This is a genomic window from Inquilinus sp. 2KB_23, from assembly GCF_052115705.1.
Classification (GTDB): Bacteria; Pseudomonadota; Alphaproteobacteria; order DSM-16000; family Inquilinaceae; genus Inquilinus; species Inquilinus ginsengisoli_A.
Genome location: NZ_JBFRHF010000014.1, coordinates 1 through 192,654, shown reverse-complemented (window position 1 = coordinate 192,654; position 192,654 = coordinate 1). Strand labels below are relative to the sequence as shown.

The 192,654-nt window shown below is 70.1% G+C and carries 194 protein-coding genes, 1 tRNA gene and 1 riboswitch; of the genes, 99 read left to right on the top strand and 96 right to left on the bottom strand.

Going from position 1 to position 192,654, the window contains the following annotated elements; genetic code table 11:
• On the top strand, positions 1–513 hold a 513-nt coding region (locus AB4112_RS19440), incomplete at its 5' end, for a hypothetical protein (protein ID WP_441722247.1).
• 149 nt (positions 514–662) lie between these two features.
• On the opposite strand, the gene AB4112_RS19435 is transcribed toward AB4112_RS19440, so the two are convergent.
• The 7 genes from AB4112_RS19435 to AB4112_RS19405 form a co-directional block, all read right to left on the bottom strand.
• Positions 663–1,583 (bottom strand): DMT family transporter, encoded by a 921-nt coding sequence (locus AB4112_RS19435; RefSeq protein ID WP_441722244.1) that lies wholly within the window; start codon positions 1,581–1,583, stop codon positions 663–665.
• Positions 1,584–1,685: 102 nt separating this feature from the next.
• Entirely contained in the window at positions 1,686–2,915 is a 1,230-nt protein-coding gene (locus AB4112_RS19430; protein WP_441722242.1) for a Gfo/Idh/MocA family protein, read from the bottom strand.
• A gap of 26 nt (positions 2,916–2,941) precedes the next feature.
• Entirely contained in the window at positions 2,942–3,769 is an 828-nt protein-coding gene (locus AB4112_RS19425; protein ID WP_441722239.1) for a sugar phosphate isomerase/epimerase family protein, read from the bottom strand.
• A 3-nt stretch (positions 3,770–3,772) separates the two neighbouring features.
• Positions 3,773–5,194: a hypothetical protein gene (locus AB4112_RS19420; protein WP_441722236.1), complete on the bottom strand. Its 1,422-nt coding sequence runs from the start codon at positions 5,192–5,194 to the stop codon at positions 3,773–3,775.
• 4 nt (positions 5,195–5,198) lie between these two features.
• Positions 5,199–6,368 (bottom strand): dihydrodipicolinate synthase family protein, encoded by a 1,170-nt coding sequence (locus tag AB4112_RS19415; protein WP_441722233.1) that lies wholly within the window; start codon positions 6,366–6,368, stop codon positions 5,199–5,201.
• A 3-nt stretch (positions 6,369–6,371) separates the two neighbouring features.
• Positions 6,372–7,523, bottom strand: coding sequence for a Gfo/Idh/MocA family protein (locus AB4112_RS19410; RefSeq protein ID WP_441722230.1), 1,152 nt, complete (start codon positions 7,521–7,523; stop codon positions 6,372–6,374).
• Positions 7,524–7,635: 112 nt separating this feature from the next.
• Positions 7,636–8,304: a TetR/AcrR family transcriptional regulator gene (locus AB4112_RS19405; protein WP_309793308.1), complete on the bottom strand. Its 669-nt coding sequence runs from the start codon at positions 8,302–8,304 to the stop codon at positions 7,636–7,638.
• A 217-nt stretch (positions 8,305–8,521) separates the two neighbouring features.
• Between AB4112_RS19405 and AB4112_RS19400 the strand changes: the two genes are divergently transcribed.
• From AB4112_RS19400 to uxaC, 6 genes are read left to right on the top strand one after another with little or no spacing between them, the layout of a single operon-like run.
• Complete coding sequence (locus AB4112_RS19400) at positions 8,522–9,811, top strand: ABC transporter substrate-binding protein (protein ID WP_309793309.1); 1,290 nt, start codon at positions 8,522–8,524, stop codon at positions 9,809–9,811.
• Between the two features lie 4 nt (positions 9,812–9,815).
• A complete protein-coding gene (locus AB4112_RS19395) occupies positions 9,816–10,748 on the top strand; it encodes a carbohydrate ABC transporter permease (protein WP_441722225.1) in 933 nt (310 codons plus the stop codon).
• Entirely contained in the window at positions 10,741–11,604 is an 864-nt protein-coding gene (locus AB4112_RS19390) for a carbohydrate ABC transporter permease (RefSeq protein WP_441722222.1), read from the top strand. Before AB4112_RS19395 ends, AB4112_RS19390 begins: the two co-directional genes overlap by 8 nt.
• A 14-nt stretch (positions 11,605–11,618) precedes the next feature.
• Positions 11,619–12,647, top strand: a complete 1,029-nt coding sequence (locus tag AB4112_RS19385) for a Gfo/Idh/MocA family protein (protein ID WP_309793312.1) — start codon at positions 11,619–11,621, stop codon at positions 12,645–12,647.
• Positions 12,648–12,649: 2 nt separating this feature from the next.
• Positions 12,650–13,732 (top strand): Gfo/Idh/MocA family protein, encoded by a 1,083-nt coding sequence (locus AB4112_RS19380; protein ID WP_441722219.1) that lies wholly within the window; start codon positions 12,650–12,652, stop codon positions 13,730–13,732.
• The gene (gene uxaC / locus AB4112_RS19375; protein WP_441722215.1) at positions 13,729–15,132 is read left to right on the top strand and encodes a glucuronate isomerase; all 1,404 of its coding nucleotides are present in this window, start codon (positions 13,729–13,731) and stop codon (positions 15,130–15,132) included. Before AB4112_RS19380 ends, uxaC begins: the two co-directional genes overlap by 4 nt.
• 141 nt (positions 15,133–15,273) lie before the next feature.
• On the opposite strand, the gene AB4112_RS19370 is transcribed toward uxaC, so the two are convergent.
• The 6 genes from AB4112_RS19370 to AB4112_RS19345 form a co-directional block, all read right to left on the bottom strand.
• Positions 15,274–16,569, bottom strand: coding sequence for an NAD(P)/FAD-dependent oxidoreductase (locus tag AB4112_RS19370; protein ID WP_441722212.1), 1,296 nt, complete (start codon positions 16,567–16,569; stop codon positions 15,274–15,276).
• Positions 16,570–16,762: 193 nt separating this feature from the next.
• Positions 16,763–18,031: an ABC transporter substrate-binding protein gene (locus AB4112_RS19365; protein WP_441722209.1), complete on the bottom strand. Its 1,269-nt coding sequence runs from the start codon at positions 18,029–18,031 to the stop codon at positions 16,763–16,765.
• A 57-nt stretch (positions 18,032–18,088) separates the two neighbouring features.
• Positions 18,089–18,517 (bottom strand): DUF4440 domain-containing protein, encoded by a 429-nt coding sequence (locus tag AB4112_RS19360; protein ID WP_309793318.1) that lies wholly within the window; start codon positions 18,515–18,517, stop codon positions 18,089–18,091.
• A complete protein-coding gene (locus AB4112_RS19355) occupies positions 18,514–19,569 on the bottom strand; it encodes an aldo/keto reductase (RefSeq protein ID WP_309793320.1) in 1,056 nt (351 codons plus the stop codon). The genes AB4112_RS19360 and AB4112_RS19355 overlap by 4 nt, the downstream gene beginning before the upstream one ends.
• Positions 19,566–19,910 (bottom strand): TIGR04076 family protein, encoded by a 345-nt coding sequence (locus AB4112_RS19350; RefSeq protein ID WP_441722205.1) that lies wholly within the window; start codon positions 19,908–19,910, stop codon positions 19,566–19,568. The genes AB4112_RS19355 and AB4112_RS19350 overlap by 4 nt, the downstream gene beginning before the upstream one ends.
• Positions 19,907–20,392 (bottom strand): DUF3830 family protein, encoded by a 486-nt coding sequence (locus AB4112_RS19345; RefSeq protein WP_441722202.1) that lies wholly within the window; start codon positions 20,390–20,392, stop codon positions 19,907–19,909. The genes AB4112_RS19350 and AB4112_RS19345 overlap by 4 nt, the downstream gene beginning before the upstream one ends.
• A 215-nt stretch (positions 20,393–20,607) precedes the next feature.
• Between AB4112_RS19345 and AB4112_RS19340 the strand changes: the two genes are divergently transcribed.
• From AB4112_RS19340 to AB4112_RS19320, 5 genes are all read left to right on the top strand, one after another.
• Positions 20,608–21,366, top strand: coding sequence for an ABC transporter ATP-binding protein (locus tag AB4112_RS19340; RefSeq protein ID WP_441722199.1), 759 nt, complete (start codon positions 20,608–20,610; stop codon positions 21,364–21,366).
• Positions 21,363–22,112, top strand: coding sequence for an ABC transporter ATP-binding protein (locus tag AB4112_RS19335; protein ID WP_441722196.1), 750 nt, complete (start codon positions 21,363–21,365; stop codon positions 22,110–22,112). The genes AB4112_RS19340 and AB4112_RS19335 overlap by 4 nt, the downstream gene beginning before the upstream one ends.
• Positions 22,112–23,026, top strand: a complete 915-nt coding sequence (locus AB4112_RS19330; protein ID WP_441722193.1) for a branched-chain amino acid ABC transporter permease — start codon at positions 22,112–22,114, stop codon at positions 23,024–23,026. The genes AB4112_RS19335 and AB4112_RS19330 overlap by 1 nt, the downstream gene beginning before the upstream one ends.
• Positions 23,023–23,955 carry a branched-chain amino acid ABC transporter permease gene (locus AB4112_RS19325; protein ID WP_441722190.1) on the top strand — a complete coding sequence of 311 codons (933 nt, stop codon included), beginning with the start codon at positions 23,023–23,025 and terminating at the stop codon, positions 23,953–23,955. Before AB4112_RS19330 ends, AB4112_RS19325 begins: the two co-directional genes overlap by 4 nt.
• Before the next feature lie 126 nt (positions 23,956–24,081).
• On the top strand, positions 24,082–25,152 hold the full coding sequence (locus AB4112_RS19320) for an AI-2E family transporter (protein WP_309793330.1): 1,071 nt from the start codon (positions 24,082–24,084) through the stop codon (positions 25,150–25,152).
• A 22-nt stretch (positions 25,153–25,174) separates the two neighbouring features.
• Here AB4112_RS19320 and AB4112_RS19315 read toward each other — a convergent pair whose 3' ends face one another.
• The 10 genes from AB4112_RS19315 to AB4112_RS19270 all read right to left on the bottom strand — a co-directional run bounded on the left by AB4112_RS19315 (position 25,175) and on the right by AB4112_RS19270 (position 35,943).
• A complete protein-coding gene (locus tag AB4112_RS19315; protein ID WP_309793331.1) occupies positions 25,175–25,786 on the bottom strand; it encodes a hypothetical protein in 612 nt (203 codons plus the stop codon).
• Positions 25,787–25,913: 127 nt separating this feature from the next.
• The gene (locus AB4112_RS19310; protein WP_441722185.1) at positions 25,914–27,515 is read right to left on the bottom strand and encodes an aldolase/citrate lyase family protein; all 1,602 of its coding nucleotides are present in this window, start codon (positions 27,513–27,515) and stop codon (positions 25,914–25,916) included.
• Between the two features lie 5 nt (positions 27,516–27,520).
• Complete coding sequence (locus AB4112_RS19305; RefSeq protein ID WP_441722182.1) at positions 27,521–28,621, bottom strand: LLM class flavin-dependent oxidoreductase; 1,101 nt, start codon at positions 28,619–28,621, stop codon at positions 27,521–27,523.
• A 162-nt stretch (positions 28,622–28,783) separates the two neighbouring features.
• On the bottom strand, positions 28,784–29,392 hold the full coding sequence (locus tag AB4112_RS19300) for a VOC family protein (RefSeq protein WP_441722179.1): 609 nt from the start codon (positions 29,390–29,392) through the stop codon (positions 28,784–28,786).
• A 65-nt stretch (positions 29,393–29,457) separates the two neighbouring features.
• Positions 29,458–30,318, bottom strand: coding sequence for an ATP-binding cassette domain-containing protein (locus AB4112_RS19295; protein ID WP_441722176.1), 861 nt, complete (start codon positions 30,316–30,318; stop codon positions 29,458–29,460).
• Positions 30,315–31,205 (bottom strand): ABC transporter ATP-binding protein, encoded by an 891-nt coding sequence (locus AB4112_RS19290; protein WP_441722173.1) that lies wholly within the window; start codon positions 31,203–31,205, stop codon positions 30,315–30,317. Before AB4112_RS19290 ends, AB4112_RS19295 begins: the two co-directional genes overlap by 4 nt.
• Positions 31,202–32,071, bottom strand: coding sequence for an ABC transporter permease (locus AB4112_RS19285; protein WP_441722170.1), 870 nt, complete (start codon positions 32,069–32,071; stop codon positions 31,202–31,204). The genes AB4112_RS19290 and AB4112_RS19285 overlap by 4 nt, the downstream gene beginning before the upstream one ends.
• On the bottom strand, positions 32,064–33,068 hold the full coding sequence (locus AB4112_RS19280; protein ID WP_441722167.1) for an ABC transporter permease: 1,005 nt from the start codon (positions 33,066–33,068) through the stop codon (positions 32,064–32,066). Before AB4112_RS19280 ends, AB4112_RS19285 begins: the two co-directional genes overlap by 8 nt.
• 28 nt (positions 33,069–33,096) lie before the next feature.
• A complete protein-coding gene (locus AB4112_RS19275) occupies positions 33,097–34,635 on the bottom strand; it encodes an ABC transporter substrate-binding protein (protein WP_441722164.1) in 1,539 nt (512 codons plus the stop codon).
• 66 nt (positions 34,636–34,701) lie between these two features.
• Positions 34,702–35,943 (bottom strand): dienelactone hydrolase family protein, encoded by a 1,242-nt coding sequence (locus AB4112_RS19270; protein WP_309793345.1) that lies wholly within the window; start codon positions 35,941–35,943, stop codon positions 34,702–34,704.
• A gap of 154 nt (positions 35,944–36,097) precedes the next feature.
• Here AB4112_RS19270 and AB4112_RS19265 point away from each other — a divergent pair, with 154 nt between their 5' ends.
• Positions 36,098–36,601, top strand: a complete 504-nt coding sequence (locus AB4112_RS19265; protein WP_309793346.1) for a MarR family winged helix-turn-helix transcriptional regulator — start codon at positions 36,098–36,100, stop codon at positions 36,599–36,601.
• 160 nt (positions 36,602–36,761) lie between these two features.
• Entirely contained in the window at positions 36,762–38,507 is a 1,746-nt protein-coding gene (locus AB4112_RS19260; RefSeq protein ID WP_441722160.1) for a putative bifunctional diguanylate cyclase/phosphodiesterase, read from the top strand.
• Here AB4112_RS19260 and mctP read toward each other — a convergent pair.
• The 4 genes from mctP to AB4112_RS19240 form a co-directional block, all read right to left on the bottom strand.
• Positions 38,467–39,942, bottom strand: coding sequence for a monocarboxylate uptake permease MctP (gene mctP, locus AB4112_RS19255; protein WP_441722157.1), 1,476 nt, complete (start codon positions 39,940–39,942; stop codon positions 38,467–38,469). The two genes, AB4112_RS19260 and mctP, sit on opposite strands and share 41 nt — an antisense overlap.
• Positions 39,932–40,129, bottom strand: coding sequence for a DUF3311 domain-containing protein (locus tag AB4112_RS19250; RefSeq protein WP_309793351.1), 198 nt, complete (start codon positions 40,127–40,129; stop codon positions 39,932–39,934). The genes mctP and AB4112_RS19250 overlap by 11 nt, the downstream gene beginning before the upstream one ends.
• Positions 40,130–40,255: 126 nt before the next feature.
• Positions 40,256–41,149, bottom strand: a complete 894-nt coding sequence (locus tag AB4112_RS19245; protein WP_309793352.1) for a hypothetical protein — start codon at positions 41,147–41,149, stop codon at positions 40,256–40,258.
• Positions 41,150–41,312: 163 nt separating this feature from the next.
• Positions 41,313–42,494, bottom strand: coding sequence for a hypothetical protein (locus tag AB4112_RS19240; protein WP_441722153.1), 1,182 nt, complete (start codon positions 42,492–42,494; stop codon positions 41,313–41,315).
• A gap of 421 nt (positions 42,495–42,915) precedes the next feature.
• Here AB4112_RS19240 and AB4112_RS19235 point away from each other — a divergent pair, with 421 nt between their 5' ends.
• The 9 genes from AB4112_RS19235 to AB4112_RS19195 all read left to right on the top strand — a co-directional run bounded on the left by AB4112_RS19235 (position 42,916) and on the right by AB4112_RS19195 (position 51,919).
• Positions 42,916–43,689: an SDR family NAD(P)-dependent oxidoreductase gene (locus AB4112_RS19235; protein WP_441722150.1), complete on the top strand. Its 774-nt coding sequence runs from the start codon at positions 42,916–42,918 to the stop codon at positions 43,687–43,689.
• Between the two features lie 150 nt (positions 43,690–43,839).
• Positions 43,840–44,670, top strand: a complete 831-nt coding sequence (locus AB4112_RS19230) for an enoyl-CoA hydratase family protein (protein ID WP_309793357.1) — start codon at positions 43,840–43,842, stop codon at positions 44,668–44,670.
• Between the two features lie 3 nt (positions 44,671–44,673).
• The gene (locus AB4112_RS19225; protein WP_441722147.1) at positions 44,674–45,870 is read left to right on the top strand and encodes an acyl-CoA dehydrogenase family protein; all 1,197 of its coding nucleotides are present in this window, start codon (positions 44,674–44,676) and stop codon (positions 45,868–45,870) included.
• Between the two features lie 142 nt (positions 45,871–46,012).
• A complete protein-coding gene (locus tag AB4112_RS19220) occupies positions 46,013–47,656 on the top strand; it encodes a benzoate-CoA ligase family protein (RefSeq protein WP_441722144.1) in 1,644 nt (547 codons plus the stop codon).
• Positions 47,653–48,129, top strand: a complete 477-nt coding sequence (locus AB4112_RS19215) for an acyl-CoA thioesterase (protein WP_441722141.1) — start codon at positions 47,653–47,655, stop codon at positions 48,127–48,129. The genes AB4112_RS19220 and AB4112_RS19215 overlap by 4 nt, the downstream gene beginning before the upstream one ends.
• A 2-nt stretch (positions 48,130–48,131) precedes the next feature.
• A complete protein-coding gene (locus tag AB4112_RS19210; RefSeq protein ID WP_309794084.1) occupies positions 48,132–48,557 on the top strand; it encodes a RidA family protein in 426 nt (141 codons plus the stop codon).
• Positions 48,558–48,561: 4 nt separating this feature from the next.
• On the top strand, positions 48,562–49,407 hold the full coding sequence (locus tag AB4112_RS19205; protein ID WP_441722138.1) for an alpha/beta hydrolase: 846 nt from the start codon (positions 48,562–48,564) through the stop codon (positions 49,405–49,407).
• Between the two features lie 4 nt (positions 49,408–49,411).
• Positions 49,412–50,644: a kynureninase gene (gene kynU, locus AB4112_RS19200; protein WP_441722135.1), complete on the top strand. Its 1,233-nt coding sequence runs from the start codon at positions 49,412–49,414 to the stop codon at positions 50,642–50,644.
• A gap of 63 nt (positions 50,645–50,707) precedes the next feature.
• On the top strand, positions 50,708–51,919 hold the full coding sequence (locus tag AB4112_RS19195) for an ROK family transcriptional regulator (protein WP_441722132.1): 1,212 nt from the start codon (positions 50,708–50,710) through the stop codon (positions 51,917–51,919).
• Positions 51,920–52,070: 151 nt separating this feature from the next.
• Here AB4112_RS19195 and AB4112_RS19190 read toward each other — a convergent pair whose 3' ends face one another.
• Both AB4112_RS19190 and AB4112_RS19185 read right to left on the bottom strand, forming a co-directional pair.
• On the bottom strand, positions 52,071–53,096 hold the full coding sequence (locus tag AB4112_RS19190) for an SIS domain-containing protein (protein ID WP_441722130.1): 1,026 nt from the start codon (positions 53,094–53,096) through the stop codon (positions 52,071–52,073).
• Between the two features lie 21 nt (positions 53,097–53,117).
• Positions 53,118–54,026: an N-acetylglucosamine kinase gene (locus tag AB4112_RS19185; RefSeq protein ID WP_441722127.1), complete on the bottom strand. Its 909-nt coding sequence runs from the start codon at positions 54,024–54,026 to the stop codon at positions 53,118–53,120.
• Between the two features lie 119 nt (positions 54,027–54,145).
• Between AB4112_RS19185 and AB4112_RS19180 the strand changes: the two genes are divergently transcribed.
• Genes AB4112_RS19180 through AB4112_RS19165 form a run of 4 tightly spaced genes read left to right on the top strand, consistent with a single transcriptional unit; the run spans position 54,146 to position 58,161 of the window.
• On the top strand, positions 54,146–55,408 hold the full coding sequence (locus AB4112_RS19180; protein ID WP_441722124.1) for an extracellular solute-binding protein: 1,263 nt from the start codon (positions 54,146–54,148) through the stop codon (positions 55,406–55,408).
• Position 55,409: 1 nt separating this feature from the next.
• On the top strand, positions 55,410–56,345 hold the full coding sequence (locus AB4112_RS19175; RefSeq protein WP_441722121.1) for a carbohydrate ABC transporter permease: 936 nt from the start codon (positions 55,410–55,412) through the stop codon (positions 56,343–56,345).
• Positions 56,342–57,205, top strand: coding sequence for a carbohydrate ABC transporter permease (locus tag AB4112_RS19170; protein ID WP_441722118.1), 864 nt, complete (start codon positions 56,342–56,344; stop codon positions 57,203–57,205). The genes AB4112_RS19175 and AB4112_RS19170 overlap by 4 nt, the downstream gene beginning before the upstream one ends.
• A 23-nt stretch (positions 57,206–57,228) precedes the next feature.
• Positions 57,229–58,161 carry a 3-keto-5-aminohexanoate cleavage protein gene (locus tag AB4112_RS19165; RefSeq protein ID WP_441722115.1) on the top strand — a complete coding sequence of 311 codons (933 nt, stop codon included), beginning with the start codon at positions 57,229–57,231 and terminating at the stop codon, positions 58,159–58,161.
• A 125-nt stretch (positions 58,162–58,286) separates the two neighbouring features.
• On the opposite strand, the gene AB4112_RS19160 is transcribed toward AB4112_RS19165, so the two are convergent.
• On the bottom strand, positions 58,287–59,969 hold the full coding sequence (locus tag AB4112_RS19160; protein ID WP_441722112.1) for an SDR family oxidoreductase: 1,683 nt from the start codon (positions 59,967–59,969) through the stop codon (positions 58,287–58,289).
• Positions 59,966–60,421, bottom strand: a complete 456-nt coding sequence (locus AB4112_RS19155; RefSeq protein ID WP_441722109.1) for a thiol-disulfide oxidoreductase DCC family protein — start codon at positions 60,419–60,421, stop codon at positions 59,966–59,968. Before AB4112_RS19155 ends, AB4112_RS19160 begins: the two co-directional genes overlap by 4 nt.
• Before the next feature lie 239 nt (positions 60,422–60,660).
• On the opposite strand from AB4112_RS19155, the gene AB4112_RS19150 reads away from it, so the two are divergent.
• On the top strand, positions 60,661–61,206 hold the full coding sequence (locus tag AB4112_RS19150; protein WP_441722106.1) for a DinB family protein: 546 nt from the start codon (positions 60,661–60,663) through the stop codon (positions 61,204–61,206).
• Between the two features lie 76 nt (positions 61,207–61,282).
• Complete coding sequence (locus AB4112_RS19145) at positions 61,283–61,678, top strand: cell envelope integrity protein TolA (RefSeq protein ID WP_441722103.1); 396 nt, start codon at positions 61,283–61,285, stop codon at positions 61,676–61,678.
• A 27-nt stretch (positions 61,679–61,705) separates the two neighbouring features.
• Here AB4112_RS19145 and AB4112_RS19140 read toward each other — a convergent pair whose 3' ends face one another.
• Positions 61,706–62,335: a TetR/AcrR family transcriptional regulator gene (locus AB4112_RS19140; protein WP_441722100.1), complete on the bottom strand. Its 630-nt coding sequence runs from the start codon at positions 62,333–62,335 to the stop codon at positions 61,706–61,708.
• A gap of 143 nt (positions 62,336–62,478) precedes the next feature.
• On the opposite strand from AB4112_RS19140, the gene AB4112_RS19135 reads away from it, so the two are divergent.
• Positions 62,479–63,768 (top strand): MFS transporter, encoded by a 1,290-nt coding sequence (locus AB4112_RS19135; protein ID WP_309793381.1) that lies wholly within the window; start codon positions 62,479–62,481, stop codon positions 63,766–63,768.
• Positions 63,769–63,783: 15 nt separating this feature from the next.
• On the opposite strand, the gene AB4112_RS19130 is transcribed toward AB4112_RS19135, so the two are convergent.
• The 3 genes from AB4112_RS19130 to AB4112_RS19120 form a co-directional block, all read right to left on the bottom strand.
• Positions 63,784–64,611 carry a class I SAM-dependent methyltransferase gene (locus tag AB4112_RS19130; RefSeq protein WP_441722097.1) on the bottom strand — a complete coding sequence of 276 codons (828 nt, stop codon included), beginning with the start codon at positions 64,609–64,611 and terminating at the stop codon, positions 63,784–63,786.
• Between the two features lie 83 nt (positions 64,612–64,694).
• Positions 64,695–65,063, bottom strand: coding sequence for an antibiotic biosynthesis monooxygenase family protein (locus AB4112_RS19125; RefSeq protein WP_441722094.1), 369 nt, complete (start codon positions 65,061–65,063; stop codon positions 64,695–64,697).
• Between the two features lie 32 nt (positions 65,064–65,095).
• On the bottom strand, positions 65,096–65,551 hold the full coding sequence (locus AB4112_RS19120; protein ID WP_441722091.1) for a MarR family winged helix-turn-helix transcriptional regulator: 456 nt from the start codon (positions 65,549–65,551) through the stop codon (positions 65,096–65,098).
• 145 nt (positions 65,552–65,696) lie between these two features.
• Here AB4112_RS19120 and AB4112_RS19115 point away from each other — a divergent pair, with 145 nt between their 5' ends.
• From AB4112_RS19115 to AB4112_RS19100, 4 genes are all read left to right on the top strand, one after another.
• The gene (locus AB4112_RS19115; RefSeq protein ID WP_441722088.1) at positions 65,697–67,271 is read left to right on the top strand and encodes a 5-guanidino-2-oxopentanoate decarboxylase; all 1,575 of its coding nucleotides are present in this window, start codon (positions 65,697–65,699) and stop codon (positions 67,269–67,271) included.
• A 181-nt stretch (positions 67,272–67,452) separates the two neighbouring features.
• Entirely contained in the window at positions 67,453–68,496 is a 1,044-nt protein-coding gene (locus AB4112_RS19110) for a histone deacetylase family protein (protein ID WP_441722085.1), read from the top strand.
• A gap of 3 nt (positions 68,497–68,499) precedes the next feature.
• Complete coding sequence (locus AB4112_RS19105; RefSeq protein WP_441722082.1) at positions 68,500–69,354, top strand: aminoglycoside 6-adenylyltransferase; 855 nt, start codon at positions 68,500–68,502, stop codon at positions 69,352–69,354.
• A gap of 90 nt (positions 69,355–69,444) precedes the next feature.
• Positions 69,445–70,017, top strand: coding sequence for a type 1 glutamine amidotransferase domain-containing protein (locus AB4112_RS19100; RefSeq protein ID WP_309793395.1), 573 nt, complete (start codon positions 69,445–69,447; stop codon positions 70,015–70,017).
• 3 nt (positions 70,018–70,020) lie between these two features.
• On the opposite strand, the gene malQ is transcribed toward AB4112_RS19100, so the two are convergent.
• The gene (gene malQ, locus AB4112_RS19095) at positions 70,021–72,021 is read right to left on the bottom strand and encodes a 4-alpha-glucanotransferase (RefSeq protein ID WP_441722079.1); all 2,001 of its coding nucleotides are present in this window, start codon (positions 72,019–72,021) and stop codon (positions 70,021–70,023) included.
• A gap of 263 nt (positions 72,022–72,284) precedes the next feature.
• Here malQ and AB4112_RS19090 point away from each other — a divergent pair, with 263 nt between their 5' ends.
• Positions 72,285–73,262: a hypothetical protein gene (locus AB4112_RS19090; protein WP_441722077.1), complete on the top strand. Its 978-nt coding sequence runs from the start codon at positions 72,285–72,287 to the stop codon at positions 73,260–73,262.
• An 80-nt stretch (positions 73,263–73,342) separates the two neighbouring features.
• On the opposite strand, the gene AB4112_RS19085 is transcribed toward AB4112_RS19090, so the two are convergent.
• Complete coding sequence (locus AB4112_RS19085; protein WP_441722074.1) at positions 73,343–73,717, bottom strand: GFA family protein; 375 nt, start codon at positions 73,715–73,717, stop codon at positions 73,343–73,345.
• A gap of 86 nt (positions 73,718–73,803) precedes the next feature.
• Positions 73,804–74,496: a FadR/GntR family transcriptional regulator gene (locus tag AB4112_RS19080; protein WP_441722071.1), complete on the bottom strand. Its 693-nt coding sequence runs from the start codon at positions 74,494–74,496 to the stop codon at positions 73,804–73,806.
• Between the two features lie 327 nt (positions 74,497–74,823).
• Between AB4112_RS19080 and AB4112_RS19075 the strand changes: the two genes are divergently transcribed.
• From AB4112_RS19075 to AB4112_RS19045, 7 genes are all read left to right on the top strand, one after another.
• Positions 74,824–76,146: an L-fuconate dehydratase gene (locus tag AB4112_RS19075; protein ID WP_441722068.1), complete on the top strand. Its 1,323-nt coding sequence runs from the start codon at positions 74,824–74,826 to the stop codon at positions 76,144–76,146.
• Positions 76,143–77,462 carry an alpha-L-fucosidase gene (locus tag AB4112_RS19070; RefSeq protein WP_441722065.1) on the top strand — a complete coding sequence of 440 codons (1,320 nt, stop codon included), beginning with the start codon at positions 76,143–76,145 and terminating at the stop codon, positions 77,460–77,462. The genes AB4112_RS19075 and AB4112_RS19070 overlap by 4 nt, the downstream gene beginning before the upstream one ends.
• Before the next feature lie 67 nt (positions 77,463–77,529).
• Positions 77,530–78,762, top strand: coding sequence for an ABC transporter substrate-binding protein (locus AB4112_RS19065; RefSeq protein ID WP_309793406.1), 1,233 nt, complete (start codon positions 77,530–77,532; stop codon positions 78,760–78,762).
• Positions 78,759–79,706, top strand: a complete 948-nt coding sequence (locus AB4112_RS19060; protein WP_309793407.1) for a carbohydrate ABC transporter permease — start codon at positions 78,759–78,761, stop codon at positions 79,704–79,706. The genes AB4112_RS19065 and AB4112_RS19060 overlap by 4 nt, the downstream gene beginning before the upstream one ends.
• The gene (locus tag AB4112_RS19055) at positions 79,696–80,565 is read left to right on the top strand and encodes a carbohydrate ABC transporter permease (RefSeq protein WP_309793408.1); all 870 of its coding nucleotides are present in this window, start codon (positions 79,696–79,698) and stop codon (positions 80,563–80,565) included. Before AB4112_RS19060 ends, AB4112_RS19055 begins: the two co-directional genes overlap by 11 nt.
• A gap of 243 nt (positions 80,566–80,808) precedes the next feature.
• A complete protein-coding gene (locus tag AB4112_RS19050) occupies positions 80,809–82,368 on the top strand; it encodes a HEAT repeat domain-containing protein (RefSeq protein WP_309793410.1) in 1,560 nt (519 codons plus the stop codon).
• A 22-nt stretch (positions 82,369–82,390) separates the two neighbouring features.
• Positions 82,391–83,212: a FadR/GntR family transcriptional regulator gene (locus AB4112_RS19045; RefSeq protein WP_441722060.1), complete on the top strand. Its 822-nt coding sequence runs from the start codon at positions 82,391–82,393 to the stop codon at positions 83,210–83,212.
• Between the two features lie 31 nt (positions 83,213–83,243).
• Here the strand turns inward: AB4112_RS19045 and AB4112_RS19040 are convergent, their stop codons facing one another.
• Positions 83,244–83,546: a hypothetical protein gene (locus AB4112_RS19040; RefSeq protein WP_441722057.1), complete on the bottom strand. Its 303-nt coding sequence runs from the start codon at positions 83,544–83,546 to the stop codon at positions 83,244–83,246.
• Positions 83,547–83,869: 323 nt separating this feature from the next.
• On the opposite strand from AB4112_RS19040, the gene AB4112_RS19035 reads away from it, so the two are divergent.
• On the top strand, positions 83,870–84,781 hold the full coding sequence (locus AB4112_RS19035) for a dihydrodipicolinate synthase family protein (protein ID WP_309793418.1): 912 nt from the start codon (positions 83,870–83,872) through the stop codon (positions 84,779–84,781).
• A gap of 12 nt (positions 84,782–84,793) precedes the next feature.
• On the opposite strand, the gene AB4112_RS19030 is transcribed toward AB4112_RS19035, so the two are convergent.
• The 7 genes from AB4112_RS19030 to AB4112_RS19000 all read right to left on the bottom strand — a co-directional run bounded on the left by AB4112_RS19030 (position 84,794) and on the right by AB4112_RS19000 (position 90,655).
• Positions 84,794–85,204 (bottom strand): type II toxin-antitoxin system VapC family toxin, encoded by a 411-nt coding sequence (locus AB4112_RS19030; protein ID WP_309793419.1) that lies wholly within the window; start codon positions 85,202–85,204, stop codon positions 84,794–84,796.
• Positions 85,201–85,440, bottom strand: coding sequence for a type II toxin-antitoxin system Phd/YefM family antitoxin (locus tag AB4112_RS19025; protein WP_309793420.1), 240 nt, complete (start codon positions 85,438–85,440; stop codon positions 85,201–85,203). The genes AB4112_RS19030 and AB4112_RS19025 overlap by 4 nt, the downstream gene beginning before the upstream one ends.
• A gap of 71 nt (positions 85,441–85,511) precedes the next feature.
• Entirely contained in the window at positions 85,512–86,534 is a 1,023-nt protein-coding gene (locus AB4112_RS19020; protein ID WP_309793424.1) for a proline racemase family protein, read from the bottom strand.
• Complete coding sequence (locus AB4112_RS19015) at positions 86,534–87,538, bottom strand: 4-hydroxyproline epimerase (RefSeq protein ID WP_441722049.1); 1,005 nt, start codon at positions 87,536–87,538, stop codon at positions 86,534–86,536. The genes AB4112_RS19020 and AB4112_RS19015 overlap by 1 nt, the downstream gene beginning before the upstream one ends.
• 10 nt (positions 87,539–87,548) lie before the next feature.
• A complete protein-coding gene (locus tag AB4112_RS19010) occupies positions 87,549–88,772 on the bottom strand; it encodes an NAD(P)/FAD-dependent oxidoreductase (RefSeq protein WP_441722046.1) in 1,224 nt (407 codons plus the stop codon).
• A gap of 3 nt (positions 88,773–88,775) precedes the next feature.
• Positions 88,776–89,876, bottom strand: a complete 1,101-nt coding sequence (locus AB4112_RS19005) for a M24 family metallopeptidase (protein ID WP_441722043.1) — start codon at positions 89,874–89,876, stop codon at positions 88,776–88,778.
• A gap of 11 nt (positions 89,877–89,887) precedes the next feature.
• Complete coding sequence (locus AB4112_RS19000; protein WP_441722040.1) at positions 89,888–90,655, bottom strand: GntR family transcriptional regulator; 768 nt, start codon at positions 90,653–90,655, stop codon at positions 89,888–89,890.
• 336 nt (positions 90,656–90,991) lie between these two features.
• Here AB4112_RS19000 and AB4112_RS18995 point away from each other — a divergent pair, with 336 nt between their 5' ends.
• The gene (locus AB4112_RS18995) at positions 90,992–92,125 is read left to right on the top strand and encodes an HNH endonuclease (protein ID WP_441722037.1); all 1,134 of its coding nucleotides are present in this window, start codon (positions 90,992–90,994) and stop codon (positions 92,123–92,125) included.
• On the opposite strand, the gene AB4112_RS18990 is transcribed toward AB4112_RS18995, so the two are convergent.
• Positions 92,126–93,070, bottom strand: a complete 945-nt coding sequence (locus AB4112_RS18990) for an AraC family transcriptional regulator (protein ID WP_441722034.1) — start codon at positions 93,068–93,070, stop codon at positions 92,126–92,128.
• Between the two features lie 109 nt (positions 93,071–93,179).
• On the opposite strand from AB4112_RS18990, the gene AB4112_RS18985 reads away from it, so the two are divergent.
• Both AB4112_RS18985 and rclC read left to right on the top strand, forming a co-directional pair.
• A complete protein-coding gene (locus AB4112_RS18985) occupies positions 93,180–93,527 on the top strand; it encodes a carboxymuconolactone decarboxylase family protein (RefSeq protein WP_441722031.1) in 348 nt (115 codons plus the stop codon).
• 24 nt (positions 93,528–93,551) lie between these two features.
• Positions 93,552–94,160, top strand: a complete 609-nt coding sequence (rclC, locus tag AB4112_RS18980) for a reactive chlorine resistance membrane protein RclC (RefSeq protein WP_309793436.1) — start codon at positions 93,552–93,554, stop codon at positions 94,158–94,160.
• Between the two features lie 101 nt (positions 94,161–94,261).
• Here the strand turns inward: rclC and AB4112_RS18975 are convergent, their stop codons facing one another.
• The 6 genes from AB4112_RS18975 to AB4112_RS18950 form a co-directional block, all read right to left on the bottom strand.
• On the bottom strand, positions 94,262–94,792 hold the full coding sequence (locus AB4112_RS18975; protein WP_441722028.1) for a chromate transporter: 531 nt from the start codon (positions 94,790–94,792) through the stop codon (positions 94,262–94,264).
• Positions 94,789–95,361, bottom strand: a complete 573-nt coding sequence (locus tag AB4112_RS18970) for a chromate transporter (protein WP_441722026.1) — start codon at positions 95,359–95,361, stop codon at positions 94,789–94,791. Before AB4112_RS18970 ends, AB4112_RS18975 begins: the two co-directional genes overlap by 4 nt.
• 153 nt (positions 95,362–95,514) lie before the next feature.
• Positions 95,515–96,639, bottom strand: coding sequence for a molybdenum ABC transporter ATP-binding protein (gene modC / locus AB4112_RS18965; RefSeq protein ID WP_441722023.1), 1,125 nt, complete (start codon positions 96,637–96,639; stop codon positions 95,515–95,517).
• Positions 96,636–97,328 (bottom strand): molybdate ABC transporter permease subunit, encoded by a 693-nt coding sequence (gene modB / locus AB4112_RS18960; protein WP_309793440.1) that lies wholly within the window; start codon positions 97,326–97,328, stop codon positions 96,636–96,638. Before modB ends, modC begins: the two co-directional genes overlap by 4 nt.
• Positions 97,329–97,542: 214 nt before the next feature.
• Complete coding sequence (modA, locus tag AB4112_RS18955) at positions 97,543–98,334, bottom strand: molybdate ABC transporter substrate-binding protein (protein WP_441722020.1); 792 nt, start codon at positions 98,332–98,334, stop codon at positions 97,543–97,545.
• A gap of 123 nt (positions 98,335–98,457) precedes the next feature.
• Positions 98,458–99,186 carry a TIGR00730 family Rossman fold protein gene (locus tag AB4112_RS18950; RefSeq protein WP_441722017.1) on the bottom strand — a complete coding sequence of 243 codons (729 nt, stop codon included), beginning with the start codon at positions 99,184–99,186 and terminating at the stop codon, positions 98,458–98,460.
• A gap of 216 nt (positions 99,187–99,402) precedes the next feature.
• Between AB4112_RS18950 and rfbC the strand changes: the two genes are divergently transcribed.
• The 5 genes from rfbC to AB4112_RS18925 all read left to right on the top strand — a co-directional run bounded on the left by rfbC (position 99,403) and on the right by AB4112_RS18925 (position 103,754).
• Complete coding sequence (gene rfbC / locus AB4112_RS18945) at positions 99,403–100,011, top strand: dTDP-4-dehydrorhamnose 3,5-epimerase (protein WP_441722015.1); 609 nt, start codon at positions 99,403–99,405, stop codon at positions 100,009–100,011.
• Positions 100,008–101,042, top strand: a complete 1,035-nt coding sequence (gene rfbB / locus AB4112_RS18940; protein WP_441722012.1) for a dTDP-glucose 4,6-dehydratase — start codon at positions 100,008–100,010, stop codon at positions 101,040–101,042. Before rfbC ends, rfbB begins: the two co-directional genes overlap by 4 nt.
• On the top strand, positions 101,039–101,893 hold the full coding sequence (gene rfbD, locus AB4112_RS18935; RefSeq protein WP_441722009.1) for a dTDP-4-dehydrorhamnose reductase: 855 nt from the start codon (positions 101,039–101,041) through the stop codon (positions 101,891–101,893). Before rfbB ends, rfbD begins: the two co-directional genes overlap by 4 nt.
• Positions 101,894–101,968: 75 nt before the next feature.
• Positions 101,969–102,799, top strand: coding sequence for an NAD-dependent epimerase/dehydratase family protein (locus tag AB4112_RS18930; RefSeq protein WP_441722006.1), 831 nt, complete (start codon positions 101,969–101,971; stop codon positions 102,797–102,799).
• A complete protein-coding gene (locus AB4112_RS18925; protein WP_309793448.1) occupies positions 102,792–103,754 on the top strand; it encodes a GDP-mannose 4,6-dehydratase in 963 nt (320 codons plus the stop codon). Before AB4112_RS18930 ends, AB4112_RS18925 begins: the two co-directional genes overlap by 8 nt.
• A gap of 54 nt (positions 103,755–103,808) precedes the next feature.
• Here AB4112_RS18925 and AB4112_RS18920 read toward each other — a convergent pair whose 3' ends face one another.
• A complete protein-coding gene (locus AB4112_RS18920) occupies positions 103,809–105,710 on the bottom strand; it encodes an ABC transporter substrate-binding protein (protein WP_441722002.1) in 1,902 nt (633 codons plus the stop codon).
• Between the two features lie 101 nt (positions 105,711–105,811).
• Here AB4112_RS18920 and AB4112_RS18915 point away from each other — a divergent pair, with 101 nt between their 5' ends.
• Entirely contained in the window at positions 105,812–106,084 is a 273-nt protein-coding gene (locus AB4112_RS18915; RefSeq protein ID WP_441721999.1) for a hypothetical protein, read from the top strand.
• 23 nt (positions 106,085–106,107) lie between these two features.
• On the opposite strand, the gene AB4112_RS18910 is transcribed toward AB4112_RS18915, so the two are convergent.
• Together AB4112_RS18910 and AB4112_RS18905 are read right to left on the bottom strand one after the other, a co-directional pair.
• Entirely contained in the window at positions 106,108–106,968 is an 861-nt protein-coding gene (locus AB4112_RS18910) for an alpha/beta fold hydrolase (RefSeq protein ID WP_441721996.1), read from the bottom strand.
• A gap of 85 nt (positions 106,969–107,053) precedes the next feature.
• On the bottom strand, positions 107,054–107,548 hold the full coding sequence (locus AB4112_RS18905; RefSeq protein WP_309793452.1) for a YciE/YciF ferroxidase family protein: 495 nt from the start codon (positions 107,546–107,548) through the stop codon (positions 107,054–107,056).
• A gap of 273 nt (positions 107,549–107,821) precedes the next feature.
• Between AB4112_RS18905 and AB4112_RS18900 the strand changes: the two genes are divergently transcribed.
• Together AB4112_RS18900 and AB4112_RS18895 are read left to right on the top strand one after the other, a co-directional pair.
• Positions 107,822–108,217: a PRC-barrel domain-containing protein gene (locus tag AB4112_RS18900; protein ID WP_441721993.1), complete on the top strand. Its 396-nt coding sequence runs from the start codon at positions 107,822–107,824 to the stop codon at positions 108,215–108,217.
• A 209-nt stretch (positions 108,218–108,426) separates the two neighbouring features.
• A complete protein-coding gene (locus AB4112_RS18895) occupies positions 108,427–110,523 on the top strand; it encodes a catalase (protein ID WP_441721990.1) in 2,097 nt (698 codons plus the stop codon).
• Between the two features lie 395 nt (positions 110,524–110,918).
• On the opposite strand, the gene AB4112_RS18890 is transcribed toward AB4112_RS18895, so the two are convergent.
• Positions 110,919–111,161 carry a hypothetical protein gene (locus tag AB4112_RS18890; protein ID WP_441721987.1) on the bottom strand — a complete coding sequence of 81 codons (243 nt, stop codon included), beginning with the start codon at positions 111,159–111,161 and terminating at the stop codon, positions 110,919–110,921.
• A 328-nt stretch (positions 111,162–111,489) separates the two neighbouring features.
• Between AB4112_RS18890 and AB4112_RS18885 the strand changes: the two genes are divergently transcribed.
• A complete protein-coding gene (locus AB4112_RS18885) occupies positions 111,490–111,726 on the top strand; it encodes a DUF2171 domain-containing protein (protein ID WP_441721984.1) in 237 nt (78 codons plus the stop codon).
• Between the two features lie 66 nt (positions 111,727–111,792).
• On the opposite strand, the gene AB4112_RS18880 is transcribed toward AB4112_RS18885, so the two are convergent.
• Complete coding sequence (locus AB4112_RS18880; RefSeq protein ID WP_441721981.1) at positions 111,793–112,239, bottom strand: hypothetical protein; 447 nt, start codon at positions 112,237–112,239, stop codon at positions 111,793–111,795.
• On the opposite strand from AB4112_RS18880, the gene AB4112_RS18875 reads away from it, so the two are divergent.
• Together AB4112_RS18875 and AB4112_RS18870 are read left to right on the top strand one after the other, a co-directional pair.
• Positions 112,226–113,152, top strand: coding sequence for an ABC transporter ATP-binding protein (locus AB4112_RS18875; protein ID WP_309793459.1), 927 nt, complete (start codon positions 112,226–112,228; stop codon positions 113,150–113,152). The genes AB4112_RS18880 and AB4112_RS18875 overlap by 14 nt on opposite strands.
• The gene (locus AB4112_RS18870; protein WP_309793460.1) at positions 113,149–113,910 is read left to right on the top strand and encodes an ABC transporter permease; all 762 of its coding nucleotides are present in this window, start codon (positions 113,149–113,151) and stop codon (positions 113,908–113,910) included. The genes AB4112_RS18875 and AB4112_RS18870 overlap by 4 nt, the downstream gene beginning before the upstream one ends.
• Before the next feature lie 115 nt (positions 113,911–114,025).
• Here the strand turns inward: AB4112_RS18870 and AB4112_RS18865 are convergent.
• From AB4112_RS18865 to hemC, 4 genes are all read right to left on the bottom strand, one after another.
• Positions 114,026–114,100 (bottom strand) — tRNA-Thr (locus tag AB4112_RS18865).
• A gap of 58 nt (positions 114,101–114,158) precedes the next feature.
• Positions 114,159–115,550, bottom strand: coding sequence for a heme biosynthesis protein HemY (locus AB4112_RS18860; RefSeq protein ID WP_441721977.1), 1,392 nt, complete (start codon positions 115,548–115,550; stop codon positions 114,159–114,161).
• Positions 115,547–117,928 carry a uroporphyrinogen-III synthase gene (locus AB4112_RS18855; RefSeq protein ID WP_441721975.1) on the bottom strand — a complete coding sequence of 794 codons (2,382 nt, stop codon included), beginning with the start codon at positions 117,926–117,928 and terminating at the stop codon, positions 115,547–115,549. Before AB4112_RS18855 ends, AB4112_RS18860 begins: the two co-directional genes overlap by 4 nt.
• A gap of 13 nt (positions 117,929–117,941) precedes the next feature.
• Entirely contained in the window at positions 117,942–118,874 is a 933-nt protein-coding gene (gene hemC / locus AB4112_RS18850; RefSeq protein WP_309793463.1) for a hydroxymethylbilane synthase, read from the bottom strand.
• Between the two features lie 101 nt (positions 118,875–118,975).
• Between hemC and tsaD the strand changes: the two genes are divergently transcribed.
• The 4 genes from tsaD (at position 118,976) to AB4112_RS18830 (ending at position 122,265) form a co-directional block, all read left to right on the top strand.
• Positions 118,976–120,031, top strand: coding sequence for a tRNA (adenosine(37)-N6)-threonylcarbamoyltransferase complex transferase subunit TsaD (gene tsaD / locus AB4112_RS18845; protein ID WP_441721972.1), 1,056 nt, complete (start codon positions 118,976–118,978; stop codon positions 120,029–120,031).
• Positions 120,028–121,008, top strand: a complete 981-nt coding sequence (locus AB4112_RS18840; RefSeq protein ID WP_441721969.1) for an NAD(P)H-dependent glycerol-3-phosphate dehydrogenase — start codon at positions 120,028–120,030, stop codon at positions 121,006–121,008. Before tsaD ends, AB4112_RS18840 begins: the two co-directional genes overlap by 4 nt.
• Before the next feature lie 84 nt (positions 121,009–121,092).
• Complete coding sequence (locus AB4112_RS18835; protein ID WP_309793468.1) at positions 121,093–121,509, top strand: EVE domain-containing protein; 417 nt, start codon at positions 121,093–121,095, stop codon at positions 121,507–121,509.
• A gap of 15 nt (positions 121,510–121,524) precedes the next feature.
• Complete coding sequence (locus AB4112_RS18830; RefSeq protein WP_441721966.1) at positions 121,525–122,265, top strand: 4'-phosphopantetheinyl transferase family protein; 741 nt, start codon at positions 121,525–121,527, stop codon at positions 122,263–122,265.
• Here AB4112_RS18830 and AB4112_RS18825 read toward each other — a convergent pair.
• Positions 122,213–123,082 carry a metallophosphoesterase family protein gene (locus AB4112_RS18825; RefSeq protein WP_441721963.1) on the bottom strand — a complete coding sequence of 290 codons (870 nt, stop codon included), beginning with the start codon at positions 123,080–123,082 and terminating at the stop codon, positions 122,213–122,215. The two genes, AB4112_RS18830 and AB4112_RS18825, sit on opposite strands and share 53 nt — an antisense overlap.
• A gap of 36 nt (positions 123,083–123,118) precedes the next feature.
• Entirely contained in the window at positions 123,119–123,469 is a 351-nt protein-coding gene (locus AB4112_RS18820) for a hypothetical protein (RefSeq protein WP_441721960.1), read from the bottom strand.
• Between the two features lie 210 nt (positions 123,470–123,679).
• Between AB4112_RS18820 and AB4112_RS18815 the strand changes: the two genes are divergently transcribed.
• The gene (locus AB4112_RS18815; RefSeq protein WP_309793472.1) at positions 123,680–124,192 is read left to right on the top strand and encodes a DUF1003 domain-containing protein; all 513 of its coding nucleotides are present in this window, start codon (positions 123,680–123,682) and stop codon (positions 124,190–124,192) included.
• Between the two features lie 12 nt (positions 124,193–124,204).
• Here AB4112_RS18815 and AB4112_RS18810 read toward each other — a convergent pair whose 3' ends face one another.
• Positions 124,205–124,738, bottom strand: a complete 534-nt coding sequence (locus AB4112_RS18810; RefSeq protein WP_441721957.1) for a gamma-glutamylcyclotransferase family protein — start codon at positions 124,736–124,738, stop codon at positions 124,205–124,207.
• A 188-nt stretch (positions 124,739–124,926) separates the two neighbouring features.
• Between AB4112_RS18810 and mscL the strand changes: the two genes are divergently transcribed.
• Positions 124,927–125,403: a large conductance mechanosensitive channel protein MscL gene (mscL, locus tag AB4112_RS18805; RefSeq protein WP_441721954.1), complete on the top strand. Its 477-nt coding sequence runs from the start codon at positions 124,927–124,929 to the stop codon at positions 125,401–125,403.
• Between the two features lie 133 nt (positions 125,404–125,536).
• Here the strand turns inward: mscL and AB4112_RS18800 are convergent, their stop codons facing one another.
• Both AB4112_RS18800 and AB4112_RS18795 read right to left on the bottom strand, forming a co-directional pair.
• Positions 125,537–125,932 carry an OmpA family protein gene (locus tag AB4112_RS18800; protein ID WP_309793474.1) on the bottom strand — a complete coding sequence of 132 codons (396 nt, stop codon included), beginning with the start codon at positions 125,930–125,932 and terminating at the stop codon, positions 125,537–125,539.
• Between the two features lie 101 nt (positions 125,933–126,033).
• Entirely contained in the window at positions 126,034–127,182 is a 1,149-nt protein-coding gene (locus tag AB4112_RS18795) for a cupin domain-containing protein (protein WP_441721951.1), read from the bottom strand.
• Between the two features lie 118 nt (positions 127,183–127,300).
• On the opposite strand from AB4112_RS18795, the gene AB4112_RS18790 reads away from it, so the two are divergent.
• Positions 127,301–128,494, top strand: coding sequence for an acetyl-CoA C-acyltransferase (locus tag AB4112_RS18790; protein WP_441721948.1), 1,194 nt, complete (start codon positions 127,301–127,303; stop codon positions 128,492–128,494).
• Between the two features lie 129 nt (positions 128,495–128,623).
• Here the strand turns inward: AB4112_RS18790 and AB4112_RS18785 are convergent, their stop codons facing one another.
• Entirely contained in the window at positions 128,624–130,435 is a 1,812-nt protein-coding gene (locus tag AB4112_RS18785) for an ABCB family ABC transporter ATP-binding protein/permease (protein WP_309793478.1), read from the bottom strand.
• Between the two features lie 135 nt (positions 130,436–130,570).
• Here AB4112_RS18785 and AB4112_RS18780 point away from each other — a divergent pair, with 135 nt between their 5' ends.
• Entirely contained in the window at positions 130,571–131,173 is a 603-nt protein-coding gene (locus AB4112_RS18780; protein ID WP_441721945.1) for a 2-hydroxychromene-2-carboxylate isomerase, read from the top strand.
• On the opposite strand, the gene AB4112_RS18775 is transcribed toward AB4112_RS18780, so the two are convergent.
• Positions 131,170–132,252 carry a peptidoglycan-binding domain-containing protein gene (locus AB4112_RS18775; RefSeq protein ID WP_309793480.1) on the bottom strand — a complete coding sequence of 361 codons (1,083 nt, stop codon included), beginning with the start codon at positions 132,250–132,252 and terminating at the stop codon, positions 131,170–131,172. The genes AB4112_RS18780 and AB4112_RS18775 overlap by 4 nt on opposite strands.
• Positions 132,253–132,378: 126 nt before the next feature.
• On the opposite strand from AB4112_RS18775, the gene hisS reads away from it, so the two are divergent.
• The 3 genes from hisS to AB4112_RS18760 are packed head-to-tail and all read left to right on the top strand — an operon-like array spanning position 132,379 to position 135,750.
• Positions 132,379–133,722, top strand: a complete 1,344-nt coding sequence (gene hisS / locus AB4112_RS18770; RefSeq protein WP_441721943.1) for a histidine--tRNA ligase — start codon at positions 132,379–132,381, stop codon at positions 133,720–133,722.
• A 2-nt stretch (positions 133,723–133,724) separates the two neighbouring features.
• Entirely contained in the window at positions 133,725–134,696 is a 972-nt protein-coding gene (locus AB4112_RS18765) for a small ribosomal subunit Rsm22 family protein (RefSeq protein WP_441721940.1), read from the top strand.
• Between the two features lie 46 nt (positions 134,697–134,742).
• Positions 134,743–135,750 carry a glycosyltransferase family 4 protein gene (locus AB4112_RS18760; RefSeq protein ID WP_441721937.1) on the top strand — a complete coding sequence of 336 codons (1,008 nt, stop codon included), beginning with the start codon at positions 134,743–134,745 and terminating at the stop codon, positions 135,748–135,750.
• A gap of 163 nt (positions 135,751–135,913) precedes the next feature.
• On the opposite strand, the gene AB4112_RS18755 is transcribed toward AB4112_RS18760, so the two are convergent.
• The gene (locus AB4112_RS18755; RefSeq protein ID WP_309793484.1) at positions 135,914–137,581 is read right to left on the bottom strand and encodes an acetolactate synthase large subunit; all 1,668 of its coding nucleotides are present in this window, start codon (positions 137,579–137,581) and stop codon (positions 135,914–135,916) included.
• A 218-nt stretch (positions 137,582–137,799) separates the two neighbouring features.
• On the opposite strand from AB4112_RS18755, the gene AB4112_RS18750 reads away from it, so the two are divergent.
• Together AB4112_RS18750 and AB4112_RS18745 are read left to right on the top strand one after the other, a co-directional pair.
• Positions 137,800–139,014, top strand: a complete 1,215-nt coding sequence (locus AB4112_RS18750) for an adenylate/guanylate cyclase domain-containing protein (protein ID WP_309793485.1) — start codon at positions 137,800–137,802, stop codon at positions 139,012–139,014.
• Between the two features lie 171 nt (positions 139,015–139,185).
• Positions 139,186–140,226 (top strand): zinc-dependent alcohol dehydrogenase family protein, encoded by a 1,041-nt coding sequence (locus AB4112_RS18745; protein ID WP_441721932.1) that lies wholly within the window; start codon positions 139,186–139,188, stop codon positions 140,224–140,226.
• A 75-nt stretch (positions 140,227–140,301) separates the two neighbouring features.
• On the opposite strand, the gene AB4112_RS18740 is transcribed toward AB4112_RS18745, so the two are convergent.
• Positions 140,302–140,934, bottom strand: coding sequence for a LysE family translocator (locus AB4112_RS18740; protein ID WP_441721929.1), 633 nt, complete (start codon positions 140,932–140,934; stop codon positions 140,302–140,304).
• A gap of 25 nt (positions 140,935–140,959) precedes the next feature.
• Positions 140,960–141,430, bottom strand: coding sequence for a MerR family transcriptional regulator (locus AB4112_RS18735; RefSeq protein ID WP_441721926.1), 471 nt, complete (start codon positions 141,428–141,430; stop codon positions 140,960–140,962).
• Positions 141,431–141,516: 86 nt separating this feature from the next.
• Between AB4112_RS18735 and AB4112_RS18730 the strand changes: the two genes are divergently transcribed.
• Positions 141,517–143,922: a heavy metal translocating P-type ATPase gene (locus AB4112_RS18730; protein WP_441721923.1), complete on the top strand. Its 2,406-nt coding sequence runs from the start codon at positions 141,517–141,519 to the stop codon at positions 143,920–143,922.
• A gap of 4 nt (positions 143,923–143,926) precedes the next feature.
• On the opposite strand, the gene AB4112_RS18725 is transcribed toward AB4112_RS18730, so the two are convergent.
• A complete protein-coding gene (locus AB4112_RS18725) occupies positions 143,927–145,240 on the bottom strand; it encodes an MFS transporter (protein ID WP_441721920.1) in 1,314 nt (437 codons plus the stop codon).
• A gap of 248 nt (positions 145,241–145,488) precedes the next feature.
• On the opposite strand from AB4112_RS18725, the gene AB4112_RS18720 reads away from it, so the two are divergent.
• Positions 145,489–145,962 carry an isochorismatase family protein gene (locus tag AB4112_RS18720; RefSeq protein WP_441721917.1) on the top strand — a complete coding sequence of 158 codons (474 nt, stop codon included), beginning with the start codon at positions 145,489–145,491 and terminating at the stop codon, positions 145,960–145,962.
• Between the two features lie 5 nt (positions 145,963–145,967).
• Here the strand turns inward: AB4112_RS18720 and AB4112_RS18715 are convergent, their stop codons facing one another.
• From AB4112_RS18715 to AB4112_RS18705, 3 genes are all read right to left on the bottom strand, one after another.
• Positions 145,968–146,987 (bottom strand): NmrA family NAD(P)-binding protein, encoded by a 1,020-nt coding sequence (locus AB4112_RS18715; protein ID WP_441722250.1) that lies wholly within the window; start codon positions 146,985–146,987, stop codon positions 145,968–145,970.
• A 24-nt stretch (positions 146,988–147,011) separates the two neighbouring features.
• Positions 147,012–147,977, bottom strand: a complete 966-nt coding sequence (locus AB4112_RS18710) for an enoyl-CoA hydratase-related protein (protein WP_441721914.1) — start codon at positions 147,975–147,977, stop codon at positions 147,012–147,014.
• A gap of 64 nt (positions 147,978–148,041) precedes the next feature.
• A complete protein-coding gene (locus AB4112_RS18705; RefSeq protein WP_441721911.1) occupies positions 148,042–148,878 on the bottom strand; it encodes a hypothetical protein in 837 nt (278 codons plus the stop codon).
• A 282-nt stretch (positions 148,879–149,160) separates the two neighbouring features.
• On the opposite strand from AB4112_RS18705, the gene AB4112_RS18700 reads away from it, so the two are divergent.
• The gene (locus AB4112_RS18700) at positions 149,161–149,685 is read left to right on the top strand and encodes a winged helix-turn-helix transcriptional regulator (protein WP_309793498.1); all 525 of its coding nucleotides are present in this window, start codon (positions 149,161–149,163) and stop codon (positions 149,683–149,685) included.
• A 104-nt stretch (positions 149,686–149,789) separates the two neighbouring features.
• On the opposite strand, the gene AB4112_RS18695 is transcribed toward AB4112_RS18700, so the two are convergent.
• Positions 149,790–150,395: a glutathione S-transferase family protein gene (locus tag AB4112_RS18695; protein WP_309793500.1), complete on the bottom strand. Its 606-nt coding sequence runs from the start codon at positions 150,393–150,395 to the stop codon at positions 149,790–149,792.
• Between the two features lie 120 nt (positions 150,396–150,515).
• Positions 150,516–150,631: riboswitch (TPP riboswitch) on the top strand.
• A 68-nt stretch (positions 150,632–150,699) separates the two neighbouring features.
• On the opposite strand from AB4112_RS18695, the gene thiC reads away from it, so the two are divergent.
• Together thiC and AB4112_RS18685 are read left to right on the top strand one after the other, a co-directional pair.
• Complete coding sequence (thiC, locus tag AB4112_RS18690) at positions 150,700–152,505, top strand: phosphomethylpyrimidine synthase ThiC (protein ID WP_309793501.1); 1,806 nt, start codon at positions 150,700–150,702, stop codon at positions 152,503–152,505.
• A gap of 240 nt (positions 152,506–152,745) precedes the next feature.
• Positions 152,746–153,648, top strand: coding sequence for a hypothetical protein (locus tag AB4112_RS18685; protein WP_309793502.1), 903 nt, complete (start codon positions 152,746–152,748; stop codon positions 153,646–153,648).
• 63 nt (positions 153,649–153,711) lie between these two features.
• On the opposite strand, the gene AB4112_RS18680 is transcribed toward AB4112_RS18685, so the two are convergent.
• The 4 genes from AB4112_RS18680 to thrC all read right to left on the bottom strand — a co-directional run bounded on the left by AB4112_RS18680 (position 153,712) and on the right by thrC (position 157,541).
• Positions 153,712–154,182, bottom strand: a complete 471-nt coding sequence (locus tag AB4112_RS18680; protein ID WP_309793503.1) for a MarR family winged helix-turn-helix transcriptional regulator — start codon at positions 154,180–154,182, stop codon at positions 153,712–153,714.
• 79 nt (positions 154,183–154,261) lie between these two features.
• Positions 154,262–154,873 (bottom strand): GNAT family N-acetyltransferase, encoded by a 612-nt coding sequence (locus AB4112_RS18675; protein ID WP_309793504.1) that lies wholly within the window; start codon positions 154,871–154,873, stop codon positions 154,262–154,264.
• Between the two features lie 5 nt (positions 154,874–154,878).
• Complete coding sequence (locus AB4112_RS18670; RefSeq protein ID WP_441721904.1) at positions 154,879–156,135, bottom strand: M16 family metallopeptidase; 1,257 nt, start codon at positions 156,133–156,135, stop codon at positions 154,879–154,881.
• The gene (gene thrC, locus AB4112_RS18665) at positions 156,135–157,541 is read right to left on the bottom strand and encodes a threonine synthase (RefSeq protein WP_441721901.1); all 1,407 of its coding nucleotides are present in this window, start codon (positions 157,539–157,541) and stop codon (positions 156,135–156,137) included. Before thrC ends, AB4112_RS18670 begins: the two co-directional genes overlap by 1 nt.
• 462 nt (positions 157,542–158,003) lie before the next feature.
• Between thrC and AB4112_RS18660 the strand changes: the two genes are divergently transcribed.
• The 5 genes from AB4112_RS18660 to AB4112_RS18640 all read left to right on the top strand — a co-directional run bounded on the left by AB4112_RS18660 (position 158,004) and on the right by AB4112_RS18640 (position 163,572).
• Positions 158,004–159,626 (top strand): ABC transporter substrate-binding protein, encoded by a 1,623-nt coding sequence (locus AB4112_RS18660; RefSeq protein ID WP_441721898.1) that lies wholly within the window; start codon positions 158,004–158,006, stop codon positions 159,624–159,626.
• Positions 159,627–159,696: 70 nt separating this feature from the next.
• Positions 159,697–160,671, top strand: coding sequence for an ABC transporter permease (locus AB4112_RS18655; RefSeq protein WP_441721895.1), 975 nt, complete (start codon positions 159,697–159,699; stop codon positions 160,669–160,671).
• A gap of 5 nt (positions 160,672–160,676) precedes the next feature.
• Positions 160,677–161,579: an ABC transporter permease gene (locus AB4112_RS18650; protein ID WP_441721893.1), complete on the top strand. Its 903-nt coding sequence runs from the start codon at positions 160,677–160,679 to the stop codon at positions 161,577–161,579.
• A 5-nt stretch (positions 161,580–161,584) separates the two neighbouring features.
• Positions 161,585–162,565: an ABC transporter ATP-binding protein gene (locus AB4112_RS18645; RefSeq protein WP_441721890.1), complete on the top strand. Its 981-nt coding sequence runs from the start codon at positions 161,585–161,587 to the stop codon at positions 162,563–162,565.
• Positions 162,562–163,572 carry an ABC transporter ATP-binding protein gene (locus AB4112_RS18640; protein WP_441721887.1) on the top strand — a complete coding sequence of 337 codons (1,011 nt, stop codon included), beginning with the start codon at positions 162,562–162,564 and terminating at the stop codon, positions 163,570–163,572. Before AB4112_RS18645 ends, AB4112_RS18640 begins: the two co-directional genes overlap by 4 nt.
• Positions 163,573–163,590: 18 nt before the next feature.
• Here AB4112_RS18640 and AB4112_RS18635 read toward each other — a convergent pair whose 3' ends face one another.
• On the bottom strand, positions 163,591–164,055 hold the full coding sequence (locus AB4112_RS18635) for a DUF1801 domain-containing protein (protein ID WP_441721884.1): 465 nt from the start codon (positions 164,053–164,055) through the stop codon (positions 163,591–163,593).
• A 449-nt stretch (positions 164,056–164,504) separates the two neighbouring features.
• Here AB4112_RS18635 and AB4112_RS18630 point away from each other — a divergent pair, with 449 nt between their 5' ends.
• The 5 genes from AB4112_RS18630 to AB4112_RS18610 all read left to right on the top strand — a co-directional run bounded on the left by AB4112_RS18630 (position 164,505) and on the right by AB4112_RS18610 (position 170,406).
• Positions 164,505–165,131: a TetR/AcrR family transcriptional regulator gene (locus AB4112_RS18630; protein WP_441721881.1), complete on the top strand. Its 627-nt coding sequence runs from the start codon at positions 164,505–164,507 to the stop codon at positions 165,129–165,131.
• Positions 165,128–166,126 carry a secretion protein HlyD gene (gene hlyD / locus AB4112_RS18625; RefSeq protein WP_441721878.1) on the top strand — a complete coding sequence of 333 codons (999 nt, stop codon included), beginning with the start codon at positions 165,128–165,130 and terminating at the stop codon, positions 166,124–166,126. The genes AB4112_RS18630 and hlyD overlap by 4 nt, the downstream gene beginning before the upstream one ends.
• A 257-nt stretch (positions 166,127–166,383) precedes the next feature.
• Complete coding sequence (locus AB4112_RS18620; RefSeq protein ID WP_441721875.1) at positions 166,384–168,141, top strand: ATP-binding cassette domain-containing protein; 1,758 nt, start codon at positions 166,384–166,386, stop codon at positions 168,139–168,141.
• A complete protein-coding gene (locus AB4112_RS18615; protein ID WP_441721872.1) occupies positions 168,138–169,295 on the top strand; it encodes an ABC transporter permease in 1,158 nt (385 codons plus the stop codon). The genes AB4112_RS18620 and AB4112_RS18615 overlap by 4 nt, the downstream gene beginning before the upstream one ends.
• Before the next feature lies 1 nt (position 169,296).
• On the top strand, positions 169,297–170,406 hold the full coding sequence (locus AB4112_RS18610) for an ABC transporter permease (protein ID WP_441721869.1): 1,110 nt from the start codon (positions 169,297–169,299) through the stop codon (positions 170,404–170,406).
• A gap of 14 nt (positions 170,407–170,420) precedes the next feature.
• Here the strand turns inward: AB4112_RS18610 and AB4112_RS18605 are convergent, their stop codons facing one another.
• Together AB4112_RS18605 and AB4112_RS18600 are read right to left on the bottom strand one after the other, a co-directional pair.
• On the bottom strand, positions 170,421–170,615 hold the full coding sequence (locus AB4112_RS18605; protein WP_309793526.1) for a hypothetical protein: 195 nt from the start codon (positions 170,613–170,615) through the stop codon (positions 170,421–170,423).
• A gap of 130 nt (positions 170,616–170,745) precedes the next feature.
• The gene (locus AB4112_RS18600; RefSeq protein WP_309793528.1) at positions 170,746–171,456 is read right to left on the bottom strand and encodes a GntR family transcriptional regulator; all 711 of its coding nucleotides are present in this window, start codon (positions 171,454–171,456) and stop codon (positions 170,746–170,748) included.
• A gap of 118 nt (positions 171,457–171,574) precedes the next feature.
• Between AB4112_RS18600 and AB4112_RS18595 the strand changes: the two genes are divergently transcribed.
• Both AB4112_RS18595 and AB4112_RS18590 read left to right on the top strand, forming a co-directional pair.
• Positions 171,575–172,789, top strand: a complete 1,215-nt coding sequence (locus tag AB4112_RS18595; RefSeq protein WP_441721865.1) for a benzoate/H(+) symporter BenE family transporter — start codon at positions 171,575–171,577, stop codon at positions 172,787–172,789.
• Between the two features lie 91 nt (positions 172,790–172,880).
• Positions 172,881–173,261: a YciI family protein gene (locus AB4112_RS18590; protein WP_309793532.1), complete on the top strand. Its 381-nt coding sequence runs from the start codon at positions 172,881–172,883 to the stop codon at positions 173,259–173,261.
• A 9-nt stretch (positions 173,262–173,270) separates the two neighbouring features.
• Here AB4112_RS18590 and AB4112_RS18585 read toward each other — a convergent pair whose 3' ends face one another.
• The 3 genes from AB4112_RS18585 to AB4112_RS18575 all read right to left on the bottom strand — a co-directional run bounded on the left by AB4112_RS18585 (position 173,271) and on the right by AB4112_RS18575 (position 175,336).
• Positions 173,271–173,972: an ArsR/SmtB family transcription factor gene (locus tag AB4112_RS18585; protein ID WP_441721862.1), complete on the bottom strand. Its 702-nt coding sequence runs from the start codon at positions 173,970–173,972 to the stop codon at positions 173,271–173,273.
• A 90-nt stretch (positions 173,973–174,062) separates the two neighbouring features.
• Positions 174,063–174,884: an alpha/beta fold hydrolase gene (locus AB4112_RS18580; protein ID WP_441721859.1), complete on the bottom strand. Its 822-nt coding sequence runs from the start codon at positions 174,882–174,884 to the stop codon at positions 174,063–174,065.
• Between the two features lie 38 nt (positions 174,885–174,922).
• A complete protein-coding gene (locus AB4112_RS18575) occupies positions 174,923–175,336 on the bottom strand; it encodes a GFA family protein (RefSeq protein ID WP_441721856.1) in 414 nt (137 codons plus the stop codon).
• Positions 175,337–175,543: 207 nt separating this feature from the next.
• Between AB4112_RS18575 and AB4112_RS18570 the strand changes: the two genes are divergently transcribed.
• From AB4112_RS18570 to AB4112_RS18540, 7 genes are read left to right on the top strand one after another with little or no spacing between them, the layout of a single operon-like run.
• Positions 175,544–175,738 (top strand): hypothetical protein, encoded by a 195-nt coding sequence (locus AB4112_RS18570; RefSeq protein WP_441721853.1) that lies wholly within the window; start codon positions 175,544–175,546, stop codon positions 175,736–175,738.
• Between the two features lie 7 nt (positions 175,739–175,745).
• Positions 175,746–175,835 (top strand): K(+)-transporting ATPase subunit F, encoded by a 90-nt coding sequence (gene kdpF / locus AB4112_RS18565; RefSeq protein WP_309793542.1) that lies wholly within the window; start codon positions 175,746–175,748, stop codon positions 175,833–175,835.
• A gap of 21 nt (positions 175,836–175,856) precedes the next feature.
• Positions 175,857–177,566: a potassium-transporting ATPase subunit KdpA gene (gene kdpA, locus AB4112_RS18560; protein ID WP_441721849.1), complete on the top strand. Its 1,710-nt coding sequence runs from the start codon at positions 175,857–175,859 to the stop codon at positions 177,564–177,566.
• A 15-nt stretch (positions 177,567–177,581) separates the two neighbouring features.
• Positions 177,582–179,642, top strand: a complete 2,061-nt coding sequence (kdpB, locus tag AB4112_RS18555; protein ID WP_441721846.1) for a potassium-transporting ATPase subunit KdpB — start codon at positions 177,582–177,584, stop codon at positions 179,640–179,642.
• Between the two features lie 9 nt (positions 179,643–179,651).
• Entirely contained in the window at positions 179,652–180,257 is a 606-nt protein-coding gene (kdpC, locus tag AB4112_RS18550) for a potassium-transporting ATPase subunit KdpC (RefSeq protein WP_441721844.1), read from the top strand.
• Between the two features lie 12 nt (positions 180,258–180,269).
• Complete coding sequence (locus AB4112_RS18545) at positions 180,270–182,999, top strand: ATP-binding protein (RefSeq protein WP_441721841.1); 2,730 nt, start codon at positions 180,270–180,272, stop codon at positions 182,997–182,999.
• Positions 183,000–183,002: 3 nt separating this feature from the next.
• Complete coding sequence (locus tag AB4112_RS18540; RefSeq protein WP_441721838.1) at positions 183,003–183,722, top strand: response regulator transcription factor; 720 nt, start codon at positions 183,003–183,005, stop codon at positions 183,720–183,722.
• A gap of 262 nt (positions 183,723–183,984) precedes the next feature.
• Here AB4112_RS18540 and AB4112_RS18535 read toward each other — a convergent pair whose 3' ends face one another.
• Positions 183,985–184,800 (bottom strand): DUF1194 domain-containing protein, encoded by an 816-nt coding sequence (locus tag AB4112_RS18535; protein ID WP_441721835.1) that lies wholly within the window; start codon positions 184,798–184,800, stop codon positions 183,985–183,987.
• A 279-nt stretch (positions 184,801–185,079) separates the two neighbouring features.
• Here AB4112_RS18535 and AB4112_RS18530 point away from each other — a divergent pair, with 279 nt between their 5' ends.
• From AB4112_RS18530 to AB4112_RS18520, 3 genes are all read left to right on the top strand, one after another.
• Positions 185,080–185,289: a cold-shock protein gene (locus AB4112_RS18530; protein WP_309793557.1), complete on the top strand. Its 210-nt coding sequence runs from the start codon at positions 185,080–185,082 to the stop codon at positions 185,287–185,289.
• 318 nt (positions 185,290–185,607) lie between these two features.
• Complete coding sequence (gene rpsU, locus AB4112_RS18525; protein WP_309794088.1) at positions 185,608–185,811, top strand: 30S ribosomal protein S21; 204 nt, start codon at positions 185,608–185,610, stop codon at positions 185,809–185,811.
• 237 nt (positions 185,812–186,048) lie between these two features.
• Positions 186,049–186,339, top strand: coding sequence for a hypothetical protein (locus AB4112_RS18520; protein WP_309793559.1), 291 nt, complete (start codon positions 186,049–186,051; stop codon positions 186,337–186,339).
• Here AB4112_RS18520 and AB4112_RS18515 read toward each other — a convergent pair whose 3' ends face one another.
• Positions 186,340–187,308: a quinone oxidoreductase family protein gene (locus tag AB4112_RS18515; RefSeq protein WP_441721831.1), complete on the bottom strand. Its 969-nt coding sequence runs from the start codon at positions 187,306–187,308 to the stop codon at positions 186,340–186,342.
• 100 nt (positions 187,309–187,408) lie between these two features.
• Here AB4112_RS18515 and AB4112_RS18510 point away from each other — a divergent pair, with 100 nt between their 5' ends.
• Positions 187,409–188,029: a helix-turn-helix domain-containing protein gene (locus AB4112_RS18510; RefSeq protein WP_441721828.1), complete on the top strand. Its 621-nt coding sequence runs from the start codon at positions 187,409–187,411 to the stop codon at positions 188,027–188,029.
• 9 nt (positions 188,030–188,038) lie between these two features.
• On the opposite strand, the gene AB4112_RS18505 is transcribed toward AB4112_RS18510, so the two are convergent.
• The 3 genes from AB4112_RS18505 to AB4112_RS18495 all read right to left on the bottom strand — a co-directional run bounded on the left by AB4112_RS18505 (position 188,039) and on the right by AB4112_RS18495 (position 189,927).
• A complete protein-coding gene (locus AB4112_RS18505; RefSeq protein ID WP_441721826.1) occupies positions 188,039–188,524 on the bottom strand; it encodes an acyl-CoA thioesterase in 486 nt (161 codons plus the stop codon).
• A gap of 108 nt (positions 188,525–188,632) precedes the next feature.
• Positions 188,633–189,478 carry a hypothetical protein gene (locus tag AB4112_RS18500; protein ID WP_441721823.1) on the bottom strand — a complete coding sequence of 282 codons (846 nt, stop codon included), beginning with the start codon at positions 189,476–189,478 and terminating at the stop codon, positions 188,633–188,635.
• A 2-nt stretch (positions 189,479–189,480) separates the two neighbouring features.
• Positions 189,481–189,927, bottom strand: coding sequence for an ABA4-like family protein (locus AB4112_RS18495; protein WP_441721820.1), 447 nt, complete (start codon positions 189,925–189,927; stop codon positions 189,481–189,483).
• A 74-nt stretch (positions 189,928–190,001) separates the two neighbouring features.
• Between AB4112_RS18495 and AB4112_RS18490 the strand changes: the two genes are divergently transcribed.
• Positions 190,002–190,652 (top strand): TetR/AcrR family transcriptional regulator, encoded by a 651-nt coding sequence (locus AB4112_RS18490; RefSeq protein WP_309793571.1) that lies wholly within the window; start codon positions 190,002–190,004, stop codon positions 190,650–190,652.
• Positions 190,653–190,658: 6 nt separating this feature from the next.
• On the opposite strand, the gene AB4112_RS18485 is transcribed toward AB4112_RS18490, so the two are convergent.
• From AB4112_RS18485 to AB4112_RS18470, 4 genes are all read right to left on the bottom strand, one after another.
• The gene (locus AB4112_RS18485; protein ID WP_309793573.1) at positions 190,659–191,588 is read right to left on the bottom strand and encodes a histone deacetylase family protein; all 930 of its coding nucleotides are present in this window, start codon (positions 191,586–191,588) and stop codon (positions 190,659–190,661) included.
• Positions 191,589–191,596: 8 nt separating this feature from the next.
• The gene (locus AB4112_RS18480) at positions 191,597–191,827 is read right to left on the bottom strand and encodes a sulfurtransferase TusA family protein (RefSeq protein ID WP_309793575.1); all 231 of its coding nucleotides are present in this window, start codon (positions 191,825–191,827) and stop codon (positions 191,597–191,599) included.
• Positions 191,828–191,894: 67 nt separating this feature from the next.
• Positions 191,895–192,263, bottom strand: coding sequence for a DUF423 domain-containing protein (locus AB4112_RS18475; RefSeq protein WP_309793576.1), 369 nt, complete (start codon positions 192,261–192,263; stop codon positions 191,895–191,897).
• Positions 192,264–192,363: 100 nt separating this feature from the next.
• Positions 192,364–192,654, bottom strand: a 291-nt coding sequence (locus tag AB4112_RS18470) for a terminase large subunit (RefSeq protein WP_441721815.1), incomplete at its 5' end; no start/stop codon positions are given.

Here is a 192,654-nt window from a genome sequence, read left to right as displayed (position 1 = left end):
CTGCAGGACATGATCTGCGAGGAGATCGAGGATGAGGGCCGCTTCAACGCCCTGAAGGACGATCTCGAGGAGCGGGTCGACGGGCTCTACGAGGACCAGGACGTCCGGGTCGAGGACCGGCCGGTGGGGTCGGTGATGGCGGGGGTGGCCTGCGGCCTCGGCCTGTCCGAGACCTGGCAGCGCTGGCGCGGCGAGGAATGGCCGGCCACGCCGCGCCCCAGGCGGCCGGCGGGCAGCCCGGCGGAGATCCAGGCGATCCGGGCCAAGCGCCGGAAGGCGGTGACCGCGGCGGTCGAGCGCGACTTTGCGGAATGCGCCGATCCCGCCTGGATCCCGGGGCTCCGGGCCGGGCTGGCGGTGCGGCTGCAGGAGCCCGATGTGATCGAGACGCTCGACACCGAGACCATCGCCACCGCCGCCCACCGCCTCTGCCGGTCGCTTGGGCTCAGCCCGATGGTCTATGGCTTCAAACCGAAGGCCCTGGACGCCCCGGACGCTCCAGACACCGGGTGACGGATAGGGCGGGGCCACCCCCTCTCCTTACCTCTCCTTACCTCTCCCCAAGGAGAGGTAAGGAGAGCCGCGCCCCCTTTCCCCTCTCCTTGGGGAGAGGGAGGGGCCCGGCCCGCTTGGGCCGGGAGGGTGAGGGGGAGAGCCGGCCCTCAGGCCGCGGCGCGTCGGCGGCGGTTGGCCGAGGAGACGATGGCGATGCCGCCCAGCACCACCAGGCCGCCGAGGATCTCGCGCGGGCCCACCGGCTCGTGCAGCACGACGAGGCCCAGCAGCAGGGTCCAGACCGGGGTGAGGTAGGCGTTCATCGACCCCAAGGTCGGGCCGGCGATGCGCAGGATCTGCATGTACAGCGCGATCGGCACCGCGGTGGCGAAGATGCCGAAGGCCGCCAGCTCGACCGCATGCGCCGGCACCGCGGCGAAGGCGGACGGGCCGGTGACGGCCAGCACGATCGCCAGGCTGGGCAGGCCGGAGAACAGCTGCTGGCCCAGCGCCAGCCGCACCGGCTGCGGCGCCGGGATGCCGCGGACATAGATCACGCCGATGGCGTAGCTGGCGGCGGTCACCGCCATCGCCAGCGGGCCGAACAGCCCGCCGGGGCTGTCGGCGAAGGCGGCGGGGCCCAGCAGGATGGCCATGCCAGCGAAACCGACCAGCACGCCGCCGGCGCGCCGGCCGGTCAGCCTCTGGTCGGGGAACAGCAGATGCGCCAGCACCGCCACCATCAGCGGGCTCGACGCCGCGATCAGCACCGCCAGCCCGGCGGTGGTGTCGGCCAGGGCATAGGCGGTCAGCGTATTCGGGATGATGCCCTGGAAGATGCCCAGCACCAGCCAGTCGCGCCATTCCCGGCCGCGCGGCAGGATGTTCTGCCCGCGCGCCAGCAGCCACAGCGCCAGCAGCCCGCCGCCCATCACGCCGCGGATCGCGGTCAGCGGCATCGGCGCGAACTCCACCGCCAGCACCTTGGTCAGCAGATACCCGGTGCCCCACAGGAACGAGCACAGCAGCAGCAGCCCCAGCAGCGGGGCGCCGGCGCGCGACGCGGCGGTGTCGGCAGCCGGGCTCATGCGCGCCCGCCCCGCCTGGTTTCGAGATGACTCATGCGCGGCTTCCCCCCTGGGCCGGCAAGGTGGCCGAAAACCGGCCGGGCGGGAAGAGCCGGAGTGGAATCACCCAGCCAGCAGCGGGGCCACCGCGACGCTGCGGCCGGTGTCGATGCTCTCCAGCGCCGCGACGCCGCACAGCACCGCCAGGGCGCCGGCGCGGGCGTCGGCGCGCAGGCCCAGCGGGTCTTCGATTCCCGGCCGGAACAGCATCGCCTGCATCTTGGGGTCGCCGCCCCAATGGCCGCCCGGTTCCTGCGGCACCCAGATGTGCTCGACCGCGCCGAAGTTGCGCATCAGCAGGATCTCGTCGGCCGGCGGCGTGGCCCAGGGCTGGCGCTCGAACTGTCGCACCTCGATCCGCCCCTTGGTGCCGTTGAAGGCCAGGTGGTGGCCCTCGATCGGCATGAAGGTGTTGAGCGAGTAGGAGACCTGGACGCCGTTCTTGTAGCGCAGCGCCGCACTCATCGTGTCGGGGATGTCGATGTCCTCGCGGAACACGCAGGCGTCTCTGATATAGCCGTCCTCGCGCGACGGGTCCTCGTACAGCATGGTCAGCCAGGCGTCGGAGGCGAGGTCCATGTGGAAGTCGCATTCGCCGGCATGCGGGCAGGTCTTGCAGCGGGTGCCGCGGAACGGGCCCTTGCGGCCGTAATGGCGCAGCTCGCCGCGGGCGAACACCTCCTCGGGCTCCGAGGCCAGGTACCAGTTCAGCAGGTCGAAATGGTGGGTCGCCTTGTGCACGAACAGGCTGCCGGAATTGGCGCGGTAGGCATGCCAGCGGCGGAAGTAGTCCGCCCCATGCTTGGTGTCGAGATACCAGTGGAAGTCGACCGACACGACCTCGCCGATCGCGCCCTCCAGCAGCAGCTGCTTGATCCGCCGCGAGGTCGGGGCGTAGCGGTAGTTGAAGGTGACGTCGACCCGGCGGCCGGTCCGCTTCTCCGCCTCCAGGATGCGGCGGCACTTCTCCGCCGTGGTCGTCATCGGCTTCTCGGTGATGGCGTCGACCCCGGCCTCCAGCGCCTGGACGATGTGGTCGTCATGCGCGCTGTCGCGGCTGCAGACCATCAGCCGGTCCGGCCGGGTCTCGCGCAGCATGGCGCCGAGATCGGTGAAGACCGGCGCGTCGACGCCGATCGCCGCCCGCGCCCGCTCCAGCCGCAGCGGGTTCTGGTCGCACAGGCCGACCATCTCGACCACGTCGCCGACCTGGGCCAGCAGCTCCTTGCCCCAGGTTCCCGCGCCGCGATGGCCGGTTCCGATCAGCGCGACCTTCGTCTTGCCCTGGCTCATCCTCGCCTCTCTCACAACGTGTCCGGTTACAGCGTGCAGAGCGTCTCGTAGCGCTCGACGCAGGTCTTCAGCACCTCGTCGCCGGGGCGCTTCCACCAGGTCTCGGCCGAGAAGATCTCGACCTCCTGCGGCCCGGCATAGCCGGCGGCCTCGATCGCGGCGCGGATGCCGCGCAGGTCGATCACCCCGTCGCCCATCATGCCGCGGTCCAGCAGCAGGTCCGTGGTCGGCACCAGCCAGTCGCAGATGTGGTGCGCCAGGATCTGGCCGCCCGCGCCCGCCCGGGCGATCTGGGGCATCAGCTCCGGGTCCCACCAGACATGGTAGACGTCGATGGCGACGCCGACGCCGTCGCCCAGGAGGTCGCAGATGTCCAGCGCCTGCCTCAGCGTGTTCACGCAGGCGCGGTCGGCGGCGTACATCGGGTGCAGCGGCTCGATCGCCAGCGGGATGCCGCTGGCCCGGGCGTGCGGCAGGATGGCGGCGATGCCGTCGGCCACCATCTCGCGGGCGGCGGCGATGTCGCGCGACCCCTGCGGCAGGCCGCCCACCACCAGCACCAGGCAGTCGGCGCCCAGCTCGGCGGCCTCGTCGACCGCGCGCAGGTTGTCGTCGATCGCGGTCTTGCGGGCCTCGGGGTCGCCGGCCGGGAACATGCCGCCGCGGCACAGTCCGGTGACCTGGAAAGCGTTGTCGCGAACGATGCGGGCGGCCTCGCCCAGGCCGATCTTCTGCACCTGGTCGCGCCACGGCGCGATCGCGGTGATGCCGTGCGTCAGGCAGGCCTCGGCCGCCTGGCGCATGTCCCATTGCATGCGGGTGGTGGCGAGGTTGATCGACAGACCTTCAGCCATGGATCAGATCTCCGTCGGTCCGTCGGCCATCGCCGACCAGTCGGGGGTGATGGCGGTGCCCAGGCCGCGCGCGGCCAGCACCGAGCCGATGGCCAGGCGCCCGCCGCGGATGCTCAGTCGGGTGCGGCCGCCGGATGCGGCGTAGAGGTCGGGGTGGGCGGCCAGGAAGGCCTGCTGTTCGGCCGCCGGGGCGCCGGCCATGCCGTCGACATAGTGGTGGCCGTTGCGCTCGACATGGCCGGCGCCGACCAGCGCGGCCAGCACCAGGTCCTGCTGCAGGGCGACGCCGCCCTGGGTGGTCAGATCCTCGGTCGACAGGAAGAAGCGGGTGCCGCTCTCGGCGCTCCACTTGGCGATCCGGGCGCGGTTCAAGAGCGCGCGGTAGACGCCCTTGCAGGATTTCGACGACACGCCGCGATAGCCCAGCGCCCGGGCCCGCGGGAAGGCGCCGATCTCGGCATCGGATTCGTCGATCTCGACCGGCACGCGCTCCGCCAAGGCATGGATCGGTTCGGCCAGGGCGCGGGCCCGGGCGATCGGCTGCTCCAGGAACAGCACGGCGGCGCGCAGCCGGGCCAGGCGCGGGTCGGCGGCGAAGCGGTCCCAGAACTCGACCACCGGGCCGGCCTCGGCGAACTGCTCGTTGCCGTCAAGCGTGGCGCGATAATCGGGCAGGGTGTCGAGCACCGCGGCGATCCGGCCCAGCCGGTCGAGGTCGGCATCGGCCCGGCCGCTCAGCTTCAGCTTGAAGTGGCTGTGGCCATAGGCGGCGACCGCCTGCTCCAGGCTCTGCGGCAGGCCGTCCTCCAGCCGCTCGGCGGCCGGGATCTCGGCGGTGGTGATCGGGTCGGCGAGGCCGATGGTGTGGCGGGCGTGCAGGGTCTCGGCCGGCGACAGCCCGGCCAGGAACAGGCCGAGGTCGAACTCGGCCAGGTCAGGCGCGGTGGCGGCGTCCAGGCCCATGCGGTTGGTGCGGACGGCGGTGACCGAGTCGGTGCCCTCCAGCCGGCACAGCGCGTCGAGGATGGCGCGGTCGAACAGGGCCAGGCCGAAGGAGGCGAGCAGCCCGCCCAGGCCCTCGGCGGCGCAGGCGGCGTGCTGGCGCGGCTCCAGCGCCGTGTGCAGGGCGAAGGCCGAGGCTGGGGCCGCGTCGCGATACAGCCCGGCGGCGATGGCGAGGGACCGGCGCAGCTGGTCGAAGTTCTGCGCCTCGGTCAGGGCCGGGTCCTTGTCGAACCATTTCGGCACCAGCAGCTCGGCGGCCTGGCCCTCGGCGCGGCGTCCGTCCGCGGTCTCGACCACCAGCCGCAGGAAGGCCTGCGGCGCCCCGGTCACCGTGGTGGCGCCGAAGCGGAACGGCAGCCGGAACCGCACCGGCCGCTCGCGCAGCCGGGCCTCGACCACGCGCAGGCGGGGAGCGGTCACGGCCTCACTCCACCCCGCCCACGGCCAGCACCTTGCGCATGCGTTGGGCGGCGAGGTCCGGGTCGCGCAGCACGCGGGCGGCGTCGGCCAGGCGGAACAGCTCGGCCAGATGCGGCAGCGACCGCGTGCTCTGCTGGCCGCCGATCATCAGGAAATGGTCCTGCAGCCCGTTCAGATAGGCCAGGAACACCACCCCGGTCTTGTAGAAGCGGGTCGGCGCCTTGAAGATGTGACGGCTCAGCGGCACGGTCGGCGCCAGGATGGCGTGGAACCCGGCCTCGTCCCCGGCCGCCAGCCGGGCCAGCCCGGCCGAGGCCGCCGGTGCGATGGCGTCGAAGATGCCAAGTAGCGCGTCGGAATAGCCGTGCTCGTCGCCGGCGATCAGCTCGGCGTAGTTGAAGTCGTCGCCGGTGTACATGCGCACGCCCTGCGGCAGGCGGCGGCGCATCGCGATCTCCTTCTCCTTGGACAAGAGCGAGATCTTGATGCCGTCGACCTTGGCGGCGCTGTCGCGGATCACGGCCAGGCAGGTGTCCATCGCCCTGTTATGGTCGGCATCGCCCCAATAGCCGGCCAGGGCCGGGTCGAACATCTCGCCCAGCCAGTGCAGGATCACCGGCTGCTTCACCTGGGCCAGGATCCGGCCATAGACCCTGATGTAGTCGTCCGACCCCTTGGCCACGGCGGCCAGGGCCCGGCTGGCCATCAGGATCACCCGGCCGCCCAGGCCTTCGACCGCCTCGATCTGCTGCTCATAGGCGGCGATGACGTCGGCGACGGTGACGCCGGGGCCGGGCGGCAAATGGTCGGTGCCGGCGCCGCAGGCGATGACGGCCCCCGGCCGCTCCTTCGCCCCGGCCAGGGCCCGGCCGATCAGCGCCTTGGCGGTCGGCCAGTCCAGCCCCATGCCGCGCTGGGCGGTGTCCATCGCCTCGGCGACCCCGAGCCCGAGATCCCAGAGATAGTGGCGGAAGGCGAGGGTGCGGTCCCAGTCGACCGCGGTGTCCAGCCAGGGGTCGTTGTCGGCCAGCGGGTCGGCCACGACATGCGCCGCGGCATAGGCGACCCGGTTGAAAGCGGGCGCGCTACCCGGTGCCGGCGTCGGCAGCGGCGCGTTGCGGATGCTGTAGCTTTCGAGACCGCCGCCGTTGCGGGGAAGGGTGAGGGCGGCCATGGCTCAGCGCTCCAGCGCCGGCAGGTCGACCCAGCGCCGCTCGGCCCAGCTCTGCAGCCCGGCCTCGGCCAGCTGCACGCCCTTGACGCCCTGCCACAGATCATATTTCCAGGGCGTGCCGGCGACGACGTGGCGGATGAAATCCTCCCACTGCGCCTTGAAGCCGTTGTCATAGACCGTGTTGTCCGGCACCTCTTCCCACTGGTCGAGGAACTTCATGGTCTGCGGCACGTCGGGGTTCCACACCGGCCGCGGCGTGTTCACCCGGTGCTGGGTGTAGCAGCGGGTCAGCCCGGCCACCGCCGAGCCATGGGTGCCGTCGACCTGGAAGGTGACCAGGTCGTCGCGCCGCACCCGCACCGCCCAGGAGGAGTTGATGTGGGCGACCACGCCGCCCTCGAGCTGGAAGGTGGCATAGGCGGCGTCGTCGGCATCGGCGTCGTAGCGCTTGCCGGCCTCGTCCACCCGCTCCGGGATATGGGTGGCGCCGAGGCAGCTGACCGACTTGACCTCGCCGAACAGGTTGTCCAGCACGTAGCGCCAGTGGCACAGCATGTCGAGGATGATGCCGCCGCCATCGGCCTTGCGGTAGTTCCAGCTCGGCCGCTGCGCCGCCTGCCAGTCGCCTTCGAACACCCAGTAGCCGAACTCGCCGCGCACCGAGAAGATGCGGCCGAAGAAGCCGGAGTCGCGCAGCATGCGGATCTTCTGCAGCCCGGGCAGGTACAGCTTGTCCTGCACCACGCCGTGGCGGATGCCGCGGGCGGTAGCGCGGCGGGCGACCGAGGTCGCGTCCGCCAGGGTCTCGGCGATCGGCTTCTCGCAGTAGATGTGCTTGCCGGCGTCGATGGCGCGGCTCAGCAGCTCGGTCCGCATCTGGGTCGAGCCGGCGTCGAAGAACACGGTGTCGTCGGGCGAGGCCAGGGCCTTGCCGAGGTCGGCGGTCCAGCGGGCGATGCCGTGGCGCTTCGCCAGCTCCTCGACCTTCTCGGCGTTGCGGCCGACCAGGATCGGGTCGGGCATCACCTTGTCGCCGTTGGGCAGCACCACGCCGCCCTGGTCGCGGATGGCGCAGATCGACCGCACCAGATGCTGGTTGTAGCCCATGCGTCCGGTGATGCCGTGCATGATGATGCCGAGGCGCTGGGTGGCCATTCCGGTCTTCCCTCCCGATGCGGCCGGGGCGTTCATCCCGGCCGTGATTGTAACCAATTGGTTACTACCGCATCACGGATCGACCCTTTCGTCAAGAGGGCGGTGCGCCGGATCAGGGCCGCAGCGAGGCCAGGATCATGTGGGCGATGTGGTCGCCCCATTCGGCCAGCGCCTTGGTCTCGGTCAGCTCGCGCCGGAAGATGGTCGACAGGGTGTAGCGGTTCGACAGGTAGAAGGCGCCCAGCGAGGCGATGCTGACATAGACCTTCACCGGGTCGGCGTCGGCCCGGAACACGCCGGTCGCCGCGCCGCGCTTGAGCAGGTCCGAGATCACGGCGACCAGCGGCGAATGCAGGTCGAAGATCCGCGCCGACCGCTTGAGGTGGCGGGCCTTCATCATGTTCTCGGTCTGCAGCAGGCTCAGGAATTCCGGGTGCTCGATGAAGTAGCGCCAAGTGAACAGGGCCAGCTCGCGGACGCCTTCCACCGGGTCGTGATCGGCGAGGTGCAGCTTGCTCTCGGCCGACCGGATGGCGACATAGGCGCCCTCGAGCACGGCGAGGTACAGCGCCTCCTTGTCGCCGAAATAATGGTACAGCATGCGTTTGTTGGCGCCGGCGCGCTTGGCGATTTCATTGATCCGCGCGCCGCTGTAGCCTTTGTCCATGAACTCCTTGACCGCGGCCGCCAGGATCGCCGCGCTGGTGCGTTCCGGGTCGCGCACGGCCTTGGCTGCGGGCGGGCGGGTCGGAGGGGCGGGCGGGTCTTCGGTGATGCTCACGGATCTGGGGCCTCGGTCACAGCCGGCGGCAGCGGGAACAATGCCGTCGGGGTTCGGGTTGACAGTCATCATCGCATCGATCTAGCTTGTAACCAACTGGTTATAACATCGCCTCGCCGGCCCCCCCATCCGGGGCCTAACCCAAGGCCGGAGAACCGGCCGTTCATTCTTTGCGGCCGCCCTCGCCAAGAAGGGCGCCAGCTCAAGGAGGAAACGAATGGCGACGCTGCGCATGAACCGCAGGCAGATTCTCACAGCGGGGGGCGCCGCGGCCGGGTTGGCGCTGACGGGCGTACCGCGGCCGCTCTGGGCCCAGGACACGCGCCTGCGCATGTTCTGGTGGGGTTCGAAGGAGCGGGCGGACCGGACCAACACGGTCAACAGGCTTTACGAGGCCGGGCATTCCGGCGTCGGCATCACCGGCGAGAATCTGGGCTGGCCCGACTACTGGCCGCGCCTGGCCACCCAGACTGCGGGCCGCAACGCGCCCGACCTGATCCAGATGGACTACCGCTACATCGTCGAATACGCCCGGCGCGGCGCGCTGCTGCCGCTCGACGAGTACATGCCGTCGATCCTCAAGATCGACGATTTCGGCGGCCCCTCGATCGATTGCGGCCGGGTCGACGGCAAGCTCTACGGCATCAATCTCGGCAACAATTCGACCGCCTTCGTCTATGACGCGGAGGCGGTGAAGCAGCTCGGCGTCGAGGTTCCGTCCTGGGACTGGAGCTGGACGCAATGGGCCGACTGGTCGCTCGCCGTCGCCCAGAAGAAGCCGGGCTACTGGGGCATGCAGGATGCCGGCGGCGTCGAGCCGTCGCTCGACTGCTGGACCCGCCAGCGCGGCAAGTCTCTCTACACCGCCGAAGGCCGGCTGGGCTTCGACGTGAAGGACATGGAGGACTGGTTCGGCTTCTGGCACGGGCTGCGCCAGAAGGGCGCGGTGCCGCCGGCCGATGTCCAGGCGCTGGACAAGAACGCGCCGGAGAGCAGCATGCTCGCCCTCGGCAAGGCGGCTGCCATCAGCACCAATTCGAACCAGCTCGTGGCGCATCAGGCGCTGGTCAAGTCCAAGCTGGACATGACCCTGCAGCCGAGCGGCGGGCCGGGCGCGAAGCCGGGCCAGTACCTGAAGCCGTCGATGCTGTGGAGCATCAGCGCCCGCAGCACGGTCGCGGAGCAGGCGGTGCGCGTGGTCAACTACTACGTGACCGACCCGGAGGCGGGGAAGGCGCTGGGCGTCGAGCGCGGAGTCCCGGCCTCGAAGGCGCTGCGCGATGTGGTGGGGCCGACGCTCGACGCGCAGAACAAGATCGCGCTCGACTACATCGCCTTCATCACCGACAAGGTCGGCCCCCTGCCGCCGTCGGCGCCCAAGGGCGCGGGCGAGATCTCCTTCCTGCTGAAGCGGGTGAACGAGCAGGTCGGATTCGAGCAGGCGTCGCCGGCCGACGGGGCCAAGCAGTTCGTCGACGAAGCCAACAGCATTCTCGATCGCGGGTGATCCCATGACAGTGGCGGTTCAGGCGGCGGGGCAGGTGGGGCGGACGCGGCGATCGCGACGGGTGTCGTCGCGGGGCCTTGCTGGCTATCTGTTCCTGACCCCGTGGCTGATCGGGTTCATCGGCCTGACCGCCGGTCCGATCCTGGTCTCGCTCTACCTCTCCTTCACCGATTTCGACCTGCTGCAGGATCCGCACTGGGTCGGGGCGGCGAACTATGTCCGGATCGCCACCGCCGATCCGAAGTTCCTCGCCTCGATGAAGGTGACCTTCCTCTACGTGCTGTTCTCGGTGCCGCTGAAGCTGGGCTTCGCGCTGGGCGTGGCGATGCTGCTGAACAAGGGCATCGCCGGGCTGCCGATCTACCGCGCGATGTTCTACCTGCCGTCGCTGCTGGGCGCGAGCGTCGCCATCGCGGTGCTGTGGCGCCAGCTCTTCGCCGGCAACGGGCTGATCAACCAGCTGCTGGCCGTGTTCGGCATCCACGGGCCCAGCTGGATCTCCAATCCGAACTACGCGCTGTCGACCATCATGATCCTCAGCGTCTGGCAGTTCGGGTCGCCGATGATCATCTTCCTGGCGGGGCTGCGCCAGATCCCGCGCGATTTGTACGAGGCGGCGGCGATCGACGGGGCCAGGCCCTGGCACAAATTCTGGCGGATCACCCTGCCGCTCCTGACCCCGGTGGTGTTCTTCAACGCCGTGATCCAGACGATCGAGGCGTTCAAGGCCTTCACCCCGGCCTTCATCATCAGCGAGGGCACCGGCGGGCCGGTCGACTCCACCCTGTTCTACACGCTGTACCTCTACCAGGAGGCCTTCGCCTATTTCCGCATGGGCTACGCCTCGGCGCTGGCCTGGGTGCTGGTCGTGATCATCGCGCTGTTCACCGCCTTCTCGTTCCTGACGGCACGCTACTGGGTGCATTACGATGAGTGATCTCGCTCTCGGGGGGGCCGCGCGCCGGCCGTGGTCGCGGTCGCTGCTGATCCACATCCTGCTGTGCATCGCCTCGGTGGCAATGCTGTATCCGCTGCTGTGGATGCTCTCCAGCTCGTTCAAGGACGACAGCCAGATCTTCAGCACCACCTCGCTATGGCCGTCCAGCTTCAGCCTCGACGCCTATATCAGGGGGTGGAGCGGGCTGGACATCAGCTTCGGCCGGTTCTTCTGGAACTCGGCGGTGATCTCGGTGCTGTCGGTGATCGGCAACGTGCTGGCCTGCTCGCTGACCGCCTTCGCCTTCGCCCGGCTGCGCTTCCGCGGCCGCAACTTCTGGTTCGCGCTGATGCTGGGCACGCTGATGCTGCCCTACCACGTCACGCTGATCCCGCAATATGTGCTGTTCCAGCAGCTCGGCTGGATCGACACCTTCCTGCCGCTGATCGTGCCGAAATACCTCGCCTCCGACGCGTTCTTCATCTTCCTGATGGTGCAGTTCTTCCGCGGCATCCCGCGTGAGCTGGACGAGGCGGCGATGATGGATGGCTGCAGCGCCTGGAAGATCTACTGGCGGATCATCATGCCGCTGTCGACCCCGGTGCTGGCGACCGCGGCGATCTTCTCCTTCATCTGGACCTGGGACGACTTCTTCGCGCCCCTGATCTACATCAACGACATGGGGTCCTACACGGTCCAGCTCGGCCTTCGGACCTTCGTCGACTCGACCGGCAAATCGGACTGGAGCGGGCTGTTCGCCATGTCCGTGCTGACCCTGCTGCCGGTCTTTGCCTTCTTCCTGTTCTTCCAGCGCCTGCTGATCGAAGGCGTCGCCACCACCGGCCTCAAACGCTGATCCGGGATCCCCTGATGACCATCCGCTTCGCCGCCATCGGCATCAACCACAACCACATCTTCGGTCAGGTCGACGCCCTGCTCGACGCCGGAGGCACCTTCGTCGCCTTCCATGCGCCGGAGGAGGATCTGGCAGTGCCGTTCCAGGCCCGCTATCCCCAGGCAAAGCGCGTGTCCGACCCCCGCGCGATCCTGGAGGATCCGACGATCGCGCTGGTCACCTCGGCCGGCATCCCGGCCGACCGCGCGCCGCTCGGCATCGCCGTGATGCGGGCCGGCAAGGACTACCTCTCGGACAAGCCGGGCATGACCACGCTCGACCAGCTCGCCGAGGTCCGGCGGGTGCAGGCCGAGACCGGCCGGATCTACTCGATCTGCTACTCCGAGCATTTCCAGACTCGCTCGACTGTCAAGGCGGGCGAACTGGTGCAGGCCGGCGCCATCGGGACGGTGATCAACACCGTCGGGCTCGGCCCCCACCGGCTGAACGCGCCGTCACGCCCGGGCTGGTTCTTCGAACGGGCGCGCTACGGCGGCATCCTGACCGACATCGCCTCGCACCAGTTCGAGCAGTTCCTGTTCTTCGCCGGCACGCTGGATGTCGAGGTCGCCTCGGCCGCGGTCGCCAACCGGGGCAACCCCGGCACGCCGGAGCTGCAGGATTTCGGCGAGGCGCTGCTGCGCAGCCCCGGCGCCACCGGCTATATCAGGATCGACTGGTTCACCCCGGATGGCTTGCCGACCTGGGGCGACGGGCGGCTGACCATCCTCGGCACCGAGGGCTATATCGAGCTGCGCAAATATGTCGACCCGACCGGCCAGCCCGGCGCCGACCACCTGATCCTGGTCGACGGCAAGGGCATGCAGCGGATCGACTGCAGCGCGGTCGAACTGCCCTTCGGCCGGCAGCTGGTGGCCGACGTGCTGAACCGGACCGAGACGGCGATGACCCAGGAACACTGTTTCAAGGCGATGGAGCTGGCTTTGCAGGCCCAGGAAATGGCGGAAGCCTCCGACGCGACCTTCCTGCGGCGGAGGATCTGACCATGGCGATCCGCAACGTCGCCGTCGTCGGCCTCGGCATCGGCCGCGGCCACATCGCCGAAGGCTATTCCGCCCATCCCGACAAGTTCCGGGTCGAGGCGATCTGCGACCTGGACTCGGAGCGGCTGTCCGCGGTCGGCGACGATTTCGTCGTGCCGGTGCGCACCAACCGCTTCGACGAGATCCTGGCGATGCCGGAGATCGAGGTGATCGACATCTGCACCCCGCCCGGGGTGCATCTCGACCAGATCCTGGCGGCGCTCGCGGCCGGCAAGCAGGTGATCTGCGAGAAGCCGCTGGTCGGGTCGCTGGCCGATCTCGACCGCGTCGCCAAGGCCGAGGCCGCAGCGCCGGGCCGGGTGATGCCGATCTTCCAGTACCGCTATGGCGACGGGCTGCAGAAGGCCAAGCGCATCATCGAAGCCGGCATCGCCGGCAAGCACTACCTGGCGACGGTGGAGACGGCCTGGAACCGCGGCGCCAAATACTACTCGGTGCCCTGGCGCGGCAAGCTGGAGACCGAGTTTGGCGGCGTGCTGCTGACCCACGCCATCCATTCGCACGACATCATGACGTATCTGCTGGGGCCGGTGGCCTCGGTCTTCGCCCGCACCACGACGCGGGTGAACCCGATCGAGGTCGAGGACTGCGCCGTGGCCAGCCTGGCCATGGCCGACGGCTCGCTGGTCTCGCTCGCCGCCACCCTCGGCTCGCAGATCGAGATCAGCCGGCTGCGCTTCTGCTTCGAGAACGTCACCTTCGAAAGCGGGCTGAAGCCCTATGCGCCGGGCGACGCCCCGTGGCAGATCATCCCGGCCTCGCCTGAGGTGGCGGAGCGGATCGAAGGCGCCCTGGCCGATTGGGACCCGGTGCCCTCGCGCTTCGCCGGCCAGCTCGGCCGCTACCACGCGGCGCTGGAAAGCGGCGGGCCGCTGCCGGTCACGCTCGACGACGCCCGTCGGTCGCTGGAGCTGGTGACGGCGCTGTTCGCCTCCGCCGAAACCGGCCGCACGGTCGAGCTGCCGATCCGTCCCGACCACCCGAAATACGCCGACTGGCGCCCGCAGCCGAAGGCCGTCGCATGAGCCTGCATCCGGACCGCCTGTTTTCGTCGGACCCGGTCCAGCGCGGCATCGCCCGCCGCCTCTATGCCGAGGTCGCCGGCCTGCCGCTGATCAGCCCGCACGGCCACACCGACCCGGCGTGGTATGCGAAGAACGAGGCGTTCGCGGACCCGGCGTCGCTGCTGATCATCCCGGACCACTACATCTTCCGCATGCTGTACAGCCAGGGCGTGCGGCTGGAGGATCTCGGCGTGCCGCGGCGCGACGGCGGCCCGGTCGAAACCGACCCGCGCGCGATCTGGCGCCGCTTCGCCGAACATTGGCCGCTGTTCCGCGGCACCCCGACCCGGATGTGGCTGGACCACACCTTCGAGACCCTGTTCGGGGTCGAGGAGCGGCTGACGCGGGCCAGCGCCGACCGCATCTACGACCGCATCGCCGACTGCCTGGCGAAGCCGGAGTTCCGGCCGCGCAAGCTGTTCGAGCGCTTCAACCTCGAGGTCATCGCCACCACGGAATCGCCGCTCGACCCGCTCGACCACCACTGCGCCATCCGCGACAGCGGCTGGAGCGGACGGGTGGTGACGGCGTTCCGCCCCGACCCGGTGGTCGACCCGGAGTTCGAGGGCTTCCGCGCCGGACTGGACAAACTCGGCGAGATCACCGGCGAGGACACGCTGTCCTGGCGCGGCTACCTCGCCGCCCTGCAGCAGCGCCGCGGCTTCTTCAAGAGCATGGGCGCGACCTCGACCGACCATGGCCACCTGACCGCGGCGACGGCCGATCTCGACCCGGTGCCGGCGGTGACGCTGTTCGAGAAGATCGTCACCGGCCGGTTCGAGCCGAAGGACGCCGAGCTGTTCCGTGGCCAGATGCTGACCGAGATGGCGCGGATGAGCCTTGAGGACGGGCTGGTGATGCAGATCCATCCCGGCTCGTTCCGCAGCCACAACCCGACGCTGTATCGCGAGTTCGGCCGCGACAAGGGCGCCGACATCCCGACCCGGACCGACTATGTCCACGCGCTGAAGCCGCTGCTCGACCGCTTCGGCAACGAGCGCGACCTGACGGTGATCCTGTTCACGCTGGATGAGACCAGCTACTCGCGCGAGCTGGCGCCGCTGGCCGGGCATTATCCCTGCCTGCGGCTGGGCCCGCCCTGGTGGTTCTACGACAGCCCGGAAGGCATGCTGCGCTTCCGCGAGCTGGCGACCGAGACGGCGGGCTTCGGCAACACCGTCGGCTTCAACGACGACACCCGGGCCTTCCCGTCGATCCCGGCCCGGCACGACGTGGCGCGGCGGGTCGATTGCCGCTACCTCGCCCAGCTCGTCGCCGAACACCGGCTGGACGAGGACGAGGCGGCGGAGGTCGCGGTCGACCTGGCCTACCGGCTGCCGAAGAGGGCGTACAAGCTGTAGGGGGCTCGCCGCCCTTCTTTCCAATGTCATCCTCGGGCTTGACCCGAGGATCCAGGGGCCACCAAGAGCCGCTCTCGATGGCCCCTGGATTGCCCGGTCAAGCCGGGCAATGACAGAAAAGAGGGTGCCGAGGGAGCCCCGTCATCGCGCCAACCGGTCGTGCAGCCCGGCGAACAGCAGCATCGCGCCGGGCGCCGCGGCCGACAGGCGGGGATAGCGCAGCGGCTGCGGGTCGGTCACCGGCACCGGCAGCGCCACCTCGTCGATCGCGCCCGAGAGGTGCTGTGCCAGGACCGGCCCCAGGGCGGTGTTCAGGGCGATGCCACGGCCGTTGCAGGCGGTAACCGCCAGGGCGCCGGGCCCGACCCGCCAGAAACGCGGCAGCAGGTCCGGCGTCACCGACGCCACGCCGTGCCACTGGTGCTCGAATCCCCCGACGACCAGGCCGGGCACGAAACGCCCGATCCGCTGCGCCATACGGTGCTGGATACGCTCCAGCGCGCCGAGCTGCAGGCTGGCCATGCCGCCGGTGACCAGGCGGCCGCCGGCAGCCGGCCGCAGCGAGAACAGGTCGGCGCGGGTGTCCGACAGCGACTGGCCGCCCGGCAGCGCCCGGCCGCGCATCTCCGGCGGCAGCGGCGCCGTGGCGCTCTGGTAGACATGCAGCGGCACCACCCCGGCGGCGATGCCGGGCGCCGGCGTGCCGCGCCCGGCATTGGTCGCCAGTAGCACCCGGCCGGCGCTGATCCGGCCGCCGCCCTCGGTGTCGAGACGCCAGCGGTCGCCGTCCCTTCGCAGCCCCGTCACCGGCGTGTCCTGGACGATCCGGGCGCCGGCCGCCATCGCCGCCCGGGCCAGGCCGCGGACATAGGCCAGCGGGTTGAGATGGCCGCCGGAGCGGTCGAGCAGGGCGCCGTGATAGCCGGGGATGCCGGTCATGGCCTCGGTCGCCGCGGCATCGAGCAGGTCCAGCCCGTCGCGGCCCAGCGCCTGCCATTGCCGCAGCCGGCCCTCCAGCCCGGCCAGGCGCGACCGCGCATGGGCCGGGCACAGCCAGCCCGCCTGCACCGGGTCGCAGGGGATGCGGTGGCGGCGGACCAGGTCGAACACCAGTTCGGCACCGCCGCCCAGCAGGGCCGACAGCCGGTCGCCGCGGTCCGCGCCCAGGGCGGCCCGGGCATCGGCCGGGCCGAGGCGGGCATAGTGCGGCACCACCAGCCCGCCGTTGCGGCCCGAGGCGCCCCAGCCGATCTCCCGCGCCTCGACCAGCACCACGGCGGTGCCGGCCTCGGCGAGGTGCAGCGCGGTGGAGACGCCGAGGATTCCGCCGCCGACCACGGCGACATCCGTGGCGATCGGCCCGTCCAGCGGCGGCGTCGCCACGCGGCTGCCGCCGGTCGCGTGCCACAGCGACCGGTCGAAGGTTTCGGGGGGCATGTCTACCGCCCGGGCGGCGAAGAAAGAAGTCCCCCCTCCCCCTGCGGGAGGGGGTAGGGGGAGGGGGGTGCCTCAGCCGGGGCCGGCTTGGCCATGGGGCCTGATCGGCGGCACGAACCCCCTCCCCCTAACCCCCTCCCGCGAGGGGAGGGGGGACTCAGAGGGGCTGGCTTGCCTGGCATAAGCTTCGGGCTCACTTCATCCCGGCCTTCAGCTTGTCGATCTCCGCGGCCGAGATCTCGCCGGTGGTCACCACCACGCCGTCCTTGATCTGCCATTCGCGGAACGGGCCGGTGATGTCGCCGTATTCGTCGAACGCGACCGGGCCGATCACCCCGACATAGCGGATCGGCTTGCCCTCGGCGATCAGGGCCAGCGCCTTCTTGAAGCCCTCGGGGCCGGCATGGATCTCCTCGCCCTTGGGGTCGAGCACGGCGCGGATGCTGTCGCGGATCGCCATCGCCTCCTTCGACTTGGCCTTGGCGATGGCCAGCCCGATGATGGCGGCGGCGTCATAGGCCCGGTCGGCGGCCGGGGCCTGCCAGTCGAACTTGTTCTCGGTGAAGGCGTCGTAATGGGTCGAGAAATACTCGGTCGACGCCGTCTTGGTGGTGCCGGAGGAGGTGCCGTAGGCCTCGTTGAGGTATTGCGGTCCGACGTCCTTGATGAACTCCGCCGAGTTCATGCCGTCGTTCAGCAGGAACTTGGCCGGTCCGCCCTGGCTGATCCAGGTGCGCGCCACCGTGGTGCCGTCGCCGGGATAGGCGATCAGGTACAGCCCCTTCGGGTCGCCCTCCAGCCCGGAGGTGACCTCCGCTTGATAGGACGCCTGGCTGGCGTTGTAGGGGGTGACGCTGGTGATCTTGCCGCCCAGCGCCGTGTACGACTTCTGGAACTCGCGCAGCATGTTCACGCCGAAATCGTTGTTGACGTGGATCACCGCCAGCGAATCCAGGCCCAGATCCATGGCGTATTTCGCCGCCGCCACGCCCTGCAGCGCGTCCGAGGTGATGGTGCGGAACCAGTAGCCGCCGGTGTCGCCCTTGCGCGCCACCTCGGTGAAGCTGGGGGAGGAGGCGGCGGGCGAGATCTGCACCACCTTGGACGGGCCGGTCACCGTGGTCAGGATCGGCATGGAGTCCGACGAGATGATGGCGCCGATGATCACCGGCACCTTCTTCAGGTCGACCAGCTGCCGCGCGCCGTCGACCGCGACGGTGCCCTGGGTCTGGCTGTCGCGGAAATCGACCGTCAGCTTGCAGCCGTCGATCACGCCGCCGGCATCGTTGATGTCGCGGAACGCCATCTCGATCGATTTCGACGCCGCCTGGCCGAACGGGCCGGCCGGGCCGGTCAGCGACAGCACCGACCCGATTTCGACCGTGCACTCCGCCATCGCCAGGCCGGGCAGCAGCACCGCCGCGGCGAACACGGAACCTGAAAGGATTTTCCGAAAATGCATGAAAGCCTCCTGTGGTTGGATGCGACCGGCTCGTTGGATCGGCCGGCCTGGGGGTGGTCAGGTCGCGGACGTCGGCTCCGCCCAGGTCTCCTGCAGGTGCCGCCACAGCACCCGGTCGTCACGGACCTCCAGCAGCGCCGTCGAACGGCGGGTGCGTTCGGCGCCGCGGATCCGCTGCCATTCATCATAGATGCACAGGCGGAAGCCGCCGGGCAGGGCGACGCGGATCGCGGCGTTGCGGATCTCGATCCGGAACGGGTGGGCCGGATCGGCGTGGGCACCGCGCGCCCGGCGCAGCCCGTCGGCCACGGCGGCGCGGTCCAGCACGGCGCCCTCCGGCGTCACCAGCATGAAGTCGGGGGCGATGGCGGCCTCGAACCGGCCGAATTCCACCGGTTCGGCCGCGGTGTCGCCCAGCCAGCGCTGGAAGAAGCGGTGCAGGTCGTCGATCTCGGCCAGGCAGCGGTCGCCGGTCGCCTCGGTCATGCCGCATCCTCGTTGAGGTTGTACTTCATGATCCGGCCGTGCCGGCCGCTGCGATCGCGCTCCAGCGTGTAGACATCGCCCTCCAGCGGCGTCAGGCGTGACAGCACGGCGTCCAGCTCGGCGCGGTCGGCGGCGTCCAGCGCCAGGCCGAAGGCGGCCAAGGTCTGCGGCAGATGGGCGGCGGTGCGGGCGCCGACGATGGCGCCGGCCACCCCGGGCCGGTCCAGCACCGCCCGTACCGCCACCGCTGATATGGTGGTGCCGTGCCGGTCGGCGATCCGCTTCAACGCCGCCAGCAGGGCCTGGAACCGGTCCCAGCCGCCGATGTCGTCGATCACCAGCTTGTACTTGATCAGCGACCGGTTGGTCATGGTCATGCCGGGGTCGGGCTGGCCCAGCCAGCGCTCCGAGAGGAAGCCGCCGGCCAGGGTGCCGTAGCACAGGAAGGCGATGCCGTGCGCCGCGGCCAACTTCGCCATCCGCTTGGCCGGCCGGGTGTCGAGCAGCGAGTACTGGACCTGCATGGTGCGGACCGGCACGCCGGCGTCGAGGATCTCGCACAGGCGATCGGTGTCGAAATTGGTGCCGCCGACCAGCTCGATCTTGCCGGCCTGCCGCAGCTCGTCGAGCCACTGCGCGGTCTCGACATAGTTCGGCGCGGCATAGTCCCACCAGTGGAACTGCACCAGGTCCAGCCGCTCGACCCCCAGCCGCTGCAGCGACCGGTCGATGATCGAGGCGACGTAGCCGCGGTCGATCGTGGCCAGCCGCTCCAGGTCGGGCACGAATTTGGTGTGGACCCGGATCCGCCGCGCCGCCTCGGCCCCGCGGTCGCGGCGGTATTGCGCCAGGAAGGCGCCGATCATCTCCTCCACCCCGGTGTAGATGTCGGCGCAGTCGAAGGTGGTGATGCCGGAATCGACGAAGGCGGCCATGCCGGCGATCGCCTCGGCCGGGTCGACCGGCCCGTGGTCGCCAGCCAGCTGCCAGCCACCCTTGAGGATGCGGGAGATGGTGTAGCCCGGGGCGATCTCGCGGGTCTCGGCGGTCACCGGTTCTTCTCCAGCGGCACGGCGGTGGTCTCGGAATGGCGGAAGCGGCGCTTGCCCAGCCGGGTGATGCGGAAGCGGGCGCCGCAATTCGGGTCGGGCGACGCGATCTCGGTGTCCGTCGTCATCCAGTCATGGGGATGGGTCTCGCGCTGCTTGGCCGGCAGCAGCGGCAGCAGGGCGGCCAAGGCATAGATCGGGAAGCCCTGGCCCGGCGGCAGCGTCATCATCTCGCCGGACAGGATGAAATGGTCGCCCGCCTTGTATTCGCCCATCATCGGCCGGTCGCCGGCGACGATCTCCACCTTCAAATCATAGAGCTCGAAGCTGTCGTCGGTGTTCATGCCAGGGCCTCGACCGTCACGGTGCAGGCGCCGGTGCGCCGGATCGCCTCGCAGGCGCGGCGCAGGTCGGCCAGGTCCTCCGGCACCACTTGGGCGACCAGGGAGCCTGCGACCCAGCCGACCGGCAGCAGCAGCCGGCCACCGGGGGCGTAGAACAGGCCGATGTCGAAGATCGCATGCGGCACCCCGCCCCAGGCGCGCGGCGGCACATAGGCCAGGATCACGTCGCCCGCGGCGGGGAACATCGTGGCGTTTTCCGGCGGCAGCACCGCATGGGCCCAGCCGGCGGGAATCTCCGCCTCCGGCAGCGGGCAGGAGATCTCGGGGCCGGTCCACATGGCGTGCAGGGACGGGATCGCCACCGGGCCGCCCGACAGCAGGTCGCCGAGGAATTCGCAGGATTGCGGCGCCTTGTCCGGCAGGGCGACGGCGCGGGCCGACAGGCCGCTCTGCGCCTCACGAAATAGGATCTCGCGCACCATGCCAACTCCGATTATCTTCTATCGAGATAGTCTAAACCTAAAACATTTTCGGTCGTAAGGACTCAGTGGGAATATATCCGCCGAGTGCTTGCATCCGAAGGATCGTTCGGTCAATTCGATCCACAACTCAACACGTTTCTGGCGCGAACCCGGCGAAGATCGGGGATCACGCGCCGGGGCGATCGGAACAGGGCGGCGGGGCGGATGGTGGGAGCATGCTGGAGCTGCAGGGCGTGTCCAAGGCGTTCGGGGGGCATCGGGCCGTCGACGGCCTGTCGCTGTCGATCGAACGCGGCCGCATCACGGGGCTGATCGGTCCGAACGGCGCCGGCAAGACCACGCTGTTCAACCTGATCGCGGGGGCGATGAAGCCGACCGAAGGCCGCATCCTGCTCGACGGCACCCGGATCGACGGGCTGCGCGCCGACCGGATCTTCAAGGCCGGCCTGGCCCGCACCTTCCAGATCCCGCGCCCGTTCCCCGAGATGACGGTGCTGGACAACGTGCTGCTGGCACCGGCGGGCCAGCTGGGCGAATCCGTGCTGCGGGCCTGGCTGACGCCGGGCGCGGTGCGGGCGCAGGAGCGGCGGCTGCGCGACCGGGCGATGGCGTGCCTCGATTTCGTCGGGCTGGCGCGGCTGGCGCAGGACCCGGCCCGGGTGTTGTCCGGCGGCCAGCGCAAGCTGCTGGAGCTGGCCCGGGTGCTGGTGGCCGAGCCCTCGGTCATCCTGTTCGACGAACCCGGGGCCGGGGTGGCGCCGGCGCTGCTGGACACCATCGTCGAGAAGATCGCCGCCCTGAACCGCGACGGCGTCACCATCCTGATCATCGAACACAACATGGATCTGGTGATGGGCCTGTGCGATCCCGTGGTGGTGATGGCCCAGGGCCGGCTGCTGATCCAGGGGCCGCCGCAGGCGGTGCAGTCCGACCCGCGGGTGATCGAGGCCTATCTCGGCGGGGTGGCAGCGTGAGCGCGGTGCCACGGACTGCGGTGCTGGAGACCACGGGCCTCGTCGCCGGCTACGAGCGTGGCCTGCCGATCGTCAAGGGCGCCTCGATCCGGCTGGGCGACCGCGAGATCGTCACCATCCTCGGCCCCAACGGCGCCGGGAAGTCGACCCTGATCAAGGCGATCGCCGGGCTGGTGCCGATCAGCGACGGCACGGTCTCGCTGTTCGGCCAGCGCATCGACGGCGTGCCGGCCCAGCTCATGGTCCGCCGCGGCCTGGCCTTCGTGCCGCAGACCGAGAACGTCTTCGCCCGGCTGACGGTGCAGGAGAATCTCGACCTCGCCGCCGGTGTCCTGCCGCGGGCGCTGCGGGGGGAGCGGATCGCCGCGCAATACGCCCTGTTCCCCGACCTCGCTCGGGCGCGACGGGAAGCGGCCGGCCGCCTGTCCGGCGGCCAGCGCCAGATGGTTGCGGTGGCCCGGGCGCTGATCCCCGACCCCAAGGTGGTGATGCTGGACGAACCTTCGGCCGGGCTGTCGCCGAAGCTGGTCGGGGTGGTGTTCGAGATGCTGCGCCGGGTGCGCGACCTCGGCGTCGCCATCCTGCTGGTGGAGCAGAACGCCCGGGCCGCGCTCGCCATCTCCGACCGCGCCTATGTCCTGGTCGACGGGCGCGAGCGGCTGGAACGGCCGGCAGCCGGGCTGATGGACGCGCCGGAGGTTAAGGCGCTGTATCTCGGCCATGGCGCCGCGGCGGGGGTGGCGTGATGCTGCAATATGTCGTCGACGGCCTGGTCACCGGCTCCACCGTCGCCCTCGGCGCCATCGGGGTGACCCTGACCCTGTCGATCCTGCGCTTCGCCAACTTCACCCATGGCGAGCTCTTGACCTGGGGCGCCTACATCGCCCTGACCCTGGTCGGGCTGATGGGGGCGGGGGCCGGGGCGCATATCGGGCCGCTGTCCTTCGGCTGGCCGCTGCTGCTGGCGCTGGCCGCCGCCATGGTGCTGACCGGCGGGCTGGCGGTGCTGCTGGACTGGGCGCTGTTCGGCCGGCTGCGCGGCAAGGGCGGGATGATGACCCTGGCCATCGCCAGCTTCGGCGCCGCCCTGGCGCTGCGCAACCTGGTGGTCTTCCTGTGGGGGCCGAAGCCCGATTATTTCAGCCGTGACATCCAGATCGCCCTGCCGATCCTGCCGCGCAGCGTGCTGGGGGGCATGCGCATCACCCCGGACCAGATCTTCGTGCTGGCCGTGGCGGTCGCCACCGTGGTCGGGCTGCACCTGTTCCTGACCCGCAGCTTCCTGGGCAAGGCGATGCGCGGCACGGCGGAGAATGCGGCGCTGGCCCGGATCACCGGCATCGACGTGCGCGCCGTGGTGCGCTGGGCCTGGATGATCGGCGGCGGCCTGGCCGCCCTGGCCGGCGTTCTGTCCGGCATCACCGTGCAGGTGCGGCCGCTGATGGGCTTCGACCTGCTGCTGCCGCTGTTCGCCGCCGCCATCCTCGGCGGCATCGGCAGCCTCTATGGCGCGGTGCTGGGCGGGCTGATCGTCGGCCTGGCGGAAAGCCTGTCGGTGCCGCTGATCGGCGCCGAATACCGTCAGGCCGTCGCCTTCCTGGTGCTGATCCTGATCCTGCTGGCCCGCCCGACCGGGCTGTTCGGGGAGCGCGGGGCATGACCGCCGACCTGCTGGGCCTGGCCGGCTACCTCGTCTTCTTCCTGGTCATCGCGCTGAACTACTCGCTGGTCTGCCTCGGCCTCAACCTGCAATGGGGCGTCACCGGGCTGTTCAATGTCGGCGTCGCCGGCTTCTTCGCCATCGGCGCCTATGCCACCGCGATCCTGACCGGGCCGGACTATGCCAGCTCGCTCGGCGGCTTCGGCCTGCCGGTGCCGGTCGGCTGGATCGGCGCCGTCGTGGCCTCGGGCATCGCCGCGCTGGTGGTCGGCATCCCCAGCCTGCGGCTGCGCCAGGACTACCTCGCCATCACCACCTTCGGCATCGCCGTCACGGTGCAGCTGATCGCGCTGAACTTCGAACCGCTGACCGGCGGCGCCTTCGGCTTGGGCTCGATCCCGCGGCCCCTGGCCGGCGCCTTCGCCACGCCCTTCGGCTTCAACCTGTTCTACCTCGGCGTCTCGATCCTGGTGGTGGCCGGGGTCTACGCCCTGCTCGAGATCCTGGTGCGCAGCCCCTGGGGCCGGGTGCTGCGCGGCATCCGCGAGGACGAGGCGGCGGCCCAGTCGCTGGGCAAGCACCCCTTCGCCTTCCGGCTGCAGGCCTTCGTCATCGGCTCGATGGTGATGGGGCTGGCCGGCGGGATGTACGCCAGCTTCGTCGGCTTCATCGCGCCGGAGGACTTCCTGCCGATCCTGACCTTCCAGGTCTGGACCATGCTGGTGGTCGGCGGGTCCGGCAGCAACAAGGGCGCGATCCTGGGCGGCATCGTGGTCTGGGGGATCTGGGCGGCGTCCGGCGCGCTGATCGACGCCACGGTGCCGACCGAGATGCAGGCTCAGGCCGCGGCGCTGCGCATCGTCCTGATCGGCGTGCTGCTCAGCGGCGTGCTGGTGGTCCGGCCCAAGGGGTTGATCGGTGGCGCCTGACTCCTTGCCGGTTCGGCGGGCGCCATGCTCCCGCCACCGTTTCATTGACAATTGTCTGGTAAAGGTCCGGAGTCGGGTCGAGCATCCCGCCCGTCGCGCGGACCGTTGAGAACAGGCGTTTCGATCATGAATTTCCAGCCCGGCCGAAGCGACGACGCCCCGGTCGTGGTCCCTGCGGCCCTGCAGCCCGCCGCGCCGGATCGCCGCATCGAGATCTCGGTCCTGGTCCTGACCGGGCTGGCGCTGTTCGGCACGCTGTGGGTCGGGCTGCTGGCGGCGCTGCTGGCCGGCCTGCTGATCCATGAGCTGGTGCATGTCGTGGCGCCGCTGTTCCGGCGCTTCGGCGCCACCCACAAGATCGGCCGCTTCATCGCGCTCGGGCTGCTCACCGCCATCATCATCCTGGTGATCACCTTCGGCATCATCGAGCTGATCTCCATGCTCACCACCCGGTCCGAAGGCCTGGTCGCGCTGATGCGCAAGATGGCCGATGCGGTGGAGGTGGCGAGCCAGCAGCTGCCGGCCTGGCTGCTGGCCTATGTCCCGACCAACGGGCGCGAGCTCGACACCATGGCGGCGCAATGGCTGCGCGAACACGCGCGCGACCTGCAGCAGGTCGGCACCATGGTCGGGCGCATCCTGGTCCACATCATCATCGGCCTGGTGATCGGCGGCATGATCGCCGTCTCCGACCTGACCAACCGCGGCGGCCGCGGCCCGCTGAGCCGGGTGATGGCGGAGCGGGTGCGCCTGCTGGCCCTGTCGTTCCGCCGGGTGATCTTCGCCCAGGTCCGGATCTCGGCGCTGAACACGGTGCTGACCGCGATCTACCTGGTCGGGGTGCTGCCGCTGTTCGACATCCACCTGCCGCTGGCCAAGACGATGATCGTCGTCACCTTCGTCGTCGGCCTGCTGCCGGTGATCGGCAACCTGATCTCGAACACCATGATCGTGATACTCAGCCTCAGCCTGTCAGTCTACACCGCGATCGCGTCACTGGTGTTCCTGATCCTGATCCACAAGCTGGAATACTTCATCAACGCCAAGATCGTCGGCACCCAGATCGAGGCCCGGGCCTGGGAGATCCTGATCGCGATGCTGGTGATGGAGGCGGCCTTCGGCGTGCCGGGGGTGATCGCGGCGCCGATCTTCTACGCCTACCTGAAGGTCGAGCTGAAGACCCGCAAGCTGATCTGACGGCGCGCCGAAGGCCGGTGTATCAGGTCGGGGGCACCAGCCCGTCCTTGCCGACCTGGAGCCCGTGCGAAACCATCGACCCGTCGGCGGCCTTGACCACCATGACGATGACGTGGGCGCCCTTGGTCAGCATGCTGCGGTCGCCCGGCTCATAGGTGATGACCGGCACGTCGGGCGGCACCACCAGGCGGGTCTTGACGCCCTGATAGGTCATGGTCACCACCCGGCCGTCGGTGCCCGTGACGTCGCCGGCGGTGGCGTTGGTCATGGTGCTGCCGGGCTTCAGGTCGAAGGGATGCTGGCCTTCACCGACGCCGCGCATGCTCTCCGGGAAGATCTGTACCTCCAGCGCCCGCAGGCTGCCGTCGTCCTGCGGCATGGCGGCGCTGCCGATATAGGTGCCGGGCTTGATGTCGGTGATGCTGGCGGGGGCGATCAGCCGGACCGTCGCATCGTCGGCCAGCGTCACGGTCGAGGTGCCGCCGCCGCGGGCGGTGACGGTGAGCTTGGACCCGTCGACCGCGTCGATGGTGCCGCGGATGCGCTGCGGCGGCGGCGAATCCTGGGCCGCGGCGGGAAGGGCTGTCAGAAGGCCGAGCAGGGCGAGACCCGCAATGGCGGTGCGCTTCATCATGGCTTCTCTCGGTTGAACGTCGACGTCCCCCGGGACGTCAGTACGCTGGAAGCCGGCCGGCGGTTACATGAATTCGTCGCTCAGGACGGGTGGCTGGCCCGTCCTGAGCCAGCCTCGCCCCTTGCCGTTACGCCGCCACCAGCGCCAGCACCCGCAGGGGCGAGCCGGAGCCGTTCTCGATCTTCAGCGGCGCCGTCACCAGCACGGTGCCGGTCGGCGGCAGCTGGTCGAGATTGGTCAGGCTGGCCAGGCCGAACTTGTTCGACCCGTGCATGATGGCATGGGCCGGGAAGGCGGGCTCGAAGGCGAAGGCCTGGCCGGCATCGGTGCCGACCGCCTCGACCCCCCAGCCGGCGACGTCGCGCTCCTTGGCCAGGAAGGTCACGGCGGCGACGCTGGGCCCCGGCACATGCGAACCGTCCTGCTTCATGTTCAGGAACTCGACCGGGTCGGTGCGCTTCGACCAGTCGGTGCGCATCAGCACCCAGGTCCCGGCCTGGATGCGGCCGTGCTTGGCCTCGAAGGCGTGGATGTGTTCCGGCTCCAGCAGGAAGTCGGGGTTGTCCTTGGCCTCGGCCGAGCAGTCGATCACCACCGCGGCGGCGATGAAGCGCTGCACCGGCACGGTGTCGGTGGTGGCGTTCTTGAGGTCCTTGCCGGTGACCCAGTGGATCGGCGCGTCGAAATGGGTGCCGGTGTGCTCGCCGCAGGAGATGTTGTTCCAGTACCAGCCGGGCCCGCGCTCGTCGTAGCGCGAGATCTCCTCGATCCGGAACGGGTTGGACGGCGCGAACATCGGCGGCAGCTGGATCACCGGCGTCGATGGCCGCAGCGTCTGGGTCAGGTCGACGATGCGGATGCGGCCGGCGGCGATGTCGGCGGCGAAGGCGAGAAGGTCGGTGCTCATCTGCTCAGCTCTCCCTGGGGTCTCGGGCGGTCGGGCCGCCGGTTCTTCGGTGATCTCGGCCGCCGCCGGGCCTTCGACGGCGAAGCGGCGGACGGCATTGCGGATGGCGCCGTCGACGGCGCCGATGTCGTTGACCGGCACCACCAGCCGGTAGCCCTCGGCCCGGCGTGCCATGGCGCCCTCGGCATCGAGGGTGAAGATCCCACAGGCCACGCCGGCGGTGCGGCAGGCGGCGAGCACCCGGGCGCAGGCGGCGCGGTGGGCGGCCTTGGCGTCCGGCCGGTCGCCGATCGACAGGCCGAGATCGCCGGTGCCGATCAGCACGAAGTCGATGCCGGGGACGGCGGCGATGGCGTCCGCCGCCGCGACCCCGGCCACGGTCTCGATCATCACCCCGATGGCGATGCGCTGGTTGGCGTCGCGGAAATAGCCGGGCCCCGCGGTCAGCGGCCGCACCCCGCCGCCGGAACGCTCGCCATCCGGCGGGTAGAGGGCGAAGGACACGGCGCGGGCGGCCTGTTCGGGCGTCTCGACCAGCGGCACCATGATGCCGTCGGCGCCGGCGTCCAGCGCCTGGGCGATGGCGGTCGCGCCGGTCTCGGCAACGCGGACGATGGTGTAGGCGCGCTTGGCGACCAGGCCGATGCCCATCTCCAGTGCGATGCGGTCCCACAGCCCGTGCTGGACGTCGAACACCACCGCCTCCGCCCCGGCCCCCGCGGCGATCTCGGCGACGGAGGGCGAGCCGAGGGCCAGCCAGGCCAGGCCCAGGCTGGGGCCATGGCGCAGGCGGGATTTCAGCGGTTCGCGGGTCGACGGCATCTCTCTCACCCTTCCCGCAGGCCGGCGCGCCGCAGCAGCGGCAGCACCCGGTCGCAGAAGAACGGCAGCTCGGCGGTGTAGTCGACGAAGGACAGGGCGGCGCCGGCATAGCCGGCCTCGGCGATCGCCCCGATCTGCTCCGCAATGCGCTCGGGGGTGCCGACCAGCGGATAGGTGCCGGCGCCGCCGGCGAAGCGCTGGCGGTACAAGGCGAAGGCGCGGTCGTCATGCGACTGGGCGAACTGCTTCTTCTTGGCCATGTGCTCGTCGACCGCGGCATGGTCGGCCTCGCGCACGGCGTAGCGGTCGTAATAGTCCTCGGCCTCGGCCTGGCTGTCGCGGCAGACCACGTGGCAGACGGTGTGGATGCCGACCTCGCGCCCGGCCGCGGCGGCCCGGCCGGCGATGTCGGCGACATGGCGGGCGCCGTCGGCGATGTCGGTGAAGGTCGAGAACAGGAAGTCGCAATGCCGCGCCGCGAAGTCCCGGCCCGGGGCGCCGAAGGCGGCGTTCATGGTGACCGGGCGGGGCCGCTGCAGGCTGGCCGGACGGCTGACCACCTGCTTCAGCCGGTAGTGCTGGCCGTCATGGTCGAAGGGCGCGTCGGCGGCGTAGGCGCGCTCGATGATGCCGATCCATTCCGCCGCCTGGCCGTAGGCGTCGTCGCCCAGGGTGACGCCGAACATGCCGAACTCGTCCGGGTTCCAGCCGCAGACGATGTTCAGGCCGGCGCGGCCGTTCGAGACATGGTCGACCGTGGCCAGCGCCTTGGCGGCGTAGACCGGATGCACCAGCGGCACATGCACGGTCATGAACAGGCCGATGCGCTCGGTCGCCGCGGCCAGCCCGGCGGCCCAGGTGAAGGTCTCGAACGACCATTCCCGGACATGGGTCCGGCCGCCGAAGCCCTTCCAGCGCGCGATCGGCAGCAGGAACTCCAGGCCGGCGCGGTCGGCGATGCGGGCGGCGGCCAGGTTGTCGGCCCAGCTGGCCTGCCAGCGCTCCGGCACCGTGGTGATCGCCAGCCCGCCATCGGCGTTGGTCGAGAACACGCCCAGCTTGAACCGGTTGGGCCCGTGCAGCGGATGAGCGGGGACGCTCGACATCGGTGTGGTGCTTCCCTGTTCAACCCGGGCCGGGCCGATACCCGCATTGGTCTGCGGTTCTGGTCTGTCCGCCGGGGCGCCTTTGGCAGGCCCTCCCGGACGATATGGTTTAACCCTAAAACAGTTTCGGCCGGCCGACAACGGCCGCGCGCCGGCAGCCTCCTACTTGGCCGGCGCCTTGGGCGACCACAGCACCGTCGCCGCCCCCTTCTCGTAGGCCATGCCGTCGGGATAGGAGATCAGCTCGAGCTGCAGCCCCCATGGGGCCAGGAAGTAGAGGATGGTCTGGCCGGCCTCCGGCCCTTCCTTCATCGGCACCGGGCCCATCATCAGGCGCACGTCCTTGGCCCTGAGATAGGCGGCGGCCGCCGCGATGTCGTCGACGTAGAAGGCGAGGTGGTGGCCGCCGGCATCGCTGTTCTTCGGCGGGGTCTTCGCCTGGTCCGGCGCCTCGTACTGGAAGATCTCGATATTCGAGCCGTCGCCGCAGCGGACCAGGGTGATCTGGTCGATCACCGCGCGCGGATGCACGTTCACCAGGTCCTGCATGAAGGTGCCCTGGTCGTCGCGGAACGGCCCGAAGGACATCGCCTGGCGGCAGCCGATCACGTCGGTGAAGAACGCGACCGCCTGCTTCGCATCCGGCACCGTGATGCCGATATGGTCGATGCCGCGCATGGTCGGGATGCCGGCCGACGCGGGTGCGGCCGCCGCCGCGCAGCAGGCGACGACGGCCAGGGCCGCCCGCCTGAACGCTCGTGACTGGGTCATCTCGCATCTCCTTCGCGCTGATCGCCTCGCCGGGACGGCCGGCGGCCGAATGACGCCGCCGATCGTCAGCCCGAGGCGGCGAGCGGCGGGATGTGGGCGGCCAGGGCCGGCCGGTCGAGCCAGGCCGGGTCGATCTCCGGCAGCGGCACCGCCTGCAGCAGGGCCGCGGTGTAGGCGTGGCGCGGCGCATCGAACACGGCGGCGCAGGGCCCGGCCTCGACCACCTCGCCACGCAGCAGCACCACGACCTCGTCGCACAGCACCCGCACCACCGACAGGTCGTGGCTGATGAAGACCAGGGTCAGGCCCAGGCGCCGGCGCAGATCCTCCAGCAGCAGCAGGATCTGCGCCTGGGTCGAGACGTCGAGGCCCGAGACGATCTCGTCGGCGACGATGAAGTCCGGCTCCAGCGCCACCGCACGGGCGATGCCGATCCTCTGGCGCTGCCCGCCGGACAGTTCATGCGGATAGCGGTCGAGCGCATCGCCCGGCAGCCCGACCAGGTCGAGCAGTTCGGCGGCGCGGGCGCGCCGGGCCCGCCGGCCCTCGAGCCGGCCGAACGCCTCCAACGGGCGGACCAGGGTGGTACCGATGGTCAGGCGCGGATTCAGCGCGGATTGCGGATCCTGGAAGATCATCTGCATCCGGGCCCGCAGCGCGCGCAGCGCCGGGCCCTTCGCCGCCGCCAGGTCGGCGCCGTCGAACAGCACCCGGCCCGCCGCCGGCGGCGCCAGCCCGACCAGGGCGCGGCCCAGCGTGGTCTTGCCGGACCCGGATTCGCCGACCAGCCCGACCGCGCCGCCGCGCGGCACCGCCAGGTCGACGCCGCGCACGATGTCGCGCGGGATGCGGCGGCCGAAGCCGCGCGACTGTCCGGGCACCGCGACGGTCAGGGCCTGGGCCTCGACCAGGGGGCCGGCGGTCATGCGGCACCTGCCGTGGCCGCGGCGTCGAAGGCATGGGCCTCCGCCCACAGCCGGTCGGTCAGCGCCGCCGGGATCGGCGCCGGGCGGTGCCCCGGCCGGTCGACCCGCGGCATCGCCGCCAGCAGGGCGCCGGTATAGGCGTGCCGCGGCGCCTGCAGGATGCGGGCGATGTCGCCTTCCTCCACCACCCGGCCGGCATGCAGCACGGTGACCCGCTGGCAGATCTTGGCGACCACGCCGAGATCGTGGGTGACGAACAGCACCGCGGAGCCGTAGCGGCCCTGCAACTGCCGGATCAGCCGCAGGATCTCACGCTGGGCGGTGACATCCAGCGCGGTGGTCGGCTCGTCGGCGACGATCAGGCGCGGCCGGCCGGCGAAGGCGATGCCGATCAGGACGCGCTGGCGCATGCCGCCCGACAGCTCGTGCGGATACTGCTGCACCACCCGCTCCGGCTCGCGGATCGCGGTCTCCGCCAGGATCTCGACCGCCCGCCGCGCCGCCTCGGCCCGGCCGAGGCCGAGGCGCAGACGCAGCACGTCGGTGATCTGCCGGCCGATCCGCCGCACCGGGTTCAGCGCCGCCGTCGGGTCCTGCGGCACCAGCGCGATCTCGCGGCCGAGCAGCCGCTGCCGGCCGCGCGGGCCGATCGCCGCCATGTCGAGCCCGCCATAGCACACCGTGCCGGCGGTGATGCGGGCGCCGCCGGGCAGCAGGCCCAGGACGGCGCGGCCGATCATCGACTTGCCGGCACCGCTCTCGCCGACCAGGCCGTGCACCTCGCCCGGCGCGACGGCGAGGTCGACGCCGCGCAGGATCGGCACGGCCCGGGCGCCGCGGCCGATCGCGACCCGCAGCCCCTCGATCCGCAGGATCGGCTCGGTCATCGCCGCCGCACCGGGTCGATGGCGGCGCGCAGCCCGTCGCCGAACAGGGTGAAGGCGAAGATGGTCAGCACCAGGCACCCCATCGGAAAGGCCAGCACCCACCAGGCCTGGCGGATCACCTGGCGGCCCTCCGCGATCATGCCGCCCCAGGTCGCGGTGTCGCCCGCGACCGACAGGCCGACGAAGGACAGGATCGCCTCGACGATCACGGCGATGCCCATCTCGACCGCCAGCAGGGTCAGGATCAGGGGCAGCAGGTTGGGCAGGATCTCGCGCATCAGGATCACCGGTCCCGGCAGGCCCAGGCTGCGGGCGACGGTGACGTAGTCCATCCGGGCCTGGACCATGGTCTCGGCCCGCACCACCCGGGCGAAGCGGGTCCAGTCGATCACCACGATGGCGGCGATCACCGATCCCAGCCCGGCGCCCAGCACCGCCGCCAGCACGATCGACAGCAGCACCGGCGGGAACGCCATCCAGACGTCGATCAGCCGTGACAGCGCCTGGTCCGCCGCCCGCCCGGCATAGCCGGCGACCAGGCCGAGGATGGATCCGATCAACCCGGCCAGGGTGGCGGCGACCAGCGCGACCACGACCGTGACCCGGGTGCTGTAGATCAGGCGCGACAGCACGTCCCGGCCCAGCCCGTCGGTGCCGAGCGGAAAGGCGGGGTCGCCGCCGGCCAGCCAGGACGGCGGCAGCAGGGTCGAGAACAGGTCCTGTTCCAGCGGATCGTGTGGCGCTAGCAAGGGTGCCAGCACGGCGCATCCCACCAGCAGCAGCAGACCGGCGCCGCCGATCGCGACCCGCGGGTTCAGGGCGGCGCGCCGCCGCCGCGGCAGGGCCGGGGTGGTCAGGTCAGCCACGGCGCAGCCTGGGGTTCAGCAGGGCGACGACGATGTCGACGACCAGGTTGAGGGCGATGAACAGCAGGGCGAAGGTCAGCACCAGCCCCTGGATCAGCGGCAGGTCCCGGTTGATCACCGCGTCGATCGCCATGTTGCCGATGCCTTCATAGGAGAAGATGCGCTCGACCAGCACCGTGCCGCCGAGCAGGAAGGTGACCTGCACCCCGGCCAGGGCGACCGTGGGGATGGCGGCGTTGGGCAGGGCCTCGACCAGCAGGATGCGGCGGCGGGTGAAGCCGCGGGCCCGGGCCATCAGGGCATAATCCTGCTGCTCGGTCTCGGCCAGCGAGGCCTTCAGCACCCGGGCGACGATGGCGGCGAAGGGCAGGGCCAGCGCCGCCGCCGGCAGCGCCGCGTGGCGCAGCAGCCCGCCGGCCACCGCCCACCGGCCGGTGGCGATGCTTTCGATCAGGTAGAAATTGGTCGAGAAGCCGGTCGCCATCCCCGGGTCGATCCGGCCCGACACCGGCAGCACCGGCGCCAGCACGGCGAACACCAGGATGAACAGCAGGCCCCACAGGAAATCGGGGATGCCGAGGGCCACGGCGACCACCGCGTCGATCAGCCATTCGCCGGGGGTCGACCGGAGATAGGCGCCGGCCAGGGCCAGCGCCCCGCCGGCGGCGACCGCGGCCAGCGCCGCCAGCCCGGCCAGCTCCAGCGTCGCCGGCAGCCGGCCGAGGACCAGCCCGAGCACGTCCTGGCGCAGGCTGATCGACCGGCCGAAATCGCCGCCGGCGACGCCGGACAGCCACAGTCCGAACTGGGCGGCGATCGACCGGTCGAGGCCGTAGAGGGCCCGCAGCCGGTCGATGTCGGCGGCCGAGGCGCCGGGCGGGATCATCATCGCGATCGGGTCGCCCGGCACGACCCGCAGCAGCACGAACACCACCACGGCGACGCCGAACAGGGTCGGCAGCACCAGCATCAGCCGCGACAGCAGCATCCCGCGCATCACGTCGTCCCCTCCCGCCGCGCGGCGCTCAGGCCTTGGTGATGCGCTGCGGCAGGATCATGCCGTTGACCTGCGGCGTCACCTTCAGGGTGTCGCGATAGAGGATCGGCTGGACATACTGGAACAGCGGGATGACGTAGCCTTCCTCGGCGATCTTGCGGTCGACCGCCTTGTAGCCGGCGATGCGCTTGGCCTCGTCCGGCTCGCTCCACAGCGGGTCGATCAGGGCCGACAGCTCGCGCTGGCGCCAGGCCGAATGGGGCGAATGGTCGTACATGGCGAAGCCGGTCGAGGTCGACGGATCGCCGATCGCATTGCCCCAGTTGTAGAAGGCGGCCGGGTCCAGGGCGTGGCGGGCGCGCAGCTCGAAATGCTGGGCGATCTCGTAGATCTCGATCGTCGCCTCGATCCCGACCTTGCGCCACATCCCGACGATCGCCTGGATGATCTCGTAGTCCTTCGGCTTGAAGCCGCGGGTGGTCTGGATCGGGAACTTCACTGGCTTGTCCGGCGAGAAGCCGCTGGCCGCCAGCAGCGACTTCGCCTTCTCCGGATCGTGGGCGACCGTGATCGACGGGTCGAAGGCGTCGTATTCCGGCGCCTCCAGGGTGCTGATCGGCACGCCGTAGCCGCGCAGCAGGCGCTGCACGATCGCCTGCTTGTCGATGGCGTGGTGCGCCGCCAGCCGGACATTGCGGTCCAGCATCACGCCGGTGTCGGTCAGGAAGATCATGGCGATGTCCGAGACCGGGGTGCTGGCCCCGTGCAGGCCGGGCGCCGCCTTCAGCCGGTCGAACTCCTCATAGGGGACCTCGAGCGTCACCTGGGACTGGCCGGATTCGATCTCGGCCACCCGGCTGGTGGCGTCGGGGACGAATTTGAACACCACCGTCTCGAAGGCCGGCGCGCCGCCCCAGTATTTCGGGTTGGCCTTCAGCCGCAGGAAGGCGTTGCGCTCGAACTGCTCGACCTGGTAGGGGCCGGACCCCACCGGCTTCGCCTCGAAGCCGTCCGGCCCGACCTTCTCGTAATAGGCCTTGGGCAGGACATAGCCGGTCAGGAAGGCCATCCACTTGAACAGGGTCGGCTCGAAGCGCAGCACGTCGCCGGTGATGGTGCCGCCGTCGACCTTGAAGTTGCCGATGGTCGACCAGACGAACTGGATCGGGTTGCCGGTCTCCGGCTTCGCCGCCCGCTGCAGCGACCAGACCACGTCCTCCGGCGTCACCGGGTCGCCATTGTGCCAGACGGCGCCGGGCCGGACCTCCAGCACGACCTTGCTGCGGTCGGCGTTCCAGCCCCATTTGGTCAGCAGGCCGGGGGCGAAGGACAGGTCCGGCGCTTGCGCCACATAGGGGTCGAACACCGCCTGGTACAGCGACTGGATGGTCGGGTTGACCGCGGACAGCCCGACCGTCGGGTCGAAGGACGGCAGGTTGACGTTGTAGGCGATGGTGACGGCCGATCCCTCGGCCTGGGCGAAGGCGCCCTGCGGCAGGAAGGGCAGGGCGGCCCCGGCGCCGGCGAGCGCCAGGGCGTGGCGACGGGACATCGTGGTTTTGGTCATGGTTGAAGCCCCCTGTTGGTTTTTGTGATTGTCGATCGATTGGGGCGGGCGCGCCCGCCCGGTCGGCTAGCTCCCGGTGTCGGCCGCGCTCTCCTGCCAGCGCGCCATCAGCGTGTTGGACGGCAGGGCTTCGTCGACCAGCTTCCTGGCCGTCTCGGCCCCCGCGACGGGCAGGCCCTGCGGGTCCAGCAGCCCGATCTGCACCAGGACCGAGGCCTGATCCCAGTAGATGTGCTCGTTGTACAGCTTGTCGCCGCGGAAGCGGACGATCGCCACCAGCGGGATCTCGACATACCGGCCGGTCGGCTTCACGCCGGGCAGCATCCAGTCGATCTCGATGTCGTGGGTGAAGCAGAACAGCATCTCGTCGACCAGCCGGTCGACCCCGACGGTGCGGCTGATCGGCACCAGCCGGGTGTCCTTCGGCGTCTTCGGGATGAAGTGGTTGGCGTAGAAGCGAAGCAGCTGGTCATGGCCGACGCCGCCGGTCATGGTCGGGATGTGGTTGACGTAAGGCTCGGCCACCATGGTCGCCATGGTGGCGCGGGCGTCGCGGGTGGCGAACTCCAGCTCGGTGTGCCGCTCCCACAGCGCCGGCAGGTCGTAGCTCGGCCCCATCACCCGGCGGAACAGGGCCAGGCTGCGGGAATGGGCCATCAGCGACGCCGGTTTGTCGAAGCTCGCCCGCTCCGGCACGTTGAAGCCATGATCGGCGCCGGGATAGACGAAGGTTTCGACATCGCTGCGGCCGGCGAAGGCGGCGGCGATCGCCTCCCGCGTCTGCGGCGGTATGTGGCGGTCCAGCTCCGGGAAATGGAACACCATCGGGCAGCGGATCGCGGCGGCCTCGCCCAGCAGCGGGTCCAGCCCGGTGCCGTAATAGCTGACCGCGGCGTCGACATGGGTGCGCGCCGCGACCTGATAGGCCAGCCTGCCGCCTAGGCAGAAGCCCAGTGCGCCGACCTTGCCGCGGCATTCGGGCAGGCGGCGCAGCGCCGACAGGGCGGCCACGGAATCGGCGACGGCGCGCTCCACGTCGAGGCCGGCCCGCAACTCGCGGGCGCGGGCGGCGCCGGCCTCGTCATAGCCCAGCGAGACCCTGGCCTCCTGCCGCCAGAACAGGTCCGGCGCCAGCACGACATAGCCCTCCTCGGCATAGAGGTCGGCGACCGCCCGGATGTGCGCGTTGACCCCGAAGATCTCCTGCAGCAGCAGGATCCCGGGGCCGGAGCCGGCGGCCGGCACGGCGAGATAGCCCTGGAAGCGGCCGCCGTCATCGGCCGGGATGTCGACCCATCTGCTGCTCATGACCCTGGTTCCCGATCTGGTGTCCGGAGGCGGCTGGTCCTGCGGAAGGGGCGGTCCCGGGCGGCATGGTATCCGGGGGCTGCATCTTCCGCGGTTATACTTTAAACTTAAAACAGATCGGGTGACCACCAGCAGCGTTCAGGACCGAAGCGCGATGATCGACGCCGAGACCACGGTCACCGACCGGCCGAAGGACCACCATGTCGAGCTGCGGCTGTGGCTGCGGCTTCTGACCTGCAGCACCATGATCGAGCGCGAGATCCGGCGCCGCCTGGCGGACAGCTTCGACACCACCTTGCCGCGCTTCGACCTGATGGCGCAGCTGTACAAGATGCGCAGCGGCCTGACGCTGGGCGAGCTCAGCCAGCGGCTGATGGTCTCCAACGGCAACATGACCGGGCTGGTCGAGCGGCTGGTCGAGGGTGGGCTGGTGGCGCGCGAGCAGTCGCAGGCGGACCGGCGCAAGCACGTCATCCGCCTGACCGACGAGGGCGAGCGCCAGTTCACCGCGATGGCGGCGGCGCATGGCGACTGGGTCGCCGAGATGCTGGCGGGGATGGACACCGGCCAGATTGAGCGGCTGATGGAGCTTTTGGGCACCGCCAAGGCCTCGGTGGCGGGCGCCACGGTGCCGCGCGGCCGGGGCAAGGCGGGTTAGAGAGCAGATTCCGCTTGCGGTCGGCCGCCGTCCCGGGTCCTACTTTACATTATAAAATTGATTGCACTTGGGGATTTTGCCATCTGGCGCCTGTGGATATCGACCGCTGAGCGGGCACTGGGACATTGAACGGACCTCCGCAGGCCGGAGCACATCGCCGATGCTGGGCGTGGTGGATACAACCGAGGCGCTGCAGGAGATCCTGAACGCCATTGCCAATCCGGTCTTCGTCAAGGATCGCGACCACCGCTTCGTCGTCGTCAACCAGGCCCTGTGCGACATGCTGGGGCGCGACAGCGCCGCGCTGATCGGCCGCTCGGATTTCGATTTCCAGCCGCGGGAGCAGGCCGCGGTCTTCTGGGCCGTCGACGACGAGGTGTTCGCCACCGGCCAGACGCATGAGAACGAGGAGGTGGTGACCGACGGCACCGGAATCATCCGGGTCGTGGTCACCCGCAAGCGGCTTGTCCATCTGCGCGGTCCCGATGGCGATCTGGTCCCGTTCCTGGTCGGCGTGATCTCCGATGTGACCCGGTTCCGCGACGCGGAAATGCGGGCCTACTATCTCGCTCACCACGATCCGCTGACGGGCCTGCCCAACCGCATCCTGTTTCGCGAAAAGCTGGATGCGGCTGTGGAGGCCGCTTGCGCCGCGGGATCGCGCTTCGCGTTGCTGCTGATCGATCTCGACGAGTTCAAGGCGGTGAACGACAGGCGCGGCCATGCCGCCGGGGACGAGGTGCTCCGCATCGTCGGCGAGCATCTGGCGGAGGTCGTCCGCTACGGCGACGCCGTCTCGAGGTTGGGCGGCGATGAATTCTGCATCCTGCAGATGCTGGATGACCAGCCGGCGGCCGGCTTGCAATTGGGTGGGCAACTGCTGGACCTTCTGTCCAAACCGGGTGCTGCGGGGATTTCGATTGGCGCCTCCATCGGCATGGCGGTCTTTCCTGAGGATGCCGGGGACGCCGACCTGCTGCTGCACCGGGCCGACCTCGCGCTCTATGCGGTCAAACGCGGCGGCCGGCACGGCTGCCTCCGCTATGACCAGACGATGACCGCCGCGGCAGGCCGGGACCTTGCCGCGCCTCATGGTTGGGCGCTGGAGGATGACCTTCGCGCCGCGATCGGCACGGGGCAGCTTTCTCTCGCCTACCAGCCGCTGGTCGCGGCGGAGGACGGGGCCCTGCGCGGGTTTGAAGCGCTCATTCGCTGGCGGCATCCGCGCCGGGGCGACATCCCGCCTGCGGTCTTCATTCCGATCGCCGAGGCGAACGGGATGATCCACGCGATCGGCGAATGGGTCCTGCACGAGGCTTGCGCCCACGCGATGCGGTGGCAGTGGAACGCGCAGCTGGCGGTCAACATCTCCGCCGTGCAGCTCCGCACCAGCGGGTTGCCGGCGATCGTGGCGGCTGCCCTCGCCGCATCCGGCCTGTCCGCCGAGAGGCTGGAGCTGGAGATCACGGAAACCGCCCTGCTCGACGGGTCGGACCAGGTCGTCGAGGCCTTCACCCAGCTCAAGGCGCTGGGGGTGCGCTTCGCCCTGGATGATTTCGGCGCCGGCTGGTCTTCGCTCGACATGCTGCGCCGCTTCCCGTTCGACCGGATCAAGATCGATCGCAGCTTCGTGGCGAGCATGCAGTCGGAGACGCGGTCGGCGGCGATCGTCCGCACGGTGCTGGGGCTGGGCCAGGCCCTCAGCCTCCCGGTGACCGCCGAAGGGGTGGAGACCGTGGCGCAGTTGACCACGCTGCGCCAGCTGGGGTGCGACCAGCTGCAAGGCCACCTGATCGGGCGGCCGAAGCCCAAGGCCTCGGCACCCAGCCGCCAGCCCTGGGCGGCGACCGGGTGCCCCGATACGGTCACGCCGTCCGGGCGACGCGGGGTGCGGCGACGAGGTTGACCACGACGGCCACCGCGATGTTGGCCGCCAGGGCCAGCAGCCCGGCATAGACCGTGATGGTGGTGCCGCCGAAGCTCAGCGCCTGCAGCGGCTTCAGCCCGTTCTGCCACACGATCCAGCTGCCGCCGAAGAACCCGACCGCCCAGCCGACCAAGAGGGCGGGGGCCCGGAACCAGCCGAAGAACAGGCCGAACACGAGCGCCGGCAGGGTCTGCAGGATCCAGACGCCGCCGAGCAGCTGCAGGTCGAGCGCGAACTGGGTGGGCAGGAAGACGATGACAAGCAGCGCGCCGACCTTGACCACCAGCGAGGTGACCTTGGCCACCTGCGCCTCGCCGGCATGGCTGACGCCGGGGTCGACATAGGCCTTCCAGAAGTTGCGGGTGAACAGGTTGGCGGCACCGATGCTCATCACCGCCGCCGGCACCAGGGCGCCGATGGCGATGGCGGCGAAGGCGAAGCCGGCGAACCAGCTGGGGAACAGCGTCTGGAACAGCGCCGGCACCACGTCGTTCGGGCTGGAGACGTGGATGTTGGCGGCGTGGCCCATGTAGCCGAGCAGCGCCAGCAGGCCGAGCAGCAGGGTGTAGGCCGGCAGCAGGGCGGCGTTCTTGCGGATGGTGTTGACGCTGGCCGAGGCGAAGATGCCGGTCAGGGTGTGCGGATACATGAAGGCGGCGAGGGCCGAGCCGAGGGCCAGCGAGGCATAGGCCACCATCTGGCTGTCGCCCAGCAGGATGCCGCCCGATCCCTTGGCCTTGAACGCCTCGTCGGCGACCTGGAACACATGGGCGTAGCCGCCGAGCTCCCACGGGATGAGCGCGATCGCGGCCAGCACCGCGATGTAGATCATGATGTCCTTGACGAAGGCGATCAGCGCCGGCGCGCGCAGGCCGGCCGAATAGGTGTAGATCGCCAGGATGACGAAGGCGATGGCCAAAGGCAGCTCGCCGGTCAGGCCCAGCGCCTTGATCACCGCGGCCATGCCGACCAGCTGCAGCGCGATATAGGGCATCACGGCCAGGACGCCGGTGATGGCGACCGCCAGCTCCAGCCCGCGCGACCCGTACTGGCCGAACACCACGTCGCCGGCGGTGACGTAGCCCTTCTCCTTCGCCCGTTTCCACAGCTTGGGCATCACCAGGAAGACGAAGGGGTAGACGATGATGGTGTAGGGCAGGGCGAAGAAGCCGTAGGCGCCGACGGCGTAGACCAGGGCCGGCACCGCGATCACGGTGTAGGCGGTGTAGAAATCGCCGCCGACCAGGAACCAGGTGACCCAGGTGCCGAAGCGGCGGCCGCCCAGGCCCCATTCGTCGATATGGGCCATGGTCGCGCCGCGCTGCCAGCGGGCGGCGAGGAAGCCCATCACGGTGACCAGGATGAAGAAGAAGGCGAAGACGGAGATCGCGACGACGTCGAGCTCAGTCGTCATGGCGCACGCTCCGGTAGACGATCCAGATGATCAGGGCGGTCAGCGGCACCCAGGCGAACTGGTACCAGTAGAAGAACGGGAACCCCAGGATCTCCGGATCGTGCCGGTTGTAGAACGGCACCCACAGGAGCCCGAGATAGGGCAGAAGCAGCAGCCACAGGGCCGGCCGCCGTGAACGCTCTGGCATGGCGAATCTCCTCCGCGGGCCCCGGTTCCTCACCGGTGCCGATTCGGCGGCCAGCCTGCCACCGTCCGGCGGCAAGTTAATAGGAATAAACACATGGCGGGGTTGCCGGCAGCGGCCCCTGCGGCCTCAGGTCAGGAACGCGCCGGCGCTGAGGATGGTGGCGGCGATGACGATCGGGGCGGTGGACCGGTTGTCTGTCGCGATCGCGATCTGGCCGGAGGCGTCGAAGCGGACGCTGGTTTCGGCGCTGGCGACGTCGAGATAGTAGGGCCACAGCCCCGCGGCGGCGCTCAGCAGGATCAGCGCCTGGTCGGCGGCGCTGAAGGCGGCGGTCGAGGTGACCCGGACCTTCAGCCCGGATGCCACGGTGAGGGCGGCCAGGAAGCGGGGCATGGTGCCGTTCGGGCCGAAGGTGGAGTCCCAGGTGACTGTCGAGCCGGACGGCCAGGGCGCGCCGCTCCTGGTGTTGTAGGCCAGCGACATCGCCGACGACACGTACCAGTCGCCCGGGGTCGGTGCGAAGTTCAGCACATGGTCGAAGGCCAGGGTGGCGGAGACGTTGCCGGCGGCGAATTGCACGCTCGGCCCCAGGGCCGGGGCGCTGCCGGCCCATAGCCCCCAGAAGCCGGACTCCGGCCCCTCCGGGCTGCTGAAGGGGAAGGACAGCGATGGCGCCGCCTTCAGCTGTTTCGCCAGGCCGGCGCTGCCGACGCTCCAGGCCGGCGGCTTGGTGCCCCAGTCGGCCAGCCGGCGCTTGGCCGCGGCGATCGGGTCCAGCGGGTTGGTGCCGGCGATCAGCGCGCCGATCAGCGTCGAATAGGCGGTGAAGAATTCGGTGCCCGAGGCGGTGTAGAGCGGCGTGTCCAGCGGGATCGCGTCGAACAGGGACCACAGGGCCTGGTCGTCGCGGGCCGGCAGCGGCAGGGCGGGCTGCAGCACCCGGCCGGTCGGCGATGAGCGGCCGAGCGCCGCGAGCTCCGCCGCGACGAAGCGGGCCTGCAGGTCGTCGAACGAGGTCATGGCTCTTCCTTTCCGCCCGGGTCGCGGGCGGCGTCATGCGGGAGAGAGGCGGGAGACGGGGGGCGGCGATCGGGCCGGAGCCCTGACGGATGCAGGCACCCGTCAGGGCAGGACCGCCGCGGCGTGATCCGCCCACGCCGCGGCAGTCCGTCCGGGCCGAGGACTAGGTCCTCGGGTAGTAGGTGCGGGCCAGGGCCTTCGCGGCCTGGGCCTCATGGCCGAGATAGACCGCGGCCGACAGGACGGTGCAGCCGATCACCACCGGCGCGCCGGCTTCGCTGGTGATCTTGACCTCCATCTCGCCGGTGGCCTTGAAGGTGACGGTGGTCGACGAGCTGCTCGACCCGCCGCTGCTGTAGAACGGCCACAGGCCGGCGCTCGAGTTCTGCTTGATCTCGGTCTGCTCATTCGTGCTGTAGGAGGCGAAGGAGGTGACCGTGATCTCCATCTGGTCGGCGATCAGCAGGTTCGACGCGAAGCGCTGCATGTTGCCCTGCGGGCCGAAGGTCTTGTCCCAGTTGATCGGGTTGGCGGGGTTCCACGGCGCCGCACCCGGGCTGTTGTAGGCCAGGCCGAACGCTGAGGAGCTGTACCAGTCGCCCGGCGTCGCGTTGAACGGCAGCACGTGCTGGAAGCTCGCCGTCAGCGACACGCCGCCGGAGGCGAACTTCTCGCTCAGCGTCGAGGTCGAGCTGCTGCCGCCCCACAGGCCGAAGAAGCCGCTGTTGGACCCGCCGGTCCAGGTGCTGGAGACATTGGTGCTCCAGTCGCCGGCCGACACGCTGAACGACCGGCTCGGGGCCTTCTTCAGCAGCGCCAGCATCTTCTGGTAGCCGGGCACGAAGTCCACGTTTTCCGTACCGGCGGGCTTGTAGGGCAGCACGTTCATCTGGGCCGCGAACACCGGGTCCAGCATCGCCGCCGCCAGGGCCGAGGCGCCGGAGACGGCGACGCCCGAGCAGGTGCCGTTGTACAGGGCCCAGTTGCGGAAGTTCATCGGGCCGGGCTTCACGTCGCCGGCCGCCAGCGCCTTCTGGTAGGCCTCGAAGCAGGCCTCGCCGATGGTGGACTGGAAGTTGTTCGGTGCCGACTGCAGGGCGGACATCACCCCCTGGTAGTTGGCCAGGAACTGGTTGCCGCCCGACACCGAGGTGTTCTGCGTCAGCGACGCCGGGGGGAGGTTGTTGAGGTAGTTCCACAGCAACTCGTCGCCCAGATTGCCGCCGGTGAGGGGGGGCGATGGCTGAATCACTTGAAACGGATCACTGGGCGAATAACCCAGGCCCTGCGCCAGGGCGTTGTAGAAGCCGGCCTGCAGGTCGACGAAATTCTTGGGGTCTGCCATGGTCTGAAATCCTGATGTTGAAATGAAGGATCAGAAAAAGCCGGATGTCGAAATCCGACATCGGTCCGGTGCCGGTGATTGCGGAAGGCCTGCGTCCGGCGCGCAGCCTCCCGTTTCCGGGCGCGGCGGGCCAAGCGCGGCAGCGGCGATCGTTAAAATCAGTTTAAATATAGAACTTACATAATATAGTATTTATCAGATCATTGATTCCAAATTTCGTGTCCGCAATCGAGTTCTATTCTGCATGAATCGGTAAACGAGTCAACGGATTCTCAGGCTCTGTAATACTCGTTCGATTTTAAATAGAATGCTGTGACTGGCCGTTCATATGGCTTCCAGGGCCATCGGGCGGCGGCCGGGCGAGGCAAACGCGATCTTGTCACCGAGATGTTTTAAACTTAAAGTATCTCGGGAGGTGGCGATGACCGATCCGAACGGACTGAAGGGCAGGCACGCGCTGGTGACCGGCGGCGGCAGCGGCATCGGCGCCGCGATCGCGGCGGCGCTGGCGGGCCGCGGGGCGACCGTCACCGTGGTTGGCCGCACCGAGGCGCGGCTGGCCGAGACCGTCGCCGCAGGCCGGGCCCTGGCCTATGCCGTGGCCGACGTCACCAAGCCGGACCGGCTGGAGGCCGCCTTCGCCCGGCTGGTCGCCGACCATGGCCCCATCGACATCCTGGTCAACAATGCCGGGGCGGCGGAATCCGCGCCCTTCGCCCGCACCGACCGGGCGATGTGGGACCGGATGATCGGCCTGAACCTCGGCGCGGTGTACGAGGCCACACGGCTGGTGCTGCCGGGGATGGTCGAGCGCGGCTGGGGCCGCATCGTCAACGTCGCCAGCATCGCCGGGCTGGCCGGCTATCCCTATGTCGCCGCCTATTGCGCCGCCAAGCACGGGGTGGTCGGGCTGACCCGGGCCCTGGCGCGCGAGGTCGCGGCCAAGGGCGTCACCGTCAACGCCGTCTGTCCCGGCTACACCGACACCGAGCTGGTGCGCGACGCCGTCACCCGGATCGAGGCCAAGACCGGCCGCAAGCCGGACGAGATCCTGGCCGAGTTCACCCGGGTCAACCCGCAGGGCCGCCTGGTGTTGCCGGAGGAGGTCGCGGCCGCCGTCGCCTGGCTGGCCGGGCCCGACGCCGCCAGCGCCAACGGCATCGCGCTGCCGATCGCCGGCGGCGAGGTCACGTGAGGACGAGATGCTGGTCTCTGGTTCCTTCTTTCTTTGTCATTCCCGCGAAAGCGGGAATCTCGTCGGCATCGTCATGCCGGGCGGCAAGGAGATCCCCGCTTTCGCGGGGATGACGATGGTTTTTGGTTTCCGGTGCGTCTCGAGGCCAGAATGACCGATCCGATCGTCGCCGCGCCGCTGAGCGGATACCGCGCCCGCCACTTCCTGTGGTCGGTCGAGGGCAAGGTGGCGACTGTCACCCTGAACCGGCCGGAGCGGAAGAACCCGCTGACCTTCGACAGCTATGCCGAACTGGTGGCGGTGTTCCGGGCGCTGGCAGCCGACACCGAGATCAAGACGGTGGTGGTGACCGGCGCCGGCGGCAATTTCTGCTCCGGCGGCGACGTGTTCGAGATCATCGGCCCGCTGCTGGACCGCGACATGGCGGGGCTGCTGGAGTTCACCCGCATGACCGGCGACCTGGTCAAGGCGATGCGCGCCTGCCCGCAGCCGATCGTGGCGGCGGTCGACGGTGTCTGCGCCGGTGCCGGGGCGATCCTGGCCATGGCTTCCGATTTGCGGCTGGGGACGGAGCGCAGCCGCACCGCCTTCCTGTTCACCCGTGTCGGCCTGGCCGGCTGCGACATGGGCGCCTGCGCGATCCTGCCCCGCATCATCGGCCAGGGAAGGGCGTCAGAGCTGCTGTTCACCGGCCGCAGCATGGGCGGGGCGGAGGCGGAGCGCTGGGGCTTCCTGAACCGGCTGGTCGAGCCGGAGGCGCTGCAGGACGAGGCGGCGGCCCTGGCCCGCTCGCTGGCCGATGGCCCGACCTTCGCCCATGCCATGACCAAGCGGATGCTGCACCAGGAATGGGACATGGGCGTCGACCAGGCGATCGAGGCCGAAGCCCAGGCCCAGGCGGTGTGCATGCAGACCCGGGATTTCCGCCGCGCCTTCGACGCCTTCGCCGCCAAGTCCAAGCCGGTGTTCGAGGGAAACTGAGCCATGGCCGACCGCAGCTTCCTGGACTGGCCGTTCTTCGAGGACCGGCATCGCGCTTTGGCGCTGGAGCTCGACACCTGGGCCGCCACGGCGCTGCCGGGCCTGATCGACCATCATGATGTCGATGCCTCGTGCCGCCGCCTGGTCGCGGCGCTGGGCGAGGCCGGCTGGCTGCGCCATGCCGTGCCGGCCAGCCATGGCGGGGTGTCGGCGCGGCTCGACGTCCGCAGCCTGTGCCTGATCCGAGAGACCCTGGCCCGGCATGACGGGCTGGCCGACTTCGCCTTCGCCATGCAGGGGCTCGGCACCGGCTCGATCAGCCTGTTCGGCACCGATGCCTTGAAGGACCGCATCCTGCCGCCGGTCCGCGACGGCCGCACCATCGCCGCCTTCGCCCTGTCCGAACCCGATGCCGGCTCCGACGTCGCTGCCATGAGCACGACCGCCGTGCCGGACGGGCCGGATGCGGTGCGGATCGACGGGGTGAAGACCTGGATCTCCAATGGCGGCATCGCCGACCACTATGTCGTGTTCGCCCGCACCGGCGAGGCGCCGGGCGCCCGCGGCCTGTCCGCCTTCCTGGTGCCGGCCGACGCCCCCGGCCTGACGGTGGCGGAGCGGATCGAGGTGATCGCGCCGCACCCGCTGGCCACGCTGCGCTTCGAGAATTGCCGGGTGCCGCTGTCCGACCGCATCGGCGGGGCGGGGGAGGGGTTCAAGGTCGCGATGGCGACGCTGGACGTGTTCCGCTCCACCGTCGGCGCCGCGGCGCTCGGCTTCGCCCGCCGGGCGCTGGACGAGGCGCTGGGCCGCGCCCGCAACCGGCAGATGTTCGGCGCGCCGCTCAGCGACCTCCAGCTCAGCCAGGCGGCTTTGGCCGACATGGCGACCGAGATCGACGCCAGCGCCCTGCTGATCTACCGCGCCGCCTGGGCCAAGGACCGGGGCGCGCCGCGGGTCACCCGTGAGGCGTCGATGGCCAAGATGTACGCGACCGAGGCGGCGCAGCGGGTGATCGACCGCGCGGTGCAGCTGTTCGGCGGCCTCGGCGTCATGCGCGGGGTGAAGGTCGAGGAGCTGTATCGCGAGATCCGGGCGCTGCGCATCTACGAGGGCGCCACCGAAGTCCAGAAGATCGTCATCGCCCGCCAGTTGCTGGCGGAGGCTGAAGGACACACGGATGGGCGGCTTTGTCGCTGACCTTTCCTATCTTGTCATGCCACGGCTTGACCGTGGCATCCAGGGGCGGCCGGAGCGGCTCTTGGTGGCCCCTGGATTGCCCGGTCAAGCCGGGCAATGACAAGGAAAAAGGGGTGGCAGAGATAGAAACGGGAGAGGCGTGATGGAGACGATAAGCGCGCATATCGACCGCTTCACCGGCGACAACCTTCCGCCGCGGGAGCAGTGGCCGGAGTTCCGCTTCACCCTGCCGGCGCTGCAGTATCCGGCGCGGCTGAACTGCGTGGCCGAGCTGCTGGACCGCCATGTCGCCGAGGGCCGGGGCGAGCGGCCCTGCCTGATCGGCCCCGGCGTCGAATGGTCCTATGCCGAGCTGCTGGACCGGGTGAACCGCATCGCCCATGTGCTGGTGCGGGATTTCGGGCTGGTGCCCGGCCACCGCGTGCTGCTGCGGTCGGCCAACAACCCGATGATGGTCGCCTGCTACCTCGCCGCGCTGAAGGCCGGGGCGGTGGTGGTCGCGACCATGCCGCTGCTCCGCGCCAAGGAGCTGGCCTTCATGATCGAGAAGGCACGGATCGGGCTGGCGATCTGCGACGCCAAGCTGCTGCCCGACCTGGAGGCGGCGCGGCCGCTGGCCCCGGCACTGCAGGACATCCTCAGCTTCGGCGGCGACGGCGCCGATCTCGAAGCCCGCATGGCCTCGGCCCCAACGGAGTTCGCACCCGTCGACACGGCGGCTGAGGATATCTGCCTGATCGGCTTCACCTCGGGCACCACCGGGGTGCCCAAGGGCACCATGCACCACCACCGCGACCTGCTGGCGATCTGCGACGCCTATTCCGGCCAGGTGCTGCAGCCGAACGAGTCGGACCGCTTCATCGGCAGCCCGCCGCTGGCCTTCACCTTCGGCCTGGGTGGGCTGGTGCTGTTCCCGATGCGGGCCGGGGCCTCGACCGTGCTGCTGGAGAAGGCGTCGCCGCCGGAGCTCTTGGACGGCATCGAGCGCTTCCGCCCGACCATCTGCTTCACCGCGCCCACCGCCTACCGCGCCATGCTGGGGCAGAAGGCGGGGCGCGACCTGTCCAGCCTGCGCCGCTGCGTCTCGGCCGGCGAGGCGCTGCCGCCCGCCACCTTCGAGGCGTGGCGCGACGCCACCGGGATCGAGATCACCGAAGGCATCGGCGCCACCGAGATGCTGCACATCTTCATCGCCTCGCGCCCCGGCGCGGTGCGGCCGGGCGCCACCGGCACGGTGGTGCCGGGCTATGAGGCGAAGATCGTCGACGCCGGTTTCAACACGCTGCCCGACGGCGAGGTCGGGCGGCTGGCGGTGCGTGGCCCGACCGGCTGCCGCTACCTCGCCGACGACCGCCAGCGCGCCTATGTCCAGGATGGCTGGAACGTGACCGGGGACACCTATCGCCGCGATGCCGACGGCTATTTCTGGTACCAGGCGCGGTCGGACGACATGATCGTGTCCTCCGGCTACAATATCGCCGGGCCGGAGGTGGAGAACGCGCTGATGACCCATCCGGCGGTGCAGGAATGCGGCGTGGTCGGCGTGCCCGACCCGGACCGCGGCCAGATCGTGAAGGCCTATGTCGTGCTGAAGCCCGGCACGCCCGCCGATGCCGAGACGCTGAAGGCACTGCAGAACCATGTGAAGGCCGAGATCGCGCCCTACAAATACCCGCGGGCGATCGAATTCCTCGATCGGCTGCCGCGCACCGAGACCGGCAAGCTGCAGCGCTTCCAGCTGCGCCGCATCGCCGAAACCCCTGCCGCCGCGGTCAAGGCCTCATGACCGAAGCCCGCCCCCCGCGCGCCCGGCCCCTGGCCGCCGCCGACCTGCCGGCCGCCGCCTTCACGGCAAGGCAGCCGATCCGGTTCGAGCATTGCGACACCGCCGGCATCGTCTTCTTCGCCCGCTACTTCACCATGATGCAGGGCGCGGTGGAGGATTGGTTCGGGGTGGAGCTGGGGCTCGACTACGCCGGCATCATCCAGCGCCGGCGGGTCGGGCTCGGCTATGCCCATGCCGAATGCGACTATTTCAAGCCGGGCCGGCTGGGCGATGTGCTCGGCCTGACCGTGCTGGTCGACACGGTCGGGCGCAGCTCGATCGGCCTCGCCATCCACGGCCATCGCGACGGCGAACCGGTGCTGGTCGGGCGGCTGGTGCTGGTGACCACGGATATCAACGAGGCAGCGGCGATCCCGGTCCCGGACGACATCCGGAGCGCGGTGGAATCCTATCAGCGGAGATGTGCGACGTGACCATGATCGGGCGACCCGAAAGCCGGGGGCCGGGCGGCCTGGTGGCGCTGCAGCCGGAAGGCTGGCCGGCGCCGAAGGGCTATGCCAACGGCATGATGGGGCGCGGCCAGGTGATCTTCGTCGGCGGCCAGATCGGCTGGGATGCGGAAGGCCGCTTCGCCGACGGCATGGTCGGCCAGATCGCCCAGGCGCTGCGCAACATCCTGGCGGTGCTGGCCGAAGCCGGGGCCGGACCGCAGCACATCGCCCGGCTGACCTGGTACGTCACCGACCTCGAGGCCTACCGCGCCAACCTCAAGCCGCTCGGCCGCGCCTATCGCGAGGTGATGGGCGCGAACTACCCGGCCATGGCGGTGATGCGGGTGGTCGAGCTGGTCGAGCCCGACGCCCTGGTCGAGATCGAGGCCACCGCGGTGCTGCCGGAGTAAGGTCATGACCACCCTCCGCTACGACGATCCGGACTGGTGCGAGCGGGAGTACAACCCACGGGTCACCATCCCCGACCTCGCCGCCGTGTTCGGCCGCTGGGTCGAGAACGCCGCCACCACCCGGGCGCGGCTACCGCACCAGTCCGGCCTCGCCTATGGCGACGATCCGCGCGAGGTGCTGGACATCTTCCGCGCCGACCGGCCGCGCGGCACCGTGGTCTTCATCCATGGCGGCTACTGGCGCGCCTCGTCGAAGGACGAGGTGTCCTGGGCCGCTGCGGCGCTGGTCCCGGCCGGCTTCACCGTGGTGGTGCTGAACTATCCGCTGTGCCCGCAGACCACGATCGCCGGCATCACCGAAAGCTGCCGCCGCGCCATCGCCTTCGCCTGGACGCGACTGCTGGACGAGGCCGAGCGGCGGACGGTGATTGTCAGCGGCCATTCCGCCGGCGGCTACCTCACCGCCGCGATGCTGGCCACCGACTGGGCGGCGCGCGGCCTGCCGGCAGCGCCCTTCGCCGGCGGGGTTTCCATCTCCGGCGTGTTCGACCTGCGGCCGCTGCTGCGCACCAGCATGAATGAGCTGATCCGCCTGACCCCGGAGCAGGCGGCCGACTGGAGCCTGCACGAGACCCCGGAGCCGATTCCTAGCGTGCCGCTGGAGCTGCTGGTCGGCGGCGCGGAGCCATCGGAGTTCCACCGCCAGTCGGCGCTGATGGAAGCGGCCTGGCCGCGCCTCGCCCGCACGCCGATCGCGGTGCCGGGCCGGCACCATTTCGACGTGGTGGAGGAGATCGGCCGCCACGGCACGTCGGTGTTCGATGCGGTGCTGCGGCTGGCGCGGAGCTGAGGCCATGACCATCGACCGCGCCCAGTGCCAGGCCCTCGACCGCGACGACCCGCTGCGCGGCTGCCGCGACCGCTTCCTGCTGCCGGACGGTGTGCTGTATCTCGACGGCAACTCCCTCGGCGCCTTGCCGCAGGGCGTGGCCGCGCGGGTCGGGGCCACGGTGACGGAGGAGTGGGGGCGGGGGCTGATCCGGTCCTGGAACACCGCCGGCTGGTATGCCTCGCCGCAGCGCGCCGGGGCCAAGACGGCGCGGCTGATCGGGGCCGGGGCGCATGAGGTCACGGTCACCGACGCGATCTCGATCAACCTGTTCAAGCTGCTGGTCGCCGCCTGCCGGATGCGGCCGGACCGCAAAGTGATCGTCGCCGAGGCCGGCAACTTCCCCTCCGACCTCTATGTCGTCGACAGCGTCGCCCGGATGATGGGCTGCAGCGTCCGCCGGGTCCGGGCCGGGGAGGTCGCGGCGGCGATCGGCGACGACACCGCGGTCGCCACCCTGTCCGAGATCAACTTCAAGTCGGCCGAGCGCCAGGACATGGCGGCGGTGACTGCGGCAGCCCATGCCAAGGGTGCGCTGATCCTGTGGGATCTCGCCCATTCCAGCGGCGCGGTCGACGTCCAGCTGAACGCGGCCCGGGCCGACTTCGCCATCGGCTGCGGCTACAAATTCCTCAATGGCGGCCCCGGCGCGCCCGGCCATCTCTTCGTCGCCGAACGCCATCTCGCGGTGGTCGACCAGCCGCTGACCGGCTGGTTCGGCCATGCCGAGCCCTTCGCCTTCACCGAGGATTTCGCCCGGGCCGACGGCATCCGCAGCCTGCTGTGCTCGACCCCGCCGATGCTGTCGCTGGCGGCCTATGAGACGGCGCTGGAGGCGTATGACGGCATCGCCATGGCGGATGTCGAAGCCAAGGCGCGGGCGATGGGCGACCTGCTGATTCGCCTGTTCGACGAAAGGCTGGCGCCGCTCGGCTGTCGGCTGGAAAGCCCGCGCGACGGGGCGCGGCGCGGCAGCCATGTCTCGATCGGCCACAACCAGGGCTATGCCGTCATGCAGGCGCTGATCGCCCGCGGCGTGATCGGCGACTTCCGGGCGCCGGATGTGATGCGCTTCGGCCTGACCCCGCTCTATCTCGGCTATGCCGATGTGTTCGACGCCGTGGCGGCGGTCGAGACGGTGATCGCCGGCCGGGTGTACGAGGCGCCGGAATTCCAGCGGCGCCACGCGGTGACCTGAGCACGGGCATAGGCAAGGCCGGAGCGCCGGTTCTAGACTGGGGCATGACCCCGAGACCGGCCCATGGCTGACCCGACCGCCCCGTCCCTGGCCCCATCCCTGATGGACAGCTCCCGCGCCGTGCTGCGGGTGCTCGCCGCCTCCGGCCCGATCACCCGGCCGCGGCTGGGCGCGATCCTCGACCTGTCGAAGCCGACCATGTCGGCGGCGGTGTCGGAGCTGAGCGCCGCGGGGCTGGTCACCGCCCACGGGTCGCACAAGGGCGCGACCGGGCGCACCGCCACGATCTACGGCCTCGGCCCCGCCGCCGGCTATGTCGTCGGCATCGATGTCGGCGCCGCCCAGGTGCGGGCCGTCGCCCATTCGCTCGACGACCGGCCGCTGGCGACGGTCGAGCAGCCGATTCCGCGGCCGAGCGGCGCCACGATCGACGAGATCGGCGAGGTCATCGACTCCGTCGCCCGCGCCACCATCCTGGCGGTGGGCGGGGAAACCCTGCGCAGCGTCGCCGTCGCCGTGCCGCGCATCGTGTCGACCCAGCGCCTGGGCCAGCGCAAGGGGCCCGAGGCGGTGCTGCGCCAGCTGCGCGCCCGGATCGACGCGCCGATCCTCTTGGAGAACAACGTCAACTGCGCCGCGATCGCCGAGCACCATTACGGCGCGGCGCGGAACCACGACGTGTTCTCCTATCTCCAGGTCGGGGTGCGCATCGGCCTGGGCATCATCGTCAACGGCCGGCTGCTGCGCGGCTTCAACGGCGCGGCGGGCGAGATCGGGCGGCTGCCCTTCCCGTGGTCGCCGCACGAGATCCCGACCCGGGAGGGGCTGGAGCATTATCTGGGATCGGCCGCCCTGGTCGAACGCTGCGCCGCGGACTGGCCGGAGGCGGAAGGCCTGCCGCCGGCCTCGGCGAAGGAGCTGTTCGCCCGGGCCGAGGCCGGATCGGAGGCCGCGCTGCTGTGGGTGGCGCGGCACGCTGCCGACATCGGCCGGCTGGTCGCCGGCTGCGTCGGCATGCTCGACCCCGGGCTGATCGTGCTGGGTGGCGGTGTCGGCCAGAACCCGCTGATGCTGCGGGAGGTCCGGCGCGTGGCGAAGCAGCTGACCTGGCCGACCGAGATCGCGGTCAGCACGCTCGGCGCCCATGGCACCGCCCTGGGGGCGATGCGCCTGGCGGCGGATCACGGGCTGGGCCAGATCCTGGGCGAGAACCGCCACCCCGCCGTGGTCCTGCCGCCGCTCGATCCCGCAGGGGACAGCGCGGCGGCGGAGTAACAGGCCTGGGAGATCGTTTGGAAATGCGTTGGCGTGAGTCGGCTGGTGGTGGTTTCGAGACCCGGCGCGCAGCGGACATGGTCGTCCGTGAGCACCGGAAGCGCAGAAACCGCCATCAGACGGCCGCGCCGGCGCATTTGCAGACGGTCTCCTACACCTCGGTCGGCGACCAGGGCTTGAGCTTGGTGTCGGTCTGGCGGTAGCGGAAGGTGATGTTGGTCAGGCCGGCGGTGTCCTGCATCTCCGCGACGATCAGCTGCGCCGCGACGATCTGCAGGATCGCATCGGCGATGGGGTTGCCGAACTCCGGCACATGGATCACCGTCAGCTCCTCGGCGGCCTCGACGTCGTGGCGGCCGGTGATCAGCACCGACGGGCAGCCGAACCCGGCCATATCCAGGGCGATCTGGACCTCGCGCCCGGTGCCGAAGGCGACCAGCCCGGTGCGGCCGTCCTGCGATTCCATCGGCCCGTGCAGATAGTTCAGCGTGTCCCAGGCGCAGGCCGGCACCCGCACCGCCTCGCGGATCAGCAGCGCGGCCTCGCCGGCGGTGGCGAAGGCCGCGCCGGCGCCGACCAGGTCGATCGAGGCGCGCCGGTAAAGGCGCTTTGCGGCCTGCTTCGCCGGCTCGGCCGCGGAGGCCAGCAGAGCGCCCACGGCTTCGGGCAAGGCGGCCCAATCGGCGGAGGGCGCGCCGCCCAGAATCCGGTCTGCCAGCAGGCCGATCGCCAGCAGCGTCCCGGTGTAGCCGGTCGAGCTGGCGCCGTTGTCGGCGCCGGAGGCCATGCCGACGGCCAGGCCGGTCAGCGCCGCCAGCGGGTTGTCGCTGCCGCGGCAGATGGCGATGCGCGGCAGGTCCGCCCGCATCCGCATCACATCGGCGGTCTCGCGGCTCTGGCCTGAGGCGGAGAGGGCGATGAAGGCGTCGGCGGCGGCATCCACCCCGTCATAGAGATCGGTGGCGCAATAGGCGTAGGCGCGGGTGCCGCGGGTGCGCAGGAAGCAGGCGCCGGCGATCGCCGCCTGGTAGCTGGCGCCGATCCCGGCCAAGCCGATGGCCTTGCCGGCGAAGGCGCCGAGGTCGAGCGCGTCCAGCGCGCGGCCGATGGCAACCCGGCCCTCCTCCAGGCTCTCGGGCTGCCGTGCGACGGCGTCGCGATATCCAATGCGCTGCATGGGTCTGTCTCCGGTCGGGATTCAGGAAGTCTGGTCGGCGGCGTGCACGGCGCGCTCGGCCAGCGCCAACGCGCCCAGCACCGGCGGGTCGCGCAGCACCACGACGTCGCTGGCCGGCGACACCTCGGCCATGGCGGCCCTGAAGGCCTGCACCAGGCGCGGCTGTTCGGCGATCACCCCGCCGCCGGCGACCACGCTGCCGGCATCGGCGCCGCGCGCGATCAGGATGCCGACCAGGGCCGCCAGCGCCGTCGCGCCCTCGGTAATCACGCCGATCGCCAGGGGCGACCCGGCATCGGCTGCCGCGAACACCGCGCTGGCATGCTGGCCCCAGACCACGCCGTTGCGGGTCTCGTTCAGCAGCCGGCCCATCATGGTCGGGTCGTCGGTGCCCAGCGCCCGCATCAGGGCGTCGGTCAGCGGATCGTCGGGCGTGCCGCGGTCGATGGCGCCGCGCACCGCCCGCGCCGCGTCGCGGACCAGGGCCGGGGCGCTGCCCTCGTCGCCCAGGATCCAGCCCCAGCCGCCGGCCGCCAGCATCCGGCCGTCCGGCGTCCGCGCCACCGCGATCGACCCGGTGCCGACCACCACGCCGATGCCGCCGAAGCGGCCGGCCGCCGGGGCCATCAGCTCGGAATCATTGACCACCTGGACGATGCCGCCCAGGTGTCGCGCCAGCCCGGCCTGGAAGGCGCGGCACTGGTCGTCGGTGTCGCAGCCATGGGCGCCGACCACGGTCGCGGCGGGATCGACGCCGCCGCACAGCGACCGGACCAGGGCGCTCAGGGCCGCGGCATCGGTCTCGACCTCGCGGATGCGCCAGCTGTCGGTCGCCAGCGTCCGGTCGGCGACGGTCTCGCCGCCGCGGGACGCCATCATCCGGGTCTTGGTGCCGCCGATATCGACGCCTGCGATGAGATGTGGGCCCACGGTCTTCCCGCCATTCCTGAGTTAGTTAGGCAGATTTACAAACTATCTAGCCAGCCGGCAAGAACTATGATTTCCTGTCCCTGCGCATAAGCACCGCAGCGGTGCAGGGGAGGCGAAAAATGAACATCTGGCGTATTGGCGGGCGTATCGGGCGCGTGGCCCTGGCCGCGGCGGCCCTCTGGGGGTTCGCCGCGACCGCCGCACAGGCGGTCGAGCTGTCGTTCTGGACCTGGCGGCAGGAAGACAAGGCCGCCTACAACGAGCTGTTCGCGGATTTCACCAAGGCGAACCCCGACATCACGGTCAAGTTCGAGTCCTTCCCGGACGAGAGCTATCCGACCATCGTCTCGGCGGCGCTGGCGGCCGGCCATGGCGGCGACGTGATCCACACCCACGCCTATGGCTGGCTGGAGCAGTTCGTGAAGGCCGGCTATTTCGTGGCGCAGGACCAGGCCACGGTGCCGTCGCTGGCCAACATGCCGGCCGACGCGCTGATCGCCGGCACCTACCGCGCCGACGGCAAGGTCTACTCGCTGCCCTTCGCCTCGCAGACCCTGGGCCTGTTCATCAACAAGGACGTGTTCGCCAAGGCCGGGCTGACCCCGCCGAAGACCTGGGACGAGTTCCTGACCGTCAGCAAGGCGCTGAAGGACAAGGGCATCATCCCGCTGGCGAACGGGCTGGGCACCAGCTGGTTCAACGAGATGTTCGTGGCCATCTTCACCAATCCGTTCCTGGGGCCGGACTTCGTCACCGACCTCACCACCGGCAAGGCCACGTTCAAGGACCCGCGCTACGTCGCGGCGCTGGGCAAGCTGCTGGAGCTGCGCGACGTGATGTCCCCCGGCTATGAAGGCATCGACTACGACACCGCAGGCCAACTGTTCGTCACCGGTCGGGCGGCGATGCTGGCCGGCGGCAGCTTCGACATCGCGACCTACCGGGCCGAGAATCCCCAGATCAGCATGGATTTCGTGGCGCCGCCGACGCCGAAGGCGGGCGACCCCGGCACCGTGACCAAGTTCTATGACGGCGGCTACGCCGTGAACGCCGCATCGCCCAAAAGGGACGCGGCGCTGAAGCTGGTCAACTGGATGGGCACCAAAGAGTTCGGCGACAAGTTCTCGGCGCTGCTGGGCAACATCTCGCCGATCAAGGGCGTGGTGATCAACGACCCGCTGCTGGCTGAGGTCGCGGCCCTGAACCAGACCGCGATGCCGCACATCAACGTGGTCTATTTCCGCTTCCAGAAGCCGACCGGGTCGGAGCTGCTGCAGGGCGACATCACCAAGATGATGGCCGGCAGCATCACCCCCGACCAGCTGGGCGCCGACCTGACCACGGGCATCGCCAAGTGGTACGCGCCGTTCCAGGGCAAGTGACATGATCCACGACCGGCGCCGCCTGTCCGATCTTCTGCCCCGGCGCCGGTCGCTCTGGATCGTCTTCCTGCTGCTGCCGGCCGCCGCCATCATGTCGGTGTTCGTGGCCTGGCCGCTGCTGTCGGCCTTCCGCCTGGCCTTCTACCGCTTCGACGGGCTGACGCCGTCCGACTTCGTCGGGCTGGAGAATTTCCGCCAGGTGCTGACCGAACCGCCGTTCAGCGACTGGACCTGGAACGCGCTGCACCACAACGTCATCGTGTTCTGCGCGCTGATGGTGCTGGAGAACGGGACCGCGCTGCTGCTGGCCTTCGCGCTGCTGAAGGCGCTGCCCGGCCACCGCGTGCACCAGGTCATCGTGTTCCTGCCGGTGGTGCTGTCCTCGGTCATCGTCGGCTTCCTGTGGAAGCTGTTCCTGCACCCGCTGTTCGGCCTGGTGAACCAGGCCCTCGCACTGGTCGGCCTGCACGGGCCCGCCTGGCTGGGCCAGGAATCGACCGCGCTGGGCAGCATCATCCTGGCCAATGTCTGGCACTGGCTCGGCTTCCCCACCTTGGTGCTGCTGGCCGGCATGCAGCGCATCAGCAAGGAGGTGATCGAGGCGGCGCGGCTGGACGGCGCCGGCGACGGCACCCTGCTGCTCAGGATCATCTGGCCGCTGCTGGCGCCCAGCGTCACCATCGTCACCATCCTGACCTTCATCGGCAGCTTCAACTGGTTCGAGCTGCCCTACATCATGGCCGGGCTGACCGGGTCGCCCGGCGGGTCGACCGACGTGCTGGGGCTGTATTTCTACCGCACCGCCTTCGGCAGCACGACGACCGGCATCCAGGATTTCGGCCAGGGCAGCGCGCTGGCGGTGCTGATGTTCCTGCTGATCGCGGGCGTCACCGCCATCGCCCTCCGGATGCTGCGCCGCCGCGAGGTGGAGCTGTGACCGCGGCCGTGAGCCAGGCCGCCGGCCCCGCCCTCGACCGCCGCTGGTCGGTGCAGACCGGCGCCATCCAGGCGCTGCTGCTGCTGAACGCCTTCGTCATGGCCTATCCGCTGGTCGTGATGGTGATGTCGTCCTTCAAGACCAATGCCGAGATCTTCACCTCGCCCTTTGCCCTGCCGCAGACCATCTCGCTGGCCAATGTCGAGAAGGTGTGGACCGAGACCAACTTCGTCCGCTACCTCGCCAATTCGGTCGGCGTCACCGCGGCCTCGGTGCTGCTGATCCTGGTGGTCGGCACCATGGCGGCCTATGCCATCGCCCGGTACAAGTTCCGCTTCAGCACGCTGGTGCTGATGTTCTTCCTCAGCGGCATGACCGTGCCGCTGAAGCTGGCAATCATCCCGCTGTTCATCCAGCTCGACACGCTGGGCCTGACCAACTCCTATGCCGGGCTGGTGCTGGTCTACACCGCCATGGGCATCCCGTCGGCCGTGTTCATCATGACCGGCTTCCTTGCCAGCCTGCCGCGCGAGCTGGAGGAATCGGCCCGGATCGACGGCGCCAGCGAGCTCCGGGTGATGCTGTCGATCATGCTGCCGCTGGCGCGGCCGGCCATGGTGATCGTCGCCATCCAGAACGCGGTGCCGATCTGGAACGACTTCTTCTTCCCGCTGATCCTGATCACCTCGGACAACCTGAAGACCCTGCCGCAGGGGCTGACGGTGTTCATGGGCGAATTCACCACCAACTGGGGCGTGCTGTTCACCGGCCTGTCCCTGGCGGCGCTGCCGATCATGCTGGTCTACATTGCCCTGTCGCGCCAGTTCATCGCCGGCATCACCCAGGGCGCGGTCAAATAGCCGGACACACGAGGGATCATCCAGTGGCTCAGCAGAACAAGGTCATCATCACCTGCGCGGTGACGGGGTCGATCCACACCCCGTCGATGTCGCCGCATCTGCCGGTGACGGCGCAGCAGATCGCCGACGCGGCGGTCGAGGCGGCGGAGGCCGGGGCGGCGATCGTGCACCTGCATGCGCGCGACCCCAGGGACGGCCGGCCCGACCAGTCGCTGGAGGCCTTCACGCCCTTCCTCGGCGTGATCAAGCAGCGCTCGAACTGCGTCATCAACCTGACCACCGGCGGCGCCGCGACCATGACGGTGGCGGAGCGGGTGCGCCCGGCCGCCACGTTCCGGCCCGAGGTCGCGTCGCTCAACATGGGGTCGATGAACTTCGGGCTCTACCCCATGCTGGGGCGGTTCAAGACCTTCGAACACGCCTGGGAAGAGCCCTATCTCGAAGGCTCGCGCGACCGGGTGTTCCGCAACACCTTCGCCGACATCGAGCACATCCTGTCGACCTGCGCCGAGAACGGCACCCGCTTCGAGATCGAGTGCTACGACATCGGCCATCTCTACACCCTGGCGCATTTCGTCGAGCGCGGGCTGGTGAAGCCGCCGTTCTTCGTGCAGAGCGTGTTCGGCATCCTCGGCGGCATCGGCCCGCATCCGGAGGATGTGGCGCATATGAAGCGCACCGCCGACCGGCTGTTCGGCGCGGACTACCACTGGTCGGTGCTGGGCGCCGGCCGGCACCAGCTGCCGATCGCGGCCCAGGCCGTGGCGATGGGCGGCAATGTCCGGGTCGGGCTGGAGGATTCGCTGTGGATCGGCAAGGGCCGGCTGGCCAAGTCGAGCGCGGAGCAGGTCCGCCAGGTGCGCCAGATCATCGAGGGCCTGGGCGCGGAGATCGCCACGCCGGACGAGGCCCGCGCCATCCTGAAGCTCAAGGGCGGCGACGCGGTCGGGTTTTAGTCATCAACCTTCATTGTCATTGCCGGGCTTGACCCGGCAATCCAGGGGCCACGGAGAGCTGTTCTTGAAAGCCCCTGGATCCTCGGGTCAAGCCCGAGGATGACAATAAGGGGGATGGCCCACCATCATTCCACCGGCGCCAGCGAGCCGCGGTAGCGCACGATCAGCCCAGTCCAGGGATGGCGGATCTCGACATGGAAGCGGAAGCGGCCCTCCGCTTCCGTCTCCCAGGCCTCACCGTTCGGGGCCAGCGCCAGGGGCAGCGGCAGACCGAACAGGCTCCAGCGCCGCACCACCAGGCGCAGCCGATCGCCCTCCAGCACCAAGGCCATGCCGACCCGGACCGGGCCGAAGCGCTCGACCACCAGGCCTTCGGACCGGCCGTGGCCCTCCTCCTGGGTGCTGGCGAAGCGCCGGCCGGCGAAGCGGCGCTGCCAGGTCTCGACGCCGTCCCGGACCTGGAACGCCACCTCGACCGGCACCTCGCTGCCGGCGGCGGGAAAGCCGATGACCGCCGCCACCAGCCGCGACGGCAGGCCGGTGCCCCGGTCGACCGTGGCTTGGCCCGCCACCCGCGTCTCGCCGTGGAGGTCGTGCAGCGCCCGCACCGGCGCCGGCAGCCGGTCCCAGGCCTCGCCAAGGAGGCGACGGTACAGCGGCTGCCGCGCGGTCTCCGCGGTGACCTCACGGCGGCCCGTCACGATCGCCCGGCCGGCGAACAGCGGCGCGTAATCCTCGAGTTCCAGTTCCGTGGTCGCGGGGCGGGCGCCGGGGGCGGGGCGGATGCCCTGCAGCCGGCGCCGGATCACCGCGGCCGCGGCCATCGCCGGGATCAGCGGCCCGTCATCGCCCTCGGCCAGCAGGTGCCAGGACCGCTCGACCGGCTGCCCGGCCCCATCGCAGCCGGTGACGGCGACGATCATGCCGCTGCGATGTTCGCCCCAGCGCAGCCGCCGGTTGGCGGCGTGCAGCAGCGGCGCCAACGGCAGCAGCGAGGGCAGCAGGCCGATCCGCACCAGCCAGGCCAGGCCGCTCAGCGCCCGGTGCAGGATCTCGGGCACCGGGCCGGCCCCGACCCAGATCGACCGCAGCCCGGGCCATAGCTCCGGCAGCAGCCGCAGGTCCGGCACATCGACGAGCGAGAAGCGGGTGCTGTGCAGCGGCAGCTTGCCGGGCGGCGCCACGGTCCGGCGCCGAGTCTCGATCAGCGCCCGGCCCGTCGCCGGTCGCCCGTCGCGCAGCAGGCCCACCGGCTTGCCGGCGTAGGAGGCGACGGCGCGGGTCACGTTCGGCCCCAGCCCGGCATAGGGCGACGGGGCCAGCCCGGCCATGATGGTCTCGACCCGGTCCAGGCCCTGCGCCAGGTGCCGCACCGCGGCGGCGGTCAGCGCCGGAAAGCTGCTGACGCCGGACAGCACCGCCACGCCGCGCGCCCGCGCGACGGCGTCGAGCCGGCCGATGCCGGCGACGAAATCGGTGCCGTCCGCCAGATCGAGATAGTCGACGCCCTGGGAGATGCAGGCCTCGGCCACGCGGTACGGCGCGCCGCCATAGGCCTGGAACGGCCCGGCGGCGTCGACCACGATGTCCGGCGCGGCGGCGGCGATCTGCGCCGCCACATCGCCGTCGCGGTCGAAGGCCAGGGCTTCGGCCGACCCGCCGAGGCTTCGGCAGGCCGCCTCCGCCTTCGCCGCCGACCGGCTGGCGACCAGCAGGGTCAGGCCGGGTTCGGCCGCCAGCAGCCGCACCAGCCGGCCGCCGAAGCTGCCGGTGCCGCCGATGACCAGGACGCGCAGGAGCTCAGTCACGTCAGGAAGCGGTCTTCCTGGCCCGGCGGCGCCAGCATGCACACGTCTCTCCGCCCGAACAGACGGAAGCGGTTGCGCGCCACCAGGCCGTACAGCCGGTCGCGCCAGCCTTGGGGCAGGATCCGCAGCGCCGCCACCAGCGACCAGGGCAGGCCGAGGCCCAGGGCGGTGCGGATCACGCTTTCCGACTTGAACCAGGCGATGCCGTCGGCCAGCAGGATGTTGGTCTCGTAGTCCTCGGGGTCGAGCCCGTAATGGACATACAGCGCCCGCCCGGTCGGCGACTGCGCCGGCAGCAGCCGGAACCGCCTGGCCCGATCATATCGCAGGATGAATCGCGCCCAGCCGGAGCACATGACGCAGTGCCCGTCGAAGATGATGACCGGCCGGTCGTCGGGGAAGGGCGGCACCGCCGGATCCTGCCGCCAGCTGTAGGGTCCCTGGGAGATCATCCGGCGCTCCGGTTGGTGTCATGGGTGCCGGATGGAAAGCCTAGGGCATCGGCAGCGGCAGAGCTATGGGATCGGGTCGCGGCGTTTTGATGACCTGGCGTTCTGGACGGGATGCCGGAACACACCATTATTGTGTCAGGCCCTGATGGGCACGGCGAGAGCCGCCGCCTCGGGCCGGGGCCCTGGAACCGGGGAGGCCTGTAGGCCTTCCCCCAAGATGACAGTGGGGAGCGAAACGCATGCCGATGTCGCTGGCCGACCATGTCCGCCTGATGGCGCGCAACAACGCCTGGGCCAATGCCCGGCTGCTTGCCGCCTGCATCCGGCTGACGCCGGAGGAGTTCGCGGCGCCGCGCACCGGCTTCTTCCCGTCGCTGCGGCGGACGCTGAACCACATCCTGGTGGTCGACCGCGCCTACCTCGCCGACCTGAAGGGGCCGGGGCGGCAGACGGCGGCCAATCCGATCCCCTATCCCGACGCCGTGGACCTGGCCGCCGCCCAATCCGAGACCGACCGCGAGCTGGTCGGCTATTGCGACGCCCTCGACGACGCCGGGCTCGACCGGGTGGTGGCGATCGACCGCAAGGACGGGGTCGCCTACCGCGAGACCGTCGCGGCCATCCTGGCGCACCTGTTCCAGCACCAGATCCACCATCGCGGCCAGGCCCACGCCATGCTGTCGGCCACCCGGGTGGCGCCGCCGCAGCTGGATGAATTCTTCCTCGCCTCCGACGCCCCGCGGCGGGAGGCGGAGCTGCGCCGGCTGGGGCTGGAGGGGCGATAGGCCGAGGTCGAGCCTGGGAAGGCGGGGCGAGCGCGGCTATCCTGCCCCGACCCGTTTGACCCGAGGGCCGGCCATCGTGACAGCGCGAACCTTCCTTCTCTTCGCGGCTGCCGCGCTTCTGGCCGCCGGCTGCGTCCCGGCCGGTCCGTCCAAAGCGGTGGAGCAGGAAAGCCGGATGCCCCGTCTGAGCCGCGGGGAGGAGGGGGCGATCCGGGACAGGATCAAGCGGTGCTGGAATATCGACGTCGCGGCGCCGGTCCTGCCGGTGGTGACGCTTCGCGTGACCAGGGTGAAGCCCGACGGCACCGTCTCGCCTGACACCGTCAGCATCGTCGACGATGGCGGCAACCCCGATGTGGCGCGGAATGCCGTCCGCGCCGTGCTGAATCCGCTCTGTCAGCCGTGGCCCACACCGCAGGGTGGGTGGCCGGACGGGCCGTTCACCCTGGTGTTCGATCCACGGGGCCTATAGGGGCCGAGCCTCCGAGGGAGGGCCACCTCAACCCGCCTCCGCGCCGCCCCGTCCCAGCTGCGCCTCGACCAGCGCCTCGGCCGCCCAGGCGACGGCCTTGCCCGGGCCGTCGCGGCCGCCCAGGGTCTGGCTGATGGCGTAGGCGCCCTCGACCAGCAGCACCAGGCCGTCGGCCAGCAGCTTGGGCTCCGGCGCGCCCAGCGCCTCGGCCAGCCGCAGCAGGCGCAGCCGCAGCTCGCGTTTGTTGGCCTCGGCGACCTGGCGGCCGGGATGGCTCGGCTCCGGGAACTCCGTGGCGTCGTTGGTGAAGGGGCAGCCGCGGTAATCCGGCGCCGTGGTGCGGTCGGCCAGATGCTCCATCATGGCGCGCAGCTGGGCCCGCGGGTCGCCTTCGTGCTTGGCGAAGGCCCGATCCCAGCGCCGCCAGTAGTCGGCGTTGCGGTCCGCGAGATAGGCGACCACCAGATCGTCCTTCGACGGGAAGCTGCGGTACAGGCTGATCTTGGCAACCCCCGCCTCTTTGACGATCGCGTCGACCCCGACGGCGCGGATGCCGTGGCGGTAGAACAGGTCGTCGGCGGCGGCGAAGATCCGGTCGCGGGCCCGCAGCGGGGATGCCTCGTCCTGCGGCGCTCCGACCGTCTTCGGCTTCGACATAACCACACCTCTCGGGCCTTGACATGTAACCGATCGGTTCGTACCTCTTGGCAGCCGACGAACCGATCGGTTACATTTGGGCCGGACCGGGGCTGTTGTCCAGTCGCAACGACGGGGCGCCCGGATCGGGAAGAGGGCTGCTGATGACCACCTTCGTCGCGCGCCTGGTGTCGGGCCGGCTGCATTACGGCTGGATCGCGGCGGCCCTGGCCTTCCTGGTGCTGCTATCCGCCGCGGGTATCCGGGCCACGCCCAGCATCCTGATCGTGCCGCTGGAGAACGCCTTCGGCTGGGATCGCGCCGGCATCTCCTTCGCCATCGCGGTCAACATCTTCCTCTACGGGCTGATGGGCCCGTTCGCCGCCGCGGCGATGCAGCGCTTCGGCATCCGCCCGGTGGTGCTGTTCGCCCTGGCGCTGCTGGCCGTCGCGGTCGCGGCCTCGACCCTGATCACCCAGGAATGGCAGCTGGTGCTGACCTGGGGCGTCTTCGTCGGCTTCGGCAGCGGCATCGCCGCGATGGTGTTCGGCGCCACCATCGTCAACCGCTGGTTCCAGGAGCGGCGGGGCCTGGTCATGGGCCTGCTGACCGCCAGCGCGGCCACCGGCCAGCTGGTGTTCCTGCCGATCCTGGCCGCGATCGTCGAGGATTACGGCTGGAAGCCGGTGGCCTGGACCGTCGCCGCCGTCGCCGCGGCCGTCTTCCCGATCGTCTACTTCCTGCTGCCGGAACGGCCGCAGGACATCGGCCTCACCCGCTACGGCGAGCCGGCCGGCGCCCAGCCGGTCGTCACCACCGGCAACCCGCTGGTCACCGCCTTCCGCATCCTCGGCCGGGCCGCGAAGGTGCGCGACTTCTGGCTCCTGGCCGGCAGCTTCTTCGTCTGCGGCCTGACCACCAACGGCCTGATCGGCACCCATCTGATCTCGGCCTGCCTGGACCAGGGCATCCCGGCCACCACCGGCGCCGCGCTGCTGGCCGCCATGGGAATCTTCGACCTGTTCGGCACCACCGCCTCGGGCTGGCTGTCCGACCGCTACTCCAGCCGCTGGCTGCTGTTCTGGTATTACGGGCTGCGCGGCCTGTCGCTGATCTACCTGCCGTTCTCCGGCTTCAGCTTCTACGGCCTGTCGATCTTCGCCGTGTTCTACGGGCTGGACTGGATCGCCACCGTGCCGCCGACCCTGAAGCTGACCAACGACGCCTTTGGCAAGGAGGATGCGCCGGTGGTGTTCGGCTGGATCGCCGCGGCCCACCAGGTCGGCGCCGCCACCGCGGCCTTCGGCGCCGGGGTGATGCGCACGGCGCTGGACGGCTACCTCGCCGCCTTCATCATCGCCGGGCTGATCTGCGTCGGCACCGCCTTCCTGGTGCTGGCGATCGGCCGAGGCTCGCGGCCGGTGCGGGGTCGGCTGGTCGAAGCAACGGCCTGATCGGGCCTTCCGGGATCAGGTCGCCCGGCAGATCATCTCGACCGGTGCGACCACCCCGGCTTCGATGGCGGCCGCGAGATGGGCGATCTTCCGCCCGGCCTCCGGCCCCATCACCAGGTGGAGCCCCAGCGGTGGCTGGCCATGTTCCGCCATCCGGGCGCGCTGGCGGCGGAAGAAGTCGATGGCGAAATCCCGCCGGTTGCGCTCGGCGGCGACGCTGAAGCCGGCGCCCGCCAGGGCTTGGCGATAGGCGTCGGGGGTGGCCAGGGCGCTGCCCGCCGCGGTCGTCGCCCAGGGCACCGGATAGGCCGGCTCGCCGTCGCCGGTGCGCATCACGTCGTAGACGCCGAAGACGGCGCCGGGCTTCAGCACCCGCCGCGCCTCGGCGAACAGCGCCGGCTTGTCGGCGATGTTCATGCCGACATGCAGCAGCGTCGCCGCGTCGAAGGTGCCGGCGGGGAAGGGCAGGGCCAGCGCGCTGCCCTCGATGTAGCGCACCCGGTCGGCCAGCCCGACGCGTCCGGCCAGGCTGGTGGCGACCGCGACGAAATCGGCGGTCAGGTCGACGCCCCAGGCGCGGCAGCCATGGGCCTGGGCGAAATGGCGCGCGGCCCCGCCGAGGCCGCTGCCGATGTCCAGCAGCGCCTGGCCGGGGCGAAGGTCGAGCTGCCCGGCCAGCGCCTCGGTGGCCTCGCGGCCGCCGATGTGGAATTCGTCGACCGGCGCCAGATCGGCCGGCGCCAGCCGCTCCGGATCCCGGCCGGCGGCGCGCAGCCCGGCCAGGATCGCCGCCTCCAGCCCATCCCGCGCGTAATGCGCGGCGACATCCGTTTCCTCAGGCATCGCGTCGTCTCCCGTTGCCGGCGCGATCCTGGCGCCGGTCGGCCGTGCGTTGCCAGCGGTTTCGTCCGCCGGCGCCGCAAGGCTCAGGCGACGCAGATGTCGGGGACGCCGACCTTGCGGAATAGATGCGGCGTCGCCACCGTGCTGGCGGGATAGTTGGCCAGCGCGTCGCGGAACGCCTTCTGGCCGAACGCCGCCCGGAAATGCGCCGTGCTTTCCCACACCGCCTGGTTCAGGAAGGCGGAGCTGCCGGCGATGCCGCGATGCAGCTGGGTCGAGATGAAGCCGGGCTGCGCCTTCATGATGGCGGCGTCCCGCGTCCAGGCCGCGAGCAGGGCATCCGCCTCCTCGGGCGCGACGCTGAAGCTGTTGATCAGGATGACGGGACCGTCCTCGTCCGCAAGCTGCTGTGCCAGCGTCACATGGGCGTCGAGTTCGACGAATTTCGGCATGGTGGGGCTCCTTGGGTTGGGGGTTGGCCGGATCAAAGGGCCTCGGGCGGCTCGGCGCGGTCGAGGCGTTCGCGCAGCTGCGTCGCGACGCGCAGCGCCGCGGCGATCTCGCCGGCGTCCAGCCCGGCGCTCAGCGACGCGGCCCAGGGGCGCTGCCGGGCCATGGCATCGGCGAAGGCCTGCCGGCCCTTGTCGGTCAGCACCAGCAGCTTGGCACGGGCATGGTGGGGGTTCGGGTCGAAGCGGACGAAGCCCTCGCCGGTCAGCAGGTCCGCCAGGCGCTGCACGCCCTGCCGGCTCAGCCCCATGTTGCGGGCGATCGAGGCGACGGGCAGCGGCACCGGCGACGCCGCGATGGCCCCCAGCACCTGCCAGCGGGCGGAGGTGAGGCCCAGATCCGCCACCAGCCCGTCGCCGGCGGCGAGCAGGCGGCCGTTGAGCCGGAACGTCTCGACGATGAGGTCGGTGAGCTGGTCGACAGGGGTCATAATGACAATATATTGTCAAATTGGTGCTTAGTTGTCAACTATCATCATCGTGATGGGCTGCCGCAGCGGTCGTGGGGGTGGTCATCGGCGGGCGGTCGCGGCAGTCTCTCCGGCAAACGAGTCGCGACAGCGGGGGAGAGGTTTCATGGCTGACAATTGCGCCCAGGCGATCATCGACGCCTTCACCCGCAGCGGCGTCGACACCGCCTTCGGCATCCCCGGCGTGCACACGCTCGAGCTGTACCGCGCCCTCGGCCGCAACGGCGTCCGCCATGTCGCCGTGCGGCACGAGCAGGGGGCCGCCTTCATGGCCGACGGCTATGCCCGGGCCAGCGGCAAGGCGGCGCTGTGCGTGCTGATCACCGGCCCCGGGCTGCTGAACGCCGCCACCGGCATCGGCCAGGCCTATTCCGACAGCGTGCCGATGGTGGTGCTGTCCACCGTCAACGCCCGTGCCGATCTCGGCCTCGGCCGCGGCGAGCTGCACGAGATGCGCAACCAGCGCCAGGCGATGGAAGGCCTCGTCGGCTCCGCCCTGCTGGTCAGCGATCCGGCCCAGGCCCGCGCCGTGGCCGATCTCAGCCTCGCCCGCATGACCCTCGGCCGGCCGCGCCCGGTCTATATCGAATTGCCGCTCGACGTCGCGACCGGCGCGGTGGCCGACGATCCCGGCGCGCTGCCGGCGTTGCCGCTGCCCGCCCCCAACCCGGCGGCGTTGGCCCAGGCGGTGGAGCTGCTGCGCGGCGCGCGGCGCCCGATGATCCTGCTCGGCGGCGGTGCGGCCTCCGGCGCGGCGGCGGCCCGGCGGCTGGCGGACAGCCTCGGCGCCGTGGTCGCCTGCTCGATCGCCGGCAAGGGCATCGTGCCGGATGACGGGCCGCATTCGATCGGGTCGCGCATCGGCACCGCCGAGGGCCAGAAGCTGATCGCCGAGGCCGATGTCGTGCTCGCCGTCGGCACCGAACTGTCGATGAACGACCGCTGGTCGCCGCTGCAGTTCAAGGGCGCGCTGATCCGGGTCGACATCGACCCCGACGTGCTGGTGCGGGATTTCCGGCCGACCGTGCCGCTGCTGTGCGATGCGGCCCAGGCGCTGGAAGGGCTGGCCGCGGCGCTGGCCGACCGCAGCGGCCGCCCGGCCTGGGCCGGCGACCTGGCGCCGCTGCGCCGCGCCGCCGACGAAGCGGAGTTCGGCGACAAGGCCGATCACCTGGCGTTGCTGGAGCGGCTGCGCGACGCGCTGCCGGACGATGCGGTGGTGGTCAGCGACATGACCCAGATCGCCTACACTGGCAATGTCTGCTTCCCCTCGCGGCAGCCGCGCGGCTGGCTGCACCCGGTCGGCTTCGGCACGCTGGGCTACGCCCTGCCCGCGGCGATCGGGGCCAAGTTGGCGCGGCCGGAGGCGCAGGTGGTGGCGCTGGCCGGCGATTACGGCTTCGGCTTCACCTGCCAGGAGCTGGGGACGGCCGCCGATCTCGGCCTGGGGCTGCCGGTCGTGGTCTGGAACAACCGCGGCCTGGGCCAGATCGCCTATGGCATGGACAAGGCCGGCATCGCCCGGCTGGGCGTCGACATCGCGCCGCCGGCTTTCGACGCCATGGCCGCGACCTATGGCTGCGGCTATGCCGCCGTCGAGGATCCGCGCCACCTGCCGCAGCGCCTGGCCGCCGCCTTCGACGACACCCGGCCCACCCTGATCGAGGTCAAGGCCGTCTGAGAGACCGCATGGAAACGCTACTGGTGTGGCCGTCTGACGGCGGTTTCTGCGCTTCCGGTGCTCACGGACCCAAATGTCCGCTGCGCTCCGGTTCTCGAAACCACCGCCAGCCGACTCACACCAGCGCATTTCCAAGCGGTCTCTGACCGCCCCTTCCGCTTTTGCTACCCGAGGATCGCCGATGCGCGCCTTCTTCCATCCCGACCAGCGCCTGCACACGCCGCAGCAATTCATGCGGGCGGGGCGTCTGGCTGCGCCGCAGGACGTGCCGGCGCGGGTCGACCCGCTGCTCGCCGCCCTGGTCGCGCGCGGCATCGCGGCCGAACGGCCGGCCGATCGCGGCCTGACCCCGGCGCTGGCGGTGCACGCGCCCGACTTCCTCGATTTCCTGGCTGGGGCCTGGGGCCGTTGGGCCACGCTGCCCAATGCCGGGCCGGAGGTGCTGCCCAACCTGTCGCCCTATTGGAACGGCACGCCGGGCACGGTGCGGCCGCCCTGTCGCTCCGCCTCGGTGGTGGCCCAGGCCGGCCACTATCTTGGCGACCTCGCGGTGCCCTTGGGCGAGGCCAGCTGGCCGGCGATCCTGGCCTCGACCTGGACCGCGGCCGGGGCGGCGGAGGCCGTGCTGGGCGGGGACCGCGCCGCCTATGCGCTGTGCCGCCCGTCCGGCCACCACGCCCGGGCCGACCGGGCCAGCGGCTTCTGCTACCTCAACAACGCCGCCATCGCCGCCCAGGCCCTGCGCGGCCGCTTCGCCAGGGTCGCGGTGCTCGACATCGACGCCCATCACGGCGACGGCACGCAGGAGGTGTTCTACGGCCGCGGCGACGTGCTGACCGTGTCGCTGCACGCCGACCCCGCGGTCTACTACCCGTTCTATACCGGCTATGCCGATGAGCGCGGGGTCGGGGCCGGGGAGGGCGCCAACCTGAACCTGCCGCTGGCGCCGGGCACCGGGGATGACGGGTTCCACGCCGCGATCGACCGGGGGCTGGCCGCGGTGCGGGATTTCGGCGCCGAGGCGCTGGTGGTCTCGCTCGGCTTCGACAGCCATGCCGCCGACCCGATCGGCCTGCTGAAGGTGGCGACCGACGGCTTCGCCGGCGCCGGGTTGCGCATCGCCGCCGCCGGCCTGCCGACCGTGGTGGTGCAGGAGGGCGGCTACGAGGTCGGCGTGATCGGCGACTGCCTCGGCCGCTTCCTCGACGGCTTCGGCGGCGTGTAGGCCATGCCGTCCAGGGCGGATCTGTTTCTCGAAACGCTCACGCCCTGGGCCGAGGCGGAGGGCGGCATCCGCTTCGCCATGATCGTGGGCTCGCAGGCCCGGCGCGCCGACCCCGCCGATGAATTCTCCGACATCGATGTGGTGCTGTCCTGCGCCGATCCCCGGCCCTATCTCGACGCGTCGGACTGGCTGGCGCCGCTCGGCACCCCGCTGCTGTCCTTCGTCGAACCCACGGCGGTCGGCGGCGAGTTCGAGCGGCGGGTGCTGTTCGACAGCGGGCTGGATGTCGATTTCGTGCTGCTGCCGCACGCCACGCTGGCGGGCTGGGCCGCGGACGGAATGCCGCCCGAATTCGGCACCGTCGCTGCCCGCGGACTGCGCATCCTGGTCGACAAGGACGGTATCGGAGCGCGTCTGGTGGACCGGCTGCCGCCGAAGGCGCCGCCCGACCGGATCTGGAGTGCGGCGGAGTTCGCCGGCAAGACCCAGGATTTCCTCTACCACTGCCTGTGGGCGGCCCGGAAAGCGGCCCGTGGTGAGCTGTTCGTCGCCCTGCAATGCCTCAACGGTCTGCTGCGGCCGCATCTGTTCGACCTCGCCCGCATGCATCTGCGGCTGACCCGCGGCGAGGCGACGGACTGGTACGGGGCCCGCATGATCGAGCGCTGGGCCGATCCCGTCACCATCGCGGCCCTGGCCCGGACCTGCGCAGGGCATGACCGGGCCGGCATCCTGTCGGCTCTCGATGCGGCGATCGATCTTCACGCTTCGCTGGGGCGGGAGGTCTGCGACCGTCTGGCGATCTCATATCCGGCCGAGGCCGCGGCGCAGATCCGGGAGATGGTCGCGCGGGTCTGATCCCGGCCGGAACCACCCGCCGCCAGGAACCATTGCCTGAATGGGCGGTGCGCGATTCCCTGACCGCTCGTTCAAGCAATGGAGACTGGCATGACCGAACGTCTCTTCGGACGCAGGATCGCCGTCATCGTCGCCAACGGCTTCGAGCAGGTGGAGATGACCGAGCCGGTCAAGGCCCTGAGGGCGGCCGGCGCCGAGGTCGAGATCGTCAGCCCGGAGCCGTCGCAGGTGATGGGGCACAATCATTTCGACAAGGGCGACAGCTTCGCGGTCGACGTCCAGCTCGACCAGGCGGTGCCCGAGGGCTATGACGGGCTGCTGATCCCCGGCGGCGTGCACAGCCCGGACCAGCTGCGCACCGACCGCCGGGCGCTGGACTTCGTCCGCGGCTTCTTTGAATCCGGCAAGCCGGTGGCCGCGATCTGCCACGGCCCGCAGCTGCTGATCAGCGCCGGGGTGATCGAGGGCTGCGAGATGACCGGCTTCAAGGCGATCCAGCTCGACCTGCGCAACGCCGGCGCCACTGTGTACGACCGCGAGGTCGTGGTCGATGAAGGGCTGGTCACCAGCCGGTCGCCGGCCGACATCCCGGCCTTCAACGACCGGATGATCGAGGAATTCGCCGAGGGCCAGCACCGCGGCTTCGCGTCCTCGCTGCACTGAGCCTCAGCGCTGCCGTTCGCGGCGGATTGCGGCGAGGCGGGCGGCGACATCGGGTTCGGCCAGCGCCTCGCCGGCCGGGCGTGTCAGCCGGCGGCGCCAGTTCGGGTGCTCGTCGATGGTCCCGGGCAGGTTCGGCTGCTCCTCCAGGCCCAGCACGTCCTCCAGCGGCACCAGCGCCAGCCGGCCTGGGCTGCGGGCGACGAAGCGCAGCGCCGCGTCGACCACCGGGGCCGGACTCTCCGGTGGCGGGGTGGAGTCGCCGACGGCCTGCCACAGCGCCGCGCGGTCGGTGGCGCGCTGCGCCTGCTCGGCCACGCCGCCATCGGGATACTGGTCCAGCGCGGCGCGGGCGGCGATGTCGGTGCCGCGCCACCAGCCGGCGACCGGCGGCAGGTCGTGGGTCGAACTCATCGCCACCGCGGTCGGCGACCAGTGTTCGGCCGGCTTGAAGCCGCTGCCCTCGCGCTCGAACCACAGCACCCGCATGCCAGCCACGGCGCGGTCGGCCAGCTGGTCGGCGAAGCCCCAGGGCAGGGTGCCGAGATCCTCGCCGATCACCACCGCGCGGTGGCGGTGCGATTCCAGCGCCACCAGCCGCAGCAGGTCCTCGACCGGATAGGAGAGGTAGGCGCCCTCGGTCGGCGCCAGGCCGTCCGGCACCAGCCACAGCCGGGCCAGCCCCATGACATGATCGATCCGCACCCCGCCGGCATGGCGCAGGGCGGCGCGCAGCGTGGCCAGGAACGGGGCGAAGCCGGTCTCGCGCATCGCCCGGGGCGAGATCGCCGCCAGCGTCCAGTTCTGCCCGGCGGCGTTGAAGGCGTCGGGCGGGGAGCCGATGCTGGCGCCGCCCAGCACGTCCGACGGCCGGCTCCAGGCATGGCTGCCGGTGGCGTCCATGCCGACGGCGAGGTCGGCGACCAGGCCGATGCGCATGCCGGCCGACCGGGCCTGGGACTGGGCGTCGGCCAGGGCGCGGTCGGCGACCCATTGCAGGAAGGCGTGGAAGCGCACCGCGCCGGGATGCGCCGCCGCGAACTCCGCCACCGCGGCACTGCCGGGGTCGCGCAGCGCCGCCGGCCAGCGCCGCCAGTCGCGGTCGGCCGGGTCGGCGGCGAGGCGGGCGGCCTGCAGCGCCTCGAACCGGGCATGGTCCTCCAGCAGCGCGCCGCCGGCCTGGACGAAACCGGCGAAATCGGCGGCCAGCGGGCCGGCCTCGGTATCGAAGCCGTCATAGAGGGCGCGCAGCAGGGCCAGCTTCGCCTGGGCCGCCGCCGGCCAGTCGATCAGCTCGGCGGCCTCGCAACGGCGGCGGGTGTCGTCCAGCCCGGCCGACCGGATCGCGGCGGCGACGCGGCCGGCGCCGAACAGCGCCGCCGGGTCGGCCAGCAGCGGGTTCAGGAACAGCCGGCTGGAGGGGGAGTAGGGGCCGAAGCGCTGCGGCTCGGCGGTGAACAGGGCGTGGGTCGGGCTCAGCGCCAGGGCGTCGGCGCCGCGCCGGCCGGCGGCCCGGGCCAGCGCCGCCACCCCGCCGCTGTCGCCGATGCCGCCATCGCCGACACCCCCATTTCGGGAGCGTCGCAGCCCATAGATCTGGGCGGCAAGGCCCCATAACCGGCCGCCGCGGGCGATGTCGTCGAGGCTGAAGCAGCGCGGCGGCGCCACCGCCAGAGTGATCTCGCGATCCTGCAACTGTAGGTGGTGGTAGCCGGGCTCCAGGATCGGCGACACCCAGTTGCGGCCGTCGTCGCCGCGATGCACGGCGATGTCGATGCGCGCCCCGGATTCCAGCACCAGCAGGGCGGCGCCGTCCCCGGCCGCGGGCGGCAGCGGGATGGCTTGGCCGGTCAGGCCGGTGACCAGGGGCGGCACGGCCGCCGCGGCGTCGGCGTCACCGATCCGCTCCAGCAGCCGGCGCAGCGTCTCCGGTGCCACGCTGCGGGTCTGGCCGGTGACGTCGGTCCAGTCCGGGGCAATCCCGGCCCAGCGGGCCCGGTCGTGCAAGCCGTCATCCGCGAGATCCACTGCAGCAACCCTTCCGATCGCTCGTGCCAGGAACAAGGCACGGCAGCGATCATAGGGCGCGCCGGGCACATGGCCAGCAGGGAAGACGGGGACGGGCGCGCAGGCCGCATTGCCGGACCGGCTGAGGGCCACAACCCCGAATTGTAGGGGATTGTGGTCCTATTCGAGGTCTCGGACACTGCCCGGACCGGCGAGGGAACAGGTCACCCCTGCGCCGCATCTGACTTCGGGGAGACGCGACGATGAGAAGACACGCAGTGGCTCTGGCGATCATGGTGGCCGCCTGGCCGGTCGCCGCGGAGGCCCAGCAGGCCGCCGCCTGCCGCAGCGACGCGGCGCGGGAGATCCCGGTCACCGGGGTTGCCGGCAGCCTGCAGAATCCGTGCTTCGCGCCGGACAGCCAGTCCCTGGCCTTCACCAACTTCAAGCGCCGCTACAACCTTGGCGGAGCCATGGTGCGCACGGTCGCCGCCACTGGCGGGGCCCCGATCCGTACCCTCAGCCCCGGCACCGGGGCGCAGAGCGTCAACCTGCCGGGCCAGTGCTGGAGCGCCGCGGGCAACAAAGTGGTCTATTCCTCCGACGTCGTGGACCGCGACGAGGTCTACATCGTCACCGGCACCGGCGGCACGCGCACGCGCGTCACCAACCGGCCGGGCCAGCTGGCCTGGGAACCGTCGATCTCACCGGTCCTGGCCGATCGCAGCCAATGGATCGTGTTCGAATCGCATGCCGAATCGAACCCCGACGCCGCCGGTGAGATCTGGAAGGTGAAGGTCGACGGCAGCGGACTGACCCGGCTGACGCACGGCTTCAACGACCGCCAGCCGCAATGGTCGCCGCGCGGCAACCGGATCCTGTTCCAGCGCCGGACCCAGCCGGGCCGGGTGGATGTGATGACGGTCGACACCGCCGGCGGCGGCCTGCTCACCGTCACCGGCCAGGCGGCGGGCGGGGACAACAGCGACCCGTCCTGGTCCCCCAGCGGCGCCTACATCGTCTATTCCGGCGACGGGTCGGACATCGACAACGCCAACCTGTTCGTGGTCCCGGCGGTCGGCGGCGTGCCCGTCCGCCTCACCCGCAGCTGCGGCTATGACGGCGCGCCGGGCTGGTCGCCCGACGGCCGCAGCATCGCCTTCGAATCCGCCGCCTTCGATCCGGACAAGATGGGCAGCACGACGCTGTGGGTGATCGCCGCACCTGCCGGCGTGCGGTAGTCGCTGGGACCCGGCTCAGGGCATCCGTTCCTCAGCCCCGTCACTCAAACCGGGCGTCTTCAGGCAGGCCAAAAGATCTGTCAGGCGGGCGTCACCACCCACCCGTGGCGGTGTTCACCGTAGACTGCCTGCGATGGCGCAGGAAACAGTGGGTCGGCGAAGCAGCCGACGGCGACCGCGACCGCCGCTGGCCTTCGCGACGGGTACCAGAACACCGTGGACCCGCAGGTGCCGCAGAAGTGGAACGTGACGGGGAAACCGCTGTCGGAATCGCGCCGATACGAGTGCGAGGATCCTGAGACCTCTGTCGAGCCCGCGTCGAAGAACGCCGCGATGCCGAAGGGGCTTCCGGTGCGTCGCTGGCAGTCCAGGCAATGGCACAGCGAGACCTTGGTCGGTTCCCCGCTGCAGCGGATCTGTAGCTGGCCGCAGGCGCAATGGGCCACGCGCGTCATCCTGGCTTCCTCCCCTTGCAGCCCAGGGAAAATAAGCCGGTTCGGCGGGGTTGGGGAAGGGGGGCTTGACCGGCGCTCCGATCGCCTCAGTCCCACACCGCCAGCATCTGGCGCTGGACGTAGTCGAGATGGGCGGCCATCGCCGCGCGCGCACGGTCCGGGTCCCGGTCCCGGATCGCCGCCGCGATGGCGTCATGGTCCGCCATGATCTGGTTCAGCAGCGCGGGCTGGCGCGAGAGGTGCCGGTGGAAGGCCGCGCTCAGGCCCTCCTCGCGGTTGCGCCACAGGGCCAGCGCAATCTCCTTCAGCGTCTGGTTGCCGCAATGCTCTGCGATCAGCATGTGCAGCGCCCGGTCGGAATCCTGCGACCATTCCTGCCGGCCGGTCTGGCCGCGCATCGCGGCGACGACGGCGGCCAGTTCGGCCAGCCCGTCTTCGGTGACATGCCGGGCCGCCAGCGCCGCCAGCTCCGGCTCCACCACGGCGCGGGCCTGCATGATCTCCAGCGCCGAATGGTCCGAGATCGGCAGGTGCCGCCGGGCGCCGGCCGGGGCGCGGACGAAGGCGCCGACCCCGATCCTGACCTCGACCAGCCCGGCCACCTCCAGCGCGATCAGCGCCTCGCGCACTGTTGGGCGGCTGACCCCCAGCTCCTGCGCCAGGTCGCGTTCGGACGGCAATTGCCGGCCCGGCCCGAATTCGCCGGATTCGATCAGCGACGTGATCTGCTCGGCGATCTGGATGTAGAGCTTGCGATTGACGACCGCTTGAAGGGGCATGGCGCCCTGCTGGCTGAAATGGAGACCGAAATCGGTACTGGACCTGCCGGGGCGGGTTCGACAAAATCGAAGTCTAAATCCCACTTGAACTGGCCTGACCACTTGACAGCCTAGCCGGGCCCACTCCTAATGCAAAGGCCCGTCGACATCGTCGGCGGGACGAACCGCCGGAAGAGCGGGGCTGGAACGCCGCCAGCCAGGGCCGTCACGGATCGTGGGGCCCGCCATCGTGGGGAGGGACCAGCGCCCATGGGTGAGAGACCCGGATAGCGTCCCGATGTCGAGATCGATCGCGCCGTGCCCGATGGGCCGGCGGCATTTGTCGAGATGACGGAGACCGCTTTGAAGATCGACCGGATCAGCGTCCTGGATGTCCGTTTCCCGACCGCAAGGCGGTTGGACGGGTCCGACGCCATGAATCCCGACCCCGACTATTCCGCCGCTTATGTGGTGCTTTCGACCGATGGCGGGCTGGAAGGCCATGGCTTGACCTTCACCATCGGCCGCGGCAACGACATCGTCTGCGCCGCGATCGAGGCGCTGAAGCCGGCCGTGCTGGGGCAGGACCTCGCCGACTTCACCCGCGACATGGGCGCCACCTACCGCCGCCTGACCGGCGACAGCCAGCTGCGCTGGCTGGGGCCGGAGAAGGGGGTGATGCAGCTCGCCACCGCGGCGATGCTGAACGCGATCTGGGACCTCTGGGCCAAGGCCGAGGGCAAGCCGTTGTGGCGCCTGCTGGCCGACATGACGCCCGAGGAGACGGTGCGCTGCATCGACTTCCGCTACATCACCGACGCGCTGACGCCGGACGAGGCGGTAGAGCTGCTGCACCGGCAGCAGGCGGGCAAGGCCGAACGGATCGAGCGGCTGCTGGCCGAGGGCTATCCGGCCTACACCACCAGCGCCGGCTGGCTGGGCTATGACGACGACAAGATCCGCTGGCTGGTGCGCGAGGCGCTGGCCCAGGGCTTCAAGGCCTTCAAGATCAAGGTCGGGGCCGACCGCAAGGCCGACCTGGCGCGGGCGGCGCTGGTGCGGGCCGAGATCGGCGACGACCTCACCTTCATGGTCGACGCCAACCAGGTCTGGGATGTCGGCCAGGCGATCGAATGGTCGACCGCTCTCTTGCCCTTCAAGCCGCTGTGGGTGGAGGAACCGACCAGCCCTGACGACATCCTGGGCCACGCCGCGATCGACCGCGCCCTCCGGCCGCACGGCACCCGGGTCGCGACCGGCGAGCACGTCCACAACCGGGTGATGTTCAAGCAGTACCTGCAGGCCGGCGCGTTCGGCTTCTGCCAGATCGACGCCGCCCGGGTCGGCGGCGTCAACGAGAACCTCGCCATCATCCTGATGGCGGCGAAGTTCGGCGTGCCGGTCTGCCCCCATGCCGGCGGCGTCGGCTTGTGCGAATACGTGCAGCACCTGTCGATGTGGGACTTCGTGGCGGTCAGCGGCAGCAAGGACGGCCGCTTCATCGAGTATGTCGACCACCTGCACGAGCATTTCGTCGACCCGGTGCGGATCGCCGACGGCTGCTACGTCGCGCCGACCGCGCCCGGCTACAGCATCGCCATGAAGCCGGCCTCGCTGCAGGACCATCTCTATCCCGATGGCATTGCCTGGCGCGGCGAGGCCAAGCCGTGACCGCCGCCACCTTCCTGCCCGAGGAGAAGAAGGCTTGGTTCGTGCAGGACCGCTTCGGCCTGTTCGTCCATTGGGGCCTCTACGCCCTGCCGGCGCGGCACGAATGGGTGAAGAGCCGGGAGGAGATCGGCGACGATTCCTACCAGGCCTATTTCGAGCATTTCGACCCCGACCTCTACGACCCGCGCGACTGGGCGGCCCGGGCGCGGAAGGCCGGCATGAAATACGTGGTGCTGACCGCCAAGCACCATGAGGGCTTCTGCCTGTGGGACAGCCAGGCCACCGATTACAAGGTGACCAACACTCCCTATGGCCGGGACCTGATCAAGCCCTTTGTCGAGGTGTTCCGGGCCGAGGGGCTGAAGGTCGGCTTCTATTACTCGCTGCTCGACTGGCATCACCCGGACTTCCCGATCGACGTCCACCACCCGCAGCGCAACCACCCGGAGGTGGCGGCGCTGAACCGGGGCCGGGACATCCGCCGCTACGCCGCCTACATGCGCGAGCAGGTGCGCGAGCTGCTGACCGGCTACGGCAGGATCGACATCCTGTGGTTCGACTTCAGCTACTCCGACCGGCCCTACCAGGGGCTGCCGGGCAAGGGCCACCGGGATTGGGAGAGCGAAAAGCTGCTGGCGCTGGTGCGCGAGCTGCAGCCGGACGTCATGGTCAACAACCGGCTCGACCTGGACGAGGTGCTGGGTGTGCCGCCCGACATCACCACGCCGGAGCAGTTCCTGCCGCGCCAGGCGCCGCAGGTGCTGGGCCGGGCGGTGACCTGGGAATCCTGCCACACGCTGTCCGGCTCCTGGGGCTACCACCGCGACGAGGCGAGCTGGAAGAGCCCGGAGCAGCTGGTCCAACTGCTGGTCGAGACCGTCGCCCTGGGCGGCAACCTCTTGATGAATGTCGGCCCGACCGGCCGCGGCCGCTTCGACGACCGCGCCGTGGCCGCGCTCGAGGCCTATGGACGCTGGCTCGGGCTGCACGGCCGCAGCATCTATGGCTGCGGCCCGGCCGGCCCGGAGATCGCGGTGCCGCGCGACTGCCGGCTGACCCGCAACGGCAACCGGCTCTACGTCCATATCTTCGCCTGGCCGTTCCGCCACCTGCATCTCGACGGGCTCGGCGGCAAGGTCGCCTATGCCCAGCTGCTGCATGATGCCAGCGAGGTGAAGCGGCTGGAGCCGGTCGATCCGGCGCTGGGCGGCAACACCCATGTGCCGCTGACCGCCGGCACCCTGACCCTGGAGCTGCCGGTGCGGCGGCCCGACGTGACCGTGCCGGTGGTGGAGCTGTTCTTGAAAGACGGCTGAGAATCGGCCGGACCACCCATCAAGCGGCCGCCCGGCAGAAGGCGGCCGCAACAGGAGGACAAACGCCATGAAGACGCTGACCGCCATTCTCGGCCTCGCCGTTGCCGCCGGCGCGGCATCTCTTTCCGTCACCCCGGCCCAGGCCGAACCGGTGACGCTGACCTGGCAGATGTGGGCTTCGACCGATGCCGAGGTCGCCGCCTGGAAGCACGTCGCCGAGATGGTCACCGCCAAGCACCCGGACATCAAGGTCGAGCTGCGCACCGCCCCGTGGCGCGACTACTGGACCAAGCTGCCGACCTTCGTGGCGTCGAACCAGTTGGCCGACATCGTCAGCATCCAGTCCCTGCGCCTGCCCAACTTCACCACCATCTTCGAGCCGCTGGCCGAGTATGCGAGCAAGAGCGGCCTGGATCTCGGCCAGTTCGACCGCTCGATCATCGAGGGCATGAGCGCCGACGGGCAGCTCTACGCGCTGCCCTATGATTTCGGGCCCTTCATGCTCTTCTACAACCAGGACCTGTTCGAGAAGTACCAGGTGCCGCTGCCCAAGCCGGGCTGGACCCAGGCAGAGTTCCTGGCCGCCGCCAAGGCGCTGACCCGGGACGGCAATTACGGTTTCGGCGCCACGTCGGTCGACTACTGGCTGCCCTTCGTCCTGTCCGACGGGGCGAACTACCTGACCGCCGATGGCGAGCTGAACTTCACCGACCCGGCGTTGCAGCAGGTGTTCCAGTCCTGGGTCGAGCTGGTGACGAAGGATAAGGTGGCGCCGGTCATCGCCGCCAGCGGCCAGCCCTCCAACGAGATCATCGGCGGCCGCTTCGCCTCCGGCAACGTCGCGATGTATTTCGACGGGCCGTGGAGCCTGATCAACAAGCGCAAGTCGGTGACCTTCCACATCGGGCTGGCCCCGGTGCCCGCGGGCAAGAGCGGCAGCGTCACGCTGACCGCCGGTTCCGGCTTCGGCATCGCCAAGACCAGCCAGCACAAGCAGGAGGCCTGGGAAGCCATCCAGATTCTCACCGGGCCGGAAGCGGAGCAGTATTTGGCCTCGGAAGGCCGCGCCTTCGCCGCCCGGACCGAGCAGCAGAAATACTGGTACGACGTGGCCGCGTCCGGCGTCGCCGGCGCGCGAGAGGCGATCTCCTTCGCCCTGCAGAACGCCAAGCCCTATCGCACCACCGCCAACTGGAACACGGTGGCGGAACTGCTGGAGCAGTATGTGCCGCTGGCCTTCGGCGGGTCGCAGACCGGGCCGCAGGTGCTGGACACCGTGCAGAGCCTCGCCTCGGAATGAGCGTGCAGGCCGGCAATCTCGACGTGCGGACCGGGGCGGGCGCAGCCGCCCCGGTCCGGTCCCGGCGCCGCGGGTTCCGCAGCGAGGGCCGGGCCGCATTCTGGTTCCTGTTGCCCAGCCTGCTGGGGTTCCTGGCCTTCCTGCTGCTGCCGCTGCTGGCCTCGCTGGCGCTCAGCTTCACCAACTGGCAATTGCTGGCCCAGCCCAAATTCGTCGGCCTGGCCAACTACATCAGGCTGTTCACCGTCGACCCCAGCTTCTGGCACGTGCTGCGGAACACGGCGCTCTACACCGTGGAATACCTGGTCCTGAACATCGTGCTGGCGGTCGGCATGGCGGTCTGGATCTCCAGCCTGCGCTGGGGCAAGCGGTTCTTCCGGCTGATCTTCTTCCTGCCGACCTTCACCCCGATGATCGGCGTGTCGGTGATCTGGCTGCTGATCTTCACCCCCGGCGGGCTGATGGATTGGATCGTCGGGACGCTGGGCCTGCCGATCCCGAATTTCCTGGTCGACCCGGCCTGGGCGATGCAGGCGATCGTGATCGTCTCGCTGTGGTCCGGCTTCGGCTACAACCTGCTGCTGTTCGGGGCGGCGCTGGATTCGATCCCGCAGACCTATCTCGACGCGGCCAAGATCGACGGTGCCACCGCCTGGCAGCGCTTCTGGCGGATCAAGCTGCCGCTGATCTCGCCGACCCTGTTCTTCGGCACTGTCATGACCGCGATCACGGCGCTGCAGGTGTTCGACCAGGTCTATTCCATGACCCGCGGCGGGCCCGGCGTCGCCACCGCCACGCTCGGCTTCTTCATCTACCAGAACGGCTTCACCACCTACCGGATGGGCTACGCGACCTCGATCGCCTGGGTGATGTTCATCATCATCATGGCGCTGACGGCGCTGCAGTTCCGGCTGCAACGGAAGTGGGTGCATTATGACGCCTGATCGCAGTCTGGCGCGGGGCCGTGGGCGCAACGGCCCCGTCACCGCGGGCACGCTGGTGTCCCAGGGGGCGATGTCCCTGGTGGCGCTGGCCTTCCTGTTCCCGTTCTTCTGGATGCTGACCAACGCCATCCGGTCCAATGGCGAGGTGCTGGCGGTGCCGCCGCGGCTGCTGCCCAGCCAGTGGCAGTGGGGCAACTTCATCGACGCCTGGTTCTACCTGCCCTTCGGCCGCTTCTTCCTGAACAGCGCCATGGTGGCCGCGGCGGTCACCGTGATCGTGCTGACGGTCTCCAGCCTCGCCGCCTATGCCTTCGCCCGGTTGCGCTTCGTCGGGCGGGACACCCTGTTCCTGACCTATCTCGGCACGCTGATGATCCCGCAGGCGGTGCTGGTGATCCCGCTGTTCCTGCTGATGAGCCGGCTGGATTGGGTCAACACCTTCCAGGCGCTGATCCTGCCGGTCGCCTTCGGCTCCTTCGGCACCTTCATGCTGCGCCAGTTCTTCAAGAACATCCCGCGCGAGCTGGAGGAGGCGGCGCTGTGCGACGGCGCCTCGCGCCTGCGCATCCTGGTCAGCATCATCCTGCCGATGTCGCTGCCGATCCTTGGCCTGCTGGCGCTGTTCACCTTCACCGCCCAGTGGAACAGCTTCCTGTGGCCGCTGATCATCGTGAACGGGACGGAACACGCGACCATCCCGCTCGGCCTCACCTTGTTCCAGACCCAGCAAGGCACCCAGTGGAACTACATGATGGCCGGGGCCGCGATCTCGATGCTGCCCGGCATCGTCCTGACCGTCCTGCTGCAGCGCTACATCTTCGGCGGCATCGCCATGAATTCGGGCTTTGGGGGGCGGTGATGCCCCCGTTTGTCGTCATCGCGAGCCCGCAGGGCGTGGCGATCCAGAGATCGAGCCGCTGGATCGCCACGCCCTGCGGGCTCGCGATGACGAGGGTGACGGTTTCTAGATAGGATTTATGATGAGATTCCGATTGCTAAATCCCACTTAGAGAGTCAATCTTGGCCATGACCCGGTCAACGGGCCCGAACGATACAGCGCCGCGCCACAGCCATCGACGCCGCGCCGGATGGGAGAGACACCATGGACATGCATGTTCCGGCGCAGACCGAGACGCCGCGGCTGCTCACCGACGCGCAGATGCGCCAGTTCCTGGCCAACGGCTATCTGGTGCTGCAGACGGCGCTGCCGAAATCCTTCCACGACCAGATCTTCCGGCGCTTCGACGACCTGATCGGCGACGACCGGCACGAGAACCCCGGCAACAACCTGCTGCCGCTGGTGCCCGAGATCAACGCGGTGTTCGAGGATGCGGTGGTGAAAGGTGCCCTGACCAGCGTGCTGGGGCCGGACTACATCATGCATCCCCACCGGGCGCTGCATAAGAACCCGCCGGGGTCGCCGATCCAGCATTTCCACAAGGACAGCTACTGGGGCTACATGCGCCGGGTGCGCAACCACCGGCCGCGCTGGGTCATGATCATGTACTACCCCCAGGACACGCCGGCCGAGCTAGGGCCGACCGGGGTGGTGCCGGGCAGCCACCTGCTCGCCGCCGGGATCAAGGATCCGGATGCGCTGGAGCGGAACGGGTCCGGCCCCGCCGGGTCGGTGCTGCTGATCCACTACGACATCTGGCACAGGAAGATGAAGAACCTGACCGCCGACAAGCGGTTCATGATGAAGTTCGAATTCATCCGCATGGCGCCGGTCGGCGAACCGGACTGGCACCATGCCGACCCGACCTGGCAGGCGGTTGAGCAGGCGCCGTCCTTCGCCATGGAGGCGGTGTGGAAGGCGCAGTGGCGCTGGCTGACCGGGACGACGGCTGCCGGCGGCAGGGCCGATCTCGACGCGCTGCGGGCGGCCCTGGCCGGAACACCGGCCGAAGCCGCGGCGGCGATGTCGGCGATTGCCGATCTCGGCGCCGGGGCCGCCGCCCTGGTGCCGGCGCTGCTGCCCTGGCTCGAGGGCGACGACGAGGCGCTGCAGCTCGACGCCGCCTATGCTCTCGGTGCGATCGGCGAGGCGGCGCTGCCGGCGCTGCTGGACCGGGTCGGGGCCGACACCAGGCGCGATCCGGAGGATGGCACGCAGAAGAGCGACGCCGGCCGGCTGACGCCGAAGGACTGCATCGCCCTGTCCGCCGGCTACGGCTTGGTCGAGATCGGCCTGCCGGCGGTGCCGGCGCTGCTCGATCTGCTGAAGAGCGGCACCGACCGGGCGCGCAAGCTCGCCGCCTTCGCGCTCGGCGAGATCGCCGGGACCGGAGCCGAGGTGCGCGACTCCCTGATCGCGGTGCTGGATGATGCCGACACCCATATCCGCATCGCCGCGGTCGAGGCGCTGGGGCTGAAGCCGGCCGACGATGCCATCGTCGCCGCACTGGCCCGCAGCCTGGACGATGCGGATGAGGAGGTGCGGTTCGACGCCGTGCTCGGCCTGACCCGGATGGGGCCGGCCGCCGCCGCCGCGGTGCCGGCGCTGGGGCGGGTGCTGACCACGGATCCCAACCGCTATGTCCGCGGCTATGCGGTCGAGGCGCTGTCGCGCATCGGGGATGACGCGGCGCTTCGGGTGCTGGTACCTTATCTCAGGCTCTCGCGCTGGTGTCCGATGACGACCTCGGCGAGCATCTTCTGATTTTCATTTCGATGGCGTGGCATTGACGGATCGACGGGCCCTCCTCTCCAGCGGATCGGAACCAGGGGGAGGGGACCCGGACGGGCTGGTCGCCATCCTCGAGCGCACGCTGTCCGGCGATCCCGGCCGGTCGCTGGCGGGCGGCGTGGTGCGCCAGACCGTCCAGGCGCTGGGCCGCGCCATCGTCGCCGGCCGCTATGCCGAGGACGGGCCGCTGCCGACCGAGACCGAGCTGGCCGCCGAATACGCGGTCGGACGCAATGCGCTGCGCGAGGCGATCAAGGTGCTGGCCGGCAAGGGCATGATCCGCACCGCCCGGCGCTACGGTTCGCGCATCCGGCCGCGGCCGGACTGGTCGATCCTCGACCCCGACGTGCTGGCCTGGCATCTGCAGGAGCCGGACGGAATCGGCCGCTTCCTGGTCGATATCGCCGAGCTGCGCGAGATCATCGAGCCGCGGGCGGCCGAACTGGCGGCGCTGCGCGCCACGGCGGAGGAGGCGGAGGAGATCGTGGCGCTGGCGGCGCGGCTGGCGGTGGAGACCATGCCGCAGGTGCTGGACACTGATGTCCGCTTCCACCTGGCGGTGCTGAACGCCTCGCACAACCGCCTGCTGTCCGGCTTCGCCCGGTCGCTCGACGTGCTGCTGCGGGTGCAGTTCGTGGTCTCGGCGCACGGCATCGCGCCGGAATTCGCCTACAGCGCCTCGGCCGACTACCACATGGGCATCGCCGAGGGCATCCGCGGCCGCGACCCCGAGAAGGCGCGCGGCGCGGTGATGGCGATGCTGACGCGCAATCGCGGCATCGCCGAGAAGGTCGCGGCGCCGGGCGGCCCGCTCTGAGAAGCGGGCGCCCGATGCCGGTTTTGCTTGGTTAGGCCAGCGTCAGCGAGCGCGGCATCACCACCGTGCGGGTGCGGCGACGCTCCACGACCACGGCGCTGCCGCTGTTCGAGCGGACGGTCGAGGTCATGCGCATGGTCGAGCGCTTGGCCATCTCCGCCGCCTGGGCGTCGGCCACGGCGCGGACCTCGTCGACCGAGACGCCGCTGAGTTCGGCGGCGATCTGCAGCCGCTCCTCGTAATCGGCGGTCAGGCCTTCGGCGGCGTAGAGCGCGTCTTCCATCGTCGGATATTCGCGCTTGGTGACGTAACGGACGTTCTTGACGGCAGGCATTGGATTGCTCCCGAAACCTTCACCTGTTGATCCGGATCATCCGACTTCGCCCTGAAAGGCGTACCGGTCGAATGCCCGTAAAATGTGTTGCAAAGAGGGCGGGGCTGGGGCCGCTGAGCGGCTTCTGGGCTGCGTCTCTATGCATTGACTGAATGATCCTACCATTTCGCACTGCAACATAGATCTGCGTCAAATGCTGCGGTGCAATGCGATTGGCGAAGGGCTCGCTTCGTTCCGCCGGATTTTGTCGACAAATAAAATACAGAAGGTATTCTAAGTCGGCCGACCCAGGCGGCGGCGGATCACAAGGGGATGACAGGGCGATGGGCGGACAGCGCTGGGCCGGGGTCTACACGGCGATCACCACCAAGATGGATGCGCGGCAGGAGGTCGACCTGGCCGAGGTGCGCGCCGATGTCGCGTTCCAGATCGACGCCGGCGTTGACGGCATCATCTGCTGCGGCTCGATCGGCGAGGCCAGCACCCTGACCGCCGACGAGAAGATGGCGATCGCCAATGCTACCAAGGAAGCCGCCCGCGGCAAGCCGGTGCTGCTGACCGTGGCGGAGGATTCGACCCGTGCCGCGGTGGCGCTGGCCGAACGCGCCAAGGCCGCAGGCATGGACGGGCTGATGCTGCTGCCGGCGATGCGCTACGTCTCCGACCGGCGCGAGACGATCCAGCATTTCCGCACCGTGGCGCGGGCCACCGACCTGCCGATCATGGTCTACAACAACCCGGTCGCCTATGCGGTCGACATCACGCCGGAGATGTTCGCCGAGATGGCGGACGAGACGAACTTCGTCGCGATCAAGGAATCCTCGGGCGACGTCCGCCGCATCACCGACATCCTGAACACCGTCGGCAACCGCTACGACATCTTCACCGGCGTCGACGATTTGGCGCTGGAAAGCCTGATGCTCGGTGCCGTCGGCTGGGTCGCCGGCCTGGTCTGCGCCTTCCCGCGCGAGACGGTGGCGATCCACAAGCTGGTTGCCGCCGGCCGGATCCCCGAGGCGCTGGAGATCTACCGCTGGTTCATGCCGCTGCTGCACCTCGACGTCTCGCTGCGCTTCGTCCAGAACGTGAAGCTGGCCGAGGCCATCGTGCGCGGCACCTCGACCGTGGTGCGCCAGCCCCGGCTGGAACTACAGGGCGCCGAGCGCGACCGGGTCGAGACCATCGTCCGCACCGCCCTGGCCAAGCGGCCGGACCTGGCGAAATACGGGGTCTGAGGCAGAAGGGGTTCAGCCTGGCGGCGGGGCGGCCTCGAACAGGCTCAGCCCCGCCACCTGCCCGGCATAGGCCCGGATCTGGTCGTCGGCGGTGACCAGCGCCAGCCGTTCGACCACGGCCTGGGCGATCAGCATCCGATCGAACGGATCGGCATGAAGGCGGGGCAGGGCGGGCGCCGCCTCGGCGTGGTCCACAGTGATGTCCAGCGACGCGAAGCCGTTGTCGAGAATCGTCTGTGTCGGCTTGCGCGTGAATCTGAGCTTGCCGAGATCCCGCTTGATGCCGATTTCCCAGACCGAGACGGCGCTGACGACGACCCGGGCGCCGGGATCGGCGATGGCGTCCCGGGTGCGGGAAGTCAGTCGGGGATCCTGATCGATCCACCACAGGAAGATGTGGGTATCGAGCAGAAGTGACGTCATTCGACGCCGAACGCCTTGAGGATCTCCGCAGGCAGCGGTGCGTCGAAGTCATCCGCGACATAGGTTAGGCCGAGGCTGTTGACCGGCTTGCGAGGTTCCCGCTGCTCGGGCAACCCGACGATCCTCGCCACTGGTTTGCCGTGGCGGGTGATGACGATCTCCTCGCCGGACTCGGCTCGGTCGATGAGGGAGGACAATTGGGCTTTGGCTTCTGCCAACGGGACAGGGACGCTCATGGAAGCCTCCGTTGCTCTGCAACTGTCCTAGAATTGGTCATTTTGACCAAATTTTCAAGTGCGATCGAGCGTCAACGGGACCACAGCGTCTCCAGCCGTTCCGGCACCGCCAGGCCGTCGGGCAGGGGATCGTCGGGTTCAATCGTGAAGCTGGCCTCGCCGGCATAATGGCCGCGGCCGGCGACGCGGGCGACCACGCCGTCGGCCGTCAGCCGCGCGATGCGCCCGGTGAAGGGCGCGCCGGACAGGCCGCGGACCTCCCAGTCGACACCCGACGCGATCCGACCCTTGGCGTGTTCGAGCGCGAGGCGGGCGGTGACGCCGGAACCGGTCGGTGACCGGTCGATCTGGCCGTCGCCGAACCAGCACAGGTTCCAGCTCGGGCCCTGGCCCGGCACGGCGTCGTCGGTCAGGATGGTGCCGTAAAGGAAGCCGAGATCCGGCTCGCGCGGATGGCGGATCGTCTCGGTCGCCCGGAGGTGGCCGGTGATCCGGGTCATGGCGTCGTGCAGCGCCGCCACCGGCGTGCGCCGCAGGTCGAGCCCCAGCCGCGACGCCGGCAGGATGGCGTAGAAGGCGCCGCCATAGGCGATGTCGAGCGTCACCGGGCCAAGTCCCGGCACCTCCACCCGCAGGTCCGGCACCGCCAGGAAGGCCGGCACGCTCTCGAAGGCGACGTCGCCGATCCGGCCGTCGGCATCGACCGCGACGAAGACCTCGACCGGCCCGCACGGGCATTCCAGCACGAAGCGCGTCTCCGGCGCCTGCTTCGGCACCAGCCCCTGGTCCAGCACCCAGCGACCCAGCGCGATGGTGGCGTGGCCGCACATGGTGGAATAGCCCTCATTGTGCGTGAACAGCACGGCCAGGGCGGCGCCGGGGTGGCTCGGAGAGGTCGGCCACACGCCGTACATCTCACGATGGCCGCGCGGCTCGAACATCAGGTGGCGGCGCACGGAATCGTGGTTGGCCATGGCGTCGCGCCGCTTCTCCAGCAGGGTCGCGCCCCGCAGCTCCGGCACCCCACCGGTGAAGATCCGCACCGGCTCGCCCGCCGTGTGCATGTCGGTGACGGTGTAGCGGATGGGCGCCATCACAGCACCGTGAAGCCCTTCACGAACGGGTCGCGATCGTCCAGGAAGATGGTGTTGTAGCCGGTGATCCAGGCCTGGCCGGCGACCGACGGGATGATGGCGTCGTGGCCGCCGACCTTGGCCGTGTCCTCGACCCGGCCATGGAACAGGCTGCCGATGATGCTCTCATGCACGAAGGCGTCGCCGGTCTTCAGCTGGCCGCGGGCCGCCAGCTGGGCCATGCGGGCCGAGGTGCCGGTGCCGCAGGGCGACCGGTCGATCGCCTTCTCGCCGTAGAACACGGCGTTGCGGGCATGCGCCTGCGGGTGCTTCGGCCGGCCGGTCCATTGCACATGGCGCAGCCCCGAGATGGTCGGGTCGTCGGGGTGGACGAAGTCGTAGCGCTCGTTCATCAGCCGGCGGACGATCGGCGACAGGCGCTGGATCTCGCCGGCCGACAGATCCTCCAGGTCGGCATAGCCCGGCTGCGGCTCGACGATGGCGTAGAAGTTGCCGCCATAGGCGACGTCGGCGACCAGCGGGCCGAAGCCGGGCAGGTCGATCGCCAGCTTCTCGGCATGCAGGAACGACGCGACGTTGCGGATGCGGACCGAGACGACATGGCCGGCCGCGTCCTGCTCGTATTCCGCCTCGACGATGCCGGCCGGCACCTCCAGCCGCAGCCGTCCCGGCTGCTTCGGCCGCACCAGCCCTTCCTCGATCATCACGGTCACCGTGCCGATGGTGCCGTGGCCGCACATCGGCAGGCAGCCCGAGGTTTCGATGAACAGGATGCCGGCATCGGTGTCGTCGCGGCTGGCGGGGTACAGGATCGACCCCGACATGACGTCATGGCCGCGCGGCTCGAACATCAGCCCGGTGCGGATCCAGTCGAACTCCGCCAGGAAGGCCTGGCGCTTCTCGCTCATGGTCGCGCCCTTGAGCGGCGGGCCGCCGCCGGCGACGACGCGGACCGGGTTGCCGCAGGTGTGGGCGTCGATGCAGAAGAAGCTGCTCTTGCTCATGGTCCGGGTCTCACTGAAACCGTTCGATGCCGAAGGGGGCGGGGGCCGGCGTGCCGGAGAGGATAGCCGAGACGAGGCGGGCGGTGGTGGCGGACAGGGTCAGGCCGAGATGGCCATGGCCGAAGGCGAAGACGATGCGCCGGTCGCGCGGATGCGGGCCGATCACCGGCAGGCTGTCGGGGGTGGACGGGCGGCGGCCCATCCATTCGGTGCCGCCGGTCTCCGGAATCCCTGGCAGGTAAGCCCTGGCCTTCTGACGCAGCGCCCGGGCGCGGGCGTAGTTCGCCGGGGCGTCGACCGCCGCCAATTCGACCGCACCGCCGATGCGCAGCCCGTCGGCCAAAGGCGAGGCGACGAAGCCGTGATCGGCGAACACCACCGGCATCGGCAGGCGCACCAGCGCCTCTGGGATCGTGGTGTTGTAACCGCGCTCGGCCTCCAGCGTCACCTTCAGCCCCAGGCCGCGGACGATCTCGCGCGACCAGACACCAGCCGCCACCACCACGGCGTCGAAGGTCTGGGTCGTGCCGTCGGCGAGGCGGACGCCGACCCCGTCCGGGCCGGGCTCGACCGCGGTCACGGCGCCGGCCACCAGCCGGTCGCCCAGGCTGCGGCGCAGATCCTGCAGCACGGCCAGCGGGCTGTCGACCATCCAATAGGCGCGGCACAGCACGGCGCGGGCGAAGCTGCCGGTCAGGTCGGGCACCAGGGCCCGGGCCTCGTCCGCCGTCATCGGCTCGAAGTCGTGGCCGCCCAGGCGGCGGCGCAGCTCCCATTCCGGCAGCGCGGCGCGGAAGCTGGCCTCGTTGTCATAGACATCCATCGCCCCGGTCTGGCGCAGATGGTTCGGAAGGCCGGCCCGGCGGGCCAGGTCGTGATGGTCGTCCAGCGCGCCGCGCATCAGCCCGCCCAGCGCGGCGGTCGACCGTTCGACCTGCCCGGCCCGGGCCGCGGCCAGGAAACGCAGCAGCCAGGGCGTCAGCGCCGGCAGGTCGCGCCAGCGCAGGGCCAGCGGCCCCAGCGGGTCCATCAGCCAGCGCGGCACCGACCCCAGCACGCCCGGCCGGGCCAGCGGCGTGATCTCCGGAAAGGCCAGCAGCCCGGCATTGCCGGCGGAGGCGTGGCGGTCCTCCGCCCGGCGCTCATAGACCGTGACCGCATGCCCGTCCGCCGCCAGCCAGGCAGCCGCGGCGCAGCCGATCACGCCCCCACCGATGACGGCAATGCCGACCATCCGTCAGCCGACGATGCGCAGGTCGCGAGGGAAGCTGGTCAGGCTGTCGACGCCGGTCTCGGTCACCACCACGTCGTCCTCGATCCGCACCCCGATGCGGCCGGCGTGGTAGAGGCCGGGCTCGATGGTGAAGACCATGCCCGGCTCCAGCACCTGGTGGTTGCCGCGCATGATGTAGGGATCCTCATGGATGTCGAGGCCCAGGCCGTGCCCGGTCTTGTGGATGACATGGTCCTTGAAGCGTGACGCCTCCAGCAGCGACAGCACCGCGTCGTCGACCGCATGGGCGGTGACGCCGGCCCGCGCCGTGGCGTGGCCCAGCCGGTTGGCGGCCAGCACGGTCTCGTAGAATTCACGGGACTCGGCATCGGCCTCGCCGACGAAGACGGTGCGGGTGATGTCGGCGCTGAAGCCGTCGACCGAACCGCCGAAATCGAACAGCAGCGCGTCGCCGCGCTTCACCTTTTCATCACCGGCATGGGCATGCGGCTCCGCCGCCTTGCCGCCGGCCGCGACGATCGGGGAGAAGGACAGGGCATCGGCCCCGCCGGCGAAGAGATGGCCGATCAGCAGGCCCTGGATCTCGCGCTCGGACAGGCCGATGCGCACCGCCGCCAGGGTCTGCTCCAGCGCGGTTTCGGACAAGGCGATGGCGCGGCGCAGCGCCGCGATCTCGGTCGCGTCCTTGCGCAGCCGGATGGCGGAGATCGCCTTCTGCGCGTCGACCAGTTCGACACCGGGCAGATGGCGGGCCAGGGCGATCTGCACGAACACCCGCATGCCCTGGCCTTCGACGCCCAGGCGGCGCAGCGCCAGCCCGTCCGCCGCGGCGCGGAAGGCGGCGTCATAGCCGTCGGCATCCTGCCAGGGGAACACGCGGGCCGGGAAATCGAGGGCGTTCCAGCTGTTGCCCTCCAGCACCGGCAGCACCAGCCGGGCTTCGCCCTCCAGCGGCAGGATCAGCACGATCGGCCGCTCATTGGTGCCGAAGCGGCCGCCGGTGACGTATTGGAAGTTGGCGCCGGGCACCAGGGCGACGGCATCCAGCCCGGCGGCTGCCATGGCGCGGCGCAGGGCGCCCAGGCGGTGTGGTCTTGCGGTCATGATCGGGCCTTTCAGGCGGGATGCGAAGCGGCGGGAGGTTCGGCGGCGGGGCCCAGGGCGACGTCGCCGCCGACGCCGCCGGCCAGGAATCCCTGGATCTGGCGCACGACCTGGCCGGCATGGGCGCGGGCCAGGCTGTCGGCCCGTTCGGCGTCACGATCGATGATCGCCTGGATGATGGCCTCGTGCTCGGCGACGAACTCCGCCGGCAGATGGTCGTCGAAGGAGGCGTAGTAGATCCGGTTCAGCCGCCGCCCTTCGTCCAGCAGCCGGCCGAACAGCTCGGTGTAATAGGCGTTGCGGCCGGCTCGGGCGATGGCGAGGTGGAAGTCCCGGTTGGTGTCGGACATGCCGATGGCGTCGGCCCCGGCCACCGTGCGGGCGAATTCGGCCTGGTGCGCCCGGATCTCCTCGAGATCCCGCGGCGTCCGGCGCAGCGCCGCCAGCCGCGTCGTCACCCGGTGCATCAGGGTCAGCGCGTCGAAATGGGCGGGCAGGGCGGAAAAGTCGATCGGCGCGACGATGGTGTTGCGGTTCGGCAGGGTGGTGACCAGCCCTTCGCCGGCCAGCCGCACCAGCGCCTCGCGGATCGGCGTGCGCGACAGGCCGAAGCGTTCGGCGATGCGGGTCTCGTCCAGGGCCGAGCCGGGGGCGACGACCAGGTCGAGGATGTCGTGCTTCAGCGCCTCATAGACCGTGGCGACGCCCTTGCCGCGGGTGCGCGGCTCGGCGGGTTCGGCCGTGCCGTGATCGCCCCGTGTCTTCGACGTCCGTGCCAAGGGCGTATCCTTCCCGCAACCTGCTTTGCGGAATGATAGGCTCGGAGAATGCAGTTTGTCGACAAGCCTGCGCAGGCTCAGAAAAAAGGAGCGGCGAAGATCTCGCCGCCCCTTTGAGGCTGGGCCGCGCGCCGGGCCTGGGACGGACCGGAACGCAACCTGGGAGACGCGTCGAGGGTGCTCGATCGTCTCGAACGATATATTTCATGGAATACATCGAATGGTCAACGGTCGGGATGCTGGACTCGCGGATAGGGACCGGCTCGACGCATACTTGGCGCAAGGCGCCGGACGAAGCACGCATAGGAAGCGCCTGCCAGACTGCAGGGGGGACGCATGCTCAGAGAAGATCATCAGGCGCCGAGGGAATGCCTTCTGCCGCCCATCCCGGAATTGCGAGAAGCCGCCGACTTGCTGAGCGAGGCAGCGGACGGTTTGCTGGTAGGCGATGAGGAACTCGTCCGGGATCGCATCCAACGTGCGGATATGCCCGTCGTCCACGACTGGGCATCGCGCATCATGGGAAGCGTGGACCACGATATCCATCGGTACCGGCGTATCGAGGGGCAAGCCGATGCCGTGTTGCCCCTTGAAAAGATTCCCGAGCGCATGCCGGGCCGCGCGATTGCAACGGCGATCTATGCGCGGGACGGCTACCACTGCCGATTCTGTGGCAGCCGTGTCGTCCTGCCGATTGCACGGTTCGCTATTGCGGCCAAGCTTCCCGGCGCCATTCGCTGGGGGGACAAGAATAGGGAACAGCACGCGGCCTTTTTTGCCCTGACCGCGACGATCGATCATCTCGTCCCGCATGCGAAGGGAGGCGGGAACGAGCCGGAGAATCTTCTGACGACCTGCCAAGCCTGCAATTTTGGCAGAGGCGTCTGGCTGATCGCTGAAGTTGGGTTGATGGACCCACGGACCCGCCCGCCGATTGTGGATTCATGGGACGGCTTGATGCGACTTGCCACCAGTAAACCCCGAAAGGCTGGGCAGGCCCGAGCGGCCACCACAGCACTGACGGCTGCAAACGACGTTGCCACACCTTCCGCGGTTGCCGATGTATCGAACAAGCAGGCGGCCTGGTTTTCCAGTCTGGATCATGCCTTGGGCACATCTTCGGCCCGATTGCTGACATTCCTGCGGGACTGCGAACCTCTCGAGGTCACCTGGAAACTCGAAAAGGTGTTGCTGGTCAGCATGAATGCTCGCGGCCGGACGTTAAATGTCTTTGGCATCGAGCCGGACGGAGAGATGGAAATCCCTTGGTCTATCGGCGAAGAAAAGGATCGGTTTCGCGGTTTTGCAGAGACCCTGGCTGCCGCGATTCCCGGAGCGGTCTCCTATGAGACGCCGAAGATGTGGCGCGTCGGCAAGGGAGGCGGAAGGTTGAATATTCTCGACATCCTGAACGCAACCGATGTGGTTCTCGAAGCGCTTCGGAAGCTACGCGAGACCTTGGAGAACTAATCACCCCACAGCACCACCCGCCCGCCGCAGCTCGCCGGGGCGGATGCCGTAGCGGCGGTGCATGGCGCGGCTCAGCGCGCCTTCCGACTGGTAGCCGACCTCGGCCGCGACCTGCGCCACCGAGGCCTTGCCCCGCAGCAATTGCTGGCGAGCGAGCCCCAGCCGCAGGTCGGTGAGGAAGGCCAGCGGCGGGGTTCCCGCCGCGGTGCGGAACGCCCGCACCAGGGTCGCGCGGGATGCAGCGGCCTGGGCGGCCAGATCGTTCAGCGTCCAGTCCCGCGCCGGCTCGCGCAACATGGCCAGCACGGCGCGCGCGGCGGCGCGGTGGCCGAGCAGCCGCAGCAGGCCGTCGGACGTGCCGCTCGTCGCCAGATGGGCGCGCAGCATCATCACGAACAAGGCGCTGGCGAGGTTGATGGCGATCGCCGCCGCCCCGGCGCGATCGGTGTCGAGCTCGTCGCGGACGCTCTCCAGCAGGATGCGGCTGCGCTCCGTATCCGGCCAGTCCGCCGCGCGCAGCACGATCACGTCGGGCAGGGCCGCGACCAGCAGGCTCTCGGACGCCGCCTCGAACTGCAGCCGGCCGCAGACCAGCTCGGTGTCGGGCTCGACGCCCAGGCTGGTCTTGTGGCGGATGGCGTTGCGGTATTCCCGGGCCATGCCGGGGGCGCCGCCGGCCGAATCCGGGCGGGCCCGGACGATGTGCGGGTCGCCATGCGGCAGCAGCAGCACGTCGCCGGCCCGCAACTGCAGCGGGCCATGTCCGACGCGGTCGAGCAGGCATTCGCCGCGGGTGACGATGTGGAAATAGGCCCAGCCCGGGCCCTCCGCGTCATGCGGCGCGGCCCAGGTGCCGCCGAACCGGCAGAGATCGTCGAGCACCGGCCGCACCCGCAGCAGCGGGGCCAGGCTGCTCAGGGGATCGTCGGCATCGTCGGCGGCCATGGTCTGAAAATCCGTGATTGATCCGGTCGGCCATACGGTTGCGCCTCGCGGGCATCCTCAAGGCGCAGGCCAGGGCTCATCTTTGCATCACCAACCAACGGAGACCATCATGCACATGCTCGATTGGAACACCTACCGGCAGCAGCTCATCGCCGGTGTCGGCGACCTCGGCAAGCTCAGCCCGGACACGGTCCGCGGCTATGCGGCACTCGGCGGCGCCGGGGCCAAGACCAATCATCTCGACGCCAAGACCCGCGAACTGATCGCGGTCGCCGTCGCCATCTCGCTGCGCTGCGACGGCTGTATCACCGTCCACACCGAGGCCGCGCGCAAGCTCGGCGCCACCCGCGAGGAGATCGCCGAGGCCCTCGGCGTCGCCATCAGCGTCAACGCCGGTGCCGCGCTGGTCTATTCCACCCGCACGCTGGACGCCTTTGCCGCAGCCCAGGAAGGCTGAAACGGGCGTCCTGGGAGAACCATAATGATCACCCTGATCCGCCAGGGGCTCGGCCTGATCGCCGGGCCCCGGTCCGACCGCATCGGCATCGACGCCATGCGCATCGCCATCGCCATCGTCTTCCTCTGGATCGGCGCCCTGAAATTCGCGCCCTACGAGGCCGACAGCATCACCCCATTCGTCGCCAACAGCCCGGTGATGTCGTTCTTCTACGAGCACCCCGAGGACTACAAGGCGCACCTCACCCATGAGGGCGAGCTCAAGCCCGACGACCGCGCCTGGCAGACGGCCAACAACACCTACGGCTTCTCGCGGGGCCTCGGCTCGGTCGAGATCCTGATCGGCCTCCTGACGCTGGCCGGCCTCGTCTCCGCCCGGATCGGGTTCGTCGGCGCCGGGCTCGCCTTCCTCACCCCCTTCGTGACCCTGTCCTTCCTGGTCACGACGCCGGAGGCCTGGGTGGCGGCGCTGGGCGATGCGCAGCACGGCTTTCCATACCTGTCGGGCGGCGGCCGGCTGGTGATCAAGGACGTCACGATCCTGGCCGGTGGCTGGCTGGTGCTGGCGGACAGCGCCCGGGCCATCCTCCGGCAGCGTCCCGGCCGCGCCGTCGAGATGCGCCAGGCCTCCTGATCCTTCTGGTCGACAAAGCGCGGGATCCCATCCGGGGTCCCGCGCTTTGCGACGTCACCGCCGCCGGCGCCATGCGAACCGTGCCGCGGGATCTCGGAGATCTAGATCTGGCCGATCCCTATCAAGCCGATCAGGGCGCCGGCGGCCAGCACGGCCAGCGGATGGATCCGTGTTGTCAGGGTCACCACGGCGCCGCCGGCGACGATCGCCGCCAGGATCGTGTCCTGCGCCGACGCCTCGGTGATGACGGAAGCGCTGGCCGCGACCAGCCCGACCGTCACCGGCACCAGCCCGGCCTGGACGATCTGCCGCCACGGCCGGTCGCGGAACCGCTCCCACAGCCGCAGGGCGATGCCGGTGAGGATGGAGGAGGGGCCGAACTTCGCCAGCGAGGTGACCAGCACGCCCGGCCAGCCCGCGACGTGCCAGCCGACCAGCGTCACCACCATCAGGTTGGGGCCGGGGGCGGCCTGGGCCAGGGCGAACATCGCCCAGAACTGGGGTGCCGTCATCCACTGGTGCACCTCCACCACCTGGCGCTGCATCTCCGGCAGCACGGTGTTGCCGCCGCCGAAGGCCAGCAGCGAGAGCTGGGAGAAGATGGCGGCGAGGGCGGCCAGGTCCGGCGTCATGGCCTTATCCTCCAGGTGGCGAAGACGCTGAGCGGCGCCAGCACCAGCATGGTCGGCACCAGCGGCAGCCGCAGGATCGCCACGGCCAGGAAGCACAGCACCGCAATGGCCATGCCGACCGGCCGGCCGCGCAGCAGCAGCGCGGTCCTGACCGCCATGGCGACCATCAGCCCGGCGGCGGTCGCCGCCAGACCGGCGAACAGGTGATGGATCTGCGGGTCGTCCTGCAGCCGGTCATAGACCATACCCAGCGCGATCACGATCGCCGACGGCGCCGCGATCAGCCCCAGGATCGCGGCGAAGGCCCCGGCCACGTCGCGGAACTTCAGGCCGATCGCCACCGACATGTTGATGATGTTGCCGCCCGGCAGGAACTGGCACAGGCCCAGCAGGTCGGTGAACTCCGCCGCGCTCAGCCAGCGCCGCTGCTCCACCACCATGCGCCGGGCCAGCGGCAGCACCCCGCCGAAGCCGATCAGCCCGAGGGCAAGGAAGGCGGTGAAGAGCTCAGCCACGGTGGGGGCCGTGCGCGTCTCGACCGGGGATGCGAGGCTGATCTGCGTGCTCATGGTTCGATCCAGGAACCGGCCGGGTTGGACCGGGTGGGACAGCGAGTAAGAGCATCCATACGCCGTCGCTGATCGAGGGTAAAATATATTGATTGTTCTATATCCATACTCGGTAGGTATGGTTAAGGGCGGCGATTCCGGCGGCGTGGCTCGTCAGCCGTCCTGCAGATCGGCGTCGGCGCCGTTGGGGCCGCGCAGCGCGGCGCCGATGGTGTGGCGGTCGAAGGAGACGCTCTTGATCACGGCGTGCACCGGCCGGCCGGGCGCGAGGCCGAGCGTCTCGATCGAGCGCCGGGTCAGCCGTGCCAGCAGGCCCTCGCCGGCGCAGTCCAGCCGGATGTCGGCGGTCGGGCCGTCGCCCGCCGCGATCTCCACCACCGTCGCCGGCAGCACGTTCAGCGCGCTGAGATGGTCGGGCGGCTGCGTCGCCAGCATCACGTCGCGGGCCCGGATCCGGACGCGAAGGAGCGTGCCGGCCGCCAGTTCGATCCGTGGCACGGTCAGGATGCCGGCGGCGACGCGCAGTCGGGTCAGCTGGAAGCGGTCGTCATGATCCTCGACCGCGGCCTCCAGCACGGCCCCGGCCTCGGCCCGGGGGAACAGGTCGATCCGGCCCATCACCTCGGCGACCGGACCGGAGGCGGCGACGCGGCCATCGGCCAGCACCACCAGGGTGGTGGCCAGCCGGGCGACTTCGCCCAGGGCGTGGCTGACATAGACGATCGGGATTCGGGTCTCGTCGCGCAGCCGCTCGACATAGGGCAGGATCTCGGTCTTGCGCTCCTCGTCCAGCGCCGCCAGCGGCTCGTCCATCAGCAGCAGGCGAGGGCTGGCCAGCAGCGCCCGGCCGATCGCCACCCGCTGCTTCTCGCCGCCCGACAGCAGTGCCGGGGGGCGGTCGAGCAGGGCGCCGATGCCGAGCATCTCGACGACCTGGCCGAAGCTGGCATAGCGCTCCGGCTTCGGGGTGAACCACTGGCCGTACAGCAGGTTCTGCCGCACCGACAGATGCGGGAACAGGCGGCCTTCCTGGAAGACGTAGCCGACGCGGCGGCGGTGCTTCGGCAGGAACACGCCGCGCTCGGTGTCGACCAGGGTCCGGCCCTCGACCACCACCCGCCCGTGCTGCGGCCGCACCAGCCCGCCGATGATGTTGACGACGGAGGTTTTGCCGGCGCCGGAGCGGCCGAACAGGGCGGTCAGCCGGCCCTCGCTGCGGAAGCTTACGTCCAGGGCGAAGGCGCCCTGCCGATGCTTGATCTCGATCTCGAGACTCATGCCGGCTGCACCCGCACGCCGGCGCGGCGGGCCATCAGCTCGGAGGCCAGCAGGGCGGCCATCGAGATCGCGACCGAGACCAGGGTCAGGCGCAGCGCGCCGACGTCGCCGCCCGGCACCTGGGTGAAGGTGTAGATCGCCGAGGGCAGGGTCTGGGTCTGGCCGGGGATGTTGGAGACGAAGGTGATGGTGGCGCCGAATTCGCCCATCGCCTTGGCGAAGGCCAGGATGGCGCCGGCGATCACCCCGGGCAGGATCAGCGGCAGGGTGACGGTCAGGAACACCCAGGCCGGGTTGGCGCCCAGCGTGCCGGCCGCGTCCTCCAGCTTGCGGTCCACCGCCTCGATCGACAGGCGGATGGCGCGCACCATCAGCGGGAAGCCCATCACCGCCGCGGCCAGGGCGGCGCCGGTCCAGCGGAAGGAGAAGACGATACCGATCTCGGCCAGCACCGACCCGATCGGCCCGCGGCGCCCGAACAGCAGCAGCAGGATGTAGCCGGTGACCACCGGCGGCAGCACCAGCGGCATGTGGACCACGCCGTTCAGCAGCGCCTTGCCCCAGAACCGCCCGCGCGCCAGCGCCAGCGCCACCAGGATGCCGGGCGGCAGGCTGGCGACCATGGCCCATACCGAGACCTTGAGGCTCAGCAGGATCGCGGTCAGCTCGTCGGGGGTGAAGTCGAACACGGGGGGTGCGGCTCTGTATCCATATCTCCCCCTCCTCTTGCGGGAGGGGGTAGGGGGAGGGGGTGTCGATCAAAGGAATCCGGTGTCGATGACACTAGAGGAGGGAACCCGGCCTTGACGCAATGGCCGGTTCACGCTGCCCGAACCCCTCCCCCTACCCCCTCCCGCAAGAGGAGGGGGAGTGAAGATGGAACGCCCGGGTCTCCGATTGTTCTTACTGCGTCACCACCGTGAAGCCCTGCTTCTCGAACAGCGGCTTGGCGGCGGCCGACTTCAGGTAGTCGACGAAGGCTTGCGCCTGCGGGTTGCTGCTGCTCGCGACCACGGCGATCGGGTACAGGATCGGCGGGTGGCTGTCGGCCGGGAAGGTGCCGACGATCTTGACCCCGGTGTCGGCCGCGGCGTCGGTCTGGTAGACGATGCCCAGCGGGGCCTCGCCGCGCGACACCAGCGCCAGCGTGGCGCGGACATTCTCGGCCTGCGCCACCTTGCCCTCGACCGAGGCCCACACGCCCAGCTTCTCCAGCGCCGCCTGGCCGTATTTGCCGGCCGGCACCGCCTTGATGTCGGCCATGGCCAGGTGGCCGTCGCCCAGCGCCTTGGCCAGCTCGAAATTCGGCGCGATGGTCAGCTGCACCGTCGAATCCTTCGACGCCACCAGGACGATGCGGTTGCCCAGCAGGGTCGACCGCGTCTCCGGCTTGATCAGCTTGCGCTCGGCCAGATAGTCCATCCAGTCGAGATCGGCGGAGATGAAGACGTCGGCCGGCGCGCCGCCCTCGATCTGCTTCGCCAGGGCCGAGCTGGCGGCGTAGGAGATGGTGGCCTTGTGCTTGGCGTCGGCCTGCCACTGGGTGTTGATGTCGTCCAGCGCGTTCTTCAGGCTGGCGGCGGCGAAGACCGTGATGTCCTGGGCCTGCGCCCGGGCCGGCGCGCCGAAGCCGGCGGCTGATCCCAGCGCCCCGGCCAGCAACGCGCCCAGCCAGCCGCGTCGTGTGATCCGCATCATCCTGTTTCCCCATTCCTGGTTGTCGGCCCAGCCGTGCCGGCCGGTCGGGCGCGATCTTAGCGCGCCGTTATATCCGGGCAAACATTTCGCTAAATCGATCGGACCGGCCGGGCGGCCTGGTCACGACCGGTGGTTCAGGCCTTGGGTCGCCAGCACCGACCAGATGTCCTCGGCGGTGTCGGCGAAGTGGAACAGCTCGACATCCCGGGCCCCGATCATGCCGTGCTCGACCAGCGCATCGAAGCCGATCACGGCGCGCCAATAGGCCTGGTCGACCAGCACGATCGGCAGCGCCGTCGACTTGCCGGTCTGGCGCAGGGTCAGCAGCTCGAACAGCTCGTCGAAGGTGCCGAAGCCGCCGGGGAACACCACCAGCGCGTTGGCGCGCATCGCCAGATGCATCTTGCGCATCGCGAAATAGTGGAACCGGAAGGTCAGCGCCGGGGTGGAATAGGCGTTGGGCTCCTGTTCATGCGGCAGGGTGATGTTGAAGCCGATCGACGGCGCCCCGGCCTCGGCGGCGCCGCGGTTGGCCGCCTCCATGATGCCCGGGCCGCCGCCGGTGGCGATGACGTTGTCGCGCAGCCCGCCATGTTCGGTCAGGGCGCCGCCGCGCTGCGACGCGATGCGGCCGAACTCCCGGGCCTGCGCGTACCAGCCGGCGTGGCGGCCGGGGCCGTCCTCGGTGGCGCGGGCGCTGCCGAAGACGACGAGGGTGGAGCGCACGCCCCAGGCGCGCAGCGCCTCCTCGGCCTTGGCGTATTCCAGCATCAGCCGCACGCCGCGCGTCGAATCGCCGAGCAGGAAGTCCTGGTCGAGCTCCGGCAGGCGGAAGGAGGGCGACGCCATCTGCGCCGCGTTCGACGCCGGCGTGGGGCGATCGGGATCGGAAGGTCGCTTGCTCATCCCGATTGTTAAGCAGATCGGGGCGAAACGGGGAAGGGGGCGTGCCGCCGCATTCGGCGCGAACCCGGCTGCGGTCAGGCCCGCAGCGGCGGAAACAGGAGGATCCTCGCCGCGATCCTCGGCTCTTGGGGATCGACAGTTCGGGGTCGGAACGATAGGGTGTCGCGCTTTTCGGAAGCCCGTGATGAGGACCATGAATTGGTTGAGCTGTCGTCAACCGAAATACCGGATGTGAAGCTCGTCCGCCTGCGCAAGTTTCAGGACGACCGCGGCTATTTCTTCGAGACTTGGAGCGCGGACAGGTTCCGCGAGGCCGGGCTGCCGTTCGACTTCGTCCAGGACAATCAGGCGGGCAGCGTGTCGGCCGGCACCATGCGCGGCCTGCACTACCAGACCGCGCCGAACGCCCAGGGCAAGCTGATCGGCGTGATCCGCGGCAGCATCTTCGACGTCGCGGTCGACATCCGCCACGGCTCGCCGACCTTCGGCCGATCGATCGGGGTGACGCTGACCGCCGCCGATCCGGCCCGGCTGTGGGTGCCGCCCGGCTTCGCCCATGGCTACGTCACGCTCGAGCCCGACACCGAGGTCGTCTACAAGGTGACCAGCGGCTACGCCCCGAAGGCCGAGGGCGGCATCCGCTGGGATGACCCGGCGCTCGGCATCGACTGGCCGATCGCGCCAGGGGAGATGGTCGTGAACGACCGCGACCGGTCCTGGCCGCGCCTCGCCGACGCCCCCGTCCACTTCCGCCACGGTGCGATATGACCATTTTCGTGACCGGCGGCGCCGGCTTCATCGGCTCGGCCCTCGTGCGTCAGCTCATCGCCGCGGGCGACAGCGTCGTCACCATCGACAAGCTGACCTATGCCGGCAATCTGGAGAATCTCTCCGGGCTCGACGGCACCGGCAGGCACCGCTTCGTCCAGGCCGACATCTGCGATGTCGACGCCATGCGCGGCCTGTTCGCCGAGCACCGCCCCGACATCGTCTACCACCTCGCGGCCGAGAGCCATGTCGACCGTTCGATCGACGACCCTCTGGCCTTCGTCCGCACCAATGTGCTGGGCACCGCGGCACTGCTGACCGCGGCGCTGGACCATTGGCGCGGCCTGCCGAAGGGCAACGGCTTCCGCTTCCTGCATGTCTCGACCGACGAGGTCTATGGCGAACTCGACGCCACCGGCCTGTTCTCCGAGGCCAGCCCGTACCAGCCGAACTCGCCCTATTCCTCCAGCAAGGCGTCGTCCGACCACCTGGCCCGGGCCTGGCATCGGACCTATGGTCTGCCGGTGATGGTCTCGAACTGCTCGAACAACTACGGGCCCTACCAGTATCCGGAGAAGCTGATCCCGGTCGTCGCCCTCAACGCGCTCGAGGGCAAGGCGCTGCCGATCTACGGCAAGGGCGAGAACGTCCGCGACTGGATCCATGTCGACGACCATGCGGCGGGGCTGCGGGCGATCATGGCCAGGGGCCGTCTCGGCGAGACCTATCTCGTCGGCAGCCGGTCGGAGCGGACCAACATCGACCTGGTGCGGCAGATCTGCCGGATCCTCGACGAGCTGCAGCCGGCGGCGCAGCCCTATGAGAGCCTGATCACCCATGTCACCGACCGGCCGGGCCATGATGCGCGCTATGCGATCGACCCGACCAAGGCGGAGACCGAGCTGGGCTGGCGGCCGCGCCACAGCCTGGAGGACGGGCTGAGGGAGACCATCGCCTGGTACATCGCCAACCGCGACTGGTGCGCGCGGGCGGGTGAGCGCAGCCGCATCGGCCTCGGGCACGCGGCATGACGCTGGTCGTGTTCGGGGCGGGCGGTCAGGTCGGGCGCGAGTTGGCGGAGCTGGCGCAGGCGCATGGCCTCGCTGTGCGGGTGCTGGCGCGGTCGGAGGTCGACATCACCGACGCCGCCGCGGTGGCCGAGGCGGTGCGCGGCGCCGACTTCGTGGTGAACTGCGCCGCCTATACCGCGGTCGACAAGGCCGAGGCCGAGCGCGACCAGGCCTTCGCCGTCAATGCCACGGCGCCCGGCGTGATCGCCCAGGCCTGCGCGGAGGCCGGCGCGGCGCTGGTGCACATCTCGACCGACTATGTTTTCCCAGGCGACGGCGATCGGCCGTGGCGCGAGGACGACCCGATCGCGCCTCTGTCGGTCTACGGCGAGAGCAAGGCGGCGGGGGAGGCGGCGGTGCGGTCGGCATTGCCGCGCCACATCATCCTGCGCACCTCCTGGGTCTTCGCGGCGCATGGCAGCAACTTCGTGCGCACCATGCTGCGGCTCGGCGCCGAGCGGCCGGAGCTGCGGATCGTCGCCGACCAGCGCGGGGGCCCGACCGCGGCGGCCGACATCGCCGCCGCGGTCCTGGCGGTTCGGGACCGCGCTTTGGCGCCCGGCTTCTCCGATTGGGGGACTTTCCATTTCTCCGGCGCCCCGGCCACCACCTGGTATGAACTCGCCGCGGCGATCTTCGCGGCCCGGGGCGGGAGCGGGCCGAAGCTGCATCCGATCGCGACCTCGGACTATCCGACCCCCGCACGGCGGCCGGCGAATTCGGTGATGGATTGCGGCAGGATCGCCCGGGTCTTCGGGGTGGCCCAGCCGGACTGGCGGCAGTCGCTTGCTGCCATGCTGCGGACGCAATAACGCGACAGAAGGGGGGATGCCGGCCCATGATCGTATCCGATCTGGGGGCCGCATCTGATTTTGGGGGTGGACGGCGTGGCTGACGTGCTGGTGATCGGGCGATCGAGCTTTCTCGCCCGCAGCTTCATCGACACCTATGGCGCCGATGGCATCCGCCATGTCGCCTGGGCGGATGTGGCGCGGCCGGAGACCTTCGACGGCATCGGCTGCGTGGTCAATTTCGCGATCGACCCGCGCTACATGCGCGAGGCCTACGATCCCGCGCTGGACTGCGACCGCCGGCTGGCGGAGGCGATCGGCCAGGCGCAGCGCGAAGGCCGGATGCCGGCGAACGCCCATGTCGTCATGCTCAGCACCCGCAAGGTCTACGGCCCCGCCGACGGCGCGGCGCTGGACGAGGCGCGGGTGCCTGCGCCGCAGGACGCCTATGGCCGCAACAAGCTGGAGACCGAGGGGCTGCTGCGGGACCGCTTCGGCCCGCACCTCACCATCCTGCGGCTCTCCAACATCTTCGGATACGAGGACCTGCCCGGCCGCCGCACCTTCCTCGGCCTGCTGCTGCGGTCGCTGCGCGAGGAGGGGGTGATCCGCTATGACGTCAGCCCCTTCACCGAGAAGGACTTCCTGCCGGTCGAACAGTTCGCCGCCGCGCTGGCCAAGGTGGTGCGGGCCCGCCCCGGCGGTCTGTTCAACCTCGGCTCCGGCGTCGCGCTCGAGGTCGGGTGGCTGGCGATGTGGATCATCGAGGGCTATGGTCGCGGCAGTCTCAGCATCAGCAGCCCCGACATTCGCGATGCTTTCACGATGATTGTGGATGATTTCGTCACGCGGTTCGGCCCGGTCGCCAGCCGCGAAGATATTCGTGCGGCCTGTCTGGCCATTGGGAGGAGATTGCGGGTTGAATAAAATCGTCATCACCGGGGCTGCCGGATTTCTCGGCTCGCACCTCGCCGACCTTTTCGTCGCGCGATACCCGGAGGCACGGTTCGTCTTTTTCGACAAGATGACCTATTCGGCCGACATCGAGAACGTCGTGCACCATCTGCATGACCGGCGGCGCCAGCTGCTGGTCGGCGACATCTGCGATCCCGAATTCTGCCGCCAGGCGACGGCCGGGGCCGACCTGGTGATCCATGCCGCGGCCGAAAGTCATGTCGACCGGTCGTTCATGAACGCGACCCGCTTCGTCCACACCAACGTGTTCGGCACCCACACGCTGCTCGAGGCGTGCCGGATCAACCAGGTGCCGCGGATCATCCATGTCTCGACCGACGAGGTCTATGGCGAGGTGCTGGAGGGCGAGGTCGACGAGGACACCATCCTCAACCCGACCAACCCCTATTCGGCCTCGAAGGCGGCGGCGGAGATGATGGTCCGCAGCCTGATCCATTGCTACAAGATGCCGATCCTGATGATCCGCGGGAACAACATCTTCGGCACCCGCCAGTATCCGGAAAAGATCATCGCCCGCTTCTGCCTGCGCCTGATCCGCGGCGAGAAGCTGCCGATCCACGGCAATGGCGGCAATGTCCGCCACTACCTCGCGGCGCCAGACATGGCCGAGGCCATCGCCATGGTCAATGAGGTTGGCGAGATCGGTCAGGTCTACAACATCGGCTCCGACGAGGAGTACACCAACCTCGAGGTCACCCGGCTGATCTGCAACGCCTTCGGCGTCGAGATGCAGGAGGTGGTGGAATTCGTGCAGGACCGGCCGTTCAACGACCGGCGCTACTCGATCTCCTCGAGCAAGCTGCGCGGGCTGGGCTGGGCGCCGAAGCGCCGCCTGGTCGACGAGATCCCGGCCATCGCCCAATGGTACCGCGACAACGCCGCGCGCTACGAGTGGGACGAGGTCTGACCGGCTGATGCGGACGGCCCCGGCGCGGCTGAGCCGCGCCGGGGCTGGTTCCGATCAGGGATCGACCCAGAAGGTGTCGGGGCGGTAGACGCCGAAATGCGCCCCCGGATCCCAGGAGAAAATCCCCTTCTCCGGCACGTTGTGCAGCCGGGCCTTGACCACGATCGGCTGCAGCACGCCCTGCACCGTGCCGATCGAGGTGACCTGGTCGGTCTGGATCTTGATCAGCTCGCGGGTGATGGCATCGCGGCGGGCCGCATCGGCGGTCCCATGCCATTCCTGGTACAGCGACATCAGCTTTTCGCCGAACTCGACGTCCGGCTTCTCGCCGGCGCCACCGGCGGTCTGCACATACTGGCCCCATTTCGGGTATTGCAGCCAGTTCTGGTCGACCGGCGCCAGCTCCGTCGGCACGATCGACGGCGTCACCAGCGCGTTGTCGAGCCCCATCCACACCGACATCACCGCGTCGCCGGCGAAGATCCGCTGCAGGAAGACGTCGCGCTGCGACTGGGTGGTGTGCAAGGCGATACCGAGCTTGGCCCAGCTCTCCTTGATCAGCTGCAGGATGTCGGCCTCGATGCTGCGTTCGCCGGCGCTCTCGATCACGATCTCCAGCCGCCGGCCGTCGGCCATCAGCCGGGTGCCGTCGCCGTCCCGCTTGGTCAGCCCGATCTCGTCGAGCAGGGCGTTGGCCTTGGCGAGATCGAACTGGGTCCAGGACGTGGCCTGGGCCGCGTCGTAATAGGGCGATTCCGGCAGCACCGTGTTCTGGCTCGGCCGCGCCTGGCCGAAGAACACGGTCTGGTTGATCTCGTCGCGGTCGATGCCGAGCGACAGGGCGCGGCGGAACCGCACGTCGCGGTTCAGCGCCCGCCAGCCGGCATCGTTGGCGTTGAGGTTCGGATACAGCGCGACCTCCGACCCCAGCGCGGTCGGCCACAGCAGCACCTTGTAGTTGCCGGCCTGCTCGCCGGCCTTGAGGAAGCTGATGTTGTCGAAGCGCAGGCCGCGGGCCTGCAGGTCGGCCTCGCCGGTGCCGGCCTTGGCCGGGATCAGCGACCCCTCGGCGACGTTGACGATCACGCGGTCGATATAGGGCAGTTGCCGGCCCTGACTGTCGACCCGGTGGTAGTAGGGGTTGCGCACGAAGGTGAAGCGCTCCGCCGGGGCCTTGGTGGAGTTGACCCAGGGCTCCAGCTCCGGCAGGTCCGGATTGGACGATTCGATCAGCTTGCTGCGCTGGGTGTACAGCGCCACCCAGTTGCGGGCGCCGGCCGCCTTGACCATGGCGTCCAGCGCCGCGGCGTCGGCATATTTCTTGTGGAACTGCTTCAGGTAGTGCGCCGGCGCGAAGATATAGAGCGGCGTGGCGCTGGCGATCGCCGGCAGGAATTCCGGGTTCGGCTTGGACCAGGAGTAGCGCACCGTCGTCGCGTCGGGGAATTCGACCTTCGGCTGTTCGCCGTCGACCAGCAGCCGCGCGTCGGGGCCGTAGGGCATCAGCTCCTTGTCCAGCGCCACGTCTTCCCAGAAATAGCGGAAGTCGTCGCTGGTGAAGGGCTGGCCGTCCGACCATTTGTGGCCGGGCCGCAGATGCAGGGTGAAGGTCTTCTCGCCCTCGACGTCGATCGCCTGCAACAGGTCCGGATGCAGCTGGAAGTCGGTGCCGTAGCCGACCAGCCGGGCATAGCTGTAGGTGTTCATGATCCGGATGTCCCGGGCGCGCCCGACCAGCCAGTTGATCTCGCCGCCCGATCGTCCGGGCTGCTTCTTCTCGGCGGCCAGGTCGACCACCGACGGGGTCTGCGGCACCCGCTCCGCCACCGGCGGCAGCTTGCCCGCGGCCACGTCCTGTTCGTACATCGGCGTCTCGACCAGCGCGGCGGCCTGGGCGGCACCGGCCATGCCGATGCAGACCGCGACGGCCGCGGCGAGACGGGGAATCCAGTTCATCGTGCCCACCCTGTTTTCTGGGGTTTTGATCTTGCCCTCGAAGCGGGCAGTATCGGTCGCCCGGGGTCGGATTGTGAAGCCGAACAATTGGGGGCCTCCGGGTGGCGATCCAGACGAGGCCTCATCGTGGTTTCGCCTGGACGCGGGAACCGCTGCTGCGCAGCTCCTGTTTGGCAGGACAGGTGGCGATCGCCGCGGAGAAGCCGATGTCCTCGAATCCGCACGACCCCAAGCAGGAGGCAACGTCAGCCCTGCCAGGGCCCCTTATCGACACGGCCCAAGCCGATGCCAGTCCGCGATGGCTGTTGCCGGCGGTGATCGCCCTGATGTTTCTGACGGGCGCGCTCGTCTCCGTCGCGATCGCAGCGGTCTGATCGCGATCGTCGCAAGGGCGCGATCAATCGGCGAGAAAGGCCAACAGCTCCTGTGCCAGCGCCTCGGGCGCCTCTTCGGCCATATGGTGCCCGCAATCGATCCCCCGGCCGCGGATGTCCGGGGCCCAGGGGCGCCAGATGCCGATGATGTCGCCGAACAGCTTCTCCAGATCGTCCTGCAGGGACCATAGGCAGAGAACGGGGCAGCCGACCTGCCGCCCCGCCTCGCGATCCTGGGCATCGTGGTCGCGGTCGATCCCAAGGCCGGCCCGGTAATCCTCCACCATGCCGTGGACCGTCGCCGGGTCGTGGATCGCCTCGAGAAAATCGGCATAGGCTTCCGACCCCATTCGCTCCGGCGCCGCCGCCGCATACCAGGCCTTGGGATCGGCCAGGATCGCCCGTTCCGGCTTCTCGGCCTGGCCGAAGAAGAACCAGTGCCACCAGGCCTGGGCGAAGCGGACATCGCATCGCTCCAGCGCCTCGATGATCGGGATCGCATCCAGGACCGCCAGCCGGCTGATCCGGTCCGGATGGTCCATGGCGGTCCGGAACGCCGTGTAGCAGCCGCGGTCATGGCCGGCGAGGGCGAAGGTCGGGAAGCCGAGATGGTCCATCAGGGCCACGCAATCGCGGGCCTTGGCCCGCTTCGACGATCCCGAGTGATCGGGCGTGTCCGCCGGCTTCGACGACCGGCCGAACCCGCGCAGGTCGGGGCAGATCACGGTGTGCGAGGCGGCCAGGAGAGGTGCGACGCGGTGCCAGGTGGCGTGGGTCCGGGGATGGCCGTGCAGCAACAGGATCGGCGGTCCTTTGCCGCCGTGGCGGACCCGAAGCGTCGCCTCCGGCAGCTCGATCGTCTCCAGCGTGAAGCCCTCGAACATCCCGATCTCCTGTCGGCCGGTCCGGTTCCGTCGCCCTCGGCATCTCGCCGTGGACGACGTGCGCGGCCCGGCCGAGGGGCTTAGGTCAGGCCGCCTTCTGGTTCAGGCTGCTGACCGCGAGCTTCGAGAGCAGCAGGTCGGTCTTCTTCTCCTCCTGGAGCGTCTGGTCGAGCAGCCGCGCCGCCTCGGGCATGCCGAGCTTGGTGGCCCACGCCTTCAGCGTGCCGTAGCGGGCGATCTCATAGTGCTCGACCGCCTGGGCCCCCGAGAGCAGGCCGGCGTCCAGGGCGGAGGCGCCCTTGAACTCCTCCATGATCTCCTTGCCCTCCTCGAGGATGCCGAGGATCGCCTCGCAGGCCTTGCCCTGGGCGCGCTTGCCGACCAGCTCGAACACCTTCTCCAGGCGCTCGACCTGGCCTTCGGTCTCCTCGCGATGGGTCTCGAACGCGGCCTTCAGCTCCGGCGCCTGGGCGGCCTTCGCCATCTTCGGCAGGGCCTTCAGGATCTGCTTCTCCGCGTAGTAGATGTCCTTCAGCGTGTCGAGGAACAGGTCGTCGAGAGTCTTTTCGGTGGTTGCCATCGATGATCTCCGTTGGGCCCAAGTATGCGGGGGGCGTGTCTGGCCGGATCCGTTCCCTGGGAACGGCCGGGTGATCAGTCAATGGGCGTCAATATTAAATCGTTCCGGATCATTATCATTTTAATCGAGATCTCATCATTTGCATCATTTGTTAAGCATAAATGTGTATTCGAAGGTGATGAGAGTTAAAAAACTCGGAATTCGGTGTCTGTTGGGGAACTTGGATCTGCCCTCATCCCGTTATCCTGGCAACCACATGCGCAGGAGAGACCGATGGACCACCAGGACGAGACCACCACCCTGATTTCGAGCGAGAAGGTCGCCGGCACCAATGTCTACAACGCCGCGGGCGAAAGCCTGGGTGAAGTCGACGACGTCATGATCGACAAGGAATCGGGCCGGGTCGCCTATGCCGTCATGGCATTCGGCGGCTTCCTCGGCATCGGGGAGAAGTATCATCCGCTGCCCTGGTCCTCACTGACCTACGACACCGACCGCGGCGGCTATGTCGTCAACGTGTCCCGCGAACAGCTCGAAGGCGCCCCGGCCTTCGCCGACAACGCCGAGCCGCAATGGAACCGCGAATACGAGCAGCGGATCCATGACCACTACGGCGTCACACCCTATTGGGGCGGCGGCGTCCTGCCGCCCTCAGGCCTCATCAGGTAGCACGACCCTGTGAAGAAAACCCCGGCTTCGGCCGGGGTTTTCCATTTCGGGTCGGCTCCCGCGCCGGTTTCGGTCCTCGGGAACCGCTCGGCGCCGCGTCCGGTTCTTACGGATATCTGTCCTGATCGCGATCGCGCTTGCAAAGCGACGTCGTGCGTTTGCACCGACGGCGTCCCAGGGCGGCAACGACCACAACAAAGGAACGCCCCATGGCCAAGCCCAAGGGAACCGCCGCCGCCGCGTCGAAGGTCGCGCCCGGCCAGGGCGGTGAGCTGCACCAGACGGAATCGGATCCGCGGAAGCGGCTGACCACCAATCACGGCGTCCCGGTCAGCGACGACCAGAATTCGCTCAAGGGCGGACGCCGCGGCCCGACCCTGCTGGAAGACTTCGTGCTGCGCGAGAAGATCCAGCATTTCGACCATGAGCGCATTCCGGAGCGGATCGTCCATGCCCGCGGCTCGGCCGCGCATGGCTATTTCGAACTGACGGAATCGCTCGCCCGCTACACCCGCGCCAAGGTGCTGACCGAAGTCGGGGTGAAGACCGAGGTGTTCACGCGCTTCTCGACCGTCGCCGGCGGCGCCGGGTCGGTCGACACCCCGCGCGACGTGCGCGGCTTCGCGGTCAAGCTCTACACCAAGGAGGGCAACTGGGATCTGGTCGGCAACAACATCCCGGTCTTCTTCATCCAGGATGCGATCAAATTCCCCGACCTGATCCATGCCGTGAAGATGGAGGCCGATCGCGGCTTCCCCCAGGCGGCCAGCGCCCATGACACCTTCTGGGATTTCGTCGGCCTGATGCCGGAGTCGACCCACATGATCATGTGGGCGATGTCCGACCGCGCGATCCCACGGTCCCTGCGCATGATCGAAGGCTTCGGCGTCAACACCTTCCGGCTGCTGAACGACAAGGACGAGGCGACCTTCGTCAAGTTCCACTGGCGGCCGAAGCTCGGCCTGCAATCCACCCTGTGGGACGAGGCGGTCAAAATTGCCGGGGCCGACCCCGACTTCCACCGCCGCGACCTGCACGACGCCATCGCCGCCGGCGACTTCCCGGAATGGGAGTTCGGCGTCCAGCTGCTGAGCCAGGCCGAGGCCGACGCGCTGCCCTTCGACATCCTGGACGCCACCAAGGTGATCCCGGAGGAGATGGTGCCGATCCGCATCGTCGGCCGGATGGTGCTGGACCGGAACCCGGACAATTTCTTCGCCGAGACCGAGCAGTCGGCCTTCCTGCCGACCAACATCCCGCCCGGCATCGACGTGTCGGAGGATCCGCTGCTGCAGGGGCGGCTGTTCTCGTACCAGGACACCCAGCTGTCGCGCCTGGGCAGCGTCAACTTCCACCAGCTGCCGATCAACCAGGCCAAGGGCTGCCCGTTCCAGAACCTGCAGCGCGACGGCCACATGCAGACCCAGGTGTTTGCCGGCCGCGCCAATTACGAGCCCAACAGCCTGGCCGAGGCCGGCGAGGAGGGCGGCCCGCGCGAGGACCCGAAGGGCGGTTTCCGCAGCTTCGCCCAGCCGCTGGGCGAGACCAAGGTCCGGCTGCGCTCCGAGACCTTCGCCGACCATTACAGCCACGCCCGGCTGTTCTACCGGTCGCAGAGCCCGATCGAACAGGCGCATCTGGCCAGCGCCATCGTCTTCGAGCTGTCGAAGGTGTCGCTGGAACACGTGCGGATCCGGGTGCTGGCCAATCTGCGGAACGTCGACGAGGGGTTGGCGAAGCGCGTCGCCGCCGGCCTCGCCATGGACCTGCCGGCCAAGTCGGCTCCTGCGGTCGAACCCGAAGACATGAAGCTGTCCCCGGCCCTGCGCATCATCGGGAAATATCCGCCCACCCTGAAGGGCCGCGCGGTCGGCGTGCTGGTGACCGATGGCGCCGACGGCAGGGTGGTGGATGCGGTCCGCAAGCTGGCGGAAGCCGACGGCGCCATGGTGAAGATCGTCGCGCCCAAGGTCGGCGGCGTGACCTTGAAGGACGGCACGCTCCTGAAGGCCGACGGGCAGCTGGCCGGCATGCCGTCGATGATCTTCGACGCGGTGGCGCTGGTGCTGTCCAAGGAGGGCTGCGCCCAGCTGCTGAAGGACAGCGCCGCCATCGACTTCGCGATGAACGCCTTCGTCCATCTCAAGGCCATCGGCTTCACCGCCGAGGCCAGGCCGTTGCTGGCCAAGGCGGGGGTCGAGGATGACGCCGGCGTGGTCGACATCGGCGGCGGCGCCAAGGGCTTCCTGGAGCCGGCGCGCACCCGGCAATGGGAGCGCGAGCCGAAGGTCCGGATGCTGGCCTGACGGCACGGCGAAGACAAAGGCGCCCGGTCTTCGGATCGGGCGCCTTTTTATTGGCCGCAGGTCCGTTGATGGCCCCTTCGCCTCGGGCGGGCGAGAGCGCAACGGCCCTGTTCACGTCTCCAGCTTGAGAGAGCACTCCACGAGGTCAGACGGAATTTCGACGCAGCGGTAGCGTTCCGTATCGGGTGGCGGCGGTGGATCGACGGCGCATCCCGCCAAGCACGCGATCGAAGTCGCCCGGAGCAGACTCCGCCTCAGATGCACGCGCGCCTCCTGTCCCCTCATCCGACGATGATTGGTGCAGGAGGGTGGTCGCTTGCAATCGTTATGCAGCGGTGCTGATCAGCTGTGGTTGCCCGAGCAGGCTCGAGGCTGCCGGTTCGCTAGGCCGATGCCTACGCGGCGGCGACCTTCGCCGGGATGGGTCGTGGCCGGAGTTCACGCCATTCGACCTCGGCGATCAGGGCGGCAACGTCGGCTGTCAGATCGGCCCTTGCCCGCAGCATGTCGATCAGCTGGCGCATCCGCCGGACGTCGCGCCGCCAACCCGCGGTCTTGAGCGCGGCGTCGAAGGTCTGGGCCAGCTCTGCCGTCTTCATGCCCGATAGGGCGGTCTTTTCCTGCCAGCTCAACGGCATCTTCGTCTCCTGTCGCTCCGCGAACGGGGCAGGCGGCGCGGTACTGCTCAAGTCCACGCCTGCCTGCCATCAGGTGAACAGAGACGTCAGGGGTGACGTTCCCGCCTTTGGGTGCCATAGCGAGACGAAGCGCGAGTTCAGTGGAGGGAAATCCCGAAAAAGCGAAACGAAGCGAGTATAGGCTCTGTTGTGGCAAAGGATCGTCGGGATGGATTTTGGCGGGAGATTGTGCAGGTGCGGAGATTCTCGCTGCATTTTGGGATCCCATCCTGGAACTCACTGGCTGGGTCTTCTATTGCTCAGATATCACAACCAAGGGAGCGACCCCATGGGTTCGACCGCGCAGATCAAAGACCATATGGAAGTCCTCGGCTCCGACGGCCAGCACGTCGGCACGGTGGACCATATGGAAGGCCAGGACCGCATCAAGCTGACGCGCAGCGATCCGGCAGCACAGTCGAAGCACCACTACATCCCGGCCGACTGGGTCGATCATGTGGACGAGCATGTCCATCTGAACAAATCCGCCAGCGAGGCGACGCGGCAGTGGCAGCAGGGCGCTTGACGCCCTGACGAGCGAGACGCTTTAAAGACAGGACGCGGTGGAAACGCCGCGTCCTGTCTCTTTGTGTCAGGTCAGCGCCAGGATCAGCAGGATCGCGACCACGGCCAGCAGACCGACCAGGATCGGCAGCGTCCAGCGCCGGCCCCCTTCCTGTTCCGGGCCGCGGGCCAGGCTGGTGTCGAGTGCGCGTTCGATCACCCGTTGACCCTCGGGGTCGGTCTCGGTGCCATCGGCCGTCCGCGGCGTCTCGCGGTCCGGCAAGTTCCGCTCCGAAGCCATGTCCTGCCTCCCTGAAAAGCGGCGATCGAGCACGGTGCTCCGTCCCTCGGCAATGCCGAGTCGTGGGGGATGGTTCCCCGGGCGCCCGTCGGGGTCGGCGCAATGGCACGCGGCGCGGCCGGCGATAGACCGGCCCAGCGTCAGCGGGACGCAGCGCTCGCGGCCGCCCCGCTCACAAAGCTTCATCGAAATGCCGTCCGCATCGGCTATGGTCGCCGCCATGTCACCGATCATCTCCGTCTCGAACCTCTCCAAGACCTACGCCTCCGGCTTCCAGGCCCTGAAGGGCATCAACCTGGACATCCGGCGCGGCGAGATCTTTGCTCTGCTGGGCCCCAACGGCGCCGGCAAGACGACGCTGATCAGCATCATCTGCGGCATCGTCAACCCCAGCGGCGGAACCGTCACGGCCGACGGCCACGACATCGTGACCGACTATCGCGCGGCCCGGTCGAAGATCGGGCTGGTGCCGCAGGAGCTGACGGCGGACGGCTTCGCCACCGTCTGGGCGACCGTCAGCTTCAGCCGCGGGCTGTTCGGCAAGCCCGCCAATCCGGCCCATATCGAAAAGGTGCTGAAGGACCTGTCCCTGTGGGACAAGAAGGACAGCAAGGTGATGACCCTGTCCGGCGGCATGAAGCGCCGGGTGCTGATCGCCAAGGCGCTGTCGCACGAGCCCGAGATCCTGTTCCTCGACGAGCCGACGGCGGGCGTCGATGTCGAGCTGCGCCGGGACATGTGGCTGCTGGTGCGCGCGCTGCGGGCGACCGGGGTGACCGTCATCCTGACCACCCACTACATCGACGAGGCCGAGGAGATGGCCGACCGGGTCGGGGTGATCAGCAACGGCGAGATCATCCTGGTGGAGGAGAAGGCCGAGCTGATGCGCAAGCTGGGCAAGAAGCAGCTGACGCTGCAGCTGCAGAACCCGCTGACCGCCATTCCCGCCCCGCTGGCCGCGCATCGCCTCGAGCTGTCGGCCGATGGCGGCGAGCTGGTCTACACCTACGACACCCAGGGCGAGCGGACCGGCATCACCGCCCTGCTGCAGGACCTCAGCGACGCCGGGATCCGGTTCAGGGACCTCCGCACGAGCCAGAGCTCGCTGGAGGACATCTTCGTCAAGCTGGTGAGCGAGCGGCCATGAACCTCCACGCGATCCGCGCCATCTACGTCTCCGAGATGGCGCGAACCGGACGCACGCTGATGCAGAGCATCCTGTCCCCGGTGATCTCGACCTCGCTGTACTTCGTGGTGTTCGGCGCGGCGCTGGGCTCGCGCATCCAGGAGATCGACGGGGTCAGCTACGGCGCCTTCATCGTGCCTGGGCTGATCATGCTGTCGCTGCTGACGCAGAGCATCTCCAACGCCTCCTTCGGCATCTACTTCCCGAAATTCGTCGGCTCGATCTACGAGCTGCTGTCGGCGCCCGTCTCCTATCTCGAGATCGTGGTCAGCTATGTCGGGGCGGCGGCGAGCAAGTCGATCATCCTCGGCCTGATCATCCTGGCGACATCGGCCCTGTTCGTGCCGCTGCAGATCGCCCATCCCCTGGTGATGCTGCTGTTCCTGGTGCTGACGGCGGTGACCTTCAGCCTGTTCGGCTTCATCATCGGCATCTGGGCCGACGGCTTCGAGAAGCTGCAGCTGGTGCCGCTCCTGATCATCACCCCGCTGACCTTCCTCGGCGGCAGCTTCTATTCCATCGACATGCTGCCGCCGCTGTGGCGGACGGTCGCGCTGTTCAATCCCGTGGTCTATCTCATCAGCGGCTTCCGCTGGAGCTTCTTCGGCACCGCCGAGCTGGGCGTCGGCATCAGCCTGGCCATGACGCTGGCCTTCCTCGCGGTCTGCCTGGCCACGGTGGCGTGGATGTTCCGGACCGGCTACCGGCTCAAGACCTGAGAGACCGTATGGAAACGGACCGGCGCGGCCGGCCTGCCGAATTCGCCGATACCAAATGCGGAAGACCCGGACATGTCCGGGTCGCTTCGCAAGCGGCTATTTAGCAGGGGGAAAATGGTGCCGAAGCGGGGATTTGAACCCCGGACCTACTGATTACGAATCAGTTGCTCTACCCCTGAGCTACTTCGGCGCCGCAGGGCGCGCACCCTATACAAGGCGCGCGCCGCAGCGTCAACAACCGCCGGGCCTCAACCCGTCGTGACGGGCACCACCGCGCCCGACCCCGTGGCCGGCACCGGCACGGGCAGCAGGGCGTCGATCTCGACCGCCACCGGCGGCAGCCCGCGGGCGGGGCCCGGGATGCGCCAGGCCAGCGTGTCGAAGCCGTGGCAATGGCCGCACAGCGCCGACCAGCGGTCCGTCCGCGCGCCGCAGGCGTCGCAGTCCCAGGCCTCGTCCGGGGCCGCGGTCTGCGCCTTGGCCAGCCAGCTGCGCGCCGCGATCGGGTCGTTGCGCTCCGCCGTCTCCAGATCGGCCAGCAGGCGATAGCCGCGCCGGGTCGGCGCCAGCTGCTCCGCCTTCAGCAGATGGCCGCGGGCGCTGCCCCACAGCTGGGCCGCCAGCTCGGCCTCGGCCAAAGTCAGCAGGCCGGTCGCCGCCTCCGGGCGCAGCCGCACCAGCTTCTCCAGCCGCTTGACCTTGAGCAGCGAGCCCTCGTCGGCGGGGCCCAGCGCGGCATAGGCGCGGGCGACCTCGGGATGCGGCAGGCGGGCCCAGCTCTTCTCCAGCAGGCGCGCGGCCTGGGCGTCGCGGCCGGTCTTCACCAGCAGGGCGCTCTCCTGCAGCGCGGCCGGCACGAAATCCGGCTCCAGCCCCACCGCCTTGTGGGCGAAGTCCAGCGCCGGGGCCAGGCTGCCGGCGGCCTCCGCCTCGCGGCTGCGCTCGACCAGGATGCGGGTCTTGAAACGCCGGCCGTCCTCGACCGAGATCGCCTTCACCCGCACCGCATGGGCGAGGCTGAGCTGGGCGTCGGCCCAGCGGTGCTGCGCCACCTCCAGGTCGAAGCAGGCGCGATGGGTCCAGGTGGCGTCCGGGCGCAGCGAGCGGGCGCGCTGCGCCATCTCCAGCGCGTGGGCGGAATCCTGGCTGCGCAGCGACTGGTTCAGCAGGCCGCGCAGGCCCAGGAACTCCATGTCCGGCCGGCGCAGCATCGCCTCGAAATAGCGGGTGGCGGCGCCATCGTCGCCGGCCAGCTGCGCCGCCTGGGCCGACAGCAGCAGGGTCAGCGGCGGCTCGTCCAGCAGCACGTCGGCCTTGCGGGCGAAGCGCCGCGCCGCCTCGGCATCGCCGGCCGCGACCGCGACCATGCCGCGGGTCAGGGCGCGATAGCCCTTCTCGCGCCGGACGAAGCGGCGGCCCTCGACGAAGCGGCTCGGCGCCCGGCGCAGCGATCGCCAGAAGCGGTACAGCCAGGCGGTCAGCAGCATCAGGCCGGCGGCGACCACCACCAGCACCGCGACCGAGGTGTCGATCACCCGGCCCTGCCACTGGATCTGGACATGGCCCGGGCGGTCGGCGAGCCAGACCGCGACTGCGATCAGGATCGCGAGCTTGAGGGCGTAGAGCAGCAGACGCTTCATGGCGTCGTCGGCGCCGGCGTTTCGGAGGCGGGCTTGGCTGCGGCGTCGCTGCCGGCGGCCAGCCGCTGCACCGCCAGGGTCGACAGGCCCTGCAGCGCCGTCTCGGCGGCCAGGCGGGACTCGGCCTGGGTGCGCCACGCCGCCATGGCCGAGGCCGCGGGGCCGGACAGGCCCTTCACCGCCTCGACCGCGCCGGCCAGGTCGCCGCGCTGCAGCCGGCCTTCGGCCCGCGCCAGCACCGCGTCGGTGCCGTCGCCTTCGACCTCGCCCGGGGCCGGGCGGACGCTGACCAGGTCCTCGACCACCGACAGGCTGCGGTCGATCCAGTCGCCGCTCTGCGGCTTGTCGGCCTTGCGCGCCGCTTCGGCCGCCTGGACGAAGCCGGTCGCCAGCGCGGCGCGGCTGGGCACGCCCTTCGCCGCCGGCTCCAGCGCCGCCACCGCATTGGCCATGGCAGGGTCGCTCTGCGCCAGGCCGCGCAGCAGCGTCAGGGTCTCGGCCAGCGGTGCGCCGCTGTCGATCGCGCTGCGCAGCTGGCCGGCGGCCAGGCTCAGCGCCTGGGCGCCGCTGTCGTTGCTGCGCAGCCGTTCGACCGCGGCCTTCACCGTGTCGACCTGCTGCTGCAGCGTCGCCAGGGTGCTGGCGTTGGCCTGGTTGCCGGAGGACAGGGTGGCGACGGTCTCGCTCAGCGTCTTCACCGCGGACTGCGCCGATTCCAGCGCGGCGATCCGGGTCTCCAGCGCCGCCACCGCTTCCGGGGCGGGGCCGGCGGCCGGCGGCGCGGCCGGCTGCTGCGCCGGGGCAGCGTTGCCCGGGGCCGGCGGCTGCGCGCCGAGCTGGTCCAGCTTCTGCTGCAGCGCGTCGACCCGGGCGGCCAGATCGGCCCGGCCCTTCTCGATCGCCGCCGGATCCAGCGCGCCCTCGGGCGGCTTCTCCAGCGCCTCGACCCGCTTGCCCAGGCCGTCGATCGCCTCGGCGGTGCCGGAGGGCAGATCGGCCAGACGCTTCTCGATGAAGGCGACGCGGTCACCCAGCGTCGGCGAGCCCTGGGTGGCCGGGGCAGGGGTGGAGGGGCCGAACACGCTCGGCGACCAGATCGGGGCGGTCGCCGACACCGCCGCGGCGACGATGGCGACGAGCGCCGCGGTCCAGGCCGATTTCGCGACGTTGCCCGGCGGTTCGGCCGGGGGCGGCGGCGGGATCGTGGGCGGGCCGACCCGGGGAGGGCCGGGCGGGTTCTCGGGGTCGGAGAGGTCGGACGGCTCCGACACGCCTTCCTCCGGCGTCGCCGGGCGGGTGCGCGCCAGCTCGGCCGGGTCGAGTTGGATGCCATGGGTCTTGGCGGCGGCCTGGATGTCGGCGTGGCGCTGCTCGGGGATGGCGTTGCGCCGCTTCCAGCCCTGCACGGTGGTCACCGGCACCGTCAGCTTCGCCGCCATCGGCCGGATGCCGCCGAAGGCCTCGATGATCCGCTCGGTCGCGGTCAGCGCCTCGCCGGTCTCGCCGGCGACGGGCAGCCCGTCCTCGGGCGGCACCGGCGGCGCAACGGCTTCCGGGCTGGCCGACACGTCGTCCGGCTGCTGGGGGTCGAGCCGCGCTGCCGCAGCGTCGCCTGGCTTGTCGGGGGTCGGGTCCATACCGTTCGCCGTCCTCGTCCTTTGCTCGGCGGGAAGATCGGATAGCCGCGCCAGAAGCGACGGCGAATCCGGTCTTTCCGCGATTCGCACCGCTCGCCAGGGCGACGGGTCCAGCGCCTGGGCGACGGCAGGGCTCAGGCAGACCGCCGTGAGTCCGGCGAGGCGGTGGGTCAGATCCACCCGGGCCGCGAGGGTAGCAAAGACCTTCGCGGTGCGGGGAGAGAAAAACACCACCCCCTCCAGCCGCGGATCGGCCAGCGCTGCCACCGCGGCCGACGGCAGCGCCGCGGCCGGCCGGGCGCGGTACAGCACGATGCGCCGCACGGTGAAGCCGGCGGGCGCCAGCAGTGCGCCGAGATCCTGCGCCTGGTCCTCGCCGGAGGGGTGGAGCAGGGCGCCCGAGCCGGGGTTCAGCCGGTCGCGGACCAGCGCGGCCAGCTCGATGCCGCCGCCCGCCGCGCTGATGACGTCGTGGAAGTCCAGGCTCCGCGCCAGCTCCGCGGTGGCATCGCCGACCGCCAGAACGGGTATGTCGCGCCGCGCCACCCGCCGGGCGAAGGCGTCGATGCCGTTGCGGCTGGTCGCCAGCACCGCCTGGACGCCGTCGAGCGCGATCGGCTCGGGGTCGACCGGCTCGATCTCCAGGATCGGCGCGATCACCGGGTCGAGGCCGCGGTCGCGCATGGCGTCGGCGAAGCGTTCGGCCTCCTCGCGCGGCCGGGTGATGAGCCAGCGCGTCATCCCGCCCTCGCCATTATGGGACCAGGAAGCGCGGCCCGATGCGGCGGCGCAGCGCCTCGCCGGCCTCGGCGCCCAGCTGCGCGGCCTCGGCGCGGGGGCCGGACCGCCGGTCCTCATGCATCTCGCTGCCGTCGGGCAGGGCGACGCGCGAGGTCAGGGTCAGGGTGCCGTCTGGGCCCAGATCGGCCAGGGCCGCGATCGGGGTGCGGCAATTGCCCTCCAGCGCGGTCAGCAGGCTGCGCTCCGCCGCCACCCGGTCGCCGGTGTCGCGGCAATGCAGGGCGTCCAGCAGGCGGCGCACCGGCGCGTCGTCGGCGCGGCACTCGATGCCGATGGCGCCCTGGGCGGCGGCCGGCAGCATCTCCTCGGGTTCCAGCACGGCCGAGACCCGGTCGGTCCGCCCCAGCCGCTTCAGCCCGGCCAGGGCCAGCAGCGTGGCGTCGACCGTGCCGGCGTCCAGCTTGGCCAGGCGGGTGCCGACATTGCCGCGGAACGGCACGATCGACAGATCCGGCCGCAGCGCCAGCACCTGGGCCTGGCGGCGCAGGCTGGAGGTGCCGACCACGGCCCCCGGCTTCAGCGCGGCCAGGCTGCCGGCGCCGTCCCGCGCGAACAGCGCGTCGCGCGGGTCCTCGCGCGGCAGCAGGGCGCCGATCACCAGGCCGTCCGGCAGCCAGGTCGGCATGTCCTTCATCGAATGCACGGCGAGGTCGAGGCTGCGGTCCAGCAGGCCGTCCTCGATCTCCTTGGTGAACAGGCCCTTGCCGCCGATCTCGGACAGCGGCCGGTCCTGCACCGTGTCGCCGGTGGTGCGGATGACGACGATCTCGACCGCGCCGGGCACGGCCAGGGCCGGATGGGCGTCGGCCAGGCGCCGCCGCGTCTCCTCGGCCTGGATGAGGGCGAGCGGGCTGCCGCGCGTCCCGATGCGAAGAACAGGGGTCATGACCCGCGTTCTAGAAGCCCCGGGCGCGGGGGGCAAGCGGGGCAGGTGCTTTCGCCGCGGTCCTTTCGTCGCGCGGCCGGACCGCCTATATCGGGCCGATCATGATCGTGCTCGGCATCGAGACCTCCTGCGACGAGACGGCGGCGGCCCTGGTGGACGACCAGCGGCGCATCCTCGCCAATGTCGTGCTCAGCCAGATCGAGGACCACGCCCCCTATGGCGGCGTGGTGCCCGAGGTGGCGGCGCGCGCCCATCTGGCCCATCTCGACGGCATCATCCGCCAGGCGCTGGCCGAGGCCGGGGTCGGGCTCGACGCGGTCGACGGCATCGCCGTCACCGCCGGGCCGGGGCTGATCGGCGGCGTCGCCGTCGGGGTGATGACCGCCAAGGGCATCGCCGCCGCCCGTGGCCTGCCCTTCCTCGGCGTCAACCACCTCGAAGGCCACGCTTTGACCGCGCGGCTGACCGACGGCATCGAATTCCCCTATCTGCTGCTGCTGGTCTCCGGCGGCCATTGCCAGCTGCTGTGCGTCGACGGGGTCGGCCGCTACCGGCGCTGGGGCACCACCATCGACGACGCGGTGGGCGAGGCCTTCGACAAGGTCGCCAAGATGCTCGGCCTCGGCCATCCCGGCGGCCCGCTGGTCGAAGCCGCGGCCCGCGGCGGCGATCCCAGGCGCTTCGCCCTGCCGCGGCCGATGATCGGCCGGCCGGACTGCAACTTCTCCTTCTCCGGCCTCAAGACCGCGGTGCGCCGCGTCGTCAGCACCTTGCCGCAGCCGCTGTCCGCGCAGGATGTCGCCGATCTCTGCGCCGGCTTCCAGGACTCGGTCGCCGCGTCGCTGGCCGACCGGGCCAAGCGCGCCATCGCGATGTTTCACGTGGAACATTCCGGGAACGGAGCCTTCGTGGTGGCCGGCGGCGTCGCCGCCAACCAGACGCTGCGCGCCCGGCTGTCCGCGGTGGCGGAGGCGGCGGGGATGCGCTTCATCGCGCCGCCGCTGAAGCTGTGCACCGACAACGGCGCCATGATCGCCTGGGCCGGGCTGGAGCGGCTGCGCCTCGGCCTGGTCGACGGGCTCGACTGCGCGCCGCGGCCGCGCTGGCCGCTGGACCCGACCGCCGCCGCCGCGATCGGCGCCGGGGTCAAGGCATGAGCCGGCGGGTCGCCGTGATCGGCGCCGGCGCCTGGGGCACGGCGCTGGCGCAGAGCTTCGCCGCGGCCGGGCATCCGGTCACCCTGTGGGCCCGCGATCCCGACCGTGCCGCGGCGATCCAGGACGCCCGCGAGAACGCGGCCTATCTGCCCGGCATCGGGCTGCATCCCGGCATCGCCGTCACCGCCGACCTGGCCGCGATCGGCGGGGATCTGCGCCTGCTCGCCGTGCCGGCGCAGCATCTGCGCGCCATCCTGCAGCGCCTGCCGCCGCGGCCGGGGCCGCTGCTGATCACCGCCAAGGGCATCGAGACCGCGACCGGGCGGTTCATGGACGAGATCGCGGCGGAGACCCGGCCGGAGGCGGCGCCGGTGCTGCTGTCCGGCCCCAGCTTCGCCGAGGAGGTGGCGCGCGGCCTGCCGACGGCGCTGACCCTGGCCTGCGCCGATGCCGAGGCCGGCGCCGCCCTGGCCCGCAGCCTGGGGCACCGCACGCTGCGGCTGTACTGGACCGAGGATCTGCGCGGCGTCGCCCTGGGCGGCGCGTTGAAGAACGTGCTGGCGATCGCCGCCGGCATCGTCACCGGGCGGGGCCTGGGCGAGAACGCCCGGGCGGCGCTGGTCACCCGCGGCCTGGCCGAGATGATGCGACTGGGCGCCGGGCTCGGGGGACGGCCGGAGACGCTGATGGGCCTGTCCGGCCTGGGCGACCTGCTGCTGACCGCCTGCAGCGCCACCAGCCGCAACACCTCGCTCGGCATCGCGCTGGGGCAGGGGCGCAGCCTGGCCGACATCCTCGGCGCCCGCCGGTCGGTCACCGAAGGGGTGTGGACGGCGGCGGCGGCGGCGCGGCTGGCGGCCAAGGCCGGCATCGACGCGCCGGTGATCGACGCGGTGGATGCGGTGCTGAACCGCGGCGCCGCGATCGACACCGCCATCGCCGGCCTGCTGCTGCGCCCGGTGAAACGCGAGGCCTGATGCGCTCAGGCGCGGCCTGGAAACCCGGGACTGTTTCCGCTAGCGTCCCGATCCCGTGACCATTTCGTTGCAAGAGGCCGAGTCGTGAACCACTGGCTGGTGAAGTCCGAACCCGTGAAATGGGGCTGGAGTCAGATGGTGAAGGCCAAGCGCACCCATTGGGACGGGGTGCGCAACTACCAGGCCTCGAACAACCTCAAGGCGATGAAGCTGGGCGACCACGCCTTCTTCTACCATTCGAACGAGGGGCTGGAGATCGTCGGCATCGTCGAGATCGTGCGCGAATACTACCCGGACCCCAGCGACGAGAAGGGCCGCTTCGGCATGGTCGACGTCCAGGCGGTCCGGCCGCTCAAGACCCCGGTGACGCTGAAGCAGATGAAGGCGGACCCGGAGCTGTCCGGCCTCGGCCTGATCCGCCAGGGTCGCCTGTCGGTCAGCCCGGTCTCGGAGGCCGAATGGGCGCATATCTGCCGGCTCGGCGGCATCGACCCGGCGTGACATGAGCGCCCCGGCATGACCGACCGCGCCGCCGACATCGATGTCTGGACGGCCGAGGTCGCCGAGGACGACCCCGGGGACGACCGAAATGTCGAGGCCTGCTGGCCGCTGCTGACCGAAGCGGAGCGGGCCCGCGCCGCGCGCTTTGCCGTGCCGGGCGACCGCCGGCGCTTCGCCTGCGCCCGGGTGCTGCTGCGCCGGCTGCTGGAGGCCAAGACGGGTGTTCCCGCCCGGGAGTGGGACTTCGCCGCCGGCGACCACGGCAAGCCTTTCGTCTGCGCGCCGGAGGCCGGGCGGCGGATCGGCATCAACATCTCGCATGCCGAAGGCATGGTCGCCTGCGCCATGGCACCGGGCACCATGATCGGAATCGACCTGGAATGGCTCGGCCGGGTGGTCGAGCCGCGCATCGCCGACCGCCGCTTCGCCGCAGCCGAGGCGGCTGCCCTGAAGGCGGTGCCGGCCGACCGCCGCCGCGAGGCCTTCCTCGACCTCTGGACGGTCAAGGAGGCCTATGTGAAGGCGCTGGGCGGCGGCCTGACCATCTCGCTCGACGGCTTCGTGGTCTATGCCGTGTCGGACCGGCCGGTGGTGCGCTTCCTCGACCCGGCGGTGGACGGCGCGTCCTGGCATTTCCGCCACTGGCGGCCATCACCCCGGCATGTGCTGGGCCTCGCCGTGCGCTGGCCGGGGGCCGAGCCGGTCATCGCGGTCCGGCACGTTCCCCTGCCGGCCGGGCTTCTGGCCCCGGGCTGACCGGGCCGGGCAGGATCTCCCGCAGATAGGCGGCGACGCCGTAATGCTGCTCCCACTGATAGGGATAGCCCAGCGACACCTCCTCGAACCGGGTGCCGTCGCGCCAGTCGGTGTGGCGGACATGCAGGTGGCCGCTGACCACCACCCGGGCCCGGAAGCGGATGTGCCACTCCTCGGTCAGGGTGGTGCCGCACCAGGGGCTGAAGCGCGGGATGCGCGGGATGCGCACCAGGTCGCGGCGCAAGGGGTGATGGTTGACCAGCACCGTCGGCAGGCGGGCGGGCAGCGCGGCGAGCCGTTCAGCGGTCGCCGCGATCCGGGCCCGGCACCAGTCCTGCCGCGTCGGATACGGGTCGGGGTACAGCAGCAGCTCGTCGGCGCAGACCGCGCTCTCCTCCGCCGCCCAGGCCACCACCTCCTCCAGCGGCAGGTCCGGCGGGCGGAAGCTGTAGTCGTAGAGCAGGAACAGCGGCGCGATCACATGCTCGCCGCCGGGGCCGGGCCAGATCGGGTAGGGATCTTCCGGCGTGGTCACCCCGTGCCGCCGGGCCAGCGCGACCAGCGATTCGTAACGCTCGACGCCGCGCGGAGCCGCCGGGCTGCGGGCCCGGGTCCACAGCTCGTGATTGCCGGGCACCCAGATCAGCTTGGCGAACTTCCCGGCCAGCGCGGTGAAGGCGCGGTCCAGCCCGTCGGCGCTCTCGGCGATGTCGCCGCCCAGGATCAGCCAGTCCTCGGGAGAAGCGGGCAGGCCCTCGATCCGCTCGAAGCTGGCGTCGGAGGCGAGGTGGAGATCGCTGATGGCGAGCAGGCGCATGCGGCCAGCTTGGCCGGTCTCGGCCCGTCTGGCCAGCTATCGTCGGGTGCGGTGCATCGCCACGATGGCCTGCAGCTCGGCGTCGACATCGGAGCGCCAGCTGCGCGGCGCGTCGTCGGCCAGCTCGTCCGGGCTGGGCCGGGGTGGCGCCTCTGTCCCGCAGAACAGCTCCGGATACATGCCGGCGGCGCACAGCGCGAAGCCTTCGACCAGGAAGGCGACGATCCTCGACAGGAGTCCGCCGGGTGCGCCGGGTCGGGCATCCGCCGTGGGAGTGCGGACCTCGGCCCGCGGGACGAAGAGATGGACGGTGTGCTCGGGTCCGTCGGTCCGGATCCCGAAAGACGGCTCCGCAGGCTCTGCCACGATCGGCCAGTACGGTGTCATCGCTGTTCCCTCGCTCGACGCGGCACCCGCGCTTCGGACAAGGGAAATCTCGTGCATCATCAATACGGAAGGATGTCAGAACCGGGCGGGATCGGTTGCCGGTGTAATATTCGTAAGGCCCTTCCTGGCCCCGGCATGCGCTAAGCTTGACCGTCTCGTGCCGCCCGGCTGCCCGGTCGGGCGGTGAGGTCGCCGATCAGGAAACCCATCATGACCCAGCGCGTGCATCCGACCATGATCCTGACCCCGGAGGAGGAGAAGCTGCTGCACGACCTGCGGCGGCAGAAGCCCAGCCGGGCGCGCAAGCCGGTGCCCGAGGCGGGGACCTTCGGCCAGAAGCTGGCGGACAGCGTCGCCGAGACGGTCGGGTCCTGGTCGTTCATCGTGATCCAGAGCATCCTGCTCGCGCTGTGGATCGTGCTGAACCTGGTCGGCTGGATCCAGGCCTGGGACCCCTATCCCTTCATCCTGCTGAACCTGGCGCTGTCGTTCCAGGCCGCCTATTCGGCGCCGATCATCATGATGAGCCAGAACCGGCAGGCGGCGATCGACCGCCGCAACGCCGAGGGCGACTACCGCATCAACATCAAGGCAGAGCTGGAGATCGAGCAACTGCACCAGAAGATCGACCTGCTGCGCGAGCAGGAGGTGGTGCGCCTGACCCAGGCGGTGGAACTGCTGCTGAAGCGGCTGGACAGGACGGAAGGGCAGGGCGGCGATTGACCCTGCCGGTGCTCAGCGTGGACGGCGGCGCTCGGCGAAGTGCCGTTCGGCCCGCGCCTCGGCATAGCGGCGGTTGGCCTGGGCCTTGACCTCGGGCCAGCGCGACGCGGCCTCCTGGCTGCTCATCTTGCCGTACAGCGACATGTAGGCTTCGTGGTGCATCAGGGTGCGGGGCTTCTCGGTCGCCTGCCAGGCCTCCAGGTGCCAGGGCTCGCCGGCATCCTCGAGCACGCCGGCCGAGGCGTAGATCTGCGCCTCCAGCCGGGCCCCGTCGGCCAGGGCCACGGTCACCGGCTGCAGCGTGTAGTCGTCGCTCTCGAAGAACCGCATCCGGTCCATCTCGGCGTCGGTGAAGCCCTCGACCAGCAGCCCGTCGACATGGCCGTCCGGCTGCGGCGTCAGGATCGGATAGCTTTCGCCCTTCACCTTGCGCCGCTGCAGCCCGAGCAGCGACGCCGGCTGCACCGCGAGCGCCGCCATGGGGCGGCCGATCACCAGCGCGAACAGGTCGGGATCCATGAGGGTGCCGAAAAAGAAGAGGCGCATCGGGCGGTCTCCCTCTCGGATCAGGCGGTCTCTGCCGCCTGCCGGTCGATGATGAAGCAAGGGCGCGCAATTTGATCCGCCGGCGCCGAAAGTCAAGGTGATTCAGCCGGATTTCTTGAGGGTGTCCAGTGAAGCCTTTTTGACGGCCGGTCAGAGGCTTTTGCGGTTTTTCTGTGATTTCATGCCAATTGGTATATCTTTACGTCGCGGCCGGTAACGGTCACCAACTGAGACTTTGGGGGCAGCGGATGTTTCAGGAGTTCAAGGCCTTCATTGCCCGTGGCAATGTCATCGACTTGGCGGTTGGTATCATCATGGGCGTGGCGTTCGGCTCGATCGTGACGTCCCTGGTCAACGACATCATCATGCCGCCGATCGGCGTGCTGCTCGGTGGCGTCGACTTCTCGAGCTACTTCATCAATCTGACGTCGACCCATTATGACACCTTGGCCGCGGCAAAGGCCGCCGGTGCGGCGACGATCAACTACGGCGCCTTCATCAACTCCATCATCAACTTCCTGATCGTGGCCTTCGCCATCTTCCTGCTGGTGAAGCAGGTCAACCGCTTCATGAAGAAGCCCGAAGCCGCCCCGGCTCCGGCCGCGCCGCCGCGCAGCGAAGTGCTGCTGGAAGAGATTCGCGACGCCATCAAGTCGCGGAGCTGAGCCGCACACTATTCCCTTTCCTGTCATGCCCGGGCTTGACCCGGGCATCCAGAGGCTGTCGGGACCTTCTGGATTGCCGGGTCAAGCCCGGCAATGACGGGTTGGGGATGGCTCGGGACCGCCGCAGCCCCGATCAGTAGTTCAGCTTGATCTCGACGCGCCGCTCGCCGACGGTGACGCCGGGCAGGGCGCCGGCATCGCCATGGCCTTCGACGCGATGGATCAGGGTCGGCGGCACGCCGTCGGCCACCAGCGCCGCGGCCACCGTCTCGGCCCGCTTGACCGACAGCGCTTCATGGGTGTCGCGCGGGCCGGCGGTCCCGGCGAAGCCGTCGACGCTGATCGACTTCGGATTCCAGTTCTTCGCCTCCGCCGCCGCTTCGGCGATCAGCTTCTGCGCGTCGGGCGTCAGCGTGGCGCTTTCGTCCTTGAAGAAGATGCCGTAGGCGCCGCCCGCCTTGGGGGCGCAGGCGGCCAGGACGGCGATGGCGGCCAGGGCCAGGAGCGCACGACGGCTTGCAATCGGCATGATCGACCTGTTCAATTTTGTTGTTGGTCAGGAAGCATTGCCTGACCGGCGCGGCCGATGGAAGCGGTTCCGCCTCGCCCCGCTGCAAAAAATGGCTACTCTCAACCGCTTTTGCCGGCCGGCTCGATTGCGCCCTGAGCCAGCAGCGCGTCCAGCAGCGCCGCGGCGCCGGGGTTGGCCCAGGCCGCCTTGGCCTGATCCGCCGCCAGCCTTCCGTCGCCGCACAGCCGCATCGCCGTGTCCGCCGCGATGCCGGCGGGGGTCGCATGGGTCTCGCCATCGGCGAACAGGGTGACGCCGACGCCGACGCCGACGCCGGCGCGGGCGAAGGCGAGTCGGCTGCCGATCGCCCGCTTCAGCGCACCGGCCGGCCGGCGCTTGCGCGGCGGCGGGGCCTCGCGCTCCTCCTTCGGCTCGGTCAGCAGGCTGCCCAGCCATTCCGCCAGGAAGCCGCGATCCTCCAGCTTCTCGGCCAGCAGCGCCCGCACCCGCTCGATCGCCGCATCCGGGATCTCGCCGGGATTCTCCGGCGGCGCCAGGTCAGGGTCGGCATAGCGCCGCTCGTCGCCGTCGGCGTCGCCGATCGCGGCAGCGAAGCGGCCGGCCAGCTCGGCCACGCTGGGCGCGCGGAAGCCGATCGAGAAGGTCAGGCAGTCATCCTCGGCGATGCCGTCATGGGCCCAGCCCGGCGGCAGGTACAGCATGTCGCCGGGCTCCAGCACCCATTCCTCGGCGGGCTGGAAATCGGCCAGCAGCTTCAGCGGCTGGTCGGGCAGCCAGGCCGGGCGGATCTCAGCCGCGCCGCCGATCCGCCAGCGCCGCCGGCCGAGGCCCTGCAGCAGGAACACGTCGTACTGGTCGACATGGGCGCCGACGCCGCCGCCCGGCGGGGCGTAGCTGACCATGACGTCGTCCAGCCGCCAGTCGGGCACGAAGCGGAAGCGGTCGCGCAGGGCGGCCACCGCCGGCTCCCACAGGTCGACGCCCTGCACCAGCAGCGACCAGTCCTTGGCCGGCAGCTTGGCGAAGTCGCTCTCCTCGAACGGGCCGTGCCGCATCGCCCATTTGCCGCGCCGGCGGGTCACCAGCCGACTCTCCACCCCTTCCTCGCAGGCCAGGCCGGCCAGCTCGTCGGGCGTGATCGGGCTGGTCCAGCCCGGGATCGCCTGGCGGATCAGCAGCGGCGACTTCTGCCAGTGGCGGGCCAGGAATTCGGCGGCGGACAGGCCGCCGAGCAGGGGATCGGTCATGGGCTTGGGGATTCGCTCAGGGTGACGAGGCGGCGCCACTCTACCGGGTCGATCCGTCCTCGCCCAGCGATCGCTCAGCCGTGCTAGCATCCGGCCCAACCAGACACCGGAGGATGTCATGAGTGCGAATGATCCCGTCGTCATCGCCGGCGCGGCCCGGACCCCGATGGGCGGCTTCCAGGGCGAGCTGAAGGATGTGCGCGCGCCGCAACTCGGCGCCGTCGCCATCCGCGCCGCGCTGGAGCGCGCCGGCCTGGCCGCCGATGCGGTGGACGAGGTGGTGATGGGCTGCGTGCTGCCGGCCGGGCTGGGCCAGGCCCCGGCGCGCCAGGCGGCCCGCGGCGCCGGCCTGCCCGATGCGGTGCCCTGCACCACGGTCAACAAGATGTGCGGCTCCGGCATGAAGGCGGTGATGCAGATCCACGACGCCATCGCCGCCGGGTCGATCGGCATCGGCGTGGCCGGCGGGCTGGAGAGCATGACCAACGCGCCCTATCTGCTCGACCGCGCCCGCGGCGGCTACCGCATGGGCCATGGCCGGGTGCTGGACCACATGTTCCTCGACGGGCTCGAGGACGCCTATGAGCCGGGCCGGCTGATGGGCACCTATGCCGAGGACACGGCGCAGCACTACCAGTTCACCCGCGAGCAGCAGGACCGCTTCGCCCTGACCAGCCTGGAGCGGGCGCGCAAGGCGTCGGAGGACGGCACCTTCGCCCGCGAGATCGCGCCCGTGACCGTGAAGGGCAGGGGCGGCGAGTCCCTGCTGTCGATCGACGAGCAGCCGCGCACCGCCCGGCCGGAGAAGATCCCGACCCTGAAGCCCGCCTTCCGCCCGGACGGCACGGTGACGGCGGCGAATTCCAGTTCGATCTCCGACGGCGGCGCGGCGCTGCTGCTGCTGCGGCGGTCGGAGGCCGAGCGGCGGGGCCTGTCGGTGCTGGCCGAGATCAGGGGCCATGCCAGCCACGCCCGGGCCCCGGCCTGGTTCACCACCGCGCCCATCGGGGCGATGGAGACCCTGTTCCAGAAGACCGGCTGGGCCGTCGGCGACGTCGACCTGTTCGAGATCAACGAGGCCTTCGCCGTGGTCACCATGGCGGCGATGCACGATCTCGGCCTGCCGCACGACAAGGTCAACATCCATGGCGGCGCCTGCGCCCTCGGCCACCCGGTCGGGGCGTCCGGCGCGCGCATCCTGGTCACCCTCCTGAACGCGCTGCAGACCCATGGCCTGAAGCGCGGCGTCGCCGCTTTGTGCATCGGCGGCGGCGAGGCCACGGCCGTGGCGGTCGAGCGGGTGGCGGCCTGACGGTTGCACTTTCACTGTCATCCTCGGGCTTGACCCGAAGATCCAGGGGCTTTCAAGAGCGGCTCTTGGTGGCCCCTGGATTGCCCGGTCAAGCCGGGCAATGACGGTTTAGGGTGGTCATTCGGCGGGCTACTCCGCCGCCGGCTCGACCACCCGCTGCTGCCGCCCCCACAGCGCGGCGTAGAGGCCGCCGCGGGCCAGCAGGGCGGCATGGCTGCCGCGCTCGGCGATGCGGCCATGGTCCAGCACCAGGATCTCGTCGGCATGCACCACGGTGGACAGGCGATGGGCGATGATCAGCGTGGTGGTGCCGCGCGACGCCTCGGCCAGCCGCTCCTGGATCGCCTGCTCGGTGGCGCTGTCGAGCGACGAGGTCGCCTCGTCGAAGATGAACAGCCGCGGCTGCTTCAGCACCGCCCGGGCGATGGCGACGCGCTGCTTCTCGCCGCCCGACAGCTTCAGCCCGCGCTCGCCGACCATGGTCTCCCAGCCATCCGGCAGGCCGGCGACGAAGCGGTCCAGCTGGGCGATCCGCGCCGCGTCCTCGACTTCCTCGTCCGTGGCGTCCGGCCGGCCGAAGGCGAGGTTGTCGCGCAGCGTCTCGTTCAGCAGCACGGTGTCCTGCGGCACCACGGCGATGGCGCCGCGCAGCGAGGCCTGGGTGATGTCGCGCAGATCCTGCCCGTCCAGCAGGATGCGGCCGCCGCTGGGGTCGTAGAAGCGGAACAGCAGCCGGGCGATGGTCGACTTGCCGGCGCCCGAGGCGCCGACGATCGCCAATGTCCGCCCGGCCGGGATGGCGAAGCCGACATCCCGCAGGATCGGCCGGCGCGGGTCGTAGGCGAAGGAGACATGCTCGAACGCCAGCTCGCCCCGTCCGGCCGCCAGCGGCCGGGCGTCCGGCGCGTCGGTCACCTCCGGCGCCTCGTCGAGCAGCGCGAACATCTGCTCGACCGAACCCAGCGAGTTGCGGATCACCCGGTATAGCCGGCTCAGCTGCTCCAGCGGCCGGGCGAGGCGGACGAAATAGGTGTTCAGGAGCACGAGGTCGCCGACCGTCATGGTGCCCGCCTGCACCGCCCTGCCGCCGAGGATCAGCAGGATGGCCAGGCCGACGCTCAGCACCGTCATCTGGGCGATGCCGTTCAGGCTGCGCAGCGCCAAACCCCGCGCGGCCAGCCGCTCGACCTCCTCCAGCCGCTCATCGTAGCGCCGGCCGATCGCGCCCTCGGCGCCGAAATACTTCACCGTCTCGTAGTTGATCAGGCTGTCGATGGCGACGGCATGGGCGCTGCTGCTCTCCCGGTTCATGCTGCGGATGGTGCTGCGCAGGCTGTCGGCGCCCAGGGTCATCGCCCAGGCGAAGGCGGCGAGGGTGGCGGCGGTGACCAGGGCGTAGAACGGCGGCAGATGCGCCAGCAGGATGATGCAGGTGGCGGCGATCTCGATCAGCAGCGGCAGGATGCGGAAGGCGACGTCGTAGATCAGCTCGCGGATGCCGGACAGGCCGCGGCCGAGATCCTCGCTGACCGCGCCGGTGCGGCGGCCGAGATGGAAGCGCAGCGACAGCCCGTGGAGATGGGTGAAGAAGGTGCGGCTCAGCCGCCGCACCAGCCGGTGCTCGATCGGGCCGTAGGCGGCGTATTGCAGCTCGCCCAGGATGCGGCCGACCCAGGAGGCGAGGGCATAGGCGGTGATGATGCCGATGCCGCCGACCGCCCAGGGGTTGGCGCGGCCGGCATAGGAATCGATGGCGAAGGAGAACAGCAGCGGCACCAGCGCGACCGCGAAGGACGACAGGAACACCAGCGCGACGCAGGCCAGGATGCGCAGCCGCACGGGCCAGCTCTCGCCCTGCCACAGATAGGGCATCACCCGGCGCAGCGTCGCGAAGTCGCCGGGCCGCGCCCTGTGGTCGCCCCGGGGCGGTGTCATCGACATCGATCAGTTCCCGTTCGGCCGGATCCGCATCCCTCCATCCTAAACGCAGCCGGGCCGCAGGTCCGTCGCCGATCGCCGGCTTGGTCGGAAAGCGCCTTCGCTCTAGGCTCGGCTGCAGCGGAACAGGAGACCCCGATGCCGTCGCCGATCGAGTTCTATTTCGACTTCGCCAGCCCCTATGGCTATCTCGCCGCCACGCAGATCGACGCGCTGGCCTCCCGGCACGGCCGCACGGTGGCGTGGAAGCCGGTGCTGCTGGGGCCGATCCTCAAGCACACCGGCGGCCAGCCCAACCGCGCCATCCCGCTGCGCGGCCCTTATATGGAGGCGGATGCGCCGCGCTTCGCCGCCTATCTCGGCGTGCCTTTCACCGCTCCGGCGCAGTGGCCGATCGCGGCCCTGGCCCCGTCGCGCGCGGTGTGGTGGCTGGCCGATCGGGAGCCCGGCAAGGCGCACGACCTCGCCGCCGCGCTCTACGACGCGCATTGGGGCCGCGGCGAGGACATTGCGGCGCCGGAGGCCGTGACCCGCATCGCCGCCGGCCTCGGCCTGCCGGAAGCCGAGACCGCCGCGGCGATCCAGACTCCGGAGGTCAAGGACCGGCTGCGCGCCGAGACCGAGGCGGCGATGGCCAAGGGCGTGTTCGGCTCGCCCTTCTTCCGGCTCGACGGCGAGGGGTTCTGGGGCGCCGACCGCCTCGACCACCTCGCCTGGCGGCTGAAGGCCGGCGCTTCTTAACGTACGGGCGTCGGCTTGTAGTAGTCCGGCGCCCAGCCCTTGCCGCTCCAGCGCATCAGCTTGTCGCCGTCGACCAGCAGGTCGCGCTTGCCGGCGGAGGAACTCGGCGCCAGCGCGAAGCTGTGGGCCTTGCCGTCGGCCACCGGCGTCAGCGACTGGCTGCCTTCGGACAGGATCTCCCACGGGCAGCCGGTGGCGTCGCAATGCTTGGCGTCGTTCCAGAATACGATCACGTCGGGCTGCAGCTGCGCCGGCTTCTCGTCCAGCTCGACCTCGGCGACCTGGAACGGCGCGTTGCGCCAGTCGATCACCGCCGGCGCCACCATCGGCGCATAGCGGGCCTCGAGCATCGGGATCAGCCGGTCGGGGATCGGGTCCAGCCATTGCAGCGCGGCCGGCGGTGTCGCCGGCGTCGGCGCGGTCGGGGTGTCGGGAGCCGTGGTCGCGGGAGTCGTGGTCGCGGCCTGGGCCGGCGGCGCGGCCCCGATGGGCGTCGGCGGGGTTGCGGTGACGGTCTTGCCGCCGCTGGCCAAATGGGCCACGGTCTCCACCGTCAGGCCGTTCTGGGCCTGCAGGCCGGCCCTGGTCTGATAGTCGCTCAAGGCGTCCAGGGTGCGGCGCCCGAGCACGCCGTCGGCCTGGCCGAGCCGGTAGCCCAGCGCCGTCAGGCTGCCCTGCACCGCCCCGATCTCGGCGCGGTCGAATTCGACCTGGGCGGTATCGAAGATGTAGGTGCCGGGGATGGCGGGGGCGCCCTGGCAGTTCGGCGGCAGCGCGTTCTTCGCCTCGATCGCGGCGCCGCGGCCGTCGAAGCGGATTGCCAGGGTGGCGCCGCTGTTGCTGGTCCAGGTCAGCGTGTCGCCGTCCGGCTTCGCCGCGCCGGCCATCAGGCACACCGCGTTGCGGCTGGAGCGGTGCAGCAGGAAGGCGACGGTGCCGTCCGGCGCGGGCTCGACCAGCAGCCGGATCGGCGCGTTTCCGCCGGCGACATAGGTGCCGGGCTCGATGGTGGCGGCGGCGGCGATGCCGGCCCATCCGGCCGTCGCGGCCAGGCAGGCCAGGGCAAGGGTTGAGCGCATCCGGTGGTCTCCAGTTCATCTTGTTGCCTGCCAAACGTCTGTGGTGCAGGTCCGGTTCCGATTCCGCTGGGGTGACGGCGGCGGCGCGATCGGTTAAACCGCCACGTCCCGATGGAAGATGCAGCGATGTCCGAGACCCGAATCGTCAAGCCCCAGCCGATCAGCGGCTTCCCCGAATGGCTGCCGGAGGAGAAGCTGGTCGAGGACCATATCCTGCGCATCATCCGCGAGGAGTATGAGCGCTACGGCTTCACCCCGATCGAGACCTCGGCGGTGGAGCGGCGGGAGATCCTGACCGCCAAGGGCATCGTCGAGAAGGAGATCTACGCCCTGTCCCGGCTGGCGGCCGGCGAGGGCGAGGACCCGTCGACCGACATGGCGCTGCATTTCGACCTGACGGTGCCGACCGCGCGCTACGTCGCCCAGAACTCGGCGCGGCTGACCTTCCCGTTCCGGCGCTACCAGATCCAGAAGGTGTGGCGCGGCGAGCGGCCGCAGGCCGGGCGGTTCCGCGAATTCTACCAGGCCGACATCGACGTCATCGGCAACGGCACGCTGGGCCTCTTGAACGACGCCGAGATCCCCTGCGTCATCAACGCCATCTTCGCCCGCATCGGCATCGGCGAATTCCTGATCCGCATCAACAACCGCAAGCTGCTGCAAGGCTATCTGCTCGACCAGGGGCTGACGGCCGCGGGCGTCGGCGCGGCGCTGAAGGTGATCGATGCGATCGAGAAGGTCAGCCGCGAGCGGACCCTGGCCGACCTTGCCACCCATGCCGGCATCGATGCGGCGACGGCGGAGCGGATCATCGCCCTGGTCACCCGGCCGGTGACGATTGCCGACCTGCGCGCGATCGAGGGCGGCGAGCTGTACCGCGAGGGGCTGGACGAGCTCGGCCAGGTCGCCGACGGCCTCGCCGCCTTCCAGGTGCCGGCGCATCGCTGGCGCATCGACCTCGCCATCGTCCGCGGCCTCGATTACTACACCGGCACGGTCTACGAGACCCAGCTGGTGGCGAACCCGGAGGTCGGCAGCATCTGCTCCGGCGGCCGCTACGAGGACCTCGCCAGCAACTACACCAAGCAGAAGCTGCCGGGCGTCGGCATCTCGATCGGCGTCACCCGGCTGCTGTCGCGCCTGCTCGATGCCGGTCTGCTCAAGACCGGCGCCGCCACCCCGGCCAAGGTGCTGGTGACGGTGATGGACCGGGCGCAGCTGCCCTATTATCTCGGCCTGGCCACGGCCTTGCGCGCCGGCGACATCGCCACCGAGCTGTTCACCGAGGGCAAGAAGGTCGGCGACCAGCTGAAATACGCCGACAAGAAGGGCTTCCGCCTGGCGGTGATCGCCGGCGAGACCGAGATCGCCGCCGGCAGCGTGGTGCTGAAGAACCTGTCCACCGGCGAACAGGCGACCCATCCGCAGGCCGGTCTGGTCGAGGCCGTGCGGCAGGCCCTGGCCGGCTAGCCATGGAGCTGCCGGCCGCCCTGCGCAGCGCGGTCGACCGGGCGCTCGAAGGCGTCGCCCTGGCCGATCTGTCCGCGGCTGCGGCGCGGCTGTCGCAGCGCTACCGGGCGGAGCTGCGCGACGGCCGTTTCCATGTCGATGGCGACCTTGCGGCCCGGGCCTATCTGGCGACCCGGCTGCCGGCCACCTATGCCGCGATCCGCGCCTGCCTCGACGCCGTCGCCGACCTCCGTCCGGATTTCGCGCCGGCCAGCCTGCTCGACGCCGGCGCCGGGCCGGGCACCGGGTTCTGGGCCGCGGCCGAGGCCTGGCCGGACCTTGCCGGCGCCACCCTGTTGGAGGGCAGCGCCGCCTTCCGCGACTGGGGCGCGCGCCTGGCCGAAGGCACCGCCCTGCCACCGGCCGACTGGCGCGCCGCCGACCTGGCCCGGGCGCTGCCGGATTTGCCGGCCCATGACCTCGTCATCCTATCCTATGTGCTGGACGAGCTGGCGCCCGACCGCCGTGCCGCCCTGGTCGACGGGCTGTGGGCGGCCACCGCCGACGTGCTGCTGCTGGTCGAACCCGGCACCCCGGCCGGCTGGCGCCGCATCCTCGACGCCCGCAGCCGGCTGATCGCGTCCGGCGGCCATGTCGTCGCGCCATGCCCGCATGACCGCGCCTGCCCGCTGGTCGAGCCCGACTGGTGCCACTTCGCCCAGCGCGTCGCCCGCTCGCGCATCCACCGCCAGGCCAAGGGCGGCGAGGTGCCGTGGGAGGACGAGAAGTTCGCCTATGTCGCGGTGTCGCGTCGCCCGGGGGCGCCGATCGCCGGCCGCGTCATCACCCCGCCGCGTGGCGCCGGGTCCCGCATCGACCTCAGGCTGTGCGGGCCGGACGGCGTGGTCGAGCGCACGGTGACCAAGCGCGACGGCGCCCTGCTGAAGACCGCCCGGCGGCTGAAATGGGGCGACGCGCTGGGCCCCGGCGCGTAGCCTGGGACCGCCGCTGCGGCAACCGGCAGCGGAAAAGGACATTCATTTGCGCATCGCCATGCTGGCGCCGATCTCCTGGCGCACGCCGCCGCGCCATTACGGCCCGTGGGAGCTGGTGACCAGCCTGCTGACCGAGGCGCTGGTGGCGCGCGGCGTCGACGTCACCCTGTTCGCCACCCGCGACAGCCTGACGGCGGGCACGCTGGCCGGCGTGTGCCCGGCGCCCTATTCCGAGGACTCCACGATCGACGCCAAGGTGTGGGAGATGCTGCACGTCGCCCATGTCTTCGAGCGGGCGGGCGAGTTCGACCTGATCCACAACCAGGCCGATTTCGTGCCGCTCGCCTTTTCGCGGCTGGTGGCGACGCCGGTGGTGACGACGATCCACGGCTTCTCCTCCGACCGCATCCTGCCGGTGTTCAAGGCCTATCAGGATCGGGTCCATTACGTTGCCATCAGCGATGCCGACCGCAGCCCGGATTTGCGCTACGCCGCGACCATCCATCATGGCATCCCGCTGCAGGATTTCCCGTTCGACCCGCAGGGCAGCGACGATCTGCTGTTCTTCGGCCGTATCCACCCGGACAAGGGTGCGGCGGAGGCGATCGCAGCAGCCCATCGGACGGGGAGGCGGCTGGTGATGGCCGGCATCGTCCAGGACCAGGGCTATTACGACAGGCAGGTCGCGCCCGCGCTCGACGGCCGGTCCGTGGTCTATCGCGGCCCGCTGGGCGGGACCGATCGCACCGACACGCTGGGCGCGGCGCGGGCCCTGCTGCACCTGGTCAATTTCGACGAGCCGTTCGGGCTGTCGGTGGTCGAGGCGCTGGCCTGCGGCACCCCGGTCATCGCCAGCAACCGCGGCTCGATGCCGGAACTGATCGACCACGGCGTGACCGGCTTCCTGGTCGACAGCGTCGACGAAGCGGTGGCCGCGATCGGCCGGATCGGCGAGATCGACCGCGCCGCCTGCCGCGCGGCGGTGGCGGCCCGCTTCACCGTCGACCGCATGGCCGACCGCTACCTCGCGCTGTACCGGTCGATCCTGGGCTGAGCGGTAAATGTTGGGTTCGCAACTGCGAACCCAACCTGCGCGCTCACGCCAAACCAATGACCGTCATCCCCGCGAAAGCGGGGATCTCGTCACAGCCTGATCGGATGGAGATTCCCGCTTTCGCGGGAATGACGATGGTGGCGAAGTCGAAGCCGGCTCTGCGTCAGTCGGCTTCTACGACAGACGCGTGGTTGCGCAGCTCCTCGATGAAGACGCGGCTGTTCTCGGTGTAGTCGATCGGCACGCTGACCAAATGCATCCCGCCCTGGGTGAAGGCCTTCTCCAGCGTCGGCACGAACGCCTCCGCCGACTCGATCTTCCAGCCGGTGGCGCCATAAGCCTGGGCGTAGGTCACGAAATCCGGGTTGCCGAAGGTCAGGCCGAAATCGGTGAAGCCCTGGGCCTCCTGCTTCCAGCGGATCATGCCGTAGGCGTTGTCGACCAGGATCACCACGACCAGGTTCAGCTTCAGCCGGATCGCCGTCTCCAGCTCCTGCGAATTCATCATGAAGCCGCCGTCGCCGCACACCGCCATCACCCGGCGGTCGGGGTGCAGCATCGCCGCCACCATGGCCGAGGGCAGGCCGGCGCCCATGGTCGCCAGCGCGTTGTCCAGCAGGATGGTGTTGGCGACATGGGTGCGGTAGCTGCGCGCGAACCAGATCTTGTACATGCCGTTGTCGAGCGCGACGATGCCGTCATCCGGCAGCACCTTGCGCACGTCGTGGACGATGCGCTGCGGCACCAGCGGGAAGCGGTCGCTGGTGCCGTCCGCCGCCACCTTCTCGAGGATGGTGTGGCGCACGGCGGCAAAGGCGGCCGCCGCGGTCGGGTGGGCGCCGCCGAACTGGTCGGCGATGCGGCCCAGCGCCTCGCCGATGTCGCCCACCACCTCGTGGTCGGGGAAGTACACCTCGGCGATCGCCGCCGGCTGGAAGCCGACATGGATCACCTTCTGGGTCGGGGTCTCCATCAGGAAGGGCGGCTTCTCGACCACGTCGTGGCCGATCGCCAGGATCAGGTCGGCCTTGCCCACGGCGTCGTGCAGGTAGTCGCCCTCGGACAGGGCGGCGGTGCCGATGTAGAGGCCGGAATTGCCGTCGACCGCGCCCTTGCCCATCTGGGTGTTGAAGAACGGGATGCCCATGCGGCGCACGAAGTCGGACAAGGCCGGCACCAGGTGGTGCCGGTTGCCGGCGGCGCCGATCATCACCAGCGGGCGCTGCGCCGCGCGCAGCATGTCGACCGCGGTGGCGACCGCCGTCTCGGCGGCCACCGGCACCTGCACGGCGTGCGGCGTCACCGGCTCCAGCCCCTCGGGCGCCGGGGCGGCGGCGATGTCCTCCGGCAGCTCCAGATGCACCGGGCCCGGCCGCTCCTCTTGGGCGATGCGGAAGGCGTTGCGCACCAGGGTCGGGATCGAGGCGGTGCTGACGATCTGGCGCGACGACTTGGTCAGCGGCCGCATGGTGGCGACGATGTCGACGATCTGGAACTGCGCCTGGCGGCTCTTCAGGATCGGCTTCTGGCCGGTGATCATCACCATCGGCATGGCGCCCAGCAGGGCATAGGCGGCGCCGGTGGTCAGGTTGAGGGCGCCGGGCCCCAGTGTGGTCAGGCAGACGCCGGCTTTGCCGGTCAGCCGGCCATAGGTCGCGGCCATGAAGGCGGCCGACTGCTCGTGCCGGGTGACCACCAGCTGGATGCCGTAGCGGCGCAGCGATTCGACGATGTCGAGATTCTCCTCGCCGGGCACGCCGAAGACGCGGTCCACGCCCTCCTTGACCAGGGCGTCGACGAGCAGATCGGACCCGGTGGGCTGCGCGGCCATGTCGTACCTCTTCCATAAAAACGGAGCGATGTCGCCGTGAGGATAGGCCGGTCAGCGCGCCGATGACATGACCTCGCTGCAGGGCAGACGGACGCGCTGCGCACGCGCGGCATGGCGGGGACAGCGATCACCGTCGCAATTTCCTATGATAGCAAAGTGCTATCATTGACCCAGCTTTGCCGAAGGTATTTCCTCCGCCCATGCAGGATGGGACCGCCATGCAAGACGGATTGCCGCCGGACTGGGACACCAGGCCGATCGCCGACCGGCACCGGCCGGGGCTGGAGGCGCTGGCCCTCTGGCTGGTCGAGGCGTCGCGGCAGCCGGTGCCGCTCAAGGGTCTGTTCCCGGGATTCTGCGAGCGGGTGGCGCAGACCATCGTCCCGGTCTGGCGGGTGCATATCGGGCTCGAGGTGCTGCACCCCGAGATCAGCGGCACCATGCTGGTCTGGAGCGACGAGGCCATCGAGTTCCGGGAGCGCGAGCGCCAGGGCATCATGCAGAGCACGGGCTATCTCACCAGCCCGACCAAGATCGTCGACGACACCGAGCGGGCGTATCGCCGGCGGCTCGATGCCGATGTCAGCGACCTGCCGCTGCTGCAGGAGCTGCAGCAGCAGGGCTCCACCGACTACCTGATCACGCCGCTGCCCTTCCTCGACACCAGCCGCACCCGCTTCCTGTCCTTCGCCACGCGGCAGGCGGGGGGCTACGACGACGACGACCTCAAGGCGCTCGACACCGCCGCCCGGCTGTTCAGCCCCTATGCCGAACGCCAGGTGTGGAAGCGGATCGCGCTCGACCTGCTCGACACATATGTCGGCGCCCGCACCAGCCAGCGCATCGTCGAAGGCCAGGTCGAACGCGGCCAGGTCGACTGGATCGAAGCCGCGATCTGGCTGGCCGACATGCGCGCCTTCACCCGGCGCAGCGAGGTCCATGCCATCCGCGATGTGGTCGACATGCTGAACAGCTGGTTCGGCGACATGGCCGTGGCGATCGAGGCTGAAGGCGGCGAGATCCTGAAGTTCATCGGCGACGCGGTGCTGGCGATCTTCCCGGTGACGCCGGAGATCGACCGCGGCGCCGCCTGCGCCGCTGCCCTGGCTGCGGCCGAAGCCTTCTGCGCCAGGGCCGATGCGGCCAATGCCGAGCGCGGGCTGGTGGGGCCGGACGCGGTCGATTTCGGCGTCGGCCTGCATGTCGGCGAAATCGCCTACGGCAACATCGGCGCGGCGCGGCGTCTGGACTTCACCGTGATCGGCCCGGCGGTGAACCGCGCCAGCCGGCTGGAGGAGCTGACCAAGACCCTGCACCGCCGGGTGCTGATGTCGGAGCCGTTCCGCGATGCCTGCGGCCGGCCGCTGGTGGACCTCGGCGAGCACGTGCTGCGCGACGTCGAAGGCACCCACCGGATTTTTGGGGTGGGGTAGCTCTAATACTGTCATTGCCCGGCTCGACCGGGCAATCCGGGGGCCACCGAGAGCCGCTCTGGCCGCCCCTGGATGCCACGGTCAAGCCGTGGCATGACAATAGAAAGGTTGTGCACCAGAACCTTTCGCAGTCGTCCGCCGCGACCCTCTTTCAACAGCGACAGGCCCATCATGAAAGCCGTGGTCTTCGAACAGTTCGGCCAGCTTCCGACCGTGCAGACCGTGCCCGACCCGACGCCGGCGCCGGGCGGTGTGGTGGTCAAGGTCGAGGCGACCGGGCTGTGCCGCAGCGACTGGCATGGCTGGATGGGGCACGATGCCGACATCGTGCTGCCGCATGTGCCGGGGCATGAGCTGGCCGGCACCATCGTGGCGGTCGGGCCGCAGGTGCAGCGGTGGCGCATCGGACAGCGGGTCACGGTGCCCTTCGTGGCCGGCTGCGGCCATTGCCCGGAATGCGCCAGCGGCAACCAGCAGGTGTGCGAACGGCAGTTCCAGCCCGGCTTCACCGCCTGGGGTTCCTTCGCCGAATATGTCGCGCTCGATTTCGCCGATGCCAACCTGGTGGCGCTGCCGGACGATCTGGATTCGGCGACGGCGGCCAGCCTGGGCTGCCGCTTCGCCACCTCCTTCCGCGCCATCGTCGACCAGGGCCGGACCAAGGCGGGGGACTGGGTCGCGGTGCATGGCTGCGGCGGCGTCGGGCTGTCGGCGATCATGATCGCCAGCGCCGTGGGCGCCAATGTCGTGGCGGTCGACCTGACGGAGCAGAAGCTCGATCTCGCCCGGCAGCTCGGCGCGGTGGCGACGGTCAACGCCGCCACCTCGGCCAATGTCGTGCACGAGATCCGCGACCTGACCGGCGGTGGCGCGCATGTCTCGGTCGACGCGCTCGGCCATCCCGCCACCTGCGTGAATTCGATCCGGTCCTTGCGCCGCCGCGGCCGCCATATCCAGGTCGGGCTGATGCTGGGCGACCACGCCCGGCCGCCGCTGCCGATGGACCGGGTGATCGCCTATGAGCTGGAGATCCTGGGCAGCCACGGCATGCAGGCGTTCCGCTACCAGGCGATGCTCGACATGATCGGCACGGGCAAGCTCGCGCCGCAGCAGCTGATCGGCAGCCGCATCGCCCTCGACGAGGCGCCGCTGGCCCTGACCCAGATGGACCGCTTCGACGGCACCGGCATCGCCGTCGTCACGCGGTTCTGAGGGGGCGGCCCGCGACCCTATTTTTCTTGTCATGCCACGGTCAAGCCGGGCAATGACAATAGGAGGAGCGAATCCTTACAGCTTCCCAGCGCCGAGGATCAGGCGCAGGCCGAGGGCGCCCATGACGGTGCCGGCGACGCGGTCGAACCAGCGCTTCCAGCGCAGATAGGCGGCGCGCGGCCGGTCGGAGGAGAAGGCCAGGGCGACGATGGCGTACCAGCCGGCCTCGATCGCGAAGATCGCCGGCAGCAGCACGGCGAAGGTCCAGGCCGGCATATGCGCCGGCAGGAAGGCGGCGAAGATGCTGCCATAGACGATCGCGGCCTTCGGGTTGCTAAGCTGGGTCACCGCCGCCATGGTGAAGGACCGGCGGACGCTGCGCGGCCGGCCGTCCGCCGTCTTCGGCACCGTGATCGGCTTGGCCGCGGTGCGCCACAGCCCGAGGGCGAGCCACAGCAGGTAGAGGCCGCCCAGCACCTTCAGCGTCATGAACAGCCACTCGACCTGGGACAGCAGGGCCTGCAGGCCGAACAGCCCGAGCCCACCATAGACCACGCCGCCGACGCCCATGCCCAACGCGGCCGCGAGCCCGTCGCGGCGCGACAGGGCGATGGCGGTGCGGGTGACGAAGACGAAGCTGGGGCCCGGGCTGGCGGCGCCGACGGCGATGGCACCGAGGATGCTGAGCAGGGGGACGGTCAGGTCCATGATGGGTCTCCGAAGGGGCCGGCTCTCAAGCCGCGCTTTCGATCTCTTCGCCAGCGCCGTGATCGGCATGCAGGCAATGGGCGTGGCTGTGGTCTGCCAGCACTTCGATCACCCGGCAATGGCCGATGGTGCCGTGCCTGCATTGCTCGACCATGCGCTCCAGCTCGACCTTCAGCGCCTCCAGCCGGGCGATGCGGTTCTGCACCTCGGCCAGCTGCTCCTGCGCGATGCGGTCGGCGGTGGCGCAGGGCTGGTGCGGGTCGTCGGCCAGGGTCAGCAGCTGGCGGATGGCGTCCAGCGGGAAGCCCAGCTCGCGGCTGTGGCGGATGAAGGCCAGGCGGTCGCTGTGGGCAGGACCATAGATGCGCTGGTTGCCCAGCGTCCGCGCCGCTTCCGGCATCAGCCCGATCTGCTCGTAGTAGCGGATGGTCTGGACCTTGCAGCCGGTGCGGCGGGCCAGCTCGCCGATCGGCACGGCGTCTCCACGCGCGGACATGAATTTTCCTCTTGAAGCTCTAGTCGCTGTAGCTCCCATCTTCCTCTGCGACGGTGATTTCGGCAAGGGAGTGCGTCGCCATGGCGATGACCGCGACGAAGGACGGCCAGAGGGCGGGCAGGCAGACGTTGCGCTACCGCGTCGACGGCATGGATTGCCCGAGCTGCGTCGGCAAGCTGGAGACGGCGCTGGGCCGGATCCAGGGTGTCAGCGGCGTCGAGGTCAATTTCGCCACCGGCCTGCTGGCCTTCGGCGCGGACAGGGCCGTCGCCGATGGCCATGCGGTGGAAGACAAGATCCGCGCCCTCGGCTTCACCCCCACCGCGATCGACGACAGTACCGCCACCAAGGCGCCGGCCGCGGCCGAGACCAGGCCGTGGTGGCAGGAGCGCAAGGCCCGGCTGGTCGGCTTCACCGGTCTGCTGCTGGCCGCCGCCTTCGCCGCCTCCACCGCGTTTCCGGCCGAGGCCGAATGGGCCTATGTCGCGGCGGCGCTGATCGGCCTGGTGCCGGTGGTGCGCCGCGCCGCCACCCTGGTCCGCTCCGGCTCGCCCTTCAGCATCGAGACGCTGATGGCGGTCGCCGCCATCGGCGCCATCGCCATCGGCGCCGCCTCGGAAGCCGCGGTCGTGGTGTTCCTGTTCGCCGTCGGCGAGCTCTTGGAGACGGTGGCCGCCGGCCGCGCCCGGCGGGGCATCAAGGCGCTGGTGTCGCTGGTGCCGCGCACCGCGCAGCGCGAGGTCGACGGCCTGCTCGCGGCCGTGCCGGTCGACGACCTCCGCATCGGCGACATCGTGCTGGTGCGCCCTGGCGACCGGGTGCCGGCCGACGGCACCATCACCGACGGCGCCTCCGACCTCGACGAATCCCCGATCACCGGCGAATCCGTGCCCGTGGCCAAGGAAGTGGGCGACGCCGTCTATGCCGGCAGCATCAATGCCGGCGGCGTGCTGCGGCTGCAGGTGACGCGGGGGGCGGCGGACAACACCATCGCCCGCATCATCCACATGGTCGAGGCGGCGCAGTCCAGCAAGGCGCCGACCGCCCGCTTCATCGACCGGTTCAGCGCCTGGTACACCCCGGCGGCGATGGCGGTGGCGGCGCTGGTGATCGCGGTGCCGCCGCTGGCCTTCGGCGGCGACTGGTCGGTCTGGGCCTATCGCGGCCTGTCGCTGCTGCTGATCGCCTGCCCCTGCGCCCTGGTGCTGTCGACCCCCGCGGCCATCGCCTCCGGCATCGCCGCCGGCACCCGCCGCGGCCTGCTGATCAAGGGCGGCGCGGCGTTGGAGATGCTGGGCAAGGTCAAGGCCGTGGCCTTCGACAAGACCGGCACGCTGACCCGCGGCCGGCCGGAGGTGACCGACATCGTCGCGCTGGACGGAACCGAGGCAGACCTGCTGGCCCAGGCCGCCGCGGTCGAATCCGGCTCCAGCCACCCGCTGGCCCGCGCCATCCTCGACGCCGCCGTCGCGCGGGGCGTGGCGGTGCCTGCCGTGACCGAGGCCGGCGCCGTGCCGGGCAAGGCGGTGCTGGGCCGGGTCGGCGGCGCGCTGCTGGCGGTGGGATCGCCGCGCTATGCCGCCGAGCGCGGGCCGCTGCCGGCCGATCTGGCCGGGGGCATCGCCGCGCTGGAAGGGCAGGGCAAGACCGTCGTGGTGCTGCTGGGCGCCGGCCGGGCCCGCGGCGTGATCGCCCTGCGCGACGAGCCGCGCGAGGATGCGGTGGCGGCCATCGCGGCGCTGCGCCGGGCCGGGGTACGCCCGGTGATGCTGACCGGCGACAACCGCCGCACCGGCGCCGCCATCGCCGCCACGCTCGGCATCGCGGTCGAGGCAGAGCTGCTGCCGGACGACAAGCTGGCGGCGATCGGCCGGCTGAAGGCGGCCGGGCCGGTGGCGATGGTCGGCGACGGCATCAACGACGCCCCGGCGCTGGCCGCCGCCTCGGTCGGCATCGCCATGGGCGGCGGTACCGACGTGGCGCTGGAGACGGCGGATGCGGCGTTGCTGAACAACCGCGTCACCGGCGTGGCCGAGCTGATCGGCCTGTCGCGCGCCACCCTGGCCAACATTCACCAGAACATCGCCTTCGCCCTTGGGCTGAAGGGGCTGTTCCTGGTGACCACGGTGCTGGGCGCGACCTCGCTGTGGATGGCGATCCTGGCCGACACCGGCGCGACGGTGCTGGTGACGCTGAACGCGCTGCGGCTGCTGCGCGTGCTGCCGGCGACGAAGGGTGCCGCCGTGAAGGCGGAGCATGCCCGCGGGCACGATCATGAGCACGGCCATGACCATGACCATGGGCACGATCACCGGCCGGCGCAGGTCACGGTGGTCGAGGCGGATGATTGCTGCGCCCATGGCGCCTGCAAGCCGGCGCCCCGCGCGGCAGTTCCGGCTGCCGACAGCGTCGCCTGCCGCGTCTGCCGTGCTGTGAACCAGGCCGCGGCGCGCTTCTGCAACCAGTGCGGCCAGGCGATCCTGCCGGGCTGATGCCCTACACCGCCGCGGCCGGCAGGCCGGCGATGTCGTCCTCGGCCGAGGACGGGATCGGGTCACGCACGATGATGACGTAGCCGACGGCGGCGACCAGGGCGACCGCGGCGCCGACCAGCAGGGCGGCGGTGAACGACCCGGTGCCCTGCAGGATGAAGCCGGTCACCATCGGCGCCAGGGCGCCGCCGATGTAGCCGCCGAAATTCTGCACCGCGCCGAGCGAGGCGGTGCAATGCGCCGGCGCCGCCACCGGCGCCATCGCCCAGGCCGAGGTCGAGGCGACGTAGAGCAGGAACAGCGAGATCGAGATGGCGATCACCGCGACGGTGAGGTTCGGCGTCAGCGCCGCCAGGGTGGTGAAGCCCGCGGTCGCCACCATCGCCCCGGCCATCGGGTATTTGCGGGAGTTCATCGGCGCCATGCCGCGGGTCACCAGCCAGTCGTTCAGCCGCCCGCCCAGGATGCTGCCGACCACGCCGCACAGGAACGGGATGGCGGCGACGATGCCGGTGCTGGCGATGCTGAGGTGCCGGTCCTGCTCCAGATACACCGGCAGCCAGGAGTTGTAGACCCAGGTGACGTAGATCACGCCGAAGAAGCCGAAGATCATGCCCCAGGTGGTGCGGAAGCCGAACAGCCGCTTCCACTCCGCCCAGGTGACGCTGGCGCCCTGCGGGGCGGTGTCGCCCTCGGTCAAGTATTGCCGTTCCTCTTCGGTCAGCGCCACCTCGTTCGGGTTGCGGTGCAGGGCGTAGAAGGCAACGGCGACGACCAGGCCGAACAGGCCCATGATCGCGAACATCCAGCGCCAGCCGAAGGTCAGCATCAGGAAGGTCAGGATCGGGGCCGACAGCGCGGTGCCGAGGGTGGAGGAACAGTTCCAGATCCCGGTCGCGGTGCCGCGCAGCCGGACGTTGAACCAGTCGCGCACAATGCGGGCGCTGGTCGGGAATTGCGGCGCCTCGCCCAGCCCCAGCACCATGCGGATGCCGAAGAACTGGGTGAAGTTCTGCACCAGCCCGCCGGCCACCTGGGCCAGCGACCACAGCCCCAGGCTCAGCGCCAGCATCAGCCGCGGGCCCAGACGGTCGACCAGCGCGCCGGCCGGCAGCTGGGCGAAGGCATAGGCCCACAGGAAGGCCGACAGCAGCAGCCCCACCTCGGCGGGGGAGAAGCCCAGATCGTGGCTGATCAGGGGGTTGGCGACGGCCAGCGTCGCCCGGTCGATGTAGTTGACGACACCGCTGAGCACCAGCAGCGCCAGCGCGGTGTATTGGACGGTCTTGATGCGGGCCGATCTCGGGAGAGCCGCCATGAATCGTTTCCTCCGCCATCGCCTTTGCGATCGTTGAGTCGAAGCCTGGGACGGGGAAAAGCGAATTGCCAGACAAATCGATGGGGACAGGGTCCTAGGGGAGGGGAAGGGTCAGGGCTCGAGAGGGGGCGACGTGTGGCCCCCGGGAATTGATCGGCTGTGCTACTAATCACGCAGGGGCCGAGTTCGTGGTCCCTGAAGCGGGCGCGACGGACAGCCATCACTGACAACCGGTTCAGCAGCCCATCATGAAACAAGCCCTCCTGATCGTCGACATCCAGCCCAGCTTTCCCGTCCCGGCGGAGATCGTGCAGGGGATCGGCAGGCTGAGCGCGGTCATCCACAGCGTGGCCACGGTCGAGCGGCATGACGAATCCATCACGCCGTTCGAACGCCAGCTCGGCTGGAAGCCCAGCAAGGACGATGTCAGCCTCGTCGCCGCCGACCGCGTCTTCATCAAGCACGGCTACCTGCCGCCCCCGGCGGCGATCGATTATCTCGCCGGGCTGAAGGTCGACCGCGTGCTGGTCTGCGGCATCCAGGCCGAGACCTGCGTCCTGGCCGCAGGCTTCGCCCTGTTCGATGCCGGGCTGCAGCCCACGCTGCTGAAATGGCTGGCCGTCGGGTCGTCGCTCGACCCCTCGGGCGACCTCGGTGCGCGGCTGTGGGCGCACCATTTCGGCGCCGTGCTGTCGAGCCCCGACCAGCTCGGCCTCGGCTGACGCCGCTACAGCCGACCCTTGCGCCTGTCCTCCACCAGCTTAAGCAGGGGAGGGTGCTTGAACAGGTTTTCCGGCTGGACCCGGTCCCAGAGGCTGCCTTGGCCGAGGTCGCGTCCGGCCTGATCTTCCCGGCGGAGCCACTCCTCGACGCTGCGGATGCGATTGGGATGGATCTCGTCCAGCAGCGTGTAGTCGCGCTGGACGATGCCGTGCTTCCACAGGGTCCAGAAGCCGGTGAAGTTGTCGCGGAAGCTCATGGTGCTCTTGTCGTCGGGATCCGCGTTGTATCCGGCCGGCAGGTCGGCCGAGTTTTTCAGCGGGCCGTGCCAATAGGCGTCCAGTTCCGTGTCGATGTATCGCGCCGGGTGTCCCGTCACCACCTCGAACGCCGCAGCGAGTTTGTGATAGTCGACCTGCTCGATCGCGACTTCGAGATCGAGGCCGTTGGCCCGCTCGGGATGGTCGAACAGCCAGCGGGCGTAGTGGCCGCAATCCGCCAGCGCGACATGGGGCACCGTACCGTTGCCCAGCGGCACCCGCCAGGTCACGACGCCGTCTTCCACGGTGGGCGACATCGGCGTCATCGCCGAGATCGCCATCTCCATATAGGGCCCGGTGGTGAACACCGCCGCAGCCATCCGGTCCCGGTTCACCTGGTTCTGGAACAGGATCCATTCGCCGATGCGGCCCTTGCCGTCGTAATGGCCCGTGCGGAACCTGGAATCGTATCCGGCTTTCTTCAGCGCGTAGTCCAGGTTGCCGTAGACGAAGAGCTTGATCCCTTCCTCGACGGCGATCTCGTAGCTGCGGATAGCCCAGTACATCTCGGTCTTTTCGCCGGTGTTGAAGCCATCGATGTTGATATAGGCGCCGTCGCAGCCGCGGAAGCCGTGCCGCAGCGTGTCCTCATCGGCGAAGCTGCCTTCGACAATCTCGACAGGACCCAGCGCCAGCAGCGCCTTCGCCCGGCGGGAGGTGGCGTCGCGGCTCAGCGCCCGGACGGCGTATTTTCCGTCGGCGACCAGGGCGCCGGGTTCAGTTGCCCCGGTTCAGTCGCCATGGAAGACCGGCGGGCGGCCTTCCGCCTGTGCGGTGACGCCTTCGATGAAATCCCGGGTGCGGTAGAGCGCTCCGTATTGGGCGCCGAGCTGGGAGAAGGCGGCGGCCTCGGCGGCGTCGATCGCCAGATGCGCCGACACCAGCGTGGTCTGCACGCCGAGCGGCCCGCAGGCCGCGATCCTGCCGGCGATCTCCACCGCCCGGGCGAGGGCGGCCTCGGGCGTCGCGGCAATCTCCTGCAGCGTGCCGATGCGATACGCATCCTCCGCGGTCCAGTGATCGCCGGTCAGCATGTATCGCATGGCGTTGCCCCAGCCCGCCTCGCGGACGAAGCGCACGGTCGACCCGCCGCCGGGAAAGCGGCCATGCGTGTTCTCATCCTGGCCGAACCGGGTGCCGGCCGCCGCTACCCGGATATCCGCGGCCAGGAACAGCTCATGCCCCAGGTTCCAGGTGTCGCCATGGACGGCGGCGATCAGGGGCTTGGTGCGCTGGGCCGGGCCGTAGTTCAGCGGATTGACGATGCGGGTCAGGCCGGACAGGGGATTGCCCGTCTTCGCCGCGGCCCGGAAGCCCTCGACATCGATGCCGCGGGAAAAATTGTCGCCATGGCCGAACAGGATGGCCGCCCGCAGCGACGGGTCGTGGTCGTAATCGTAGAAGGCCCGCGCCAGGGCCTGGAAGGTCTCGGGGTCGACGCGGTTCTGCACATCCGGTCGGTTGAGGCCGAACAGCGCCACCTGGTCGCGGCGTTCGATGGTCAGCTTGACGTCCGGCCCCGGCGGCACCTCGGCCAGGGTGGTGGGCGGCACAGCCGCCTCGGCTGCAGCCTGGGGCTGCGGGCCCTGGTCCGCGCCCAGGGCAGAGGTCGCCGCGAGGGTCGCGGGGATGGCTGCGGCGATGGCTGCGGTGGTCTTGATCAGGTCACGGCGGGCGATCACGGGATCTGTCTCCATGGGGCCATGCTTCGGTTCTGCCGGCCCGTTGCGGGCCGGGATGCGGCCGAAAGTCCAGTTTCCGTCATGCGGCGATCGCCGCCGCCGGCCGCCGGCACCGCAGCAACTGGCGCACCGACAGGGCGTGCAGGACCAGGGAGCTGGGAACGGTGAAGGCCGGGATGATACCGATCGGGTACGCCGCGATCGTCAGATTGGGGTGATCGATGGCGAGGTGCTGGAACGGCCCGGGCGTGGTCAGGGCCCCCATGGCAAGCGCGACGATCAGATCCGTCGTGCCGAAGAGGTTCCAAAGCAGGGCCGCCCGGGGGCTGTCCGGCCGGCCGCTGGCCAGCATCACGGCGGTCGGCAGGGCCATCAGCCCGGTGATCACGTCGCCGATGCCGGCGGGCAGGGCGAAGACGCCCGGCATAGCCCCGGCCAGCCAGTTCGCCAGGAAGACCGCGCCGATCACTCGGTAGAACTGGACGCCGATCAGCCAGGTCGCGGGCATCGCGTCCAGCAGCGTGCCGATCCGGCGCGAACGGCCCAGGAGCGTGATCACGACCGCCGTCGGCACGATGATCATCACCGGCAGCAGCGGAATGGTCGTGGCACCGGGCAGAAGCAGGCCGTCGGCGACGATCGCCCACGCCACGCCATGCCAGAGGGTGAGCGGCACCGCGATCGCCAGCCAGGTCCACGCCCGCTCCGACGCCGTCAGGGACGTTCGCGCCAGCCCGGCCCAGGTTCCGCTGAGCAGGATGAGATGCACGGCGATCCGCGCGACGACCACCGACAGACCCGAACGTTGCAGCCCTGGAAGGGCGACGAGCGCTGCGAACCAGAGGCCCGCTGCGATGATGCTGCCGGCAAATGCGAGTGTCGGAGTGACAGAAAAAGCGCCGTTGTTCTGCGCCAAGGCAAGGTCCTCTTGTTTGGAGGAAATCGGTGATGTTTGTGTCGATCGGTTCCGGCCCGGATTGGATCGAGGGGCCGCATCGCCATCGGCATCGGGTTGAGCCTTGATGTTCAGCGAGTTCTTAACTCTTATAATAAGAGTGAAGATGATAGCAAGCGATTTATCGGCTGGCATGCCCGCCCGGTATTGCCGTCTCGCGGACACCGCCATTGAACCAAACGAGAACAGCTCTTATGATAAGAGCCGCTGGAGCAGATTTTCGGACAGATCGGAAGGGATTCAATGCGCTCGAAAGGGTTCGACGGCATGACGTGTTCGATCGCCGGCGTCATGGCGGCGATCGGCGATCGCTGGGGTCTGCTGATCCTGCGGGACCTGGTGTGCGGCCTCAGCCGATACGAGGATTTCCGCCAGTCATCCGGGGTGACCAATGCGACGCTCAGCGATCGGCTGAAGCATCTGGAGGCGAACGGCCTGATCGAGCGGCGGCGCTACCAGGCCAGCCCGGAACGGTTCGAATATGTGCTGACCCCGAAGGGGTGGCAGATCGCCCCCGTCATGCCGGTGCTCGCCCAGATCGGGGATCGCCTTGATGTGTCCGGGGCGTCGGCGCCGCCGATGACCTTCGTGAACCGCAAAACCGGCGCCGAGCTGCGCTGGGGGTTCATCGACCAGCAGACCGGCGAGCAGGTGAGCCCCGCCGACCTCGACATCCTGCCAGGCCCCGGTGCGGACGATCTGGTGCGCTGGCGGTTGTCCCACCGGGGCGGCCGTCCTGGCGGCAAGGTGGACGACGCTGCCGGCTGACTCAGCCAGGGTTGTGGCGGATATCATGGAGGGTGTCTGGCGTCTGTTCCGCCTACGCTCCAAGCCGCCGATCATCCGCCAGACCCTAGGGACCGCCCCGCCCGTCAGTCGAGGCCGTCGAACGGCGCCCGCCAGGCGTCGATCCGGTTCAGGCGGTCGTGCCAGGCCAGGATGTGGCGGAAGCCGCTCACCGGCAGCAAGGCCTGTTCGGCGAAGGGCAGGGCGGAGGCCACCCGGAAGTCGGCATAGGTCGGGCGGTCACCCACCAGCCAGCTGCGGCCGGCCAGGATGTCGTCGAGAATCCCGCCATAGCGCCGGAAGCCGGAATCGGCCTCGGCCAGTGCCGCCGCATCGGCCGGCCGGTCCAGGAACTGGGGCCGGATGATGTTCTCGAAATAGAAGGTTCCGCCGGCCGGGATGAAATGATGGGCGCTCCAGCTCACCCACATCAGCACCTCGGCCTGGCGGTCGGCCGGCCAGAAACCGGGGTCGCACAGGGCGGCCAGGCGGCAGGCGATGGCATCCGTCTCCCACAGGGTGCGGTCGGCCTCGACCAGCACCGGCACCAGGGTGTTGGGGTTGATTGCCCGGAACGCCTCCCTGTCCGGCCCCATCGGGCTGGTGCGGATGTACTCGACCGGGGCGTCCAGGTGGCGGGCCACCGCCACGGCGACCCGGGGATTGAGGTTGCGGGAGTAGTGCAGCTTCATGATACGGGCTCGTCCTCTGCCGGGGTTGATGTCCCTGGTCGATGGCGGGGCCCTGGGATCGACAGCGGCGGGAAAAGATCGGCATGGCTTGACAGCGCCGCCCCGGCCGCGCTCTGATCGCGCTGTTCCGAGGGGAGCTCCGGTAAGGGGCTGAGACACCACACCATCTGCGACGTGGGAACCCTTCGAACCTGATCCGGGTCGTGCCGGCGTAGGGAATGGAACCGCATGCGCGCTCAGCCGCTTTCTTTCCAGCTTTCCGTCCTTGGCACGCCCTCAATCCGTCCGATCGAGGAGGCCGTCGATGCCCAAGGATGTCATCCCAACCACCGTCACCACCGGCGCCATGCCGGGGTCGCGCAAGGTCCATGTGCCGGGCGAACGGCACCCCGACCTGCGCGTCGCCATGCGCGAGATCGTGCTATCGCCCGAAGCCGGGGAGCCGCCGGTCCGGGTCTATGATTCGTCCGGCCCCTACACCGACCCGGCCGCGCTGATCGACATCGGCGCCGGCCTGCCGCCGATCCGCGCCGGCTGGATCGCCGCCCGCGGCGATGTCGAGGCCTATGACGGCCGCGTCGTGCGGCCGGAGGATGACGGCCGGCGCGAGGGCGAGGCCGCCAACCTGTTCGAGTTCCGGCGCGGCGACCGGCGCACGCTGCGCGCCCGCGGCGGCACCGCGGTGACCCAGATGGCCTATGCCCGCGCCGGCATCGTCACGCCCGAGATGGAGTATGTCGCGATCCGCGAGAATCTCGGCCGCGAGAAGCTGGCCGAGGCGGCGGCGCGCGACGGCGAGAGCTTTGGTGCCGCGATCCCGGACTATGTGACGCCGGAATTCGTGCGCGACGAGATCGCCCGCGGCCGCGCCATCATCCCCAGCAACATCAACCACCCGGAATCCGAGCCGATGATCATCGGCCGCAACTTCCTGGTGAAGATCAACGCCAACATCGGCAACTCCGCCGTCACCTCTTCGATCGCGGAGGAGGTGGAGAAGATGGTGTGGGCGATCCGCTGGGGCGCCGACAACGTCATGGACCTGTCGACCGGCCGCAACATCCACACCACGCGGGAATGGATCCTGCGCAACTCACCCGTGCCGATCGGCACCGTGCCGATCTACCAGGCGTTGGAGAAGGTCAACGGCGTGGCCGAGGACCTGACCTGGGAGATCTTCCGCGACACCCTGATCGAGCAGGCGGAGCAGGGGGTCGACTACTTCACCATCCATGCCGGGGTGCGGCTGGCCTACATCCCGCTCACGGCGAAGCGGGTCACCGGCATCGTCAGCCGCGGCGGCTCGATCATGGCGAAATGGTGCCTGTCGCATCACCGCGAGAGCTTTCTCTACACCCATTTCCGCGAGATCTGCGCCATCATGCGGGCCTATGACGTCGCCTTCTCGCTCGGCGATGGCTTGCGCCCCGGCTCGATCGCCGACGCCAACGACGCCGCCCAGTTCGCCGAGCTGGAGACGCTGGGCGAACTGACCCAGATCGCGTGGGAGCACGACGTCCAGGTCATGATCGAAGGCCCCGGCCATGTGCCGATGCACAAGATCAAGGCCAACATGGACAAGCAGCTGGCCGTCTGCGGCGAGGCGCCGTTCTACACGCTCGGGCCCCTGACCACCGACATCGCGCCGGGCTACGACCACATCACCTCCGGCATCGGCGCCGCCATGATCGGCTGGTTCGGCACCGCCATGCTCTGCTATGTCACGCCGAAGGAGCATCTCGGGCTGCCGGACCGCGACGACGTCAAGACCGGCGTCGTCACCTACAAGATCGCGGCCCATGCCGCCGACCTGGCCAAGGGGCACCCGGCGGCGCAGGTGCGCGACGACGCGCTGTCCCGCGCCCGCTTCGACTTCCGCTGGCGCGACCAGTTCCATTTGTCGCTCGACCCCGACACGGCGCTGGCCTTCCATGACGAGACCCTGCCGGCCGAGGGCGCCAAGACCGCGCATTTCTGCTCGATGTGCGGTCCGAAATTCTGCTCGATGAAGATTACTCAGGAGATCCGGGCGACGGCCGAGGCTGGGATGGAGGAGATGGCGTCGCGGTTCCGCGACGGCGGCGGCCAGATCTACCGCGCGGCCGAGTGAGACGGTGCCGGGCGGGCCGAAGGGCCCGCTCCGCCCCGGGCGGGCCGAAAGGCCCGCTCCGGCCCTGGGGGGCCATCCAGTTGAAAATGATTCTTGGTTGGGACGTTCCGTCCGGCTATAGCACTCGTGACGGAATTTGAACGCGGACAGCGGTTCCCCGGGGCGAGGCAGGCCAGCGTTTCGCCCCGAAACCGCCATCGTCCACTGCTAGGCAGTGCCCGACGCGAGGAGATATTTTTGATGGCAGCTCTTTCCGAACATGTGGCCAAGGCCGGCCTGAAGACCCGCTTCCTGTTGCAGCGACGCTTCCAAAGCGTCGCCTCGCGGGAGTGGGTGGCCAAACGCATCGCGAATCGGGTGGGGCGCGCGCAGGTCCCCGGCACCTCCGAAGGCCGCGCTGCCGCGGCCGCCCTGGACTCGGAAGGCTTCGCGATGACGCCGTGGCTGGTCAGCCCGGACATGGCGGCGGAGATGCGGCATTATTTCGCCGGGCATCAGTCCTTCAACCCGTACAAGCGTGAACTGGGCACCTTCCAGGCGCCGGACCAGGCCCCGCCAGGCACCCATGTCGCGCATTTCAAGCCGGAGGTGGTGCTGAACGCGCCGCATGGGTTGGCCATCGCCAACCACCCCGCGGTGCTCGAGGCGGTGCAGGCGGCGCTCGGCTGCAAGCCCACGATCAGCTACATGGCGGCGTGGTGGTCGATCGCCGGGCACGACCAGGGCCAGCACGCCGAGCTGTTCCACCGCGACTACGATGACTGGCGCTTCATCAAGATGTTCGTCTACCTCACCGATGTCGATGAGGGGGCGGGGCCGCACATCTATGTTCGCGCGACGCATCGCGAGAACCAGCTGATGCCGATCCGGCGCTATTCCGACGACGAGGTTGCGAACGCCTTCGGGCGCGAGCGCTTCATCCAGTTCGAGGGGGCCGCCGGCACCAGCTTCCTGGAGAACACCTTCGGAATGCATCGCGGCATGCCGGCGCGGGTGACGCCGCGGCTGATGTTCAGCGCGGTCTACTGCCAGGGCCCGATCCTGTACGGCCCGCTGAAGCCGATCCTGGATGCGAAGCAGGTGGAGGCCAGCAGCGGGCTGAAGCTCGACCCCTACGTCAACCGGGTCTATCTGCGCAGCTGACGGCGGTCGGCCGCTCACCCCATTGCGATGGTCTGCATGCAGACCATCGCAATGGGTGCAGCTTCAGGGCTCGCGCTTGGCGCCGTTCGACCACAGGCGGCGCAGCTGGTCGACGAAGTTCTGGCTCTCCTGGAGCGACCCGAAGAACGAGGCGTCGGCCTCCCGCACCCTGGGCATGGCGGCGTTCAGCACCTCGGCCCCCTTGGCGGTAACGCGCAACTGGCGGGCCCGGCTGTCGGTCGGGTGCGGCGCCCGGGCGATGAAGCCGCCGGCCTCGAGCGAGCGCACCACCTGGCTGGTCATCATCGCATCGGTCTTGCAGAAGGCGGCCAGCCGGGCCTGGGTGACGTCGTTCTCCTTGCGGCTCAGCCAGGCCAGGCCGGCGAGCAGCACGAACTGGACATGGGTCAGGCCCAGCGGCTCCAGCGTCGAACGCTGCAGCCGCTGCCACTGATTCGCGACCTGCCAAAGCAGGAAGCCGGGGCTGTTCTCGGGGCGCAGGGTGCGCGAGAGGGTATCCCAGTCCAATGCCACGTGCCGGGTTCCCAACAAATTTGACGACCAAAATTTTGATGACCCTAGGCGCGCAGACCAACCGCTTCAAGCCGGTTGGTCAGGGTCCCGGATGAAACTCGGTGTCGACCAGTCCGAACAGCAGGTGATCCCGCCAATCCCCGTCGATTTTCAGATAGGCGCGGGCCTGGCCCTCATGGGTGAAACCCAGCCGGGTCAGCAGCTTCTGGCTTGGCTGGTTGTGCGGCAGGCAGGCCGCCTCGATTCGGTGCAGGCCGAGCTGGTTGAAGCCGAAGGCCAGCGTTGCAGCCGTTGCATCGGTCATCAGCCCCTGCCGGGCGAAGCGCTCGCCGACCCAATAGCCGATCGAGGCCGACTGGGCGACGCCGCGGCGCACGTTGGAGAAGCCGATGCCGCCGACCAGCTGGCGGCTTTCGCGCTCGAAGATCAGGAAGCCGTAGCCCTCGTCCTGCCGCCACTCGTAGATCTGGCGGCGCAGCCGGCGCAGATAGGCGGCGCGACTCAGCGCATCTTCGGGCCAAGTCGGCTCCCACGGCGTCAGGAAGGACCGGCTGTCGCCGCGCAGCGCCACCCAGGGGCGCCAGTCGCGCAGCCGCGGCGGCCGCAGATAGGTCCGCCGGCCTTCGATCCGGACCGGGGGAAGGGTGCCGAGCCCCGTCCGGAAGAAGCCGATCACCGCCGCCCCGCTCAACGCGCTCAGCCGATCCGGGCGCGGATCGCGTCGTAGCCCTCGAGCTTTCCGACCGGCCCGAGCGCCGCCAGGGTGGGGGGCGTGCGGAACAGGCGCTCGGCGACGCGGCGGACGGCGGCGGCATCGATCGCGTCGATCCGCGCCACCACCTCCTCCGGCGGCACCGGGCGGCCGAAGATCAGCATCTGCTGGCCCAGCTGCTCGGCCCGCGCCATGGTCGATTCCAGGCTCATCAGCAGCCCGGCCTTGATCTGGGCGCGGGCGCGGGCGACCTCGTCCTCCGCCGCGTCGCCGATCACCCGGCCGATCTCGCCGCACAGCACCGGCACCAGTTCCTCCACCTCGTCCTCGCCGGTGCCGGCATAGATGCCGAACAGCCCGCCATCCTGATAGGCGCTGGTGAAGGAGTAGATCGAATAGACCAGCCCGCGCTTCTCGCGGATCTCCTGGAACAGGCGCGAGGACATGCCGCCGCCCAGCAGGGTCGACAGCACCGAGGCGGCGTAGAAATCCGGGTCGGCATAGGCCAGGCCGGGGAAGCCCAGCACCAGGTGCAGCTGCTCGAGATCGCGCTCCTCGCGGTGCTCGCCGCCGCGATAGGCGGCAGGCGCGGTGCGCGCCTCGGCCTGGGCCGGCAGTCCGGCGAACAGCCGGTCGGCCTGCGCCGTCAGCCGGTCGTGGTCGACATTGCCCGAAGCCACCAGCACCATGGTGTCGGCGCCGTAGTTGCGGCCGATATAGCCCGCTATGGCCTCGCGCGGCAGCGACCCGACGATGTCGGCGGTGCCCAGCACCGGCCAGCCGATCGGCTGGTCCGGGTACGCGGCCTCCTGGAACTGGTCGAAGATGATGTCGTCGGGCGTGTCGATCGCCTGGCCGATCTCCTGCAGCACCACCGCGCGCTCGCGCCCCAGCTCGGTCTCGTCGAACACCGAGTTCTGCAGGATGTCGCCGAGGATATCGAGCGCCAGGGCTGCGTCTTCTTTCAGTATGCGCGCGTAGTAGGCCGTGTTCTCGCGGCTGGTGTAGGCGTTCAGGTGGCCGCCGACCGCCTCGATCTCCTGGGCGATGTCCTGGGCGCTGCGCCGGCGCGTGCCCTTGAACGCCATGTGCTCCAAGAGATGGGCGACGCCGTTGACCTCGGCGGTCTCATGCCGGGTGCCGACGCCGACCCACAGGCCGACGCAGGCGCTCTCGACGGTGGAGATCGGATCGGTGACGACGCGCAGGCCGTTCGACAGCCGGCTTTCCAGGATCGGCATCAGCGCGGCCCCCCATTGGTGCGGGCCTGGCGGACGAAGCCTTGGACGGTGGCGAGATCGTTGGGCAGCTGGGTCAGCCGCTCCTCCCGTTCGAACAGATCTGCGAGATGCGGCGGCAGCGGCGGGCGCCAGCCGGTGGCGCGCTCGACCGCATCCGGGAACTTGGCCGGATGGGCGGTGGCGGCGACCACCATCGGGATGCCGCGGCCGGCCGGGTGGGCGCGGGCCGCGGCCAGGCCGCAGGCGGTGTGGGGGTCCAGGGTCTGGCCGGTGGCGGCGCGGGTCTCGGCGATCACCGCCAGCGTGCCGTCGTCGTCCAGCTTGTGGCTGGCGAACAACGCGGTCGCCGCCTGGTGCATCGCCGGCGTGACGCTGAACCGGCCGGTGCCGCGGAACTCCGCCATCAGCGCGCTTAAGCGCTCGGCGTCGCGGTCGCACAGCTCGAACAGCAGCCGCTCGAAGTTGGACGAGATCTGGATGTCCATCGACGGGCTCAGGCTCGGCTCGACCCCGTCCATCTTCATCTCGCCCGACTTGAAGAAGCGGTCGAGGATGTCGTTGCGGTTCGACCCGACCACCAGCTTGGCGATCGGCAGGCCCATGCGCTTCGCGGCATAGGCGGCGAAGACATTGCCGAAATTGCCGGTCGGCACGGCGAAGGCCACCGGCCGGTCCGGCGCGCCCAAGGCCAGGGCCGCCGACACGTAGTAGACGATCTGGGCCATGATCCGGGCCCAGTTGATCGAATTCACCGCCGACAGATGCACCTCGTCGCGGAACGGGGCGTCGGCGAACATCGCCTTCACCAGGTCCTGGCAGTCGTCGAAGCTGCCCTTCAGCGCGACGTTGCGGACATTGGCGGCCCGCACCGTGGTCATCTGCCGGCGCTGCACCTCCGAGGTGCGGCCTTCCGGATGCAGGATGACGATGTCGATGGCGGCGCGGTCGCGGCAGGCCTCGATCGCGGCGGATCCGGTGTCGCCCGAGGTGGCGCCGACGATCATCACCCGCTCGCCGCGCTTGGTCAGCACATGGTCGAACAGGCGGCCCAGCAGCTGCAGGGCGTAGTCCTTGAAGGCGATGGTCGGCCCGTGGAACAGCTCCATCAGCCACAGGTCGTGGTCGAGCTGGACCAGCGGCGCCACCGCGGGGTGGCCGAAGCCGGCATAGGTCTCGGTCGCCAGCGCCTGCAGCTCCGCGCGGGTCAGCGACCCCTCGACGAAGGGCAGCATCACCTCGGTGGCCAGCTCGGCATAGGGCAGGCCGCGCAGCCGCCGCCATTCCTCGGCCGTGCGGGTCGGCCAGGCCTCGGGCAGGTACAGGCCGCCGTCGCGGGCGAGACCGGCCAGAAGCACATCGTCGAAGGCAAGCGCGGGGGCGTGACCCCGGGTGCTGATATAGCGCACCGAAACATTCTCCAGAACAGAAGCGCCGTACCCTAGGGCCAAGGCGGAAGCCGTGCAAGCCGGCCGGCCGCCGCTTCGGACGGCGCCCGCGCATCCCAGCCCGGACCCTCTGGCACGGCAGTTGCTACGGCTGGAGGATCAGGGGGCGGGATCGAGAGGTCGGCAGGGAATGCGGGACAGGCGGGCGGACGGGCTGCCGTCGACCATGGCGGCGACTGCCCGAGAATTGGGCATTTTGTCCGATCCTGCTCGACCCGGAGCGAAACTCGGGCAATCATCGCGCCGGGGAGGCAACCAAATCGCGCCTGAGGGGCAAATCGCGCCGGACGGGCGCTTCAGACCGTGGCCGGCATCGGCCGCGCCTTCGAACCCCATGGACTCAGCCGGGCCGGCTCTGGTCGCCCGGCTGCCTGCAACCAAGATCCAGACGAGGAACCGATGGCGGAACTGAGACAGCGAGGCATGCAGCGATCCGCGGCCCTGGCGGCCCAAACTCCGCTGCGATGGGCTGCGACCGGCCTCCTGGTGGCGGCCGCCATCCTGGCGGCATCGGCGACGGCGCGGGCGGAGACCGTGTTCAAATTCGCCTTCCAGGGCAACCTGAACACGCTCGACTCGTACCAGTACAACGAGACCTTCACGACGGCGACGATGAGCAACGTCTATGAAGGGCTGACGGCGCGCGACAAGGACACGAAGATCGTGCCGGCGCTGGCCACCAGCTGGGACGTGACGGATGACGGGCTGAAGTGGCGCTTCCACCTACGCGAGGGCGTGAAATTCGCCAATGGCGACCCGTTCACCGCCGACGACGTGGTGTATTCGCTCGACCGGATGCGGGGCCCGGGCTCCGACATCAAGGGCCGCGCGCCGTCGGACATGAAGGCGGTGAAGGTCGACGACCACACGGTCGACTTCGTCCTGACCAAGCCCAACCCGATCCTGAACGCGACCTTCGACTCCTGGCCGATCTTCGACAAGAAGTGGTCGGAGGCCAACAACGCCCTGATGCCGTCCTCCACGGCGGACAAGAACCCCGGCTATGCCGTGCTGCACGCCAACGGCACCGGCCCGTTCATGGTGGAAAGCCATGAGATCGGGGTGAAGACGGTGTTCGTGCGCAACCCGAACTGGTGGGGCAAGCCCGAGGGCAATGTCGACCGGATCGAGTTCACCCCGATCGCCTCCTCGGCCACTCGCGTCGCCGCCCTGCTGTCGGGCCAGGTCGACTGGGTGGATCCGGTGCCGGTGCAGGACCAGGACCGCGTCGCCAACAACCCCGGCACGACCCTGCTGATCGCGCCCGAGCTACGGACCATCTTCCTCGGCCTGGATCAGAGCCGCGACGAGCTGCTCTATTCCAACATCAAGGGCAAGAACCCGTTCAAGGACCAGCGGGTGCGCCTGGCCCTCTACCAGGCGATCAACGAGGATGCGATCACCCAGCGCATCATGCGCGGCCAGGCGACGCCGTCGGCGCTGATGATCTCGCCCGCGCTGTTCGACCGGGCCGGCGAGTTCAAGCGCCACCCCTACGACCCGGAGGCGTCGAAGAAGCTGCTAGCCGAGGCCGGCTACCCCGATGGTTTCGAGGTCACGCTGGACTGCCCGAACGACCGCTATGTCAATGACGAGGCGATCTGCCAGGCGGTGGTGTCGATGCTGGCCCGGGTCGGGGTCAAGGTGACGCTGAACTCCCAGCCCCGCGCCAAGCACTTCACCCAGATCGGCGAGCCCGGCGGCCACAGCACCAGCTTCTACCTGCTGGGCTGGACCCCCGACGGCTATGATTCGCTCAGCGTCTTCAACAACCTGGTGCGCTGCCGGGCGCCCGGCGTTTCGGTCTCGAACGACGGCGGCTACTGCAACCCCAAGGTCGACGCGCTGGTCGATGCCTTCTCGGTCGAGGGCGACAAGGCCAAGCGCGACGAGTTGATCGCCCAGGCCTACAAGATCCTGCTGGACGAGGATGTCGGCTACCTCCCCCTGCACCAGCAGGCGCTGTCCTGGGGCGTCTCGAAGAGCTTCACCGTGGTCCAGCGGCCGGACGACTGGCTGATCTTCGACTGGATCAAGAAGAACTGATGGCGTCAGCCTTCGCGATGGCGGCGCCCCGGCGCCGCCATCCGGTTTCCTCCGACGATCGCGGGGTCCGATGCTGGCCTTCATCCTGACGCGCCTGGCCCAGGCGCTGCTGGTCATGGCGGTGGTGGCGCTGCTGGCCTTCGCCATGTTCCGCTTCGTCGGCGACCCGATCAACCAGCTGGTCGGGCAGGAGACCACGGAGGCCGAGCGCGAGGCGCTGCGCGAGAGCCTGGGGCTGAACGACCCGGTGCTGGTGCAGTTCGCGCGCTACGCCGGCCAGGCCGTGCTGTTCGACTTCGGCAATTCCTACCAGTTCAAGCAGCCGGTCGCGAAGCTGATCGGCGAACGCGCGGCGGCGACGCTGGAGCTGTCGCTGACCTCGGCGGTGCTGGCCCTGCTGATCGGGGTGCCGATGGGGGTGTTCACCGGCCTCTACCCGCAAAGCTGGGTCTCGCGCCTGTTCCTCGGCGCCTCGCTGGTCGGGGTGTCGCTGCCGACCTTCCTGATCGGCATCCTCTTGATCTTCGTCTTCGCGGTCGAGCTGGGCTGGCTGCCCGCCTTCGGGCGCGGCGCGGTGGTGCAGCTGGGCTGGTGGAGCACGGGATTCCTCACTTTGTCCGGGCTGCGGTCGCTGGTGCTGCCGGCGATCACGCTGGGCCTGTTCCAGATGACGCTGATCATGCGGCTGGTGCGGGGCGAGATGCTGGAGGTGATGCGCACCGAATACATCCGCTTCGCCCGGGCCCGCGGCCTGCCCAACCGGGCCATCCATTTCGGCCATGCGCTGAAGAACACGCTGATCCCGGTCATCACCATCACCGGCCTGCAGCTCGGCTCGATCATCGCCTTCGCCATCATCACCGAGCAGGTGTTCCAATGGCCGGGCATGGGCCTGCTGTTCATCCAGGCGGTGGCCAATGTCGACATCCCGATCATGTCGGCCTACCTGCTGCTCAGCTCCCTCATCTTCGTCACCATCAACCTGGTGGTCGACGTGCTCTATGCCTTCGTGGATCCCCGGATCCGCGTCGGGGCGGGGGGCTGACCGCGATGCGCCGACTGCTCGACAGCGACATCGCCTGGCGCTTCCGCCGCTCGCCGCTCGCCATCGCCGCCCTGGCGGTCACCCTGCTGATGATGGCGGGCGCCGTGCTGGCGCCGCTGGTCGCGCCGCAGGACCCGTTCGACCCGGCCAATCTCGACCTGATGAACTCGCTGATCCCGCCGGCCTTCGAGGCGCAGGGCGACGCGCAATTCCCGCTCGGTACCGACGACCAGGGCCGCGACCTGCTGTCGGCCATCCTGTACGGCACCCGGATCTCGCTGCTGGTCGGCTTCGCCGGCGTCGCCCTGGCGATGCTGATCGGCGTCACCCTCGGCCTGATCGCCGGCTACCGCGGCGGCTGGGCCGGGGCGCTGATCATGCGCATCGCCGATGTGCAGCTGACCTTCCCGGCCATCCTGATCGCGCTCCTGATCAACGGCGTCGCCCTCGCCGTGGTCGGCAGGGGCGGCGGCACCGACATGCAGATCGGGGTGATCATCGTCGCCATCGGCCTGTCCTACTGGGTGCAGTACGCCCGCACGGTGCGCGGCTCGACCCTGGTCGAATCCCGCAAGGAATACGTGCTGGCGGCCCGGCTGATCGGCCTGTCCGACTGGACCATCATGTTCCGCCACGTGCTGCCGAACGTGACCGGCCCGGTGCTGGTGATCGCCACCATCAACCTGGCCCTGGCGATCATCACCGAAGCGACGCTGTCCTTCCTCGGCGTCGGGGTGCCGCCGACCTCGCCCTCGCTGGGCACGCTGATCAGCATCGGCAACCGCTTCCTGTTCTCCGGCGAATGGTGGATCACGATCTTCCCGGGCCTGGCCCTGGCGATCCTGGCCCTGGCGGTCAACCTGCTGGGCGACTGGCTGCGCGACGCCCTCAACCCGAAGCTGCGGTGAGGGGCATGACCGAACCCACCCTCAGCGTCCGCGACCTCAAGGTCCAGTTCCGCAGCCGCCGCGGCCTGCTGACCGCGATCGACGGCGTGTCCTTCGACATTGCGCCGGGCGAGGTGCTGGGCGTGGTCGGCGAATCCGGCGCCGGCAAGTCGATCACCGGCACCGCGGTGATCGGGCTGATCGACCCGCCCGGCCGCATCGCCGGCGGCGAGATCCGGCTGAAGGGCGAGCGCATCGACGGGCTGAAGCCCGAGGCGATGCGGCGGATCCGCGGCCGGCGCATCGGCATGATCTTCCAGGACCCGCTGACCAGCCTGAACCCGCTCTACACCGTCGGCCGCCAGCTGGTGGAGACCATCACCACCCATCTCGACCTCGGCCGCGACGGCGCCCGGCGCAAGGCGCTGGCCCTGCTGGACGAGGTCGGCATCCCAGCCGCGGCGGCGCGGATCGACAGCTACCCGCATGAATTCTCCGGCGGCATGCGCCAGCGCGTGGTCATCGCCCTGGCCCTGGCGGCGGAGCCCGAACTGGTGATCGCGGACGAGCCGACCACGGCGCTCGACGTCTCGGTCCAGGCCCAGGTGATCGCGGTGCTGAAGCGGCTGTGCCGCGAGCGCGGCACGGCGGTGATGCTGATCACCCACGACATGGGCGTGATCGCCGAGGCGGCCGACCGGGTGGCGGTGATGTATGCCGGGCGGATCGCCGAGATCGGCCCGGTGCGCAGCGTCATCAAGCACCCGCACCACCCCTACACCAAGGGCCTGATGGGGTCGATCCCGACGCTGAGCGGCGAGGTGGCGCGGCTGCAGCAGATCCCGGGGTCGATGCCGCGCCTCGACGCCATCCCGGCCGGCTGCGCCTTCAACCCGCGCTGTCCCGAGGTGTTCGACCGCTGCCGCCGCGACCGGCCGGAGCTGGTGGCGGCCGGGCAGGGGGCGGCCGCCTGCTGGCTGGTGGCGCCGGGCGAGGGGAGGGCATGACGATGGACGCATTGGTCGAGGTCGTGGGCCTCAGCCGCCGGTTCGACCTGTCCCGGCCGGGGCTCGGCCGGCTGCTGGCGGGCTCCGCACGGCCGGTGCTGAAGGCAGTGCAGGATGTCAGCTTCACCGTCGGGCGCGGCGAGACCGTGGCCCTGGTCGGCGAATCCGGCTCGGGCAAGTCGACCATCGCCCGCATGGTGGTGGGGCTGCTGCCGCCCAGCGACGGCGCGGTACTGATCGACGGGCTCGACCTCGCCGACCCGACCAAGCGGCCGCAGATCGCCAAGCTGCGGCGGCGGATCCAGATGATCTTCCAGGACCCCTTCGCCAGCCTCAACCCGCGCTGGCGGGTCGACCGCATCATCGCCGAACCGATCCGCGCCTTCCGCCTGACCGCCTCCAACGCCGCGACCACCGCCCGGGTGGCCGAACTGCTGCGGCGGGTCGGGCTGGACCCGCGCGACGGGCGCAAATTCCCGCATGAATTCTCCGGCGGCCAGCGCCAGCGCATCTGCATCGCCCGGGCGCTGGCGTCGGAACCGGACTTCATCGTCTGCGACGAGCCGACCTCGGCGCTGGACGTCTCGGTCCAGGCCCAGATTCTCAACCTGATGAAAGACCTGCAGGACCAGTTCGGCCTCACCTACTTGTTCATCAGCCACAATCTGGCGGTGGTGAAGCACATGGCGAACCGGATCGGCGTGGTCTATCTCGGCCGGATGGTCGAGCTGGCGCCAGCCCGGGCTCTGTTCCAGGCGCCGCGCCATCCGTACACCCGCATGCTGCTGGACGCCCTGCCGGACCTGGAGATGACCGGCCGGCCGCGCAAGATGATCGAGGGCGAGATCCCCAGCCCGATCGCGCCGCCGCCCGGCTGCGCCTTCCATCCGCGCTGCCCGCTGGCGAATGACCGCTGCCGGCAGGAGGTGCCGCAGCCGCTCCCGGCCGGCGAGGGCCTGGTCGCCTGCCACGCCGTGGCCGAGGGCCGCGACCGGGCGGCGGCATAGGGCCGGGGCCGGTCTCGCTCACATTTGCTCGCCGGGCAATTCGCTGGCCTGCTTCACCCAGGCGGCGATCTGGGCTTCGTCGAACGGGTCGTCCTCGCGAATGTCGAGGTAACGCACCTCCTTCTGCTTGGACGGACCGGGAGGAACCGGATGCAGCAACGCGCCGCGAAAGAACGCGACCTTGACGTAGTGCGTGAAGCAATGGAGGCCCAGGAACCAGCCCTGGCCCTCGAGCCCGTACAGCGGCGAGTTCCATTTGACCGCCTTGTGCACGCCGGGGACGGTGCACGTGATCAGTGCGTCCAGACGGCGACCGACATCGCTTTTCCAGTCCGGCATGGCCGCGATGTAGGCCTGCACCGGGGCGTCGCCGGTGCCCTTCGCGATCTGGGGGTTGCCGCCTGAGAGGAGGGCCGGCTTCGCGGCCCCTGCGGGGCCTTTGCCCTTGGTTGCGGTTGGCTTGGCGGAGGTCTTGTCGGCCATCGCGCTCCCCCACTGACAGACGGACAAGCCATCAAGGATACGTCGATCCTGAGGGATGTCAGCCTCTCGCGTTGCCTCTGCAGCCCCCTCCGTCAGTGCGAGGAGGCGAAGCCGACGAAGCAATCCATGGCGCCGCCTGGCATGGATTGCTTCGCTGCGCTCGCAATGACGGTGTGGGGAAGGCGCAAACGCCTCCAACCTCTCTCGCGAATGGGAGAGGTGACGCGACATCATCGATGGTCGGCGAGGGCATTCTACGGCCAACCAGGTGCTCACCCGGTATCCGGAGCCCTTCGCCTGCGGCGTCTGATCGGTCTGCGCCTTGTCCACGGAGCATATCATGAACAGTCCGGCCGGCTAATGCTGCCGCCCGGCATCAGATTGACTCGGGGATCCAATTTGGTTAATAACTGACTGGTCAGTCATTAACCAAAGCAAGCGGACCGGTCATGGCCGAAGCGGTACGGAAGCGGCGCAAGGAAGCGCGGCCGGCGGAGCTGCTGGACGCGGCCTTCGCCTTGTTCGTGGAGCGGGGCTTCGCCGCGACACGGATCGACGACATCGCCGCCAGGGCTGGGGTCAGCAAGGGCACGGTCTATCTCTACTTCCCCAGCAAGCAGGCGGTGTTCGAAGCGCTGGTGCGCCAGTCCGTGCTGCCCAATGTCGAACGGCTGATCGGCGAGACGGCGCAGCCCGGCGCCCCCGTGCTGGAGATCCTGCCGCGGCTGCTGCGCGCCATCACCAGCACCATGGCGGGATCGCCGCTGCTGCAGTTCCCGCGCCTGATCATCGCCGAATCCCCGCAGTTTCCGGAGCTGGCGCAGTTCTGGCGCGAGACCGTGATCGACCGGATGCTCGACACCGTCTCCGGCCTGATCGCGCGCGGCATCGCCGCCGGCGAGATCCGGCCGGTCGATCCGGCGGATGCCGCCCGGCTGATGATCGCGCCGCTGCTGATGGCGGTGATCTGGGGCACCACCTTCGTGCGCCAGGACGAGACCTTCGACCTCGGCACCTTCATCGACCGGCATCTCGACCTCTATCTCCGCGGCCTCTCGGTGGAGCCGCGGCCATGAAGATCCGCATCGCCATCGTCGCCGTGGTCGTGGCCGCCGCCGCCGCCGGCTGGTGGTTCGACCTGCCCGGCCGGCTGGGCTGGCGCGGGGCGCAGTCCGACACGCTGACCCTCTACGGCAATGTCGACATCCGCCAGGCCGAGCTCGGCTTCCGCGTCTCCGGCAAGCTCGCCGAGATGCGGCTGGAGGAGGGCGAGGCGGTGACGGCGGGTACGGTGCTGGCGCGGCTGGACGACCGGCCGTTCCAGGACAGCCTGCAGGCCGCCCGGGCCAGCCTCGCCGCGCGCCAGGCCGACCTCGACAAGCTGGTGGCGGGGCCGCGCGCCGCCGAGATCGCCCAGGGCCGCGCCACGGTGGCGGAGCGCCAGGCCGACCTCGAGAACACCGAGCTGGCGCTCGCCCGCACCCAGCAGCTGCGCCAGGGCGGCAACGCCCCGCAATCGACGCTGGACCAGACCCAGGCCGACCGCGACATGGCCCGGGCGAAGCTGGATTCGGCGAAGCAGGCGCTGGACCTGCTGCTGGAGGGCAACCGCGCCGAGGACATCGCCGCCGGCCGCGCCAACCTCGCCTCCGCCCAGGCCGACCTCGCCACCGCCGAGACCGCGTTGGCGGATGCGACGCTGAAGGCCCCGGCCGACGGCATCATCCTGTCGCGGGTGACCGAGCCGGGGGCGATCCTGGCCACCAGCAGCGTCGCCTATGTGCTGTCGCTGACCAAGCCGGTGTGGGTCCGCGCCTATGTCGCCGAACCCGATCTCGGCCGCATCCATCCCGGGCTGGAGGTGCAGGTGGTGACCGACACCCGCCCCGACCGGCCCTATCGCGGCCGCGTCGGCTTCGTCTCGCCGGTCGCCGAATTCACCCCCAAGACGGTGCAGACGCCGGAGCTGCGGACCGACCTGGTCTACCGCATGCGCATCGTCGTCGACGACGCCGATGAGGGCCTGCGCCAGGGCATGCCGGTCACCATCCGCATCCCGAAGGCGGGGTGAAATGATGGCTGTCTCCGCCCCGCAGGGTCCGTTCTTTCATCGTCCCCCCTCCCCTTGCGAGAGGGGGCAAGGGGGAGGGGTCTGCGCGCGTCGGCGCGCGAATGGGCAAGGGATCGGACGTGCCGTCCAGGACGGGTCTCCAGGATCCGGGTCGGATCGGGCCGAGAGAACCCCCTCCCCCTACCCCCCTCCCGCAAGGGGAGGGGGGACTCATTTGGTTTGGATCAGCGGCATCGCCTGGGCCGGAGGGTAAGGCTATGTCGACGAGCTCGCCTAAGCCTGTTGCGGCGCCCACGCAGGACCTGGTCCGGATCGACGGCGTCACCAAGCGCTTCGGGCCGGGCAAGCCGGCGCTCGACGCCGTCAGCGCCGCGATCGGCGGGGGCCGCATCACCGGGCTGGTCGGGCCGGACGGGGCGGGCAAGACCACGCTGATCCGGCTGATGACCGCGCTGATGCTGCCCGAGGACGGCACCCTGACCGTGCTGGGCCACGACACCCGGGCCGAGCCGGCACCGATCCAGGCCGCGATCGGCTACATGCCGCAGCGCTTCGGCCTCTACGAGGACCTGACGGTCCAGGAGAATCTCGACCTCTACGCCGACCTGCGCGGCCTGCCGAAGCCCGAGCGGGCGGCGTCGTTCGACGAGCTTTTGGGCTTCACCGACCTCAAGCGCTTCACCGGCCGGCTGGCCGGCAAGCTGTCCGGCGGCATGAAGCAGAAGCTCGGCCTAGCCTGCGCCCTGCTGCGCAAGCCGCGGCTGCTGCTGCTCGACGAGCCGGGGGTCGGCGTCGACCCGATCTCGCGGCGCGAGCTGTGGGGCATGGTGCAGGACCTGACCCGCGAGGGCATCGGCGTGGTGTGGTCGACCGCCTATCTCGACGAGGCCGAGAAATGCGACCGGGTGCTGCTGCTGAACGAAGGCCGCCTGCTGTATGAGGGCGAGCCGGCCGGGCTGACCGGGCGGGTCGAGGGCCGGGTGTTCCGGATGACCGGGATCGCGGGCCGCCGCCGGCAGGTGCTGGCCGTGGCGCTGGGCCAGCCCGGCGTGATCGACGGCGTGATCCAGGGCACCGCGATCCGGCTGGTGACCAAGGCGGAGGGGGTTCCGGAACCGCCGCCGATCGCCGGCCAGGCCGCCGAAATCGCCCCGGCGCCGCCGCGCTTCGAGGATGCCTTCGTCGACGTCCTCGGCGGCGGCCCCGGCGGCCGGTCGAAGCTGGCCGAGGCCCGCCAGAAGCTGCCGCCGCGCGACGGGCCGGTGATCGAGGCGCGTGGCCTGACCAAGCGCTTCGGCGACTTCACCGCCGCCGACGACATCAGCTTCGACATCCCGCGCGGCGAGATCTTCGGCCTGCTTGGGCCGAACGGCGCCGGCAAGTCGACCACCTTCAAGATGCTGTGCGGGCTGCTGAAGCCGACGGCGGGGGAGGGGCGGGTGGCCGGCTTCGACCTGCGCCGCGACGCGGCCGAAGCCCGCAACCGCCTGGGCTACATGGCGCAGAAATTCTCGCTCTACGGCGATCTCAGCGTCGGCCAGAACCTCGACTTCTTCGCCGGGGTCTACGGTCTCGACCGTGCCCGGGCGCGGCGGCAGATCGGGCTGATGGTCGAGATCTTCGATTTCGGCAGCCAGCTCGGGCGCTCGGCCGGCACCCTGCCGCTCGGCTTCAAGCAGCGCCTGGCCCTGGCCTGCGCCGTGATGCACGAGCCCGAGGTGCTGTTCCTGGACGAGCCGACCTCGGGCGTCGACCCGATCAGCCGGCGCGAGTTCTGGACCCACATCAACGGCCTGGTCGAGACGGGCGTGACCGTGCTGGTCACCACCCATTTCATGGACGAGGCCGAGTATTGCGACCGCATCTCGCTGATCTATCGCGGCCGCTCGATCGCGCTGGGGTCGCCCGACGAGCTCAAGGCCAAGGTGGCGGACAAGGCCAAGCCCGACCCGACCATGGAGGACGCCTTCATCGCCCTGGTCGAGGCCTCGGATTTGAAGGCGGAGGCGGCATGACCGCCGCCGTCCAGGCCGCCGCCACCGCCCGCGCCGACCGGCTGCGGCGCTTCGCGGCGCTGATGCGGAAGGAGGGTATGCAGATCCTGCGCGACCCCTCCAGCCTGCTGATCGCCGTGGTGCTGCCGGTGCTGCTCTTGTTCCTGTTCGGCTATGCCCTGTCGCTCGACGCCGACCACACCAAGGTCGGGGTCGCGGTCGAAAGCTCCAGCCCGGCGGCGCGCGACCTCGCCGCCAGCTTCCAGGCTTCGCGCTATTTCGACGCCCGCATCGGCACCGACCGGCGGCAATTCGCCGAAGACCTGGTGACCAACCGGATCAAGGGCATCATCGTCATCCCCGAGACCTTCACCGCCGCCGCGGCCCAGCCCGGCGGCGCGCCGCAGATCCAGATCCTGGTCGACGGCACCGACCCCAACACCGCCAACTTCGTGCTGGCCTATGCCCAGGGCGTGCTCGGCAGCTGGCAGGCGATGGAGGCGGCCGGGTCGGGCGGCAGCGGCCTGCCTGCGATCGATGTCCAGCAGCGGGTGTGGTTCAACCAAGAGCTGGTCAGCCGCAACGTGCTGGTGCCCGGCGCCATCGCCATCGTCATGACCATGATCGGCACCCTGCTGACCGCGCTGGTGGTGGCGCGGGAGTGGGAGCGCGGGACGATGGAGGCGATGATGGCGACGCCGGTGACGGCGCTGGAGCTGCTGGCCGGGAAGATCCTGCCCTATTTCCTGCTCGGCCTGGCCTCGCTGACCCTGTGCGTCGTCGTCACCGTCTTCCTGTTCGGGGTGCCGTTCCGCGGCTCGGTCTTCGCGCTGTACCTGGTCTCATCAGCCTTCCTGTGCCCGGCGCTGGGCCTCGGCCTGGTCATCTCCGCCGCCACCAAGAACCAGTTCCTGGCGTCGCAGCTGGCGCTGGTCGCCGGCTTCCTGCCGTCCTTCCTGCTGTCGGGCTTCCTGTTCGAGATCAACTCGATGCCGGTGGTGATCCAGTGGATCACCGTGATCATCCCGGCGCGCTACTACATCCCGGCGCTGCAGAGCGTGTTCCTGGCCGGGGACATCTGGCCGCTCTACCTCCGCAGCATCGCCGTGCTGCTGTTCGAGGGGGCGGTGCTGTTCACCCTGGCGGCGCGGCTGAGCCGGAAGAGGCTGGTCTGAGATGTGGCGCCGACTCAAAGCCCTGATCGTCAAGGAACTGCTGGCCGTGCTGCGCGACCCGCGCAGCCGGATGATCCTGATCGTGCCGCCGATCCTGCAGCTCTTCGTCTTCGCCTATGCCGCGACCATGGAGGTGAGGAACGCCGACATCGCCGTGCTGGACCGCGACCGCGGCGCCTGGAGCCAGGAGCTGGTGAACCGCATCGACGGCACCCCCACCTTCCGCACCATCCTGGCGGTGGACACGCCCGCGGCGCTGCGCCGGGCGATCGACCTGCAGCAGGTGCTGCTGGCGGTCGAGATCGGGCCGAGCTTCTCGCGCGACATCGCCGCCGGCCGGCCGACGAACCTGCAGGTCATCCTCGACGGCCGCCGCTCCAACGCCTCGCAGCTGGCCGGCAGCTACCTCCAGCAGATCGTCGGCGGCATGGCGGCCGACGCCGCGAGCCCGTCCGGCACCGCGTCGCGGCCGGAGGCCGCGGTGCCGCGCTTCTGGTTCAACCCGGCGCTGGACACGCAATGGTTCATGGTGCCGAACCTGATCGCCGTGATCGCGGTGCTGATCGGGCTGATCGTCACCGGCCTGTCGATCGCGCGGGAGCGCGAGCTGGGCACCTTCGACCAGCTGCTGGTGTCGCCGCTGCGGGTGCATGAGATCCTGATCGGCAAGACCGTGCCGTCGCTGCTGATCGGCTTCGTCCATTGCAGCTTCTATTTGCTGGTGGCGCTGGTCTGGTTCGGGCTGCCGCTGCGCGGGTCGCTGCCGATGTTCTACGCCGCCGTGTTCTTCTACCTGCTGGCCCTGATCGGCATCGGGCTGTTCATCTCGGCGCTGTCGGCGACGCAGCAGCAGGCGATCCTGGGATCCTTCCTGTTCATGATCCCGGCCACGCTGATGTCCGGCTTCGCCACGCCGATCGACAACATGCCGGAATGGCTGCAGCCGGTGACCTTCCTCAACCCGCTGCGCTATTTCATCATCATCGTCCGCGGCGTGTTCCTGAAGGGGCTGCCGCTGGACGAGATGCTGCGCAACACCGCGCCGCTGGCGCTGATCGCCCTGGTGACGCTCAGCGCCGCGGCCTGGATGTTCCGCCGCCGCATGGAGTAGCGGCGGGCCGCACCCTATGGCTGCGGGATGGTGCGGTTGTAGGGATCCTGGCCGGCCTGGACGTCCGGCTGGGTGCGGGACTGCGCCGCGGGCGTCGGGTTGTGGACCGACAGGCCGAAATTGTCGCCCGGGACCTCGTTCACCGAACAGCCGGCCATGGCCAGACCGGCCAGGACCACGGGGATGAATGCCAATGCCTGACGTCGCATGAACCTGACTCCTCGGATGAGCTCTTGTTGTGAATCGGTGGTGATTCACGGGTGGGATTGGGTTCTGTAAATACGATCTCCCCGCCGGCGTCCAGGTGCAATCCCGCATCGCAAATCCTGTGCTTGCGGATCAGCGGCCGCGCGACTGGAAAAACGCCGCGATCGTCACCGCCGCGGTGTCGAGATGCTGCCGCAGCACCGCGACCGCCGTGTCGATGTCGCCGGCGGTCGCCGCCGCCAGCATCGCCCGGTGCTCGTGCTGGGACAGGTGGGCGCGCCCCTTGGCCGCCAGGTGGAAGCGGATGTAGCGGTCGGCCGCGGCCAGCTGCTGGTCGGTCAGGGCCAGCATGCGGGCATGGCCGGCGCGGGCGTACAGCGCCATGTGGAACTGCCGGTTCAGCGCCCCCATCCGGCCGGGATCGGGCTCGGCGTCCATGGCGGCGATCAGGTCGCCGGCCCGGTCCAAATCGGCGGCCTCCAGCCGCGGGATCGACCGGGCCAGCGCCGCCGGCTCCAGCGCCAAGCGGATGGCGTAGTTGTCGGCGGCGTCGTCGGCCGAGATCTCGGTCACCACCGCGCCCTTGTGCGGCACGACATCGACCAGCGCCTGCGCCTCCAGCTGCCGCAGCGCCTCGCGCACCGGCATCCGGCTCAGGCCGAAGGTCGCGGCCAGCTCCTCCTGCCGCAGCGCCGTGCCGCCGGCGATCCGCCCGTCCAGGATCGCCGCCTTCAGCGTTGCCTCGACAAACTCCGTCGCCGTGCGGTGCCGCGGCGCCAGGGCGCCGAGCCCGGCCAGGGGGCCTGCCAGGGGGGAAGTGCCGTCGCCGGTTAAGCTGCGCATCCAGAAGCCAAATGTTGATTGGATCCAATTTAACGATAGATCGCCGCGGCGGGATCGGCAAGGATCGGCGGGTGCCGGGCGGGCAGGGGCCTGCCGGCGTTCCTGCAAAGGCCGGGACATGCGGACCGACAGCACCTCGATCGTGGACGACGCCGGCGTCCCCATCGCCCCGACGGGCGGCGGCTCGGCCCTGCAGCCGGTGGCGGCCGGGCTGCTGGCCGCCGTGGTCGGCTTCGCTAGCGCCTTCACCATCGTGCTGCAGGGGCTGACGGCGGCGGGGGCCAGCCCGGCCGAGGCGGCGTCGGGCCTGTTCGCGGTCTGCGTCGGCCAGGGGCTGCTGGCGATTGGCCTGTCGCTGTGGTCGAAGCTGCCGATCAGCATCGCCTGGTCGACCCCGGGGGCGGTGCTGCTGATTACGACCGGCGCGCCGGCCGGCGGCTTCCCGGTCGCGGTCGGCGCCTTCCTGGTGGCGGCCGGGCTGATGGTGGTGGCCGGGCTGTGGCGCCCGTTCGGCCGGCTGGTCACCGCGATCCCGGTGCCGCTGGCCAGCGCCATGCTGGCGGGGGTGCTGCTCGACCTCTGCCTCGCCCCGGCGCGCGCCGTCGGCGCCATGCCGATGCTGGCGGTGCCGGTGGTCCTGGTCTGGGCGCTGACCTGGCGCTTCGCCCGGCTCTACGCCGTGCCGGCCGCGGTGGTGGTGGCGGTGGCGCTGATCCTGCTGACCACCACGGTGCCGCCGGAGGCCTTCGCCCATCTGAAGCCGGAGCCGGTGTTCGTGATCCCGGCCTTCTCGACCGCGGCGCTGATCGGCATCGCGGTGCCGCTGTTCATCGTCACCATGGCGTCGCAGAACGTGCCCGGCCTGGCGGTGCTGAATGCCAATGGCTACCGCCCCGCGGTCGGGCCTCTGTTCGTCGCCACCGGGCTGGCCAGCGCCGCGACCTCGGTGTTCGGCGGCCATGCGGTCAACCTGTCGGCGATCACCGCCGCCCTCTGCGCCGCGCCCGAGGCGCATCCCGACCCGTCGCGGCGCTGGCCGGCGGCGGTGGTGGCCGGCGTCACCTATGTCGGGCTCGGCCTGTTCGCCGGCTTCGCCGCCGCCTTCATCGCCGCCTCGCCGCCGCTGCTGATCCAGGCGGTGGCCGGGCTGGCGCTGCTCGGCAGCCTCGGCGGCGCCCTGTCGGCGGCGCTGGCGCGGGAGGAGGAGCGGCTGCCGGCCATCGTCACCTTCGTCACCACCGTCTCCGGCCTGTCGCTGTTCGGCATCGGCGCCGCCTTCTGGGGCCTGCTGGCCGGCGGCGCGATGCTGGCGCTGGCGCGGCTGCGGGGCTGACGGACCCACGCAGGGGGCCAAGATCGGGATTGGCTCCGCGGGGACAGCCTTGGATACTCTCGCCCATCCGGCACGGGGAAAGGGGGCATCGATGCTCTACGCTATCTTGGCCTATCACGTGGAAGGGGTGGTCGCGTCCTGGACGCCGGAGGAGGATGCGGCGCTGATGGCCGATCTCCACAAGGTCCACGACCGGCTTCATCAGGAGGGCCGCCTCGGGCCGGCCGCGCGGCTCGGGGCGACGGAACAGGCCTGCACCCTGCGCGGTCCGGGCACCGGGTCCATCACCGATGGTCCCTTCGCCGAGACCAAGGAACAGCTGCTGGGCTTCTATGTCGTGGACTGTGACACGCGTGCGGCCGCGATCGCAGCGGCACGCGACCTGCGGCGCGTCAACCCCACCGCCGTCTACGAGATCCGTCCCGTCTCGCTCTACCTTCCCGGCACACCGTTTCCGGTCACGGCAGCCTGACGGGCTGGGTCAGTCGTCTAGCCCGGGCGCGATGCCCAGCCGGTCCTTCAGCCCGGCCCAGCCCTGCGGCGTGACCTGGATGGCGCGGGACGATGCCGAGCGCCGCAGCCAGCCATGGGAACAGAGCTGGTTCAGCAGCTGGACCCCGAGCGGCCCGGCGAGGTGGTGCTCGCGCTCGGTCCAGTCCAGGCATTGCCGGGCCAGGCCGCGCCGGGTGGGGCGCAGCCCGGCGATGTCGAGGCCGAGATCGCCGAACCAGTCCCGCCCGGCCGGCGTCAGGTCGAACTGCTTGTCCGCCGCGGCGGTGATCAGCTTCCGCTCCTGCAGGGCCCGGGCCACGGCCACGCCCAGCCGGCCGGCCAGGTGATCGTAGCAGCTGCGGGCGAAGTGCAGATGCCGGGCCTCGCGGGTCAGGGGCTTGCGCCGCACCGCCTCCACCGGGCCGATCGCCGCCAGGGTCTCGATCGCCTGGGCGACCTGGGGCCCGGCCAGCCGGTAGTAGCGGTGCCGACCCTCGGTCTCGACCGCCAGCATCCCGCCGGCCAGCAGCTTGGCCAGATGCGTGCTCGCGGTCTGCGGCGTCACCCCGGCGGCATAGGCCAGCTCGCCGGCCGGCAGCGCCCGGCCGTCGACCAGGGCGAGCAGCATCCCGGCCCGGGCCGGGTCGGCGATCAGGTGGGCGGTGGCGGCGATGCTGGGACGGTAGGCCATGGGCGCGCTCTCCGGCTGGATCGCGCCATCATAGCGGCCTCCCCGGCGGCACGCTTCGATCCTGGTCGAAGCGTCGGGCCCGTCAAAGGGCTAGCTCCAGGCCGGATCGGCGCCGTGGACGCGGTCGAGGAAGGCCCGCACCACGCCGTTGAACTCTCCAGGCCGCTGCAGCGGGGCGAAATGGCTCACGCCGGGCAGGGTGATCAACTTCGCCCCCGGGATGCTGCGGGCGAGGTAGTCGGCGTGCTCGGGTTTGATGAACTCGTCATGCTCGCTCTGCACGATCGCGACCGGCACCCGGATCCCGGCCAGGTCGCCGGCGGTGTAGTTGGGCTGGGTCTTCATCATCGCGCCGACCGCGTCGACGAAGGGCTTGAACTGGTCCGGCGTGGCCGACAGTTCCGCGTAGTCCTTGGCGTGCCGGGCGAAGCACCGGTCGACGACCGGTGTGGGCACGAATTCCTTGGTGCCGCTGGGGTCCATGTTGCAGCCGAAGAAGAACACGCCGGCGACCCGCGCGGGGGCCTGCGCGGCCAGGATCAGGGCGATGCAGGCGCCGTCGCTCCAGCCCACGACTGCCGCCTTCTCCACCTGCAGCGCGTCCATCACCGCCAGGACGTCGGACGCCATCAGCTCGTAGCTGTAGGGGCGGGAATCGCGGGTGCTGCGGCCATGGCCGCGGCTGTCGATGACCAGGACGCGATGGCCGGAGGCGACCAGCGCCGGCACTTGGTAGCCCCAGTTGCCGCTGTGGCCAAGGCCGCCATGCAGCAGGATCACGGCCGGCCCGGACCCATAGGTCGCGTACCAGATCCGGGCGCCGTCATGGTCGAGATGGCCCTGATCGCCCGAGGCCGGCAGGGCGGGGCCGTTCTTCTCGAAGGCCGTGAGGTCGTCGTCGCGGAATTCCATGGCGGTCTCTCCCGGTGTCGGCATGAACGGGTCTGGGCCTAGGCCCCGGCGCCCGGCGGCATCTCGTCGAACTCCGCCAGGTCGCCGGCGACGCGGTCCCAGGGCTGGCGGCTGCGCACATTGATCGCCGCGTCCGGCCGGATCGCCGACGGGTCGTCCAGCGTGCCGGCATAGAGCGTGGCCATGTCGGGGGCGATCTCGCAGACGCCGAACAGCTGGCTGCCGCAGACCGGGCAGAAATGGCGTGCCGCCGGAAGGCCGCTGCCGCCGGTCACGGCATGGCTCCGCGTCTCTCCCCGGACGGTCATGGCCGCGCGCGGCACGCCGACATAGGTGGAGTGGCCGGCGCCGCTGGCGCGCTGGCAACTGCGACAGTGGCAATGGCCGGTATAGACCGGTTCGGCCGCCACCTCGTAGCGCACCGCCCCGCACAGGCATCCGCCTGTCATCATCGCTGGTCTCCTGTCCGTCCCAAGCCGCGCGCCGGCAGTCCTCATCGGTCCGCCGGTGTCGATGCTGTATAATCGATCCGGTCGGCGGGAAATCGACAACGCTCACAATAAAAAGATGAGCCGTCGGCCGACCAGGATGGGGACGATGCCGATGGCGACGGATGTCCCTTCGCGTTGTCCGCCGGTCCCGGCCCCGGCAGCGCCCCCATGGGACGCTCTCGCCCCCTCCGCAAATCCGGATCGAATTTTTATGCGCTTCGGGCGCCTTATCGGCCCGATCACACGATACCGCACCTGTCGGCGCGGGAAGGAGACTTCGTGCTCGATATTCTGATGTCCGGCCTGGTCGCAGCGTTCTTCGCTGCGGGCCTGGTCTATGTGTTTCTCTGCGACCGGCTGTGAGGCGGCGATGACATTCGACCTCATCCTCGGCGGCGTGGTGTCCGTGCTGCTGCTCGGCTACCTCATCTACGCCCTGGTCCGACCCGAAAAATTCTGAGCCAGGAAAGCTGACGCAGCCATGACTCTCAACGGCTGGATCCAGATCGCGCTGTACTGCGCGCTCGTCGTCCTCCTCGTGCGTCCCCTCGGCGGCTATATGGCCCGCGTGTTCGAGGGCGAACGCACCTTCCTCTCACCCGTCCTGCGCCCGGTGGAGCGCGTCCTCTACGCCGCCGCCGGCGTGCGCGAGGACCGTGAGCAGCATTGGACCGGCTATGCCTTCGCCATGCTGCTGTTCAGCCTGGCCGGCGTCGTCCTGCTCTACGCCCTGCAGCGCTTCCAGGACATGCTGCCGCTGAACCCGGCGGGCATGTCGGCGGTGCCGGAAGGCCTGGCCTTCAACACCGCGGTCAGCTTCGTCACCAACACCAACTGGCAGTCCTATGGTGGCGAGACCACCATGAGCTACCTGACCCAGATGGCCGGGCTGACGGTGCAGAACTTCGTCTCGGCTGCGACCGGCATCGCACTGGCCATCGCGCTCGTCCGCGGCTTCGCCCGGCGCTCGGCCCAGACCATCGGCAATTTCTGGGTCGACCTGACCCGGGCCACGCTCTACGTGCTGCTGCCGATCTGCATCGTCGCCACGATCTTCTTCGTCTGGCAGGGCGTGCCGCAGACTTTCGGCAGCTATGTCGACGCCACCACGCTGGAAGGCGCGCATCAGACCATCGCCCAGGGGCCGGTGGCCTCGCAGCTCGCGATCAAGATGCTGGGCACCAATGGCGGCGGTTTCTTCAACGCCAATTCGGCGCACCCCTACGAGAACCCGACTGCGCTGTCGAACCTGGTGCAGATGGTGCTGATCTTCGCGATCGGCGCCGGGCTGACCAACACCTTCGGCCGCATGGTCAAGAACGAGCGCCAGGGTTGGGCGATCTTCGCCGCCATGGGCGTGCTGTTCCTGGCCGGCGTCTTCATCACCTACTGGCAGGAGGCCGGCGCGGGCCATCTGCTGACCTCGCTCGGCGTCGACCCGACGCTCGGCAACATGGAGGGCAAGGAGGTCCGTTTCGGCGTGGCCCTGTCGTCCCTGTTCGCGGTGATCACCACCGCCGCCTCCTGCGGCGCGGTCATCGCCTGGCACGACAGCTTCACCGCGCTCGGCGGCATGATGCCGATGATCAACATGATGCTGGGCGAAGTCGTCGTTGGCGGCGTCGGCGCCGGGCTCTACGGCATGCTGCTCTTCGTCATCGAGGCGATCTTCGTCGCCGGGCTGATGGTCGGCCGCACGCCGGAATATGTCGGCAAGAAGATCGAGGCGAAGGAGGTGAAGATGACCATGCTGGCGCTTCTCGTCCTGCCGCTGTCGATGCTGGGCTTCACCGCCCTGGCGGTGTCGACCGACGCCGGGCTGGCCGGCATCCTCAACCCCGGGCCGCACGGCTTCTCCGAGGTGCTCTACGCCTATGTCTCGGGCACGGCGAACAACGGCTCGGCCTTCGGCGGCCTGACCGCGACCTCGCTGTTCTACACGATCACCCTGGGCTTCGCGATGCTGATCGGCCGCTTCCTGATGATCGTGCCGATGCTGGCGGTCGCGGGATCTCTCGCCGCCAAGCGCAGCCTGCCGCCTTCGGCCGGCACCTTCCCGACCACCGGGCCGCTGTTCGTCGGCCTCTTGATCGGCGTGGTGCTGATCATGGGCGGCCTCACCTTCTTCCCGGCCCTGGCGCTGGGCCCGGTGGTCGACCACCTGGCCGCCGCCGCCGGCACTCTGTTCTGATCGGACACGTCCGTCATGAAAGCCTCAAACACCCCGGCGTCCCTGTTCGACGCCAAGATCATGGGCCCGGCCGCGATCGACGCGTTCCGCAAGCTCGACCCCCGCCTGATGTGGCGCAACCCGGTGATGTTCGTGGTCGAGGTCGTCGCGACCCTGACCACGGTGCTGCTGCTCCGCGACCTCGCCATCGGCGCGCCGGGCATCGGCTTCACCATCCAGATCGTGCTCTGGCTGTGGTTCACCGTGCTGTTCGCCAACTTCGCGGAAGCGGTGGCCGAAGGCCGCGGCAAGGCGCAGGCGGACAGCCTGCGCCGGACCCAGACCGACGCCATGGGCAAGCGCCTGGCCGACCCGGCCGGCCGTGAGACCGAACTGGTTCCGGCGCTGTCGCTGCGCCAGGGCGACTTCGTCCTGGTCGAGGCGGGTGACCTGGTGCCGTCCGACGGCGAGGTCATCGAAGGCATCGCCTCGGTCGACGAAAGCGCGATCACCGGCGAATCCGCCCCGGTGATCCGCGAATCCGGCGGCGACCGGTCGGCCGTCACCGGCGGCACCCGGGTGCTGTCGGACTGGGTCAAGGTGCGCATCACCGCGGCCCAGGGGTCGACCTTCCTCGACCGCATGATCGCGCTGGTCGAAGGCGCGTCGCGCCAGAAGACCCCGAACGAGATCGCGCTGAACATCCTGCTGGCCGGCCTGACGATCATCTTCGTCTTCGCCACGGTCACCATCCCCGCCTTCGCCGCCTATGCCGGCGGCTCGGTCTCGGTGGTGGTGCTGGTGGCGCTGTTCGTCACCCTGATCCCGACCACCATCGGCGCGCTGCTCTCGGCCATCGGCATCGCCGGCATGGACCGCCTGGTGCGCTTCAACGTGCTGGCCATGTCCGGCCGCGCGGTGGAGGCGGCGGGCGATGTCGACACCCTGCTGCTCGACAAGACCGGCACCATCACCCTCGGCAACCGGCTGGCGACCGAATTCGTGCCGCTGCCGGGCGTGACCGAGGCCGAGCTGGCGGACGCCGCCCAGCTGTCCTCGCTCAGCGACGAGACGCCGGAAGGCCGCTCGGTCGTGGTGCTGGCGAAGGAGAAGTACGGCCTCCGCGCCCGTGAGGTCGGCCGCATGCAGGCCCATTTCGTGCCCTTCACAGCGCAGACCCGGATGAGCGGCGTCGACGTCGAGGGCTCGGTCATCCGCAAGGGCGCGGTCGATGCCGTCATCGCCCATGTCCGCGAGGTCGCCGGCAACCCGCGCCTGGCGATGCCGAAGGAGTTGGAGCAGGTCACCGAGCGCATCGCCAAGTCCGGCGGCACGCCGCTGGCCGTGTCGCGCGACGGCAAGCCGCTTGGCCTCATCCACCTCAAGGACGTGGTCAAGGGCGGCATCCGTGAGCGCTTCGCCGAGCTGCGGCGGATGGGCATCCGCACCGTCATGATCACCGGCGACAACCCGCTGACCGCCGCGGCGATCGCGGCCGAGGCGGGGGTCGACGACTTCCTGGCCCAGGCGACGCCGGAGGCCAAGCTGGCGCTGATCCGCGAGGAGCAGGGCAAGGGCCGGCTGGTGGCGATGTGCGGCGACGGCACCAACGACGCGCCGGCGCTGGCCCAGGCCGATGTCGGCGTGGCGATGCAGACCGGCACGGTGGCGGCGCGCGAGGCCGGCAACATGGTCGACCTCGACAGCGACCCGACCAAGCTGATCGAGGTGGTCGGCATCGGCAAGCAGCTGCTGATCACCCGCGGCGCGCTGACCACCTTCTCGATCGCCAACGACGTGGCCAAGTACTTCGCCATCATCCCGGCGATGTTCCTGGCCTTCTACCCGCAGCTCGGCGTGCTCAACGTCATGGATCTGCACTCGCCGCAGAGCGCGATCCTGTCCGCGATCATCTTCAACGCCCTGGTCATCATCGGCCTGATCCCGCTGGCCCTGCGCGGCGTCCGCTACCGGGCGCTGAGCGCGGCCAACCTGCTGCGGCGCAACCTCCTGATCTACGGCCTGGGCGGCATCATCGTCCCGTTCATCGGGATCAAGGTGATCGACCTGATCGTCACCGCCCTCGGCCTGGTGTGAGGCACCAAAATGTTGAACCAGATCCGCCCCGCCATCGTGATGATCGTCCTGCTGACCATCATCACCGGCATCGCCTACCCCTTCGCCATGACCGGCATCGCCCAGGGGCTGTTCCCTGCCCAAGCCAATGGCAGCCTGGTGAAGCGGCCCGACGGCACCGTGATCGGCGCCACGCTGATCGGCCAGAACTTCACATCGGACAAGTACTTCCACGGCCGGCTGTCGGCGACCTCGGACACGGATCCGAACGACCCGACCAAGACCATCGCGGCGCCCTACAACGCCGCCAACTCGGCCGGTTCGAACCTCGGCCCGACCAGCCAGGCGCTGGCCGACCGGGTGAAGGGCGACGTCGACGCGCTGGCGGCGCAGGGCATCACCCACCCGCCGGCCGACCTGGTCACCAGCTCGGCCTCGGGCCTCGACCCGGACATCAGCCCGGCCAATGCCGAGACCCAGATCGCCCGGGTCGCCGCCGCCCGCAACCTGCCGCCGGACCAGGTGCGCCAGGCGGTGAGCCAAGCGACCAGCGGACGGCTGCTCGGCCTGATCGGCGAGCCGCGGGTCAACGTGCTGCAGCTCAACATGCTGCTGGACGGCATGAAGGCGTCGTAGTCTCCTGATCCGATGGTAGTCACCGATCGTGCCCCTGATTCAGGATTTGGCGACGATCGGCGCCCCTCGCCGGAAGCCCTGCTCGAGGCGGCCGCGAACACTCGCGGCCGCCTCAAGATCTTCCTCGGGGCGGCGCCCGGCGTCGGCAAGACCTATGAGATGCTGTCCCAAGGGGCGGCCCGGCGCCGCGACGGCGTCGACGTCGTCATCGGCGTGGTCGAGACCCATGGCAGGGCCGAGACCCTGGCGCTGGTCGAGGGCTTCGAGATCGTGCCCCGCCGCCGCGCCGAATACCGCGGCCAGACGGTCGAGGAGATGGACCTCGACGCCATCCTGGCGCGGCACCCCGCTCTGGTGCTGGTGGACGAGCTGGCGCACACCAACGCGCCCGGCAGCCGCCACGCCAAGCGCTACCTCGATGTCGAGGAGATCGTGGACGCCGGTATCGACGTCTGGACCACGCTGAACATCCAGCATGTCGAAAGCCTGAACGACGTCGTCGCCCAGATCACCCGCATCCGGGTGCGCGAGACGGTGCCGGATTCCTGGATCGACGGCGCCGCCGAGATCGAGCTGATCGACCTGACGCCGGAGGACCTGCAGAAGCGGCTGGCCGAGGGCAAGGTCTATGTCCGCGACCAGGCGCGGCGGGCGGTCGACCACTTCTTCAAGCCCGGCAACCTGGCCGCCCTGCGCGAGCTGGCGCTGCGCCGCACCGCCCAGCGGGTCGATGACCAGATGCTGGGCTACATGCGGGCCCATGCCATCACCGGGCCCTGGGCGGCGGGCGACCGCATCATGGTCTGCGTCAGCGAGGCGCGGGGCGGCGAGGCGCTGATCCGCTACGCCCGGCGCATGGCCGACCGGCTGGGCGCGCGCTGGACCGCGGTCTATGTCGAAGGCTCGCGCCACCATCGGCTGGGCGAGGCCGACCGCGACCGCGTCGCCCGCGCCCTGCTGCTGGCGGAGAAGCTGGGCGGCGAGACCGTGACCGTGCCGGCCACCGACATCGTCGCCGAGATCCTGGCCTATGCCCGGCGCAACAACATCACCCAGATCATCATCGGCAAATCCAGCCGTTCGCGCTGGTTCGAGATGCTGCACGGCTCGGTGGTGCACGACCTCGTGCGCAAGGCCGGCACCATCTCGGTCCAGGTGCTGGCCGGGGACGACGCGCCGCCGCTGGGGGCGGAGGAGCGGATCCAGACCCGCCCGGCCGATCCCGGCTTCGACCCGCGGCCCTATCTGGTCGCCGCCATCGGCGTCGCCGTCACCGTGGCCGCGGCCCATGGCGTCGCCGCCTTCGCCACCACCAACAGCATCGCTTTGGTGTTCCTGATCCCGGTGCTGTTCTGCGCCGCGCGCTACGGGCTGGGGCCGTCGATCTTCGCCTCGCTGCTCAGCGTCGTGGCGGTCAACTTCTTCTTCCTGGCGCCGCTCTACAGCCTGGTGATCGCCGACCCCTCCAACGTCACCTCGCTGGTGTTCTTCCTGGTGGTGGCCGTGGTGACCTCGAACCTGCAGAGCCGGGCCCGGCTGCAGGCGCGCGGCGCCGCCGCCCGGGCCAAGGCCACGGCGGAGCTGTACGGCTTCAGCCGCAAGCTGGCGGCGATCGCCTCGTCCGACGACCTGCTGTGGGCTGCGGCCTACCAGATCGCGGCGATGCTGAAGCTGCGCGTGGTCATCCTGATGCCGCAGGACGGGTCGCTGCAGGTGGTCGCCGGCTATCCGCCGGAGGATCGGATCGAGGAGACCGAGCGCGCCGCGGCACAATGGAGCTGGGCCAATGACCGGCCGGCCGGCCGCGGCGCCGACACGCTGCCCGGCGGCAAATGGCTGTTCCTGCCCTGGGGCACCGCCGCCAGCCCGATCGGCGTGGTCGGCATCGACCGCGAGCAGCCCGGGCCGCTGCTGAGCCCGGACGACCAGCGGCTGCTGGAATCGCTGATGGACCAGGCGGCGGTGGCGATCGAGCGGGTGCGGCTGGCCAAGGATGTCGACGAGGTCCGCGTGGTGGCGGAGACCGAGCGGCTGCGCGCCGCCCTGCTGACCTCGATCAGCCACGACCTGCGCACGCCGCTGGCCTCGATCATCGGCGCCATCTCCAGCCTGCGCCGCCACGACGCGGTGCTGGCGCCGGCGGCGCGCGGCGAGCTGATGGAGATGGTGGAGGACGAGGCCGAGCGGCTGAACCGCTTCGTCGGCAACCTGCTGGACATGACCCGGCTCGAATCCGGCGTGCTGCGCCCGAAGCTGGAGGCGGCGGAGGTGGCGGAGATCGTCGGCGCCGCGGCCGACCGCTGCGCCCCGCTGGTGACGCGCCATCGCCTGGGGCTGGACCTCGCGCCCGACCTGCCGCTGTATCTGCTCGACCCGATCCTGCTGGAGCAGGTGCTGGTCAACCTGATCGACAACGCCGCCAAATATGCCCCGGCGGGCACCGCCATCACGGTTTCGGCGCGGGAGGAGAAGGGGCTGGTGATCCGGGTGCTGGACGAGGGCGACGGCATCCCGGAGGACAAGCTGGAGGCGATCTTCGACAAGTTCAACCGCATCCACCATGGCGACAGCGCCCAGGCCGGCACCGGTCTGGGCCTCGCCATCTGCCGCGGCTTCGTCGAGACCATGGGCGGCCGCATCCGGGCCGGCAACCGCGGCGACCGCCGCGGCGCCGTCTTCACCATCACCTTCCCGCCCGACCTGGCCGCGCCGCTGCTGCCCGGCACCTCGATGGGGCTTTAGCCGATGCCGGCCCCACTGCAGACGCCTGCGCCGCATCCGCCCCGCATCCTGATCATCGACGACGAGCCGCAGATCCGCCGCTTCATCAAGATCAGCCTGGCCGCCGACGGCTATGCCCCGATCGAGGCCGCCAGCGGGGCGGAGGGGCTGGAGCGGGTGATCCAGGACCGGCCGGACCTGGTCATCCTGGATCTCGGCCTGCCCGACATGGACGGGCAGCAGGTGCTGAGCCGGATCCGCGAGCTGTCGGCGGTGCCGGTGATCGTGCTGTCGGTCCGGGCCGGCGAGGCGGAGAAGGTCGAGGCGCTGGACCGCGGCGCCAACGACTACGTCACCAAGCCCTTCGGCATCGCCGAGCTGACCGCCCGGCTGCGCGCCACGCTGCGCCGCGGCGGGCAGGAGGAGGGGGCGGTGCAGGCGGTGATCGAGGCCGGGCCGCTGGCGGTCGACGTGCCGCACCGCCGGGTCCGGCTCGATGGGCGGGAGATCAAGCTGTCGAAGAAGGAGTTCGAGATCCTGCGCCTGCTTGCCGCCCATCAGGGGCGGGTGGTGACGCACCAGAAGATCCTGCGCGAGGTCTGGGGCCCGGCCCATATCGACGCCATGCAGTATCTGCGCGTCTATGTCGGCCAGCTGCGCCAGAAGCTCGGCGACGACCCCGCCCGGCCGCATCTGATCGCGACCGAGGCCGGGGTCGGCTACCGCCTGGTGGTGGAGGGGTAGAGCCGGATGATTTTGGATCAGGTCACGCTAAAAAGGCTGCACTTGGCGTGGCCTCTCCCGCTTGCGGGGGAGGTCGGAGACGCGAAGCGGCTCCGGGTGAGGGCTCTTTGTCGAGGCCGGGACCAACCCTCACCCGGCCTCGCTGCGCGATGAGCAACCGGTCGGAAGGCAACCATATCAACCGATACGCTTTTCGCGTCCCGCCCGCGCATCCGACTCGCCGCAAGGCGACGCAGGACGTAAGGAGGGTGGGAAATGCGGGCTAACGCTGGTCGTCGTCCATCCAACGCGGCCGGGTCTTCTCGCCGATCATGCAGTCGCTCGGGACCGCCTGCGCCGGGATGAAGGCGGCCGGCACCACCCGGGGCGCGGCGCCTGCGATCTCCAGCACCAGCTTGCGGCGGATCGCCTCGGCGAACTGTGCCGTGGTGCGGACCGCCACGGTGAAGGCCCCGGGGCCGCCGATCACGCAGTCGCGGTAATAGGCGTCGAGCTGGTCGGGCTCCGGCAGCCCGCCGAAGCCGCCGCGCTTCAGGATCACCGGCAGGCCGTTGATGGTGATGCCCTGGGCCAGCGCCTCGGCGCGGGCGCCGGCCACCGGGGCGCCGGTGTTGTTCGGCCCGTCGCCGGAGATGTCGATGGCCCGGCGGATACCCTCGAAGCCGTTGCGGTCAAACAGCCCGGCGGAGAACGCCAGCGCACCGGAGATCGAGGTGCCGCGCCGCATCACCGTGCCGCTGGCCTGGGCCAGCTCGGCCGCCGCCGCCCGCGCCGCATCCGGCCCGTCGATCACGCGCCAGGGCAGGATCACCGCCTGCGACAGGGCGCCGGCCCATTCGACATAGGTGATGGCGATGCGGCCGTTGACGCCGGAGGTGATGGCATGGATCACCTCGGGATGGGTCAGGGCGCTGACGTAGCCGTCGCGCTGCAGCGCCTGCTCGTCCTCATCCATCGAGCGCGAGACATCGACCGCGAGCACCAGCTCGAGGTCCACCGGCACCTCCTGCGCCGTGGCCGTCGCCGCCGGCAGGGCGAGGGCCAGAACCAGTTCAAGGCCGAGCATGCCGAGGCGCATTCCAGTCCCCCCTCGCAAGCCGCTTCGCTCCCCTGATGTGGGCACTCTTCGGCCCCGGCGCCATGGTCCGGGGCCCCCTCGATTCAAGCCATCGGCGTCCGCCGCTTGCAAAACCGCTTCCACGAGATTAAATAGTCGCCGTGAGATTCGCTTTGGTTTGGTCCGCCCCGCCTGCTCGTACCGAGCTCTGGACCCCGTTCCCAACCATAATCGAAGATTGTTCCGGCATGCGCGTCTGCATGCCGGTTTCGACCATTGTGCAATAAGGAGCGCACAGAAATGGCAACTGGCACCGTTAAGTGGTTCAACAGCCAGAAGGGCTACGGCTTCATCCAGCCGGAGAACGGCGACAAGGACGTGTTCGTCCACATCTCCGCGGTCGAGCGCGCGGGCCTTCACAGCCTCAACGAGGGGCAGAAGGTCAACTACGAGCTCGAGACCGACCGCCGCACCGGTAAGGTGTCGGCCGGCAATCTCCAGGAAGTCTGAGCCGGACCAGGGCAGCCGCAACCGCGGCCGCCCTTCTAGCGCACCGGGCCGGACCCCTCGAACCGAGGGTGTCCGTGTCCGCGATGATCCGGGTTCAATTCGGAGCCCGGCGTACCAAGAACAAGAAATGAAGACCCTACAGAACAAGAAACCGTCCCGCTTCGCGCGTCATGCGATGCCGAAGCATCCTTCCAATCCCGTGCGGCATCCGCCGCGTCCGTCGGAACTGTCCCGCCGCGAAGTTCGTCGAATCGTTCTCGACATTCTCGGCTGAATGGCGTAGTCCCGCCCAACCTCTTTGAAGAAAGGCCTATGCCGATGCAGGTGTTCGTCCGCGACAACAACATTGACCAGGCGCTCCGCGTCCTCAAGAAGCGGATGCAGCGCGAAGGCATCTTTCGCGAGATGAAGCAGCGTCGGAGCTACGAGAAGCCGTCTGAGCGCCGTATCCGTGAAGAAGCCGAAGCCGTTCGGCGGCAGCGCAAGGCGCTGCGCAAGCGGATGCAGCACCAGGGCTACTGATCCCGGACGCGAGGCAGGCCTGTCCGGCCTTTGCATCGCGGCCGGACTCGGGCTCTGAAATGCGACGAGGGACCAGAGTCCCTCGTTTTGGTCGAAAGACTGGGGGCGTTGCCCCTCGTCTGGTTGATGGACCGGGGCCTGGCCCCGGTTACGATTGACAGGGGTGCCTCCGGCGCCCCTTTCGTCGTTGCGCCCTTCTGCTTGCAACAGATCGATGGCATCACGGGAGATCGACCGATGGATGTGGCAGCCTTGCGACGCTCGCTGGCCGACGACCGGCCGCCCGCTTCCCTGACGCCCCCGCTCGCCGCGCTGTGGTGGGATGCCAAGGGCGACTGGGCCAAGGCCCATGGCTGCGTCGACTCGGAAGACGGGTCGGACGCGGCCTGGGCCCATGCCTATCTGCACCGCAAGGAAGGCGATCTCGGCAATGCCGGCTACTGGTACCGCCGGGCCGGCCGGCCGGTCTCGGCGCTGAGCCTGGACCAGGAATGGGCCGAGATCGCCGCCGGCCTGCCGGCTGCCTGATCAGGCGGCCGGGATCAGCACCACCTTGCCCATGACGCCGCGGCTCTGCAGCCGCCGGTGCGCATCGGCGCCATTGGCCAGCGGGAAGGTCTCGATCTCCGGCCAGGCGACCTCGCCGGACCGCAGCGCCGCGAACAGCGCGGCCGACCGCTGCAGGCGGCTGTCCCGGCTGTCGAGATGGTCCCACAGGTCGCCGCCGACCAGCGTCTTCGTCTGCTCCATCAACGGGCGCGGATCGATCGGCGGCGGATTGCCGCCGGCCATGCCATAGGCCACCACCGTGCCGCGCGACCGGGTGGCCGCGAGGCTGTCCGCCAGGGTGGTGCCGATGGAATCATAGGCCACGGTCACCCCGCCGCCGGTCAGCTCGCGCACGGTGCCGACCCAGTCGCCGTCATAGGTCAGGCTGTGGTCGGCGCCCTTGGCGGCGGCGAAGGCGGCCTTGGCCGCGGTCGAGGTCAGCGCGATCACGGTGGCGCCGCGCGTCTTCGCGAACTGCACCAGGATCTGGCCGACGCCGCCGGCCGCGGCATGCACCAGCACGGTGTCGCCGGGCCGGATGGCGTGGCTGTCCTGGGCCAGGTACTGCGCGGTCAGGCCCTGCAGCAGGATGGCGGCGGCCTGGACATGCCCGACATCGTCCGGCAGCGGGATGGCGTGGTCCACCGGCACGGTGACCCGGGTGGCGTTGGCGAAGGGCACGTCGGCGAAGCCGATGCGATCGCCGACCCGGATGCCCCCGACGCCCTCGCCGATCGCGACCACCTCGCCCGACCCCTCGTAGCCGGCAATATGCGGCGGCGTCCCGGCCAGCACATAGTTGCCCTGGCGGCGGTAGATGTCGGCGAAGTTCAGCCCGATCGCCTTCATCGCCAGCTGCACATGGCCGGGCGGCACCGCCGGATCCGGCAGCCGCCGCATCTCCAGCACCTCGGGCCCGCCGAAGCGGTCGAACACCAACGCATCCATCTGCTGTCTTTCCCGTGGAATCGTGGGATGGTGGTCATCCCCTATGATGGAATTTTCCACTATAGTGGATTTTGGTCAAGCGAGACGTGCGGACGGGACGATGCCTCTGTTGAACATCCAGCGCGCCGGTGATGCCAACCGGGCGGGCCCCGGCGGCGCCGCGCCCGCCATTGCGCTGGGCGAGACGGTGAAGCGGCTGCGGCTGGCCCGCGGCTGGACGCTGGAGGAGGCGGCGGGCCGCACCGACCTGTCGCGCTCGGCCCTGTCGAAGATCGAGCGCAACGAGATGTCGCCGACCTTCCAGGCGATGCAGAAGCTGGCGCGCGGCTTCGCCATCGAGCTGGTCGAGCTGTTCGGCGAGGCGTCGTCGCCGCTGCGCGGCCGCCGGATCGTGGCCCGGGCCGGGGAGGGGGTGTCGACCGACACGCCGAATTATGGCCTGCGGCTGTTCACCAGCGAATTGAAGAACGCCGCCTTCCTCGCGGTCGAGGTCACGGTCCGCGCCCGCTCGCTCGACGCCTTCGAGGATTGGGAGCGGCACGACAGCGACGATTTCCTGTATGTGCTGGCCGGCGGGATCACGCTGTTCACCGAACATTACGGCCCGGTCGATCTCGGCCCCGGCGACGCCGTGTATTTCGACGCCCGGATGGGCCACGCCACGATCGCCACCGGCGAGAGCGAGGCGCGGGCGCTGTGGGTCACGGCGCCGGCACGGTAGCCGGGGGCCTCAGTGGCCCGCGGGCCGGTCGGCGATCGGCCGCGGTTTTCCGGCCGCGTCCAGGGCGACGAAGGTGAATTCGGCGGAGGTCACCTTCATGCGGTCGCCGAGGCCGGCGCGCAGGACCCAGACCTCGATGTGCAGGGTGAGGGAGGTGCGGCCGAGCCGGGCAAGATCGGTGTAGCAGCACACGACGTCGCCGACCTTGACCGGGTGCAGGAAGGCCATGTCGGTGGCGGCGACGGTGACGACGCGCGCCTGGGCATGCCGGATCGCGGTCATGGCGCCGGCCTCGTCCATCAGCGACATGATCCAGCCGCCGAAGATGTCGCCGGACGGGTTGGCATGGGCCGGCATCGCCAGCGTGCGCGCGGCAAGCTCGCCGCGCGGCGCGGTCTCATCCGGCAGGGTGGTCAGGTATTCGGCCTCGGTCGAGGTGTAGGGCCACATCGGGTACCATCCAGGGTGATGCGGCGTTTCCTTCCAAGGCGGCATGCTGCGGCTCTTGTGTGCGATGCAGCATGCTTTTCGCCAAATCCAATCTTCGCCGTGATTTGGCTATGCTGCACTGCAATATCAAGGGGCTTCGATCCCCGGCGCCGGTCACAGGCCGATCAGCGGCCGGCCCTGCATCGCCTGGGCCAAGGCGGCGAGGGTGAGCAGGACATAGAGGGCCGACACCGCCCAGACCGCCAGCCGCGCCTGCCGCGGGATCGCCGCGACCAGGCCGGCGCCGGCCAGCGGCAGGATCTGCTGGGCGTGGATGCCGAGGAAATGGGGCACCCGCAGATCGCCCCCGCTGGTCGACCAGCCGAGCAGCGGCAGCCCGGCATCCGTCGCGGCCCCGACCGCGTGGCCGCCATGGGCGGAGATGGCGATGCCGGCCCCGGCGCCGAGCACGAAGGTCAGCCCCAGCCCCAGCACGACGGCCAGGCGCAGCGCCGGATGCAACCCGCTGCCGTGGCGGGCGATCTCGCGGGCCAGCGGCAGGGTGGTCGCGGTCAGGGCCAGGGCCCCGATCCCCATCAGCGCGAACATGACCGCATGGAAGGGGGTGGATTCGTTGAAATGCGAGGCCTGGCCCAGCGCCCCCTGCAGGGTGATGTAGCCCAGCTCGAACCCGCCGGTCGCGATGACGGTCCAGCGCACGGTGCGGACCGGCGCCGCGTGGCGCCGCGCCTCCGGCAGGTCGCCGATGAACCAGGCGCTGGTCAGGGCGAACAGCCCGACCGAGAGCAGGAACTTGATCGGCTTGGCCCAGACGCTCTCGCCGTGCAGCTGGCGCGCATCGAATGCCCAGGCCAGGCCGAGGGCCACGGCGATCGCCAGCAGGGCCAGGCCGAAGCCGGCCAGCACCGGGTCGCGGCGCCGGACGGCGTGGAGCAGGGCGAGCGGCGCCCGCAGCAGGCTACGTCGCGGGGTGGGCAGGGCGGTGGTCGCGGCGGCCATGGTCATGCCTCCGCCGCGAGGGTGGGCGCGCGGCGGCGGAAGCCGGCCCGCAGCAGGGCGAAGGCCAAGAGGCCGATCGGGCCGAACAGGAAGGTCAGGGCGAAGCAGGGGATCAGCAGCAGATGGGGCAGCCCGGCGCGCTCCCCCTCCCGCGCGATCCAGCCGCCGACGAACAGGTCGAAGGCGAGGTAGTGCAGCCAGCCCGCCACCAGCATGCCGGGCGAATCGAACAGGGCGCGCACCGCGGCGATCGAGCCATATCCGCCTTGGGCCGAGCCCCAGCTGATGCCAACCAGGCCGAGATAGGCGGCAGCGAAAAGCAGCGGCACGGCGAGGCTGGCGGCGGCCCGCAGCCGGGCCTTGTGGCGCGGCAGCAGCGGGGCGGCGGCCAGCGCCAGCCACCCCAGGATCGCGAGCATGTTGCCGCCGCGGAACAGCAGATCGAGCATGGCTTTCATCCTAATCTGAACATCGTTAAGATCAGACGTTAGCATCGAATCTAAACAGTGTAAAGTTTGAGTCCATGACGGATGAGACGTCGGAGGCCGCGGCGCCGCGGCAGCCCTACCACCATGGCGACCTGCAGCGGGCGCTGATCGCGGCGGCCGAGGCGATCCTGATCGAGCGCGGGGTCGAGGGCTTCACTTTGCGCGAGGCGGCGCGCCGGGCCGGGGTGTCGGCCGCCGCGCCGGCGCATCACTTCGGCAGCGCCGCGGGGCTGCTGACCGAGGTGGCGGTGCTGGGCTTCGAGACGCTGACCCGCTACCTCCGCGAAGGGGCAGAAAGCGGCGGCGTCGACCCGGCGGCCCGGCTGCGCGGGCAGGGCATCGGCTATATCCGCTTCGCCCGGGCGCATCCGGCGCGGTTCCTGCTGATGTTCCGCAAGGATCGGCTGAGCTGGGAGGACGGGCGCCTGCGCGCCGCCGGCCAGGCCGCGTTCGCCGAGCTCGAGGACGCGGTGCGGGCCTATCGCGGCATCGCCGCGGGCCAGCCGCTCGACCGCGCCGCCCTCACCACCGTGCTGGCCGCCTGGTCGACGGTACACGGCTTCGCCCATCTGGCGCTGGACGGCAAGTTCGACGGGATCGGCGCGGCGGCCGGCGGCGTGACCGCCGAGGACCTCCTGCCGGAGATGCTGGCCGGCCTGTGGCCGACGCGCGCCGATCCGGCCTGAGAGGCCTCAGCCGGTCATCAGCGCCTGGACATGGGCGGCGGCGGACAAAGCGAGGCCGCGCAGGTCGTAGCCGCCCTCGAGGGTGGAGACGACCCGGCCGTCGCAATGCCGGTCGGCCAGCGCCATGATCTCCAGCGTCGCCCAGGCGAAATCCGCCTCGACCAGCTCGAGATGGGCCAGCGGATCGCGGCTGTGGGCGTCGAAGCCGGCCGAGATCAGCACCAGCTCCGGCGCGAAATCGTCCAGCGCCGGCAGCACCACCCGCTCCATCGCCCGGCGGAAGGCGACGCCGCCCGATCCCGGCGGCAGCGGCGCGTTGACGATGTTGCCGGCGACTCCGGTCTCCTCCGCGTCGCCGGTGCCGGGATACAGCGGCGACTGGTGGGTCGAGGCGTAAAACAGGTCCGGCTCGGACCAGAAGATGTCCTGGGTGCCGTTGCCGTGATGGACGTCGAAATCCACCACCGCGATGCGGCTGAGGCCATGGACCATGCGGGCGTGCATCGCCGCCACGGCGACGCTGTTGAACAGGCAGAAGCCCATGGCCCGCGCGGTCTCGGCATGATGTCCCGGCGGCCGCACGGCGCAGAAGGCGTTGCGCGCCTCGCCGGCCAGCACCGCGTCGACCGCGGCGCAGTTGGCGCCGGCGGCGCGCAGCACCGCCTGGCCCGAGCCGGGCGACAGGATGGTGTCGCTGTCGATCGACCGCAGCCCCTCGGTCGGCACCGCGGCCAGCAGCCGGCGGACGAAGCCCTCGGGATGGGCGCGGGCGATCTGCTCGATCGTGGCCTCGGGCGCCTCGCGCCGCTGCAGCAGGGCGAAGCGCTCCTCCTCCAGCGCCGCCAGCACCGCCCGCAGCCGGTCCGGGCGCTCGGGATGGCCGGGGCCGGTGTCGTGGCCGATGCAGGCCGGATGGGTGAAGAGCAGCGTGTCCATGCCCTGTCTTATCCTGCCTTGCGGATGCTGTAGCGGGTGACGCCGTCGGGCTCGTCGGTGACCGCCACCAGGACATGGCCGGTGGCGTCGCAGAAGGCCGGGAAATCGCGGCGGGCGGCCACGTCGGTGGCGCGCACGTCCAGCACCTGGCCCGGCGCCAGGCCCTGCAGCGCCTTGCGCGCTTTCAGCACCGGCATCGGGCAGATCAGGTCGCGGGCATCGAGGTCGAGGTCGGCCATGGCGTCCCGGGGAATGATGACGGGCCGAGCCTAGCGCGCGCCGCGGCCCGGACTCAACGCCTGCGGTTCAGCTTTCCGTCAGGCGGAAGGCGGCGAGGGCGGCCAGGGCCCAGCCCAGGATCAGCAGCACCCCGCCGATCGGGGTGATGGCGCCGAACCAGCGCGGTGCGCCGAAGGCCATCAGATAGAGGGTGCCGGAGAAGATGGCGGCACCGACCAGGAAGGCCCAGCCGGCCCAGCGCAGTGGCCCGGGCAGGCCGACCAGGGCGAGCGCCAGCAGCGCCGCGGCATGGACCAGCTGGTACTGCGCCCCGGTGTGCACCCAGCCCAGCCGCTCCGGCGCCGCATCGGCCATGCCATGCGCGGCGAAGGCGCCCAGCGCCACCGCCACCATGCCGTGCAGCCCGGCCCCGATCAGAAGCACCCGGTCGATCATCCCCGTCTCCGCCGTCAGCGACTCCGCCGCACCATACCGGCAATCGCCGGGCCGGGGTCAACCGGCGGCGGTGTCGCGCCGCCTCCATCGCTTCCCCCGGTCACCGCCGCAGCCCCGACCCCACCCAGTCCAGGCTGGTGTCGTAGGTGCCGTGGCGGCGCTGGCCTTCGAGGGCGTAGCGCAGGGCGTCGATGGCGTGGTTCTCGCGGTCCTCCAGCTCGGGCAGGATCTCGCCGCTGCGCGGGTCGGTGCGCCAGCTGTAGAGCGCCAGCTCGTCGACCAGGTGGCGGCACCGGGGATGCACCACGATGTCGTGGCTGAGCAGGAACTCGACGCCCTCCTTGACCGACCCTGGTCCCTTGGCCGCCGCCCGCAGCCGGGGGAAGCCGTG

What these genes read in the sequence shown, in the direction of transcription:
- AB4112_RS18855 (WP_441721975.1), bottom strand. Translation starts at nt 117,928, where the DNA reads ATGACGCGCTGGCTCATCACCCGGCCGCGCGAGGAGGCCGAACGCTTC.
- AB4112_RS18875 (WP_309793459.1), top strand. Translation starts at nt 112,226, where the DNA reads ATGTCACCGATCATCTCCGTCTCGAACCTCTCCAAGACCTACGCCTCC.
- AB4112_RS18785 (WP_309793478.1), bottom strand. Translation starts at nt 130,435, where the DNA reads ATGTCGATGACACCGCCCCGGGGCGACCACAGGGCGCGGCCCGGCGAC.
- AB4112_RS19225 (WP_441722147.1), top strand. Translation starts at nt 44,674, where the DNA reads ATGGCCGACCGCAGCTTCCTGGACTGGCCGTTCTTCGAGGACCGGCAT.
- AB4112_RS18750 (WP_309793485.1), top strand. Translation starts at nt 137,800, where the DNA reads ATGCAAGACGGATTGCCGCCGGACTGGGACACCAGGCCGATCGCCGAC.
- kdpF (WP_309793542.1), top strand. Translation starts at nt 175,746, where the DNA reads ATGACATTCGACCTCATCCTCGGCGGCGTGGTGTCCGTGCTGCTGCTC.
- rfbB (WP_441722012.1), top strand. Translation starts at nt 100,008, where the DNA reads ATGACCATTTTCGTGACCGGCGGCGCCGGCTTCATCGGCTCGGCCCTC.
- AB4112_RS19220 (WP_441722144.1), top strand. Translation starts at nt 46,013, where the DNA reads ATGGAGACGATAAGCGCGCATATCGACCGCTTCACCGGCGACAACCTT.
- AB4112_RS19305 (WP_441722182.1), bottom strand. Translation starts at nt 28,621, where the DNA reads ATGTCGAGCGTCCCCGCTCATCCGCTGCACGGGCCCAACCGGTTCAAG.
- kdpC (WP_441721844.1), top strand. Translation starts at nt 179,652, where the DNA reads ATGTTGAACCAGATCCGCCCCGCCATCGTGATGATCGTCCTGCTGACC.
- AB4112_RS19395 (WP_441722225.1), top strand. Translation starts at nt 9,816, where the DNA reads ATGACAGTGGCGGTTCAGGCGGCGGGGCAGGTGGGGCGGACGCGGCGA.
- AB4112_RS19330 (WP_441722193.1), top strand. Translation starts at nt 22,112, where the DNA reads ATGCTGCAATATGTCGTCGACGGCCTGGTCACCGGCTCCACCGTCGCC.
- AB4112_RS18615 (WP_441721872.1), top strand. Translation starts at nt 168,138, where the DNA reads ATGACCGCCGCCGTCCAGGCCGCCGCCACCGCCCGCGCCGACCGGCTG.
- AB4112_RS18725 (WP_441721920.1), bottom strand. Translation starts at nt 145,240, where the DNA reads ATGGCGGCTCTCCCGAGATCGGCCCGCATCAAGACCGTCCAATACACC.
- AB4112_RS18710 (WP_441721914.1), bottom strand. Translation starts at nt 147,977, where the DNA reads ATGGAGACAGATCCCGTGATCGCCCGCCGTGACCTGATCAAGACCACC.
- AB4112_RS19315 (WP_309793331.1), bottom strand. Translation starts at nt 25,786, where the DNA reads ATGATGAAGCGCACCGCCATTGCGGGTCTCGCCCTGCTCGGCCTTCTG.
- rfbD (WP_441722009.1), top strand. Translation starts at nt 101,039, where the DNA reads ATGACGCTGGTCGTGTTCGGGGCGGGCGGTCAGGTCGGGCGCGAGTTG.
- AB4112_RS18840 (WP_441721969.1), top strand. Translation starts at nt 120,028, where the DNA reads ATGAGCCGGCGGGTCGCCGTGATCGGCGCCGGCGCCTGGGGCACGGCG.
- AB4112_RS18995 (WP_441722037.1), top strand. Translation starts at nt 90,992, where the DNA reads ATGCTCAGAGAAGATCATCAGGCGCCGAGGGAATGCCTTCTGCCGCCC.
- AB4112_RS19410 (WP_441722230.1), bottom strand. Translation starts at nt 7,523, where the DNA reads ATGGCCACCCAGCGCCTCGGCATCATCATGCACGGCATCACCGGACGC.
- AB4112_RS18620 (WP_441721875.1), top strand. Translation starts at nt 166,384, where the DNA reads ATGTCGACGAGCTCGCCTAAGCCTGTTGCGGCGCCCACGCAGGACCTG.
- kdpA (WP_441721849.1), top strand. Translation starts at nt 175,857, where the DNA reads ATGACTCTCAACGGCTGGATCCAGATCGCGCTGTACTGCGCGCTCGTC.
- AB4112_RS18585 (WP_441721862.1), bottom strand. Translation starts at nt 173,972, where the DNA reads ATGGCCTACCGTCCCAGCATCGCCGCCACCGCCCACCTGATCGCCGAC.
- AB4112_RS19415 (WP_441722233.1), bottom strand. Translation starts at nt 6,368, where the DNA reads ATGGCCGCCCTCACCCTTCCCCGCAACGGCGGCGGTCTCGAAAGCTAC.
- AB4112_RS18480 (WP_309793575.1), bottom strand. Translation starts at nt 191,827, where the DNA reads ATGGCCGACCTCGACCTCGATGCCCGCGACCTGATCTGCCCGATGCCG.
- AB4112_RS18540 (WP_441721838.1), top strand. Translation starts at nt 183,003, where the DNA reads ATGCCGGCCCCACTGCAGACGCCTGCGCCGCATCCGCCCCGCATCCTG.
- AB4112_RS19210 (WP_309794084.1), top strand. Translation starts at nt 48,132, where the DNA reads ATGATCGGGCGACCCGAAAGCCGGGGGCCGGGCGGCCTGGTGGCGCTG.
- AB4112_RS19345 (WP_441722202.1), bottom strand. Translation starts at nt 20,392, where the DNA reads ATGGTGCGCGAGATCCTATTTCGTGAGGCGCAGAGCGGCCTGTCGGCC.
- AB4112_RS19380 (WP_441722219.1), top strand. Translation starts at nt 12,650, where the DNA reads ATGGCGATCCGCAACGTCGCCGTCGTCGGCCTCGGCATCGGCCGCGGC.
- AB4112_RS18645 (WP_441721890.1), top strand. Translation starts at nt 161,585, where the DNA reads ATGACCGAACCCACCCTCAGCGTCCGCGACCTCAAGGTCCAGTTCCGC.
- AB4112_RS19260 (WP_441722160.1), top strand. Translation starts at nt 36,762, where the DNA reads ATGCTGGGCGTGGTGGATACAACCGAGGCGCTGCAGGAGATCCTGAAC.
- AB4112_RS18515 (WP_441721831.1), bottom strand. Translation starts at nt 187,308, where the DNA reads ATGGATGCGTTGGTGTTCGACCGCTTCGGCGGGCCCGAGGTGCTGGAG.
- AB4112_RS19300 (WP_441722179.1), bottom strand. Translation starts at nt 29,392, where the DNA reads ATGACCCAGTCACGAGCGTTCAGGCGGGCGGCCCTGGCCGTCGTCGCC.
- AB4112_RS19150 (WP_441722106.1), top strand. Translation starts at nt 60,661, where the DNA reads ATGCCGATGTCGCTGGCCGACCATGTCCGCCTGATGGCGCGCAACAAC.
- AB4112_RS18950 (WP_441722017.1), bottom strand. Translation starts at nt 99,186, where the DNA reads ATGGCGTCGCCCTCCTTCCGCCTGCCGGAGCTCGACCAGGACTTCCTG.
- AB4112_RS18475 (WP_309793576.1), bottom strand. Translation starts at nt 192,263, where the DNA reads ATGATCGACCGGGTGCTTCTGATCGGGGCCGGGCTGCACGGCATGGTG.
- AB4112_RS18570 (WP_441721853.1), top strand. Translation starts at nt 175,544, where the DNA reads ATGGGACGCTCTCGCCCCCTCCGCAAATCCGGATCGAATTTTTATGCG.
- AB4112_RS19110 (WP_441722085.1), top strand. Translation starts at nt 67,453, where the DNA reads ATGCGCGCCTTCTTCCATCCCGACCAGCGCCTGCACACGCCGCAGCAA.
- AB4112_RS19340 (WP_441722199.1), top strand. Translation starts at nt 20,608, where the DNA reads ATGCTGGAGCTGCAGGGCGTGTCCAAGGCGTTCGGGGGGCATCGGGCC.
- AB4112_RS18830 (WP_441721966.1), top strand. Translation starts at nt 121,525, where the DNA reads ATGACCGACCGCGCCGCCGACATCGATGTCTGGACGGCCGAGGTCGCC.
- AB4112_RS19245 (WP_309793352.1), bottom strand. Translation starts at nt 41,149, where the DNA reads ATGACCTCGTTCGACGACCTGCAGGCCCGCTTCGTCGCGGCGGAGCTC.
- AB4112_RS19125 (WP_441722094.1), bottom strand. Translation starts at nt 65,063, where the DNA reads ATGCCGAAATTCGTCGAACTCGACGCCCATGTGACGCTGGCACAGCAG.
- AB4112_RS18985 (WP_441722031.1), top strand. Translation starts at nt 93,180, where the DNA reads ATGCACATGCTCGATTGGAACACCTACCGGCAGCAGCTCATCGCCGGT.
- AB4112_RS19215 (WP_441722141.1), top strand. Translation starts at nt 47,653, where the DNA reads ATGACCGAAGCCCGCCCCCCGCGCGCCCGGCCCCTGGCCGCCGCCGAC.
- AB4112_RS19190 (WP_441722130.1), bottom strand. Translation starts at nt 53,096, where the DNA reads ATGCAGCGCATTGGATATCGCGACGCCGTCGCACGGCAGCCCGAGAGC.
- AB4112_RS19295 (WP_441722176.1), bottom strand. Translation starts at nt 30,318, where the DNA reads ATGACCGCCGGCCCCCTGGTCGAGGCCCAGGCCCTGACCGTCGCGGTG.
- AB4112_RS19010 (WP_441722046.1), bottom strand. Translation starts at nt 88,772, where the DNA reads ATGGTCGGCATTGCCGTCATCGGTGGGGGCGTGATCGGCTGCGCCGCG.
- AB4112_RS18485 (WP_309793573.1), bottom strand. Translation starts at nt 191,588, where the DNA reads ATGGACACGCTGCTCTTCACCCATCCGGCCTGCATCGGCCACGACACC.
- AB4112_RS18740 (WP_441721929.1), bottom strand. Translation starts at nt 140,934, where the DNA reads ATGGACCTGACCGTCCCCCTGCTCAGCATCCTCGGTGCCATCGCCGTC.
- AB4112_RS19310 (WP_441722185.1), bottom strand. Translation starts at nt 27,515, where the DNA reads ATGCCGTCGACCCGCGAACCGCTGAAATCCCGCCTGCGCCATGGCCCC.
- AB4112_RS19435 (WP_441722244.1), bottom strand. Translation starts at nt 1,583, where the DNA reads ATGAGCCCGGCTGCCGACACCGCCGCGTCGCGCGCCGGCGCCCCGCTG.
- AB4112_RS19205 (WP_441722138.1), top strand. Translation starts at nt 48,562, where the DNA reads ATGACCACCCTCCGCTACGACGATCCGGACTGGTGCGAGCGGGAGTAC.
- AB4112_RS19115 (WP_441722088.1), top strand. Translation starts at nt 65,697, where the DNA reads ATGGCTGACAATTGCGCCCAGGCGATCATCGACGCCTTCACCCGCAGC.
- AB4112_RS19080 (WP_441722071.1), bottom strand. Translation starts at nt 74,496, where the DNA reads ATGCCCCTTCAAGCGGTCGTCAATCGCAAGCTCTACATCCAGATCGCC.
- AB4112_RS18790 (WP_441721948.1), top strand. Translation starts at nt 127,301, where the DNA reads ATGAGTGCGAATGATCCCGTCGTCATCGCCGGCGCGGCCCGGACCCCG.
- rclC (WP_309793436.1), top strand. Translation starts at nt 93,552, where the DNA reads ATGATCACCCTGATCCGCCAGGGGCTCGGCCTGATCGCCGGGCCCCGG.
- AB4112_RS19280 (WP_441722167.1), bottom strand. Translation starts at nt 33,068, where the DNA reads ATGCGCGGGATGCTGCTGTCGCGGCTGATGCTGGTGCTGCCGACCCTG.
- AB4112_RS18735 (WP_441721926.1), bottom strand. Translation starts at nt 141,430, where the DNA reads ATGTCCGCGCGTGGAGACGCCGTGCCGATCGGCGAGCTGGCCCGCCGC.
- AB4112_RS19290 (WP_441722173.1), bottom strand. Translation starts at nt 31,205, where the DNA reads ATGACCGAGCCGATCCTGCGGATCGAGGGGCTGCGGGTCGCGATCGGC.
- AB4112_RS18495 (WP_441721820.1), bottom strand. Translation starts at nt 189,927, where the DNA reads ATGCTCGATCTGCTGTTCCGCGGCGGCAACATGCTCGCGATCCTGGGG.
- AB4112_RS18610 (WP_441721869.1), top strand. Translation starts at nt 169,297, where the DNA reads ATGTGGCGCCGACTCAAAGCCCTGATCGTCAAGGAACTGCTGGCCGTG.
- AB4112_RS18975 (WP_441722028.1), bottom strand. Translation starts at nt 94,792, where the DNA reads ATGACGCCGGACCTGGCCGCCCTCGCCGCCATCTTCTCCCAGCTCTCG.
- AB4112_RS18535 (WP_441721835.1), bottom strand. Translation starts at nt 184,800, where the DNA reads ATGCGCCTCGGCATGCTCGGCCTTGAACTGGTTCTGGCCCTCGCCCTG.
- AB4112_RS19365 (WP_441722209.1), bottom strand. Translation starts at nt 18,031, where the DNA reads ATGCATTTTCGGAAAATCCTTTCAGGTTCCGTGTTCGCCGCGGCGGTG.
- AB4112_RS18500 (WP_441721823.1), bottom strand. Translation starts at nt 189,478, where the DNA reads ATGGCCGCCGCGACCACCGCCCTGCCCACCCCGCGACGTAGCCTGCTG.
- AB4112_RS19040 (WP_441722057.1), bottom strand. Translation starts at nt 83,546, where the DNA reads ATGCCTGCCGTCAAGAACGTCCGTTACGTCACCAAGCGCGAATATCCG.
- AB4112_RS18545 (WP_441721841.1), top strand. Translation starts at nt 180,270, where the DNA reads ATGGTAGTCACCGATCGTGCCCCTGATTCAGGATTTGGCGACGATCGG.
- AB4112_RS18775 (WP_309793480.1), bottom strand. Translation starts at nt 132,252, where the DNA reads ATGCGCTCAACCCTTGCCCTGGCCTGCCTGGCCGCGACGGCCGGATGG.
- AB4112_RS18890 (WP_441721987.1), bottom strand. Translation starts at nt 111,161, where the DNA reads ATGCCGTTGAGCTGGCAGGAAAAGACCGCCCTATCGGGCATGAAGACG.
- AB4112_RS19325 (WP_441722190.1), top strand. Translation starts at nt 23,023, where the DNA reads ATGACCGCCGACCTGCTGGGCCTGGCCGGCTACCTCGTCTTCTTCCTG.
- AB4112_RS18640 (WP_441721887.1), top strand. Translation starts at nt 162,562, where the DNA reads ATGACGATGGACGCATTGGTCGAGGTCGTGGGCCTCAGCCGCCGGTTC.
- AB4112_RS18860 (WP_441721977.1), bottom strand. Translation starts at nt 115,550, where the DNA reads ATGAAGCGTCTGCTGCTCTACGCCCTCAAGCTCGCGATCCTGATCGCA.
- AB4112_RS18815 (WP_309793472.1), top strand. Translation starts at nt 123,680, where the DNA reads ATGACCCAGCGCGTGCATCCGACCATGATCCTGACCCCGGAGGAGGAG.
- AB4112_RS18900 (WP_441721993.1), top strand. Translation starts at nt 107,822, where the DNA reads ATGGACCACCAGGACGAGACCACCACCCTGATTTCGAGCGAGAAGGTC.
- AB4112_RS18905 (WP_309793452.1), bottom strand. Translation starts at nt 107,548, where the DNA reads ATGGCAACCACCGAAAAGACTCTCGACGACCTGTTCCTCGACACGCTG.
- modC (WP_441722023.1), bottom strand. Translation starts at nt 96,639, where the DNA reads ATGAGTCTCGAGATCGAGATCAAGCATCGGCAGGGCGCCTTCGCCCTG.
- AB4112_RS19425 (WP_441722239.1), bottom strand. Translation starts at nt 3,769, where the DNA reads ATGGCTGAAGGTCTGTCGATCAACCTCGCCACCACCCGCATGCAATGG.
- AB4112_RS19370 (WP_441722212.1), bottom strand. Translation starts at nt 16,569, where the DNA reads ATGCCCCCCGAAACCTTCGACCGGTCGCTGTGGCACGCGACCGGCGGC.
- AB4112_RS18695 (WP_309793500.1), bottom strand. Translation starts at nt 150,395, where the DNA reads ATGAAGCTGCACTACTCCCGCAACCTCAATCCCCGGGTCGCCGTGGCG.
- thiC (WP_309793501.1), top strand. Translation starts at nt 150,700, where the DNA reads ATGCCCAAGGATGTCATCCCAACCACCGTCACCACCGGCGCCATGCCG.
- AB4112_RS18910 (WP_441721996.1), bottom strand. Translation starts at nt 106,968, where the DNA reads ATGTTCGAGGGCTTCACGCTGGAGACGATCGAGCTGCCGGAGGCGACG.
- AB4112_RS18920 (WP_441722002.1), bottom strand. Translation starts at nt 105,710, where the DNA reads ATGAACTGGATTCCCCGTCTCGCCGCGGCCGTCGCGGTCTGCATCGGC.
- AB4112_RS19015 (WP_441722049.1), bottom strand. Translation starts at nt 87,538, where the DNA reads ATGAGCAAGAGCAGCTTCTTCTGCATCGACGCCCACACCTGCGGCAAC.
- AB4112_RS18595 (WP_441721865.1), top strand. Translation starts at nt 171,575, where the DNA reads ATGCGGACCGACAGCACCTCGATCGTGGACGACGCCGGCGTCCCCATC.
- AB4112_RS18800 (WP_309793474.1), bottom strand. Translation starts at nt 125,932, where the DNA reads ATGCCGATTGCAAGCCGTCGTGCGCTCCTGGCCCTGGCCGCCATCGCC.
- AB4112_RS19105 (WP_441722082.1), top strand. Translation starts at nt 68,500, where the DNA reads ATGCCGTCCAGGGCGGATCTGTTTCTCGAAACGCTCACGCCCTGGGCC.
- AB4112_RS19055 (WP_309793408.1), top strand. Translation starts at nt 79,696, where the DNA reads ATGACGCCTGATCGCAGTCTGGCGCGGGGCCGTGGGCGCAACGGCCCC.
- AB4112_RS18820 (WP_441721960.1), bottom strand. Translation starts at nt 123,469, where the DNA reads ATGACACCGTACTGGCCGATCGTGGCAGAGCCTGCGGAGCCGTCTTTC.
- AB4112_RS19140 (WP_441722100.1), bottom strand. Translation starts at nt 62,335, where the DNA reads ATGTCGAAGCCGAAGACGGTCGGAGCGCCGCAGGACGAGGCATCCCCG.
- AB4112_RS18600 (WP_309793528.1), bottom strand. Translation starts at nt 171,456, where the DNA reads ATGCGCAGCTTAACCGGCGACGGCACTTCCCCCCTGGCAGGCCCCCTG.
- AB4112_RS18685 (WP_309793502.1), top strand. Translation starts at nt 152,746, where the DNA reads ATGGCAGCTCTTTCCGAACATGTGGCCAAGGCCGGCCTGAAGACCCGC.
- AB4112_RS18700 (WP_309793498.1), top strand. Translation starts at nt 149,161, where the DNA reads ATGCGCTCGAAAGGGTTCGACGGCATGACGTGTTCGATCGCCGGCGTC.
- AB4112_RS18870 (WP_309793460.1), top strand. Translation starts at nt 113,149, where the DNA reads ATGAACCTCCACGCGATCCGCGCCATCTACGTCTCCGAGATGGCGCGA.
- AB4112_RS18660 (WP_441721898.1), top strand. Translation starts at nt 158,004, where the DNA reads ATGCAGCGATCCGCGGCCCTGGCGGCCCAAACTCCGCTGCGATGGGCT.
- AB4112_RS18825 (WP_441721963.1), bottom strand. Translation starts at nt 123,082, where the DNA reads ATGCGCCTGCTCGCCATCAGCGATCTCCACCTCGCCTCCGACGCCAGC.
- AB4112_RS18780 (WP_441721945.1), top strand. Translation starts at nt 130,571, where the DNA reads ATGCCGTCGCCGATCGAGTTCTATTTCGACTTCGCCAGCCCCTATGGC.
- tsaD (WP_441721972.1), top strand. Translation starts at nt 118,976, where the DNA reads ATGATCGTGCTCGGCATCGAGACCTCCTGCGACGAGACGGCGGCGGCC.
- AB4112_RS19025 (WP_309793420.1), bottom strand. Translation starts at nt 85,440, where the DNA reads ATGAGCGTCCCTGTCCCGTTGGCAGAAGCCAAAGCCCAATTGTCCTCC.
- AB4112_RS19250 (WP_309793351.1), bottom strand. Translation starts at nt 40,129, where the DNA reads ATGCCAGAGCGTTCACGGCGGCCGGCCCTGTGGCTGCTGCTTCTGCCC.
- AB4112_RS18650 (WP_441721893.1), top strand. Translation starts at nt 160,677, where the DNA reads ATGCGCCGACTGCTCGACAGCGACATCGCCTGGCGCTTCCGCCGCTCG.
- AB4112_RS18795 (WP_441721951.1), bottom strand. Translation starts at nt 127,182, where the DNA reads ATGACCGATCCCCTGCTCGGCGGCCTGTCCGCCGCCGAATTCCTGGCC.
- AB4112_RS19120 (WP_441722091.1), bottom strand. Translation starts at nt 65,551, where the DNA reads ATGACCCCTGTCGACCAGCTCACCGACCTCATCGTCGAGACGTTCCGG.
- AB4112_RS18520 (WP_309793559.1), top strand. Translation starts at nt 186,049, where the DNA reads ATGGATGTGGCAGCCTTGCGACGCTCGCTGGCCGACGACCGGCCGCCC.
- AB4112_RS19270 (WP_309793345.1), bottom strand. Translation starts at nt 35,943, where the DNA reads ATGAGCAGCAGATGGGTCGACATCCCGGCCGATGACGGCGGCCGCTTC.
- hemC (WP_309793463.1), bottom strand. Translation starts at nt 118,874, where the DNA reads ATGACCCCTGTTCTTCGCATCGGGACGCGCGGCAGCCCGCTCGCCCTC.
- AB4112_RS19130 (WP_441722097.1), bottom strand. Translation starts at nt 64,611, where the DNA reads ATGCCTGAGGAAACGGATGTCGCCGCGCATTACGCGCGGGATGGGCTG.
- AB4112_RS18605 (WP_309793526.1), bottom strand. Translation starts at nt 170,615, where the DNA reads ATGCGACGTCAGGCATTGGCATTCATCCCCGTGGTCCTGGCCGGTCTG.
- AB4112_RS18970 (WP_441722026.1), bottom strand. Translation starts at nt 95,361, where the DNA reads ATGAGCACGCAGATCAGCCTCGCATCCCCGGTCGAGACGCGCACGGCC.
- AB4112_RS18530 (WP_309793557.1), top strand. Translation starts at nt 185,080, where the DNA reads ATGGCAACTGGCACCGTTAAGTGGTTCAACAGCCAGAAGGGCTACGGC.
- uxaC (WP_441722215.1), top strand. Translation starts at nt 13,729, where the DNA reads ATGAGCCTGCATCCGGACCGCCTGTTTTCGTCGGACCCGGTCCAGCGC.
- AB4112_RS19100 (WP_309793395.1), top strand. Translation starts at nt 69,445, where the DNA reads ATGACCGAACGTCTCTTCGGACGCAGGATCGCCGTCATCGTCGCCAAC.
- AB4112_RS19085 (WP_441722074.1), bottom strand. Translation starts at nt 73,717, where the DNA reads ATGACGCGCGTGGCCCATTGCGCCTGCGGCCAGCTACAGATCCGCTGC.
- AB4112_RS18510 (WP_441721828.1), top strand. Translation starts at nt 187,409, where the DNA reads ATGCCTCTGTTGAACATCCAGCGCGCCGGTGATGCCAACCGGGCGGGC.
- AB4112_RS19035 (WP_309793418.1), top strand. Translation starts at nt 83,870, where the DNA reads ATGGGCGGACAGCGCTGGGCCGGGGTCTACACGGCGATCACCACCAAG.
- hisS (WP_441721943.1), top strand. Translation starts at nt 132,379, where the DNA reads ATGTCCGAGACCCGAATCGTCAAGCCCCAGCCGATCAGCGGCTTCCCC.
- AB4112_RS18670 (WP_441721904.1), bottom strand. Translation starts at nt 156,135, where the DNA reads ATGCCGATCCTGGAAAGCCGGCTGTCGAACGGCCTGCGCGTCGTCACC.
- AB4112_RS18745 (WP_441721932.1), top strand. Translation starts at nt 139,186, where the DNA reads ATGAAAGCCGTGGTCTTCGAACAGTTCGGCCAGCTTCCGACCGTGCAG.
- rpsU (WP_309794088.1), top strand. Translation starts at nt 185,608, where the DNA reads ATGCAGGTGTTCGTCCGCGACAACAACATTGACCAGGCGCTCCGCGTC.
- AB4112_RS18590 (WP_309793532.1), top strand. Translation starts at nt 172,881, where the DNA reads ATGCTCTACGCTATCTTGGCCTATCACGTGGAAGGGGTGGTCGCGTCC.
- AB4112_RS19090 (WP_441722077.1), top strand. Translation starts at nt 72,285, where the DNA reads ATGAGAAGACACGCAGTGGCTCTGGCGATCATGGTGGCCGCCTGGCCG.
- AB4112_RS19060 (WP_309793407.1), top strand. Translation starts at nt 78,759, where the DNA reads ATGAGCGTGCAGGCCGGCAATCTCGACGTGCGGACCGGGGCGGGCGCA.
- AB4112_RS19350 (WP_441722205.1), bottom strand. Translation starts at nt 19,910, where the DNA reads ATGAACACCGACGACAGCTTCGAGCTCTATGATTTGAAGGTGGAGATC.
- mctP (WP_441722157.1), bottom strand. Translation starts at nt 39,942, where the DNA reads ATGACGACTGAGCTCGACGTCGTCGCGATCTCCGTCTTCGCCTTCTTC.
- modA (WP_441722020.1), bottom strand. Translation starts at nt 98,334, where the DNA reads ATGCGGATCACACGACGCGGCTGGCTGGGCGCGTTGCTGGCCGGGGCG.
- AB4112_RS19240 (WP_441722153.1), bottom strand. Translation starts at nt 42,494, where the DNA reads ATGGCAGACCCCAAGAATTTCGTCGACCTGCAGGCCGGCTTCTACAAC.
- AB4112_RS19155 (WP_441722109.1), bottom strand. Translation starts at nt 60,421, where the DNA reads ATGATCTCCCAGGGACCCTACAGCTGGCGGCAGGATCCGGCGGTGCCG.
- kynU (WP_441722135.1), top strand. Translation starts at nt 49,412, where the DNA reads ATGACCATCGACCGCGCCCAGTGCCAGGCCCTCGACCGCGACGACCCG.
- AB4112_RS18490 (WP_309793571.1), top strand. Translation starts at nt 190,002, where the DNA reads ATGACGGATGAGACGTCGGAGGCCGCGGCGCCGCGGCAGCCCTACCAC.
- AB4112_RS18505 (WP_441721826.1), bottom strand. Translation starts at nt 188,524, where the DNA reads ATGCCGCCTTGGAAGGAAACGCCGCATCACCCTGGATGGTACCCGATG.
- AB4112_RS19360 (WP_309793318.1), bottom strand. Translation starts at nt 18,517, where the DNA reads ATGACCGAGGCGACCGGCGACCGCTGCCTGGCCGAGATCGACGACCTG.
- AB4112_RS19065 (WP_309793406.1), top strand. Translation starts at nt 77,530, where the DNA reads ATGAAGACGCTGACCGCCATTCTCGGCCTCGCCGTTGCCGCCGGCGCG.
- AB4112_RS19430 (WP_441722242.1), bottom strand. Translation starts at nt 2,915, where the DNA reads ATGAGCCAGGGCAAGACGAAGGTCGCGCTGATCGGAACCGGCCATCGC.
- AB4112_RS19275 (WP_441722164.1), bottom strand. Translation starts at nt 34,635, where the DNA reads ATGACCAAAACCACGATGTCCCGTCGCCACGCCCTGGCGCTCGCCGGC.
- AB4112_RS19235 (WP_441722150.1), top strand. Translation starts at nt 42,916, where the DNA reads ATGACCGATCCGAACGGACTGAAGGGCAGGCACGCGCTGGTGACCGGC.
- AB4112_RS18655 (WP_441721895.1), top strand. Translation starts at nt 159,697, where the DNA reads ATGCTGGCCTTCATCCTGACGCGCCTGGCCCAGGCGCTGCTGGTCATG.
- AB4112_RS19265 (WP_309793346.1), top strand. Translation starts at nt 36,098, where the DNA reads ATGATCGACGCCGAGACCACGGTCACCGACCGGCCGAAGGACCACCAT.
- AB4112_RS18580 (WP_441721859.1), bottom strand. Translation starts at nt 174,884, where the DNA reads ATGGAATTCCGCGACGACGACCTCACGGCCTTCGAGAAGAACGGCCCC.
- AB4112_RS18755 (WP_309793484.1), bottom strand. Translation starts at nt 137,581, where the DNA reads ATGGCCGCGCAGCCCACCGGGTCCGATCTGCTCGTCGACGCCCTGGTC.
- AB4112_RS18895 (WP_441721990.1), top strand. Translation starts at nt 108,427, where the DNA reads ATGGCCAAGCCCAAGGGAACCGCCGCCGCCGCGTCGAAGGTCGCGCCC.
- AB4112_RS18885 (WP_441721984.1), top strand. Translation starts at nt 111,490, where the DNA reads ATGGGTTCGACCGCGCAGATCAAAGACCATATGGAAGTCCTCGGCTCC.
- AB4112_RS19385 (WP_309793312.1), top strand. Translation starts at nt 11,619, where the DNA reads ATGACCATCCGCTTCGCCGCCATCGGCATCAACCACAACCACATCTTC.
- AB4112_RS19180 (WP_441722124.1), top strand. Translation starts at nt 54,146, where the DNA reads ATGAACATCTGGCGTATTGGCGGGCGTATCGGGCGCGTGGCCCTGGCC.
- AB4112_RS18575 (WP_441721856.1), bottom strand. Translation starts at nt 175,336, where the DNA reads ATGATGACAGGCGGATGCCTGTGCGGGGCGGTGCGCTACGAGGTGGCG.
- AB4112_RS19320 (WP_309793330.1), top strand. Translation starts at nt 24,082, where the DNA reads ATGAATTTCCAGCCCGGCCGAAGCGACGACGCCCCGGTCGTGGTCCCT.
- AB4112_RS19390 (WP_441722222.1), top strand. Translation starts at nt 10,741, where the DNA reads ATGAGTGATCTCGCTCTCGGGGGGGCCGCGCGCCGGCCGTGGTCGCGG.
- kdpB (WP_441721846.1), top strand. Translation starts at nt 177,582, where the DNA reads ATGAAAGCCTCAAACACCCCGGCGTCCCTGTTCGACGCCAAGATCATG.
- AB4112_RS19230 (WP_309793357.1), top strand. Translation starts at nt 43,840, where the DNA reads ATGACCGATCCGATCGTCGCCGCGCCGCTGAGCGGATACCGCGCCCGC.
- AB4112_RS19195 (WP_441722132.1), top strand. Translation starts at nt 50,708, where the DNA reads ATGGCTGACCCGACCGCCCCGTCCCTGGCCCCATCCCTGATGGACAGC.
- AB4112_RS19075 (WP_441722068.1), top strand. Translation starts at nt 74,824, where the DNA reads ATGACGGAGACCGCTTTGAAGATCGACCGGATCAGCGTCCTGGATGTC.
- AB4112_RS19050 (WP_309793410.1), top strand. Translation starts at nt 80,809, where the DNA reads ATGGACATGCATGTTCCGGCGCAGACCGAGACGCCGCGGCTGCTCACC.
- AB4112_RS19135 (WP_309793381.1), top strand. Translation starts at nt 62,479, where the DNA reads ATGACCACCTTCGTCGCGCGCCTGGTGTCGGGCCGGCTGCATTACGGC.
- AB4112_RS19020 (WP_309793424.1), bottom strand. Translation starts at nt 86,534, where the DNA reads ATGGCGCCCATCCGCTACACCGTCACCGACATGCACACGGCGGGCGAG.
- AB4112_RS18720 (WP_441721917.1), top strand. Translation starts at nt 145,489, where the DNA reads ATGAAACAAGCCCTCCTGATCGTCGACATCCAGCCCAGCTTTCCCGTC.
- AB4112_RS18730 (WP_441721923.1), top strand. Translation starts at nt 141,517, where the DNA reads ATGACCGCGACGAAGGACGGCCAGAGGGCGGGCAGGCAGACGTTGCGC.
- AB4112_RS19400 (WP_309793309.1), top strand. Translation starts at nt 8,522, where the DNA reads ATGGCGACGCTGCGCATGAACCGCAGGCAGATTCTCACAGCGGGGGGC.
- hlyD (WP_441721878.1), top strand. Translation starts at nt 165,128, where the DNA reads ATGAAGATCCGCATCGCCATCGTCGCCGTGGTCGTGGCCGCCGCCGCC.
- AB4112_RS19030 (WP_309793419.1), bottom strand. Translation starts at nt 85,204, where the DNA reads ATGACGTCACTTCTGCTCGATACCCACATCTTCCTGTGGTGGATCGAT.
- AB4112_RS18880 (WP_441721981.1), bottom strand. Translation starts at nt 112,239, where the DNA reads ATGATCGGTGACATGGCGGCGACCATAGCCGATGCGGACGGCATTTCG.
- AB4112_RS18810 (WP_441721957.1), bottom strand. Translation starts at nt 124,738, where the DNA reads ATGCGCCTCTTCTTTTTCGGCACCCTCATGGATCCCGACCTGTTCGCG.
- AB4112_RS18765 (WP_441721940.1), top strand. Translation starts at nt 133,725, where the DNA reads ATGGAGCTGCCGGCCGCCCTGCGCAGCGCGGTCGACCGGGCGCTCGAA.
- AB4112_RS19005 (WP_441722043.1), bottom strand. Translation starts at nt 89,876, where the DNA reads ATGACCGCAAGACCACACCGCCTGGGCGCCCTGCGCCGCGCCATGGCA.
- AB4112_RS18635 (WP_441721884.1), bottom strand. Translation starts at nt 164,055, where the DNA reads ATGGCCGACAAGACCTCCGCCAAGCCAACCGCAACCAAGGGCAAAGGC.
- AB4112_RS19175 (WP_441722121.1), top strand. Translation starts at nt 55,410, where the DNA reads ATGATCCACGACCGGCGCCGCCTGTCCGATCTTCTGCCCCGGCGCCGG.
- AB4112_RS18990 (WP_441722034.1), bottom strand. Translation starts at nt 93,070, where the DNA reads ATGGCCGCCGACGATGCCGACGATCCCCTGAGCAGCCTGGCCCCGCTG.
- AB4112_RS18630 (WP_441721881.1), top strand. Translation starts at nt 164,505, where the DNA reads ATGGCCGAAGCGGTACGGAAGCGGCGCAAGGAAGCGCGGCCGGCGGAG.